Here is a 230686-nt window from a genome sequence, read left to right as displayed (position 1 = left end):
GGAGCGAAAACTCAAACCAAGGCATCTTTCCATGATCGCAATCGGCGGAACCATTGGAACAGGGCTATTTTTAGCAAGCGGTTCCATTATACATACTGCGGGTCCTGGAGGAGCTGTAGCTGCCTATATCATTGCTGGTATCATGGTTTACTTCCTGATGACTAGCTTAGCCGAAATGGCTGCCCTTATTCCTATCACAGGCTCTTTTAGTACCTATACATCAAGGTTTGTCGATCCGGCTTTAGGATTTGCGATTGGTTGGAACTATTGGTATAACAATGCAATCGTAGTCGCGTTGGAATTAGCAGCTTCCTCCCTTATCATGAAATATTGGCTGCCATCTGTTCCGGGCATCATTTGGAGCGCATTATTTCTTGCACTCATATTTGGCCTGAATATTTTATCGGTAAAAGGATATGGAGAATCAGAATTCTGGTTTGCCATAATAAAGGTTTTGACGATTATTATCTTTATAGCAGTAGGGATATTAATGATTGTAGGAATCATGGGAGGGGATGCCGTAGGTTTTGAAAATATCACCAAAGGGGAGGCACCGTTTAAGGGAGGCTTTTTATCCATTATAAGTGTCTTTATGGTGGTCGGGTTTGCCTTTCAAGGCACCGAGTTGGTAGGAATTGCAGCCGGTGAGAGTGAAAACCCGAGAAAAAATATACCAAAGGCCGTTAAGCAAATCTTCTGGAGACTGCTCTTGTTTTATGTATTGGCAATAATCGTGATTGGATTTTTAATAAGCTATAATGATCCGCGTTTGTTAAGCTCGGATATTGAAGATATTGCGGTAAGTCCCTTTACGCTAGTTTTTCAAAACGCTGGGCTTGCCATCGCTGCATCCGTTATGAATGTGGTCATTCTTACTTCTGTTCTTTCTGCAGGCAATTCCGCCATGTACGGAGCTTCTCGCGTGCTTTGGGTGCTGGCGAAAGAAGGAAAAGCCCCTTCGTTCCTAAAAAAAGTGAATTCAGGAGGCATTCCAGTGAATGCTGTATATTTTTCGACAATCGTTGGGATGGCAGCTTTCCTGACCTCTCTTTTCGGTGAAGGCACAATTTATACTTGGTTATTGAATGCTGCAGGATTATCCGGCTTTTTATCCTGGCTAGGAATTTCGATTACACATTATCGATTCCGGAAGGCATATATAGCACAAGGAAGGGATTTAAAAGATTTGCCTTATGTATCAAAATGGTATCCGTTCGGTCCGATCTTAGCGACATTTTTATGTGTTACGGCTATTCTGGGACAAAATTACTCTGCATTTTTCGGTCCTGAGATTGACTGGTATGGAATTTTAATTTCTTATATCGGGCTCCCATTATTTTTACTGGCTTTTCTAGGTTATAAATTAGTAAAGAAAACAAAAATGACTCCATTGCAAGAGGCTGATTTCAGTAAAGTGGAATAATTTCTTTCGTTAGAAAATAAGAGAGTATTTCGTAAACATAAATGATAGAGCTCCAGCGCCTTGTACGAAGCCGTCAGCAGTGGACTTCCTTGTCATTTTATGTTGTTGGGCCGATCAAGGCGCTTGTGCTTTTCATAGGAGGTTAATCATGGCGAATACAAATGAAATTGCAATTCATTCTCTTCATCGAATTGAAGAGCTAGAGGAAGTAAGAAAGCTAGAGTCCAGCATTTGGGGAGAAACAGACTCAATCCCCACACACCAAACTTTAACAGCCGTGAAAAACGGTGGTCTGGTTCTAGGAGCTTATTTTGAGGATAAGCTGATTGGATTTCAGTACAGCTTTCCGGGATTCAATGGGCAAACAGCGTATCTTTGTTCACATATACTAGGCATAGATGAGCGATTTCGCAACAAAGGTATAGGGGAGAAGTTAAAGTTAGCACAACGTGAGGAAGCGCTAAAGCTTGGCTATTCCCTTATTACCTGGACTTACGATCCTTTGGAAAGTATCAATGGATATTTGAATATAGCGAAGCTTGGTGGGGTTTGTTCCACATATATCGCAAACTGCTATGGTGAAATGGAAGATCTTTTAAACAGCGGAATTCCATCTGACCGCTTTCTTGTTGAATGGCATATTGGTAAAAAGGGGACAACGGATTCTAGTGGACGGGGAATTCCGCTTGACTTTGCGATAGAAAACTCACTTATTCAATGGGAGACCATTGAAAAGGGATTGCCTGTTCCATCTTTCACTCTTCCGCTGCCAGAACAAAAATGTGATACAGCTTTTGTGGCCATTCCAAAGGACTTCAGGACAATAAGGGTCACAAATAGTCAAGCAGCCACTGAATGGCGGATGAAAACCAGGGACACATTTACCGATTTATTTCAGCAAGGATGGGAGGTAACAGATTTTATAAAGAATTCCATGACGGAAATTCCCGTTCAGTTTTATGTGCTGACAAGGAAATAAGCAGGTTGATTTTAATAACGTAACTTCAGGCTGCTGTCAGCCTATTTAATAAAAAATTGGTAAGACTGTGTCTTTTAGCAGTTTTAACACAAAAGGAGAATTTCCAAGTGAAAATTAAACAAGTTATTCTAAGGCATCTTAAACTAGACTTGCTTGAACCTTTTACAACTAGCTTTGGGACGGAATACAATAGGGATTTCATCCTTGTAGAAGCAAAAAGCGATGATGGCATTTCCGGTTGGGCTGAATCTGTTGCGATGCTGGATCCTCTGTATAATGAAGAGACCTTAAAATCAAACTGGCATATACTTGAGGATTATCTAATTCCAATTATCCTTAAAAATGAAATCAAGCATCCGGATGAACTCTCTGAAAAATATTTCTCCCATATACGCGGTAATTATATGGCAAAAGCAGCTTTAGAGGGTGCTGTTTGGGATCTGTATGCGAAAAAGCAAGGTGCTTCCCTCTCAAGTGTGTTAGGTGGAACAAAAAAGGAAATTGAAGTGGGGGTAAGCATCGGAATAAAGGACTCGATCGATTCGACCCTGGATATGATTGAAGCTCGTCTCGGTGAAGGCTATAAACGCTTTAAACTAAAAATCAAACCGGGCTGGGATGTTGAATTAATAGACAAGGTCCGAAAAGTATATCCTGAAATCCCGCTCATGGCAGACGCAAATTCAGCTTATACCTTACAAGATATAGACCGGCTATCCGCCTTGGATGACTATAAATTAATGATGATTGAACAGCCGCTTGCCTATAACGATATCATTGACCATGCAGATTTACAGTCAAGGTTAAAAACACCTATTTGCCTGGACGAAAGCATTCACTCCTTAGAGGATGCAAGGAAGGCTATTAAATTAGGCAGCTGTAAAATCATTAATATTAAGATTGGCCGTGTCGGAGGTTTAACTGAATCCAAGAAAATCCATGATTTATGTCTTGAAAATGAAATTCCGCTATGGTGTGGGGGTATGCTGGAATCAGGCATTGGAAGAGCGCATAATATTGCCATCACTTCACTGCCAAACTTTACTCTTCCGGGAGATACCGCAGCTTCCTCCCTCTACTGGGCAGAAGATATAATTGACCCTGAAGTTACAGTGGAAAACGGAATAATCAAAGTTCCGGAATTGCCAGGAATCGGCTATGAAGCAAGCATGGAAAAAATCAATAAGTATACTATACACAGTCAAACATTTAATTTAAGTTAGAATTAGTTAAAAGAAAAAGGGCAGTTACTAGCTTCAACATCTATTTTCCTTACAAAAGGCATGATTCCCCATGAAGGGAACATGCCTTTTTTGATTACAAACAATAATAATTGGAAGTGCTTGAAATGCCACGACAAAGGTAAGTCTATTATTCGATAAATCTCTATCCTTAAGGAGTATGCTGAACTTAAATAGATAATAGAAGTTTGCAATAAAGTATCGAAAATTAGCGATGTAATACCTTATTGTTTTTTCAGTCTTTCTTGTCTTGTATCTCTTTTTCTGTTGTTATACCTTATTAACTTTTTGCAGGGTGTTTTCTTTATTGGTCCTGTTTTGCAAGCTGATAAAAACATTGAAGATACTATGAGTGATAACAATATCCGTTGAACGGTTTTCTTCATTAATTTCCCCAAGTGTATTTGCATATTAGTTGCATATACAAAGATTACCATGAACTTACTATTAGTAAAAAATGTCTCAATACGATGAGGCATTTTAAATAGATTTTACGACCATAGTCTAAGAAGAATCACCATTTACCTAACAAATTGACAAGCATGGCACCCGTAGGACTACGCACGAAATAATAACATCTTCATAATGATTCATCATTTATTTACAACCTCCTTATCGGTTAGATGAACATTGGGCTTATTTTGATCCTGAGGACGAACCCAGATCCAGAACAAGATACCGCTTACAAAAAGGAAAGTAGCTCCCAGATTAAACGCTTGATGGAAACCCACAATTGTGGTTGATGCATTTTGAATAATAACCCCTGTCACATATGGGGCAATAATGCCAGCTAAATAGTAGATGGCTGTATAACTTCCTTGAGCTTTTCCATAGTGTTGTTTAGGGAACATACTTGTTAAAATGGCAGGCCCAAGCACCATAATAATGCTTCGCAAAGCCACACCTAAAGTTAAAAATGTGACTGCCAACGTATTGGACTTAACTGTGGTTGCTAAAAAATAAAAAACCGCCGCCGCAAGAATCAAAGGTCCTACAATAAACACCCGTGAACGAACGATATCCTGCGTCTTGGCATAAAGCCAATCTGAAATGGTTGAAAAAGTAAATTGCGACAAAGTGGTAATAATCCAAGGAATCATGATCGCTAATTGTAACATGGTACCGTTTATTCCTCTAGCCTCTTCAAAATAGTTGGGAAACCAAGCTAATTCAATGGAAAAGAACCAGTATGAAGCAAAGGCACACAAAGAAATGAAAATGAAATTACAAGAAAATAACTTGGGTAGAACTTCTGACCAATTGGAGTTTTTATTTTTCACTTTACTCGTTTGCTTTTGTTCTACCTCTGGTTGTTTAACAATCAGTATCCAGAGAATCGTCCAAATCGATCCAACTATGCCTAGAAAGATGAATCCTGAACGCCAACCATAATTAAAAATAAAAAAGATTAAAACAGGAGCCGCAATGGCAGCACCTACTGTATTGCCAATGGAAACTATTGTAAGAGTTAGCCCCACTTTTTCTCTAGGAACAGATTTCGCAGCCATAGCCATCGAAAGAGCATATGTTGGTCCCTCTCCAGCACCTAAAATAATACGGGTCAAGACCAGATAAGGTAAATTCATGGAAAATATCGTAGCGAATTGAACGATTGACCATACGGTTGTAATAGATGTAATCACTCGTTTCGTCCCCACTTTGTCGGATAATGCTCCAATAAGTAAGGCTGATATTGAAAACAACCAGAAGAAAGAACTTCCGACTATTCCCCATTGTGATGGGGATAAATCTAATTCCTTCATAATGGGGACAGAGGCGAGACCGATAATTGCCTTATCAGCCACGTTAATAATGGAAACAGTAAATAAAAAAGCAATAGTCAACCATGCCTTTCGACCAATTTTTGTTTTAGAATGCGCTTTCATTTTAATCATTAACTTAATCCCTCCTTAAAAGTACAATTGAAAGAGTTTGCCTTCTTTGGTTTATCGCGACACTTTCCATTTAATCACGTTCGAAGTTTCTAAAATAAATAAAATTTTTGAAAAATCAGAATGACTAGTTGCTAATATTATCCTACCTGATTTACATAAATGTCAATTAAAATATTATCAATATAAGATAATACTTTAATATATAACTACCAATACTATATAAAATATAAAATATTATCAAAGTACGATATTAGCTAATTTGAGAAAATGAAATAATAATGTCTTTTCATCCTTCTTCATATAGAATGGCCATTGATAGAATATGAAGCGTTTGTATTTAGAAGTTTTTAAATGTTTCCTTCCGGAATGTAATTGTTTTTTTAGAGGGGAATCCAATATGGACGCTGAATCCATAGCAGAACATTTAGGAGTCTCCATACCCACTGCTTATCGGTATCTAAAGGAATTGAACAATTCAGGTATCATAGCGGAAATACAGGTGGAGTGTATATTCTTGGATCTAAAATTGTTGAACTTGATTATCAAATCAGAAACTCGGACCCGACCATATTTGTAGGTAAAACAATTATGCAAAGTCTAAGTCAATTTTATAATGATCAAATGTTAAACATTCATGAGGAACGAACTGAGGAGAAGTTGAATATCACCTTTGCAAGCGGGAGATCGCACCCTTTATTTCAAAGTGCAACCTCAAAAATCACTTTAGCCAACTTGCCTGTGTATCAACTTGAAAAACTGAAAACGAATTATCATTAAAGATTGGAGACTTCTAATATGAAACTTGCAACTTTTCGTTAGGAAAAAGCAGTAAGCTTTGGAATTGATTTAAATAAACAATTAGGCAAAAAATGTGAAAATTTAAAGTCATATATTGAAAGGCTTTTTCGTAAAGATTGTTGTTTTTAAAAACTAAACAATTTAAGGTTGATTGGAGCGGAAGTGCGAGACTCCTGCGGGAGCAGCGGGACAGGTGAGACCCCACAGGCGTTTACGCCGAGGAGGCTCACCGCCCGCCCCGCGGTAAGCGAGCATCTGGAGGGGAAATCAACCACACTGCTTTACCTGGTAAATAGCAACAAAGTATGCGAATACAGCCTATTGAAAAAAGGAACTGGAGAACCAAAAGGAATCAACATGCAAAAAGTTGATTTTTGTTTTTTTCAGACATTTCCTTGTTACCTGGTATCCCAAACCCAGATAAAATCACCTGTAGGTGTCATTAATGATGAGTTTAATTAAAAAGAGCGATTTTCATATTATGATAAAATTATAAATATTGTTTTGAGTTGAATCGGAAATATTCATAAGGGGAATTTGAGAATTCATTGGTTTTATAATGAATTTAAGTGGGAAAATCATCTTTTTTTAAAAATTAAATAAATTCAAAAAAATAATTGTTTTATTCTGTATTTTTTTGTATTATTAAATTATGATAATTAAATAATTCAAGAGGGGGTATCTGTATGATTAGCACAATCAAATTGAGTTATGCAGAATTTAATTGTAATGATTTAGGTTCAATGGCTAACTACTATGAAAATGTTGTTGGATTCTCGTTAACGAAAGACAGTACGAAAGATGAGAAGTACTTCAGCAGTGGCTTAGAGCATCATAATATCGCTTTAAAAAACAGTGATGAAAGCGCTCTCCATATTGTGGGTTACCAAATTGAACAAAAGGATTCCTTGGAAAACGTTCAAAAATACTTGAAGAGGGAATTCGATATTAACTCTGAAATCAAAACAGATATCCGTCCTGGTGTAGCTAAGCTTTTAGAGCTTGTTGATCCAGATGGGTATAAATTACATTTGTTCCAAGAGGTCGAACACACAGCAGTAGGTTACAAAAAGAACGCTATCAATCCGTTTAAAATCGGTCATATTGCACTGGGTTCTTTAAATGCTCAAAAGTCTATTGATTTCTACATGAATGTTTTGAACTTCCACTACACAGATAAGATTGGAACACGTGCTACTTTCTTAACGTGCAACTCTGATCATCACGTGCTGAACATCTCAACGTTTGGACATAAAATGTTGCACCACATCGCATTTGAATTAAAAGATGCAAGCCATCATGTGCTAAGTTCGGATCATCTAGCAAGCCATGGGACACCTATTAAATGGGGGCCATTCCGCCATACAGCTGGTCATAATTTAGCTTCGTATCACCAAGATCCTGAGAAAAATGTGATTGAGCTTTATACAGATATGGACCAGTTCATTCCTGAATTGAACTACTTTGACCCACGTCCTTGGCATGAGACATTACCTTTGCGTCCAAGGGTTTGGGATCATAACTGTGCTTGGTATGAAGCATTTGAAACTAATATTACTGATATCGTGTTACAAAAATTAGAAAGTGAACCAGTTATTTAATAGTAGAAAATAAGGGGGATTATTTATGAAATTAATTAGCTTTAAGGTAAAGGGAAAACAAAGTTATGGTGTAGTGACTGAACAGGGAGTCATTGATTTATCTAAACATCTACCTTATACAGATTTAAAGGACTTTATTACTAAAGGAAGTCTAGAAGAAGTTGAATCACTATCAGTTCAAGTAGATCACCGGTTTGATGATGTTCAATTATTGCCTGTAATTACGAATCCAGAGAAAATCTTTTGTGCAGGTGTTAACTACGATGCTCATCGTTTAGAAGTAAAACGTGACAGAACAGAACATCCTACTATTTTCTTCCGAGTTGCAGAGTCACAAATCGCACATGGTGATTCTATGCTTGTTCCATTGGAATCATCACGCCTAGATTATGAAGGGGAAATTGCGATTGTTATTGCTAAAGAAGGTCGTCGCATTTCTGTAGAAGAGGCTTATGAATATATCGCTGGATATGCTTGCTACAATGATGGAACAGTTCGTGACTTCCAAGTGCACACATCTCAATGGGGGCCAGGAAAGAATTTTTCAGGAACAGGTGCGTTCGGTCCTTATCTAGTGACACGTGGAGAAATTGAAGATGGTGAAGTATTGAATATTGAGACTCGTCTTAATGGAGAAGTAATGCAAAAATCAGATACAAATTACTTATTGTTCTCTATCCCAGAACTTATTCAATATGTATCACAATTCACTACTTTAAAACCTGGGGACGTTATTGTAACGGGTACACCTGGTGGAGTAGGGAATAAAAGAAATCCTCAAGTCTTTATGAAAGATGGGGACATCGTCGAAGTAGAGGTTACAAAACTAGGGGTTTTAACTAATCCGATTAAACAAGAGCAAAAAGTGGTAGTAAGCTTGAATTCTTAAGTAAGGTTAACCTGAAAAATTTTGAATGCATCACAATCCCAAATAATTATTTTAATTTTAAAAGCTGGTCTTACTTTATTGGGACTAGCTTTTAAAATTCTGATGGATTTAAAGAAAACTGAGAATTGTAAAGTTAACTTTTTGGAAACTTTAAAACATCAACTTATTTACTAATGATAATCTTCTATTTCTAAAGTGTAAATGCGATAAAAAAGGGAGATTATTTTTGATTTTATTTCCCTTAAATGTAAGCGCTATCTAAGAGAGGGTGATGCAAGTGGTACGGTATTTTAAGCGTTTATTGATTGTATGCCTATTATGTGTTTTGAGTGCATGTACAATGACAAGTGCCATGGAGGATGGAGGGGATTATAACATTATGCTTTCTCATTTCTGGCCTTCGTCCAATGTAATTCATACGCAGGTTTTAGAGCCTATGCGTCAAAGATTGGCGGATGAGTCGGATGGAAGAGTCAATTTAGAAATTTATACAACGGGTCAGCTAGGGAATGCGGATGAACAGTATAGTATTGCTTCTAGTGGTACAGCGGATATTGCATTAGGAGTGCATGGTTATACAGCTGGTAAATTTCCATTAACTTCAGTAAGTGATTTACCTTTTGTTTTTAGCTCTTCTGAAGAAGGTTCTCAAATTTTACAGCAACTTTATGATGAATTTCCGGATTTACAAGAAGAACATGGCGAAACAGTTCCACTTTGGTTCTTTACAGGGGAACTAAATCAGCTTTTAAGTAATAAAGAAATTAAGAGTTTAGAGGATTTAAAGGGACTAAAGGTACGATCTCCTTCCCTAATGATGAATAAAGTTCTAGAAGAACTTGGTGCTATTCCTGTCTCAATGTCTGTTACTGATATATATGAATCGTTAAGTAAAGGGGTAATTGACGCTGCAATGGCTGGTCTTTCAACTGTTAATGAGATGAAGCTAGATGAAGTAGTAGACTATATTACAATCGTTAATATTTCTTCATCCTCTATGTTTGTGACTATGAATAAAAATGTCTATGAAAACATCATGAATGAGTCAGATAAAGAATTGTTACTCGATTTAGTTAAAGATAGCCCTCGACTATCAGGCGAAGTATTTGACCTATCAAGTAAGGAGGGTTTGGAAAAGGCTAATATTGAGGGAATTCAAATTTATGAATTACCAGAAGAAGAGTTAAGGCGTTGGGAGGAGATAACACAGCCAATTATTGATAATTGGATTGATGATATGAACTCTCAAAACTTACCTGGTCAAGAAGTTTATAATCGATTAATAGAGCTTACGGAAAATTAATTAAATCAGAATATTTAATTAATTTTGATCCTAGGCAAAATGATGAAATTACGGACGCGAGGGGGATTGTGCATGAAACAATTACAAGTGGGAGTCACATATCAAAAATCTTCGAGTGGGTTTTCAAATTTAATAATAACATTAGATAAAGCTTCTTTTAGATTTAATAAACTACTGCATTTTGTAGGGTGCGTGCTGTTGTTCATTATGATGTTCTTAACGACAGTTGATGTAATAGGGCGTTATTTCTTCAATAACCCAGTTATTGGTGCAACTGAACTGATGCGTTTATTTTTAGTGGTTGTTGTATTTTTTGGCATTGGGTATACACAAAGTCATAAGGAGCATTTAGAAATCGATGTATTCACAAATAATCTTCCGCAAAAGGCCCAACTTATCCTTTCACTTATTACTTATTTGGTTTTGACACTTGTAATTGCTTTATTAAGTGTTCAGCTTTTCCGGCATGGGATCAATATGTATTTAGGAAATGAAGTTTCCGGTGATTTAGAAATTCCTCTGTACTATTTTGCTGTTGCTGCAGCAATTGGTAGTCTATCTTTTGCAATTACCTATTTTATTGACACGTTAAAAACAATAGAGAAGTTGGTGAAAAGATGAGTACGGAGTTAATTGGATTAATTGGTATTATCGCATTAGTCGTTCTTATTTTAGTAAGAGTACCTGTAGGTTTTTCACTTCTATTTGTTGGATTTTTAGGTATATCATATATAAGAGGGTTTGATGTTGGTTTAAATCAATTGTCGAGTTCTTCTTTCTCAACTGTAAACAGTTATTCCCTAACCGTAATTCCTTTGTTTATTTTAATGGGAATGTATATTTCTAACACTGGTCTAGGTAATGAATTATTTACAGCAGTAAATAAGTGGATTGGTCATTTACGAGGAGGTCTTGCGATTGCTACAATCGGAGCAGCGTCTATTTTTTCATCCATTTCAGGTTCAGCTAATGCAACGACCGCCACATTAACAAAAATCTGTATCCCGGAGATGGAAAAATATCAATATAGATCTTCTTTTGCAGCATCCGCTGTGGCTACAGGAGGAACTTTAGGGGCACTGATACCACCGAGTGTACTACTCATTTTATATGGAGCCTTAACCTCTGTACCAATTGGGTCATTGTTGATAGCGGGTATTGTCCCTGGTATTCTAATGGCGATAATATTTATGATTATGGTAAATGTTCAAGTGCGTTTAAAACCTGAAATCGCTCCTGTTAATCATGAGCCTTCATCGTTTAAAGAGAAAGTTTTTTCTCTTAAAAATGTTTGGCCGTTTCTTCTTATCTTTCTATTAAGTATTGGCGGTATTTATTTTGGAGTGTTTACTCCTAATGAATCTGGAGCGATTGGAGCAACAAGTTCTTTCATTTTAGCAGTCGTCATGAAACGTATTAACTTTAAAATTCTTGTTTCCTCTCTAGATGAAACAATTCGTATTTCGATTATGATTTTCTTTATTTTAATCGGTGCTTCTATATTTGGTCGCTTTTTAGCGATGACGAAAATTCCAGTCTACTTAACAACTACTGTTGGATCATTGGATGTCTCGCCTTATGTAATTTTAGCTGGTTTATTACTTATTTATTTTATATTAGGAATGTTTTTAGAAGGGATCGCTATCATGGTTTTAACGTTGCCGATTGTCTATCCATTGATTACTTCCCTTGGTTTTGACGGCTTATGGTTTGGGATTATTATGATTATGATTGTAAATATTGGTGTATTAACACCTCCGCTAGGTTTAAATGTATTTATTATTAGCGGTATGATGAAACATGTCCCGATAGGTAGTATTTTCCTGGCAGTTGTTCCAGCAATATTCGTTATGATAGGGTTTATTTTGGTATTAATTGTTTTCCCGGGAGTGGTTACGTTTTTACCTTCTCTTTCTAATTAAAATTAGAAGTCCCTTCTTTCGAGAGTGTAATGGTTAAAGTGGGGGCTTCTTGTGTGTTGCGCTTTTTTTGAGAATTTTTGTAGGATGATTTTTACATTCTATAGTTTTAGCATTATATATTCCCTTTTTATCACTTATAATAAGTCTTATAAGAAATAACTTGGAAAAGGTGAATTAGGATGTCTAGTCTTCAAAAAATGCTCCGCATTTTAGATTTGTTTACTATTGATCAACAGGTAATTTCGTTGGATAACATTGTTGATAAACTAAATATTTCGATTCCGACTGCGTATCGTTATATCAAAGAATTAATTGATGCGGGGCTCCTTGCTAAAGTTGAAAGTGGGGAATATATATTAGGCCCCAAGATTATAAAGTTGGATCGGTTTCTTAGGAGTTCGGATCCGATTATTAATAAAGGGAAACGATATATGCATGAATTGGCGGAATTAACGGGCCTGGTAGTATTGCTAAGCAATATCTATAATGATGAAATCATTAATATATATACTATTCCTTCCGCTGGGAGAAAGATAAATATAAAATATGATAGGGGGACACCGCAACCTTTGTTTAGAGGATCAACTTCTAGAATAATTGTGGCGAATCTTCCTCGTAATCGTTTAATCCGTTTGTATAATGAACATAATTCACATATTGAAGAAATTGGAATAGGGAGTTCCTGGCAGCAGTTTTATAGCTATTTCTCTAAAATCAAACGGGAGGGCTATTCTCTTTCTCACGGAGAACTTGATGATGATATTTCAGGGATTGCAGCACCTATTTTTTTTGGTAGTCAAATTATCGGTAGTTTAACGATTGCTCTAAATACCAGTCAGATTGAAATCTTTAATATGGATAAAATGATTTCGTTGCTTATTGAAGCTGCGGACAAAATATCCAAAGATATATCAAACAATATTGAAATAGAGGAGAATAAAAACACTTAACGTTTTCATTCGTTAAGTGTTTTCTATCGCTTGTTGAGATGGATCCGATTTCTTCTACAATCTTTTTCGTTTATTGACAAATTGCAAACGTTTTCAAAATAAACTTAATTTAAGATTCGAATAACGATTTTTTTTCGATTTGTAATCTATCAAGAGTAATTTGCAACTTCAGTAGGTTGAGAAATCGTTTCTTTTTCTTTTCCGTTCCCTGGCTTATAAACTTCTGAAAGCTTCTTTGTAAAGGAATCGAATTCTTCCTCGGAGAAAATGCCGGCTATATATCGATCAGGACGAATGAGAATAAATTTATTTTGAAAGTCTTTAAATAACTCTGAGACGTCTGTAAATACTTCTTCTCCATCTTGGGAGTGAGGTAAATAGTCGAACGGAACAGCCGATACTTTTTTTACGTTTAAGTTTGCCCAAATCCCTTTTGCTAAGGGCGGAAATTGAATTTCCTCGGGTTTCCCTACTTTTACTAGACTGAAATTTGGTCCTAGAACATGATCTAGTAATTTAAAGGAAGTATCTTCTGATAGCACTCTTGGTTGCTGTATCATTTCACCTACAAGTGACTTCCTATCTGGATCAACATCAATAAATAAACCCTCTGTACAAATAGGCTTTGGTTTAAAACGCATTTCTGTAACGTATTGTTTTAATGGTGGTACAACAGACATAAGTAAAAAAGCGGCGTCTCGGAATAATTTACGCTTTGTGCTTGTTGTTAAGATGAAATTCCCCATGGTTACTGCTAATTTAATCATTGATTTTATATGGTCTCTTCTTTCGTCCTCGTAGCTATCTAATATAACGGGATCTAATAAGCCTTTTAGAACAGAAACTACTTTCCAGCACATATTATAAGCGTCACGCAATCCGGAATTGAGTCCTTGACCAGCGAATGGTGGTGTCATATGGATAGAGTCGCCTAATAAGATAATGCGACCTTCTTGGAATTTCTCTGCTACTAAGGCATTAAAGCGTACAACAGCTTTCTTGACTAAATTCTCTGGTTTGTAATCTACATACGGTGCCATTATCCTAGCAAGATTTTCATCCTTTAATAGTTCATCTTCATCTTCTCCGTCTAAAAGCATAAATTCGTAACGACGTTGACCAGCTCCTGTTGCAGCATGCATCGATGGGCGAGGTGGGTTACAAAAGAATGATGTATGTCTTGAAGGTAAAGTATCATTTTTTAAATCAACAATAATCCAAGGTTCTTCGAAGCTTGATCCGGTTTTCTTATTTCCGATATCTTCAAGTTTTATCCCTAAATTTTTTCTTACTTTGCTTCGGCCACCGTCACATCCAAGTAAATACTCGGCTGTAAATGCCATTTCTTCATGTGTAATGCTATTAATTGCTTTTATTTTGACGTAATGTTCCGACTGTTCAAAACACACTAAGCTTGTATTAAATAACACGTCTATATTCGGGAAGCGATATACACCCTTTAGTAGCACATCTTCAAATTCAGATTGCAAAAACTTATTTCTAGCTGAGTAACCATAAGCTCCTACATATGGTGGTTTCACAATAGCAAACGGTTTTGTATTAACATCGGTAAAGTATTGTGCACCACCGCCCGAAGTAATAATTTTCTCCACTGCTTCAGCTAATCCTACTGATTGGCAAATTCGCATTCCTTCATCATCAATGACAATAGCTTTTGGAATTTGGCTAGTTGAAGGGTTTTTTTCAATTACTAAGGTTTTAATGTTATATGAACCTAATAGATTTGCAGCTATTAATCCTGTAGGTCCAGCCCCGACAATTATTACCTCATAATTATTCATCGGTTTCCTCCTTTTCGATTAAAATCTGACGACATTTCCTAATGGATGCCTCCGGTGCATTTAACACTGGGATTGATAAATTTAAATTTTTCGTAAGCCGAGCAATACTATATTGTGACAACACGATCACATCTACTTCATATTCCAGTTCTTTCGCCATTTCCTCCACGCGTTTGTCATGATATTCCGTATTACCAGCTTCTAATTCATCCATTAAATTATCTTCGTACTTAGCTTTCACGATAACATTAGGATTTTTCGCTATTAAGTATTGTTCTAACGCTACAGGTGTCTCTTTGATTGTTGCAACTAAGCCAATCCTTTTAAATTGCAAAGCTTCATCGAGCATTGATTCATCGGAGCGAAGTAATGGGATATTAAATTTTGGTTGTAAGATTTCAGCTATCCCGTTAAAGGCTGAGCATGTAAATTGAACACAGTTAGCGCCAGACTCTAACGCAAGATGTATTAATTTTTCAAATCGTTGAATTAACCCTTCTGAAATGCCTTCATCTCTGAGGTGTGTCAATAAACTAGTGTCTAGTAAATGAAAGTATTCAAATGGTTGGTCAGTATCTTGAATAGCTGTCTCAATAGGTTCTAATGATAATTTGGTTGCTGATAAAAGAGCTACCTTCAAAAAATCACCTCTTTTCATAATATGATAATTTTTAATTTTTATAAATCAATGATATATTCAGAAAACTTGTATGTCAATTAAAATAATATATATAAATCGATATTTATTTAATGTTTTAGGTTAAGCGAATAGAAAGTGTTTATAATATTTGATATTTTTAGTTAATTATAATATTATCAAATTATGATAATTATATAGTTTTATGTAAAGGGGATGTTTTCATGGCTATTCAAAGAATTGCACATTCAGCAATTAGGGTAAATAGTTTAGAAGATTCAATTAAGTGGTATAACGGAACTTTCAATTTTAAGGTTCGATCATCAATTACGCTTTCTACCAGGAAAATTGCATTTCTATATTTAGAACAAGCTCCAGATACAGAAATTGAATTAATTGAGGAACTTAAGAAGAATAGTGATTCTCCGGACGGGGATAATACCCAAATTGACCACGTTGCTTTTGCTACAGAAAGTGTGAGTGATACTTTAAAACGGTTTGAGCATAAAAAACTTGAATGCTTAACAAATGAACCATTTTTCACAGCAGCTGGAAAGCAATCAATCTATCTAAAAGGTATAAATGGGGAACTTATTCAGTTAATTGAATTATAGAGATTTTGGTTTCGTTTTTCTAAAGTTGGGAGTTATCAGCATTTTGAATTCCGTATATTGTAATCCTTGCTAATGAAGCAATAAACTTCCTTATAAGGAGTTATTTCATGAGAAAAAGTAAAGTATTGAGTTTATTCGCAGAAGCAGTTTAAGACAAAAAGTCTAAAGGAAGGTTTTTAAGAAATCGTATGCATTCAGCAGGTGCAACATTCCTGCTTAGTTATGCTAATCATTTTATTACAGGGTCAAAGAAGGGAAGAGGATGAGAAGTGAAATTACATCAAAATGTTGATTCAGCACTAGAACCTGTGAAAAGTAATCAAACTATTATGTTTGGCGGATTTGGGTTAGTCGGTGCACCTCTAACATTGATAGATGGATTGACAAAAAAGGAAGTAACCGGATTGACCATCATTAGTAACAACTTAGGTGAAAAAGGTAAGGGTCTAGGGATTCTACTGAATCAAAAAAAAATCAAAAAAGGAATAGGCTCATATTTTACTAGCAATCGTGATGTTGGTGATGCCTATCAAAGAGGTGAAATTGAATTACAGTTGTTGCCTCAAGGTACATTAGCAGAATCGATGCGAGCTGGTGGAGCTGGTCTTGGTGGGTATTATACAAAGACTGGAGTAGGGACGGAACTGGCTATAGGGAAAGAAGAGAAGGAAATTAACGGGATAAGATATATTCTCGAGCATGCATTAAGGGCTGATGTAGCTCTAATTCGTGCATGGAAAGCAGATACATTAGGAAATCTGGTGTATTACAAAACAGCCCAAAACTTTAATCCGGTAATGGCTACTGCAGCAGATGTTGTTATTGCTGAAGTAGATGAAATTGTAGAACCGGGAGAGCTATCTCCAGAGGAGATTGTGACACCTCATTTATTCGTTGACGGACTTTTGATAGCAGAGAAAATTTTAACGAAAGATGGAGTGATTGTTCATGAGCAAATATGATATTCAAGAGTTAATCGCAAAGCGTGCTGCAAGAACATTAAAAGGTCCTTGTGTTGTAAATCTTGGTATAGGGATCCCGACGCTAGTTTCGAAATTTATTGATGATGAAAATATCTTCTTTCATACAGAAAATGGCCTTCTTGGTGTATGTGATGTTGAGCCGGATAATATTGATCCCAATCTTGTTAATGCTGGGAAACTTCCCGTAGGACAAAGGATAGGTGCTTCATTTTTTAATAGTGCTGATTCTTTCGGCATGATTCGCGGAGGACATGTGGATGTTGCCATTTTAGGTGTTTTGCAAGTTGATCAAACGGGATTAATTGCAAACTGGGCCGTACCAGGTAAGAATATCATGGGTGTTGGGGGGGCAATGGATTTACTTGTCGGAGCAAAGAAAGTCATTGTGACAACTACCCATACATCCAAAGATGGGAAAAGTAAGATTCTTAAAGAATGTACTTACCCTATTACATCAACTAGAAATGTAGATATGATTATTACGGAATTAGCAGTTTTTGAAGTGCAAAATAATCTATTAAAATGTATTGAATTAATGCCTGGTGTCACGATTGAAGAAGTAAGGGGAAAAACGGAAGCTGAGTTTATTGAAGAATTGAATAAAGAAGTACTAGTAGATTAAATAGTTGGAGGATCATAAAATGCCAAATGTTGTAATCGTTGATTCAGTTCGAACAGCCATAGGAAAATTAGGTGGAGCATTAGGAAATGTACCTGTTGATTTCTTGGCGGCCACTGTACTTGAAGAAGTTGTGAAGAGATCGGATATTCCAAAAGAGATTGTTGAGGAAGTAATAATAGGACAAGCAAAACAAAGTTCTGATGCTTCAAACTTAGCAAGAGTAGCTTTACTACGGGCTGGGTTTTCTGTTGATGTCCCAGGATACACCGTTCATCGTCAATGTGGTTCTGGCGTTCAAGCTATCAATTCCGCAAGCCAGCAAATACAGTGTGGTTTAGCGGATGTAATCATTGCAGGCGGAGCCGAGTCCATGAGTACTGCACCATATTATATGCGCAATGTGCGTTTTGGTCTTAAATCTGGTAATGGGTTATTACTAGATTCAAATACAGAAAGTCAGCCAGGGTCACAGCCTATTGAGGAATACGGGATGTTAACAATGGGGGTGACGGCGGAAAATTTAGCAGAGAAGTATAATATATCTAGGACAGAGCAAGATGAATTTGCATTTAGAAGTCAAGAAAATGCACAGAAAGCCATTTCGTCGGGTCTTTTTGAAAAGGAAATTATTCCGTTTGTATTAAAATCAAAAAAAGGTGTTACCGCGTTCAAAGTAGATGAACATCCGAGGGAAACAACCTTAGAAAAACTAGCTACACTAAAACCTGTTTTCAAAGAAAATGGAACTGTTACTGCCGGAAATAGCAGTGGAAGAAATGATGGAGCAGCAACAGTAGTTCTAATGTCAGAGGAAGCTGCAATAAAACTTGGGAAAAAAACGAAAGCAAAAGTGATAGCTCAGGCTGCTTCTGGTGTAGATCCGAAATATATGGGTATTGGTCCGGTTCCGGCTACATTAAAGGCACTGAAAATGGCGAATTTACGTTTAGAAGACATCGATATAATTGAACTAAATGAAGCTTTTTCTGCACAATCTCTTGCGGTTATTAAAGAATTAAAAATGGATATAAATAAGGTGAATCCTAATGGTGGGGCTATTGCGATGGGACATCCAATTGGAGCAACAGGAGCGATATTAGTAACAAAGGCTCTCCATGAATTAGAACGGACAGGAAAACGTTATGGTCTAATCACGTTATGTATTGCAGGAGGATTAGGCATTACAACAATCATTGAAAATACACAAATATAAAGAGAAAAGCAGCAACGAGTTTAGATATAACTATGGGAAGCCATAACGTAGTTATTGTAATTAAAAGACCAGTAACAGGCATTGCCATCAGTATAAGTCCAACGCCTTCAGGAGGACCTATTACATTTGCTAATACAATTCCGTTTACGAATCCCAATATCTTTGTAATGAATGCGGCAACGGTTAAAAGCATAGTTCCTTTAAAAAGAGTTTGTTTAGCCATTGATTATTCACCCTTTATCTTGTCCATAATTGAATATATGCATGTTTTGTAGAACTAACAGGAGCGATCGTATTATAAGGTTAGCCAGTTTTTACTGGTTGACCTTTTTTAAATAGAATCTATTATATCAGTAGACAGGGTAGGACGTACGGGTGCGTGGGACTTGATCCCGTGAACTAAACTGTCCGCCCCCTACTTGTAGAAACATGTTTGAGGCTGGTTGGGACGTAGATCTCGTATAACAAGCGAAGCTATGACACTACATGGAGGACTAGGGGTACTGGTAATTATGTAGAGGAAGAAAAAACAATGAATCCAATAGTTGGTCTGGGTGTGGCAAAAGCAGAGAGTTAAGTTCAGGCATTTTTAAATCAATCTAAACCGTAGAAAGAGCTTTTCAATGAAGCATATCAAAGAGGAATTAAATCATTTTTTAGACTTTTAAAAGAAATTAGAAGAGGTGGCCGGGTATTAGAATCTATAGGGCATTACCGTTCCCCTATTATTCAATACTTGTAGGAATATGAGATTCTATAAATCTTAATATATCCGATTATTTCTTATCAGGCAAAGAAGTCCGGTTTACGGAAGGTAAAAACAGACGCTATCGATGCGTCCCAATTGTGTGTGTTGTATTAAAAGGTGAACCTCATAAATTTTGGGATACAGAGTAAAATACTTTTGCGAGTTATTTGGCATGGCCAAAAATAGTATATCATTTGAAGTGAACCCACAAAGTTAGACACTTCATTTAATTAGGTAACCTTGAGGGAAAGTCAGTTTCAACCTTCGTTTATGAGAGAAAACAGTTTACGAATGTTCTCGAACGAACTTACATATACTTTTCCGCAAATACTGAACGGAATAAAATTCGTGAAAACAAAAAATTATGAGGATTCCCCTTATTCCCCGATTAATGAGCATTATCTACAATCCATTTGCCATTCAAAAAAATATTGTGAATCGACTTTCTGCCATGTATGGTGTTATGAAATGCACTTTAGCTTTTCTTATATACTTTAAAAAGTTATCATGATAGAGTCTTTGTACATTGTAAATATACACATTAATGATACAAAACTGTATGTATGGAAAAAAGGGGTGAGGCGATGAGAAAGTTACATATTATCTGTGCCGTTATAACCGTCTTCCTTTTCTTTTTTGGTTGTTTCTTTCCTTTTGCGGTGCATTCTGAAGCCCCAAAAGTGATACGGGTTGCAGGGGATAATAACTTTCCACCTTTCGAATACTTGAGCGATTCGGGCGTTTATACCGGTTTTAATGTGGATATGATGAACGCCATTTCCATCGAGACTGGCATTAGGTTCGAATACTATCCAATGCCGTGGAACGAGGCGGTACAAGCTATGCGCTCTGGTAGGGTGGATGCGATTCAAGGCATGAAGTACAATCAGGAACGTGAAGGGATTTATGATTTTTCAGCCCCGTATTTCACAAGTTCACAAGGGATTTTTGTGTTGAAAGATAACATGTATATCCGAAAAATTGAAGATCTAAAAGGCCGGAAGGTAGCTGTACAAAAAGGTGATGTTGCAAGCGGCCTATTAAGTAAAGTAAATCGATTGCAATTGGTGGAAACTAATAATCAACAAGAAGCCGTTCAGTCGTTGATCGACGGAAAAGTGGATGCTTTCATTGGAAATCGGATTACGGGTCAATATTTTCTACAGAAAAATGAGCAGCAATCACTCATTAAGATTGTCGGTGAATCACTTGACACCACAAATTATGCTGTAGCTGTGATGCCAAAAAATAAAGAGTTGCTGACACTATTCAATCAGGCAATTTCTCAAATCAAGAAAGATGGTACGTATGAAAAGATAGAGAAAAAGTGGTTCGGGGAATATATCCTGCCGAATACTCAACGACTACGCAAAACGCTGTTGTATTTGGAGATTGGTCTTGTTATTACTTTAATTGTAATTTCTCTCATCTTATGGTGGAATCTCAGCCTTAAACGAGAAGTAGCTAAGCGAACCGAGCAAATTGAGCACGTGAATAAAGACTTGGAAGAGAAGATGATGCTACTTGAGGAAAACATCCATTTTCAGCAGCAAGTATTAAACAGTGCATACAGTTCGCTTATTACATTGAATCAGCAAGGTCTTGTATCAATGATCAATGTTAGGGCGATGGATTATTTGGAGTTGGACGGTAATGTTGTTAGAAAACGTTTTCAGGATCTGCCCATTACCTGTTTCATCCCAGAAAAGGAGATTAAGGCTGCGTTAGAGAGAAAGAGAGTTTTCTTACAAAAGGAAACGCTGTGGTCTCCGAATGCGGGCGAAAAAAGGTATATTACTTACAGCGTGTACCCAATTCAGACTATTGGGGGAGAAAATGTAGGTGCGGTGTTGAATTTTTTCGATATTACGGAACAAAAGCAGCTGGAGAGAAAAGTGGCTCAGGATGATCGCTTACGTTCATTGGGACAACTTGTGGCGGGTATCGCACATGAGATAAGAAACCCGTTAACATCGATCCTTACCTATACACAATTACTGCCGAAAAAATTTGCAAGCGCAGATTTCCGTACATTCTTTTCCGAACAGGTCACTAGTGAAATTACCAGACTTAATACATTGATTAATGATTTGCTCGATTATTCCCGCCCTAAAAAATCAGAACCTGTCACGTTTTCGCTGAATGAGACCATGGAAGGGATTGAGCTATTGCTTAAGCCGAAAATCAAAGAAAAAAAACTGCGTATTGTTCGTGAGTTCGCCGGGGACATTCAGGCAACTGCAGATACACAGCAGATCAAACAAGTGCTGGTGAACGTCATCCTCAATGCCATTCAGGCGTCCAATATAGGGGGAACCCTTATATTTCGGGCATATTATCGGGATATGTTCACTGTCGTTGAAATCGAGGATGAAGGCATCGGCATTTCGGAAGAAGACATTGATAAGATCTTTGAACCGTTTTACACCAGGAAAGCGAACGGGGTCGGGCTGGGGCTTTCTATTTCATATCAGCTTGTCAAAGAAAACGATGGTACTATTGAGACAAGAAGTGAAGTAGGAAAGGGGACAGTAGTTACCATTTATTTACGGCATTAATACAGAAAGGGTGAAGACGATGTACGATATCATGATTATTGATGATGAGCCAACCATTTGTCAGTCACTAACGTTTGCATTGGAAGACCAGTATCATGTTTATTCGTTTACAGACCCACGTGAAGCGCTTCCACTTCTCGAAAGAGCGGAAATCGCCATCGTTTTGCTGGATTTGAAAATCGGGGAATACAATGGGATGGAAGTGTTAGAAGAAATCAAGCGCCTCTCCCCCTCGACAGTCGTCATCATGATGACGGCCTATGGTACCATTCCATCTTCCGTGGAAGCAATGCGTAAGGGGGCGTTTTCATATGCAACAAAGCCTCTTCATATTGATGAATTGGAAGTGCTCATGCAAAAAGCAGAAGAAGTGTATACGCTTCAGTCCAAAGTGAAATGGCTGAGTGAAGAATTGGATAAGGTGGCAGGAGTGAACGGCCTTATCGGTGAAAGTTTGTCAATGCGCAAAATTTTCTCCCTAATCGAAAAAGTGAAGGATATCGATTCTAACATTCTCATAGAAGGGGAAAGTGGAACCGGCAAAGAAGTCGTCGCCAGAACGATCCATAATCAAAGCAAGCGCAGAAACAAAAAGTTTCAGGCCATTAATTGTGCCGCCATTCCGACTCACCTGTTGGAATCAGAATTATTTGGATACGAAAAGGGAGCATTTACAGGGGCAACACAGCGGAAATATGGACTTTTTGTGTTGGCGGAAGGAGGAACAATCTTTCTTGATGAAATCGGTGAGATGGATTTGGCGCTGCAAGGGAAAATTTTGCGCGTTCTACAAGAGAGAAAGGTAATGCCCGTTGGTGGGATGGAAGAAGTCAGCATCGATGTCCGTATCATTGCTGCGACAAACAGAGACTTGGTCAAAGAAGTAAAAGAAAATCGATTTCGTGAGGATTTATATTACAGATTAAATGTGATTCCGATTCACCTTCCTGCTTTACGTGAACGAAAAGAAGACATTCCATTGTTGTTGGAATTTTTCATTGCAAAAATCGGTGATAGAATGGGAAAGCCTGTAGAAGGAATTTCCCATGAAGCGCTGCAGCTTTTACAGCAATATGACTTCCCAGGAAATATTCGGGAACTCCAGAACGTGATTGAAAGGGCGATTGCGCTTACGAATGAATCTTATATACAGAAAGCCGATCTACCTTCCGATATCCAAAAAAGTTCGCGCGCATTTTTCGGCAACACTTTAATCCCTGTTTATGTCGGCGAACCGCTTGAAGAAATCGAAAAAAGAGTGATTCTTCATAACCTTGCCGCTTTTAACGGTCATCAAAGGAGGACCGCGCAAACAATTGGCATCGGGGAGAGGACATTGCGAGATAAGCTGAAGAAATATCGGGAAGAAAAGTAGGCGGAAATTGCCGAGCGGCAATTTTCGCCTACTTTTTATTTTGAATATATCTTAATTATCCACTGTTTTTAAGGCGATGAACTTGGCATGAAACTTGCTTAATTAATATTGCAGTACAACCATTAAGCAGAATGGAGGGAATATAGATATTACACCATAATGGTTTACGGTGCTGAACTGGGAGTTACAGTGCAGAGGAAGCGGGTGTGCAAAATGCATCAGGTTGTAAGTCAATAGCCTATCAACGTTTAACGAAAACTAAAAGGAAAAGCCATTGCACCAGATCTTTTATTATTGTACAACCCGAAATTGATTGGCGATTGCACATATGAAGTATTTTTATTAATGGGGAGGAAAAATAAATGTATGCGTTACCAAATATGGATTTATGGAAAGGCAGAACAGATAGTCTAGTAGATAAAGATGAATATAGAATCCATCAAATAGTTAAAGATAATCAAATAACTTCAATAAATCATGCATGTGGAATAATAGGTTTCTCTTGTGATGAGGGTGTACGCAGGAATAAAGGAAGACTTGGAAGCAAAGAAGCTCCCGATGAAATACGTAAATCCTTATCCTCTTTATCTTGGCACGGTCAAGCAGAGGATAGTCTAATTGATTTCGGAAATATCATTTGTGAAGATCAACAGTTAGAAGCAGCACAAGCTGAATTAGGAAGTCACGTAGAGAAAATAGTAACTAAAAATATGTTTCCTGTTATATTGGGGGGCGGACATGAAACCTTTTATGGTCATTATCTAGGGATCAGGTCGAGTGTAGGACCCAAAGCTAAGATAGGCATCCTTAACATTGATGCTCATTTTGACTTACGCTCATATGAAGAAATTACTTCTTCTGGAACGATGTTTAAACAAATATTAGATCATGATCATCAAGCTAGTTATTTGCCTATTGGTATACAACGTTATGGAAATACAAAAAAATTATTTGACACTGCAACTTCTCTTGGTTGTTCCTGGATATTGGAAGAAGAATTGGCAGATGGGATTTCCGAGAAAAACGAAAATGAAATTCTGAATTTTATGAATCAACATGACCATATTATTTTAACGCTTTGTATGGATGTTATTAACGCTTCAGAAGCACCAGGTGTTAGTGCACCTTCCTCATTTGGTCTTTCTGGAAAAATGGTTAGGCAGTTAATTCGTAAAATTACTTCACATCCGAAAACTATTTCATTTGATATCTGTGAAGTAAATCCATCATTGGATAATGATAATCGCACTGTAAAACTAGCTGCAAACCTAATAAATGAAGTATTTTTGTGTGTGGAGAGGAGATAGACAATATGAGCATCGAGATCAATCAAACGATTACTATATTTTTAGCGGTACTGCTTTTAGCACTAGGCGGGATTATCGTTAAGAATGTCAAAATATTTAAACACTTTTGCATCCCTGCACCTGTTGTAGGGGGATTACTGTTTGCAATAGTCGCGACAAGTCTTAAAACCTTTCTAAACGTAACCATTTCATTAGATACGACACTCCAGGGATTATTTATGTTAACGTTTTTTACGACTGTTGGATTGGGTGCCAGTTTTCAATTAGTAAAAGTCGGCGGTAAAATATTATTAATATATTGGTTGTTATGTGGTTTTCTGGCATTTGCTCAAAATTTAATTGGAATTTCTTTAGCACCGGTTTTTGGGATTGATCCATTGATTGGTATGATGGCTGGAGCAATATCCATGGAAGGTGGCATAGGTGCAGCTACAGCTTTTGGTGGTACCATTGAATCGCTGGGAATTCAATCTGCCCAAGCAATTGGAATAGCGGCAGCTACTTTAGGATTAGTATTTGGTGGATTAGTTGGAGGTCCAACTGTAAAATATCTAATTAATAAACACAAATTAACACCAAGTAAAAAGGATATTGAAATTCAGGAAAAGAAAGAAATGGAAGACAAAATAGAATTGAATGCAGCTTCATTTATGAAACAAGTATTAATACTGACATTTTGTATGGCTTTAGGTTCATACTTAGGAGAGTTATTTTCGGCGAAGACAGGTTATGTTTTACCGAATTATGTTGGAGCAATGATAGTGGCTGTAATAGTTCGGAATATTTTGGATAAAATAAATGGGAAAATCATCGAAATGCCTAGTATAAATTTTATTGGAGATATTACTTTAGGTATTTTCTTATCAATGGCATTAATGAGTATAAAACTATGGGAAGTTGCTGACCTTGCGTTACCTATTATTTTGATTGTGGTGATACAAGTAATTTTCATTATACTTTTAAGTATATTCATCATGTTTCGCTTTCTTGGCAAAAACTACGATGCGGCAGTTATGGTTGGAGGGTTTATCGGACATGGTATAGGGGCTACACCAAATGCTATGGCCAATATGTCGACGATCACTGCTAAATATGGACCTTCAAGTAAAGCGTATTTAATCGTTCCGATAGTGGGTGCATTTCTTATTGACGTTTTTGCCATGCCGATTATCATTGTAAGTATTAATCTATTAAAATGATAATGCTGGAATGAATTTCAAAATTAATAGTTTTTATGCAAAGCATGATATGGTCAAAGTATAGTTAGATATAGTGTTGATACCGAATGTTTTTAGTTGTATCAAAAACATTCGGTATTGTCTTTTTTTCTAAATTACCCATGATGTAGTTCACATTGGTTTTTCTGTCTGATTATTAATGTAACGGAACCTCATCGATTTCAAGTAGGTATGTAAGATGTATAGCACGATCAAGTAAGATGAAATTATGCTACGATGATCAGAGTCCAGTACACCAAAGCCAGTTATGCCTCTCTGTTTAAACAATTTTTTTGATCTTCACTCTGGTCGAAATTGTTTTCAACTGAAGTAAAGTAATAATAAAAGGGGAGAAAATGATTGTCATATTCACAAAAGATAATAAGAAAAAGTGAACAAATAACCAGTCTTTGGTCAGGTGGTAAAACAACTCAACTTGCCATTTATCCTGAAGATGGAGATTATTCGAAGCGTGATTTCAAATGGCGGATTAGCACCGCAGATGTCGAGGTGGACGAATCCTTATTTACTCACCTTCCAGGCATTCAGAGAATCATCATGATCCTTGATGGTGAAATGATGCTGGAACATAAGGGAAAGCACCGTGTGCATTTACAGCCATTTGAACAGGATCGGTTTGATGGAGGCTGGACAACCCGAAGTATTGGGAGGGTTACGGACTTTAATTTGATGTTAGCAGAAGGATGCGAAGGAGACCTTAGAACGATTCATTTGACTGATGGAATCCATTCTGAAGTGTTGGATTATGGGGAATCTACGAAAAGAACCAACGCCTATTATTGTTTCAAAGGAAAAAGTAGAATGAGTATCGATGAAAAAGAGTCTATTGTTTTAGGGCAAGGTGACTTGGTAATCTTGAACATGGATCATTTCTGCAATAACATAAAGTTATCCAATTACGAAGATCACGTATCTTCAACAATTATTAAGGTAAGTATTTTTTATTGATGGAAGTTTTGGTTCTAGTGCAAAAAACATTCAATTATGAAAGTAGAAAGAGTCTACTTTATTCAGATTAAATACAGTAAAAAGTAAACAGGATATTAAATATTGATTAATCAGAGCTGTCCTTAGACGGCTTTTCTTTTTGGCTCTTTTCGTAAAGATTGTTGTTGTTTTAAAACGAAACGATTTAAGGTTGATTGGAGCGCAAGTGCGAGACTCCCGCGGAAAGCGAGCATCTGGAGGGGAAATCAACCACACCGCTTTACTTGGTAAATAGCAACAAAGTATGCGAAACCAGCCTTCTTTTTAAAATAAATGGTACAGGTTAGTTGGTATTGATAAAAAGTCTATAAAGAAATTTTATAATTAAAATTATTTTGATATATCCACATTTGGTAATATTCAGTATGTGAAACCGGAATTAAAACACTTACATTTCCTATTATCTGTGTACAATTACCTGAAAATATAAAATTATCTTTAAATTGAAACGATTTAATGTTATTATTTTAGAATATTCAAACTATTAAATTGGCAGGTGAGGAACTCATATGTCACAGATGTTGGCCTTAGTTATTGTTATTCTGATTTTATTTGTAGGAGACATTGTGGCGGTCCGGACAAAAGCCTGGGTACCTTCCGTTTTCGTTTCCGCAATTCTGTTTTTATGTGGTTATTGGACATTCTTCCCGCAAGACATCGTTTCAATAGCAGGTGTTCCACCGGTAGTGGCAACCATGATGATGTACCTATTGATCACGAATATGGGAACATTGCTTTCAATAAGAGAGTTGGTAAATCAATGGAAAACGATTGTCATCTCCTTATCTGGCATTCTTGGTATTGTTGCACTATTATTCGCAATTGGCACATTTATATTTGATCTGCAAACTGTCCTTGTAGCAATTCCACCTTTAGTGGGCGGAATGGTATCTTCAATAATCATGTCAGAAGGAGCGGCTGACGCAGGACTTACGAGTTTGTCTGTTTTTGCCATTGTTATTTATGTAATGCAAGGCTTTGCTGGATATCCTTTAACTTCAATTGTGTTGAAGAAAGAAGGGAAGAAGCTTTTGGGGCAATATCGCAATGGGGAATTAACGGTTAAAAAGAGTGATACTGCAGCCGTTGCAGAAGGTATGACGGAACTTAAGCTGTTTAAAAAACTTCCTGAAAAATATAATACGGAATATTTTAAATTTTTCAGACTTGCGGTTGTTGCTTTTCTCGCTTACCTAGTTTCCACTGGATTAGAGCCGATCATATCAATAAATGCATTTGTTCTTTGCTTACTATTCGGTGTTGTCGGAAAAAGTATAGGTTTCTTGGAAAAGCAGACTCTGCAAAAAGCAAATGGATTTGGGTTTGCCATCATGGCCCTTATGCTTTTCGTCTTTGACGGATTAAAAAATGCAACACCAAGTATGATGATGGAGATTCTTTACCCACTTCTCGTTTGCATTTTCCTAGCTGTTATTGGCATGTATATATTCTCATTCATTGCAGGGAAATTGTTAAAAGTCAGCAAAGAAATGGCTTTTGCGGTATCTTTAACAGCATTATACGGATTTCCAGCCGATTACATTATCACCAATGAAGTCGTCAATTCATTAACAAAAGATGAAAATGAAAAAGAAGCATTGCTAAGCCATATGCTGCCGCCGATGCTTGTTGGTGGATTTATATCGGTTACAATCGTGTCGGTTATTTTGGCAGGAATATTTGTACAATTCTTGTAAAATAGGAGGAATTCCAAGTGAGTCTTATCGAACGTATAGAAAAGCAAATAAATGATTTGAGCGAATTTACATCAACACCCGGAAAAGGGACAACTCGGCTTACGTATAGCAAGGAAGACTTACTTACACGCAATTATATTAAAAATAAAATGATGGAATCCGGTCTAACAGTAAAGGAAGATGGACTTGGAAATATTTTTGGAAAGCTTGAAGGTACTTTAAAAGATGCTCCAAGCGTTTTGATCGGTTCGCATTTTGATTCCGTACCAAATGGTGGTGCGTATGACGGACCAGCCGGTATAATTGTCGCTCTAGAAGTGGCAGCCCTATTTGCAGAAAATCAATTAACACCTAAATATCCATTGGAAATCGTTGCCCTGATTGAAGAAGAGGGTGCTCGTTTTGGCGGGGGACTAATGGGGTCGAGAGGAATAGTGGGGACACTTAGTGAGGAAAGTTTTAAAAACTTAAGGGATAAAGAAGGGATCACGACAATTGAAGCGATGTCAAAAATTGGTCTGGATTCATCACTTCCGAAAAGGAGAAATCCTAAAAGTATTAAAGCATTTCTCGAATTGCATATAGAACAAGGGCCAATCCTTGAAGAGAAGAATATCCCCATTGGTGTTGTAGAAGCGATTGTTGGTTTAACTCAATTTGAAGTGACCATTGAAGGAAAGGCAGGGCATGCAGGCACAACCCCGATGGATCGCCGTACGGATGCATTGGTTGCAGCCGCTCAGATTATTTCTCAATTACCGAGCCTTGCAATTGAGGAAGGTGAAGGAACGGTTATCACGACAGGACGACTGCATGTTTTACCAAATGGAGCTAACGTCATCCCGAATAAAGTCGAATTTTCGATAGATATCCGATCTAGCAAGGAAGAACATATTAACAATGTTATCAAGCGGATGAAAGAATTAATCGAATCCTATCATGAACAGGGAATCCATACAACTGCGGAACAGGTATTATATATGCCGCCAAAGGTATTGAGTGATGAAATAAAAGCTTTATTAAAAGATAAAAGTTCTGATTTGGAAATTCCATACTGTTCCATTAATAGTGGAGCAGGTCATGATGCGATGGTTTTTTCCGATGTGACTGATGTTGGCATGCTCTTTGTTCCAAGTAAAGCAGGACTAAGTCATTGTCCAGAAGAATGGTCTGATGCACGTCATTTAGCAAATGGAGTGCAAATATTTTACGAAGTGGCTAAATGTTTAACGGAGGTAGAATGAGGATGATTAATCAAACGATAAAAGAAGCGATTCAAAATTATAGTGATGAATTAATAGAAATACGTAGAAAACTTCATAGCGAACCTGAGTTATCATGGGAAGAAGAAAATACAACGGCCTTTATTTGTGAATACCTTGAAAAATTAGGAATACCTTATCGAAAAGCAGAACCAACAGGTGTCATTGCAGAAATTAAAGGCGGTAAGGCAGGAAAAACGGTAGCATTAAGAGCGGATATGGACGCCCTTTCTGTTGAAGAATTAAATAAAGACTTGCTGTATGCTTCAAAAGAAGAAGGAAAAATGCATGCATGTGGTCATGATGCACATACATCCATGCTATTAATTGCAGCGAAGGCACTAAACGAAATAAAAGAAGAATTACCTGGGAATGTGCGATTAATCTTTCAGCCAGCTGAAGAAGTAGCAACAGGTGCAAGGGAAATGGTTAAACAAGGGGCTGTCAAAGGTGTTGATAATGTTTTTGGCATACATATTTGGTCACAAATGCCAACAAACAAGGTTGCTTGTTCTCAAGGACCTTCATTCGCTTCAGCAGATATCTTTACAGTAACGTTTAAAGGAAGAGGGGGACATGGTGCCATGCCACAGGATTGTATCGATGCTACTATTGTGGCTTCTTCATTCGTCATGAATGTACAATCTGTCGTATCAAGAACGGTCGACCCACAAAATCCCGCAGTTTTGACTGTTGGAAAAATGGCCGTGGGCACACGATTTAATGTCATCGCAGAAAATGCCGTTATTGAAGGGACTGTCCGTTGTTTTGATCCTAAAACACGTGACCATATTGAAAAACAACTCCAGATTTATGCTGAAAATGTTGCCAATATTTACGGTGCGACCGCACAGGTTGAGTACTACCGTGGAACGCAAGCTGTCATTAATGATGAATACAGTGCAAAATTAGTGCAAAAAGTTGCTTCAAATGCGTTTGGCGAAGACGCAGTATATAATGAAAAGCCAACAATGGGTGGAGAAGATTTTAGTTTCTATTTAGATGAAGTACCTGGAAGCTTCGCCTTAGTTGGATCTGGAAACCCTGAAAAGGATACGGAATGGGCCCATCATCACGGGAAATTCAACATCGATGAAGATGCGCTTGCTACCGGTTCAGAACTTTACGCTCAATATGCCTGGGCATATTTACACGAATGACGGACAGGATAAAAGAGGGAATATGGAAATTGTTAAAAGGTTATTTTAACGCCAGAAGGCCGCCGATTGGCGGCCTTCTGGCGTTAAGGTTTAAATTTAACTTATGCATCATATCAAGTGAAAATCCATCTAGTGGAAAAGAGAAGGATAATGTGTAATTGAAAATTCCTTAAGATCTTATTTTGGACTTTCAATAATTTTTTTTATAAATGTTTTAGCTGTTGATATGAGAGAAAAAGTATGTATCCCATTAAACTTGAAATCCCAATTTTTATTAGAGATAGAACAATATAAGGGAACAAATATACTAAATAAACAATGATTTGATTGTATATCTGTATTAGTACGAAGCTAGCCCGGGAAAATGACTATAAGTCTAGATTCCTGGGTTATTTGCGATTTGGAACATTCGAAAGTTGCTATTTCCATCAAAACCTCCTTTATTATTTCTCTCAAGTATTGTTGTCTCGAATTGGGCTTAGGGATAGATTCTATATCCAACCTCTATTTGCAAAGGAATCGATCAAGTGACTGAACATTAAATTGTCCATTGTAAAGTGTTACTGTCTCCAAATAGATACAGTATTGTGTTTTTTCGATTGTATGTATGTAGAAACAATCAAGGGAAGCACTTTAGCATGTGATTTTCTTGTGAAATATAAATTGGCACGGTAATTGCATTATAAATTAGTAAGAGAAATACTTCTCTACATAAAAATAATGAGCGGCCGGGGGTGCAATATTATACAAATATCTACTTTTTTAACCCTTATGGATTATTGAAAAATCATGATGGATGAGGGGATAAGAATGTTTTAGGAGATTTTTACTGTTTGATTTAAGATTCAATAAAAAATTCAAGCTAGTTAAGCAAGCTTTATAAAACAATAAATTCTATAAAATGGGGAGAAATAACAATGAATATTCATGTTCTATTAAAAAGAACGTTTGATACTGAGGAAAAAATAAACATAATAAATGGAGTAATAGATGAGGGAGGGGCAGAATTCATCATAAATCCGTATGATGAGTATGCAATCGAAGAGGCGATTCTATTAAAAGATAAACATGGTGGAACTGTTTCAGTTGTCACCATTGGCAATGACGTGGCTGAGAAACAATTGCGCACAGCACTTGCGATGGGGTGTGACCAAGCTGTTTTAATTAATACAGAAGATAACCTTGATGAAAGTGATCCAGTTACAACTTCTAGCATTCTATCAAAATATTTTAATGAAAATGAATTTGACTTAATTATAGGAGGAAATGTTTCAATTGATAAAAGTTCCGGTCAGGTCGGTCCGCGTCTTGCTGAATTGTTAGACATTCCATATGTAACAACCATTACGAAAATTAATATTGATGGCAAAACAGTTGTCATCGAGCGTGATGTAGAAGGAGATAGTGAAATAATTGAAACTGCGCTCCCATTACTTGTGACGGCACAACAAGGATTAAATGAACCACGTTATCCATCATTGCCTGGCATTATGAAGGCGAAGAAAAAGCCACTTGAAGAATTGGAACTAGATGATCTTGATCTTGAAGAAGCCGATGTAGCCCCTAAATCTAAAACGATTGAGGTTTATCTTCCACCGAAAAAGGAAGCAGGAAAAATTCTGGTAGGCGAGCTTGAAAATCAAATAAAAGAACTAATAAATCTACTTCATATGGAAGCTAAAGTAATTTAAGGGGAGGAATCATAATGACTAGAAAAATTTTAGTAATAGGTGAAATTCGTGATGGTTTTCTTCGAAATGTATCATTTGAAGCGATTGCAGCAGCAAAAACAGTTTCTGAAGGCGGTGAAGTTGTCGGTGTGCTTCTAAATGCTAATGTCTCAGACCTTGCACAGGAAATGATCGCATATGGTGCTGATCGAGTAGTTTTAGTTGAAAATGAAAAGTTGAAATCTTATACATCTGATGGCTTTGGACAGGCATTGCTTCAGGTCATTGAGGCTGAAAAGCCTGAAGGAATCATCATGGGGCATACGGCTTTTGGAAAAGATCTTTCACCAAAAATTGCTGCAAAAATCGAATCGGGATTAATTTCCGACACAATTGCTGTTGAAGTAATAGGTGATCAAGTCGTATTTACTCGCCCGATTTACTCTGGAAAAGCATTCGAGAAGAACGTCATTACCGATGGAATTACATTTACGACCATTCGCCCAAACAATATTGCTGCACTCGAAAAAGATGAGATGCGTTCTGGTGAAGTAAGCTCGTTTGAGGCTGATATAAAAGACCTTCGTACTGTCATTAAAGAGATCGTACGCAAAACCTCTGAAGGAGTGGATTTATCAGAAGCAAAAGTTATTGTTGCAGGGGGGCGAGGTGTTAAGAGCGAAGATGGATTCAAACCTTTACAAGAGCTTGCAAACATATTAGGCGGTGCTGTAGGGGCATCACGCGGAGCATGCGATGCCGATTATTGCGATTATTCACTTCAAATTGGTCAAACTGGAAAAGTTGTGACACCTGATTTATACATTGCCTGTGGGATTTCTGGAGCCATTCAGCATCTGGCAGGAATGTCAAATTCAAAAGTCATCGTTGCCATTAACAAAGACCCAGAAGCAAACATTTTCCAAGTGGCAGACTATGGCATTGTCGGAGACTTGTTTGAAGTAGTTCCCCTTTTAACAGAAGAAATTAAAAAAGTTCTGGTTTCTGTTTAATATAGAATTCTGAATTATTCAAAATGGAGGAGGAACAAGATGCTATCACTGTTAAATTTACTAGCTTTCATAGCACTGTCAGGATTTGCAGTTTTCTTGTTTGTCCAGCTTGTATACACCCGCTATTTGTTTGTGAAACTGGGCAAAAAAGCTGAATTTGAACCAAGCTTTAAAGAGCGCATCAATGCTGTGTTAGTGAATGGACTCGGACAGCGAAAGTTGTTTAAAGACAAGAAAAGCGGGCTGATGCACTTGGTATTATTTTACACCTTCTTTATCATTCAAGTGGGACTTATTGAACTCATCATAAAAGGGTTTATTAGAGGGTATGAATTTCCTTTTGGTGATGGGCATAAATATTTTAGTCTTATGCAGGAGTGTGCGACATTCCTTATGCTGTTGGCGGTCGTATATGGATTCTTCCGTCGCTATGGGGAAAAGTTAAATCGATTGCAATGGAAGCGTGATGGTAAAGCTGCTTTTGTCTATATCGCTTTATGTACTTTAACTTTATCAATCCTGCTTACATTAGGATTCGAAGCGATTATGTTAGATCAAGAACCTAATCTGACCTACGCCCCATTTTCTGGTTCTATTACGTTATTATTTTCCGGCATTGGATCAACGGCAGGGACTGTATTGTTCTATCTATTTTGGTGGGTGCATATGATAACCGTCTTTTCATTCCTGGTGTTTGTGCCTCAGTCTAAACAAGCACACGAGCTATTCGCTATGTTCAATATCTTTTTTAAGAAAGTTGGTCCTGTTGGAAAATTGAGGAAGGTTGATTTTGAGGAAGAAGATGTAGAGGAATACGGAGTAGGGAAAATACAGAATTTTACTCAGCAGCAGCTGATTGATTTATATGCATGTGCAGAATGTGGACGATGCACAAATATGTGTCCGGCTTCAGTAACAGGGAAGATGCTTTCTCCAATGGATTTTATTATTAAACTGCGGGACCATTTAACCAATACAGGGGCTGCGTTTACGTCCAAATCGCCATGGGTGCCAGGATTTGCGTTTACTAACACAAAAGGGAATCAACTTGCGATGATGTCAAAAACAAATGGTGTTCAAGAAGCTGCGGCAACTCTTGATTATTCTCCAAGTCTTATTGGCGATGTGATCACAGAAGAGGAAATTTGGGCTTGTACAACTTGCCGTAATTGTGAAGATCAGTGTCCGGTTATGAACGAGCATGTGGACAAAATCATTGATCTTCGTCGTTACCTCGTATTAACAGAAGGTAAGCTGGATGCCGATGCACAGCGTGCGATGCAAAATATTGAACGCCAAGGAAATCCATGGGGCCTGAACCGTAAAGAGAAAGAACACTGGCGTGAGATACGTGAAGATGTCTATATTCCTACTGCAAAGGAATTAAAGAAACAAGGAGAGGAATTTGAATATTTATTCTGGGTGGGGTCTATGGGTTCCTATGATAATCGATGTCAAAAAATTGCTCTATCCTTTGCAAAACTTTTAAATGAAGCAGAAGTAAAGTTTGCCATTTTAGGAAGCAAAGAAAAGAACTCAGGGGATACGACCAGGCGTCTAGGAAATGAATTTCTATTCCAAGAACTTGCAACGAAGAACATTGAAGAATTTGAAAAAAATGACGTGAAGAAAATTGTAACGATTGATCCTCATGCTTATAATACGTTCAAAAATGAGTATCCAGACTTTGGCTTGGAAGCGGAAGTGTACCATCATACAGAACTTCTTGCAGAACTTGTTAAAGAAGGTAGACTAGTGCCGAAAAACGAAGTGAATGAGACCATTACTTTCCATGATTCATGCTATTTAGGAAGATACAACGAGGTATATGATCCACCGAGGGAAATATTAAAATCGATTCCAGGTGTAAAGCTTATTGAAATGGTACGCAGTCGTGACGCGGCGATGTGCTGTGGAGCGGGTGGTGGACGTATGTGGATGGAAGAAGATACGGGGACTCGCATCAACGTAGCAAGAACTGAACAGGCCATTGCAACCAAGTCCTCTACCATCTCAAGTGGATGTCCATACTGTTTAACCATGCTTAGTGATGGAACGAAAGCAATGGAAGTGGAAGGTGACATTGTGACCATGGACATCGCCGAAATTTTGGAATTAGCGATATAATTAAGAATTTTACAGTGAAGCATATTAATGATAATAGATAGGGTCAAGAAAGGAGAAATTATTAATGCTTGAAGGAATGCGTGTCATTGATTTTTCCCAATATCTCCCTGCCCCCCATACAACATTACGTTTAGCCGATTTAGGAGCCGAGGTTATAAAAGTAGAATCACCAACAGGGGATCCGTCGCGTGTATCATATAGAAAAGAAACGATGGGATTTGTTTTTCAAGCCCAGAACCGGAATAAAAAAAGTATAGTACTTAATTTAAAGGAACCAACAGATAGGCAGACTGCTTTAGAATTAATTGCCTCTGCTGACATAGTGATTGAAAGCTACCGACCTGGTGTAGCAAATCGTCTAGGAATAGGTTATGAAGAAGCCGCTAAGGAAAAACAAGACATCATTTATTGTTCGCTTTCAGGTTATGGGCAAACAGAAGCTATGCGCCATTTAGGAGGGCATGACCTCAACTATATGTCAATTAGCGGTTTACTTTCTCAATTAAAAGATGAGAAGGGGCGACCTATTCATCCTAGCGCACAAATTGCTGATTTTATCGGTGGAATAACAGCAAGTGAAGCGATCTTAGGAGCGGTGGTGAAGAGAGAAAGAACTGGCGAAGGGACATTCCTTGATGTGTCAATTACGGATTCACTATTACCATTAATGTCTAATCATATTCTAATTGAGGGTATCACAGGGGAGCAGCATGGTATAGAAAAGTTACAAAGTAAGCACGTTTGCTATTTTATTTATGAAACCAAAGATAACCGGTTTGTAAGTTTAGGAGCATTAGAGCCGAAGTTTTGGAGGAATTTCTGCAATGCATTAAAAAGGGAAAATTGGATTTCAGAACATTTTTCGCTTGCTCAGAATGAAAATCCTGTTTTCTTAGAAATGAAAGAGGTATTTGCTAGCCGAACAATGGCAGATTGGACACAGTTTTCGTTGGAAATTGACTGCTGTTTAGCTCCCGTACTTGAAACAGGTGAATTGTTTAATCATCCATTAATTAAGAGTAGAGGTTACATTTTTGAAAAAGAAGGTATCCGCTACACAGCAACAAGGTATGTTGATGATGATAATATCCAAAGTTGTATCGAACCTCCTCCAGAACTTGGACAACATTCGAATGTATTCAAGCAACTAAAATGAAAACCTTTGTGAGGAAAGAGCACTTAATTTGAAAGATATTTTCTAACTAATTATATAAATATGAATCTAGTTTCATCAAAAATGGATTATTACATCATACTGGTTGAAATTGAGAGGAGGAAAGAGTATGAAAGGAATTATTTCTTACGGAGCCTATATTCCATATAATCGGCTCCAAAGAAAAAAAATCGGCGAGTTTTTTGGCAAACGTACGTTCAGTGGAGAAAAAGCTGTTGCTGGATATGATGAAGACAGTGTTTCAATGGGAGTAGAAGCAGCACTTGATTGCTTACAAGGAGTTAATACCCAAAATGTTGATGCTGTTTATTTTGCTACAACAAGCGCTCCATACAAAGAAAAAGGATCGGTTTCAACTATAGCCACAGCATTAAATTTAAATGAAAGTGTACGGGGAATCGAAGCAACCTCCTCACTAAGAAGCGGAACCTCTGCTATTTTAGCTGCTAACGAAAAGGAACAAACACTTATCATTACCTCAGATTGTCGGACGGGTGCACCTACTGGACAAAATGAACAATGGTTTGGTGATGGGGCGGCTTCCATCTTAGTTGGCAGCGGAGCGGATGTCATTGCAAATATCATTGATGGAGGAACTGTCCAAGGTGAAATCCTCAGTCAGTGGCGTAGCCAATCTGACCTATTCACCCAAAACTGGGATGAACGATTTGGAACTTCTGTATTTATAAAACAAGTAAAGAATGCAATTGCTCCTTTTCTGGAAAAAAATGATTGTACTGCTGACTCGATTACTAAGGTTATTATTTCGGGACTTGGAACACGTTCTCATTTAGAAGCTGCCCGTGCACTAGGATTCAAAAGTAATCAAGTGCAAAATCCTTTGTTTGATATGGTTGGTTCAACAGGAACTGCTCATGCACCCATGATGCTCGTGTCTGCGTTGGAAGATGCCAAACCGGGAGATCGATTGGTAGTCGCTGCGTTTGCAGAAGGGATAGATTTCATGTTGTTTGAAGTAACAGAGGCAATTTCCGAATTTGGTAAACGCAAAGGAATTCAGGGCTATTTGAATGTAAAAAATGATCAAATTTCTTACAGTGACCATCTGAAATGGAGAGATTTAATAAGAACAGAAGCTCCAAGAAGACCAGAAACAGAACGACCATCAGCTCCTGCATTATATAGAAACTATCATCAAAACCTTGGATTTACTGGATCAAAATGCCGTAATTGTGGCACACCGCAATTTCCAAAACAACGTGTATGTGTACAGTGTCAAGCCAAAGATGAAATGGATGATTATCGCTTTGTTGGTCAATCTGCCAAAGTGACTACCTTTACCCTAGATTATCTAGCAGCATCTCCTGCGCCTCCAATGATTGTAGCTGTTGTTGACTTTGAAGAAGGAGGACGAATTATATGTGAGGTAACCGATTGTAATATGAAGGAAATTGAGATTGGCATGAAAGTAGAAATGACATTCAGACGCCTGTATGAAGCAGGGGGCATCAGTAATTACTTCTGGAAAGCGCGGCCTATTAGGGACAAGGAGAGTGACTGATTTGAGCAAAAAAGGAATTTGTGATCAAGTTGCCGTTATTGGAATGGGATGTACAAGGTTTACTGAGCATTGGGATAAAAGTGTAGATGATTTATTGGTAGACGCAGCATATGAAGCATTCGCTGATGCAGGGATTGAACCAACGGATGTTGAAGCTGCTTGGCTTGGAACGATGATTTCCGGGTATGCAGGTATCACGTTATCAGGGCCATTAAAAACACAGTTTATTCCAGTAACAAGAGTAGAGAATATGTGTGCGACAGGATCTGAAGCATTTCGTAATGCATGTTATGCAGTGGCTTCAGGTGCCTATGATATTGTCCTTGCAATTGGAGTAGAAAAACTAAAGGATTCAGGATTTAGTGGACTAAATTCACCAAAACCACCAAGTGATGGGACGGCACCAAATTATTCTGCACCCGCTTCCTTTTCATTCCTGGCACCGGCATACTATAAAAAATATGGATTAACCCCTGAACAAGGAAGAGAAGTATTATCACGAATCGCCTGGAAAAATCACTATAATGGCTCTTTGAATCCAAAAGCCCAATATCGAAGTGAAGTGTCGATGGATAAGATTTCTAAATCTCCAATGGTAGCAGCACCGCTTGGAATCATGGATTGTTCAGGAGTCGCAGATGGGGCAGCAGCTGCAATTATTGTGCGTACAGAAGATGCTCATAAATATAGAAAAGACCCGATGTATGTGAAAGCGCTATCTATTGCTGCAGGCCCTGGAGATGGGCGATTACGTCAGGACTATGACTTTACGACCTTTAAAGAGAATGTAGCAGCCTCCCAGGCAGCCTATCGACAAGCAGGTATAAAAAACCCAAGAAAAGAAATCAGTATGGCCGAAGTACATGATTGTTTTACTCCTACAGAATTGGTTATATATGAAGATTTAGGATTCAGCGAACGTGGGCAAGGGTGGAAGGATGTCTTGAATGGTGTGTTCGAATTAGGAGGCGAATTACCAGTTAATCCAGATGGAGGATTGAAGTCTTTTGGTCATCCGATTGGGGCAAGTGGCTTGAGAATGCTTTATGAAATGTATTTACAATTCCAAGGTCGTGCAGGGAAACGGCAATTGGATAATCCTAAGATCGGTTTAACCCATAATCTTGGTGGAACTCCTATGCAGTGTGTCTCTTTCATATCAATTGTAGGGAAAGAAATTTCGTAAAAGTTCAAAAAATGAGGAGTGATGATTTTGAGTACAGCATTAGAAGAAAAAATCGGTATGAAATTAGAATCCTATACCTTCAAAGTTGAAAAAGGGAAAATAAAAGAACTTGCATTAGCGATTAGTGATCTTGAAGAGGATTACCTGAAGGGAGAAAGGATTTTACCAACTTTTCCGACAGTCATAGACTTCTGGGGTGGGGGAGTTTCTACATCTGAGCTTTTAGGATTAAACGTTAAGAAAGTACTTCATGGAGAACAAGAGTACGAATATATAGAAGAAATTAAGCCAGGTGATGAGATTACTGTAAACAGTGTAGTTGAAAATGTATATACGAAATCATCCATGAATTTTGTCGTTCTAAAAAAAGAATATCTAAACCAATATGGCAAAACGGTATTAATTAGCCGTTCTACCGTTATTGAAAGACACTAGGGGGGGAATAGCATGGAAGTTGGTTATTGTTTTGAGCCATTGCAAAAAGAAGAAATTACCCATTCACAGCTCGTTCAATATGCAGGAGCATCGGGAGATTTTAATCCTATACACACGGTTGTACCATTTGCGGAGTCAGCGGGATTAGGTGGAGTGATTGCGCATGGCATGATGATTATGGGGTTTGTTGGTCAGGCAATCGGTCAATGGTTCTCCGTAAAAGACCTTGCAAAATTTTCTGTTAGGTTTCGGGCTATGACAAGACCTGGAGAAAAAATCACAGTTAAAGGCAGCATTGTAGATGAAACCAAAGATCGATGGATTTGTGAAGCTTCTGCTATTAATGAAGAGGGACAGGTAAAAGTAAAGGCTCAATTTGAAGTTAAAAAAACTAAATAATTTTAATTGTATTAATATTTAAGGAAAAGAGTGAAGTCGCTAGATTAATAGAATTTAAATATAACATACAGACATATAATATCGTTCAGTTTATCTGTTTCGGTAAGTGATAGAGTTTCTAATGAAGATTTCGAGATTTGAGAATTTTCAATTGGAGCGTGTAGAGCAGGCGGATTAACCAACTGAGGAAAAAATCAACAATTTAAAAAAGGAATTGTATCCTTATTTTTTAATAAAAGTTCCCAGTTTTTATAAAAATGGAGGTATTGAAATGACAAAAACTGCAGTATATGATGTCCAAAAATCAGAACGCCCTTATTTTTCCGAAGAGCATTTAATGTTTCGGGATTCGCTAAGAAAATTTTTAGAAAAGGAGGCAATTCCCTACTTTGAACAATGGGAAGAAGATCGACTGGTTCCCCGCTCATTTTGGACAAAATTAGGTCAAAATGGCTTCCTATGTCCCTATGTAAGCGAAGAGTATGGTGGAGTGAATGGAGATTTTGGTTTATCTATTATTCTGACTGAAGAATTAGGCAGGGTTGGGGCAGGACTTGCGGGACCAGGAACACATAGTAATGTGATCGTTCCTTATTTAGATTCATTTGGTACAGAAGAGCAAAAAAGAAAATACCTTCCAGGATGTGTTAGTGGGGACATTATTACAGCCATTGCCATGACAGAGCCAGGAACAGGTTCGGATTTAGCTAATATTCGTACAACAGCTATTAAGGATGGCGATTCCTACATTATTAATGGCCAAAAAACATTTATTACAAATGGTATACATTCTGATTTAATTGTAGTGGCCTGCAAAACAGATCCAACGGCTAATCCTCCTCATAAAGGAGTCAGTCTATTACTGGTAGAAAAAGACACACCAGGTTTTTCGAGAGGAAGAAAACTGAAAAAAGTTGGAATGCACGCTCAGGATACCTCCGAACTTATATTTGAAGATGTCAAAGTGCCCGCTACTAATCTACTTGGAGAAGAAGGCCAAGGCTTTAAATATTTGATGTCTAAGCTCCAACAAGAACGAATTTTAGTAGCAATTGGTGGTCAAGTCGCTGCAGAGGATATGCTTGATATTACGCTTCAATATGTTAAGGAAAGAGAAGCGTTCGGTCAGTCTATCAGCAAATTTCAGAATACTCAATTTACACTGGCGGAAATTGCAACAGAGATTCAGCTTGGACGTACATTTATAGATCAGTTAATAGTAAGGCATCAAAATGAAGAGGAAATCGTTACAGAGGTTTCGATGGCCAAATGGTGGATAACTGATATGGCTAGAAGGATTTCCTCTAAATGTATGCAACTCCATGGAGGTTATGGCTATATGGAGGAATATAAAATTGCCCGCCGTTATAGAGATATTGCAATCTCACCAATTTTTGCGGGCACCAATGAAATTATGAAAGTTATTATTGCGAAAAAAATGGGAATGTGAGGAGGGAAGATGATGAGTGAAATGTTAAAAAATCAAGTTGCCATTGTTACTGGATCTGCTCGAGGTATTGGACGCGAAGTTGCTCAAATGTTCGTTGATCATGGTGCTAAAGTGGTCATCACAGATAAGGATGAAGCCCCTGCTGCTGAAGCGGTTACAGCCATCCGGGAAGCAGGTGGTGAAGCCATTTCTTTCTGCGGAGATGTAACGGCACCCGATTTTGCAAAAAATATTATCGATACAACCATAAAGAATTTTGGAAGATTAGATATTCTTGTGAATAATGCCGGATATACAGCTGATAATTTAGTTCATCGATTAACGGATGAACAATTTCAGGAGATGCTTGACATACATTTAATTGCTCCATTTCGATTAATTCGTGAGGCAACTCCATACATGCGTAACGCTGCAAAAAAAGAGATTGAAAACGGGGTAACTAATTACCGGAAAATAGTTAATGTTTCTTCTATGTCGGGAGTTAAAGGAAATGTTGGACAGGCAAATTACGCAGCAGCTAAAGCAGGTGTACTAGGTTTAACCAAGACAATTGCTTTAGAATGGGGACAATTTAATATTAACTGTAACTCTGTTGCATTTGGATTTATTGATACACGTCTAACTCGTCCTAAAGAGGAAGGTGGAAGCGTAAATGGAGCTCAGGTCGGAATTCCAACTAAAGTGAGGGATGCGATTATCAATAAAATCCCGCAAAGACGGGCTGGAGAAGCTAAAGAAGCAGCCTCTGCGATTTTTTACCTGTCCTCTCCACTTTCAAACTATATAAACGGACAGGTACACCTAGTAAACGGGGGCTCATATAGTTAATATTCGGGAATAGATCATCAGCGACTACCTACTATATCTCCCTATCTATATTTTGGCTGTGAATATGATTGATCCTTCTATTCTGTTAAAAAAGGATCGATTTTAACAATTATTGTCTAGTGTCTCAATCAACTCCCTTCATAAGTGACATTTCTACTAAGGCGATACACTTATTCACTTCATTCATTATTGTTTTCACAGTTGTTTTCAATACTGGATTATGAAAGAAGGAGTAAATGGAACATCTCCTGGATAGGTGTAGAGATAGAGGTTTATGGACTATTTGACGCTTGCAAAAATTCAGGTTATACAGAAACCACAATTTAGTAGATTAAGAGAGTAGGAATGAAAATGAACTACCGGAAAATAGGTCCTGTGGAAATAATCATGGGTGAAAATAATAGCCATGTTCCATTCTCAACATCACTAATTATTAGGGGGAAAGAACATTCAACCCTTATAGATTGTGGTGCAGGCCGAAAAGCATTTAATTACATGCAAAAAGAACACAATGTGAAGCAAATTTACTTGACCCACCATCATGTTGATCATATTTGGGGGGCACAACTATTTACCGAAGCTGAAAAATTTATCAACCCATTTGATATCAAAAAGGTATCTGATATACATGAGATCTTAAAGTCTGAAGGTTTTTATGCTGTATTTGGTAAAGAAGACATTAAAGAATTGGTTCAGAGACAGCAGAATAGAAAATATCAAGACCATATTATTGGTAAGAGAACTCTAGATGTTAATGGTACTTATTCATATGATCTAAATATGAAGGTGTCGGATACCAATGTTATTATGATACATTCCCCTGGCCATACAGAAGGGTACTGTTGTCCTTATCTCATCGACTACGGAATCCTTTTTGTAGGAGATTTTGATTTAAGCTCTTTTGGACCTTTTTACTGTGATGCTGAAAGTAATATTGACAAATTTATAGAGTCCGCACGAAAAACATTAGATGTTGAAGCAAAATATTTCGTCACGTCACATCATAAAGGAATTTTTCTTAAAGATGAATATAAAAAGGAACTTAACGATTATTTGGATATTATTGAAATAAGGGAAGAAAAAATAAAGCGCTTCATAAAAGCAGGGTATTTACCTCGGGAGTTAGCGAGTCAAGAAATTTTTTATTACAAGAATCAATACAAACGAAGCCCATTATTTAAAAAGAGTGAAAAAATGGGAATAGTCAAACATTTAGTTCGGCTTATCAAGAAGGGAGAACCATTTAGAGATTTTTTAATGGACTTTATTATCGCTTACAACATGAATATGGAGAACACTGAGTATAAATCTGAAATTAATGACTCAACTCCTTCCCGTAACTATTATTGTGGTTGATTATATGTTGTATTGAAATAACAGCTCCTATCGTGTATAAAGCTCTATTTGGTTATTATTCAATTTTAACATTGTGACCATGTGTAACCTGCGTTAAACGATGGTAACCGTTCGTTAAATCACACAAACGATGTGGCTAGTGTCTTTTATTATTGACAAACTTTATAAGCGGTTGTGTAAGGGAAATGTAGTTTTATTTTTAAAGATAAGTACAGAATAATTTTTAATATTATTATTTTCAGAAAGGAGCTTATTATGGAAATAGGGTTAAACGGAAAGGTTGCGCTAATCACTGGTTCAAGTAGAGGGATTGGCTTAGAAACGGCACTATATTTAGTAAAAGAAGGAGCCGAGGTGACCATTTGTGCAAGAAATAAAAACCGTTTAATAGAGGCTGCTGCTTATATTTTTGAACAAACAGGTAAGAAAGTATTTTTTTTAGAAACGGATGTTACAAACGAAGAGGCTTGTCGAAAGATAGTTTCTGCTACAGTCGAAAAATATGGGCGTTTAGACATTTTAGTTAATAATGCTGGTACTTCTCAAGCCCATCCATTTGAGGAAGTAGGAACTGATCTTTGGCAAAAAGATCTCGATTTAAAACTATTCGGTGCCATTCATTGTTCTCGCTATGCCTTACCACATATGCGACAAGTTGGAGGAGGCGCGATCATCAACGTGACAGCTGTAATTGGAAAGACACCCCCTGCATCATCGTTACCTACTTCAGTCAGCAGAGCAGCAGGTATGGCCTTAACAAAAGCAATGAGTAAAGACTTTGGTCCAGACAATATTCGTGTGAATACCGTATGTATTGGTTGGATTCGAAGTGAACAGATTGAAAGAATGTGGAAAAATCAGAACCCAGAACTATCATGGGAAGAGTTTTCTAGTAAAGAACGTCAAATTCCTCTAGGTCGTATCGGAAATACGGATGAGGCAGCTAAAGTGATTACTTTCCTTGTTTCAGATGCAGCTTCTTATGTTACAGGTACATCAGTTAATATTGACGGCGGTATGGTAGGAACTTTATAAAATTATTAATTGAGTAAAGTTTTTTTCGAGAGAGTTCGAGGGAGTGACCCAATGATTTATAAGCAGGAATTGGTTTATGTTAACCGTTAAAGTGGAGAAGCGATTGTGAAGTTTTCTGCTTAAAACTAAATCGTGCGTTAGTAAAAAATAAACCCATGTTTTATCTTTGTATATAATAGATAAAATTTGGGTTTTTATATTTAACGTTTTAAATCAGCTTCTTCCTGACCCTGCCCCTAAATATAAAGGGGTTTATTTTTCTGTAATAGAATCTTTATATTTACTTCTCTACCCCCTTTATCAAAATCTTCTTCTAGTTAATAGGAAAATAACAATTTATAGATAAAAAAGATAACCTAACTAGTCACCTCATTAATTGAGAATCATGGCATGATTCTTGCATTTAATTTTAATAACTCTCTAAGTGAAAAGCTTTAAGAATTTTGTAGAACATCCGAAGCAGTATCCTTTTAGAGTAAATCAAATATTTTGATTGATGCATCAGAGAATATACTCCTCGTGTAGTAAGTTTATAATCCTTATCTGAAGGGGGGTGAGTTTAACCCGTGCTTTATCACTGGAATTCACAAAATGTAAAAGTAAAATGTATTTCTCCAAGTTTTATTGATACTCCCATAATTAAAAGCCTTAGGCTTGTGATGTTCAAAGACATTTAATGAAGGAATAGATTACCCTAACCATTGAAACAGCGTATGAAATTGCAAATTCTGTTTTGTTTTTTCTAGGGAGGAAGCTCGAAATAATGTTTATCAAGAGTCCACTTAGATGGTGGTTAAAGCTTTGGAGCAAGAAAGTTACTAATCTATAGAATTATATACAAACGCTAATAACCAAAATTCAGACTGATAAGGAGAAGATAAATATGCAATCATCCTTGGAAGGTATTAAAGTACTTGATTTATCAAGAACACTAGCTGGTCCATTTTGTACCATGTTGCTTGGAGACATGGGAGCGGATGTGATAAAGGTAGAGCAGCCTGGGATGGGAGATGAGTCAAGACGCTTCACTCCTCCTACATGGGACGGTGAAAGCTGTTATTATCTTACATCAAACCGAAACAAACGAAGTATTACGGTTGATCTAAAAAGTACAGAGGGAAGAGAAATCATATATAAATTAGCAAAAGATGCTGATATTTTAGTAGAAAACTATAGAACAGGTACACTGGAAAAGCTCGGTTTAGATTATGAAACTTTAAAAGAAATAAATCCCCGTTTGGTGTACTGTTCGATATCGGGATTCGGCAGAACAGGCCCCGAAAGGTTTAGAGCGGGCTATGACCTTCTGTTGCAAGGGTTTGGAGGACTAATGAGTATTACGGGTGATGCTGACAGGGCACCCGCAAAAGCAGGAATGTCCATCGTCGATTTGACAACGGGTATGTTTGCTGTATATGGAATTCTAAGTGCATTATTCTCTACACAAAAAACAGGAAAAGGACAGTTTATCGATGTAAGTTTGCTTGATGGGCAAATTGTTTTGTTAAATCATTTGGCAACCGGATTTATGGCAACAGGCAGCCCTGCTGGAAGAATGGGATCCGCTCATCCTTCAATTGTTCCTTATCAATCGTTCAGGACTAAGGACATGGATATCATATTGGCTGTAGCCAATGATGGGTTATGGACAAAATGTTGCCATGCTTTAGAATGGATGGATTTACTGGAAGATTCTCGTTTTATAACAAATGTTAATCGAGTTTCCCATCGCACAGAACTTGTAAAAATCATTTCTGAGAGAATGATTACTATGGAAAGTAAAGAGGTTTTTGAAAGGTTAAACAGAGCAGGGGTTCCGTGCGGTCCTATCCACACCATAGAACAAATTCTCAATCACCCTCATGTTCATTCAAGGGAAATGTTGATTGAAATTGAACATCCTATTGTGAAAAATTTAAAAGTTCCGGGATTCCCGGTTAAATTATCGGATACACCTGCTAACCTTCGACGTTACCCGCCTTTGCTCGGGGAACATACAGAAGAAGTATTAGATGAACTTGGTTATTCTACAACCCAAATTAAAAAACTAAAAAGCGGAAAGGTGATTTGAATTAGAATTCAAAACTAAAGTTGGTACCTCTTGTCTAGACAAGATCGATTTTGTGGCTGAAATGGCAGAGATTCAAAGTCCCAATGACGCTATTAAAATGGCTTTCTTAGAAACAGACAACGAAACCCGTCAGTTAAAAATCTAAAATTTTATAGCATGTATGGTAGCCACCTTTGTGAGAGCAGATTTAAGCCGAGGTCCACTCTTCTGTAATTGGGTGTAATGGAAGCGGTACAGGCAGGTTGCTGCACGCCATGAGTACCTTGGTGCAGAAACCGTTCGACTTTGAAACCAATACGGTGTATTAAATATAAAAAAGGAGGGCGTTTTGATGGAAAAAGCTCAATCAAATCGCAAATGGATTATTGTGTTCATCGCCTGTTTTCTAGGTCTAGTGGTAGATGGAATGGATTTACAAATCCTATCTTTAACTCTTCCAGCTTTAATGGAAGAATTCCAAATTTCTAAAACACAAGCGGGAATCATCAGCACCTGGTCCTTAATTGGCATGGCAACTGGCGGAATAATTGGTGGCTGGTTATCTGACCGATTTGGTCGGGTACGGATGGCAACCTATATGATGGTACTATTCTCTGTTGGTACTGCTTTACTTGGCTTAGTGCAAACCTACGAGCAATTTATCTTCATTCGTTTTATTTCTGCTATTGGGATAGGAGCAGAATATTCTATTGTCACGATGCTTATGGCTGAATATGTACCAACGAAAAAACGAACGACTATTTTGGGTTCATTACAAGCGGCTTATTCAGTTGGATACTTAGTAGCAGCCTTATTGGCAGGAGCGATCTTGCCAATTTACGGATGGCGACCTCTTTATTTTATATCTATTGTTCCTGTAATTTTGGCAATTTATATTAGATTAAAGATACCAGAACCAAAAGGATGGATAGAAGTAAAGCAACAACCTAAAAAAATCAAGAAAAATGAATGGTTTACAATATTCAACGATCCGAAAACAAGAGTGATTTTCCTGTTCTGGATCCTTACTTCAACCTTTTTACAGTTTGGTTATTACGGTGTAGGGACTTGGTTACCTACCTATATTGTAGATGAATTAGGATTCGATTTTAAAAAGATGACAGGGTATCTTGTAGGAAGCTATGCTGCAATGATCTTAGGTAAAATTCTTGCTGGTTGGTTAGCTGATCGATTTGGGCGTCGAAATGTGTATATTCTGGGAGGCATATCTACAGCAATTTTCTTACCAATCATTTATTTGTATAACACACCAGGCAATATCATTGTATTACTTACAATTCTCGGGTTCCTCTATGGGGCACAATACGGCATAAATTCAACGTACATGAGTGAAAGTTTCCCTACACATATTCGAGGTACCGCTGTAGGAGGAGCTTATAATATCGGGCGATTTGGTGCAGCTATTGCACCAATTACAATAGGAATAATCGCGGAATCGCAATCAATCGGATTAGGCTTGGCAATGCTTGGTATAGCTTATGGATTGTCGGGAATAATTCCTTGGTTTTTTATCCGAGAAAAAATGTATGATCCGTTTGAAAATAAAGTAAATGCACCTATAGAACAAAAAGAAAGCGCTTCCGAAAAGCGTGCTACGTGAGTGTATATTCTGTCCTTCCATTAACTGCACTTTGCAAAGAGTTTAGAGTATAGAAGTGTATCATGTTGTCTGCATTATGACACTCTTGTGTTTAATTTAACACAGTCAAGTGTACACGTTTTTAATAGGTTTTGCTGTGATTAATGTAAAGTAATCTTCAAAGAAACAAATCTTCACTTCGCCGTATTGGCATAATAATTGCATCTATAGATAGTAGTCAAATGATAGTCACCATTTCTCAATTATATAACTAGATTAACTTCAATGAAGACTTTGGCTATTATTTGACAGTAAAAAAATTTTTCCACCATGATCAATGATTGTTATCCAAATTTATATTCGTATTTTTGAAAGCGGTATCAATGGAGTGGGAAATCCATAGGAGGTGATATAAATCCTTTTTTTACAGTGGAAAGGCGACAGTATAAAACTGTAGTGGAATTTTGAAAGATGGATTTTTTACTGAATAAGAAAGGGGAATAGAACTTATGGAAAGTTTTAAAATTCGCTCCTGCTTTCGTTGGATCCTTAATTTAAATTGAAAGTTATCTGAATAAGGAACAGTCAGGACTGGGTGAAATCACGATATAAATCTCTTTAGATTCACAGATAATGGTATTGTTAAGAAATAGTGATTAAGAAAGGGCCAATTCTATATGATGATCAATTCCAGATAGAGTTATCGTCTTGAAGTCTAATAACCAAGGGGATTTTTCTGAAAAGGTGTTCCTGAACCCTTTACGGAAATAGGATTGATAGAAAAATTCAAGACTTTATGGAATGGAATATCTATAGAAGAAGCCAATATCTAAGAAGACAAACATTGAAGTTAAAAAGAAGTTTCTTCCATAGATAGATCACACCTTTTGGTATTAATAACATTTTGTATTGTAAAGAACACTAAATAAATTGAATGCTAACAAGTACTTTAATTTTATTCTACCGAACTCACAGGTGATTATTGCCTTCATCATGTGAATGATGCAAATCTTCTAATTAGAAAGATGAGTATGTTGGAAATAAATTAATGGTTTTTACTAAAGCATTCTGAAAGGTGTTAATGATTCGCTTTTACCTAAATTACGTGGTAGGAAATAAAATATAATGTTAATAGTCGAGGAGTGATTTTATTATGCGTTGGGCTATCCTTGCTTTTATGTTTTTTCTTTATGTAATTAATTTCGCAGATAAGGCAATTGCCGGGTATGCAGCTGTATCTATTACAGAAGAATTTGGACTGACACCCTTACAGTGGGGATTAGTAGGGAGTAGCTTTTTCTGGTCATTTGTTATATCCAATATATTTGGCAGTACTCTTTCGGACAGGCTTGGAACTAGAAAAATGATCACGATTATGGCAATTTCTTGGACAATTCTACAGTTTGGAGCATTCGCTATAACAAATCTACAATTACTTATAGCCTATCGAATTTTATTAGGTATTTTCGAAGGTCCTTTTTTTGCAACTGCAATTGCCCAATTAAATCATTGGTTTCCAGCAAAGTCACGAGGAATGGCCACTTCCATTCTTAATTTTGGAGGAGTTGTAGGCGGGCTTGTCTGTGCACCCATACTGGTTTATTTGATTGAAACTTTCGGTTGGAAAATATCCTTTGGATCATTAGGTTTTGTAAGTCTCCTCTGGACAATTTTATGGGTCTGGCTAGGCAAAGAACGGCCGGATGAAAGTAGTGAAGAGGTTGCTAAAACACCTATTATTAAGAAAAAAGAGAATTTAAAAGAAATTTTTTCAAGTATGTTTTCTTTAACGTTTTTGGTCACACTTTTTGCTGGGTTTACAGTTTATTGGTACCTCTCCTGGATTCAAGTTTGGATGCCTTCTTTCCTTATTAAAGCGAAGGCCCTTTCAACATCTGAAATGAGTTATGTAGCTTCGTTGACTGGACTTTTAGCGGGGTTAGTTACCATATCTATTTCCATTTTTTCAGATTACTTATTTAAGAAAAATTCCAGTTATCGAAAATCTCGAGTGTTAGTTGCTGGGTTTACATTTTTTATTGGGGCAGCCCTTTTTTATTCTATGACTGAAATTCATTCTATTGTTTGGACGATTGCTGTTCTTATTTTAGGGAAAGGTTGTCTTTCTGCTGTATTTGTTATGGGACCACATATATCAAGCAGCCTACTACCCCAGCGTACTTCTTTAATGATTGGAACATTTGCAGGGGTTTCTACAATTGCCGGTGTTGTCGGTCCGATTGTCAGTGGCAAATTAGTACAGGTGGCAGGTAAAGATATTGTTCAGGGATATGATAATACTATTCTGATGGTTGTAGTTCTATCTATAATCGCCGGCATCTTACTCATTGCTTTTGCTAAACCCGACAATGTAGTTAAAAAGAAACAAAAACTTATGGATGAATCAGAACAACAAGCATTGTAAATGATAGAAATTGGGAAGGGAACAATTCTATTATTTACTTCTGTGGTACTTGTCAACTTAAAATCTATCAAAAGAGAGGGTAAAAGTCATGACAAATGCTAAATTAGATTTACTTTTAGACAATACAAGGTTGCCTGTTATTTGTGCACCAATGTTTCTTGTTTCAGGTACAGAATTAGTTATTGAAGCTTGTAAATCAGGAATAATCGGTTCGTTCCCTTTATTAAATGCTAGGACTGGGGAAATTTTAGAAGATTGGATGAAACAAATAAAAAGAGATCTGGAAGAAGCACAAAATTTAAACCCTGACAAGATAATTGCACCATGGGCTGTAAACCTTAATGTTCATAAATCAAATAAACGTTATGAAACAGATTTAGAATTAATTAAACAATACAAACCACCGATTGTAATTACTTCATTAGGAAAGCCAGAAGCGATTGTAAGTATTGTTCATGAATATGGTGGGCTTGTTTTCGCTGATGTAGCCACACTTACTCATGCCAAAAAGGCAGCTGAAACAGGAGTTGATGGATTAGTACTAGTGTGTAATGGTGCTGGAGGACATGGAGGGACGATCAATCCAATTGCATTTATAGGTGCAGTTAAAAAGTTCTGGAATGGAATTACTCTTCTTTCAGGTTGTATCACTAACGGTCAAGACATACTAGCAGCCAAAGCATTAGGAGCAGATTTTGCTTATATGGGTACTAGATTTATTGCAACGGAAGAAAGTAACGCAAAAGAAGAGTATCAAAAGATGGTGACTGATTCAACAGTCGAAGATATTATTTATACAGATGCTTTTAGCGGAGTAAATGCAAATTATCTTGTTCCGAGTATTAAAAAGGCAGGCCTTGATCCGAAACGACTTAAGAGTAAAGAGACTGTTGATGTATCTCATTCCGATGCTAAAGCATGGAAAGACATTTGGTCTGCTGGTCAGGGAGTAGGCATGATTGAGGAAATTCTACCAATCGCCCAAATAGTCAATGAACTCGAGGAGGAGTATGAAAAAGCATTATCTGCACTAAATTCAACTAAAAAAATTCAATGTTAAATATTACATTAAATCGGTGGCTATGGAAAAAATCGGGCAGGAAATATAATCTATATTTTTAGAAAGTAAGACGGATTCAAGTTAGTTAAAATCTGCCAAGTCTTTCCTGGTGGAAAAGAAAAAAAGTTTGGTCTATAAAAAAACACATTTATAGTTTCAAAAATAATAAATGTATAAAAAGAATATTCCGAATATTGAATTCATTTAATGGTGTCCAATATTCGGGTTTTTTCTGTATGTTTTCGCTCAAGCGTTGTTCATCCATGTCTTTCTATTAGGGAAGGGTATTGCTTTCGGGATTAATGGCTCCTGGAAACAACTTATTTTTATTCCTTACTTTAACAAATACTTCTACAATTGAATCTCTTTCTTTTGATATTAAATTAATTTTATAATCAATTAATTCAAATTCCTCCAAATAGGTTCTACAACTATTGAGTGCATAACCTATTTGCAATTCTGTTATATGTGGAGTTTTGTAAAATAATTGGTTTTTGCTAGATTTACTCGGAATGACTGGTATCATTCTTGCATGTTTAATATGTGTAATCCATAAGAAAATCTTGTTATACCTTATTTCGCATCCCTTTAACCTGTTGTTGTTTGTCAGGAAAGTGAGGTTCGTATTAATCGTGTATATCAATGTACTCTTATTCAGATGAAAAAAGATCTAAAAATACGAATGAGGTGGTAAATGAATGAACGTTTTGCATATACCAGTTGTTCAACTTCCTGAAAAGATAGAAGATTTAAGAAACGAAATAAGACAGTTTTTAAGTAATGAAATCGAAAGTGGCGCAATCGAGCCAAGATGTGATAGCTGGCTGAGTGGATTTTCGGCAGAGTTTTCAAAGAAAATGGGAGAACGAGGCTGGATTGGAATGACCTGGCCAACTAAATATGGTGGTATGGAACAAACATCCATTGAAAGATTTATTGTTACTGAGGAATTACTAGCAGCAGGGGCACCGGTTTCTGGTCACTGGATTGCAGATAGACAGTCTGGACCGCTTTTTCTTAGATATGGAACAGAAGAGCAAAAGCTGTTTTTTTTACCTAGAATTGCAAAAGGAGAATGTTATTTTTCCATCGGTTTGAGTGAACCTAATGCTGGTTCAGATTTAGCTGCAATACAATCAAGAGCAGTCAAAGTCGACAAAGGATGGTTATTAAATGGTAGTAAGATTTGGACAAGTGGGGCACATGTTTCTCATTACATGATTACCCTTTGTCGCACCTCCCCTCAAAACCAAGAAAATCGTCATGCGGGAATGAGTCAATTAGTTGTAGATTTGTCAGCCCCGGGAGTTACCATACGACCCATTCATTTAATGACAGGTGAACATCATTTTAATGAAGTGTTTTTTGAAGATGTCTTTATACCAGATGAAATGGTGATAGGTGAAATTGGAAATGGATGGGCACAAGGGATGGCTGAATTAGCATATGAAAGAAGTGGTCCTGAACGTATTCTAAGTACTTATCCTCTTCTAAACGAACTAACGAATGAATTAATAGAAAAAGGGGATAAGAAAGGTTTAACTGAGGTGAGTAAAATGATTTCTAGACTGTGGACATTACGAAATATGTCACTTGGAATTGCACAAATGTTAGAAGAAAGAGTTCCTTCAAATATCATTGCGTCTTTAGTAAAAGATATGGGAACAAAATTAGAGCAAGAAATTGCAGAAATCACCAGATTGATCGTAACAGTAATGCCTTCCACTGATTCTGAATGCCGATTAGAAAAGTTAATGGCACAATCCATACTACAATCACCAGGTTTTACTTTACGTGGTGGTACAACAGAAATACTACGAGGGATTGTAGCTAAGGGGGTAATCAATAATGAGTGATATGCAAGAAATGATTATCGAATCAACAACAAAAATTATGGAGAAATATTCAACAAAAGATGTAATTAACAAGGCTGAAAATGGCATTTGGGCAGGGGAAGAATTATGGAATAAGTTAGTTGAATTAGGGATGATAACGGTTGCGATTCCTGAAGGATTAGGGGGAAATGGTGGGGATTTTTCTGATGCATTAAGCATTCTGCACTTAGCAGGAAAATACTCAGCACCTATTCCTCTTGCTGAAACATATATCGCTAATTGGTTATTATCTGGGATAGGAGAACCTGTAACAGACGAAATTTTAACGGTTTTTTACACAAAAGATATCCAGCCTTTTCAATTTAAAAAAAGTGGGAAGGGTTGGATTGTATCCGGAAAAGCAAAAAATGTTCCTTGGGCTCGTTTTGCTCAAAAATTGTTAGTCTTTGGGGAAACTTCAGCAGGCCCAATCCTCTCACTCGTAAAATTAGAAAAGGCAGACATTATACACGGGAAAAATCTTGCTGGAGAAGCAAGGGATGTGGTGATCTTTGAAAACGTCTTTATAGAAGATTGTAAGCATTTTGAAGTAAACCTTGATGAACAGGTGAAAAAATTGCTTTTTAGTGGTGCACTTACACGATGTGCAATGATGGCGGGTGCATTAGAAAACATTCTAAACTTAACGATCAATCATACTTCAGAACGATCCCAATTTGGAAGACCTATCCACCGATTTCAAGCAATTCAGCAACAACTAGCACGGATTGCTGGTGAAGTGGCCGCAGCTGGTGTTGCTACAAAATATGCATTTCAATCCTATACTAATGACAATTTATCAAAAGAAATAGCCTATGCAAAGATACGAGTTAACGAAGCAGCAGGTAAGGCAAATCAAATTGCCCATCAAGTACTCGCAGCCATTGGGTTTACATATGAACATACTTTACATCACAGTACAAGACGCCTTTGGTCATGGCGAGACGAATTTGGAACAGAATCAGACTGGGAGGAAATCATAACTGAAGAACTAATGAAATTACAGAAAAATCACCTTTGGTCTATGATTACTGGTATGGAAAACAAAAAAAAGGTGGGGAAATAAATGAAAGACTTACTCTTTACTGTAGAAAACAATGTTGCAAAAATTACTCTAAATCGTCCGGAAAGTTTAAATGCTTTCAGTGCAGAAATGATTGAGCTATGGATTGACGCATTGGAAACAGTTCGTGATTCTGAATATATTCGAGCAGTTGTCATATCTGGAAATGGCCGAGGATTTTGTTCAGGTGGGGATATTAAATCGATGGCAGAAGGGCAAGGGTTTTTAAATAATGATGGAACAGTAGATTTAACCTCAACTGCACTTGCAAGAAAAAATTCGTTGTGGAAAAAAGTTCAAAGAGTTCCTATTATCCTACAAGAAATAGATAAGCCGGTTATAGCTGCCCTGCATGGACTTGCATTTGGTGCAGGATTTGATATGACTTTGGCTTGTGATATTCGAATTGCAGCAGAAAGTACGAAAATTTCAGAAAGCTATGTAAAAGCGGGTATCGTTCCTGGGGATGGTGCAGCTTGGTTTTTACCAAGATTAATTGGTACAGATAAAGCATTAGATTTACTATGGACTGGCAAGGTATTAACCGCACAGGAAGCAAAAGACAAGGGATTAGTTACTTATGTTGTAGAGGATGAAAAGTTAGCAGAATTTGTTGATAGTTATGTTGAAAAATTAGTTCAAGGCCCACAGGCAGCAATGCGTTTTACAAAAAGAGCTGTTTATCAAGGGCTAGATATGAATTTACGTACGTCTCTCGATATGATTTCGTCAGCAATGGGAATCGTTACTGAACTAGAAGATTATCAAGAAGGTGTTAATGCAGTAGTGGCAAAAAGAAAACCAAATTTCAAATAATTTTATAACGTTGATGAAATCTTAATTACTTCAAAAATAGCAAAAAGACTGAAAGCTATGGTTTAGCATTTTCAGTCCTTTTTGCTATTAATTAGAATTGGATTTCTTGAATTTTTTGTAAAATTGCGACCTGCTCATCCCCAAAAGTTTTGCTGCTGCTGTACGATTGCCTCCTGTTTGTTTAAGTGCAAAATCAATTGCATCTTTCTCTGCCTTATCTATATTGTTTTTATAAAAATCGGAGATTAAAACTTCTTGAGATACTTCCTGTGTGGTGGACTCAAGATGTGGTGGAGAATCTAAATTTCTAATAGCTTTTGTTTTTTGTATATATTCAGGAAGATGCTCTATATCTATAATATCAGTCCTTATGCAATTCATCGCTCTTTCAATTGCATTTTCTAGTTCTCTTACATTCCCAGGCCAGGAGTGTAAAGATAGTAACTTCATAGCTCCCTCAGTAATATTAACTTCTCCTAACCCCATGAGATGACTGAATTTTTTTGTAATAGATTTAGTAAGAATAGGGATATCCTCACTACGATCTTTAAGAGGGGGTATATTAATGACAATGACATTTAATCGATAATACAGATCTTCCCTAAATTCATTGTTAGCAACCATTTGTTTTAAGTCTTTATTAGTTGCTGCTATGATTCGAACATTCACTCTTATAGTATCATTACCTCCGACACGTTCAAATTCTCTTTCTTGAAGTACGCGGAGTAGTTTCACCTGCATTGAAAGTGGCATATCTCCAATTTCATCTAAAAATAATGTACCATTATTGGCTAATTCAAATTTCCCAGGTTTTCCACCTCTTTTTGCACCTGTAAATGCTCCATCGGCATAACCAAAAAATTCAGACTCCCATAACTCTTCTGGTATAGCAGCACAGTTTATTTTAATAAATTTACCGGTTCGATGAGATGCATTATGGATACCCCGTGCAAAAAGCTCCTTGCCAGTTCCACTATCCCCCAAAAGAAGAACATTAGAGAATCCTGTTGCGGATTGTCGTGCGAAATGCTTTATCCTTCCCATTTCTTCATTTTGTGTTAGAATATCATCTAAATCAAAGGGTTTACCACCAATAAGAGATAGCTCACCCCGGTAAAATGAGACTTCTTTTTCTAAATCATTTAAAATCTTCACCACGTTTTTCCATTTGTTTAGATCTTTGTAAATAATTTTAGCTATAGCCCCTACAAGTTGTTTTCCCTTATAAATAGGTGTTTTCTGAATAAAACATCGATGTTTACCAATTATCATGGCTTCAAGTTTTTCACTTTGAAAACCCTGGGCTAGAGCTTCTTCTAATTTTATTTCTGGAATAATTTGAGTAACTGGTTGGCCTACAAGGTTATTTTTTGTTTTTCTAACAAATTCACAAGCTGCATCGTTGAACATTTCAATTATTCCGCTTTGATTAATGACTATATATCCGTCATAAGTAGTATCCAGAACCGTTTGCAATGTGCGTTCTAACTTTTTTGTAATTTCGAGTTCGTTGGCTATTTGTTCATAATCGGTTAAATCTTGTATTAGGATAATCCCCCCCCAATCATTACTTTCATTAGAAAGGGATTTGTATGTAATAAGGAGCCTTTTGTCTTTAATAGAAATTCGGTGAAGCTGAATATCTATTACAGTGAGGTCTCCACTTGAAATATTAGTTAATTGTGGTAATACCTCGGTATAATGAAATCCGATACTCTGTTCTTTAGATAGCTTGCACAAAGTTTCTGCTGCGTGATTTGTAATGAGAATCGTTCCATTATGATCTAAAGCCATGATGCCAGTTTGCATATGCTGAAAAAGGGATTCCAAAGAGTTTCCAAGAGATTCATACTTAGATTGATAAGCTTGTATAATGTTTTTCGTATCTAGTACTCCGGCAACTTGATTATCATCCGAGAGAACAACAGCCTGTCCAACCTTTTTATGTTTTAAAAATAGGCGTACTTTGGTTAAATTATCATTTTCATTCACTGTAACTGCATCTTTAACAATAAAAGGAAGTATGTTTTCATCAATGGAAACGTTTTCCGAAAATGCCTTAAAAATAGAGGAAGGTGTCATGATTCCACTGAACGAATTTTTTTTGTCCATTACAGGCAAAATCATTATTTTATCTTTTCGAAATATTTCCACAGCATCACGTATTGTATTATCACTGTACAATTTAGGAACATTTTTATTCATATAATTCTTAACTGTTTGAATAAATGAATTTTTAACGAGCATACAATCACTCACTCCCTAATAACTTAATTCTCAATAAGGCGATAAACACTCAATTGTCGGAATATTGTAATTATAACATATCTTTCTTAAAGGAATCTTGAAGAAACTTAATTTAGTTGCTATGGTGCTGCAGCCTGATTATATACGTTCACTTTGACGTGATGGTCATCAAATGGGATTATCCCGGTATGTTAGTGTTTTTTGTCAGGAAGTAGAACATCTCATTAGTAAAAATAATGGTTATGTGACTGAAGAGTAATCCGAATAAATTCTATTCCATTATATGTTTAGTAAGCAAAGATGTTAGGCTTTACAAGTTTGAGCGACCTTTGTAGTGAATAATTTTTAAAGTGGAATATAAGTTAGTATTGATTGGGATTTTGATTTTGGACAATACCTTACGTTTAAGTTTTTTTATACTTTACATTTTTAATTTTTAGAAGACTTGAAGGTTAAGGGAATGTTTAGGACCATTTTGCATATTTTGGTTAGATCGTTTTTCAAAAAGTATTTTTAATTTAAAAATAGTTGTCTCAAATTAGAAACACTGTCCATTTTATTACACATATGTCGACATTGGCTTACAGTTGACACACTACCTAGATCTACATATATCAATATAACCCTGGGATTATTGTTGGCATGAAAATTGCAATGTAATATTGAAACATATTTTAAAAAGGTGCCTACAAAGTTACGGATAAGGAAGCGAAACGTCAAGCCACTTTACAGGATCTAGCTATCAGAACTCAGGTAATAAAAAATTTATTGTCAAGGGGGAAACAATTTGTCAAGAAAAGTTCTATGGGAAAATCAAGGACGGGTGGCAATCATTCAACTTTCTAATCCTCCTTACAACTGTGTAGACGATCAATTTTTACAAGATTTTGATCGAACCCTGGATGAAATCGAGCTGTCTAATGACATTCGAGGATTGGTGATTTTAAGTTCGAATAATAAAGTGTTTGCGATTGGAAAGAATGGAGGGAGGATATCTGAGGAAGGCCTTGAGGAAGAACTGCTTTATAAGATTTTGAAAAGATTAACCCTGTATTCATTGCCAACTATCAGTATTATTTCTGGAACTGCAATAGGAGCAGGGCTTGAAATTGCGTTAGCATGTGATTTGCGAATTTCCAGTGAATTTTCGAAATTTGGATTTTATAGCCATATTAGTCCCTCATCTATTGGCAAGGCATGCTTAATCGAATTAACGAGCCCTTCTAAAGCAAAAGAACTAATATGGTTTGGACAATTAATCGGAGCAAAAGAAGCAGTTGATATTGGTATTATAAATCGCATATTCCCTGATTCTCGTTTAATAAACGAGGGGGTAGAAATGGCAAATTCAATTATTCAACAAAAAACTCATTAAATTTACAATCTATTCTGTATTATAAATCGTTGATTAATAGTATGAAAAGATTTAATAGTTTTTTATAAATGTAGTAATTGTATTATAAATAATATTATTTTTATGAAATTTGTGCAAAAAGTGAACAAATGGTGAAACAGTGTTAATAAGATTTCAATGGGAAGAAAAGCTGGAAAAACAAGAGGTGAAAAGTATGCCATTAGAAAATATTACGAATATCTTTGAGAATAGCCCCTACAACAAACATTTAGGGATCAAATTTGAAAAATTAGAAGAAGATTCCATAGGTTGTTATATTAAGATAACAACTTCTCATTTAAATGTAAATAAAGCTGTACATGGAGGAGTGTTCTTTAGCATCCTCGATTCAGTAATGGGTGCAACGATACGAACAGTGGTTAACCAGCCTATTGTTACAGTGAATATGAGTATCAATTATTTTGCTCCTCTTATGAATGGAGAAAAAATGATGGCAACAGCTAGAATCTTGCAACAAGGAAATAGTATTGTAACCGCTGAAGGTTTGGTGAATGACTCTAAGGGGAGTGTAGTAGCAAAGTCAATTGGTACCTTTAAAATAATGCGAATGAATAGGTAGGGTTATTGACATTACCACAATTCAATAAGTATTGATATTAGAAATGAAATGGCTTTAAAAGCCAGCAAATAAAGTGTTAAAAAAGTTGGCAACTTAATGGTGAAAAACCTTCATTAAATTCCATTAGAAGGGAGTTAATATGAAAATGATCAGGAAGGTCATGGCAAAACAATTACTTGTTGGAGAAGCTTTAAAATCTGCTGCACATAATGTACCGGACAAGGAGGCATTTGTTTTTGAAGATCAACGATTAACCTATGGAGAACTTCTTAAACGTACCCTTCATTTATCAGAATGGCTGCAAGGAAGAGGAATCGGAAAAGATGAAAAAGTAGGTTGCTTATTCAAAAACGGATTGCCGTTTGTTGAATTATACTTTGGAGTTAGTTTGACAGGCGGAGTATTTGTTCCAGTTAACTTCCGTTTGGTCTCGAATGAAGTAGATTATATTCTAAATCACTCTGATGTAAAAATATTATTTATAGAAGAAGAATTTATTGAGACCATCCGCGATATAGTAGAAAAACTCACACAAATCCATACGATCGTTATAGTAGGTTCCACAGATAAGGATTTAGGGAAAAATGTAATTTCATATCATTCTATATACGATACACCTGCTATTAATCAATCTAGAGAACAACTGAGTGACGATGATGCTCACGCAATCATTTACACCTCTGGAACAACTGGAAGACCAAAGGGAGCAGTATTAACTCATAAGAATCTTTATATGAATGGAATGAATAAGATCTATCATTCGCAATCCAAAAAAGGAAGCAAGCATTTGTTGGTTCCTCCCCTTTTTCACGTAGCGGCTTTATCACTTTTAGTACAGAACTGCTTGTTGGAAGGGACAATGTTCATTCACAGAGAATTCCAACCTGTAAAAGTTCTCAAAACCCTTCATTTAGAAAAAATCAACTCGATGTTCTTAGTCCCATCTATGTGGAACTTTCTTTTCCAAGTACCTAACCTATTAGAATATAACCTAAGTTCAATGAACAGTTGCTCGACAGGAGGAGCTATTTGTCCAGTAGAAATTAAGAAAAAAATAATGACTGTTTTTAAGAATGCCAAAATACATGAAGCATTTGGACAGACAGAAATGAGCCCGTCTACGACCTATTTATCAGGTGAAGATTCATTAAGATATAATAAAACGGCTTCTGTTGGAAAACCGTCTATAAATGTTCGTGTTCGGATTGTCGATGATGAAATGAAGGACGTACCACTTGGTGAAGTAGGAGAAATTATATACCAGGGTCCAACAATGATGAAGGAATACTATAAAAATATAGAAGCTACGAAGGAAGCCTTTAAAGATGGCTGGTTCCATAGTGGCGACTTAGTTCGGATGGATGAAGATGGATATATTTATGTGGTAGATCGAAAGAAAGATATGATTATTAGCGGTGGTGAAAATATTTATCCAAAAGAACTAGAAGAGGTTCTCTATAGCCATCCTGACATTTTGGAAGCTGCAGTAATTGGAGTTCCAGATGTAGAATGGGGTGAAAGTGTAAAAGTATGCATTGTATTGAAGCCTGGAAAACAATTAACGAAAGATCAAGTTGTTAAATTTTGTCAAAGTAGAATGGCGTCTTACAAAAAACCGCGTTTCGTACAATTTATGGACTCGCTTCCAAGGAATGCATCCGGTAAAGTCTTAAAAACGGTTTTACGCTCAAATGGTCAAGAAACAAACTTCATTAACTAAATGAGATCGTTTTGAGGACTAAATAATACTAGTAACTGGTTCGTGATATCTAGATGAAATTAGTAGAATCGTTAGAATTTTTCAACTTAAGTTCGTAAACTAACAAAGGAATCTCAATAAAAGGAGTAGAGAATGTGGGAGCACTTAGTGGAGTTAAGGTATTAGATTTATCAAGATTACTTCCTGGACCTTACTGCTCACTTATGATGGCAGACTACGGAGCAGAAGTAATAAAAATTGAAGAGCCAGATCTAGGTGACTATATACGTTGGAGAAAACCAGCTATTGAAGAAATAGGTGCGAGGCATTTAACAATAAATCGAAATAAAAAAAGTGTTGAATTGAACCTTAAGACAGAAGAAGGGAAAGAAATTTTTAAAAAAATGGCGGAAAGTGCTGACGTCATTTTGGAAAGCTTTCGTCCTGGGGTAATGAGCCGTCTAGGGATAGGTTTTGAGGAAATCTCAAAGATTAATAGAGGAATTGTTTATTGTTCATTAACTGGATATGGGCAAACTGGACCTTATCGCGATTTACCAGGACATGATATTAATTATATCGGCTACAGTGGAATATTAGGCTTAATTGGTGAAAAAAATGGAAAACCAGTCGTTCCTGGTGTACAAATTGCAGATGTCGGTGGAGGTGCGTTAATGGCTCTATCTGGGATCTGTATGGCACTATTCAACAAAGAAAGAACTGGAAAAGGGCAATATATTGATGTATCAATGATGGATGGCGCCGTTACCTGGTTATATGCTGCAGCATCAGATTACTTTGCCTCAGGGAAAGTTCCAGAAAGAGGGGAAAATCGATTAGATGGTCAATATGCATTTTATCAAGTATATGAAACAAAAGATAATAAATATCTTTCTGTTGGTGCTTCTGAAAAGAAATTCTGGAAGAAAATTTGTGAATTAATAGGGAAGCCTGAATGGATTGAACTTCATGGAGGTAATGATGATGTTCAAGAACAATTAAAGCTAGAAATGTCAGAGATATTCAAGAAAAAAAATCAGCAAGAATGGTTAGACTTATTAGCATTAGAAGAGACATGCGTAGGACCTGTCAATGATATAGAGCAAATCTTTTCGGATCCTCAAATTATCGAAAGAGAATTATTTACCGAAATGGAACATCCAGTAGCTGGTAACATCAAGCAAATTGGATTTCCAATCAAATTTTCGGAGACACCAGGAAAAATACATTCTCACGCACCGATACTCGGAGAGCATACAGAGGAAATTCTTCAGCAATTAGATTATTCAAGTGAAGCCATTGAAAACCTCAGAATTAGCGGGGTAATTGGTAAAAAGGTATCAACATCCGCCGTTAAATGATTGGCAGGGATTTTAATTAATGGTTTATCACAATTTGATAAAGGAGAACATTTTATGGGCACTCTGTTTTAACTAAAGTTGGATATGATTATTGTAAGGGCGTGTTTTGATCAAGCTTATTTTCAAAACACGCTCTTTCTTTTTGTTCGTTTATCAAGGTTATAAGTAGCAATTTGATCAAACTTTATTTCAAAGTAACATAAAGTCCTTTACTCTTGCACATTTCCAATTCCCTTGAATTCCTGTTATCGAAACAGGTTAAGTTACTAAACACTAAATTGTCTATTATAAAGTATGACTGTCTCCTAATTGATACAGTTGTATCATGTTTTTCATTTGTATTTGTATACAAACAACAAGAGAAGTACTTTATTTCGTGATTTATAGTGAAATATAAACTGGAACGATACTTGCTTTGTAAATAGGTCAGAGAAATACATCTCAAAAAAATACCCGAAAAAAGGATTCAATAATAGTTTAATGGGTCGTCTATCCTTATTCTTTTTTTAAAGATATTAATTGTATCAGAATAAAAACACTGTCCGATTTATCGAACAACTTTAGCCAAAAGGTACAAGCTGTAGAACTATCTAGTTTAGGGTTTTGAGTGGTTAACACCTAACTGGTTGATGGACTCTTTGCTACGGATAAGTGAGTCAATCCATATCAGACGGATTTAGTGACATATTTTTAGGTTTAAATTAATTTGGCATAAAAATTGCATATATTTTAATTGAAAACCTTATGAAAGATTTAGTAAATGAAAGTGAGGTTAATTGAGGGAAGTAATAGCGGGGTATTTGGTGAAAAGGCATCAAAATATAATTTTATAATAACAAATGTGGTAAATGGAGGCTAACAAATTATGGCGTTTGTTGAATGGAGTCGAGTTGGAAAAAAAGGAGTTATAGCAGAAATTGTATTAAATCGTCCAGAAGCCAGAAATGCATTTACGACAAAGATGGCTGAAGAGATTCTGGAGATTTGTCAAACAATAGACAAAAGTAATGTCAGGGCTGTTTTGATAACATCCTCAAACGATACATCATTTTGTTCCGGAGCAGATTTAAAAGAGCGAAATAATATGAATGAAACAGAATGGAAGGAACAGCATGTACTATTTCAGAAAATGTTTAACAGCATACAAGATATGAGACAGCCGGTTATTGCAGTAGTAGATGGTTACGCATTAGCTGGAGGTTTTGAAATTGTTTTAAATTGCGACATGATTGTAGCAGCAGAAACCGCAATATTCGGGTTGCCCGAAGTAACAAGAGGAATCATGCCTGGCGGTGGAGGTACAAGATTATTGGCTAAACGAATTGGTGTTCATCGTGCAAAAGAATGGGTTTGTACAGGAAGTATGGTTTCCGGTGAAGAGGCTGATCGAGCAGGTCTTCTAAATATCCTTGCTAAATCAAATGAATTACGAGAAAAAGCGCTAGAATTGGCGGAAAAAATTGCTGTTAATGCTCCTTTAGCTGTTCAAAATTGTAAAGCATCTATAGATGAATTATTTGGAATTCCAAATGAAGAGGCTAGGAAAATTGAAATAAGTTATTACAATCGATGCATCAATACCGAGGATCGTTTAGAAGGAGTCCGCGCTTTTGTCGAAAAGCGTTTACCACAGTTTTCTGGTAAATAAATTAGCAAATTCATATAAAAGAAAAGGGTGTGAATAAAAGGATGACGTATAAAAATTTGCAAATTACAACGCATAACGGAGTTTGTACTGTTAAATTAAATCGTCCAGAAGTTAGAAACGCTCTCGGTTTAGAAATGAGAGAAGAGCTAAGAGATTTTTTCACCCAAATGCAGGATAGTAATGAAGTAAAAGTCATTGTTTTAACAGGTGAGGGGAAAGCATTTTCAGCTGGTGGTGATTTAAATGCTTTAAAAGAAATTGATGCTTTTACAGGAAGAAAACGGTTACAGTCTGGTCACGAAATGATTCATTCAATCCTAAATTTAGAAAAGCCTGTAATAGCGGCAATAAACGGTACGGCTGCCGGGGCTGGTGTTAGCCTTGCATTAGCTTGCGATATGATTCTAGCTAGTCGTTCATCCTCTTTGATACAGAGCTTTGTAAAGGTAGGCTTAATCCCGGATCTCGGTTCTATTCATTTCTTACCAAGATTAATAGGCCGTCACCGCGCACTAGAGTTAATGTTTTTAGGGGAAAAAATTACAGCAGAACAGGCACGAAATATTGGAATCATTAATCGTGTTGTTGAAGATGATTTTCTAATGGAAGAAGTAAACTCTATAGCATTAAAGCTTGCTGAAGGACCTGATATGGCATTAGGTTTAATGAAAAAGTTAGTAAACAAAAGTGTTCTGACAGACATTAACGATACCTTTGAATTAGAGGGGTTTGCTCAAGGGATGTGCTTTGAATCAGATCATTTTAAAGAAGGTGTCAAGGCTTTCTTTGAAAAACGCAAACCTCAATTTCAAAAAACAAAAGCGCAAGCGCCTAGCTAAGGCTAGGGGTTGGCAGTGAAAAAAACTGCGACATCCTTTAGCAACGACTGCACATGCACGTCCTACCCTTCGAAGCTGGATGTCGTGCACTCTAAAGTACAAGCATTTTATAATTTCCTAAACGAAAATAAATTACCTTTTTAAATAGGAGGAATTCTTTATGACAGCATCGACTGAAAAAGTAAATACTCAATTCCATGATGAATTAAGACAAAGCGTACGCAATGTTTGCAGCAAATACCCTGACTCTTATTGGAGAGAATTAGACGCAAGATTAGCATATCCAGATGAATTTGTTAATGAGATTACTAGAAACGGATTTTTAGCGGCTCTTATTCCAGAAGAGTATGGTGGATCTGGTCTTGGAATAACAGAAGCTTCTATTATTTTAGAAGAAATTAATCGTTCAGGTGGAAATGCAGGAGCTTGTCACGCTCAAATGTACACAATGGGTACACTGCTTCGACATGGCAATAGTGAACAAAAGCAGAAATATTTACCGAAAATTGCTGATGGCTCATTAAGATTGCAAGCATTTGGTGTAACTGAACCAAACACTGGTACAGATACAACGAAATTAACCACTTTCGCCGAGCGTAGAGGAGATAAGTATATTGTAAATGGACAAAAGGTATTTATTTCAAGGACAGAACATTCAGACTTAATGATCTTACTTGTCCGGACGACTCCACTTGAGCAAGTGAAGAAAAAGACAGAAGGGCTTTCTGTTTTGCTAGTCGATCTTAGGGAAGCAATTGGTAATGGCCTATCCATTAGACCTATCCGTACGATGATGAACCATGCAACTACTGAGTTATTTATTGAGGATTTAGAAGTACCGGTTGAAAATCTTATCGGAGAAGAAGGGCAAGGTTTTAAGTATATTTTAGATGGTATGAATGCAGAACGTATTCTGATTGCTGCAGAATGTATTGGAGATGGTCGGTGGTTCATTGAGCGAGCTACAAATTATGCAAAAGAAAGAGTTGTTTTCAACCGACCTATCGGACAAAATCAAGGGATTCAATTTCCGATTGCTCGGGCACATGTAAATATAGAAGCAGCAGATCTTATGCGTTTTAAGGCAGCTCAATTATTTGACTCTGGTCAAAAATGTGGGGCGGAGGCTAATATGGCTAAGCTTCTTGCTGCAGATGCTTCATGGGAAGCAGCAAATTCTGCCCTACAAACACATGGCGGTTTTGGATTTGCAGAAGAGTATGATGTAGAACGAAAATTCAAAGAAACTAGATTATATCAAGTTGCACCTATTTCTACAAATCTAATTCTTTCTTTTGTAGCTGAACATGTTCTAGGGTTACCGAGATCGTATTAATTCAGGGGGATGGTCCATTGTTTATTCCAAAGGAAATTGAAATTATTGAAGTTGGGCCTCGTGATGGTTTACAAAATGAGCCTGAAGCGATATCGACAGAACAGAAGAAAGAATTAATTACCCAGCTAGCAAAAGCAGGACTTTCACGTATGGAAACAACATCGTTTGTTCATCCGAAGTGGGTACCTCAAATGGCTGATTCTGAAGAAATTGCCCGTTTCTGTTATGAACTTGGAATTAATTATATTGCGTTAACGCCCAACTACAAGGCTTTGGAACGCGCAATTGCAGCAAAATCCCCTCAAATTGCAGTATTTGTAGGGGCAAGTTCAGAATTCAATAAAAAGAATATTAATAAAACTACTTCTGAATCTTTAGATGAGTGTAAGCCAATGTTCGCCAGAGCAAAAAAAGAAGGAATGTTTATTCGAGCTTATATTTCAATGGCTTTCACTTGTCCTTTTCAAGGGCCTGTAACATTTGATGAAGTGAAAAATGTTTGTGAACGCTTTATTGAGTTTGGAGCAGATGAAATAGATGTAGGAGATACAAACGGGCAGGCTGATCCCAAAATGGTGTATGAGCGCTTTTCTAGATTACGGGACCTATATCCGGATACTACCTTTGTAGGACATTTTCATAATACAAGAAAAATGGCATTAGCAAATGTAATCGCCTCTATGCAGGCGGGTATATCGAAGTTCGATAGCTCTGTTGGAGGTCTTGGGGGTTGTCCGTATTCTCCCGGGGCAACGGGCAATGTTTCAACAGAGGAATTATTAGACATGGTCTTACGTATGGGGTGTCAAACAGGAATTGACTATAACGAACTAATAAAAGTAGGACCTTTAGCCAAAAGTCTTTCAACAAGGTAATAAATAACATATAAGATAGGAGAGTTAGGATGAGAAATGTAGTCATTATTGATTCTGTTCGTACAGCAGTAGGTCGAATGGGTGGAACATTAAAAGATGTAGAGGTTGATTATTTAGCTGCAAAAGTGCTAGACGAAATTTTGGTCCGTACTGGAATCGATAAAAGGGACATTGATGAAGTAATTATAGGTCAGGCAAAACAAAGTACAGATTCACCTAATTTGGCTCGCTTAGCACTTTTACGCGCTGCATTCCCAATTGAAATTACAGGGTATACCGTCCATCGTCAATGTGGATCCGGAATACAGGCAATGAATAGTGGGGCTCAGCAAATTATGTGTGGATTATCAGATGTAATAATTGCGGGTGGAGCTGAAAGTATGAGTACAGCGCCATTCTATCTCCGCAATGCACGTTTTGGATATAGAGCAGGAAATGGTGAAATCTTAGACCCTAATACTGAAAGCCAGCCAAGAGCACAGCCTATTGAAACATACGGACATTTAACAATGGGTATGACAGCAGAAAATTTAGCAGAAAAATACTCCATATCTCGTACAGAACAAGATGAATTTGCACTTAGAAGTCAAGAAAATGCCCAAAGGGCTATATCTTCAGGATTGTTTACCGATCAGATTGTTCCTCTTGAAGTAAAGACAAAAAAAGGAATGATCCCATTTATAGTCGACGAACATCCAAGAGAAACAAGCATGGAAAAATTATCTCAGTTAAAGCCGGTTTTTAAAGAAAACGGTACGGTTACTGCAGGTAATACAAGCGGACGTAATGATGGGGCAGGAGTTGTATTGTTGATGTCGGACGAAGCTGCAGAACGCTTTGGTAAAAAAACGAAAGCGAAAATTATTGCTCAAGCGGTAGCAGGTGTATCACCAGAGATAATGGGGATTGGCCCTGCTCCAGCAACACGAAAAGCATTGCAACAAGTAGGATTAACAATCGATGATATCGGACTTATTGAGTTAAACGAAGCGTTTGCAGCACAGTCTCTTGCTGTTATTAAAGAACTAGGACTTAATATTGACCGTGTTAACGTTAATGGTGGTGCAATTGCTTTAGGCCATCCAATCGGTGGAACTGGTGGCGTTTTAATGACAAAATTGCTTCATGAAATGGAAAGACGTGGAGAAAAGTATGGATTAGTCACATTTTGCATCGGCGGTGGCTTAGGAATAACAACTGTAGTCGAAAATATGCAAGTTTGAAAAATTTAGTGGATTTTTTGAAAAAATCTTAATATTCAAGTGCACGTTTGTTTAAAAGGCACTTCATTGATTTTTACAAAAACGGCGGAGGTGAAATAATCATGACAATCAAAGAGTGGGCTACTCTATATAGTTCGCGACAAAAAAGCGCAGAACTGGCGATTTCTACTATCCAGTCTTTTCAAAAGGTCTTTCTTGCACCTTTTTGCAATGAACCGCAAACACTAGTAGAGGAACTGGTTCGTCAAAAGACACGTTTACAAAATGTTTATCTATATAATGCAGTTATTGGCAGTCCATGTATATATGCTGATCCAACGTGTCACTCACACTTTAAAATCCGTACTTTTTTGGGGTCTTCTCTCCTAAAAAGTGCATACATGAATCACGCATGTGACTATTTACCGGTTAATCTCTCAGAAATTCCTCGCTGGGTAGAACAAGAAAAAATAGACGTAGCCCTAATACAAGTATCACCCCCAAACGATGAAGGCTATTGTAATTTAGGGTTGTCCGTAGATACAGTACAAACCTTAATTAAAAGAGCAGCAACCGTTATTGCACAAGTAAACAACGAACTTCCTTTCACATATGGAGAGACACTTGTACATGTATCAGAGATTGATCAATTTGTGCTTTCCGATCGGCCATTACTTTCGATTCCGTATGGAAAACCGTCAGAAGATGATATGAAAATAGGAAGATACGTTGCAGAATTGATACCTGATCATGCTACCATTCAAGTAGGACTTGGGAAGATTGCAGATAGTGTCTTAATATCTCTTAAATCGAAAAAAGGACTTGGTATTCATTCAGGATCGATCACAGATCCTGTTACAGAGTTAATCGATCTAGGCGTTATTACAAATGAGCATAAAGAGATTAATCAGTATAAAACAGTATGTACAACTTTAACTGGAACAAAAGAATTATATAAATATTCCCACAGGAATAAAGAAATTCAATTATACCCCTCAGATTATACACACAATCCTGCAGTTATTTCAAAAATGCGTAATTTTCATTCTATCAATTCGGCATTAGAAGTGGATCTATTCGGTCAAATAAATGCTGAGCAAGTGGGCGATTTCCCAGTAGCTGGAGTTGGCGGACAAATGGATTTTATTCATGGAGCAAGACTTTCAAAAGGTGGTAAGGCTATTATTGCTCTTCCTTCCACAGCCAAAAAAGGAGCTCAATCTCGAATAAAAGTTAAAATTCCATATGTCACATCTATTAAATCTGAAATTGATTACGTTGTAACGGAGTTTGGAATTGCATCCTTGTTTGGAAAATCACTCAGTGAGAGGGCACAAGCTTTAATGGCAATTGCTCACCCTGATTTCCGTGATGAACTTCATTCAGATTTTGAAAAAAAATATAAGATAGGTTTTAAGAAAAATATAAACTTCACTTCTTAATGATACAAGAAGTGGCTAGAATCACCTCAATTACAAAGTATTTTAGAGTTTATTAGACAAATTACAAATTATTTAATACCTAATTACTGGAAGGTTTATGCACAAAGTGTAAAAATTAAAAAATGAAGGGTGGATAATTATGAAAAAATTAGAAAATAAAGTTGCGATTGTTACAGGCGCTGGACGGGGAATCGGAAGGGAAATATCCTTACTACTTGCTAATGAAGGAGCAAAAGTAGTCGTCAATGATTTAGGAGGCAGTTCCGATGGTAAGGGTAATGATACAAAAGTAGCAGACGAAGTTGTTCAGGAAATTAGAGAGTTAGGTGGAGAAGCAGTAGCTAATTACCAGTCAGTAGCAGAATATGATAGCGCAAACAACATTGTGGAAACGGCAATTACTGACTTTGGTCGTGTTGATATTGTGGTGAATAATGCAGGAATTTTAAGGGATCGTATGCTTTTTAAAATGAGTGAAGAAGAATGGGATGCAGTCATCTCGGTTCATTTAAAAGGTTCCTTTAATATGACAAGAGCAGCTGCACCCTATTTTAAGGAACAAAAAAGCGGGCGTTTTATTAACTTCACTTCAACATCAGGCTTAATTGGTAATGTTGGTCAAGCTAACTATGCTGCTGCAAAATTAGGAATTGCTGGTCTTAACAAAATAACAGCTTTAGACATGGCTCGCTATAATGTAACCGCTAATGCTGTAGCTCCATTTGCTTGGAGTAGGTTAATTGGCTCCATTCCAACTGATACAGACAAGGAAAAAGCAAGAGTGGATAAACTAAAACAGCTATCACCAGCTCACATTGCACCGTTAGTAGCCTTTTTATGTTCAGATGAAGCTTCTGATGTTTCAGGACAAATATTTGGTGTTAGAGGCAAGGAGATCATGGTCTTTTCTCAACCTCGTCCGGTTCGGTCAGTTTATAATGCAGAAGGATGGACGATTGATAGTCTAAATTCTATTATAGGATCTTTACAATCGAGCTTTACACCACTTGAAGTAAGTGCTGATGTATTCCCGTATGAACCGTTGGTTTGATGATTATTATTCAATTAGGAGCTTAATAAATAGTTTCACCAGCAGGATTTGCAAATTGGGAACGGTATTTATAAGTTGTGGATTGCTTTGTAAATTGTGCTTGAAACCGGGAAATAACCTGATTAACAAACATTTAAAGATAAGGCTGTAAAGTAAAAAAGAAGGCTTCTCTATACTTCGACAGTAAATCTTATCTCAAACTATCAAATATCAGCTCCAGAGTTAGGTCAGCATATGAATGATATTAATCTGAAAGAACATTCATACTAGGGGGGAAGTGGTTGTGATAAATCTTGATAATATATCTCGACTTTCAATCTACGAGATGTTAAAACAAACGGCGTTAGAATATCCTGATCATTTAGCTGTGATAGATGGTCAACTTAAGTTGAATTATACTCAGTTAAAGGAATTCGTAGATAGTTTTGCCTCGGTCTTATATAAGAAAGGGTTTCAAAAAGGTGATCGAGTCGGTTTAATGGTACCAAATAGTATTCATTATATGATTTCATATTATGCTACTCTGCGTTTAGGTGGAATAGTAGTGCAAGTTAACCCTTTATATCAAACATCTGAGCTCGAGTATATGCTAGATGACGCAAATCCAAAATGGTTCATTTGCGATAGGCATCAATCTGAAAAGTTCAAATTAATAAAGCGATTTGAAAACGTTAAGGTTCTTTTCACAAAGGATGAGAACAACCTTGATCAAATATTATTAAAAGAAAATAATTCTGAACTTCCTCCACTGAATGTTGATCCAAAAGAAGATTTGGCTGTATTACAGTATACCGGTGGAACAACGGGCAAATCTAAAGGAGTTATGCTGACACATTTTAATATAATTTGCAACATTTGCCAATCCGGGGAAGTTATCTCAACGGTAATGAAAAAAGGTGAAGAGCGAATATTAGGTGTTGCACCTCTAACCCATGCTATGGCCATGACGAATATGAATAATACTGTACGAATTGCAGCTACATATATTATTCTGGATAAATTCGAAGTAACCAAGGTATTGCAGGCTATTAGTATATACAGACCAACAATGATGACAGGCTCACCTACTATGTATATTGCTTTATTGAACCATCCGGATCTAGGAAAGTATGACTTATCTTGCTTTAAAATCTGTGTTTCCGGTTCTGCCCCCCTTCCTGTAGAAGTCTTAAAAGAATTAGAACGAAAATCTGGAGCTCGTATTTTTGAAGGATATGGTTTATCAGAAGCAACAACATCAACTCATCGAACTCCAGTAAAAGGAGAACGGAAGATTGGTAGCGTAGGAGTCCCAATACCTTTAACAGAATCTAAAATAGTAAATGTAGAAACAGGTACTAAAGAGTTGGCGCCTGGCGAGAGTGGTGAGCTTATTATAAAAGGCCCTCAAGTAATGAAGGGTTACTGGAATAAACCTGAAGAAACCGCTCTTACGATTCGTGATGGGTGGCTATATACAGGAGATATAGCAATGCGTGATGAAGAAGATTACTACTTTATAGTAGGCAGAAAAAAAGATATGGTCATTGCGGGTGGTTTAAATATTTATCCAGCTGAAGTCGAGGAAGTACTATATCAAAATCCTGCAGTTGCTGAAGCGTGTACGTTTGGTGTGCCTGATTCGTATCTTGGTGAAAAATTAATAGCAATCGTGGTATTGAAAAAGGATGCAAGTATTACCGGAGAAGATTTAATAAGCTGGTGTGAAGGTCGATTGGCAAGATATAAAATACCAAGAGTAATTGAATTTCGTGACCAGCTTCCTAAGACATCAGTGGGAAAAATTTTAAGACGCATACTTGTAGAAGAGTTCAAAGAGAAAGTGGATTCACTGCCCAATAAATAAATTTGAACTTTTAAAAATATAAATCCGGAATTTTAGCTTATGTTTAAAACTACTAGTTAAATTAAAAGGAGTGTCTCTATATGAACTTTACCTTATCATCCGAATTAATCGAAATGAAAAATACAATCAGAGATTTTGTTGATAATACTGTGGATCCCCTTGCTGATCAGATTGAAAGGGACGATAGAATACCAGATCATATAATGAAAATGAGTAAGGAAGTCGGATTATTTGGGCTTAGCATTCCAGAGGAGTATGGTGGTTTAGGAATTGATATGGTAGGAAAATGTGCGATTTACGAAGAAATTGGTCGTACATCAAATGGATATACAACCGTTATTGGTGCTCATACTGGTATTGGTTCAGTTGGAATTGTTGAGATGGGTAATGAAGATCAAAAAGTAAAATATTTACCAAGGATGGCAACTGGAGACCTTATTGGAGCATTTGCATTAACTGAACCGAGCGCCGGTTCAAATGCCGTTGCTTTAAAGACAAAAGCATTCCGAAAAGGTGATAAATATATTCTTAATGGCTCTAAACATTATATCACGAACGGTCCTATAGCCGATGTATTTACAGTTATGGCTGTTACCGATTCTAGTAAAGGAGCAAAAGGAATCACCTCCTTTATCGTTGAAAAAGATTTTAAAGGATTAGTGATTGGGAAAACTGAAGAAAAAATGGGACTAAGAGGCTCTCATTCTTCTGAAATCTTTTTTGAGGATTGTGAAGTTCCGGTAGAAAATGTACTTGGTGAAGAAGGATTAGGATATGTAAATGCTTTAAAAATTCTTGCGAATGGTCGTGCAGGTCTAGCAGCCAGAAACCTCGGATCCTGTCAAAAATTATTCGAATTATCTGTCAAGTATGCACATGAAAGAGAGCAGTTCGGCAAACCAATCTTTGATCAGCAAATTATTCAGCATTACTTAGCTGAAATAGCATTAGACGTTGAAACATTAAGGTCTGTTACCTATAGAGTCGCTTGGATGGTTGATCAAAAAATGAACGTGATCAAAGAAGCAGCAATGGCAAAACTTCTTGGTTCCGAAATATATAATCGCATTGCGGACAAGGCTGTACAAATTCATGGTGGTATAGGATACATTAAAGATTTTCCGATTGAAAGATATTATCGTGATGCACGCATTACAAAAATCTACGAAGGAACTTCAGAAATTCAAAAGAATATTATCGCGGCTCAAATACACAGGGAATACTTAAAAACGGCCCCATCCATTTATGCTTAATTTAGGCTTACTAAACGATTAGTCTAATAGTAAACAGCGAAGGCGCTTGGAACTTTAAATTTGGGATATGGAGGCAAGGTATAAATTATTACAGGCGGTGTGGCAGTCGTATTGGAAAAGCATGGCTGAAAATTGAATAGAGGTAGCGTATGATGTTATTTTTGACCGGTATGCTGAACGACTATATGAAACAAAAAAACAAAACCACTACCATAGCCGGTAAAACGGAAAAGAGCGCGACAGTGGCGGATACAATTGGAACGAAAGTCTATACAACTAAAGCTGTTGCCTACGGAACCTATAAGGTAGCCATTCCCATTCAAAATGCAAGTACCAGCATCTCAGTAACAGCAAAAGATGCAGCGGGAAAAATATCCTTTAAAAAAGTTGCGCCAAACATTCCGACTGTTAATCCCAGGGAAAACGGAGAAGGAAAAAGTAACAGTTAAAATTTGTACAAAAATCTATTCAGCAAAAGCTAATGCCTACGGAACATATAATGTAAATACCCCAAAGCAAAAAGTGGGTACTAAAATATATATAATTGCAACAGATTCAAAAGGCCATGTGGCTGTCAAAAGGTCTGTCAGTGTCAAAGAATTTTGATAAAAAAAAGAGCAGAGGTAGATTTATAGACTCTGCTTTTTTTAGTTTCAGAAAATAACGTGGTTTCAGCCGGGAATAGTGTAGAACGAAAAGAAGCAGGGGTTGTTTTGTGAATCACCTTGAAAAAATATTCATGAAAAACGAGCTCTCAAGAGGTGGTGTTTTTTAGTAGATAAATTGATGAAGTTCTTATTTAAGTTATGGATGCAAAAAATGAACTTTATAAAGAAAATGGAGGTAGTTTTGTAATAGTATCCACTCAACCGTCTGGGTAGGATATTTTTGCAGGCGATCAATAATCCGGCAGTGGATTAACAATCGATGATCCATCTTATTCCTTTCGGGACAATCGTGTGTATCTACTCGTTTTACTACTTCATCTAATCCGCCAGTTCCGAAGGTTTTTATAATTGTTGTTTCATTGGAGTTAACAAATTACCTGATTCAACCTTTTTATTCTTCTAAACATCCGGTTTTTACAATCCAGAATGATTACAATTTATTATTGATATCAACGGTGCACCATCCAGCTGTATAGAACCTCAACCAACAGCCACTCAATCATTTATGTAAATAAAGCTAATAATAATGTTACTGCAGACGATAGTGAAAAATCCATTAATCCTTAAGCGAAGGAAACCCCCTGACTAATATTTTTTATACTCAATTTGAAATTTCACTTTCTCACTTATTGCCTTTTAATGAAGAGGTTGATAGATCCGGTTTGTTCGATAGACAGGGTCTTTTAAATTCCATTATATTTAATGGAAAAGTGGTAAAGTTAGAGGGGATTGAAGTTTTCTTTAGAATACTGGCCCTCTCCAAGCGGTTGTAGCTGCCGAATGGAAGGAGGGAAATTTAAAAATTAACATATGATATAAGACTTAGAAGGAAATTCACAAAAAGTATTTGCAGAGGAGTAGCGCATATGGACAATTACTTATCAATCAGTGAAATGGCTTCCATTCACAGTATCTCAAGGCAAACACTCATTTATTACGATAAGATCGGATTATTTAAACCGGTACATATAGATGAACATGGTTATCGGTACTATAGTGCAGTTCAGATTCCGTTTCTAAGGGAAATTTGCTTTTTGAAGTCGATTGGCATCAAACTGAATGATATTAAGGACCATATAGGAAATCGCAATTTAACGACTGCCATGTCACTTTTGGAATTTCATCAAGAATTCATTGATAAAGAAATAAATGCCTTGATGAATACACGTACATTCATTCAACAGAGATTAATGAAATATTCAGAAGCCAAAAATATTAAAAGTGAATTGGATAAACCTATTATAGAAGAATTTCCTGAAAGGCATGTATTATTTATACCATTTGAAAATGAATTGTGCCGAGAAGAATTACATTTAACGCTGATGAAAGCTTGGAATGTATTAAGTAAACATGGGATGCTTCCGTCAGAGGGATTTGGCACGGTTATTTTAAAGGATAAGCTTGGAACGGATGATGTTTTCGAGGGGGCGGGAATATATACTTCCTTACCTTTTATCGATCCTGATTTGAATAATATGATGACGTTGCCTGCTGGGCAATATGCATGTATGTATAAATATGGAATGCCATATAACAAGGAGTTTTTAAATGAATTGGTTCAATGGGTCAGAAAAAATCAGTATAGAATTGTAGGGGACGTCATAGACGCTTGCTTATTGGATACGACCTTTTACGAGAATGATAATAGTGTTGATTTTTGTCAGCTGCAAATCCCTGTAGAGAAAATTACTTGAATTTTCAAATATCCATTGACTGTATAGTAGAAATACACTTTAGAATATCATTTGTAACCGATACCATATAGGTTATTTGAATTTGAGTGATACATAGGATACAGAACATGAAGTGATAGGGGGATTTTTATGTCTGAAAAAATGAACAAAGTGACAGATTTACGTTCTGCGTTGGAACTCCTGAAATCCATTCCAGGACAATTGATTGAAACGGATGAACCAGTCAATCCTCATGCTGAATTATCTGGGGTTTATCGTCATGTCGGTGCTGGCGGAACAGTCATGCGCCCAACAAAAATCGGACCTGCAATGGTTTTCAATCATGTATTGGGACATGAAGATTCAAGCGTGGTGATCGGACTTTTAGCCAGCCGGGAAAGAGTCGGTCTCATGCTGGATACAAAACCGGAGCGACTGGGATTCCTTTTAAATGAAGCTGTAAAAAATCCAATTGATCCAATCACCATTTCAAATGATAAAGCGAAGGCTCAGGAAGTGGTTCACTATGCAGAAAATCCGGATTTCGATATTAGAAAATTAATACCTGCGCCTACGAATACAGAGGAAGATGCAGGCCCTTATATCACGATAGGCATGTGCTATGCCTCCGATTCAGAAACGGGTGAATCTGATATAACGATACACCGATTATGTTTACAAAGTAAAGATGAGATGTCCATGTATTTTGTTCCTGGACGTCATTTGGAAGTTTTTCGTGAAAAGGCTGAAAAAGCAGGAAAACCGTTACCCATTTCCATTAGTATCGGTGTTGACCCTGCTATTGAAGTCGCTGCTTGTTTTGAAGCACCAACGACACCGCTTGGCTTTAATGAGTTGAGTGTTGCAGGGGCGATCAGGAAAGAAGCGGTAGAATTGGTCCAATGCTTGACGATTGATGAAAAAGCTATCGCGAATGCTGAATATGTAATAGAAGGGGAACTGGTTCCTGGAGTGCGTGTTCGGGAAGATCAAAACACCAATACAGGAAAAGCAATGCCGGAATTCCCTGGTTATACAGGTTCAGCTGTTGCGGATCTGCCACTAATCAAAGTGAAAGCTGTAACGCACCGAGTCAACCCAATCATGCAAACAGTTATTGGTCCGAGTGAGGAGCATGTGAATATGGCTGGCATTCCAACTGAAGCAAGCATCCTGCAAATGGTGGAAAAGGCCATGCCAGGCAAATTATTGAATGTATATGCCCATACTTCAGGAGGAGGTAAATACATGGCTGTTCTTCAATTCAAGAAAAGTCAGCCAAGTGATGAAGGGCGCCAAAGACAAGCTGCACTATTGGCGTTCGCTGCCTTTTCTGAACTGAAGCATGTATTCATCGTGGATGAAGATGTGGATCCCTTCGATAGTAATGATGTTTTATGGGCGTTAAATACTCGTTACCAAGGTGATGTTGATACGGTTTTCATTCCTGGAGTGCGCTGTCACCCGTTAGATCCTTCACAAGATCCGGCATACAGCCCTACCATTCAGGAAAAGGGGATTTCCTGTAAAACCATTTTTGACTGCACAGTACCATTTCATTTAAAAGATGAATTTATAAGGTCTGAATTTAAAGAGGTAGATCCAAGTCGATTTGTGCCTGGATTTTCCAATGCATAAGTTTCCATAAAGTTTCGATCCAATGACTAAGGAGGGGAATTAATGAAAATCATTGTTGGCATAACAGGGGCGACTGGAGCCATTTTTGGGATTAGGATTCTTCAGATGCTTAAAAGCAGTGAAGTGGAGACCCATTTAATCATGTCCCCGTGGGCACATGCCACCATTCAACATGAAACATCTTATTCTGTTAAAGACGTGGAGGGATTAGCTGATCATTCCTATTCCTACAAAGATCAAGCAGCAAGAATATCAAGTGGATCCTACCGGGTTGATGGCATGATCGTAGCACCTTGCAGTATGAAAACACTAGCTTCCATTCGCATGGGACTAGCGGATAATTTATTAACGCGATCTGCTGACGTCATGTTGAAAGAAAGAAAAAAATTATTACTAATGACAAGAGAAACCCCTCTAAATACGATTCATTTGGAGAATATGACGGCGCTTTCCAAAATGGGGACCATTATATTCCCTCCGATGCCAGCCTTTTATAATCATCCTGAGAATGTTAACGATATCATTGATCATCTGGCTTATCGTGCGTTAGATCAATTTGAAATCGATACTCTCGGTGCGAAACGGTGGGACGGAATGAAATATCGCACCAAAATATAACAGATTACTAGGGAATTATAGAAAAAGGTGAAAAAATGAATGGGATGGAAATGCCAGAAGAGATATTCGACTTGTTAAATGGTAAAGAATTTGTCGACAAGCAGCATGAAGCCATGATGCTGTTAACGATAAGTGAAGAAGGATGGCCGCATACCGCAATGATTAGCGTAGGTGAGATCGTAGCGGTAAGCCGGAAGGAATTAAGGATTGGCCTATGGCCGGATACTTCGACTACAGCCAATGTCATTCGTACCCATAAAGCCACACTGGTTTTGTTTTGGAAAGGTAAAGCACAATATATTCGCCTTTCATTAGAGAGATTAAAAGAGCTGGCATATGTCCAATATAAAAGAGTAAGATTCCACGCCAAAATAATAGAGGCACGGGAGGATATGGCTAAATATGCTGAAATAACCTCTGGAATTAAAATCGACTTGAAAAACCCTAAAGAAGTTGTTGAACGATGGAGCGCTACCATAGAGGACCTCCTTCAATAAAATCCCAGTTAACGACTTTAAGTCACTAAAGGATTCGAAATAATCAAATTATGATTGAAATTATTAGAACTTCATGTAAAATAAAATCATTACATGTATTTATATCTTGCCTATTCATTAATCATTAAAAAAAGCCCTTTTTTAATGAAAATTAATGAACGGACTGGCTATCTTAATTTCTCGATCAAGTTACCTTGATGGTGAATTTAAGATAGCTTTTTTTATTAAATATGCTGGCTGGTTTATGTTAATAATCATGAAATGGGGAATGTCACTATGGAAATGTATGTAAAGGAATTGGGGAACAAAAGAATTCAAATTGCGGATTATCCCGGAGAGAAAGGGCCAATCATCGCCATACATGGTTTAACGGGTAATCATAAGCAAATGCATTATTATGCAGAAATGCTAAAAGGAGAGTACAGAGTCATCTCGATTGACTTAAGAGGGAGGGGAAATAGTTCAGAAACAGATGAGCATACTTCTATTTTTAAACATGCAGAAGATATTATTGCGTTAATCCAAGAATTAGACATTGAAAATCCAATTTTAATGGGGTATTCAATGGGAGCCTTCATCTCAAGCGTTGTAGCCAGCAAATTAACCTCGGTACAGGCCTTGATATTATTGGATGGTGCGGCCATTTCCTCTCAACAACAAAGGGACATCGTACAACCATCACTAGGACGATTAAGTAAAGAATATGAATCTCAGGAAAGTTATATTGCTGAAATTAAGGAAATCTATAGCCGTTTGGGTATCAAATGGACGGATCACCTGCAAAGTGTGGCGGAGTATGAGGTTCATGAAGTGGATGGTCACTGGGAGAATAAATCATCAGAAGATAGCATTCTTAGGGATTTTGATAGTTTTTATTCTTTTGTCCCTAAAGAAGTTTGTAGACAAATTTCCTGTAAAACCTTATTGGTGTATGCCAGTGGGAAAATAGGGGGATTTCCTCCATTATTTTATGAAGAAGCCTATGCTGATACGAAGAAATATACGCCTGATATCGAAGCGATCGTTTCAACTTGTAACCACTATACAATGGTGTTTGAAAATAGGGAAGAGATTAACAAAGAGATAAAGTCTTTCTTAAAACGAATTTGATTTTTTTGAAGATATTTTTTAAAAAAATATTGAAATTAACAGAAAATAGTGTAATATTAAGAATATACAAAAAAACTTAATTATTGCCTATTCATTAGCTATTAAAAAATAACCTTTTTTAATAACAACTAGTGAACAACTGGCTACCTTAAACACCTGCTGTCATTTATTGATAGTAATGTTTAGGGTAGCCATTTTTGTCGTGATAATGTAAACGCTTAATGAATTTGGGGGTTTTATGGTTGAAAATCATTGATTTAACATTGGAACTTTACGATGGTCTAGTTACAAATAATGATTTACCTGCAATAGGCATTAAAGATGAACCTCTTGAACAAAAGGGGAAATCTGATTCACTTCCTAGAGGATACCGTTCCAAGTTGATTTCTTTTTCTGATCATAGTGGGACACATGTCGATGTGCCTTCACATTACTTTGAAAACGGCGAGTCGGTTGAAAACATCAATCTGAAGAATATGTTTGGTGATGCCCTCATACTGGATGTAAGCATGTTAAAAGCGACACATGAACCGGTGACGAAAGCTTTACTTGAAGAGGCGGAACGCAGGCAGGGGGTGTATGTAGAAAAAAACGATATCGTCCTCATCAGGACATGGGGGAAATCATGGGGGGAAGAAGGCTTTTTTGAAGCGCAGGCCTTAGATGATAGTGTGGCCCAATGGTTTATTGAAAAGCAAATACATATTGTCGGTTTGGATTTGCCCAATGCCGATTTGAACCAGGACTCAGAAAGCGGAATTCATCAAAAATTACTGAACCATGATATATATATCGTTGAAAATCTAGTGAATCTCGAAAAATTACCTAAGCATTCTCGCTTTCTTTTTTTCGGGATCCCTTTAAAACTAAAAAATGCAACAGCCTCACCTATAAGGGCACTATCGATACTTGATTCACAATTAATATAAAGAGGTGCAGACGAATGAGCGAGGGATTATTGTATTTCAAAGAAGTTTATGATGTGGTACCAGGCTGGGTGCAAAAAATGCACGATTATAGCCCCAATGCACTTGATCACTATACCAACTTACGCAGTGACATCATGCAAGAGGGAGCCTTGACGAAGAAGGAGAAAGATATATTACTGGTAGGCATGAATGCTGCGAGGTTGTATGAACGAAGTATGGTTTACCATACAAAAGGGGCAATCGATGGCGGGGGAACATTACCGGAACTGGTGGAATATCTAATCGTTTCATACTTATATAACGGAACAGAAGCATTAAAAACAGGAATGAAGTCTTTGGAGTATGCTCTTACACTTAAAGGCATTCGATATCCCGAAATAAGTGGCCATCAAGGAACAGCAGAAGAAATCCTGCTTTGTATGATTGAACTATTAGGGGATGAGGAGACGGGATTCGTCTCGAATGTTTTGAAACTGGTTAAATCAGAAGACCAAAACTCCCTCAAAGATTATATATTAAGTGATTCAGTGGTTTCAAAAAGGCTAAAACATCTTCTGATGACAGGAATATTCATTACAGAATTAAAAGGGGAACAGGTTGGGGAATGGATGGAGGCGGCAAGGTTAAATGGGGCCTCGGAAGAACAATTAGCTGAAGTGGGTCTGATTTGCTTATTGACTGCTGGAATACCTGCTTGGTTTGAGGCAAGTGATTCATTGATTGAAAATAAGTAACTGAGATTGGTGGGGAAAACATGACGAAAGTACATCAAGATATAGAAGCAGCTTTATCTTGTGTGAAGAACGGTCAAACATTAATGGTAGGTGGATTTGGCTTGATCGGTGCCCCTCTTACATTAATAGATGGTTTGGCCAAAAAGGATGTAGCAGGCTTGACGGTAATCAGTAACAATTTAGGCGAGAAAGGAAAAGGGCTGGGTGTTCTCCTAAGCCAGAAGAAAATAAAAAAGGCGATTGGTTCTTATTTTACAAGCAATCGTGAAATTGGGGAGTTTTACCAACGCGGGGAAATTGAATTAGAACTATTACCACAGGGGACATTAGCGGAATCCATTCGTGCTGGCGGTGCTGGCATAGGCGGTTACTATACGAAAACGGGTGTAGGGACCGATTTAGCTAAAGGAAAAGAAGAAAGGGAAATAAATGGGGCTACATATATTTTTGAACCTGCCATAAGAGCAAATGTAGCTTTAATTAGGGCATGGAAGGCAGATACACTTGGTAATCTTGTTTATTATAAAACGGCTCGAAACTTTAATCCGGGAATGGCAACGGCTGCAGATGTCGTAATTGCGGAAGTGGATGAGATAGTTGAACCTGGAGAACTCCCACCAGAAGAGATTGTAACACCGCATCTATTCGTCGATGGAATTATAAAGGCAAAGAAAATCCTGACGAGGGAAGGTGTCAAAGTTTATGAGTGACAAAGAAATCATGCAAAATATGATAGCAAGACGCGCGGCAAAAGAATTGACGAGTCCTTGTATAGTGAACCTTGGAATCGGAATTCCGACCTTGGTTGCAAAGTACATTGATGATGAAAATGTTTTTTTCCATACGGAAAATGGATTATTGGGAGTTGCTGATGTAGAGGAAGATGAAATCGATCCCAATTTAGTCAATGCAGGCAAGTTACCAGTAGGGCAATCGATTGGGGCATCATTCTTTAATAGTGCAGAATCGTTTGCAATGATCCGTGGAGGTCACATTGATGTTGCCATCTTAGGTGTTTTGCAGGTAGGTCAAACCGGCGAAATTGCAAATTGGGCGGTACCAGGCAAGAATATCATGGGTGTTGGAGGAGCGATGGACCTGTTGGTCGGCGCCAAAAAAGTGATCGTGACCATGACACATACAAGTAAGGAAGGTAAAAGTAAAGTTTTAAAGAAATGCACCTACCCGATTACTTCCACTAGAAGCGTTGACATGGTCATCACCGAGTTGGCTGTCTTTGAAGTTATTGACAAACAGTTGAAATTGATTGAATTGATGCCCGGTGTAACGATCGAAGAAGTAAGAGCAAAAACAGAAGCGGATTTTATCTATTAAATGTTAAAAAGGTGGATTAAATGAAAATACGTTCAGTAGATGTATACATTATTGATTTACCCACAATTCGTCCTCACCAGCTTGCCATGCATACGATCGTGGAACAAACGATCATTCTTGCCCGTGTCATGGATGAAGAGGGGGCGGAAGGTTGGGCAGAGGTGGCGACAATAGGCGGGGCTTCGTATGGTGAGGGGACACCTGAGGCGATCAAGGTGAATATTGATACATATATCGCCCCGCTTATCATTGGTAAAAACCCCGTCCATTATGACAAAATCATGCATGAAGTTTCACTCAATGTTAGAGGAAATAATTTTGCGAAGGCTGTCGTTGAATCAGCCATGGTGGATTTAGTAGCCAGAAGGAGAAACATCCCTGCTTATGAATTATTCGGAGGACAAATTCATAAATCATTGCCGGTAGCATGGACATTGGCAAGTGGGGATACGAATAAGGATATCGAAGAAGCGAAAGAATCCTTACATCAAAAACGTCATAATATCTTTAAATTGAAAATTGGCAAAGGGAATCCATATAAGAATGTGGAGCATGTACTGAAAATTATTGAAGCCGTGGGGGATCGAGCACGCATTACGGTTGATGTTAATCAAGCATGGGATGAAACAACGGCTACGTATTGCATTGAAGCTTTACAGGAAGGCGGGGTTTCCATGGTCGAACAGCCGCTGCCAGCTTGGGATAATGAAGGGATGTCAAGATTGACCGATCGTTTTAAGGTCCCGATCATGGCCGATGAGTCATTGAATTCTTTACAAGATTCGTTCCAAATAGCTAAACATAGAGCAGGTAATTCCTTCGCCTTGAAAATATGTAAACATGGCGGGATGACCCAAACGAAAAAGGTGGCTGCAATTGCTGAAGGTGTAGGTTTTGGTTTATATGGCGGAACGATGATTGAATCATCATTAGGAACCGCCATTTGTGCACAACTTTATTCAACCATTCCAAAATTCGAATTCGGTACTGAATTATTTGGACCGTTACTTTTCAAAGAAAATATTACGCTAAACCAAATAAAATATGAGAATTATGAAATAATCATCCCGGATGGTCCAGGATTTGGCATGGAGATAGATATGGAAAAAGTAAAACATTTTTCAAGAGGTCTTTAATTAATATAAACTGGAAAGGGGATTATGGAATACCCGCTGGTTTATGCAAGTAATCTTGAGAGGATGTAGTTTTTTATGGGACAGCCAACATTATTAATCACGGCCTATGCGAAGGCACCGCAAAATACGAGCATGTATGAAAATTATAAATACGCTGGGATGGTACTTGAAATTCATAAAGAAAGTCACATTATCATTAATGCAGAATTTACGTTTTTAACAACTTTGGCCCAGGATTTTTTTAAGCGAATGATAGTTGGTTTCGATTTTAGTAAAGATATTGATACCTTAATTGAGAATATTAAAACGGACTTTTTAGCTCCATCGCAGCAGTCGGTGATTGTTGCCTTGAAAATAGCTCACCAAAGATATAAGGATAGTTTAGAAGAAAGAAATAAAAATGGCAGGGGGTAAAAAATTGAGCAATGTAGTTATTATAGACTCGGTTCGCACCGCTATAGGGAAATTAGGGGGAGCATTGGAAAGTGTTCCTGCCGATTTCCTGGCAGCTGCTGTCCTTGATGAAGTTATTAAGAGAGCGGATATTCCTAAAGAGAGTATTGATGAAGTGATAATGGGACAAGCCAAACAAAGTTCAGACGCGTCAAATTTGGCAAGAATTGCATCTCTCAGGGCAGGTTTTCCTGTGGAAGTACCAGGTTATACCGTTCACCGACAATGCGGATCCGGCATCCAGGCGATCAATTCTGCCAGTCAACAAATACAATGCGGAATTGGAGATGTAATCATTGCAGGTGGAGCGGAATCAATGAGCACGGCTCCATACTATATGAGAAATATCCGTTTCGGGTTGAAATCAGGCAATGGACAGTTATTGGACCCGAATACGGAAAGCCAGCCAGGTTCACAGCCCATTGAAGATTACGGTATGTTAACGATGGGAGTGACAGCAGAAAATCTGGCTGAAAAATATTCAATTTCAAGGACTGAACAAGATGAATTCGCTTTAAGGAGCCAGGAAAATGCAAGACGGGCAATTTCTACTGAAATATTTTCGAAAGAAATCGTCCCCTATCAAATTAAAACGAAAAAGGGTTTAATGGAATTTAATGCGGATGAGCACCCAAGAGAAACCAGTCTTGAAAAGTTAGCTAGTTTAAAACCGGTGTTTAAGAAAAATGGAACGGTAACCGCTGGAAATAGTAGTGGAAGAAATGATGGTGCATCCGCTCTGATCCTTATGTCGGAAGAAGCAGCAATAAGGCATGGTAAAAAGCCGAAAGCAAGAGTGATTGCTCAAGCGGCAGCAGGCGTATCACCGAATATCATGGGGATTGGGCCTGTTAACTCAACCTTGAAAGCGCTTCAAATGTCAGGGTTGAAACTGAATGATATTGATTTAATAGAACTGAACGAGGCCTTTTCTGCACAAGCTTTGGCAGTAATCAAAGAATTGAAGCTTGATATGAATAAGGTGAATCCTAATGGCGGTGCCATTGCCATGGGACATCCAATTGGTGCCACTGGTGCAATTTTAGCAACCAAATTGATACATGAGTTAGAAAGAACCGGCAAAAGATATGGGATAGTCACACTATGTATAGCAGGTGGATTAGGAATCAGTACCATCATTGAAAATCAACAAATATAAAAACTCATAAAAAATTGGAGGAAGTATTATGAAGAATCAAAAAGTAATCGACGTTTATAATGGATTGGTAGTTAAATTCAAGGAATTAGTTAGCGAATACGAAATTGAACATAATGACTATCAAGCTCTTGTTGATTGGATGGATCAATTAGGCAGGGCAGGGGAAATTCCGTTATTTATGGATGTTTTCTTTGAAACTCATGCACTTCAGGAAATGTATAAGAGTGTAAAAGGGACTGAGCCTACTATTCTAGGACCTTATTACATTGAAAATACGCCAATCGTTCAAAATCCCGGAGTGTTGCCACAACGTGATGATGAACCAGGTGACGCCCTTTACTTTTCGGGATCTGTGAAAGATGTAAATGGAAATCCCTTAGCAAATACAAAAATCGATATGTGGCAGGCTGATACAAATGGTGAATACTCATACTTCGCTGAAGGTATTCCAGATAATAATTTACGCGGTGTTTTTTATACGGATGCGAATGGTAATTTTGAAATAAAAACAGTTGTACCGGGTAATTATTCAATTCCAACAGATGGACCTTCTGGTCAGTTCTTAAAGTGGATTGATCATCATTCATATCGTCCAGCACATTTGCATCTCTTATTCCAACCGGAAAATGGCGATAGATTAGTAACACAAATATATTTTGAAGGCGATGAATATTTAGAAAATGATGTTGCACAAGGTGTTCGCGGAAGCTTAATTACGAAGTTAGATAAACATTCCGGTGCAAAAAAAGGACTGAAAAATGATTATTATACGGCTCATTTAGATTTTGAACTTAGATTACAAGATAAACCTGTTTTCAATAAGGCTGTCGTGAAAAACTAAACATGAATAGGAATATGCATTGTTTGTTAATGGGCAATTCTAAAAGTTATTATCTGATTCTTCTGAGTATTATCCGAGTTCTATTTTGGAACTCGGATAATACATTCGAAGGATATTTTAATAAATGATGGGAGGCGGAAAATGCGTAGTGTGGTTGCTTCGGATATCATTGCTGTCAGTAAATTTAACCGCTTTCATTTACTTGTTTTTCTTTGGTGCTTTTATGCCATCGCTTTCGACGGGTATGAAATAGCGATGTATGGTGTGGGTTTGCCTTGGATGATGAAAGAGTGGGATTTAACTTCCATACAGGCAGGGGCAGTCGGCAGTTATTCCTTATTCGGCATGATGATTGGCGCCTTGATTTTAGCACCGATTGCAGATAAATATGGCCGGAAGAATGTTCTGGTCATTTGTATGATTTTGTTCAGCGTATTTACCTTGGGGGCAGGGATTGCACCTACCCTCACATGGTTCACGGTCATGCGTTTCATTGCGGCAATTGGAATGGGAGCCTTGATGCCGAATGTTATATCGCTAATGACTGAATATTCCCCAAAACAAAATCGGGCCATCATTGTAGCTGCGATGTATTGTGGCTATTCAATCGGTGGAATCATGGCATCATTAGTGGGAATGTATATCATTCCTTATACGGATTGGCGTGTTTTATACTTCATTGGAATTTTGCCATTACTTACACTTCCAATATTCATGAAGCAGTTTCCTGAATCCCTTTCCTACTATCTAGCAAAGAAGGAAATTCGAAAGGTTGTTGAAATCCTCAATAAAGTCAAATCAGAAGGGGATTTTAAAGAAACAGACGATTTCAGGCTTAGTGAAGCTGAACAGAGGGGGAAAGGATCTCCAGTAAAAAAACTATTCACGAACAAACGGGCATTCAGCACGGTTTCCATATGGGTGGCTGTGTTCTGTACATTGATGATGGCTTACGGATTAAATACATGGCTTCCAAAAATGATGCAGAATTCCGGATTCAGTATCACCTCAAGCCTTTCATTTAACCTGGTTTTATGCCTTGGTCAAATAGTAGGTTCCTTAGTAGGCGGTTATTATGCTGGAAAAATGGGGCATCGAAGAATTCTTGTTACACTATTCTTATTAGGAGCCGTTACCTTTGTCGCATTGAGCGCTACGACTAATACCATCGGAGTATATTTACTGATTTTTATGGGGGGTGCCTGTACTGTTGGTGCCATGAACTTAGCCAACCGTATATCACAGAATATTACCCCCGTGAAATCCGTACGACGGGTATGGGCTATTCGCAAGCTATCGGGAGGATTGGCTCAATTCTCGCTCCTACTTCAATTGCCTTTCTTCTGTCAACAGGCATGGATCCAAAGGTGGCTTTTGCTACATTTGCCCTGCCAAGTATCATCGCAGCGGTCGGTTATATTCTGGTCCAAGAAAAACATGGATCTTTTGACAGGGTAGTCAAGAAGGACAATGAAGAGGTAGAATCAGAGAAGACTGTAACTATTTAAAGAAATGATTCACAATTCGGAATACGATCCCCTTGGTTGTTTAATTTTGCAACAAGGGGATCTGCAATTCAATGTTCCTAGGTGCTGCTCTTGAAAATATAAAACTCAGGTTGTAAGTAATGGAAGGAAACATAGTAGCATTAAAATTTAGTAGAACGATGTACTAATATCGGGCATTAGGTTAAGGGGGAAAAATATTGAGCTCAGAATTAAAGGCAATAATAGAAGATCGCACATCGGGACCGGTAACTGACAGATCAAAAAAAGGAAAACAGAAAACTGTTCGATGGTTCATATTATTTCTAATTGCTTTAGTCACGTGTATTAATTACATCGACCGTGCCATCATTTCGCTTGCGGCTCCGAATATTCAAGCCGATTTACATATTGATCCGGCTATGATGGGAATCATATTTTCCGTATTTGGCTGGAGCTATACCTTCTCCATGCTATTCAGCGGCTACTTTCTTGATAGATTCGGTCCAAGAAAGGTATACACGGTTTCCCTCATTTTATGGTCTGTATTTACATTCATGGTAGGAACCGCGAAAAATATATCTTCACTTATTACATATCGCATAGGACTGGGTGCCTTTGAATCTCCCTCCATACCTACTAATGCCTGGTGTGTATCCGAGTGGTTTCCTAAAAAAGAACGTGCTACTGCTGTAGGGATTTATACGGGTACCCAATATATTGGGTTAGCCTTCCTGACTCCAGTTTTTACTTGGATCATCATAGCCTTTGGATGGAATTACCTTTTTTATATCGCCGGAATTATTGGGATTCTTATTGGATTTGTTTGGTATGGATTCTATCGGAACCCCAGGGAACATATGCGGATTTCCCAGGAAGAGCTAAACTATATCAAAGAAGGAGGAGGGATGATCGGAACTGAAGAGAAGCATCCTTTCTCCTGGAACCGAATAGGCCAACTGCTTAAACACCGTCAAATATGGGGAATGTTCATCGGGCAGTTTTCCATTCAAACTACTTTGTTTTTCTTTATGACTTGGTTTCCATCCTATTTAATTGATGAAAAGGGAATGACGATGTTGAAAACTGGAATTTATGCGAGTATTCCTTACATCGTAGCCATATTAGGAACTCTAATTGGAGGCCGATGTTCCGATTGGATGCTGACACGGGGGGTATCAACAGGATTGGCGCGTAAACTTCCCATCATTGTCGGATTGTTACTGTCTTGTTTGATTCTCGGGGGGAATTATACGGATTCACCAAACATAGTCATCTCCTTTATGGCGATAGCATTTTTTGGACAGGGGATGGCATCAACAGTTACCGGAGCCCTTTTAGCGGATATTGCCCCGAAAGGAATGGTAGGCCTAACGGGTTCCTCACTATATTTTGTAGCAAACATTGGCGGGGCATTATCTCCGTTAATCGTCGGTTTAATCATTAGTGCGACACATTCTTATGCAGCAGCGTTAACCTTTATATCAGTAGTGGCCCTAATTGGAGCTTTTGCTTATATCTTCCTTCTCGGAAAAGTACAGCGTATAGAAATCACAATGAAAAAATAAAAGGAGAAAGGCGGAATTACATTGAAACTGAGTTTATGCACTACAGGATTTAAAGAATGGGACATAGAGGAAATAATAAATTGGCTGCTTCCGTTGCAAGCGGATGTTAAAGGACTTGAATTATGGAATAAACATATTGAACGATTTCAGGAGAAGCATGGACCACTGGACAAGTTAGCCAAATTACTAGAAAACAATGATTTACAAATACCATCCATAAGTGGATATACGACTTTTTCAAAACTCTGGAACCAAAAAGAACATCAAAATGAAATCAATCATGCAAGAAAATTGTTAGATATGGCTCATCAATTAAACTGCCCATTAATACGGACTTTCGCAGGACATATAGCATCAAGGAATGCCTCACCGGAGCAATGGTCGGAAACGGCTACCGAATTGAATAAATTAGGGCAAATGGCCGATCTCTATGGAGTGGATGTAGCAATAGAAATTCATTATGACTCTTTTGCTGATAATCTCGAAGCCATACAAAAGCTTTTAGAAGATATTGACCATCCACGGATAAAACTGATTTTCGATGGTGCTAACTTATACGTTGATCAATTGAATCCGAAGGAGGTATTGGAATCCATCTTCCCCCATGTCAGCCATGTACATTTAAAAAATTATCACTATAATCATAAAGAGCGATATAAAAACAAACCAGCTCCAATTTTTAGTGGGGATGTTGATAATATACACTTACTCGAAGAATTGAGAAAGCGGAATTATACAGGCTTTGTTTCTCTGGAATATTTCGGTCAGGAAGGAATGCCTAACTTACTTGCCTCATTAGAACAATGGAAACAGCAATTGACATATTGATTGATTTGCTGAAGATATTTTGGTGGGAATTCAACTTTTATTTAAAATGCTTCTTGAGCAGGATATCCAAACATGACAGTCGAACATCAATGGGAGAGGTCCAATTAAGAGAAGCTGAATAGGAAGGTGAATATGCAAAATCATGAGTTGGAACAAATCATAAAAAATGCGGATAAGGCAATAAATAATGAGGATTTCGATCATTTAATGGAGTTTTATTCAGAGGAAGCGACTTTAGTTGTCAAACCTGGAACATTCGCAAAAGGGAAAGCGGAAATTCGTCAGGCATTCATTGCTATCGCTGAATACTTTAACCATAGTTTAATCGTCAATCAAGATAAGATGGCAATAATCGAAACGGGTGATACGGCATTGGTTGTGGCCAAAGCCCAGCTAAGTGCCAATCAAAAGGAAGGTTCCGAATTCTCTATGGAAAGAACCGCGACATATGTATTTAAAAAGGATTCCACGGGTACATGGCGCTGTATAATCGACAACTCTTATGGTGCTGAAATAATTGAAGAATTGAAGTAATAAGTGAAAGCTGCCGTATATGGTGGCTTTTATTTTTTTTAACTAGAATACATCAGTATGTAAAAAATCGCCTATGTATAGAAGTGAGGATGAAATGGAGAAATCATTGTACCCAATAGAATAAAGGCTACAATAAAAACATAAATTTACGACAAAACAAGAAGACGAAATCTTTAAGATATCGCCGTCTCATATAATAAGGGTTTATATTTATCACTATGTTCAATTGTCGCTTATTTTAAAACTGATAAACTTCTGCTCCATCATTTCATGCATCGCATATTTGACGCCTTCTCTACCAACACCGCTGTCTTTCCAGCCACCATAAGGCATATTATCAATCCGGTAAGTTGGGATATCATTGATTACAACTCCACCTGTTTCCAAGCGTTCCGCTGCATAAAAAGCTCGTTCTATACTCGGAGTCATCACTCCTGAGTTCAATCCGTAACGTGAATCATTTGCATCATTGATGGCATCATCAAGCGTATCGAATGGGAAAATGCAGACAATTGGACCAAATACTTCGAAACGAAATACCTTTGAGTCACGATTTACATTGGTTAAGACGGTAGGTAAAAGTACATTACCTTCCACTGTACCGCCGCACTCAATTTTTGCTCCTTCCTGTACTGCCTCATCAATCCAACTTTGTAACCGCTCCAATGATTTTTTTGAAATAACCGCTGTAATATTTGTATTTTCCTCCAGAGGTGAGCCGATGACAAGCTGTTTTGTTGCACTGACGAATCGATCTAAAAATTGTTGGTATAGTGATTGGTGAACATAAATTCGTTGAATCGAGATACATACCTGTCCATTATTCGTAAATGAACCCATTACACTTCTTTGAATGATTTTATCGATGTCGACTCCTTCATCAATGATGAACGGCGAATTAGATCCGAGTTCAAGGGTAAGCTTACGGAAGCCTGCCTGCTGCTGAATAAGGTGTCCGACCTCTACACTGCCTGTGAAAGTCACTTTTTTTACATGTGGATGGGTGGTCAATGCTTCACTCAAAACATCCCCTTTGCCCGGTATGATGTTCAATACTCCGTCTGGCAACCCTGCTTCTTTAAAAATTTCGGCAAGAACCAGTGAACTCAACGGGGTTTGTTCGGCAGGTTTTAACACTATCGAATTTCCAGCTGCAATAGCTGGACCAACTTTATGTGCCACCAGATTAAAGGGAAAGTTAAATGGGGTAATCGCAGTAACGACGCCAATCGGGGTGCGAACCGTGAAGCCAAAGCGGTTTACCCCGCCCACTGCCGCATCCATCGGGATTTGTTCTCCATAATTGTTCTTGGACGCTTCTGCAGCAAAACGATAGGTCTGAACCGTACGATTCATTTCTTCACGAGCATTTCGAATCGTTTTCGCCGCCTCTAGAGAAATGATTTTCGCAAGTTCTTCACTGCGTTCTTCCATGATTGCTGCAGCTTTAAATAAAATTTCTGCTCGTGCATGAGCCGGGTAGGATCGGTATTTCTGAAAAGCGGCATTTGCCTCAACAATCGCTTCAATGGCATCCGCTGGTTCAGCCTGTCCGATTTGTGCAATTTCTTCATTTGTATGGGGATTGAATAAAGGCTCATACGATTTAGCCTCCCGCCATTTGCCACCGATCCACAATTGCCACTTTTTCTTCATTTGACATTCCTCCAATAATACATGCTCTTTATAGTTTACAAATATAATCACCTAGTGTTTTCGATAGCTTTACATTTTCCGAATAATCGACATCCACATCAATCAAGACAATTTCCTGACTCGAAATCGCTTCTTCTAATGCATGAAGCAATTCATCGGAGTGGGTTACTTTCACTCCTTTAACACCGAAACTTTTTGCGAATCCTAAAAAGTCTGGGTCAGTAAATTCAATCGCATTCGTACGATCAAATTTATTCAATTGCTTCCACTCGATAAGTCCAAATTTTGAATCATGGAAAATGACAATAACGAAGGCAAGACCCAGACGTTTGGCAGTTGCCAATTCAACTCCATTCATCAGAAACCCACCATCCCCTGTAACCGCAATGACAGGTTTATCAGGTTTTGCCAGTTTGGCTGCAATGGCACCGGGAACCGCAACACCCATTGATGCAAAGCCATTAGAAATGATCGTGTGATTAGGCTTTTCCGGCTGATACATCCTGGCAATCCATAATTTATGGGCGCCCACATCCGAAATGACAATGGCATTCCCTTTTTCAGCCTTTTTTATATCGGCAATAATTCGCTGAGGGATGATAGGGCTTCCTGATACTTCATCCGAAGAATGAAGCTTTTCAACAATCTGAGACCTTAACCTTTTCGCTTCTGGCCAAAGTTCTTTTTCTTCTACACCAGTAGTCAAGGCTTCTAGCGCCTCTGTGACGTTACCGACCAATTCGGCTTGAACCGGGTAATAAGCATCTATCTCAGCTGCTCTGGCATCAATATGAATAATCGGATTTCTCGCCTCATCATTCCAATATTTTGGCAAGTACTCGACGAAATCATAGCCGACGGTGATAATGAGATCAGCCAAATCAAACCCGCATAGAACATAATCCCTTGCTTGCATCCCTACTGTAAAAAGGGTCAATGGATGGTCAGAAGGTAAAACTCCTTTGGCCATGAACGAATTCACAACGGGAATTTGCTTCTCTTCTGCAAATTTCCGCAAAACCTCAGCAGCTTCATCGCGAACTACGCCATTACCAGCTAGAATAATCGGCTTTTTAGCGCGATTGATTAATTCTACGGCTTTTTTGATTTCTTCCTCGGCAGGGCGAGATCTTGGAATTGGTGTAACCCTTAGTGGTTCACCTTCTGTATCCATCATCGCCACATCTTCAGGGAGCTCGATATGTACGGCTCCCGGCTTTTCAATGACAGCTGTCTTAAATGCTTTACGAATAATTTCCGGAATAGTATTTGGTACCTTAATTTGTTGATTCCATTTCGTTACTTCCTCAAAAACGCCAATAATGTCCACATATTGATGCGACTCCTTATGAATGCGATCAAGGCCCGCCTGACCTGTAATCGCGACAACAGGGGAATAATCCAGATAAGCATTTCCAATTCCAGTCAATAAATTAGTTGCACCCGGTCCCAATGTGCCCAAGCAGACGCCAGGCTTTCCAGTTAGCCGGCCATATATATCTGCCATAAAAGCTGCAGCTTGTTCATGATGAACCAAGATAAATTCAATATCAGAGTTTATTAGAGAATCAATAAGATCCGTATTTTCTTCACCAGGTATCCCAAAAATATACTGAACCCCTTCATTCTCTAAACATCTTACAAACAAATCAGATGCCTTCAAGTTATTCCCTCCTTGGATCATTTCAATTTCTTTCCTATATGTTGGCTTTGCCTATGAGAAATTATGTACATGCGTGAATTAAAACCATTTGGAACATTTGCAACTCTATATACAATTGTTATAACTAGGAGGGGGAATAGGGAAGCCGGTTCTAATCTATATAATAATGTTTGACCGAAATCAAAAGCATTACGCCATACTACTGATGCGCTAAAAATCCGGCCCGGATTTCAGCAATATTTATTTAACGTGGAAACTGAAGGGAGCCATAGGTTGCTTTATTTTTAAATAAAAGAGTGAATAAAACGGCTTGACAATATACCCCTATAGGTATAATATGAACTCACAAGTTAAGAAAACACAAACTCACGAGTAAACTGTGCAAACTCGCGAGTAAACTGTGCAAACTCACGAGTAAACCGTGCAAACTCGCAAGTGAAATGCCTAAACTCATGAGTAAAGAGCAAATTCGCGAGTAAAATGCCTAAACTCACGAGTAAAATGCGATTTATTTGGCAATGGGCTTATACTCATATGCACGATAATGTTGATAAAGAGGGCTGTGAATTCATTATGACTATTTGTAAATAGATGGGAGGCGGACTATGGAGTATAATAAAAGCAGCATTCATCGTTTGAGGCGGATTGAAGGACAAATCAAGGGTGTTCTTGGAATGATGGAGCAGGGAAAAGATTGCAGGGAAATCGTCACTCAGTTGTCGGCTGCACGTAATGCCATCGATAGGACCATGGGTGTTATCGTAAGTGCGAATCTTGAGCAATGCGTTCGGGAAAACGTCGAGAAAGGCGAAGGCACTGATCATTTAGTCAAGGAAGCGGTTAATTTACTGATTAAAAGCAGGTAAACGAATTTGATCTGAACTGTAGAAAAAGGAGTGTTATTCATGTCTTATATTTTACAAGTGGATTTTAAAATGGAGGGACCGTTTGGCCACGAAATGGTCAATGAATTTACTGATTTAGCAAAAGGCATTAATGATGAAGAAGGCTTGATCTGGAAGATTTGGACCGAAGACAGTGAGGCAAAGGAAGCAGGTGGCATTTATCTGTTTAAAACGAAGGAATCCGCATGTAAGTACTTGACTATGCACACAGCTCGGTTAAAAGGGTTTGGTATAGAGAAGGTTAATGGCAAAATATTCGAAGTGAATGAAGGATTGACTTCAATTAATCATGGACCAATTAAATAAAGAAAAACCCCATTCCATTCATTTTTCAGTGAAGTGGGTTGACGAACTATATTTTTTAGAATAATATATACCCCGTTGGGTATTTTGGTGAAATGAAAAATAAATCAGGGGGAAAACATAATGATTGAAAAGAAAAGAACGACGATCATATTATTTAGTGGTGATTATGATAAGGCTATGGCTGCTTATATCATTGCAAATGGGGCGGCGGCTTACGATCATGAAGTGACCATCTTCCATACATTCTGGGGATTGAATGCTTTAAGGAAGGATGAGCCGACCTCATTAAAAAAAGGTTTTCTTGAAAAAATGTTTGCAAAAATGATGCCGCGTGGTTCTGATAAAATGGGTCTATCAAACATGAACTTTGCTGGGATGGGGCCTAAAATGATCAAACATGTGATGAAAAAGCATAACGCCATGTCGCTCCCAAATTTAATTGAGTTGGCCCAAGAACAGGATATCAAACTTATTGCCTGTACGATGACAATGGATTTATTGGGCTTGCAGCAAGAGGAATTATTGGATGGAATTGAGTATGCAGGTGTTGCGGCTTATTTAGCTGAAGCAGAGGATGGAAATGTAAACTTATTTATATAAATTGGTTACTGGAGTGAGTCCAATTGGGAACTATATTTAATCTCATCATATTAGGTTTCATCGTTTGGTTTTTATATCAGCGCTTTGTCCCGGCAAAGGGGATAAAAAATATAAATGCGTTGGAGTTAAAAGCTGTGTTGAATAATAAAGGAAATAAGCAATTCATTGATGTCCGTACTCCTAATGAATATAGGGGCAATCACATTAAGGACTTTAAAAATATACCTCTAAACGAACTTGGCAAAAGGGCACATGAACTTTCAAAAGATAAAGAAGTGGTTGTAATCTGCCAAAGCGGGATGAGGAGCAGTAATGCGAGTAAAGCATTGAAGAAACTCGGGTTTAATGAAGTCACCAACGTAAAAGGCGGCATGAGTTCTTGGCGCGAATAAAAGGAGGATCTATAAAAAATGAAAGAAATCTTACCGAATGAAGTGAGTGCATTATTGAAGGAAAACTCGCCAGTTCATATTATTGATGTGCGGGAGGTGGATGAAGTAAAGGCAGGGAAAATACCAAATGCTTTGAACATCCCGTTGGGTCTGGTGGAATTCAGAATGCAGGATTTGGATAAATCAAAAGAATATATCATCGTCTGCCGTTCAGGAGGCAGAAGTTCAAGGGCAGCCCAGTTACTTGAGAATCATGGATATAAGGTGTTGAACATGATGGGTGGTATGAATGAATGGGAAGGTCCCACAGAATAATTTTATATCCAGTTATACCCCCATCCCTATAAAAGATACAAGGAGGAAATAAAATGATTAAAACAAATTCCGTTTTGGATGCTAAAGGTTTAGCCTGTCCAATGCCAATCGTAAAAACGAAAAAAGCCATGAATGGCCTGGAAGCGGGGGAAGTACTCGAGATTCAAGCAACTGATAAAGGGTCAACTGCCGATATGAAAGCTTGGGCGGAAAGTTCAGGTCACCAATACTTGGGTACGGTTGAAGAAGGAACCACACTAAAACATTATCTTCGGAAAGCGATCGGAGATGAAACAGCAGTGAAGAAGCATGAAAAAATTATTTCAAATGAAGAACTTCATCAACTTATGCAAAAAAACAGTAATATGATCATCCTCGATGTACGAGAAGCGGCAGAGTATGCTTTTCATCATATTCCAGCAGCTAAATCCCTTCCAATGGGTGAATTGGAACAACGTATGGATGAACTTGATAAAGAGTCAGAGATTTTCGTGATTTGCCGTTCTGGCAGCCGAAGTGATCTTGCTGCACAAAAGCTGACGGCGGCCGGTTTTGAACAGGTATTCAATGTTGTACCAGGCATGAGCCAATGGAACGGGCCTTCACAAAAATCCTTGAATGAATAAAAAAAGTATAAAGTGTTTAACATCACAACGGCAGCAGCAACAGATCAAGAAGTGACGATTTTCTTTACTTTCGAAGGCTTTAGAAAGGCCAATGTTCCTTCCATACCAGAATTAGTTTCCATGGCATAGGAAATGGACGTCAAGTTTTTAGGGTGTCTAATGATCAAGGACGTTTTGGGCATCGAAAAAGAAGCTTCCGTTCACGGTATCGAAGTAGGTGGAACGGTCACATTTTTGGAGTTCGCCAAGAATGCAGATGTTACATTAATCTTTTAATGAAGGAAAAAATTTTGAAATCAATAATACTACAGGGGGTATAGAGAATGGCGTATAAGCAAATGACAGCCGCTGAGGTTTCAAAGAAAGTAATCAATAAAACCGACTTATTTATTTTGGATGTTCGAAATGAAAGTGACTACAATGATTGGAAAATTGAAGGGCAAAATTTTGAAATCCTTAATATACCTTATTTTGATCTACTGGATGGCGTGGAAGAAATTCTCGATCAAATCCCAGACAATAAAGAAGTACTGGTAGTTTGTGCAAAGGAAGGCTCTTCCGTTATGGTAGCTGAAATGTTATCTGAAGCTGGATTGGATGTTTCTTATTTAAAGGGCGGCATGAAAGCATGGAGTGAACATTTGGAACCAGTGAAAATCGGTGAATTGACCAACGGGGGCGTAATTCACCAATTTGTTCGACTTGGTAAAGGCTGTTTATCTTACATGGTCGTGTCCAATGGTGAAGCAGCGGTTATTGATTCTACTAGAATGATTGATGCCTACCTTGATTTCGCCGATGATATCGGGGTGAAAATTACACATGTTCTGGATACGCACTTACATGCCGATCATATATCAGGTGGGAGACGAATAGCGGAAGTAACAAATGCAACTTACTGGCTGCCGCCAAAGGATGCGGCTGAAGTGACTTATGAATATCAGCCATTAGAAAACGGGAAAGTGATAACGATCGGTCATACAGCAATTGATATCCAAGCATTATACTCCCCGGGCCATACCATTGGATCCACTTCATTTGTGGTCGATCAAAAATACTTGCTAAGCGGGGATATACTATTCATTGATTCGATTGGCAGACCGGACCTAGCAGGGCTGGCTGAGGATTGGGTCGGCGACTTGAGAGAAACACTGTATACACGTTATAGAGAATTATCAGACGAGTTAATCGTATTGCCATCACATTTCATGATCATTGATGAATTGAATGAAGATGGAAGTGTCGCTAAAAAGTTGGATGCGCTGTTTGCTGAAAATCACGGATTGAACATTGCAGATGAAGAGGAATTCAGAGAGCTGGTAACAGGTAATTTACCGCCTCAACCAAACGCTTATCAAGAAATACGTGAAACCAATATGGGGAAAATCGAGCCTGATGATGAAAAACAGCGTGAAATGGAAATCGGGCCAAATCGCTGTGCGGTTCGTTAATAACGATAAAAATGAAGCGAAGAAAATAGGAGGAAACAAATATGAATTCAGATAAAGTGTTAGATGCTAAGGGACTGGCTTGCCCTATGCCGATCGTTAAAACGAGAAAAGCGATGAATGATTTGCAAACTGGGCAAGTGCTGGAAATACATGTAACCGATAAAGGAGCTAAAGCCGACTTAGCCGCTTGGTCAAAATCCGGTGGCCATGAACTGGTGGAAACGGCAGAAGAAAATGATATACTGAAATTTTGGATTAGAAAAGGTTGATAAAGAGAAGGGAACCATTAGGGTTCCCTTCTTTTAAGGGAGGCACTTACAATGGATATCACCTTTATCATGACCATCTTTTTGATTGGTTTTATAGGTTCATACGTTTCAGGAATGCTCGGCATAGGCGGTTCGATAATAAATTATCCAATGCTGCTGTTTATTCCCCCAATCTTCGGTTTAGCGGCATTTAGTGCCCATGATGTGACAGGTATAAGTGCTGTACAAGTCTTATTTGCTTCCATCGGAGGTATATGGAGCTATCGTAAGAGCGGACATTTAAATAAAACGCTGATTCTTTATATGGGGATCAGTGTGTTAATCGGAAGCGTGGTTGGAAGTTTCGGATCACAATCGATGTCGGAAAACGGAGTGAATATCGTCTATGGCATTTTGGCGTTGATAGCTGCTGTCATGATGTTCATTCCTAAAGGGATAGATGACATCCCTTTGGATCAAGTAACCTTCAACAAATGGCTTGCGGCCATCCTTGCCTTAATCGTTGGTTTAGGTGCTGGGATAGTCGGTGCCGGAGGGGGCTTTCTATTAGTTCCGATCATGCTTATCGTTTTAAGAATTCCAACCAGGGTAACGATTGCATCATCATTAGCAATCACTTTCATTTCATCCATTGGTGCAACAGCAGGGAAAATCTCAACGGGTCAAGTTGACTTCTATCCGGCATTGATCATGGTAGTTGCTAGTTTAATGGCATCCCCGCTTGGGGCGATGGCTGGTAAAAAAATGAATGTAAAAGTGCTGCAAGTCATATTGGCTTTATTGATATTAGCAACGGCTGTGAAAACTTGGGTCGGGATCATGTCTTGAGTTTTGACCCGGAAGGAAGCAGGTGTGAAAATAATATTAGTATTCTAAAAAGAGTTCTATGGTTAAAGAATTGTTCACTAATTCCTTTTCCTCCATCACCTTTTTTCTTATAGATAAGTCAATGGGACTTCTGTTAATAGAAAAAGCTGACTGTTTAAAGTCAGCTTTTTCTTATTGTGGCCGTTGACAAATAATTAAAAAATTACCGCTAAAATAAACCAAACAATCATCAATAATTGAATTAATACTTTGGCTAAACTGCCGCCTAAAAAACCGATGATAGTTGCAAACCCAACTTTAGTCGCCTTCATCATATCTTTTTGAATGATTAATTCCGAAACGAGGACCGCTAAAAATGGTACGAGAATTATTCCAAAAGGAGGGAAGACAAATGAACCAACAATCGTGGCAATAGCCGCTATTGTCTCGGATGTTTTTGACCCCCCATACTTTTTAACAAAATAACTATTTGCGATAATATCGGCCGCGATTAATACACCGCTCAACACAACCATACTGATCCAGAACCATAACGATAACCCATCAGAATCGATGAGGAATTGATAAACTGCAAATCCTCCCCAAATAGCAACAACCGAAGGAATAAAAGGATAGATAATTCCTACAAAACTTAAAGCAAATAAGACGATCGTTAACCCCCACCATAAAATATCCAATAAAACTCCACCTTTTCATACTTACTTATCATATATCTACTAAATTATATTTCTATTTAGGGACAAAAACCATTAATTCTTTTTTTGTATATTCGAATCCATCACACTTTCATTAACATTAGATGTATGATCCGTAAAATTAGAGTGAATTGCCAAAAAGAACTTGTTGATGAATCCTTATAATAACACTTTAACTAGGGTTGTTGCGGCAACCTTTTTCTTATTCAAAAAACTGGGCAGGTTAGTTGAAGATCATTTACAAGCAAATGACATATATAAGCCATTTCCTTATAAAGATGTTGTAATATTAAAGCAAATGTAGGAGGTTAATAAGATGAAGACTTTTGATTTAAAATCAGGAACAAAAGTAATAATAGACGAAAGTAGAATAGTAATAGAAAGAACAAGCGGAAAAAGTGCAATGAAGGGTTTGTTTGCAGGGCGAGCAATGGGGCAAATGACCATAAAAACGTCATCAGTGACTGGGTTAATTCACTTTGCTGACTTTTTAATGATTTGTGCTTCTGGACTCCCGACTCCCAATGATTTTAAATTATCCAGCGTAGCAGAGATAAAACAATACCCTAACTGTATTGTGGCAAAAGAAAGTGAATTAGAAGAGTTATATCAATTTCTCACTGGATTTATTAAGTAAGGTTTCCATATGGAAAAATAAAAAAACAACAATGAAAGCAGTTGATTTCATCTAAGAAATTCAACTGCTTTTAGCTTTTGAAAAAGTTTTTTACGGTATAGTTCAAATACAATTGGTTGTCATTTGAGAGCAATCAATAAGGTTGAAGCTGTCTTTAAGGCAGCTTATTACTTATGTCCATTAAATTATTTAGGCTCTTTCGTAAAGATTGTTGTTTTTAAAACGAAACGATATAAGGTTGATTGGAGCGGAAGTGCGAGACTCCTGCGGGAGCAGCGGGACAGGTGAGACCCCACAGGCATTTACGCCGAGGAGGCTTACCGCCCGCCCCGCGGAAAGCGAGCATCTGGAGGGGAAATCAACCACACCGCACTACTTGGTAAATAGCAACAAAGTATGCGAAAACAGCCATTATTTAAAACCTCCATAGGTAGTAACCCCAAACATTATTAGATGTTATATCTATTTAGGCTATTTAATTTAAGAGAGGGATTAATTTCATCTTCTTCATTGTCTTTTTAATGGGGTATTAGAGAGGTGCCATGTGAGAAATATGTAAGTATCTGCTGATAAGCCACCGGGTTTTTCTTTCAAGAGTTGTTTGTTCCTCATCATTATGAAATTGATCAAAAGTCCTTAGTCGTTGTTTGTGGAAAGGATCCTGCGGATATTTACTAGCAAACAAGTATACAAAGACTTTTATAATTTACAAAAAAGAAATAGCGCCACTGATTATAGCCAATACAGTTAAGATTAACGATGTCAATATGGCCCATTTGTATGCGAATTTCTGATATTCTCCAAGGTCTTTATCAACCATGCCAACTAATAAAATGGTTGATGCAACAAGTGGACTCATTAAATGAGCAGGTTGTCCCAATATAGAAGCCCGAGCAATTTCTAACGGACTAATACCATAGGAAGAAGCTGCCTCTGCAAGAATGGGGAGAACTCCAAAATAATAGGCATCATTCGATAAAACGAAAGTGAATGGCATACTTGTAATGCCAACAATGACAGGGAAAAACTGTCCGAATGAAGCAGGTATTATCGCAACCAGTCCATTAGCAATAGCATCAACCATTTTTGTACCGGAAAAGATTCCTGCAAATACTCCAGCCGCAAAAACTAATAAAACAACAATTAGAGCATTTCCAGAATGTGCTAAGATACGTCTTTTTTGCATTTCCAGATTAGGGTAGTTAATCATTAAAGCAATAGCGAAACCGACCAAAAATAAAATAGGGGAAGGTACCAATCCCATAATAAGAATGACCATAATGCCTACCACAAGTAGTAAGTTTATCCACAAAAAACGAGGGCGTTTAATGTCAATAAGAGGAAATACATCAGTGGCTTCATTTTCCACAGTAGCAGCAATTTCATTTTTCAACTCTTCAATGTGTATTACACCCAGTCGTTTACGTTCTTTTCTCCCTAAAATAAATGCGACGAAAATAACCCAAAGAGCACCACCGATCATGGTAGGAATAAGTGGAACAAAAAATTCGGATGCATCAAGTCCCAATACTGCTATTGCTCGGGTAGCAGGTCCACCCCAGGGGGTCATACCACTCATAACACTTAAAGCTAGCATGGCTACTGTGGCTAAAACCAATGGATTCATACCGATTCGTTTATAAAGTGGATACATAGCTGAAACAGTAATGATATACGTTGTTGTACCATCTCCATCTAGGGCCACAAGTAATGCAAGAATTGTGGTACCTATCGAAATTTTGACAGGATCTCCCTTGACCACTTTTAATAGCTTTTTGATAAGTGGGTCAAATAAGCCCGTGTCTATCATAATACCAAAAAACAATATGGCGAATAATAATAGAGCTGCAGAAGGAGCGACTAGCTTAATGCCTTCCATCATCATCGTGCCAATTTTACTTCCAAAACCACCAACCACTGCAAAAACGATCGGAACTAAAGTTAAAGCAACAATGGGTGATAAACGTTTGGACATAATTAAATAGGTAAAAACGGTAACCATGGAGATGCCTAAAATTGTAAGAAACATGATTAAATCCCCTCCCATATTTTGAATGCGCTTTCAAATGATCTCTGGATGACTAAGAAATAATTTTGTGACTCTTCAGAAAAATTAACTGGTAGACTAATAAGTTTTACACTATGCTTATGCGCTTTTCTTTATTAAAGGTAATACAGGGAGAACAATAAGTTAAATACATATTTTTTTTGTATTGGCATCAAAATAATTTATTCTTAAAAAAAGATTGGGGAGTAGAGCGAAGAAAGCCAAGGGATAAGTGATACAATAAAGAAATTTTTAAAAATTCAATGCTTTTTTTAGTGTTAAAAAGAAGGTCATCATCTAAATATTGTGGATGATAACCTTCTTTTCTTCTTTATAAACCTGACTTTTTCAGTGTCCTTGAGCAAAGCTCTCTCTTTTTTATTTAACATCTAGTTTTAACGTTACTGCTCTTTTCTTTTTTTCTTAAACTTAATTTTAATACCAATCTTAGTAATGGAGGCACTGCGGCATAAATAAAAGCCATCCGAAATAGTTGATAGCTGGTAACAGTAAATACATCAGCATTTACTTCTTGTGCAATGAGTCCCATTTGATCCATTCCACCAGGGGCTAAACTTAAAAAACCCGTAATAGTCGATAAATCATAATACTGGGTCAGTAGAAAACTAAAAAACATTGTTGCGCAGATTAAAATTAGTCCGTTCAACAAAGCAAATATTAAGGTTTTTCTTTTGTTGTCAAGTTGTTCCGGTTTTAATAGTAACCCGATATAACCGCCAACCATAAATTGAGATATATCAAGAAGCGTAGGGTGAAGTGGTGGTCCCTGCAAACCTAAAAGACCTATTGCAGCAGAAACGATTACTGGTCCTAAAAAGTAAGGGGCTGGTAATTTGAATATTTTACCTATTCTTGCTGCGAGAATACAAATAAGGGCGAACAGAAAGATAAGAGGAAATAAATCACTCCACTCTGGAATAGCGTTATCCATTATTTTAGAGGAATCATTGGCACTATTCGCCGCAAAAATGGGACTGATGATTAAAAGGGGAACTAAGAAAACAACCATTATCACTCTTGTTACATGGAAAAAGGTAACTGTAGTAATATCAATACCTTTCATTTCTTCTGCAAACACAACGATTTGTGACAAACCTCCAGGAATACTACTCGTTAAAGAGGTAGGATAGTCAATGCCGGAATATTTTGACATAACAAAAGCAGAACATGCACAAACAAGGACAATTAAGGTTGTAAGGATCAACATTGAGGGAAGGTGACTAATCATATCAGACAGTGAGCTCTTGGTAAAGGAGATGCCTATTGAATAACCTACAATAATTAACCCAGTATTTCTCATCGAAACGGGCCAAATTAATTTAACGTTTTTGAAGCGTGATGCAATTAATAGGGCTGCCATTGGACCAAGAAGCCATGGGATTGGAAACCTGATAAGAGAGAAAAGGCTGCCTCCAATAAAAGCAGTTAGAAGTGCAGCCGAAAATTGGATTGTCTTGCTTGCATGATTTAAATCCCACTTTTTCATAATAATTCTCTTCCTTTGTATTAGTTTTACTTCATTTCGTCTTATCATTGTTTAGTATCATTAAGAAAATCAATAAATGCTTTTACTTGTGCCAAATCCATAGTCACATCCCGATAAAAAACCCAAGTTTCTCTAAGCAAATAGCTATTATCGCTTAATACAATGGGGAAAGTATACAGTGGATCATCATGTTTAATACAGATTTCTGGTAAAATGGCATATCCTAAACCATTAAGAACCAGTTCCTTACATGTTTCAATCCGATCTACCTCCATTGAAATTTTAGGTGGTAACGCAAATGTTTCCTGCCACCAGTTTTCAATAGTATTACTTAACGATTGGTCTGTCTGATAATTAACTCTAGGAAGAAAAGGAAGTTCTTTTAATTCAATTTTTTTACTGGAGGCAATACAAATCTTTTCTTCTTGAAATAACACTTTATTTTCCTGCCATTTGTAAGGACCTCTAACTATCCCGAGATGTGCTTCTTCTTTTTGAAGCATTTGATGAATTTGAGAACTCCATCCAGTTTTCAAACTGATTTCAACCTCTGGATATAGGGTTAGAAATTCTTTTAATAATACTGGCAGTTTATATCGGGCAAACAAGCCAGATACACCCAATCGCAAAGTTCCTTTTACTTTTTTATCCAAATTTGAAATGTGTTCTTTTGCAGCTCCTAATTGCTTACGCATATTTTTCGAATATTGAACGAGGTATTCCCCTTCAACTGTAAACTCTACACCTCTTTTGCCTCTAGAGATTAAATTTGTTTTGAACTCTTTTTCCAGCTGTTTTATACGATAGGATAAAGCTGGCTGAGAAATAAATAGTCGTTGTGCTGCCTTTGTTATATTTCTTTCTTCGTAAAGAGTAATTAATATAAGCCAGTCTTTTTCATCCATAAAATTTTTCTCCTTTAACCATAAAAAATATTTATGGGTAATTATAAATATTGATAATTTATTTGATTTCTAAAAGTATAATACAACTAATGAAAAAAGAAATCTATCTTTTTATGTAAATCAACAGACTCACTATAGTTTTACGTTTCCAGCGTTCTTTCATAAATTTTTTCTATGGCAATGAATAAAAAAACAATATTATTTTTATTCTTTATTTTCACTTATTATTTACATGAAGAGTTATCACTACTTAACAGGAGGGGTAAAAATGTCAAATACACAAAATTATGATGTAGTTGTAGTAGGGGCAGGAAACGCAGCTTTGTGTGCCGCAATCTCAGCAAAAGAGGGAGGTGCTAGAGTTCTTGTATTAGAACGGGGACCAGTGGAAAAGCGTGGAGGGAACTCTTTCTTTACGGATGGGGCCATTCGTGTTGCATACAATAATTTAGACGCAATCAGAAAAATAATACCTGAATTAACAGATGAAGAATCCGAATTAATTGTAATGCCTGGATACACGGAATCCGATTATTACAATGATCTAATGCGAGTAACAGGTGGACAAAGTAATCCAGAGTTAGCAAAACAGCTGGTTTCTAGATCGTATGAAACAATTACGTGGATGCGTGATCAGGGAATAAAATTTGAATTGAATTATGAAAATCAATCCTTCGTACAAGATGGCAAGCGCAATTTCTGGGGAGGACTGCCTATCAAAACGGAGGATAAAGGCGTTGGCTTAATGAGACAGCTCTTTGCGCGGACTGAAGAAATCGGCATCGACGTTTGGTACGATTCACGTGCTGTGGAGCTTGTATCAGAGCAAAACACAATAACTGGTGTCATTGTTGAGAAGGATCATACAATGGTAACTGTTCAGACATCCGGTGTGATTTTGGCTTGTGGGGGCTTTGAAGCCAATAAGAAAATGAGAAGTGAAAATATTGGTGAAGAATGGGAAGCGGCTATTGTTCGTGGAACCGAGTTCAACACAGGAGACGGCATTTCCATGGCTATGGCAGTGGGTGCTCAAAAATTTGGGCAGTGGTCTGGATGTCATTCTATTGGGACAGATTATAATGCGCCAAAAGTAGGGGACTTCACGAAGCCGGGAGATATATTTAAAAAGCATTCTTATCCTTACAGCGTCATGCTTAATAATGAAGGGAAACGGTTTGTTGATGAAGGAGCAGATTTACGAAATTACACCTATGCCAAATACGGCCGTGAGGTATTAAAACAACCTGGACATGTGGCATATCAAATTTATGATGCGCAGGTACGCCCGATGCTGCGTAAAGAATATGACCTTGAAGAGGCGACTATTTATAAAGCAGATACGCTTGAAGAGTTGGCTAGTTTACTGCCGGTCAATCAAACACAATTTCTTAAAACGATCGAAGAGTATAACAGTGCGGTACAAGATGGCGAGTATAGACCCGCAGAGAAAGATGGCAAAGGAACAAAAGGAATTACTCCTCCTAAATCCAACTGGGCACTTCGAATTGAGCAAGGTCCATTCTATGCTTTCCCTGTAACGTGCGGAATCACCTTCTCGTTCGGTGGTTTACATGTAGATACTACGGGTCATGTGTTAGACAAAGAAGAACAACCGATAAAAGGTCTCTTTGCGGCTGGTGAAATGATTGGGGGGATTTTTTATGAAAACTATCCTGGTGGATCCGGGTTAATGTCTGGAGCGGTCTTTGGAAAATTAGCTGGATCATCCTCAGCACGCTATTCTCAAGAAAAGGTTGAAACGGTCAATAATCATTGAGTCTTTTCCTTGAATAGATAAGAGTGTGTCCAAAAAATAATAGAGTTACGTGCAGTAGAAGAATGCAAAATAGCCAAGGCTTAAAAAAGTCCTTGGCTGTTTGTTATTTTACATATTAAAAGTCTTTATGCTTTGACTAAAACTCATATCATATAGAAACTTAGTAACCGTTTATATATTGGAGTTTTTTTCAGACGGAGTGATTGTATAGCTTTAAGCGTCATGATGGCCAGACAATAAGATTCTTAACTACTAGCTTTTCGAGTTCAGCACCAGCTGGAATGGATCAGATGGGCTTAACGTGTATGAAATCAGTTCTAACTTATCAATTTACCAGTTATATTCCTGTTTATCACTCCGATGCTAAAGTTCAGCATGAAAAAGGGGAGTGGATTTGTGTCTTGGTATTTTCTCTAAACTGGATGATAGATAGTAATTAGCTTTTCTTAAATACCATAGTAACCATAAAACTCTGGTTTCAGTATCTATACCTTAATTGTATAGGAGTTTTAGCTTATTTGGAGAGATTCACTTATATTCTCATTCCTAAATTATTAATGAATTCTTAAGGCATTGTACATTAAAGTCTGGGCTCTATTGAATACTCATTTATACAAAGCAAGGGTCATTGAAGTAAACAATTTCGGAAAGAATTTTAGTGCCTTTCATATTTTTGAATCGTTCATTCGCTTCTTTTTCTGTGTCAAATTCAAATATTTTAATATTTCCTTTTAAAAAGACAGTGATGACCCACATTTGACAAGCCTCCAGAGATAGAAAATTTTTTATTGCCGTAGATCAATTCAAATCAAGCTAATTGATAGGAATGCTCGTAATTTTTTTTCGTGTACACGTATCCCTCCAAGATAATTCTTGCTGTGCGTACCACTTTAATAGCACGTATGTGTCCTGCCAAGAAATCAACCTTAGTTTCCATTATCCCCGCAGGATGTGCTAATCGGAAAATTTCGTGTTTAATGTTCACCATCTCAGATAAAACCGTTTCCTGTAAGTAAGCCCCTGCTGTTGCACAAATGGCTCCTGTAATAGCGAGCGCTTGATGGGGCTTTTGCATCGACATCATTCTGATCATCAAATCCATCTCTGACGCTTTCCTTTTAGCTCCGTTTAGATCGACGTAATCCATAGGAGGAGCAATTATGGTCATTTTAGGCACAGCAGGAGATTTCACAGTAGCTGATTTCTTATCGGAAAATTGACACATCTCTGCTGCAATCGACCGGATTTCTTCTAGTTCATTTAATTTTTCCTGTGAATAATCAGAGGGCAATTCGCTTCCGCTTAAACCAATATCCTGTGCCCTTACGAAAACGAGTGGATTGGCAACATCTATAATTGAAACTTGAATTAGCCGATTCCTGGTTTTTATCATGTCAATCGGGTTTCCTGTAGGGAAAAGTTTTCCTGTAACTGCTCCTTCTGCATGAGTAAAAGAAAGATAAATAGGTGATCCTTTACCAGGCACCCCAGGAATTGAGCAGCAGCCTTCTGATTTCACTTGTCCATTTTCAACCTCTACTTCTGCAATAATCAGTTTTTGTGTATTCACGTTAAAAATTTTCACCGTTGTAACAGGTTCTTTTACAGGGACTAATCCTTGCTCAATTGCGTAAGGTCCTACAGCAGATGAAATATTTCCACAATTTCCTTTAAAATCAACCATTTGATTATCGATGCTTATCTGAGCAAATGTATATTCCACATCGAATTCTGGTGAATCTGATTTCTTGATAATCGCTGCTTTACTTGTCAATGAATTCGCTCCTCCAAGACCATCAATCTGTCTCCGATCCGGACTGCCCATCACGTCAAGTAAGAAACTTTCCCAGTCTGAGGGATTCGAAGGCATATGTTCAAAGTTAAGAAACACACCTTTACTTGTCCCGCCGCGCATTACAACTACTGGTACTTTCATTGTATAAACACCCTTTCTCAACCAATTTATAGCACTACCGTTCCCTTTGAAAATATAGTATGATAAGTTCAATCATAAGTAAAATACATATTTTTTTAATAAAAATGATAAAAAAACTTATAATCCAAAAGACGGGAGATGCTTAAGTGGACGAAAAAGATTGGATTGCGATAAGGGTACTATATGAAGAAAAAAACATTAGCCGTGCCGCAGAGCGTTTATATATATCGCAGCCGGCGTTAACGTACCGGCTTAAAAATCTAGAAAAAGAATTTAACACAAACCTATTCTTCAAAATAAAAGGAGGCATTGAGTTCACTTCAGAAGGGATACATTTAGCGGGCTATGCGGAAGAAATGGTGAAAAAGTTGCAAAAAACGAAAGATTATATGCTGAATATGAAAAATGAGGTAAGAGGAACGTTAAGGCTTGGCGTTTCCAGCAACTTTGCCCAATATAAACTACCAGAAATACTGAAAAAGTTTTCCACACAATATCCTCATGTACAATTTAATGTGAATACTGGCTGGAGTACTGAAATCATGCATCTTCTGGATTCCTCTAGTGTTCAATTAGGCATTCTGCGTGGAAATTATGAATGGTATGGAATCAAATCGTTACTGCATAAAGAAAGACTTTGTTTAATTTCTAAGAAAGAGGTAGACTTGGATGATTTGCCAGAACTTCCATTCATAAATTATAAGACCGACAGTTCTTTAAAGAACTTAATAAATGGCTGGTGGCATGATAGATTCCCAGAGCCACCATTTGTAACTATGGAAACAGATCGGCAGGAGACGTGCAAAGAGATGGTCAAAAATGATCTTGGTGTTTCTATTCTGCCGGAAATATGCCTGCAGCCTTCAGATAATTTGCATACATACGGGTTATCCTACAAAAATGGGAAGCCGGTGTTAAGAAATACATGGTTAATGTATAACCAGGATTCATTAAAACTCTCTACTGTGAAAAACTTTATTGATTTCTTGAATAAAAATTCCAATCTTTAACAAAAAAGCACAATGAAATTATTGACAATTTCATTGTGCTTTTTGGATTTCTTAATTTAATATAAAATGGATTATAAGTTTTTTTTTCGTAAAAGTACAAAAAATATGTATTTCACTTATTTACTGTTATGAACTATTCTAAAAATAGAAAACAAAGCAACAGGGAAACTAAAAAATACAATGTATTATTTTTTAATTATTCAAACTCTTTATCCAATTTGTAAGCGGTTTCTATAATAGGAGGGATTCATATTCTAACGTTACTTGGAATTTCAATGGTCGTTGTCTTTACTTATTTAATCATGTCTAAACGGTTATCACCTGTTAATTCTCTTGTAGTCATTCCAATTATCTTTGCATTAATTGGCGGATTTGGTCCAGAGCTCGGAGATATGATGCTCGATGGAATAAAGGTTGTCGCACCTTCAGCCGCTTTGCTATTGTTCGCTATTCTGTTTTTCGGAGTCCTGATTGACGCTGGATTATTTGATCCACTTATTAAAACTATGTTAAAAATCGTAAAAGGGGATCCGGTTAAAATAGCGATAGGAACAGCAGTAATCGCAATGACCGTTGCCTTAGATGGTGATGGTACCACTACTCATATGATTACGATTTCCGCTATGCTGCCTCTTTATTTACGACTTGGTATGAACCCGCTTATTCTTGCCACTATTTCTATGCTGGCTGTCAGTATTATGAGTGGTATGACTCCTTGGGGAGGACCTGCTACAAGGGCAATTGCATCTTTAGGTCTGGATGCAAATGAATTCTTTGTCCCGATTATCCCCACACTATTCTCAGGAATAGCAGCTATTCTTTTTACCGCTTATGTACTTGGTAAAAAAGAGCGCAAAAGGCTTGGCGTTGTTTATATCAAATCCGCACCTGAAATGAAAGGGGCTTTTGCTGAAGCAGCGGTAGCATCCGCCATCCAAGATGATTTAAAGCGCCCTAAATTAATATGGGTCAATCTTTTGTTGACGCTCACAGTCATGGTCGTTCTTGTAATGGGCTTAGTACCCGTCCCGGTGTTGTTTCTAATCGGGTTTGTTCTTGCTTCGATCATAAATTACCCTAATTTAGAACAGCAAAAAGAGCGAATCGGGTCACATGCAGGAAACGCTATAACCGTTGTCACATTAGTATTTGCGGCTGGTATTTTCACAGGGATCTTTTCTGGAACGAAAATGGTAGACGCCATTGCAAATTCCTTAGTGGCCATCATTCCGGATTCTTTAGGCTCTTTTTTACCGATGGTCGTTGCATTCACCAGCATGCCATTTACGTTCGTTTTATCCAATGATGCTTACTATTTTGGTGTTTTGCCAATTCTTGCCGAAGCAGGAGAAGCTTATGGAGTGAGTCCTTTAGAAATTGCCAGAGCTTCCGTACTGGGCCAGCCTGTACATTTCTTAAGTCCACTCGTGGCCTCGACTCTTCTACTAGTAGGGATGGTAAAGACAGATATCGGGGAATTACAGCGGTATGCATTTAAATGGGCTCTAATTTGTTCATTGGTCCTTATCATTGCCGCTATCTTGACAGGGGCTATTATTTAAGTATAACGTTATCAAATAAATTCTCGAACATAAACAATTAGGGCTGTGCCCAAACCAATTATCATTGGTTTGGGCACAGCCCATTCTTTTATTTAATTCCAGAAGTAATGATTTTTACGATTTTATTCGCCAAATTCATAACCGTGTATAGACGAGTATCATTTAAAAATTGCATCGTTGGCAGCGGATCTATATAATTTACCATTCCTATAATATGATAGTCTCCCACTTCAGGCAATACTTTTTTTAAAGCTTTCCCTGGGACAAGAGGTCCATCCTTCAAGAAAACATAACCGACCTGGTTTTGTTCCCCTAAACAAGCATCCACACTAAAAATAAGAGGCTTTTTGAATTGTTTTTTAATTTCTTTCAACGTGTCTTTTAAATTAAATGCATGAACCGGATTTTCCAAGGTACCGTAAACACGATAAGGCACCGTATGTTCTTTAAGCATCGTTCCGACTAAAGGTCCCAATGAATCTCCAACTGATCGGTCTGAACCAATACACAGAAAGATTACATCTCCGTTTTGACATCCTGAAGATTGAATGATCTCTTTGACTTTTAATGCTAAACTGTTTATTTCTTCGCCTTTTGGTTCCACAGAACAAATCTGCTCCCTCTTTTTGTAAATTAGACTCATTTTGATTACTCTTTATTCTATTATACGAATTAAAAAGATATCATGCATGTAAATATGAGCATATGCTTGAGACTGATGGATATTTTTATTTTATTGGTAGTTAACACTCTTGAAAAATGGCAGTAATTCAAAACATGCCCTTTAATTTATTTGGCGAGGAAGTGGGAGTAGGTTTACAACTAGAATATTTCCAGATCAATTATATAGCATGTCTTTGACCGATTCCTCTTCAATAATTCAGTAGATATGAATTAATCGGGTTAACAAGTATGTCATATAGTATCTCTATATTTACAAACTATTAATAAGCTTTAATAATCTGCATCGGTCTTTTTATGACAAAATCCTTAGTTTTTTCTCCACTTTTGACTCAAACCATCCATTTCCACCTCTTGCATGTTGTAAATATGGTTATAAACTCCACTGTTTTTCGATAAACTGTGACTTTTGGTTTATTTTCCTTGCGAAGGAATAAAATCACATGGGATTAACAGAGCATTTAAAAAGGTCTGTTAATTTTGAGGGTAGGGTTTGCTATAAGGAATATAGCTCCCCTCAAAAAGATTTTTTGGAGGTAATATTGATGAAATCCAGCAATAGCGGTTTAAACAGACGTAATTTCTTAAAAGTTGGCGGAATGAGTACTTTAGCATTAACACTTGGTTCAACGGGGGTATTTTCTCTTGCGGGAGCTACAAAAGGATTTGCAGCGGAATCCAGTAATCCAACAAGTGGGTTTGGTGGCTATGGCCCATTAGTAAAAGACCCAAATGGAGTTCTTGATCTGCCAAGGGGATTTCATTACAAAATGCTTTCACGAACTGGTGATATCATGCCTAATGGTGACCTTGTCCCTTCTGCTCACGATGGAATGGCTGCCTTTAAAAGAGAGAAGGGTACAACCATTCTTGTAAGAAATCATGAAAATGGGACCAATTCAGATTACCCTGTAAATGGAAAAAAACCTTGGAGCGCTGGTGCTGCCGGCTGCAGCTGCAAGTCAATTTAGTACTAGACAAAAATTCGGGATTGTTTGGAAAAAATTAAATCCTGAAATTGCACAGCAAGACGCTAAGGATAAAGGCTGTATTCAGTTTAGCCGCTTAGAAGGGGCTTATTTTTCTGAAGGTACTTTATGGTTTGATGATACAAGCGCAGGTTCAGCACGTCTTGGCCGTGTTTATCGCTACACGCCAGCGACAAACACCTTAGAACTATTCTATGAGTCTACTGATAAAAATGATTTAGAAGCACCGGATAACATTACAATCACTCCTTGGGGAGATCTTTGGATCGCCGAAGATGGTGGCGGTAATGATCGTATCGTCGGTTTAACTCCTGAAGGAAATATTTATACTTTCGCTGAAAATATGATGAACGGTTCAGAATTTGCTGGCCCTACATTTTCTCCAGATGGAAACACTTTCTTTGTAAATATGCAAACACCAGGTATCACCTTTGCGATTTGGGGGCCATTTGCACGCAGAAATTCTACCCGCAGACGAGCTATGAACCAGGCTCTGCCGCCAGCTAGTCTTGCTCCTGTTGTTTCGGATAAACTTACTGCATTTGCAGATGAACAAGGCATGTCTATATTAGAAGCAGCAGCTTTAGAGCGTCATGGTATGCCAATTTTATAAGTAATGATCGCATTTTCTGGTTCTTTCAAACCATCATGGTAGGAGGTGAGACGTTTGTTATCTAGTATCGGCATCCCTGGCCTAATTCTCATTCTAGTCATTGCGTTAATCATTTTTGGCCCTTCCAAATTACCCGAGATTGGAAGTGCTTTTGGAAACACTTTAAAAGAATTTAAAAAGGCAACAAATGACTTGATCAGCAATGACAAAGAAGAAAAAACTAACTCTGAAGAAAAAAATAAACTAGTAGCTCTTGAGAAATCCGAAAAAACTGGGAACTAAATAACTTATTTTACAATTTAATAGAGTAATTGCTTGGAGGGAATAGTATGAAAAAAATGGGGAAGATATTTTTGACGGGCTGCTTTTCGCTGGCGATCACTGCCGCTTTTGTCGCAAAGCCCGTTACGGCAGATGCGGAGGAAAAGCTTAAGGAGGGAGAGAAGTTTAAACTCACCATCCTCCAGACGAATGACTTTCATGGTCATCTGGATGACATCGTCACGCTGGATGATGGAACCCTTCATCATAATTCTATTGCGAAGTATGCCACCATCATTGAAAATGTGCGCGATGAAGAGGAGAATGTGCTTTTAGTCGATGGCGGGGATGTCTTCCTGCGCGGCGAGTTTCAGGAGGGTCAAGGAGAGTTGGAGACGTCTCTTTTGAAAGCTTTGGACTATGATGCGATGGCTCTAGGAAACAACGACTTCCGCGTATACCCTGCCGGAGAGGGCACACCGGACAGCCGTTATGAACAGTTAAAGGATTACCACCGCAACGTGAATTTCCCGATCCTTACTGGTAATGTAATTGACAGGGAAACAGGAAAGTACATACAGAATGTAAAACCTTGGAAGAGCTTTGCTTTCAATGGAGTTAAAGTCGGCATGATCGGCCTTACATCAATGAAGCCGGAAATTCGCGGTTGGGATGATGTTGCAGACCTCGATTTCATCGAACCGGTTGAAGCGTTGAATGCATTGCTTCCTGAAGTGAGTGAAAAATCTGACGTTAACATTGTCCTTTCGCATGCCGGAAATCCTGAAGACCATAAGCTGGCTCAGGTTCCCGGAGTTTCAGCGATAATCGGTGCAGATACACACAAGGTCATCAAAACTCCCGAATACGAATTCAACGGAGAGGTGATGGTGCCAATTACTCAAGCTGGCGGAGAACAAGAACATTATTTGGGCCGCCTGAATTTGACCTTTGAAGTCGTTGACGCCAAAATGACTTTGATCAAATCCGATGGATTCCTCTACGACGTTACAAATGTTCCGGCAGATCCAGAGATACAAGCGATTATAGACGATTATCGTGCAGATTTGAAAGCACAATAATCAAGCCTTCATAATGCTATGAGGAAAGGACAAAGCGAAGTTATTCGCTTTGTCCTTCTATAATTAATGATAAAGTAAAGATTGCAAGGCTTTTTAATTTTTGCTCATTTCCCGTCATTTCCATTGACGAGAGTTGAGCTTAGGGAGAGATTATCTGTTTAGTTTAGCTTAATTCCACTAATTAATGTGCTAAAAAGGATCGTTAGTGAACAAATAATTTGTTAGGCTGTTGAGATTACAAAAATTTCACTTAAATTACCATTAAATACCTTATTTGCTGAAAATAGTTTGAAAGAGTACTAATGGGTTCATTCACCAAGTTTCATTATGAAGCTATAAATTGATTTCAAACCATTCTCGATATCCATAAACAACCAGTTATTTTTTAACCGCTGTTGGTCATGATAAATAAAGAAGAAGGGGCTACTGATTACGTATGATTCAACATCATATAGTAAATGAGGTGTAAGTTAAAGACGTTTAACTTAACTACAGGTAGCTTCATTAAAAAATCGATTCGCGCAAGGAGATGGTTCGCTTGCACGTAAAAGCAGAAAACTCATTCAATCATTGTCATTTATGCTTTGAAAGTTGATAAAACTTTTAAGATATAGGGGATGGTTGCTTTGGATGGAAAACTCTAGTCAGATACCCGTATTTACTCTAATGTAGATGAGGTGTTTATCGCAGAGAATTTATGCTGATTCGAAATGAAGCAAACCCCTTTTTCAGACAGGGTGCAACTTTCCGTTGCATCCTGTTTTTGTGTAAATTCTTGTTATCACTAGCGTGAGCCACTTTATTTATAGCCCCTTTACTTGCATATTTTTTCATTTTTACCGTAACCTGTGCTGTTAAAAATAGAAGCCCCAATAAGGAAAAGCATATGGGTAACAAGATGATAAAAAAATAATACACTATTATCGGGGAAGGCATAAATCAAACAAGAAGGATGGGATCCTGATGGTTGATGAAAATAAACAAAAGAACAAACGGGAACAATGGAAAAAGCAAATTATGAATAATCTGAAGAGGGAAGCTGTCAAAAATATCATAGCAGGAATGGGAGACCTAGCAAGAACAGATGCTAAAGTCAATAATACTTACACTGTATACATCAAGGATGGAAGGATGATAAAGCAATCTTCAAATGGCAAGTGTGTTGTCATTAATGGAAAAATCAAAGGTTAACTGAGAAGGGTTAGGGAAAACTTTAAGTAATTTTTTGGTAATTTAACTCAAGCTCTCTTCTATATCCAATTTTTAATAAAGAAATAATGAATAGAAATCACTGCGATTTGACAGGACTGCTACAATTGTTATAGGTGGATTCCCATTTCATTTGCGATTTTCGCTCTAGATATACTAAGTACGGTCTGCTTTGCCAGGGCATTAAGAACCACTCTAGCCGTCATTGCTGTTATGATGATTTATTTCCCGGGATTTAGCAATGGCCGAGTTGCAGTATTGGGAATGCTCTTTGCAGTAGTTACGACAACTGTCTGGTATCGATCGGTAATCACGGTTACATTGTTATGCTGATTAACCTGAGGGGGATTTCCCTCTTTTTTTAATTCATCCAAAAATCTGCGATTGTATTGAATGACATTGTGAGAAACTCAGTATTGAATATGTTTTTTGGAATAAATTCCTTTTTCAACAAATAGTTTGATCGAATCGAAAATCTTTTCTTACTTTTTTATCAAATCATCTTTTAATAACACATTTGATTTCCACGACAAATATATACAGGATAATACATTCAATGATTCTTGAGGTTTCCACGATTATTCCAACAATTCAAACCTATTCAGGGGTATAAACAATTTCATATAAAACAAACCAGTCATTCATTTTTACTATCTTTTATATGACCGGAACGAACCACTTTGGTTTTTAAATATTTTTCATTAAACTCGGAAATATCTCCCCATAACGGAACTCTGCCTGCAACGTTGGCACCTGAGTTTTGAAGAGCTTCTAATTTTCTCGGATTGTTGGTGATAAGAGTCACTGGATTAGAGCGCAATTTTTTTAACACTCGAATGGCGTCATCATAGTTACGTGCATCATCCACAAATCCAAGCTCCAAATTCGCTTCCACCGTATCCAATCCCTTTTCTTGCAGTACATAAGCCATGGCTTTACTAAATAATCCGATGCCTCTTCCTTCGTGATTCGCTAAATAAAATAAAGCTCCGGATCCTTGAGCTGCAATCATTTTCATAGCCTGCTTTAATTGAAAGCCGCAATCACAGCGTTTGCTGCCAAATATATCCCCAGTATGACAAATACTATGCATCCGGATAAGGGCATCAGCTGAATGTTGAAAATCTCCATACAGTAACACACTGGATTGCTGCATTTCCGCTAAGTTGGAAGAGGCTAAAGTTTCAATGATCTTTTCTATATTATAAGTACCGTCATCACAAAAATGACCCGCCATATTCTCACATCGTAACCAGCAATACCACTGGAATATAATTGTTTCGCCCTCTAAGTTAACGGGTAATTTGATTGGGCCGACTAAATAAATGGATGTTTCATCACTTTTAATAACGTTAATTTTATCTTCTAATATTAAAGCCACTTTTTCATTAATCATATAAACTTCCTCCTGAAAATTATAATACTAAGATAACGTTTACTAGTTCATTTCATATTGTACCCAATCCACTCTTTTGTGAATCTTTGATTTTAAATAGAAACAAAATCTCCCAAATGTACTAAAACGAAAGACAACAGCAAAAGGCTAACTCCATTTTTAGTGTGAAATCCCATGTCCATTTCTTATTTGAACAGTAACTCATATAACCTCAATAAATCCACAGCACCGATTTTTCAAATGGAATTCGATTAAAAACACTGTATCTCTTAATTACAGTAAAAAGGAGTGAGAGCCATTATTGCATCGATGGTATTTGGGTTAGTAAAAAGTTTGTCTGCAGCTGCCTATTTACCCGGGAAAATGATGTCTTTCCGTAGGAAATGTCCTTCAAAGTCCTTGGGAAGTTTTACATAGGTCAATCTTCTACTAATATGGAAAGGACACAGTCTTTTCATTCATTGTCATTTGTTGTGCTTACGTTTATTTATAAATTTCATCTAAGTAAAATCGTGATTTTTAAGTTGAGTTTACCTTGCAGAATGAGTTTGATTGTCGAAAATGGTAGGTACATCCTTGGTCTTTCACGCTCATCCACTTTTCTTGTTTTCGAAAAATTAGTAAGAATTAAAAAACTTCTTCAAAAGAAAACAAATATATTGTACAATAAAACAAACACAAATAAAGATAAACGGGGGTAAAACAAAATGGTTAATAATTTATGGAATGATAAGGAAGCGTCAAAAGTAACATCTGGAGTAGAGGAACTGGTATATCGGTCTAATTTAATCGGTACAGATCGAGCTGTCTGCAACTGGGGCGGGGGCAATACATCCATGAAAACAATGGAGAAGGATTTTCGTGGCCGGGAAATTGAAGTCATGTGGGTTAAAGGAAGCGGTTCTGACCTTGCGACAATGAAAGCTGGCAATTTCACAGGTTTGAATCTAGCGGATATTCACCCTTTGATCGAGCGTGATGCAATGCCTGATGCAGATATGGTTGAATATTTGTCACACTGCATGATCGACAGTAAGCATCCACGTATGTCGATTGAAACTTTACTTCATGCCTTCCTTCCCTTTAAACATGTTGACCATACACATCCAGATGCAATTATTAGTCTTTGCTGTGCAGACAATGGAAAAGAAGTCGCCAATGAAATTTTCGGTGATCGTTTTGTCTGGGTACCATATGAGCGCCCTGGCTTCACTTTGTCTAAAATGATCGCAAAAGGTGTGAAAAATAACCCGCAAGCCGAGCTTGTTTTAATGGAAAAACATGGATTGGTTACTTGGGGTGAAACATCGAAAGAAGCCTATGAAAAAACCATTTCGATCATAACGGAAGCAGAAGAGTTTATTAACAGCCGCCAGCATGAAGAAGATGCATTTGGTGGACAGGCATTTGACTCATTATCTGAAGAAGAGCGCAAAAAGGTACTTGCTTCGGTTATGCCGGTTATCCGCGGTACTGTGGGCGAAGAGAAAAAAATGCTTTTAACATTTGACGATTCTGATGATGTCCTGCAATTTTTGAATAGCAAAAATGCGGCAGCCTTATCACAAGTCGGTGCCGCTTGCCCGGATCACCTTGTACATACAAAAATGAAGCCACTTTACATTAACTGGGATCCTCAAAATGAACGGACTGAATCCTTGGTGGAAAAAGTTAAAACGGGTATTCAACAATATAAGGAAGAATATAAGCAATACTTCGAGCGCAACAAAAACGAAGGAGATGTGATGTTTGAGGCGGCACCACGAGTTATTTTGATTCCAGGAGTCGGAATGGTCAACACAGGCAGAAACGTAGCCATGGCAAACGTGAGCGGAGCACTTTACCATCGAGCGATTGCGGTTATGAAAGGGGCAACAGCACTTGGCGAGTTCGTATCTCTCAGTGAAAATGAGTCATATAACGTTGAATACTGGCCACTCGAGCTTTATAAATTGTCTCTTTCCCCGGCGGAAGCGGAGTTCTCACGCAAAGTAGCCTTTATTACAGGCGGTGCGGGCGGTATTGGAAGCGCAACAGCACGGCGTTTAGTTTCTGAAGGTGCCCATGTAGTTCTAGCTGATTTAAATATTGAAGGTGCAGAAAAAGTTGCGGATGAAATAAATAAAGAATACGGGGAAAAACGCGCTGCAGCTTTTAAAATGGATGTTACCAGTGAAGAGCAGGTACAGGATGCCTTTGATAAATCAGCTCTTACATTTGGGGGAATTGATATTATCGTCAACAATGCCGGCCTTGCCACATCCAGCCCGTTTGATGAAACAACCTTAAAAGAATGGAACCTAAACATGAATGTACTCGGGACAGGCTATTTCCTTGTAGCACGTGAAGCTTTTAAACAAATGAAACGACAGGGAACAGGAGGAAATATGGTATTTGTCGGATCGAAAAACTCTGTTTATGCTGGAAAAAATGCTTCTGCTTACAGTTCAGTCAAAGCACTTGAAACACATCTAGCACGATGCATTGCAGTGGAAGGCGGGGATTTCGGAATCCGTGTTAATTCTGTTTTGCCAGACGCCGTATTACAAGGATCTTCCATTTGGGGATCGGGTTGGCGTCAAGAGCGTGCCGCTGCATACGGAATAGATCCAGACCAGCTTGAAGAACATTACAAAAAACGTACGACATTGCTAGTAAATATATTCCCTGAAGACATTGCTGAGTCCATAGCGTTTTTCGCTTCATCAAAAGCAGACAAAACAACGGGTTGCATGGTCACTGTAGACGGCGGTGTACCTGGAGCTTTTAATCGCTGATAGGTTTTACCTGTTTTCTTGGACTTTGTTGCTTTAAGTGGAGGGCTTGTCATAGGCGAAATCAATCTATCAAAAAATAATAGATTAAGTATGTACTGCCCATTGTGATAAGTGAAGAATAGATGATTAGGAAAAGGTAGTAAGAATCGTGGAGTAATCAATTCAATCCGTTAAAAAGGATGGGACGTTATGACAATTAAAGAACAGTACGAAGCAGCGAAACAAGCGTATGCGAATTGGGGAATTGATGTTGATATGGCACTCGAAACACTGAAAAAAGTGCCCATTTCGATTCATTGCTGGCAGGGTGATGATATTGCTGGATTTGAAGTGAACAAAAGTGAATTATCGGGCGGAATTGATATAACGGGAAATTATCCAGGAAAAGCCACTACGCCGGAAGAGCTACGCATGGATCTTGAAAAAGCGCTATCTCTTATTCCGGGGAAACATCGGGTCAATTTGCATGCCATTTATGCGGAAACAAATGGAGAAGCAGTCGAACGCGATCAGCTTAAGCCAAAGCACTTCGAAAACTGGTTGAATTGGGCTAAAGAAAACGGTCTTGGTTTGGATTTTAACCCGACACTATTTTCCCATGAAAAAGCAGCAGACGGCTTGACACTTTCTCATCCAAATGAAGAAATTCGTGAATTCTGGATTGATCATTGCATCGCAAGCCGAAAAATCGGAGAGTACTTTGGCCGTGAACTAGGCAAGCCCTGCTTAACAAATATATGGATTCCAGACGGCTACAAAGATATTCCAAGCGACCGTTTAACACCGAGAAAGAGATTAAAAGAATCTCTTGATCGAATTTTTACAGCAGAAATGGATGAAACATGTAATTGGGATGCAGTAGAAAGTAAAGTATTCGGTATTGGCTCCGAGTCATATGTCGTAGGATCGCATGAATTCTACCTTGGCTACGCACTGAAAAATAACAAGATTTGTTTAGTGGATACAGGTCATTATCATCCGACTGAAACTGTATCGAACAAAATTTCTTCGATGCTATTATACAGTGATAAACTGGCACTTCATGTTTCGCGCCCGGTTCGATGGGACAGTGACCACGTCGTAATCTTAGACGATGAGCTTCGTGAAATTGCACTTGAAATTGTTCGCAATGATGCATTAAACCAGGTGATCATTGGTCTTGATTTCTTTGATGCCAGCATAAACCGTGTTGCTGCCTGGACGATTGGTACTCGTAATATGATTAAAGCCCTCTTATATGCCTTACTTGTACCGAACGATCATTTGAAAGAACTGCAAGAAAAAGGCGATTTTACAGAGCGCCTAGCATTAATGGAGGAATTTAAAACCTATCCATTTGGTGCAATTTGGGATTATTACTGTGAGCAAATGAACGTGCCGGTGAAGGAAAGCTGGCTGATGCAAGTAAAAGATTATGAACGTGATGTGTTAGCCAAACGTTAAATTAAGGCTATCCTGAATCGGCAAACCGATGTGTGACTAATTCATATGAATAAAATGGGGTCTAACGATTCGTCCCGAATGAATGATCTGGAATTTACGGAGTATTACAAAGGGATGGAGAAAAAGTAAAAAAGTTTTGTTATAAATTACAAAATTAATATAGTTAAAAGGAAAACTAATTAGAAAGGTAATTCCTTTATAAAATATACCTATAACGATCTATGACACAGGTCTTTCTATGGGTATATTTTATTTTTTTTGATTGCACGTTAATAAAACATGAAAGCTAGTCAATTTGTACTCGAAATGTAAAATTCCGGAATGAGAGTCTCGTGCACCATATTGTTTAATCAGTTGAAAATGAGACTGAGGATTGAGGAAGAATCGTTAAGGTAACTTTTTCAAAAAGGGGGAGGATGTGGAATTGAAGGTATCAATCTACAGTTTAAAATAATAAAAGCACTATGATAAAAGGATATAGAAAAGGTAATGATAGACTGCTTTGTAGTTTTTCAATACAACTAAAAATGAAATACAATGAGCAAGCGAAACTATATGAAAATATTATTTGAATTTTAAAAATATTTGTAAAATTGAATTGACAAACCTTTCAAAAACAGTAAAAATCATTAATACAAAGAAAAAGTGATGAGGTTCAAATGTACAATGGAGGTATTTTTAAAACATATAGAAGAGAATGATAAAGGCGTTCACTCTTGATGCTAAAATATGATTTTTCCAGTTTCCATTCCGCTTTTCGTGTAAGTTAGTAGTTGAACATAACAGAGAAGCTCATGGATGGAAAATAAATGGTAGGGAAATCTGAAAGTATTTAAAGATTTCCTATTTTAATAAAGAAAGTAAGGTCATACTCTAGGTAAGATTTATCATTTATGAAACCGTTTTCTTAGAAAGAACGGTGAATGTAACCCGAGGAGAAAAGCATTTCTTAAGTCATTCCTTATTACAATATCCATGATACGTGCTAATGTTTAGAATTTAAGAAAGAAGGTAGCTAATCATGTTAAGGATGCCCATCTTTTTTATTTTGTTTTTATTTATACTAAGCGGCTGTAATCATTCTTCAGAATACGAGATTATTTACAATGATGAAGAAAGTGTCGACGTCACTACAAAACCTGTCGAGAATAAAAAAGATTCGTATACGATAGCTGTTATACCTAAAATTGACGGTATTCCTTATTTTAAAGCGGTAGAGGAGGGGGCGTTGGAGGCGGGAAAAGACTTAGGTGTTAAGGTCATATATACAGGCCCACCTACCCCCAGCTCTGAAAAGCAGGAAGAGATTATAACAAAATTAATTGAAAAAAAAGTGGACGTAATTGCCGTATCTGCAAATGATCCATATAAGTTAGGTACGGTGCTTCAAAAAGCAAAGCGTAAAGGAATCAAGGTGATCACCTGGGATTCTGATACTAATGCAACATACAGAAGCTTTTTTGTGAACATGATAGATCCTGAGATAATCGGCAGGCATGTAATGGATACTCTCGCTATTGAAATGGAGGAAAAAGGGGAGTTTGCGATTATGACGGGATCTCCTACCGCTGCCAATCTTAATACATGGATTGATTGGATTCAAATCCAACAAAAAGAATATTATCCAACTATGAGACTAGTTGAAGTGGAATATACAAACGAAGATATTCATAAAGCGTATAAAGTAACACAAAATTTATTTAAAAAATACCCGGACCTAAAAGGAATTATTGGTATTTCAACGGTTAACCCTCCTGCTGCGGCTCAGGCTGTGAAAGATGCAGGGAAAATCGGCGAGGTTGCCGTAGTCGGTACATCGACTCCTAATTTAATGAATGAGTATTTACAGGAAGGGGCTGCCCAGACCATTACGTTATGGAGTCCACAAAAGTTGGGTTACTTGACTGTTAGCCTAGCAAAAAACCTATCGAATGATGAATTTCCTTATGAAGGACAGAACATTAAGAACATAGGCAGGATTAAATTCAACGGTGATATGGTCATTATGGGAGAGCCCATCGATTTTACAAAGGGAAATGTGAACCAGTATGATTTTTAAAGGGAAAAAGCCCATCCAGATAAAAAACTTGCGTTTAACAACAAAACTAGTTACAACCTATACATTATTAACGGTTCTACCAATGGCCTTCCTTGGGTTCATTGCATATTGGCAATACACAAAATCAATAGAAGAAGAAGTAGGCGAATATATTCCCCGTCTTGTCAAACAGGTTAATGGCAACATTGAAAATGACATTCAAAAACTAGAGACCTTACCTGATTTAATTTATAATTCCGGTGATGTTATGGCTATTTTAAGAGACAGCCAACCAAAAAAAAAATCGGTTTTGCTACACGATGAATATATCATGAAGAGTTATTTGACAAGGACCTATTTAAATAACAATTCATCTCATATTTTGGGGGCGTTTCTAGTTTCCAAGAATCGTACATTTGCAAGTACAAGTCTGCATTATGACAGTTTTGGATTTGAAGATGGGTCCTTGCCATATGCAGATGACCTAGGACTGATAGGCGAGATGCAGTTGCTCCTTCCTAACCAGACTAATTTAACGTTTGAAGGGGATCCCTCCTATTTCATGCTGGTCAAACCAATTACTGATTTCGATAATAGAAAAAATTTAGGAACGCTCTATATAGCCATCGATGTAGCCTTTTTTGAGCAATCACTACGGGATTTGCAAAAGGAAGAGAATGTTACGATGTGGATCATGAATAAGCGAGGGAAGATCATTTATCATAAGGATCATTCAAAAATTGGTTCTGTGGAAAAAGGAATACATGATTTCCCATTACTGAATGGTAGTTTTCGTACAGAAATAGATGGAAAACGGAATTTAATCAGTATAAGTGAATCAAATGAGCTGCCATGGGTACTCGTTCACAGCATGCCAATCAAAAATATGACGGAAAAAACGGATGTTATCCGAAATGTGACAATTTTCGTTTTTATCCTGTTCACACTCATTACTACATTGATCTCTATCTTTTTTGCCTGGACCGTTACACGTCCACTAAACGAATTAGGCGATATCATGAAGCGGGTGGAAAAAGGTGATTTATTAGTAGATATACCCATACATTCCAAGGATGAAGTCGGGATGCTCGCGAACAGTTTTCGGTCAATGCTTGCAGAGATAAGAGAACTGATTCAAAAAAACTATCACATTGAACTGCGAAAAAAAACAGCTGAATTATACGCCCTTCAATCTCAAATAAATCCTCACTTTATGTATAATACGCTGGAAACCATAGGTATGGCTGTGGAGGAAGGAGAGAGCGATGAAGTCGTGAAGATGGTGACACTGCTTGGTAGAATGATGCGCTTTTCAATCAGTAATAAAGAAAGCTTGGTTCCTATAAACAGTGAGGTTCAGCACATTGAAGATTATTTAAGCATCCAACAATTCCGTTTTGAAGATCGTTTGCATTTTATGATAGAAAAAGGGACTGATGTGGTTGATTATTATATACCCAAGTTTGTTTTACAGCCAATCGTTGAAAATTCCATTAAATATGGATTGGAAAAGAGAAAGGAAATAGACATTCAAATACATATTTCTGAAGAGGAAACTCAGACAGGTGAGGAAGATCTTTTGCTGATAGTCAGTGATAACGGACCAGGGATAACAGAAAGCAAATTATTAGAATTAAATGAAAAGTTACGTTTAGATCCAATGATGAAACGAGACTCTGGCTTTGGGATTATCAATGTAAATGCAAGAATTGGCATGATGTTCGGGGAACAATATAACCTTCAAATTAATAGCAAATACGGAAAGGGAACGAGTGTGGTTATACGACTTCCTAAAATAAATGCCCAACAAGTAAGCATGTATGTTCAAGGAGAGGAGAAAAACAGAGATGATACAAAGGGTCAGGACGGTCATTGTAGATGATGAACCAAGGATAAGAAGAGGCATAGAAAGACTAGTACAATCTTGTGGGGAAGAGTGGCAGGTTGTTGGTGTTTACTCCGATGGCCAAGAGGCCTACGATGCAATTATCAATCAAATAGAAGAAGTTGATGTATTAATAACAGATGTACAGATGCCAATCATGGACGGGTTAACGTTAATTCAACATTTGAAAAAAACTAAACCAACGCTATTTCCATTCATTATAAGCGGGTATGATGATTTTCTCTATGTACAGACTGCCCTAAGGGAAGGCGCTGTCGATTATATATTGAAACCGATTGATCGAGAAAAGTTTAAACTGCAGTTGAAGATTGTGCAGGAAAAAGTAATTGAGGAGCGAAAGGAAAGGGAAAAGATAGGAGAAATAGAAGAAAGAGCCTTGATATTAACCCATGAAAAGCAACTTCAACTGCTAATGGAAATAACGTGGAAAGATGCAATGGACTTATCATTACTTGAATGGACGCGGCAATTTCCAGAAGGAAGCTATTCCCTGATCCATATTGGAATCGATCATACATTTGCCAAAACCCAAAGTTTTTCACCAGAAGATTGGGGGAGATGGAATGGAGTAATAAAAAAACTTATAAAAGACTTACTAGATGATCATTCAACTCATTGGATGTGGAAAGATAGTCTACATGCGAGTTGGTTATTGATTAAGAATACTCCCCATACAGCTTTGGAGCAATTGTGTATAACATTAAAGACAACTGTCCAACGGCAAACCCCTTTTACGATTTCTATTGCCCTTGGGAATGAGTTTAATGACCTTACCCTTTTAGTAAATATGAAAGATGAATTACGATCTACCTTGCAATATCGAATGATTCAAGGAGGCAATAAAATTTTCAAAACTGAAATGCTTAAACATGTATCCTATGATAAAGTGATCGAAGTACCGCCATCCATCTATAAATGGGCAGAAGAGACAGTGGAGGCGATGGAGCATGGGGAAGAAGCTGCCATACGTTCTCTCAGGCAATTTTTTAACGAATTGAAAGATGTTACTTCCCCTTTCATAATACAAGAATCGGTTCGTTATTTGTCTATTAGAATTATTAATAGATGGATTAAAAGTGAAGGTTTTAAAGAGCTTCCGCTATTACTTGAGGAAGCATTTAGCATTGCCAAGAATTCTTCTCATTTTAATCATCTAAAAAAGGAGACGGAGCGCTGGGTCATGAATATGTTAAAAAAGCAAGCAGCATTTCAAAATGACCAAACAGATCCCATACGCCAGGCAAAAGAATGGATTCTAAAACATTTAGGCGACAACGTCACAATAAAAAAAATTGCTAATCATGTCCATTTAAATTCAACCTATTTTTGTGAGTATTTTAAAAATCAGACAGGTGAAACCGTGCTTGACTATGTAACAAATGAAAGGTTAAAAGTGGCCAAGGAATTATTAAGTCATACAGATTTAAAGATTTACGATATTGCTTCAAAAGTAGGCTATCAAGATACCAAATATTTTAGTCGGCTGTTTAAGCAATGGACAGGACAACTGCCGTCTCAATATCGAGATACTCATGAGTTTTCTGTCAAAATGTAGAAGCTTCCATTCTGGAGCTTTTTTTTATGTCTACATTGAAAATGTCCCGAAGAAAATCCCCCCTACCCGAATTTTATCACCTACCAGCTTATGCTAATTCCCTTTATAGTGAAAGTATCAACAAAGAAAGCGCTTTCTCGATAAAGACGAAATGGAACGGGAGTGTTTATATGACCTTAATTGGACCCTCACTTATGTGTGCAGATATGGGGAATTTACAAGAATCAGTAATGAGATTAGACCGTGCAGGTGTTGATTTCTTTCATCTAGATATAATGGATGGATCGTTTGTTCCTAATTTTACAATGGGCCCGGATCTAATTAAACGCATTAGGCAATTCTCGGATAAACCATTTGATATTCACTTAATGGTTGAAAGACCGGAAGACCATTTAGATCTTTTCATTCAGTCGGGGGCAGATATGATTTCCATACATGCAGAGGCAACTGCCCATTTACAGAGATCATTACAAAAGCTGAAGAATGATGGGATTAAGGCAGGGGTAGCCTTAAATCCATCAACCCCTATCACAGAGCTTGAACATGTATTGGATGTAATCGATTATGTAACGGTAATGACGGTGAACCCTGGTTTTGCCGGGCAGTCTTTTGTACCGCTTATGTATAAGAAAATAAAAAAGATAAAAGAATTAATTCAATCGGAAGGCTACCAAATTGATATTCAGGTAGATGGAAACATTGGGTTCGAAACCATTCCGGGTGTATTGAAAAATGGAGCCGACATGTTGGTTTGTGGTACGTCCTGTTTATTTAAAAACGATGTATTACTGGAAGATGCCGTTGGCCAACTCCGGGCATTCTTAGAGCAAATGAAAATGAAAAACGAGGGTTGTGCATGAAAGGGATTGTAGTGGTAGGGAGTATTAATATGGATATTGTCGCAATCACTAATCAGTATCCAGCCCATGGGGAAACGATCTTCGGAAAAAATATGAAACTATTAAGTGGTGGAAAAGGCGCAAATCAAGCAACGACGTGCGCTAAACTTGGAAAACCAGTAAAACTAATCGGTGCGGTTGGCGAGGACTCATTCGGGCATGAAATAGAACGTTCTCTTCTTCAAAATAAAGTGAACATATCCTCCTTGAAACATGTTACAGAACATCCAACTGGATGCGCAGTCATTACAGTAGATGCTACCGCAGAAAACACCATGCTTGTCATTAAAGGGGCCAATGAACATTTGAAAAGAAGTGATATTGACATTTGTTTTTCCACCATCAGTGATGACTATGCTGTTTTACTTGTACAGATGGAAATTCCTGATGAAGCTGTTCTACAAGCCATGAAAAGGGCTAAAGAAAAAAATATGTTTATTATCCTGGACCCTGCTCCGGCAGAAGGAGTAACGACTGAAGCACTGACGTATGCCAATTTGATTACGCCGAATTGGCAGGAAACAAAAGTGTTGACTGGGATCGACGTCAACTCGAAGGAAAGTGCATGCCAAGCGGGTGTTTACTTTAAGAATCATTTTGGCGTGGAGAATAGCATTATTAAGTTGGGCCACAAAGGAGCATTGGTTTATCAAAACGGTGAAACAAACTTTATCGAGCCCATTGCTGTAAAAGCTGTTGATACAGTGGGGGCAGGAGACTCGTTCGCAGGTGCTCTTGCCTGTGCCATTGCTGATGGGGAGACGATTGAATCAGCAGCCGAGTTTGCTTCAATTGTAGCGGCGATGAAGGTAACGAAAATAGGGGCCCAAGATGGTGTACCGAGGCTAGCAGAAGTGGAACATTTTTGTGAAACCAATAACATTCATTACTATGGAAAAAAACAAAAGTTGAATCAAATTTATGACTGATTAAGGTTGGAAAGGAGAGAAACATGTCTGATTTCTTATTGCAAATGACGAATGTCAGTAAAACCTTCCCAGGTGTAAGAGCACTGGATAGCGTTCAGCTTGAAGTGAAAAAAGGAGAAGTTCATGCGTTAATAGGTGAGAATGGGGCTGGGAAATCAACGCTCATTAAAATATTAGCTGGCATTTATCGGCCGGACCCAGGCGCCAAGTTTTACTTTGAAGGAAGAGAAGCCGAAATTCAAAAACCGATTGATGCAACGCTTAAAGGTATTTCAATCATTTATCAGGATTTAAGTTTATTTTCTAACCTATCTGTAGCTGAAAATATCTATATTGGCCGGGATAGTGACAAAAAACCATGGAAAAAGATTAGATGGAAGGAGATGGAGGATACAGCAAAACGGGCACTTAAAGAACTAGAATTTGAGATTGATGTACATACACCCGTTGAAAAATTAAGCATTGCTCAACAGCAGCTGATTGAAATCGCCAGAGCTCTAGCTTTTGATTCCAAGTTGATTGTAATGGACGAACCGACTTCATCCCTATCCGCAGGGGAAGTTGAAAAGCTTTATAAAGTTATACAAAAATTAAAGGATCGCGGAATTTCCATAATCTTTGTCAGCCACAAGTTAAAAGAGTTATTTACCGTTTCCGATCGATTTACAATATTGCGCGATGGGAAATATGTAGGCACTTATGAAACTGAAGAACTTGATGAAGATAAATTAATCACTCTAATGGTGGGACGTCAGATTTTATATAAAAAGAATATGGTAAAAGGAAAAACGGGAAAAACTCTTTTGGAACTGAATGGTTTATCAAAAGAAGGTAACTTTAAGGATATTTCCTTTGAATTGAAAGCTGGAGAAGTCCTTGGAATTACAGGACTTGTCGGATCAGGAAGAACAGAGCTTGCACAGGCGATATTTGGGGTCAACAGGCCCTACGATGGAAGTATGAAAATAAATGGGGTTTCTACTAAAATCAAGTCTTCTGAACATGCTGTCAAACAAGGGATTGCATATATTCCAGAAAGTAGAAAAACGCAAGGACTCATCCTTCGCCAGTCCATAATCAATAATATTTCATTACCTGTTTTGAAACAATTGAGAAATAAATTCAAATTGATTAAGCGAAAGGAAGAAGTTAAGCTGGCCGATCATTATATGAAAACGCTAGATGTTAGACCGGCTTTGCCTAAAAGAGCAGCTGGTGACCTGTCAGGTGGAAATCAACAGAAAGTCGTGATCGGCAAGTGGCTTTCTACTAAACCACAAATCCTAATTATTGACGAACCGACGAATGGGATTGATATTGGGGCGAAGTCAGAGATTCATAAGTTAATGAGGGAACTGGCTGCTGAAGGAATGGGCATTATTGTGATTTCTTCAGAGCTACCAGAAGTACTTGCTGTCAGTGATCGAATTTTGGTCATGAGACAAGGAAGAATAGCCGGAGAACTTGGTATAGAAGAAGCGACACAGGAAAATATCATGAATTATGCTCTGCTTGGTTCTCAATCTCCTTCCAAAAAAGGCCTGGCGCTAAAAGAGGAGGTACGTGCATGAACGCCATTTTGAAGTCGAAGGAAATCAGCATCGCAATGATTGTTTTGCTTCTATGTATTACATTGACATTCTTAAGCCCGTATTTTTTAACCGTAGACAATTTGCTGGATGTACTAAAAGGGAATGCTGTACTTGGAATTCTGGCTGTCGGTATGACACTTGTAATCATCACTGGAGGGATTGACGTATCGGTCGCCGCTGTTACAAGCGCTGTCTGTGTCATCGTTGGAAAAGTAATGATGCTAATGCCTGATCATCCCATCTCTATACTATTACTCTTTTTGATTGGGCCATTTCTTGGGGTTTGTTTAGGTGCACTGAATGGACTGCTTGTTGCAAAGGTTCAAATTCCAGCTATTGTCGTGACACTTGGAATGATGAGTATCATTAATGGGCTCGTGTTGTACATTACGAATGGACAGTATTTGAACAGCAGCAGTTTTCCAACCGTATTCATCAAGTTTGCTAGTTTTGAGCTGTTTGGTATATCTATCATCATTCTAATTTTTATCGCCGTAGCTCTGTTTACTTGGTATATTTTGAAATACACATTAATCGGTCGCGAAGTATTGGCGATTGGCGGTAATAAAGATTCAGCCATTCGGGTTGGGATAAATTTTGACAAAGTTCAGATATTTGTTTTCTCCTATATGGGGTTTCTTGCAGGAATAGCAGCCATTGCTCAAACATCATATACAAAGGCTGTGGATCCTAATGGAATGCTAGGTCTGGAGTTGATGGTCATAGCAGCCGTTGTTTTGGGCGGTGCGAACATCATGGGGGGGCGCGGTACCATTTTGGGAACGGTTTTGGGCGTTCTTCTGCTAGGCATTGTACAAAATGGTCTTATCTTGGCAAAAATTGATACCTTCTGGCAAAAAGTATTCACTGGATTGATTATATTACTGGCTGTGTCATACGATCACATTCAATATAAGCGCTCAAAAGATAAGTTAGCAAAAATTGAAGTGGAAGCGTAAGAAAGAGGTGAAAAAATGAAACGGCTCTCAATATCAAAAGAAAATACTTTAGGTGTCATTACAGCAGGCTTGTTTGTGTTAATGAGTTTTTCAATACCTGGTTTCTTTTCTTCAAATAATTTAACCAATATGATGTTCCAGCTCCCGGAGTTTGGCTTAATCGCTTTAGCAATGATGGTAGTGATTGTAACTGGAGGGATTGACCTATCGATTACGTATACAGCTGCCTTGTCTGGCGTGACAATCGCACTTATGGCAAGCAGCGGATACCCAATGCTCGGCGCAACCTTAATCGGTATACTAGTCGGGCTGAGCTGCGGATTGATTAACGGCGTACTCATCTCAAAAATCGGTGTTTCGCCTATACTGGTAACACTCGGAACGATGGTGCTTTTTGAAGGTTTGATCTTAAGCATTACGAAAGGAAATTCAATTTCAGGATTCAGTGAGGGTTATAGCCTAATTGGAAACGGTTACTATATGGGGATCGTTCCTCTTTCCATCATTATTTTTGTACTATTTGCAATATTAACAGCTATATTGCTGTCAAAAACCAAATGGGGCAGAAGTGTTTATATGGTGGGTAGCAATCCGATCGCCACATTATTTTCAGGGGTAAATAATAGCAAGGTATTAATGAGGGTTTACTTATATGCGGCCCTTCTTGCCACAATTGCTTCTATTATTATGACATCCCGTTATAATACTGCAAAAGTGGATCTGGGATCTTCTTATTTATTACAAAGTGTAGCGGCAGCCGTGCTTGGCGGAACGGAAATTCAAGGTGGTTATGGCAAAGTTATCGGCACTGTTTACGCAGTGGTCATTTTCCAAATGTTATCAAGTGGATTGAACTTAATGGGTGTACCACGATCGATTGTGACTGTAATGATGGGGGTTATTTTGATCACGGTATTGGTCATAAACTTCGTGAAAACGAAAGTAGATGAAAAAAGTCAAAAGAATGTACCTTCAAACTCTGTAGCGTAATTTACAGGACCATGTAATCTCTGAAAATACTTTAGAAAAAAATAAGAAAAAAATTCAAGGGGGATCATTATGAAGAAAATGACGGGGATCTTAGCAACAGCTATTTTAGCTGGGGGACTGTTAACAGGCTGTGTATCACAAGAAGGGGCATCGGGGAACAGTGAAAAAGAAACAAGTGGTGGAAGTGGTAATGAGAAGTTGAAAATTGCCGTAGTTCCAAAATTAATGGGGATACCATATTTCAATGCTTCTGAAAAAGGAGCGATTCAAGCAGGTAAAGATCTTGGAGTGGAAACCATTTACACAGGACCTACCGAACCGGATGCTGCACAGCAAGTAAAAGTCATTGAAGACTTAATTAGTCAAGATGTGGATGTAATCGCCGTAGCACCAAATGACGCTGCATCACTCTCACCAGTCCTTCAAAAGGCGAAGGATGAAGGAATAATTGTAATGGATTGGGATACACCAGCTGATCAATCCCTTGTAGAATTATCCGTCCACCAAATAGACGATGAAGCATACGGTCGCCATATCGCTAAATCCCTCGTAAAACAAATGGGTGTTGAAAAAGGGCAAATCGCTATATTAACTGGAGGGCTATCAGCTGCTAACTTAAACACCTGGATTGATGCAGCAAAAAAAGAACTGGAAGAGAATTATCCAGGTATTGAATTAGTATCGGATAAAATCGCGACAGATGAAAAACAACAGGTGGCATACCAAAAAACACTGGATTTAATAAAATCAAATCCTGAATTAAAAGGAATCATGGCTTTTTCTACTCCGGCACCTCTTGGGGCAGCCCAAGCTGTTCAGGAAAAAGAACTGCAAGATGATATTACAGTTGTTGGAACTGCTTTACCGAAAGACTCTTCACCATACTTAAATGATGGATCTCTAGATGTAGCCATTCTTTGGGAGCCAGACAAACTAGGTTATTTAACTGTTGCCCTCGCCAAACGTCTAGCTGAAGGGGAGAAACCAGAAGATGGTTTGAAAGTTGAAAATGTAGGAGAAATTGACGTGTGGGAGGATGGAAAAACAATCATCATGGGACCACCGACAGATTTTACGAAAGACAATGCAGCTGATTTTAATTTTTAAGGTTAGATAGACCTAAAAGTCCCCTCTCCACTATCTAGAGGGGACTTTTTATTAAAAATCATTGAGTGACTTGCATGTTAGGAGATGTTGAAGGGATGAATGAGAAATATACAATTGGAATTGATTTTGGCACTGAATCAGGAAGAGTGCTGTTAGTAGATATAACGAACGGAAATGAAATGGCTACACATGTTACATCTTATCGTCATGGAGTAATGGCTAATAGGCTTCCAGACGGACGGAAACTTGAAAAAGATTGGGCTCTCCAGCATCCAGGTGATTATTTGGACGTTTTATACACTTCTGTTCCTGAAGTGATTCGGTTAAGTGGAGTAGATGCGAATGATGTGATAGGAATTGGAATCGATTTTACCTCATGTACCATTTTGCCTATTGATAAGAAGGGAAATCCCCTTTGTTTTGATGAGAAATGGAAAAGGGACCCTCACAGTTGGGTCAAATTATGGAAGCATCATGCCGCACAAAAAGAAGCGGATGATATTACACGCATTGCACAGGCAACGAATCAACCATTCCTGCAACGATATGGCGGGAAAATTTCTTCTGAATGGATGTTCCCCAAGATATTACAAGTGTTGCGTGAATCACCTGATATCTATGAAGAAACGGATCTATTTATGGAAGCCGGAGATTGGATTACCTTCCGTCTGACGAATGAGCTGGTACGCAGCAGTAATATGAGCGGTTATAAAGCATTTTGGGATAAAAAAGATGGATATCCAGACCCTGCTTTTTTAGCGGCTATTGATGAACGGCTTCTGAATATACTGGAAACAAAAATGCGTGGTGAAGTGTTACCCATCGCTGGGCGGTCGGGTGGTTTAACAGAAGGGATGGCTAAGAAGATGGGGTTGAAACCTGGTACGGCTGTTTCTGTATCCATAATCGATGCCCATGCAGGTGTTCCAGCTGTAGGAGCTGTCCATTCAGGCCAATTTGTGATGACGATGGGAACCTCTACTTGCCATATGTTAATTTCTGAGAAAAAACAAACAGTTGAAGGTATTTGTGGAGTAGTGGAGGATGGAATAATTCCGGGATCATTCAGTTATGAAACGGGACAGGTGGCTGTTGGCGATTCGTTTGCATGGTTTATTGAGCAAACTGCTCCTGAGTATGTAAAGAAAGAAGCTGAGCAAGAAGGTGTTAATCTTCATGGCTTACTGGAAAAAAAGGCTTCCTGCTTAATGCCTGGTCAATCTGGGTTGGTGGCGTTAGATTGGTGGAATGGCAACCGAACAGTCCTTGTAGATGCGAACTTGTCAGGTGTGATTGCAGGGATTACTCTTTCTACGAAGCCGGAAGAAATATACCGTGCGCTTTTAGAATCAACAGCTTTTGGAACAAGGAAGATCCTTGAAACCTTTGAAAATGACGGTATAGAGATAAACGATTTGTTTGCCTGTGGCGGATTACCTCAAAAAAATAAACTATTAATGCAGATATATGCCGATATTTTAAATCGTGAAATTAAAATCGCGGATGGGGAACAAGTGGTTGCATTAGGAGCAGCCATATACGCTGCCACGGCTGCCGGCCGTATAAATGGTGGGTATGATTCCATAGAGGAGGCATCCTCTAAAATGGCAAAAGTAAAAGAAGATACTTTTATACCGGTTAAAGAAAATGTAAGTATTTATCAACAACTTTATGCTTATTATTTAGAACTGCATGACTACTTTGGCCGTGATCATATTTCCATCATGCATGGTTTAAAGAAATTGAGGAGTGTGGACTAATGATACATATTGCGGTGGATATTGGTGCTTCAAGTGGCCGGCTGGTCTTAGGGAAAATGGAGAACGGGAAATTAGTAATTGAAGAAATCCATCGATTTGCGAATGGTTTCACCACCCAAAATGAAACATGTTTTTGGGATATTGATCATTTATTGAATGAAATCTTAAAGGGGTTAGAGTCAGCAAAAAAGCTTGGATACGACCACTGTACACTTGGAATTGATACGTGGGGAACGGATTACGTATTGTTGGATGATGATGGACACAGAGTGCAAGAAGTTATCTCTTATCGTGATAAGCGCACCGAAAATACAATCGAAAAGGTCACAAGAACACTACCTAAAGAAATCATTTATCAAAAAACGGGGATTCAATTCTTATCATTTAACACGTTATACCAATTGTACGAAGAAGATATTAAGAACCTGAAAGTCACTAGAAATGTCATGACTGTGCCAGATTATTTAGGTTACTGCCTAACGGGGAAAAAGGTCACAGAAGTTACAAGTGCTTCTTCAATGCAATTATTGAATATAAACACGAAGAACTTTGATGAAGAGTTACTTAACCTGATTGCATTGTCAAAAGATCAATTCCCGCCTTTTGCTAACCCGGGAGAACGATTAGGGAAACTGATGAAAGAACGTTTTTCTACTTTTGATCTTCCCGATACAGAAGTGATTATCGTTGCTTCACATGATACTGCTTCCGCCATAGTTGGTTCACCTGGTAATGGCGAGAAATGGGCCTATATTAGTAGCGGAACGTGGTCGTTACTTGGGATTGAAAGCGATAAACCGATAGTGAATGAGTTAGCCCTTAAAAATAATTATACAAATGAATGGGGTGCATACGGAACCTACCGCTTTCTGAAAAATATCATTGGCATGTGGGTTATTCAAGAAGTCAGAAGACATTTAAAGGAAGACTATAACTTCGAGCAGTTTGTATATGAGGCAGAGAAAATAAATGAGTGCAGACAGTTCATCAACTTTAATGATAAACGATTTTTAAATCCAGAAAATATGATTCAAGAAATTCAGCAGTATTGTCGGGAGACGAATCAGGAGATTCCACATACAGTGGGGGAATTAGCGAACTGTATATTTACAAATATGTCTATTATTTATGCGATTTCCATTCGGCAAATAGAAGAGATAACCGGGAAAAGAATCGAGCAACTTCATATTGTCGGAGGAGGGGCGAAAAATGAATTCGTTAATCAACTTACGGCAGACCTTAGCGGGAAAACCATATACGCTGGACCAACAGAGGCTACAGCGATTGGGAATATTCTAGTTCAAATGATCTCAGACAATGAAATAAGCGATTTACAAACGGCACGTCAGTTAATACAACACTCGTTCCTTATAAAAAAATATGAGCCAAAAGAAAAAAATGAATCATCCCTGATTGAAAAATTCAAACAAGCAATTTCCATGAAAGAAGAATGTAAATAATAGGAGTGATAAAGTATGAATGAAAATCTGCATCCAGCCGAACAAATTGTTATGATCATGGAACGTGTCTATAAATATGGCATGACAACAATTTCAGGAGGAAACCTTTCAATTCTAGATGAAAATGGTGACCTTTGGATTACGCCATCGGGCATTGATAAAGGAGCATTAACCATGGATGATATCATGTGCGTCAAAAAGGACGGTACATTCATAGGGAAACATAAACCATCGGTAGAGCTTCCTTTTCATCAAGGAATTTATGAAGCAAGGCCTGATATAAAAGCTGTCGTACATGCACATCCCCCAGCATTGGTTTCCTTCAGTATGGCTCGTAAAGGACCAAACCCAAAGTTGCTTTTACATGCATATAAGAGTGTAGCAGATTCCCTTCAGGTTGCACCCTATGCGATCCCTGGAAGCGACAAATTAAAGGAAAATATTTCGGCTGAATTTGCAAAAGGAGGGGATGCGGTCATATTGGAGAATCATGGTATTGTGGTAGGGAAACCCACTATATTTGATGCCTTTATGTTGTTTGAAACCCTTGAAGATACTGCTTGTATGGAAATAAATGCAAGGAATATAGGGGAACCATCTGAACTGACCGAACAAAATTTACAAGAAATAGATTTATATAAAGCGGATAAATTAACACAGATAGAAATGAATCATCATTCCGTCGAAGAGGTTTCTTGCCGTCAAGAAATGATCAGGTTATTGGAACGGTTATACGATCGTCAGCTTTTTACAAGTATCTCAGGCAGCTTATCAACACGCCTTAAAGATGGATCTATTTTAATCACGCCTTCTCAACAGGACCGTAAATATATTAAGGAAGATGAATTGGTTCTGATTCATCAGGAGTTTAGTGAAGCTGGGAAGGAACCATGTGAGTTTTTTGAGCTTCATCAAAAAATATATGAGTTAAACCCGGAGCTTACATCCGTAATCATTGCCAACCCAAGATTTTTAATGGCCTATGCAGTGACAGATGTTAAATATAATACACATATAATTCCAGAGGCCTACATTGTTCTTCGGGATATAGATAAAGTGCCTTTTGGAATGGGAGAAGATCATAATAGAATGATTGCAGAGAAACTAGCAGAGGATAATCCTGTCCTATTAATTGAAAATGGGTATGCAGTTGTCTCAGGAAAAAGTTTACTGAGTGTATTTGATAGGCTAGAAGTAGCTGAATATAGTGCAAAAGCATTGGTGTACGCTAAAAGTATTGGCAAAGTAATCGATATTAGTGATGAAGATATCGAAGAAATTATTGAAGGTTTTAAGCTAATTGCCAAATAACGATATCAATGAAAAAAGGCAGTTCCAAAGCTCTCTATTTATATAGGGGGCTTTATATATGTTACAATACAAAAACAAACAAAAGTAAACAAAGATTATATAGATAGGAGAAAGTTGGTATGCTTGTAGCTCAAAGACACCAAAAAATTGTCGAACTCGTAAATGAACGTTCGAGTATTCGTGTTACAGAATTAAGTGAACTCTTTTCAGTAACAGAGGAAACAATCCGACGTGATCTCGAAAAGCTTGAGAAAGAAACAAAACTAAAACGCAGCCACGGCGGTGCCGTTAGCTTGCAAGAAGATGATTCGGAAATCCATTTTTCTGAAAGAGTGATAACAAATGCCAACGAAAAAAAAGTGATAGCATATGAAGCGGCAAAGCGGATAGTGGAAGGTGACAGGATTATTTTAGATGCAAGTACAACTGCCTGGTATATGTCAAAAGCCTTACCAAACATACCGTTAACGGTTATAACCAATTCCACCAAAGTGGTCATGGAATTGAGTAAAAAAGAAAAAATAGAGGTTATTTCAACCGGGGGAAGATTGCTGTCAACGTCTTTATCATTTGTCGGTCCGATAGCAGAGAAATCATTAACGATGTATCATGTCAACAAAACGTTTTTGTCTTGCAAGGGGATTCACTTAGAAGAAGGACTCAGTGATTCTAATGAAGGGCAGGCTTTATTAAAAAAGAAAATGATCGAAAGGTCGGATGCAGTGATCCTGATGGTGGATTCCTCAAAGTTTGGAATAAAGGCGTTTTCTTTAATCGTACCGACTAGTGAAGTGGATGAGGTCATTACGGATAGAGAAATAGATGAAGCATCAAGAAAATTACTTGAAAAAAGAAATGTAAAAGTAACGATTGTAAAATAAGTTAGATTCATTGGCGACAATTGTGAAATGTGTCCTTTAAAGCGAGCAATCTATAACTTATATAGGTTGGGTATCTTTACGCTACCCAACCTATTTTTTATTGCCTCGTTTTCAAAAAAGGGCTTTCAGTTTAGTAACATGCCCGTGTTAGGGTAAAGGGCACGTGAAACGTTAATTTTTTCTGGGGATTTGCATATAATCGAAGAAGAAAAAGAGTTATTTAGTCCTGGGTGATAGTTGAAATTGGAAAACCTTTCCGTTAACATATAATAAGAATCATATTTTAGGAGGTTTCGCATTGGTTTTACAAATTAAAGAAGTTACGAAAAAATTTGGGGAATTCACAGCGGTCAACAAGCTTGATTTAACTATCCCTGAAAAAGAAATGTTCGGCTTTTTAGGCGGGAACGGAGCAGGGAAAACGACCACGTTCCGGATGATACTCGGCCTGCTTGACCCCACTGAAGGGGAAGTGATCTGGGATGGTAAGAAAATCGATTATACGACGAGTTCATTGATTGGCTATCTTCCTGAGGAGCGCGGACTATATCCAAAACTTAAGGTGCGCGATCAAATTGTGTATTTGGCTAGATTAAGAGGGATGAACAAAAAGGATGCTTTGAAAGAGTTAGAGTATTGGCTAGACCGCTTTATGGTACCCGAGTATATTGATAAGCGAGTTGAAGAGCTATCAAAGGGAAATCAGCAAAAAATCCAGCTTATCGCTTCCATGATCCATAAACCTGAATTGCTTATCCTGGACGAACCCTTCAGCGGACTGGATCCGGTGAATGTGGAAATACTGAAGAAAGCTGTCATTGACTTAAGGGACAGCGGCACGACGATCGTTTTCTCGAGCCATCGCATGGAGCATGTCGAGGAGATGTGTGAGCATCTTTGCATCATGCATAAAGGTTCCCCTGTTGTGGCAGGAAAATTAAAAGAAATCAAGCGTTCTTTTGGTAAAAAGAATGTCTCAATTAAAGCTGATTTTGATCTATCTTTCTTGGATACTTATTCAGGCGTAACAAAAGTCAAGAACACGATGGAAGGGAAAATTCTTCAAGTCACAGGTGAAGATGTGGCTGAGAATATGATTCGTGATCTTGTTCCAAGAGGTTTCGTCAGGAAGTTCGAATTGGAAGAACCATCGCTGACGGATATATTTATTGAAAAAGTAGGTGCCGTCTATGAATAACTTTTGGATTGTCCTTTCCCATACATATCTCTCAAAATTAAAAACGAAATCCTTTATCATATCTACAATCATTATGATGGCACTGATTCTCGTTCTTTCGAATCTTTCGAACCTTATTGATAAATTCGACAGTGATGAACAGGAAAAGGTTGCCGTCATCGATCAGACCGAAGGCAGCTTATTTGATCCCTATAAAAAAGCGGTAGCAGGTGTGAACGATGACCTATCGATAATATCCGCCCAAGATGAAAAGGAAGCGGAGGGAATGGTCAGTGCGGAAGAAATCGTAGGGTATTTGTTAATCGAAAAGGATGAAACTCTCGGCTTCAAGGGAACATATAAAGCGAATCAAATTTCTGATTCTGCGGTAAGTAATGATTTGCTTTTAGCGCTAACCCAATTGAAGGGGCAAATAACCGCGAAGGAATTGAATTTGACAGAGCAGCAAATCGCTCAATTGAATACGCCGCCAGCATTTGATACGATTGCGCTTCAGAAAAATGCAAAAACGGAAGAGGATCTCAATCAGGCACGAGGTCTCGTGTATGTTCTCTTATTCGTGATTTACTTCGGTGTGTTGATGTATGCAACGATGATTGCAATGGAAGTGGCTACTGAAAAAACTTCACGAGTCATGGAAATCCTGATTTCAAGTGTCCCTCCAGTCACACAGATGTTTGCCAAAATAATGGGTGTTGCATTGCTTAGTCTTACTCAAATGATCTTATTTTTTGGAGTGGGCTATTTCTCGATTAAACAAAACTTGACAGGTATGGATGAAGGATTCTTTTCATTTTTCGGTTTCGGCAGCACCGATATCTCAACGATCATTTATGCAATCATCTTCGCTTTACTTGGTTATTTTCTGTACGCGACTCTTGCGGCATGCCTTGGGTCCGTTGTCAGCAAAATTGAAGATGTCCAGCAAATGATTTCACCGATGACCATGTTAGTTGTCATCGCCTTCATGATTGCGATGTTTGGACTGGGGAATCCTTCAGCCAGTTATATTACGATCACATCATTCATTCCATTTTTCACGCCAATGATCATGTTCTTGCGTGTAGGGATGCTTGAAGTTCCATTTTGGGAAATCGCCATCAGCATTGCAGTCTTGATCTTAACGATTGTTTTACTTGGAATAATCGGAGCAAAAATCTATCGGGGTGGTGTCTTGATGTATGGAAGCTCAAAATCACTAAAAAGCATCAAGAATGCCTTGCAATTATCCAAGAAAAATTAACATGAAACCTGGATCCTTCATTCCTGTTGGAGGTATTCAGGTTTTTTTAAGATAATAATATAGAAACGAAAAGTAGCATAGTTATAAGGGAACATAAATATATTCCATTTATGCAGCCACGATTAGGAGTGAATTATTATGAGCAATCTGGTAACGATGACGATAGCTTCAGAAGCGTTTCTCTTGCTATCCTTCATCATTATTATTTTATCGACCAAGAATCCGAAAAGGAATGTTCTCTGGGTCATCCTGTTCATCATTGGAGCTGCACCGCTTTTATATTTAGCCATAGATCATGTGAAAAACGATTATATGGACGCAAATATCGGATTGGGCCTTGCCTTTATGTTTACCTGGGTATATAGCGTTGCAGCCTTTATCATTGCCATCATTCTTTTAGTGAAAAAGAAAAGGGATAATAATATTTCAAAAGAACTGTGATAATCACATTTGGAATCTAAAATTAAATAAAAATTAAAAGCCCGCAGGCAAACTCGTAGAAAAAAGAGGTTGCCTGCACTTTTTTCTTTGAAAAGTCGCAGTTCCTTTCAGCAGGAGCATGTTATTCGACCGTCGAGGCAGTTATTCGACCGTTCAGAGATATATTCGACCTACATCGCCAATAATTCGACCGTTCAGAGATTTATTGGACCTACATCGCCAATAATTCGACCGTTCAGAGATATATTCGACCTACATCGCCAGTAATTCGACCGTTCAGAGATTTATTGGACCTACATCGCCAATAATTCGACCGTTCAGAGATATATTCGACCTACATCGCCAGTAATTCGACCGTTCAGACAGTTTATTCGACCTTCATCTCATAATAATCCGTTCCCTTTCAAGCCTTTGCACCGCATATTTCAGTGGGGACCAGTGGCTTGCCTGTTAATTCGGAAGGATTATCGCAAATGACATCTACAGTCATGCTGAGGACACAGGTTCGCCAATGTTTTTTGTGTTTAATAAACTGCCTGTATACAGCAAATAGGCTCTTGGCAGGCAAGGATTTGGATTGATTAACTCACAAAATGTGCGTTTCTTAGCTTAAGAATAGAAAATGATAATAAACGAATAGTAATAAAAAGGAACATAAATCTTATTCTTTGCATAGGGTAGTAGGGTATGGTATATTAATTTTCGAGGAGGGATGGTTAATGGATGAAATGATGAGTGGGCAAGAAATGATGAATGAAGAAGATTGCTGTACGACCTCTTCCCACGGCCGAAAGAGTCATCACTCAGAAGCAGTAAAAAAGAATTTAACGACCCGGTTAAATCGAATTGAGGGTCAAATTCGCGGTATAAAGGGTCTTATTGAAAAAGATACGTACTGTGATGATGTGATCACCCAAATAGCAGCTACACAAAGCGCGATGAATAGTGTGGCCAAGATCTTACTGGAAGGGCATCTAAGGAATTGTGTGGTTGAACGCCTGAATGAAGGGGATACAGAGGTTATAGATGAAGTGCTTGTAACGATACAAAAATTAATGAAAAAATAAAGGAGTAGTGGTTGAAATGGAAAATGTAACATTGAATGTAAGTGGGATGTCTTGTGGACATTGTGTGAATGCAGTTGAAGGGAATGTAGGGAAACTTGCAGGTGTTGAAAGTGTAAAAGTGAATTTGGATGCCGGAAAAGTGGATGTAGCGTTTAATAAGGAAAAAGTAACACTTGAGAAAATAAAAGAAACAATCGATGATCAAGGCTATGATGTCGAGTAAGTTATGAGAGTGCTGTTAAGCACTTCTTTTTTACGAAGATTTATACCCCATAGCGGTATAGGAAGGCGGGGATGATGTGAGCGGCCAAATAAAAGAAACAAGTATGCAGATTACAGGTATGACTTGCGCTGCCTGTGCTAACCGAATTGAAAAAGGGTTAAACAAAATGGAAGGCGTTGAGGAAGCCACCGTTAATTTGACTCTTGAGAAATCGGTCATTAAATATGATTCGGAAAAATTAAGCAACAAGGACTTTGAAAAGAAAATTCAAGATCTCGGTTATGATGTAGTAAAAGAGAAAACGGAATTTACGATTACTGGCATGACCTGTGCGGCTTGTGCTAACCGAATTGAAAAAGGGTTAAATAAGTTGGATGGAGTAAGCATGGCCAATGTGAATCTTGCGCTCGAAAATGCGACCGTCGAATATGATCCTTCCGAAGCCTCCCCAGTTGACATCATTCAACGGGTGGAGAAGCTGGGGTATGGGGCGGTCATCAAGGAAGATAATATGGAATCCGTGGATTTCCGTCAAAAAGAAATTCAAAAACAAAAGAATACATTCATCTTTTCGGTCGTATTATCTTTTCCATTGTTATGGGCGATGGTAAGCCATTTTAGTTTTACTTCGTTTATCTATATGCCTGATTTCCTCATGAACCCTTGGGTGCAAATGGCATTCGCGACACCCGTGCAATTTCTGATTGGAAAGCAGTTTTATGTAGGGGCATATAAAGCCCTGAGAAATAAAAGCGCCAATATGGATGTATTAGTCGCAATGGGAACATCCGCTGCCTATTTTTACAGTGTTTATCAGGCGATCATTTCGATGGGATCCCATCACAATACGGCACAGCTTTATTTCGAAACTAGCTCGATTCTTATCACCCTCATTCTTTTAGGAAAGCTGTTTGAAGCAAAAGCAAAAGGACGTTCTTCCGAGGCCATCAAAAAATTGATGGGGCTTCAGGCTAAAACGGCACTGGTTGTAAGAAATGGGGAAGAACGGGAAATACCACTTGAGGAAGTCATCGTAGGGGATACGATTTTGGTGAAGCCGGGTGAAAAGATACCTGTCGATGGAGAAGTAGTCGAAGGGAACTCTGCCGTCGATGAATCCATGTTAACGGGTGAGAGCATTCCGGTGGATAAAACAAACGGGGATACTGTAATCGGTTCAACATTGAATAAGAATGGGTTTATCAAAATGAAGGCGACAAAGATCGGAAGGGATACAGCTCTTTCCCAAATCATCAAAGTGGTTGAAGATGCACAAGGTTCCAAAGCTCCGATTCAACGTCTTGCTGACCAAATTTCCGGTGTCTTCGTTCCAATTGTTGTCGGGATCGCCCTTTTAACTTTTCTGGTTTGGATGATATGGGTTAACCCTGGAGAATTCACCCCGGCTTTTGAAGCGATGATTGCAGTGCTAGTTATAGCCTGTCCATGTGCTTTAGGTCTGGCCACTCCTACATCGATCATGGCTGGATCAGGTAGGGCCGCCGAATTCGGTATTTTATTTAAAGGCGGGGAACACCTGGAAACCACTCACCATATAGATACGGTCATTTTGGATAAAACGGGAACAGTAACGAATGGTACCCCAGTGCTGACCGATGTCCTCATCGAAAACGGTATGGAAGAAGAACAGTTTTTATCTCTAATCGGCTCAGCTGAAAAACAATCTGAACACCCTCTTGCGCAATCAATCGTTCAAGGAATTCAAGCAAGACAGATATCACTTGCTATGGTTGAGGAATTTGAAGCGATTCCTGGTTATGGGGTAAGAGCTGTAGTGAATCAAAAAGTGTTATTCGTGGGAACGCGTAAATTGATGAAGCAAAATAACGTCGATATTACTAAGGCACTTACAGCGATGGAAGAACTAGAAGAGCAAGGGAAGACCGCGATGCTCGCTAGCATTGAAGGGGAATATGCAGGACTCATTGCCGTTGCCGATACGATAAAAGATACCTCGCTTACGGCGATTAAAAGGTTAAAAGCAATGGATATCCAGGTCATCATGATAACCGGGGATAATCAAAGAACAGCAAATGCCATCGGCAAACAAGTCGCTATAGACCAAGTGATTGCAGAAGTCCTTCCTGAAGGGAAAGCGCAAGAAGTCAAAAAACTGCAGGCCGCCGGTAAAAGAGTGGCAATGGTCGGAGATGGGATAAATGATGCTCCTGCACTGGCGCTAGCCGATATAGGAATGGCTATAGGAACCGGGACGGACGTAGCCATGGAAGCTGCCGATATCACTTTGATCCGGGGGGATTTGAACAGTATTGCAGATGCAATCCTCATGAGCAGGAAAACGATGCGAAATATCAAACAAAACCTATTTTGGGCTTTTGCCTATAATGTAATCGGAATACCAATTGCGGCAATCGGACTGCTTGCACCGTGGTTAGCGGGTGCTGCAATGGCCTTCAGTTCTGTATCAGTCGTATTGAATGCACTTCGCCTTCAACGGGTAAAGCTCTAAAAAATCATGTAACATATAATGAAGGCTTTGCTACTGACTGAATATGAACATATCACGAACGTTTGGATTTTCATATAATAAAAGCCGATGATTCCTTGGCAAGAGGATCATCGGCTTTCATCTGGAATGAGCAGATCATGTTCCCTCGAGCTTGCCATACCGAGTTTACTTTAAACAGTAAAATACATAATCTGTAGGTGCGCCACGCTCGCCTTGTTGATGGAGCATCGCGGACACATTACCGCGATGATAGGTCCCATGATTCACTACATGATGGATGAGGTCGGCAAGTACAAACTCACAAACCCCCATTTTGGGATGTTCAGTTACAATCGTCCGTTCGAGATCAGGCTGTGAAGTAAGAAAATTGTCATATTCTTTTGCAAGTTCATCATAGCAGGATTCCAGTTCATTTAATGAGATTCCGTCCACTTCTTTCCGCCGCTGTTCAACTTTCCTAAAAGTTTCTTGGATGGTGCTTCCTTTCATTACCTCCAACCAGGTAATATCTGTTGCGTAAAGGTGAACAAGGACTTCCTTGATGGATGGAAAGACACTTTTTATCGTGTCAGCATAGACTCCCGCCGGTAATTGTTTTAAGTTTTGGAACACTTGCTGATTAGCCCAAACATGGTAATCATACATTTTCTTGGCACGGTTCTTTTCCATTTTTTCACTCCTTCAATTGTTACATATCCTTTTCTACATAATATAAAAAATACCTCTATAAAAAATAAAGGTCATCCTGTAAAGAAAAATTTTTTTTTGATAAGTGAATAAATTTGTTTTTCACCAAAAAAACTGCTGAACGTTCCACTTAGTTCCCAATACTAATCTATTCTTATTGTCTTTATTCATAATGATGTTGTTTGAATTATTAATCCAATAATTTTCCATTAAGATAACTTAAAGTTTAGTAGAGCCTAAATAAAAGAAGTGGGGTAGACACTTTACATAAAGTTTTTTAGAAGGTATCTGACAGTTTGTCCATGCAATTGCCTCGTTTTATACATACCATGATAAAAGATGCTATCCTGCTACTATTATTACGTTTAATTACCATCAATGCTGTGTCACCATTGTTAAGGGGGTCTATCCACTTTTAATCATATTGCAGTAGAGTCAGAGTAAATGATTAAAGGTTTCTCAAGTGGGGAATCCACAGACATGAAGTGATGACAAAGGTGATAAAAAATAAAAAGGAAAAATGGATGAATATGCAACCAATTGCCAATCAGGGATGGAAAGCGTAATCAGAGATTAGAAGTGCAGTTATTCATGCGAAAACCTGAAAAGCTGGCAAGGTCAAAGAACATGATATTACAGAAGTAGTGTGACAGATTGAAAAACACAACCATGAGACACTTGATACTGTTAGCGAATTAATTTGGTATAAAAATAGAACCATCATTAATTCCAATCTTCGATAGCTGGCAGTTATATTCTGACGGGGCTGATTTTTGATTTTTAGGAGTGTGAAAATTCGCTTTATTTGAAATTGTTGTTACTAATTATAATAACTCTTATCGAGAGGTGGTAAAAAATGAAAGCAGATGCCGTTTTTGAAGGTGGGGGGGTCAGGGGAATTGCTTTTATTGGAGCGATTCAAGCAATGGAAGAGGAAAAAGTAGAATGGGAAAGACTTGCTGGGACATCAGCAGGAGCAGTAATCGCAGCTCTTTTGGCTAGTGGCTATAAAAGCCATGAAATTAGAGAACGATATAGTGAAATCAACTACTCAAAGATGCGGGGCAGGACAATTCTAAATCGAATTCCCATTTTGGGCTCCTTTTTGGAACTTATGGTTCATCTTGGGATTTTCAAAAACGACTATTTGGAAAAATGGGTGGATTCCCTTCTTTCAGAAAAAGGGATTAGGACATTCGCGGATCTTCCAAATGGAAAGTTGAAGATCATTGCGTCTGATGTTTCGAATGGTCAGATGCTTATTTTGCCAGATGATTTGGAACGGTATGGGATGTCTCCTGCTGATTTAAAAGTTTCAACTGCCGTAATGATGAGTGCCTCTCTGCCATTTTTCTTCCGTCCGGTTATTTGGAAATCAAAAGACCGGAAAAAATCCTACATTTTAGATGGTGGTTTGCTTAGTAACTTCCCAATATGGATTTTTGATACAGACAATCCTCGCTTTCCAACATTCGGATTCCATTTTGTGAAAGATGAAGTTAACATAGATCCGGTGATACCAACACCAATCCACCTTTTCAAAAATATATTTAAAACGATGCTTCAAGCCCATGATTTACGACATATGAACGAAGAAACGATTGAACGCACGGTTCAAATTCCTACTGGAGGCATCAACGCAACGGACTTTGAACTGAATGAGGATGAAATCGACTTTCTCTATAAATCAGGCTATACTTCTGCAAAAGAATTTTTGTCTGAGTGGGATTTTGAACAATATAAGCTCAAACGGATGCAAAGAGTAAAAAATAAGTAAGAGAATCATTACGCTATCGTTTCAAAAGGGTGAAATAGGGGGACAAGGAGCTGTTACAACGGCTCTTTTTCTTATTGAAAGAACGAATAAATCGTTTTACATGGGGCATAATTGTCTTGAGCTTTTTAAAAGCAATAAGCGTAATATCGAAATCATAAAATATTAATATAATATATTAATTTTGATATTGCTTAACAAATATTATAAAAGCATTTAAATGTATGAGGAAATGAGACTTTTAAAAATTAATAGAAGACATAATAAATAGTATCTTTTACGACGTCTATGTGAACCATTCAAAGAATTGACCGAACATAAAAAACTACTTCTTTCGAAAAAAATCTTGACCGAGACTTATTCCAAGTTTGAATGAAGTCATAAAATCCCACAGCTTATAAAAGAGGTAACGATAATTTGGATAATGATTCTTCAGACCCTTATTTTTTGTATTTTTTTATAAAAATAAAATAAATGTAGTTATATTTTCATGAAAATGTTAATATAAAATGGTATATAATACCTAGATATGGGAATGAGAGGATTTTATAAACAGATATAGAAATCGGAATTGTTCCCGCCTCAGCCTTCAGCCTCTACTTAGAAACTGAAATAGCTCCTATTTATAGAACCTACAAAAATACCGGTGTAAATGAAGCCAAAAATCTAATTTTTGCATATATGATGAAAAAGATTCCTGAAAAATTGACAGATAGTGTATTCGCTAATTGGCTTTTTGTAAAGTTAAATAGCTGGTCCAAAATTAGTCCAACTTACGTGGGTTTTTAGGTATCAAGTTCATATAGCACTGCAGAAAAGAAAAGAAATTATCATGCGACAGTGGTTCATTATGGCTAAAGTAATTACACATCACCCAAATCAGTTCAATATTTCCAATGTAATTACTGGTTTGGGAAATAATAAATCGAGGAAATGGGGAATAAGATGAATTTGAAAATATTATTGAGAATAGGTATCTTTTTATTATTTTCTTTTCTTATGATTTTTGATTATTTCCCTCATCTCGTTCTCAAAGACATTCCTAAAACTGCACTGACAATTGGAATGATCTCATTTGCGGTTGTCTATATTGTCATTAATCGAAAGACTGAAAAAGATTGTGAAAATGCATTAATTGGAGAGGCAGTATTTATTTTTTATATGTTAGTGCTAATAGGAGTATTAACGGTATTGGGCGGAAAATCTACTGTAGGAATCTCTTTGAATAATCCAATGTTATGGTTTGTTTTTTTATTGACAATAGTTGATATGACCGTAAGATATAGGAAAATGAATGCTTAGAAAACGCTAGACTTATGAAATTGGGGGAATTTCTCGACGAAAAAACAGCCAGTTTCATTTCCCCAGTTTCCCGACAGTTTTTCTGGTTACTGGTTTATATGTAAAGTTTTTGGTGAAGTGATCCGATGTTTCAATGCCGTATTTATTAATTCTTCCTCATTGTCTCTATTTTTTTATGTAGCAGTCCCATAGTGGTCAATGATAATCCCCTCAAAACCTAACTAGATCAATACTTCCTTTCTCTGAATACATATCTTTCACTAAATCATAAATGAAAGAGAAATCAATGGAAGCCTGAATTTTACGAACCAAACGTTCGCAGGCACGAGTTGATCCAAAGTAATCATTCCAGTTGATCTCGCTGAATAGAATCATGTTTATAAAGCAAACTCATCATCTCAAGTTTTAATATATCTATTTTAAAACAAAAAAGACTGTAGGCAAAAGGAGTATTATACAAATTTTTAAACATAGTTGATTGGAGCGGGTGTGCGAGACTCCTGCGGGAATAACGAGTCCAAGGGAAACCCCACAGGCGCAAGTGCGCCGGCGGACCGCCCACGGAAAGCGAGTGCCCTAATACGTTCCAATCAACGTCCAAATTTGTACAATCAAAAAAAATTGTAGACAAATTCTCGATTTTGTTTACAGTCTGAGGCATCCACTGATCTTGGATGCTTTTTAATTAGGAAGAGTGATGATGTTAACAATTAACTAATGATTTAGCGGGTATTACATAAAAATTAGACCACGAGTCCAAAAAAAATATAAGAGGTAAGAGAAGCATGAACTAGACAGTGATGAATCCATGAAGTATTAGTAGAAAAATCAATCAGGCTTCATTCAGCTTTTTAGACATATTCTAAATCATTTGGTTCTTTTTCATTTGTAAGTAAATTCAACAGTTTATCAAGTTCCTGGCTTTTATGTAATGTTTTTGGGGCAGTAAATCCATAAATCAATCCGGTGGTTATTAGTTCTTTCCTCAATATCTCAATTTTTTCAAATATTGCTTCCATACTCTCCAATGCAGAATCCTCAAGTGCTTTCTTTTTTTTGTTATGAAACTATTATTACATAAATTAGGATGTTTTTATACAAAAAAAGTGAGTATTCACTTATATAAATATTGCTGAAGCATTATTTGTCCGATTTCAGAAAACTTTGATGATTTCTAAACCTTCCTTTGAATCAAGGTTTCCTTACTACGGTGGGTTCCAACCAAGTGATGTCGATCTTTCTTTTATTCCATTATTTCGCTGGCTTCTTTAGGCTTTTATAGTTTTTAAAGGTTTATTGTAAAAATAGCCCATAAAAGTTATTTGTAACGATTAAATAAATGATTCGTTAAGAGAACTAGGCTGAAAGACTGTCGTTATATGTAAATGTTTGTAGGTCTATGTAAATGGATGAGTGAATCAAAACTTTTTTTGTATTCAATAGGTGCCATTAGTCATGACTAAAAATTCCTAATTGGGAATTTATTGATTTACACATCTTCATACACCTTTAAAAATGGCCTTCTATACTTGAACCAGATTCAAATAATAGGAGGGAAAGATCAATGAATAATGAAAGAGCAATGGATGATTTAATTAAGAATTGGAGCGAATTAGGTAAGAATATGGACCGCCGAAATTTTATCCAGGGAGCAAGTAAGCTTGCCGGACTTTCATTAGGTCTTGCCCTTGCCCAATCAATGGGCGGGATTGAAGTGAATGCTGCCCCGAAATTCAGTGATTATCCATTTACTCTCGGTGTAGCTTCAGGTGATCCGCTCTCGGACAGTGTAGTTTTATGGACAAGGTTGGCACCTGACCCGTTGAATGGTGGAGGAATGCCAAAAGAAGCTATTTCCGTTAAATGGGAAGTGGCAAAGGATGAGAATTTCCGAAAGGTTGTCCAGCAAGGCAAGGAAATAGCCAGGCCGGAACTTGGCCACTCCGTTCATGTGGAAGTAAGCGGGTTAAAACCTGATAAGGTCTATTTTTACCGTTTTAAAAGCGGAGGGGAAGTAAGTCAGACTGGGAAAACGAAAACTCTTCCACCAGTAGGTTCAAGTGTTTCGAGCTTGTCATTCGCGTTTGTTTCATGCCAGCAATTTGAGCATGGTTATTATACGGCCTATAAACATTTGGCAAAAGAAGATCTGGATATTGTCTTCCACCTTGGCGATTATATATATGAATATGGACCAAATGAATATGTTTCTTCTACAGGTAATGTCCGTGTACATAGTGGTCCGGAGATCATCACGCTTGAGGATTATCGAAATAGATACGCACAATACCGCTCTGATACACATTTAAAGGCGGCACACGCAGCTTTCCCATGGGTCGTGACTTGGGATGATCATGAAGTTGAAAACAATTATGCAAATGTCATCCCGGAAAAAGGACAATCGGTAGAAGCATTCATCAAGAGAAGGGCTGCCGCCTATCAGGCTTATTATGAGCATATGCCCCTACGTAAATCATCTTTGCCTAAGGGGGCGGATATGCGGTTATACCGAAATTTCACATATGGCGACCTGGCCTCTTTCTTTGTATTGGATTCACGTCAATACAGGGATGATCAGGCAAACGGCGATGGAAGTTCACCGCAAACGCCTGAGTCACTTGATCCGAAACGGACATTGTTAGGTCCAGAGCAAGAACAGTGGCTAACTGACAATCTATCAAAATCAAAAACGAAGTGGAACGTTCTGCCTCAGCAGATTTTCTTTGCACAACGGAATTATGGAACACCAACCGCTCCCAAATTCAGCATGGATTCTTGGGATGGTTACCCAGCTGCACGCGATCGTTTAATTGATGTAATCAAAAGTAACAACCTGGAAAATCTGGTCGTGTTGACTGGTGATGTACATGCAAGCTGGGCAGCTAATTTAAAGGAGAATTTCGATGACCCAAATTCAAAGATTTTCGGTGTGGAGTTTGTCGGCACTTCCATCACATCTGGTGGAAATGGAGCGGATAAGCGTGCTGATACGGATAAAATACTAAGTCAGAATCCACATATAAAGTTCTTTAATGATTACCGGGGATATGTCCGATGCAAAGTAACACCAGAACAATGGAAGGCTGACTATCGTGTAGTCCCATTCGTGACAGAACCAGGTGCGGATATATCGACAAGAGCATCCTTTGTTTTTGATAAGGATCAAACAGGGCTGCGAAAGGTTGCATCAGCAGCGGTTATGGAAGGTGTACAAAAAACGAACGAAGTCGAGGAAGATCGGACACGGGCCCATAATCGCGCACATGAAAAGCAAAGAATGAAAAGTCAGGGGAAAGTGACTAATTGATAGGGAACCATTATGATGCTTGACAAGGATATAGCGAAGGAAAATGAGAAAATTAGAGGAGTGAATAAGAATGCTTTCAAATATAGGAATACCCGGTCTGGTGATTGTACTGGTGATTGCACTGATTATTTTTGGACCGTCCAAGCTGCCGGAAATCGGCCGTGCATTTGGCCGGACATTGTCCGAATTCAAAAGTGCAACAAAAGGTTTGGTGAATGATTCAGATAAAGAGGAAGAAAATGAGAATAAAGCTACGTTAAGAGCTGTTAAAAAAGAGGGATGAATTTAATGGGATAGAGCGGGCGGAAAGTCTCGCCTGCTTCTTTTCATGAGAAGGGTTCGAGGGAGAGTGCTATTTTGCAATAGTGCAAGAAATATCTAAAAAGGAGGAGTGAAGGTGGAAAGTAAGGATTTACACGTTATTGAACATATGGAGGAGCTCCGAAGCAGAATCATTAAAACACTGATAGGTTTTGTGGCTTTTTTCATAGTGAGTTTCATTTTCGTACAGGATATTTATGAACTGCTCATAAAGGATTTGGAAGGGAAGCTTGCCGTGCTCGGACCAAGTGAGATCCTGTGGGTATACATGATTATCGCCGCGGTTTGTGCAATAGCTGCAACGATTCCGCTAGCAGCCTATCAGTTATGGCGCTTTGTGGCTCCAGCTTTGAAACCGGAAGAGAGAAGAGTTACATTTCGGTTCATACCTGGGCTGTTCATTTTATTCATCACCGGTATCTCATTTGGATATTTTGTGTTGTTTCCAATCGTGCTGGGTTTCCTCACTTCCCTATCGGCCGGGCAGTTCGAAATGATGTTCACTGCGGAAAAGTATTTTCGGTTCATGATTAATTTGATCTTACCTTTTGGGATTTTATTCGAGATGCCGCTTGTGGTCATGTTCCTGACCAGATTAGGCATCATCAATCCCGCAGTGTTGAAAAAGTCACGTAAGATTTCTTATTTCTTCCTGGTCATAATCTCGATCCTGATTACGCCTCCAGATATAATTTCGGACATTTTGGTTATCGTCCCTTTGCTTGTGCTTTATGAAGTGAGTGTACAGCTGTCCAATATGGTTTACCGAAAAAGGCTTATGAAAGATGAGTCAGCATTACCTGTAACATGAAAATGATAATCACAACCTATTGAATGAAACATTTCTTAGGAAATAGTTAATGGAACACTAAAAAGTTGAGGGATATGTCCCCTCAACTTTTTTATTGCGGAATAATATTTGATGTGAATAAACGGGGGATTTTCTCTTGCATCTGTCTCCTTACAATAATGCTTTTCATATCTATTTTGTCAGATTTTTTGGGATGTCATCTTCGAATTATGTCCATTGAAGCGAGCATTATAAGATGCCTTCTCGATGTACTACCCTGTGGAATTTGTTTCATTCATTCAGATAAATTTGTACAGAAACTCTGCAATGTCTAAATGATTACGTGGTAAACAAGAAAATCCTCAACTTTTAAGGGGGATGTTTTATTTTGTTTATTAGAAGGAGAGAGGATTCTAGTTAGCGAATTATTCTAATCACTTGATCAAATATATGCATTCTTCGTAAAATCATCCAAAATATCGAAAGGGAAAAAGGTAGAATAAATTGGTGTAAGAGGTGAGTGTGTATCATATGGTTCAAGTATAAATATATATTTTAGGGGGGAAAGCCTTATCAAAAAATCAATATGGATGGTGAGAAGTTTATGAAGGATTTGATGAAAATTATTGCAGGAAACATTTCCATGACCTTTGCCTATGCTTATTTAATCGTTCCCAATGAAATTATCAATGGCGGGGTAACTAGCTCGGCATTATTATTGAATGCATTATCGGGTTATAACATTGCCATACTAGCCAACTTAGTAACAGGATTACTGTTATTCATTTGTTTAGTTTTTCTAGGGAGAGAATACTTTTTTAAGTCGATTGTAAGTTCCCTTAGCTATATGGTTTTTTTCAATTTTTTTTATTCATTGAACATTGATATTAATGTAAATATCGTTTTAGTGATTATCATTTCGTCGATTTTGATAGCGATAGGATATTATTTATGTATAACAGCAAATGCCTCCACTGTTGGCTTTGATGTGATTGCCTTAATTTTGCATCATAAAAATGAAAAAATTGATATCGCTGCGACAATCAGGATTATTAATCTTATCGTACTCATACTGGGCCTTCTTGTTTATGGGTTTACTTCGATTGTTAAGGGAATAGCGTTCACATTGTTTTTTTCATATCTTCTAAAGAAAATGCTGGATAGAAAACAGAAGGCCGTAAAGTCAGCAGTGGAAAGTGTGTTGAATGAAACTTCAAAGGTTAAAGAAGTAAAATGAAAGCATTGCCGACTAACTGGAGACCGTTTATTTTATTTAAAAATTTCCAATTTGTTATCTAAATATTCTGATTTTTAAATTGACTTTAAAAAAATCAGAGTGTATTATACACATAGAAAGTGGTACTAACATCATGACGTAATGATGTTATATCCGCTTTGACTTTCAAAATAGCCTTAAGGAAGGGGGAATAATGATATAGAATCTTAAGTTCATAGCGTCATCTCCTGTGTTGTTTTTTAAAATGCCATGTTTCCAAGTTCCCACTATCTTTGTGAAAGTGTAAAGGACAGGCAGTTGAAAAAGCCTTGTTTTTACATGCAAGTAGCGAGTGTTTTAGTTGATTTCCCAAAATATTGAAAGTTGGTGGAGGGTATGAAACATCAACAGGAAGAACTGAAACCAGGCCTGAAACAAAGACATTTAACGATGATATCCTTAAGTGGTGTCATAGGCGCTGGTTTATTTGTTGGAAGCGGTATCATTATTGGTCAAACGGGCCCCGGGGCGATATTATCATATGTTTTGGCAGGCTTGATCGTTGTTCTAGTCATGAGGATGCTTGGGGAAATGGCCACAGTTAATCCCAATACTGGATCTTTTGCCGTTTATGCAAGAGAGGGGATAGGTGAATGGGCCGGTTTTACAACAGGTTGGTTATATTGGTTCTTTTGGGTTATCGTCATTGCTTTGGAAGCAACAGCTGGAGCAGCAATCATACACAGCTGGCTTCCTTCCGTCCCCGTCTGGATCATAAGTCTATCATTGATCATCCTATTGAAAATGACGAATATTTTTTCCGTTAAATCGTTTGGTGAGTTCGAATACTGGTTTTCAATCATTAAAATAATCAGTATAATACTATTTTTGTGCCTGGGTGTGGCTGTGATATTAGGGCTTATCCCAACGATAAAACCACCTGGCGCTTCGAATCTTTTGAATTTTGGCGGTTTTGTTCCGAACGGGCTAAGTTCTGTGCTTGTTGGCGTCGCCATTGTTTTTCATGCATTTGTTGGAGTGGAGATTCCAGCGATTGCCGCGGGTGAGACCAGTGATCCGGTAAAATCAGTTAGAAGTGCATTGAATAGTGTCGTTTGGCGAATCCTGATTTTCTATATTGGGTCCATCGCGATACTAGTGACGCTATTACCCTGGAATTCGGCTTCTTTGCTGAAAAGTCCATTTGTTGCCGTCCTTGAATTGCTGGGTATCCCTTCTGCTGCCCTGATCATGAATATAGTGATTCTCATTGCGTTGCTATCCTGTTTGAATTCGGGATTATATACGAGTTCACGCATGTTATTTTCACTTGCACAAAAGGGCGACGCCCCAAAGGTATTTTCAAAAGTGAGCAAGAATGGCGTCCCTATATTTGCGGTAGTCGGCTCTACTTTATTTGCCTTTATCAGCACCATTTTCAGTTATGTTTCACCTGATAAAATCTTTTTCTTTTTAGTGAATTCCTCAGGTGGAGTCGGAATTCTTGTTTATCTGGCCATTGCGGTTTCCCATCTCCGATTAAGGAAGAGAATGGAGAAAGAGAATCCCGGAATTTTCAAGATCAAGATGTGGTTATTCCCATATTTGACTTATGCAACCATAATTTCCATGATTTCTGTGTTAGTATTAATGGCCTTTATTGATTCGCAGCGTCCTCAGTTTATCTTTACCATGCTATTTAGCTTGATCGTTATCTGTTCATTCTTTTTCATTCGAAGAAAAAAAGCGAAGTATTTGGAGAATGAATTAAATATTGTTTCTGGTTCCCCTAATTCTGAAAAGTTATAGTTTTGGCTCTATACCATTTTAAGGCAATTCTTCTTTTGCTTCTAAGGCACTCCTCAGACAGAATTCTTCAATCACTAATCAGCTAGAATATGAACCCATAGAAAAAGAGAGTTATGCCATTAAATGCTTGGTGCCATCTGTCTTTTAAATCATGAAGGAGGGATTATGTTGAATGGTTTCCGTGTAATGACTTATGGTGCTTTCCTTGGAGCCATATTGCTGTCTGGCTGCAACAATTCAGCTGAACCGGATGAGGCTCAACAAGAAAATAGTCCAGTCATGAATGAAAATCCGGATTCAAATACGAGTGAAACCCAGGTTATTAAAAAAGGTGTCGGCGATGTGATTCGATCCATAAAAGAATTGGATTCAGAAATAAGTATGGAGGCGGATTCAGAGAAAATTCAAGAATTGGGTAAAGAGGTCAGTACTACTTGGGATTCGATAGAAAAGCAAGTGGAAGATGAACACCCAAATTGGTATGAACGGATTGAGAAAAACCTTTATCCATTAATTGGGGAGTCAGGGAATCCGGATAAAGACCTTGAAAAGATTAAACGACTCTCTGAAGCTACTAAAAAAGATCTACAGTTATTTTTGGAAGAAGTTAACTGAATTGTCTCTATAGCCAGGTTTAGCATGTTTGGTGATTTTTGAGGAGGTAAGGATAAGGAGGGGAGCATAGATTGGAAAATGCGAAAGAATGCAAAGAGGTTCAGGCAGTCATATTCGATTGGGCAGGAACGACGGTGGATTATGGTTGTTTTGCGCCGGTCCAAGCATTTGTAGAGATATTCAGGATAAGGGGGATAGATATTACCATTAGGGAAGCAAGGGAACCTATGGGTTTATTGAAAATGGATCATATAATGGAACTCCTGAAAATGAAACGAATCTCCAATCTATGGATTGCTAAATTCGGGAAAGAACCGGACGAAAGAGATCTAAAATCATTATATAAGGACTTTGAGGCTTTGCTTTTTAAGGTTCTCAAGGAGAACGCCAAGCCAATACCAGGCGTTATTGAATTAGTCAGCCGATTAAGGCAGCAAGGAATAAAAATCGGTTCGACAACAGGGTATACTCGTGAAATGATTGATGTTGTTAAAGAAGAGGCGGAAAAATGGGGCTATCAACCAGATTCAATCATTGCGTCTTCCGAAGTGCCGACAGGAAGGCCTGCCCCTTGGATGTGCTTTAAGACGGCGATGAATCTCCAAGTGTATCCACTCAGCAAAATCGTTAAAGTCGGCGATACGATCAGTGACATCAAAGAAGGCATTTCTGCGGGAATGTGGACTGTTGCCGTATTGAAAGGCGGCAGTGAAATCGGCCTTTCAGAAGCAGAAATCAACGAAATGGACCCATATGATCTGCAAAAACGGATGAAGCATGCAGAAAATCGTTTTTGGAATGCAGGTGCCGATTTCGTAATTGATGAAATAGGTGATTTATTGGAGATCATCGATAGGATCAACTACAGATTGACAGAAAAAAAGGATATATTTATTGGTTAAATAAGATTCAAATACAGTATTTAGTGACTATGATGGTAAGATTATTTAATTAAATTCAAAATATTCAATTTATTGATTGACTGTTACGCCCAATGGTAGTATTATACATCTTATAACTGGTACGGACGTCGCAACGTCATTATCAGAAATAATATAATTAAGGAGAATGTGCTATGGTCGAAACAAAAATGTTAAGAGGTACGAAAGTTAAAATGACACCAAGTGAAGCCATCGTTGAGACATTAGTGGCCGAGGGAGTTAAACATATCTCGGGAATTCTGGGATCTGCTTTCATGGATATGCTTGATTTATTGCCAACTGCAGGCATTCGTTTCATTGGTGTCCGCCATGAACAAAGTGCAGCACATATGGAAGATGCCTATTGTCGTGTCTCCGGGGTTGCAGGAGTTGTCATCGGGCAAAACGGACCTGGAATGACGAATATGGTCACCTCTGTTGCAGCGGCCAATCAAGCTCATACTCCAATGGTGGTCATATCACCTTCAGCTGGTACACCAACGGTTGGATGGGATGGATTCCAAGAATGTGATCAGGTTTCCATCTTCAAGGCCATCACGAAAGAAACGGTTAGAGTGACACATCCAGGCCGGGTCGCTGATTGCCTCAGGACAGCATTTCGGATTGCCTATGCCGAGAGAGGACCGGTTTTATTCGATATCCCCCGTGATTACTTCTATGGTGAAGTGGAAGATCAAATCCTTCAACCACATCAATATCGCGTAGATGAACGGGGCTGCGGATCTTCTGAATCCTTGGATAGAGCGGCAGAAATTTTAGCTGAGGCTGAGTATCCTGTCATCATTTCCGGTAGGGGAACGGTCGATTCAGATGGCATCGAGGAAATAAAGAATATTGCAGAATATTTAACAGCTCCGGTAGCTGTATCCTATATGCATAATGATGCCTTTCCTGCAGATCATCCATTATCAGTCGGCCCGATCGGTTACATGGGTTCAAAGGCTGCCATGAATACCCTAAAGAAAGCAGACGTCATATTGGCGGTCGGTACAAGATTATCGGTTTTTGGAACGTTACCATGCTATGACATTGATTATTTCCCTAAAGATGCACAAATCATTCAAATAGATATTAATCCAAGGCAAATAGCGAGGACACACCCTGTGGAAGTTGGGATCATCGGAGATGCCCGTGAAGCGAGCCATGAAATCCTGAAACGGTTGAAGGCTAGTAAACCTAACCTGAAACAAGAAAAAAAGCGGATGGTCGAAGTAACGAATGAAAAACAAAAATGGGAAGAAGAATTGGTGAAACTTGCGATGGTCGATGGAACACCGATCAATCCACGTCGGGCACTTCTGGAATTGACTAAAGTTTTGCCTGAAAATGCCATCGTTACTACAGATATCGGTAATGTATCGTCAACTGCAAACGCTTACTTAAAATTCAATCAAAGCCGCAGGCATATCGCTGCGCTTACATTCGGGAACACGGGATTTGCTTATCCATCTGCACTTGGTGCCAAGTTAGCTGAACCGAATACACCTGTTTTAGCCATTGTTGGAGATGGCGCGTGGGGCATGAGCTTACATGAAGTGAGTACGGCCGTTGAAGAAAACATACCGGTCATAGCATGTGTCTTCAATAATAATGCATGGTGTGCAGAGAAAAAGAATCAGGTCGATTTTTATAATAACCGTTTTGTAGGGGCGGATATCCAAAATCCTGATTTCGCAGAAGTTGCCCGATCAATGGGTGCTGTTGGTATCAGAGTCGAAAAAGCTGACGAGTTAGGGGCTGTCATTGAAGAAGCAATAAAATCAAATAAACCGACTGTCATTGATATACAAGTCGATGGAACACAATTGGCACCGCCATTCAGAAAAGATGCATTAAAAATGCCTACTAGATTATTAGAAAAATATTCTCATTTAGATCATAAAAACTGGGATAAATAATGGTAAGAAATAGAGTGATATGACAGGTGCGATGACTTGAATTTTGGGTCATTGCACCATCACCCATTCGCTCTATAAAGGTCTGTAACAACATGGGAAAACTTAATTGCATTCGATGAATAATAAGGGGGTTTCAAAAGTGAAGATGGAGACTGAAACGAAAGACCTTGTTCAAATGGATAAAGACCATTTATGGCATGCGATGCATCGCTATAATGAAAAGGATGCTCCCATGATGGCTACAGAAGGATCCGGCTCATGGTTCACAGATGCTAAAGGGGATAAATATTTAGATGGGGTTTCCGGTTTATGGTGCTTGAACCTGGGTCACGGAAGAAAAGAGATTGCCCAGGCAGCCTATGAACAAATGGTTAACTTATCTTACTTCCCTTTAACATTAAGCCATAAGCCGGCAATCGAATTATCTGCAAAAATAAGTGAGCATTTAAAGGGCTCCTATACAACGTTTTTTACGAACAGCGGCTCTGAGGCGAATGAGACAGCGTTTAAAATAGCCAGGCAATATCATTCACAAAATGGCAATCAGGGTAAATACAAATTCATCTCTAGGTACAGAGCTTATCATGGCAATACTTTTGGCGCGCTAAGTGCGACCGCACAGGCAAACCGGAGAGTGAAATATGATCCGGCGGTTCCCGGTTTCCTGCATGTGCCACCGCCGTACAGCTATCGAAGCCCGTTTGGGGAAAACGTTCAAAACTCCGATTTGCTTGCAGCTGAATATATCGATCAGGTCATTAATTTTGAAGGAGCTGAAACGGTAGCTGGTGTTATTCTTGAACCATTTATCTCTGGTGGCGGGGTCCTTATTCCTTCAAAAGAATACTTAACGAGGGTTTCGGAAATCTGTAAGAAGCATGATGTTCTTTTAATTGTGGATGAAGTGGTTTCCGGTTTTGGAAGAACCGGTAAAATGTTTGGATTCATGCACTCTGATCGAGTTCAACCGGATATTGTAACAATGGCAAAGGGTTTGACCAGCGGTTATCTTCCACTTGGAGCAACGGCAGTAAATTCGAGAATTTATGAGAAATTCAAAGAGAACGGAAATTTAAATCATTTCAGGCATGTGTCAACATATGGGGGCCACCCTGCATCTTGCGCAGTTGCCCTGAAGAACATTGAAATCTTGGAAAATGAAAAAATCGTTCAGCGAGTATCTGAACTTAGTGAATCTACATTAAGTGAGCTAGTAGAATTGACAGCCCTTGATAAAGTAGGGGAAGTTCGGGGCGTAGGATTTTTATATGGCATTGAATTAGTGGAAGATAAAAAGACAAAAAAGCCAGTTTCCGATGAGTTCATGGGTAAAATAATCGGGGTCTGCAAGGAAAAGGGTCTTATTATCGGCCGTAATGGTGATACAGTTCCTGGATATGGAAACGTATTGATCATTGCACCGCCTTTATCTTCGACCGTTGAAGATTTACGCTTTGTCATAGAAACGGTTAAATCCGTTTTATATGAATTATGCTAACCAAATAGATGATTGTGCTTTAGGACTAAATAATAGACGAAAAATGAAGATGGGCATGATTTGTCTAACCGTTATGACATCCATGTCCATTTTTTCATGGAGGATCTAGCAACGGGGAAATTGGGGAATCCGAAGCAGGAGGAAATATGCAATCAAAACATAGGTTATTGGTGGTTCTTGCACATCCCGATGATGAGTCATTCCTGTGTGGCGGAACCATTGCCAAAATGTCTGAGCGAGGTGTTCATATTACATTACTTTGTGCGACTAAAGGCGAAATGGGCAGGCGCGTGGGAAATCCCGTTTTTACAACAAGGGAGGCATTGCCTGGACTAAGGGTAAAGGAGTTAAAAAACGCTTGTGAAGAATTGGGGATCAGCGACCTGCGATTTTTAAACGTAAGGGATAAAACGATTGAATTTGAGGACTTCGATTTATTGGCGGAGAGAATCGTAAAGGTGATTCGTGAAGTTCAGCCGGATGCATTAGTAACATTCCATAAGAAATATGGGGGGCATCCAGACCATTGTGCGATTGGCCGTGCTGCCGAATTTGCTTTTCTAAAATCCGGTGATCCCGAATTTTATCCAGATCCAGTATTTTCAGCTTTTGGGGTTCATAGTCTGTACTTTGTCCTTTGGCATGCTTTTTATGATGAATGGTTTAAGGAAAACGGGCTGAGCAGTATCATGGAAGTGGATATAGCAGGGACTTTACAGAAAAAAATCCGTGCCTTAAAGGCCCATCGCTCCCAGACTCTAGCCGTTCCTGAATTGTGGGGCAATCAAAATCCAAGCTTGCCTTTTTTAAAGGAATCCGAGTATTTTATCAAAGGGAATTCACCTACTTATATAGAAGAAACCGATTTTTTTCAAACGATTGAAAGGATGGGATGATACGTAGTTTGGGCTTAAGTTGTCTGGAAAGGGGGAAGGAATGTATGGAATTAGAAAAATATGAGCCACTGGAAGAAATACCTCAGGTGCAGCAAAAACCGCTTCAAAATAAGGTACTTTTGTGGCTGAGCGGTATCGCTTTCACCTTTTTTATTGCCCTCTTAGGCTTGGGGCTGTCCAAGATTTCGGGATTCAATCGAATCGGCCCTCTTGCATGCTCGATCATCATTGCCGTGATGTATCGTCAAATTGCGGGATATCCAGAAAAGTTCCGGACGGGAATTGAATTTTCCGCAAAAAAACTTTTGCGTTTTGCCATTATTTTATACGGGTTGAAATTAAATATCGATGTGATTTTCAATCAAGGACTGCCATTGTTGGTACGTGACATAGGAACAGTAACATTTGCCATAGTAGTGATGGTCCTGATTGCAAAGTGGATAAAGGCAGACGCTTCCATTTCCCTTCTTCTTGCTGTAGGAACCGGGATATGCGGAGCAGCAGCCATCGCGGCCATATCTCCAATCGTGAAAGCGAAGGAAGAGGATACAGCCATAGGCGTTGGGATAATCGCTTTAATGGGAACACTTTTCTCGATTATATATACCCTTTTACGTCCGATCCTTCCGCTTTCTGATTTGGACTATGGAATCTGGTCTGGGATCAGCCTTCATGAAATCGCCCATGTTGCATTGGCAGGAGCACCGGCTGGTGAAGATGCGCTAGCGATTGCACTACTCGCAAAATTGGGGCGTGTCTTTTTACTTATCCCATTATGTTTCATTTTTATGTATTGGATGAAAAAACGCACGTCCGGGAAAATGGGTCATGATGCCAAAATTGATTTTCCATGGTTCCTCGTTGGTTTTATAATCATGAGTCTAATTGGAAGCTATGTGTTTGGAACGTATATCACGGTGTCTCCTCTCGTAATGGATGGCATTTCGAAAACGACTACATTTATATTGACAATGGCCATGATTGGTCTTGGACTGAATGTAAGCCTGCAGGCACTGCGTACAAAAGCCATGCGTCCTCTTTTAGCCATGACCATTACCTCTTTGCTGCTTTCCATCATCTCGTACTTTATCGTTTAATATGTAAGCTTTCCATTGTTGTCCCAGTTAGATATGCCTGAAAATGTGATGAATAATGCATTTGGATAAGCCCTGAATATATTAATCTATTCAGGTTTTTTTTATTCATTCGAAGAAAACGTTTTTGGAAATGCAGGATTGCAAATATGAGGAAAGCCTAATTTAAGGAAAAAATTAAGTGTTGACATGTTTGAATATTATAACTACTTGGTTTACAATAAAAGAACTGATACGAACATTACGATGTCTTTTCTGTTTGGAGGAAATTTTATGGAGTTAGACTTTAAAAATCCAATCCCTTTACATGCTCAATTGAAAACCATATTGGAAAATCAGATTTTGGAAGGCTATTATAAAGATAAAATCCCTAGTGAAAGGGAACTCATGGATATGTATTCAGTCAGCAGGAGTACTGTACGGGAAGCCGTATCCATCCTGGTTCGTGAGGGAATATTGGAGAAGAGGCATGGGAAGGGAACGTTCGTTTCCCTTAAACCTGTACAAGAATGGCTTAAGATGATAAGTTTCACTGAAACCACTAAAAGCATGGGCATTAAATTACTAGATCATGGCCGCGTAATGACACCTGAAAATATTGCTGATGCAAATGGGTTCGAAGATGAGTCTTACCATATTAAAAGGCTGCGGTTGCAGGGGGATGTCCCAATAGCCATAGAATTGCATTATTATTCTTTGGACCTAGGAAAAAAATTGACGAAATTCGATTTAAGTACAACCGTATTGTATGATGCACTCGAAGGTGATCTAAACATTGACTTTTGTGAAGCGGAACAAATCATAACCTGCGGCTTTCCAACAAAAGAAGATGCAGAACATTTAGGTATAGCGGAAACGATGTGCTTGTTGATTACAGAACGAATGATTTTTGATTCTGATGGTAATTTAGTAGAGTATTACAAAGGACTATTCCGATCGGACATGTACTCATTCGCAATGAAAATGTCCCGGAAGAATTGATTTTGGGGGACATGAAATAACCTAAGCCTTTCTAAGAAGCAGAGAGGCTTAGGTTATTTTAAACATACCAGTATATACAATGATCCTGCTTTAATGGAGAGTTATAACATAGGCATGTTTTAATATAATCTATTGTTATGATCAAATTATATATGTTACTTCAAGATCTAGAATATTTAGGCTTGCCCAATATTTTCAGCCGTTTGTTTTTGGAGGGCTTGCCATCCTCCATTTTAGCCGAGATAAGCCCAAGTGCCACTCCAAGCAACGCACCTGCTCCCACTTCCACAGGCTGATGTCCGAGGAGTTCATTCAATTCCTTCTCACGCTCCACAAATTCAAAGCTCGGAAACTCTCCCGAAAATTTCGCCATATTATCTTCAAGGTCATTCACAAGCTTAGCAATTTCGCCTGTATGGCGCCGAATCCCCTGAGCATCATACATCACAATCACGCCAAACACTGTCGCAAGCGCTGTTTCCGTATGCAGCCAGCCTTTATTCGCTGCCACATAGGATGCCAGTGCGGCTACACCGGCAGAGTGCGAACTAGGCATTCCGCCCGTTGTGAAAGCCTGCTTCAAGTCCCACTTTCCCGTCAGTTTATAATGCGTTAAAATTTTTAGCCCTTGCGCAATGCCGATTGCCGACAGCGCCGTTAAAATTCCCCGATTCATCTTTTCCATGAGCAACTCCTCCACTCGGCTCCAGACCAGTCCAACCCAATCCAGTTTTTTATCTTCCCTCTTTTGATACCCCAATAATAATTTTTATATGCAGCAGTTCCATGATTATCGGCATTTAATAATAGCCTGCCAAATGAAACATAATGATACTTTTTGCTGTGTCGTGTCCAGTGCATGCTTAATATCCGACCTAGGGTTTCTGGATTGCTTTTTTCTGGGAAGGTCACCATTTAATAATAATATTTATAGGATGGGTCACTTAAGGAAAATATAAAACGGAAGATTATTAACAGGTGTTAAGGTGGCAATGGGATGAACAAGATCAAGGATATGAATCCGGAAGAGTTAAAAAAGATCATGGCGATAACAGAGCGAATGTCTTTCACAAAAAACTTCAGGTCTGCTACTGCTGAAGAATGGTTTGTTTTCATTCCCGGCTATAATGATCCAGATACTGGAGGAGCCGCTGGCAAGGCTATCGTTCACTACAATCTATATGGAAACAAAGATATGTTCATTAACACGACGGTTATTCTGGATGACCCTGTTTTATTTGAGGTGGAAAACTTTCAGCTGGTTTACTCTATTTGTGATGAACTTATAAATCGTCTAGTGGGATACGCCGATACTTTACTGTCCGTACACGCAGGTTCGAATTCTTACAATGCTGAGTACAAACGATAATGTTCGTAAGAGAACAAGGAGGAAAAACAGTGCATCATAATCTGGTTCAGTCAATAATCGAACAATCAGTCATGCTTACAAGTGAAGCAGATTGGGATAAGCTAGTTCAACAAGTCAATAATTCCAAATTCGTTTTGCTGGGTGAGGCATCACATGGAACATCCGAGTTTTATACGGCACGAGTTGAAATAACAAAAAAACTGATTCAAGAAAAAGGGTTCACCTTTGTAGCCGTTGAAGGCGATTGGCCCGCATGCCAGGCAATCAATAGGTATGTTAAAGGCTATGACCTAGTGACTAAATCGGCAAGGGATGTGCTTAAAAGTTTTAACCGCTGGCCGACCTGGATGTGGGCAAACGAGGAAATGATCGACCTGATTGAATGGATGAAAGAATACAATGAGTCCGGACAAAATCAAACGAAAGTTGGATTTTATGGGATAGATATCTATAGTCTTTGGGAATCCATGGATGAAGTCATCCATTACTTAAAACAAATTGATTCACCTGACCTCGAGGCTGCCAGACAGGCGTTCACATGTTTTGAGCCATTCAATCGGAATAATGAGGAGTACGCAGTTTCAGCAGGCATTTTTTCAGAGAACTGTATAGAGGAGGTTGCTAAATTACTGACGACTATTCAACGAAAAAAAGAAAAATACCCTCATCATGAAGAATTGAATTTGAACCTTCAAGTGAATGCGTTGGTAGCGTATAATGCAGAAAATTATTACAGGACGATGGTGGTTCATGATGATAAATCGTGGAATATTCGAGATATGCATATGGTGGATGCACTTAATGAAATTATGGATTTTTACGGTTCAAAAGGCAAGGCGATTGTATGGGAACATAATACCCATGTTGGCGATGCTAGCGCTACAGATATGAGAGATTCGGGGATGATTAACGTCGGCCAGGTCATTCGTGAACAAAACCCAACTGAAGATGTATTTATCACTGGTTTCGGGACCTATAGGGGAACTGTTATTGCAGCAGATGAATGGGGCAGGGATTTTGAAATAAAAACAGTACCTCCGGCTATGAATGGAAGTTGGGAGGAGGCTATGCACCTTTCAGGCGCGTATGATAAGTTGCTCATCTTCACCGATGAAAATCGTCAGCTATTCCAAGAGAAAATTGGACATCGGGCTATCGGGGTTGTTTATCGACCGGAATATGAACAATACGGAAACTATGTACCTTCTGTAATGTCAGATAGATATGATGCTTTTGTTTACATTGATGAAACTCAGGCCCTTCATCCGCTTGTTCATGAGAAATCACCCGTTATGTAATAAAGAAAAAGCCGTATATAACATTTCGTGTTATATACGGCTTCTTCTTTTTGTTCGTGCTTATTCTTAATGCTACCCAATGGTGGAGATATTATCGCCGACGGAAACCGAATTTATTGGTTTGATCGTTTCTATTTTTATTTGAGACTAATGAAAATCTAATGAATCGCTACGTGCAAAGCGCGTTCAGGGGAGACCTCGCAGGCGCAAAGACGCCGAGGAGGCTCCCGGACCGCCCGCGGAAAGCGAGTGCCCTACGTTCCAATCAACGTTTAAATTATACAATCCCCTAAAAAAATCCATTTTCATCGAGTTTGTCTACAGTCTGAAACCATTCTATAAGATTGGTTTTTATCTTGATATTTATTTACGTATGGACTGGTTTCTTATATAAACTGCCCATTTATATTATGAAGTAATTAAGAATCTGGCTTCCTAAACAGACGGTTAATAAAGTTCCAGTATCTATTGGTCCGCTGAAAGTGATTGTCAAAACCAAGAAGAAAAGATAATGAATGTTTTTTAAATATAGAGTGTATTCCATTCCAGTTTGTTATACTCTCATTTAGCACACTTTTCATTCATTAATTCTTTTTATCATTAAAAGATGTGGGCCGCCATCTTCCATAAAGACATCGGATGAAGTATGATAGCCGAGTTTTTTGTAAAAACCCTCTGCCTGTGTTTGCCCATGTAATTTAACCTGGGATATTTCCTTTTTCTTTGCGATTTCTTCCAACGTGTTAATGATTATTTTTCCAAGACCAAATTTACGGTAAGGCTCTAAGATGCAAATTCTCTCCAATTTACCTAAACCATCAACAACTCTTAACCTGCCAGTTCCGACTGGTTTTTCATTATAATAGACTAATATGTGTTCAGATAAAGCATTAAGTGTATCGTATTCATCAAATTCACTTTCTAAAGGGAAGCCTTGTTCCTCGACAAATACTTCTTTTCTGATTTGAAAGGCTGCTTTTAAATCACTTTCTGTAGTTATTCTCTTTGAATCCAATGATCTTCATCCCTTTTCTAGATTTATTCAGTAAGACAAGTCATAATATATGTATAACTTTTTTATAGTATATACGAAATAATTTTTGTTGTAAATACAACAATAAAGTCAGGGGCTTTTTGAATGAAGGAAATACTCCGTGAAATTGGAATGATAGCAAGGGCATTGGACTCTATAAGTAATATCGAATTTAAAGAATTTGACCTAACAAAAGGGCAATATTTGTATCTTGTTCGAATATGTGAAAATCCAGGAATCATTCAGGAAAAGTTAGCAGAAATGATTAAGGTTGACCGGACGACAGCAGCTCGGGCCATTAAAAAACTTGAAATTCAAGGTTTTATTGAAAAGAAAAATGATGAGGAAAACAGAAAAATTAAAAAGTTATATGCAACTGATAAAGGTGATAAGGTCTATCCCTTTTTGAAAAAAGAAGGAGAGTATACCGACAAGGTTGCATTATCGGGATTTTCTTCGGAAGAAACGGAAATGATGCTTCTTCTTCTTCAAAGGGTCAGAAAAAATATTGAGGTAGATTGGGAATTTGTGAAAAAGGGCAATAAAAGGGGATATTGATACAGCTTATAAGTTATTACAGATTCATGATTGGAAAGGTATTGGAAAAGAATTTTATAAAGAGAGGCTCAATTTCTATTGGAAATTGAGCCTCTTTCTTATTATCCCGCTACATTTTCAGTGAACTGACTATTGTATAGCTCTGCATAGAAACCATTCTCCCTTAAAAGGTCTGAATGCGTTCCCTTCTCTATCACTTTTCCTTGATCCATAACAAGAATCAAATCTGCATCTTTAATTGTTGAGAGACGATGGGCAATGACAAAGCTAGTTCGTCCTTCCATCAGTCGGTTCATGGCCTTTTGGATAAAAACTTCTGTCCGAGTGTCCACACTAGACGTCGCTTCATCCAATATCATGATTGATGGATCTGCTAGAACAGCTCGGGCGATTGTCAAAAGCTGCTTTTGGCCTTGCGAGATGTTCGAAGCTTCTTCGTTTAAGATTGTCTCATAACCATCTGGCAGTGTCCGAATGAAATGGTCGGCATGTGCCGTTCGAGCAGCTGCAAAAATTTCTTCATCAGTTGCTCCATCTTTGCCATAAGCGATATTTTCTTTAATCGTACCATTAAAGAGCCAGGTATCTTGTAGTACCATACCAAAATTCATTCGAAGATCATTCCGTGACATATTCCGTGTATCAAGACCATCAATATTAATCTTTCCGCCATTGAGTTCATAAAATCTCATCAAAAGATTTATCATGGTCGTTTTTCCAGCACCAGTCGGTCCAACAATTGCGACCGTCTGTCCAGGCAAGACATCGATGTTCATATCTTCAATTAACATTTCTTCCCCATATCCAAAGTCCACATGTTCAAAAGAGACAGCACCTTTTGCCCTTTTTATATTAGCTGTTGTTTGTTCTTTCATTTCCTCTTCTTCATCAAGTAGTTCAAAAACACGCTCAGCGGCTGCAACCGTCGACTGAATAATGTTAGCGATGTTAGCCGTTTGTGTAATTGGCTGGGTGAACTGCTTTGAATATGTGATGAATGCTTGAATATCACCAATTGAAATCGAACGTTGCGTTACCAATATTCCGCCGACAACGCTGATGAGGACATAGCTTAAATTTCCGATAAAGAACATTATCGGCATGATGATCCCCGATATAAACTGGGCTTTGCTTCCCGCTTTATACAGTTCTTCATTAACCTCAGTAAATTGGTCACTCGCCTTTTTTTCATGTCCGAATGCTTTAACGACCTGATGGCCGGTATACATCTCTTCAATGTGCCCATTTAATTGTCCGAGCTTACGCTGTTGATCTGCAAAATATTTTTGTGATCTTTTTAAAATAGGCCGGATTGCAAATATTGACAAAGGTAAGCTGACTATCGAGATTAATGTCAATAACGGGCTTATCGAAAGCATCATGATGATAATCCCTAAAATCGTTACAATTGATGTGATGAACTGCGTTAAGCTTTGCTGAAGGGTGCTCCCGATTGTATCAATATCATTTGTCATTCGGCTAAGTGTTTCTCCGTTTGGACGTCCTTCAAAATATTTGAGTGGAAGTTTCTCGAGCTTGTCGTTCACATCTTCTCGAAGATCATATACCGTGTCTTGTGCAACACTTGACATAATGTATTGCTGTACATAGTTGAAAAGGCTGCTTAAAGCATAAAGTCCGGCAAGGAGTAGAAGGATCTGGCCAATTTTATCAAAGTTAATAGCTGCTCCTGGTATACCCTGGAGTTTTCCGTAAGCTCCTTCGAATAATTCTGTAATTGCATTTCCCATGATCTTTGGTCCTACAATCATAAAAATCGTACTCATGATTGCAGCGAAGAACACGGCAATCAATTTGTTGCGCCGAGGTTTTAAATAGGTCAATAGTCGTTTTAGTGTTCCTTTAAAATCTTTTGCTTTTTGACCCATCATCATCATGTTACCGCCACCAGGACCATGCCCAACCTGACCGCCGCCTTGAGGTCTTTTTTGATTACTCATGCAATTTCCTCCTCTGTGAGCTGTGATAAGGCGATTTCACGGTAAATGTCATTTGTACTAAGCAACTCTTGGTGTGTTCCCATACCTACAATTTTGCCTTCGTCTAACACAATGATTCGGTCAGCGTCCACAACCGTACTGACACGCTGTGCAACAAGTAATACCGTCGAATTTTTCGTTTCATCTTTCAGGGCTGCGCGAAGGTTGGCATCCGTCTTGAAGTCAAGTGCAGAAAAACTATCGTCGAATATATAAATATCGGGTTTCCGAATGAGTGCCCGTGCAATCGAAAGCCGTTGTTTTTGCCCTCCTGATAGGTTAGAACCGCCTTGATCGATTTCTGCCTCATAGCCGTCTTTCATTTTGCTGATAAAATCCTCAGCTTGCGCGATCCGGGCCGCATGCTCAACTTCATCTTGTGTGGCTGTTTGTTTTCCAAAGCGAATGTTTTCAGCGATTGTACCTGTAAAGAGGAAGGCCTTTTGTGGTACAAAGCCAATTCTTGAGCGAACTTCAGCTTGTGATGACTTACGAATATCAACACCATTGACGCGAATCGTTCCACTTGAAATATCATAGAAGCGAGGGATCAAATTGACGAGCGTCGTTTTCCCTGAACCTGTTCCTCCGATTATTGCTGTGATTTCACCAGGACTTGCAGAAAAACTAATATCCGATAATGCATGTTCTTCTGCTCCCGGGTAACTGAACGTCACATGTTCGAATTCAAGTGTACCGTGTTCACGATCTGCCTTTTCTGTTCCCTCATCTAGGAATGAAGGTTTCATGTCAAGGACTTCGTTTATCCTTGTTGCCGACACGGCCGCTCGTGGAACCATAACGAACATCATGGATGCCATAACGAGAGCGAACATAATTTGCATAACATATTGGATAAATGCCATTAAGTCCCCGATTTGCATACCGCCGTTATCAATACGAACTCCACCAAACCAAATGATACCAACAACCGTCAAATTCATTACAAGCATCATTACAGGCATCATGAAGGCCATGATTTTATTGACTTTGATCGAGACATCAGTCAATTCTTTATTCGCTTTCTTAAGTCGTTCTTTCTCTTGTGTTTCACGATTGAAGGCACGAATGACGCGAATACCAGTTAAATTTTCTCGTAATACAAGGTTCAACCGGTCTAATCGTTTTTGCACCGTTTGAAAGAGAGGCACACCTTTATATAGAATAAGTAAGATCGACCCAATCAATAAAGGCATTGTCACAACAATGACAAGGGATAATTTTGCATCCATGGATACAGCCATGATCACTCCGCCGATTAACATGATAGGCGCACTGATAACCATACGAAGCATCATGATAACCACTTGCTGGACTTGTGTTATATCATTGGTCGTCCGTGTAATCAATGAGGCCGTACCGACTTCATCAAATTCTTGTAACGAAAATTTTTCAACATGATTAAAGACTCTCAGGCGGAGATCGCGTCCCATACCCATTGCCGCTTTGGACGAATAGTAGCTTGCGATTATGGATGCAAAAGCTCCAAGTGCGGAAACCAACAGCATCAAACCACCGATTTTCCAAATATAAGGAGTGTCTCCTCGAACGACGCCTTTGTCAATAATATCGGCCATTAGTGTAGGCAGAAACAGGTCGGACATGGACTGAATAAAAACTAGACCGATAACTGCTGAAATAATCCACTTATAAACGGATAAATTTTTCAGTATTTTTATCATTTTGTACACTCTCCCTGTTCGGTAGCTTGTGCATCTAAAAAGTTTGTAATTTGAAGATGCCTTTCTAGCAACTCTTCAAACTGTTCTTCAGTAAGCATTTCGATGGCCGCTTGAAAGACTTGGTGAATGCTTCCTTCGTGAAAATGAATCGTTTTTAATAAATCTCTCCCCTGATCTGTTATTGACAACTGAATCTCACGCCGATTGCCCTCCACATGCTCACGATGGAGCATGCCTGCGCGAACGAGTCCATCGACTGCTTGGCTCAAGGTGCTTTTTGGAAGAAATGTTTTCTCTCCGACATTTTTTTGAGTGGTCTCTTTGTAAAGGGTAATAGTCATCAAAATGGAATATTGAGGAACTGTTAATCCATTTTCTGCGGCAGTCTTTTGAACAAACCTCATTATATTTTTCTGCACGTTCCAAAATGAACGCAATAGTTGTACGGAACGCATTAGTTGCTTTTCATTCTCCACCCAGCTTCACCATTCTTTCTGTTTTGAACTGTTCCATTACGAACATTTAATTTTATGAATCATTTTAATTTACAGCTATATATCCGCTTAGTCAACAAAAAAATAACTTCAACACCTCAGTGTTTAGTCTTTGGTGCATATATGTAGTTTTCAAGTCAGGAAAGCTTTCGCGTGAAAACAACCCAGACAAAGTGAAATTAACTTGAAAATGTGAGAGGAAAAGTGTTAGGATAATATTGCATTCAGTTAGTACCAGGTAATAATACTAGATGATAACGCTTTTGAGGATGTACGGATCTTAAATGGCAAGCATGTATGACATAATAGAGTTTTTTCTTCCTTAGATACATAACAGAATTTAAGTTTGCGAGACAAACAATTAAAAAGAGAGATTAGTAAATAAAGAGCCCATTTTTATTTACGTGCCAGCATGTGGGCAATAATCTGGTCTTAACAGAGAAAAGTATTAATTATTAGGAGGGGTGATGACATATGGTTGAAAATCGTCATCTACAGGCAGGTCTGAGTGATGAGCAGGTGCTTGAGATGTTTAGAATAATGTTGTTGGCAAGACGGATGGATGAACGGATGTGGCTGTTGAACAGATCTGGAAAAATCCCATTCGTGGTTTCTTGTCAAGGGCAAGAAGCCGCGCAAGTAGGTGCAGCGTTTGCATTGAATCGTGAAAAGGATTATGTCCTTCCTTATTATCGGGATCTAGGAGTGGTGCTTGCGTTTGGGATGACCGCCAGGGATCTGATGTTATCCAGTTTTGCCAAAGCGGAAGATCCAAATTCAGGCGGGCGTCAAATGCCTGGGCATTTTGGGCAAAAAAAGAATCGGATCGTGACGGGATCTTCGCCAGTTACCACTCAGGTGCCACATGCAGTGGGGATTGCGCTCGCAGCAAAAATGGAAGGAAAAGATATTGTTTCATTCGTTACATTCGGAGAGGGTTCATCAAACCAAGGTGATTTCCATGAAGGAGCGAATTTTGCAGGTGTACATAAACTTCCGGTCATCTTGATGTGCGAGAATAATCAGTATGCCATTTCGATCCCGATAGAAAAGCAATTGGCTTGCAAGAAAGTTTCGGACCGCGCCATTGGTTACGGCATGCCAGGGGTGACGGTTGATGGAAATGATCCAATCGAAGTATACCGTGTGGTGAAAGAAGCGGCTGAGAGAGGAAGGCGTGGTGAAGGCCCAAGCTTAATCGAAACGGTTTCATACAGGCTTACACCACACTCAAGCGATGATGATGATAGTCAATACAGGTCGCCTGATGAAGTATCGGAGGCAAAAAAAAATGATTCGATCATTACTTTTGGTGCCTATTTAAAAGCAGTGGGAATCATGGATGATCAAATGGAGAAAAAAATGAACGAGGAAATAATGGAAGTTGTGAACGAAGCGACGGATTATGCAGAAAATGCTCCATTTGCGAATGAAGATACGCTTTCAAAATACGTTTACGCAGAAAGGTAAGGAGGAAAGAAAATGGCAGTGATATCTTATATAGATGCGGTGATAATGGCGATACGGGAAGAAATGGAACGTGATTCGCGTGTATTTGTTTTAGGTGAGGACGTAGGGATAAAAGGCGGCGTTTTTAAAGCGACTTCAGGATTATACGAACAATTCGGGAAACAGCGTGTCATTGATACCCCGCTTGCAGAATCCGCAATCGCAGGAGTCGGCATCGGCGCGGCCATGTATGGAATGAGGCCGATTGCGGAAATGCAATTCGCTGATTTTATCATGCCTGCAATCAACCAAATCATTTCAGAAGCTGCAAAAATCCGTTATCGCTCCAATAATGACTGGCATTGCCCTATCGTCATCAGAGCTCCATACGGTGGGGGCGTACATGGGGCGTTATACCATTCGCAATCCGTTGAAGCCATTTTTGCCAATCAACCGGGACTTAAAATTGTCATGCCCTCTACACCCTATGACGTGAAAGGGCTATTGAAAGCAGCCATTCGTGATGATGACCCGGTCCTCTTCTTTGAACATAAACGAGCCTATCGCCTAATTAAAGAAGAAGTGCCGAATGATGATTATGTTTTACCCATTGGTAAAGCGGATGTAAAACGTGAAGGCGAGGACGTTACAGTGATTACTTACGGACTTTGTGTTCATTTTGCGCTTCAGGCAGCTGAAAAGCTGGCCAGTGATGGCATATCCGTTCATATACTTGATTTACGAACCGTTTATCCATTAGATCAAGAAGCCATTATGGAAGCTGCATCTAAAACAGGAAAAGTCCTATTGATTACTGAAGATAATAAGGAAGGAAGCATCATTAGTGAAGTATCGGCGATCATTGCAGAAAACTGCCTCTTCGATCTCGATGCCCCAATCATGAGACTCGCTGGCCCGGATGTTCCTGCAATGCCATATTCACCATCATTAGAGAAATCATTCATGGTGAATCCAGAAAAAGTGGAAAAGGCACTGCGGGACCTGGCTGCCTATTAAACAATTCTTAAAATGGAACAAACAAAGCATCCCTCATCTAGGGGGGTGCTTGTTTGTTCCCGTGATTAATCGTGCCGAAGAAAAACCAATAAAGGAAATCGCCAAGGATGTCCGTGAACTTGTCAAAAAAGTACGAACAGATTAAGTTGAAATCTGTAAATATGCAGAAATGGTACATTTTTTATGATAGATGCGTATGTTTGGTACAGTTCGTTTAATCGTTTTGGCAATTGCACTGATTGTATGACCTTCAACTTATTCTTTTGAAATAAGTAGAAAGCATCAGTTGAAGACATGGCTTAACCAAATCATTCATTTGATTTGTTTTATCCTGCCTTTATAAGGTTTTGTTTATTCTATTACCAAATGCGTCAGAAAAATTTTTAAGTTCATCTTATATATAGGAAATCAATAACAATGTTTGTCATAATAAGAAAGTAGGGAGGGGGAACATCATGCTTCGATTATACGGGGCTTTAATCGGTCTTAGTTTGATATGGGGTTTATCGTTTGTTTTCATGAAGTGGCTGCTCCCGCCAGCGGGCATTTGGGGGATTGTGTTTCTCCGCTGTTTGGCGGGTGCTGCTGTTCTGCTTCCCATTTTATGGTGGAAGCGCAGTGGAATTAACTGGAAATTACCATGGAAAGCACTGGCAGTTGTCGGAATCTTCAATTGCGGATTAGCATGGGGATTAATAGCTTTAAGTGAAACAGAGATTAACAGCAGCACGGCATCGATTCTTAATGCCACCACTCCGATCTGGACGGGAATCATCGGATTTATCATTTTTTCCTATGTTTTAACCGCCCGACAATGGATGGGCATTCTTATCGGTTTTTTCGGAATTCTAGTATTGATGGATTTTCAAGTCGGTCAGCTTTTCGGCAAGGAATTCATCGGGATAGGGACAATGCTGCTTGCATCCATCTGTTATGGTTTTGCCGGCCAATATACGAAAAGATTTCTTTCCAGTACCAGCATATTGGTCATTACTACGTTTACTCTGCTCACGGGTGCCTTTATCGGTTTGATCGGGATGCTACTAACAGCGCCGATTAAGCCAGTGATGTTGATGGACCCGCTAACGATTTTCTCCATAATCGGTCTTGGATGCTTTGGCTCTGGGCTCGGCCAGCTGATCTATTTCTACATCAATAAAAATGGCAGCCCAGAGTTAGCCGCATCGGTTACATACCTTATACCTGCAAGCGCTATGGTTTGGGGCTATGTCCTGCTTGGAGAAGCGATTAATCCTCATGTAATTATTGGCCTGCTGATTATTTTCGCAGGGGTTTATCTTTCTTCAAAGAAGTCAAAAGAAAAAGATGGTGCTAACTCTTCATCCGGAAAACAAGGGGAATTGCGTCATGTAAAATAAGGAACCAAAATGAAATAGCCCTCACGTAAAGGTTTTGTCTTTACCTGGGGGGCTTTCGTATTAAAATCCTGATTCAATTCAAGTGATCGATCGTCTTTGCCGCGACTTATAACTATTGATACATAACCCAAATTCAGAATGGCATTTCCTTTTGAATGGATATTCTGTTTCCATAATTTTTTTAAAAGATATTTAGAACTAAAATGAGAATTGACAGAGTTTTTCTAGAAAATATTTTGAATTTGAGATATATTGATTTGAGATATTGTTGTTGACAGGGAATGGCATTCGTGATAAATTATCTTTAAGTTAAGATATATTAATTCAAGATAAAAACATGTAAATTCTTATAATACCCCTTTAATGAATAGTCATTCTTTATGAAGGAAAAATATAGGGGGTAATGAAAAAGCTAACATCCAAAAATTGAATTGTTTTAATGGGAGGAATAATTGATGAATGGATTAAAAGGTATACACCACGTAACGGCCATAACAAGCAGTGCTGAAAAAAATTATGAATTTTTCACAAATATATTAGGCATGCGTTTAGTCAAGAAAACGGTTAACCAAGATGATATCCAAACGTATCACCTGTTTTTTGCCGACGATGTTGGCGGTGCGGGTACTGACATGACTTTCTTCGATTTTCCTGGAATTCCTAAAGGAGTGCATGGGACTAATGAGATCTCTAAAACGTCCTTCCGTGTACCGAATGATGCGGCATTGGAGTATTGGGTTAAGCGCTTCGACCGTTTAGAAGTAAGGAATACAGGAATCCAAGAACAATTTGGCAAAAAGATCATTTCATTTGTGGATTTTGATGATCAGCAATATCAATTGATCTCAGATGAAAATAATACAGGGGTTGCAGCTGGGATCCCTTGGCAAAAAGGACCGGTTCCTCTGGAATACGCTATAACAGGGTTAGGACCAATTTTCATTCGCATCGCCAACTTCGATTACTTTAAAGAAATGATGGAAAAAGTCCTGTTATTCAAAGAAATAGCCAAGGAAGGATCATTTCACCTATTTGAAGTAGGAGAAGGTGGTAATGGTGCACAAGTGATCGTCGAGCATAATTCGATCCTTCCTCAGGCACGGCAGGGATTTGGGACTGTTCACCATACAGCCTTCCGTGTTGAAGACCGTTCCGTTCTGGAAGAATGGATCAAACGAATGGAAAGCTTCCAATTTCATACGTCCGGGTATGTTGATCGTCACTTTTTTGAGTCGCTTTACGTACGAGTGGCGCCGCAAATTTTATTCGAGTTTGCCACGGATGGTCCTGGATTTATGGGGGATGAACCGTATGAAACGCTTGGGGAAAAGTTATCTTTACCACCGTTCTTGGAACCAAAAAGGGAGCAAATCGAAAAGTTGGTCCGTCCCATTGATACAGTAAGAAGCACCAAAGAATTCATTAAAGAATAAATGCGAATGATATATTGGTTGTTGCCCATACTAAAACAGGTAGAAAATAAAAAATGAAATAATCATTTGAAATAGAAAAAATGCTCTGGAGGAATGACTTATGACAAAAGATTTTTACACGGCCATTAAAGAGAGACGTTCATTTTATGGAATCAATAAAGAGGTCGGAGTATCAGATGAGAAAATTAAAGAAATAGTTGAATTTGCGGTAAAACACACACCATCGGCTTTTAATTCCCAATCTTCCCGCCTTGTTGTTTTAACTGGATCGGCACATGATAAATTATGGGATATTACGACGCAGGCTTTAAGGGAAGCGGTTGGTGAGGGAGATTTCTCTGGCACTCAACAAAAAATGGATTCCTTCAAAGCGGGATATGGGTCAATATTATTCTTTGAAGATGAATCTGTTGTAAAATCACTTCAAGAACAATTTGCAACGTATGCCGACAATTTCCCTATCTGGTCACAACAAACATCAGGGATGCATCAATTAGTTGTTTGGACTGCACTTGAAGCAGAAGGATTGGGAGCAACTTTACAGCATTATAATCCTCTAATTGATGATGAAGTGAAAAAAGAATGGGATGTTCCAATTAATTGGAAATTGATTGCACAAATGCCATTTGGAAATCCAACAGCTCAACCAGGTGATAAAGAATTCAAACCACTAGAAGATCGTATAAAATTTTATAAATGAGTGAGTTGCTAATTAGTCTACAGAGAGCCAATTCCCAATGGCTCTTTTTTCTTTGGGGATATCTTGACAACGAAAATGCCATATTATATATTTGTGACAGTCAATACTGACATATGATTAATGATAGAGGTTATATAAATGAATGGTAATAGAAAACAAGACACTTCTGATAAAATTATGATCGCTGCTATAGAACTTATGGCAGAAAGAGGATACAATGGTGTATCCACGCAGGAAATAGCTGATGCGGCAGGTTTAAGCGAAAAGACGCTATTTCGCCATTTCGGCAGCAAACAAAATCTTCTTGAAACCGCATTTGACCGATTTCATTATGCCGAAGAGATGAGAAGCCTTTTTGAGGGGAAACTCGTTTTTGATTTGTCTCAAGACTTGCTTCTGATCAGTCGAAAGTATCATGAAATCATGAATCATAACCGAAAACTGATCCAAATTGGAATGAAAGAGCAAGTTAATTTGCCAGGTTTACACGAAAAAATGCAAAAGCATCCTCAACAATTAATGAAGATCTTATCCGACTATTTAAGGGTTATGTCAGAGAAAGGAAAAGTTATTGCGGCAAATCCGGAATTGCAAGCCGTATCATTTATGATGATGCATTTTGGTGCTTATATGAACGATATACAATCCAGTGCTGATTTTTCAAGCATATCACTGGATGATTTTATCAAAGAGAGTGTCACCATATTCACTAGGGCTTTAACCCCTTAATATATTTTTAAGATATTCCTATATTAAAATCATTTTCCAAGTCTTTTTCCATAAAAGCAGGAGAATTCACAAAGGCTGGCCAAACTATAAAAAAACAAAGCAATAGGCAATCTTTTAGTTAAGAGAGCCTGTTGCTTTGCTGTTACCTGTCTTTGCAAAAGAAGGATGGCGTGTTTTTACATTCATTCACCCAACGGCAGTGGTGTGATTTTTTCCATCTTCATTATAATGAATCCACTCCAGGCAAACATTAAGGAGGCAATGTAAAAGATGCTGCCGATTGTTAAAAAGTCGACTAAATATCCGGTTGCAATCACCGCAGCTGCAGCACCGATGGATGTCCAAACATGGTAGTTTCCAATTTCCTCACCAGCTGTTTTCTTCGTAACATATCTTGCAAGTACCGTTTTTTCAGTGTTTTTTTGTATTGCCCCAAGTACCCCCATAATGATTTGCAGGAGATAGACATGCCAAATTTCATAGGCGAGGGGAAAGGCAAGAAGGATTAGTGCCATCCCCCATGAATAGATAAGGAGAAATGCTTTGTCACCGGATTTGTCAGTGAATTTTCCGATTAAAGGATAGCTAAGTGCTGCAGTAAGTGAGAATATTCCGTATGCCCACCCGAATTGCGAATAACTGGTGCCTACATTTTTGATTAGCAAAATATAAAAAGGGAAAATCATGCTCGCAGCCATTCCAACAGTGCCTTGGTAAAAAACAAACCGTTTATAATTCATGGATGGTACTCCTCATAGAAAAGATTCAAAAAGCGATTATCAGGATCGTACTTCTTCTTTAATCGAAAGAATTCCTCAGTGTGCGGATACGCTTCAAATAATTGTGTCTTGGTTGGATACCCATAATAGGGCAAATAGTAGCTGCCGTTATGGTCAAGCGTCACATCTATCATATTACGGATGACCCTTCCCGTATTTTCCTTACTATCGTTATCTGTCCCTTGATTGATGAGCATCACAAGAGCGAACATATCATCCTTGGCATAGGACATGAGTGATTCATCATTATGTTCCACATAACGAATTGTAATATTTAATAAATTAAAATCTTTCTCATCAGATAAGGTATTTCTTAAATCATCGATATAATCAGCAAATTGATCAATCGGAATGAAGTATTCTTGCAGCACTTCAGTTTTGGTCGGATTGCTGTAATCCATAAAGGCTGAGTCCGACCGCATCACATTATTCCTCGAAACCAAGTTGCCATCAATATTGGCCGTGTAGGTTTTTTGAGTTTCCCAAAACCTTTTTTTACCCCAGTCATTAAAACGTGAGAGGCCAAGAAAGAATTTAGGCACGGCAATGATCGTTTCCCGTTTGAGAGTATTATAGTCAGCTAGCTGTGTTTGGTCATTTGCCTTATAATAATCCGTTACATACATTTCATCCAAATAGGAGCCAGGAGCAACCGATATTCTTGCAAGATGCATTTTAACATCATCGTTTTGGAGAACTTCTCTTTTAAAGTACGAAGTATATTCATCATAATGGAGTGATTTAGTTTTAATGTTATAAAGTTCGTCATCGGTAAGGTGGAGTGTTACATCGAGTATTACGCCAAACAAACCATATCCGCCAATAACCGAATGGAAGAGCTCCGAATTTTCTTGGCGGCTCACTGTTAGGATTTGTCCTTTTGCGTTAAGCAATCTAAAAGATTCCACGGTTTCTATCAAGGCATGATGACGGATATCGCGGCCATGGACATTAACGCTCAAAGAACCGCCGATGGTAAAAATGTTTTGAGATTGACTGACCTTCAGAGCAAGTCCATATGGGTTGATATATTCTTGGAGAGCAGCCCAGGTTGCTCCGCTTTGGACCGTAATGCGTTTTTCTTTTACATCCAATTCAAGTATTTTATCATAGTGCTTCATATCGAGCAGGATCCCATTTGGATATAATGTCTGCCCTCCTTGGCTATGCTGCATTCCGGCAATGGAAATGGGATCATCGTTTTTTTCGGCATCCAAAACGACCTTTTTGATTTCTTCTTCACTATCTTCCGCTTTAATCGTTTTCATTTTAACAGGCATCAGCCGGCTGATATCTTTGGCAATAGGGTGGTCAAGCTTGAAATTAAAAGCCTGCAGCGATAATCCAAATAATAGTGCATATAGGATGATGAATAAAAATCGTTTCATGATATCTGGCTTTCGACTCCTCGTTTAATATGTCTGACACTCATTTGAAAATAATGATAAAGTATGAACTTTATAGGTTAATGGAGTTACCCCTGACCATTCAGTGAGATTGGGGTTTATATTGAAAAATGTCAGATTTATGAAAATGAATCTTTTGATTTATGTATTAGTTCTTAGTTTTCAGCCCGTTAATGATTGTTTTGGTTAGCGGTATGGATAGTGATTCCAAGCTTTGTTCTGAGTTGTTTAATCCCCAATGATAGATGATTCCCATCAGGCTTTGGGTGATAAGTTGTGAAATGTCGTTAACTGATTGGTCAGTGCCAATGTCGTTTTGTTCTTTCGCCTCTTCAATTAATGAACGAATAATTAGGAAGAGTGAGCGATTTGAATTTAAAAAGTAAGTATGTTCTTTTGAATCTAAAGCGGAACTGTAAATCACTTTCATTAAATCTTTGCCCATTTCTTCTTCCAGAAACCGCATCAATTTGCGTATGAAAATGAATAATTTCTCAGTAGCGTCCATATCGACAGGGAACGAACGGAAGACTTCACGATAGTAATCATCGACTTCTATGAATCTCACTAAAAAAATATCCGATTTCGCTGAAAAGTGTTGGTAAAATGACCCTTTTGATGTGCCGCTTTTTTTCACGATTTCGTCAACGGTAACTTTATCATAACCTTTTTCGCTAAATAGCTTTAAAGATGTTTTTAATATTTTTTCACGAGTCTTTTCTCCCCTAAGCTGTTTCTTTCTAGGCTCAATCATAAAAAAACCCCCAAATGATAATTGACAGAATATTCCTGTATGGTTTAATATCAGACTACAGTCTAGTTAAATGATAGGTGATCTATTCAATCTAACGTAGATCATCAATAATCACAACGCTTTCTTAATTGCATTTTGCATTTTTAGAAAGCGTTTACAAATTTTTAGGATCAAGTATGGGGAAGGTTAGTTCAGTTTAAATTAGGAGGTTTTTCAAGTAGAAGAATTAGGTGAAAAGGATGCAGTATATGTAAATGGAGGGGGGAGTGGGATTAACTTAAAGACCTAGGAATGAACCATAGTATCGGGAAGTAGGAAAAGTGGATTATTTTTTGGGAAATAGTAGCATGAAAAAGGAGGAAATAATCATGAATCATTCCAGTGGTGTGATAGAGAAAAGAACGATCAGTAAAACGATGAAACGCATTCTTCCATTTATCTTGCTCCTTTATATCATTGCTTACTTGGACAGGGTCAATTTAGGCTATGCTGCTTTACAAATGAATGCAGAATTAGCCTTATCCGCTGAAGTTTTTGGATTGCTTTCCGGCATTTTTTTTATAGGCTATTTCTTCTTTGAAGTTCCTAGCAACATGATCATGCATAAAGTGGGAGCTAGGATATGGATTGCCCGCATAATGATTTCGTGGGGACTCGTGGTAATATTAACAGGTTTTGCGCAAACAACGATGCATTTATATATTCTCCGTTTTTTATTAGGTGTTGCCGAAGCTGGGTTTTTTCCCGGTATAATTTTGTATTTAACTTATTGGTTCAGGGCCCGCGAGAGGGGACGGGCAACAGCGGCCCTGCTTTTAGCCTTACCGATTGGCGGATTGATTGGTGCACCTGTTTCGACATGGATTCTTGACAATATTTCCTGGTTCGGTATGGCCGGCTGGAGATGGATGTTCATCCTTGAAGGCATTCCGGCCATTATTATCGGTGTTGTGGTTGTTTTCTATTTAACTAATAGACCGACTAACGCTAAATGGTTATCTAAGGAAGAAAGTGATTGGTTGGAAGGGGAATTAAGTGCGGAAAGAAAAGTTAGCTCGAAAATAAATAAAGTCACAAAGCTTGCTATGTTGAAAGATGCAAAAATTTGGAAGCTGGCCCTATTTTATTTCACGGGGTACACATCTATCTATGGATTGTCATTCTGGATGCCAACCATCATTAAATCTTTATCGGAAAATGCAACAACCAATTTAGAAATAGGCTGGTTAGCGATGATTCCATCGTTAGTAGGCATACCTGCCATTATGTTTGTGGGCTGGAATTCAGATCGGACCAATGCACATAAATCACACTTGCTCGTTTGCCTCATGATATCAGTTGTCGGATTTATCGGGTGCGGCTTTTCAGATAGTGTTTTTACGATGGTGCTGATGTTAACGATTACCTCTTTCGGGTTATACGGGTTCAGTGGATGTTTCTTTGCCTATATGACTTTTTTCTTCACTGAGTCCACTGCACCAGTTGGAATAGCCATTGTCAATTCATTTGCGGCTTTAGGCGGTTTTGTAGGACCGATGATTCTCGGAACTGTTGCATTTACTCAAGGTATGTTTATTTTATCTGGTTTACTTGTAATAGGAGTCATCACTCTATTATCATTAAAATTGACAGATGCTTCAGCGGAAAACATCGTAAAAGAAGTTGAAGTCAATATTAATCGATTATAAAGGTTCTGAATGTATTGAAGATGAAAAGTGACTAAAAAAGAAACATCATTGGAAATCACAAAGTTCCTATGATGTTTCTTTTTATATTTTCATATGGCTACTTTGCGAGTAGATAAAAATAACGGTTGAGCATATCAAAAATTTAATCTTAATCGCAGGTTCTGCCCAATAAGACTTGTTTGTTGTTTTCGGCGGGATTAGAATGGAGATGAGATGCAAGCGCATTCGAAAAGACCGGGCATTCCTTTTCTCTTCAAGTTGTGCCTTCATATATTTATTTTCATTACAGGACGATCAGCGGAAATGAGGTGATGATGTGGAAATTCATTTGGTGGCAAAAGATGAGATTGAGGCTCAAGGAATTCGTTGGATAGTCGAGTCCCACCTAACGGGAGTTAGACTGATCCTATGGAAAACGATTGAAGAATTTGAAAAGGGCATCCGCAATCAGCAACCGGAATTCGTTATTTTGGATATGGATATTTGGACGGATGAAAGTGAGGCGATGGGTGTTTCGTTAAAGCGAAGGGGAATTCGATGGTTAGGCATTTCATCTGAGCGAATTTTTCAAACGGCTTATCGAGCCTTACGTTTCCGTGCTGAAGATGTATTATTCCGTCCTTTTTCTTCGGCGGATTTGGTAAAACATATCCAACAATTGCGTTTTCAATTAAGAAATGGTCCAAATCTTCTCTCGTCAAACACCCTGGATGATGGGAATGCTCTGGATATTGGGTATCCTGATTTCTTCTTGACGGACCGGAGGCATGAAAGTCGAATAACCATGGTCGCTTTTTTGACACCAGATAACAAGACCCTTCCTTTAGTTTATGATGAACTGCAACGCTATTCTTTTACTGGGAAGAATCAAATCTTCGCTTTATCGGATTTTATTTTATGTGTCCAGGAAACAAAGGAAGTTGAAGTTTATAAGGAAGAGTACCAAGCGTTTCTTGCCCACTGGAAAGAAAGAATGGAAGAGCCCCTTGCCATCATTATAAAAGCGGCATCTTCAGATGAGTCTTTAAAAAGGATGTATCAGCAAACACGTGAATTTACGAGGCAAATCTTTTTCGATGGATATGATATCATTTTAGCCGAAAGTCAGCAAACTTCGCCCCAAGAGATGGATCCATTCCTCACGCCTCTTGAACAAAGACTTTGGATAGAAATGCTCGAACGACGGGATGCGAAAGCCATCAGGAACTGGATTGAACGTGAATTTCTTACCTTTGAACGACCATACCCCGACCCGGAAATCGTTCGTATCCGCCTTACAAGCGTCCTCGCGCAGATTCGTAGGCATATGAAATCATACAACTTGCAAACTGCCTCTATAGAAGCAATATACTATGATGTATTTCAGCAAATTGTACATAAACCCGTCATTCATCAAATAGTAAAAGAGCTGCATGCGTTCACGACCCATATGCTTCTGCAGGATCATGGACAATTACAGGAAGGGGCACGCACAATTAGTGAAAAGGCAAGAGAGCTGATCGAGTCCAACTATTGGGACGCCCAGTGGAATCTAGCGAGCTGTGCAGAGACTCTGCGTATCAATAAAAGCACGCTCAGCCGTCGTTTTGCGGCTGAATCCGGCGAGTCTTTTCGAAATACGCTGCATCAAGTTCGAATTAGGGAAGCTAAACGTTTATTAAAGGAAACGGATTTATCATTGGAGGAAATCTCACAATTGGCCGGCTATTCACATCAAACTTATTTCAATGCAAAATTCAAATTGCTTGAAGCTTGTACACCATCAGCATTTCGGTCTGGTTTATAAAAAAGGACGATTCAATAAATGAATCGTCCTTTTTTTATTTATTTCATAACAATGTAATTCATGAAATTATTCATAAAAAAATAAGGAAAACTGCAAAAAGTGTAAATAAATTATAAAATTATCATTAAATTATAATGAATTATTCTGAATTTTTCTTATAGAATGAAAATATAACAAACCAAGGGGGAAAGTGAAAATGAATACGATTACAAACAAGGTTATACGTTATAGAGGTACTGATTTGCATACGAAAGGCTGGCAACAAGAGGCAGTGCTTAGAATGCTGATGAATAATTTGGATCCTGAAGTCGCTGAACGTCCTGAAGATTTGGTTGTATACGGAGGGATTGGGAAAGCAGCACGTAACTGGGAATGCTTTGATGCAATCGTCAAATCACTAAAAGAGCTTGAAAATGATGAAACTTTACTGGTCCAATCAGGGAAACCGGTGGCAATTTTTAAAACGCATACCGATGCACCCCGTGTCCTGATTGCCAATTCAAATATCGTCCCGGCGTATGCGAACTGGGAAACATTCCATGAACTTGATAAAAAGGGCTTGATGATGTATGGGCAAATGACGGCTGGCAGCTGGATATATATTGGCTCTCAAGGAATCGTACAGGGTACATACGAGACATTTGCCGAGCTTGCAAAACAGCATTTCAATAATTCGTTAAAAGGTACAATCACTCTTACGGCAGGTTTAGGCGGCATGGGTGGGGCACAGCCACTGGCAGTTACCATGAACGGTGGAGTCTGTATCGGAATCGATGTTGATGAGACAAGAATTGACCGGAGGATCGAGACTCGTTATACCGATGTGAAAACGGATTCTTTGGATGAAGCTATTCGTTTAGCCAAAGAAGCTAAACTTGCAGGAAAAGCATTATCGATTGGTTTGATTGGGAACGCTTCAGATATTCTTCCAGAAATGATTGCAAGGAACTTCATTCCGGATGTCTTGACCGATCAGACTTCCGCCCATGATCCGCTAAATGGATATACACCTTCAGGTTTGTCAATGGCGGAGGCGGCAGAATTACGAAATGCGAATCCAGAAGAGTATATTAAACTCTCTAAAGCTTCAATGGCCAAACATGTTAGCGCGATGCTTGAAATGATGGAAAAAGGAGCCGTGACGTTCGATTATGGCAATAACATCCGTCAAGTTGCGAAAGATGAAGGCGTAGAGAATGCTTTTGACTTCCCTGGCTTCGTTCCAGCGTATATCCGTCCACAATTTTGTGAAGGAAAAGGTCCATTCCGCTGGGTTGCTTTATCTGGTGATCCTGAAGATATTTATAAAACAGACCAAGCCATTTTACGCGAATTCGCGGATAATGAACATTTATGTAACTGGATTAGAATGGCTCAAGAAAAAATTCAGTTCCAAGGTCTGCCTTCCCGCATTTGCTGGCTTGGTTATGGGGAGCGCGCACGTTTTGGTAAAATCCTTAATGATATGGTTGCCAGCGGTGAATTGAAAGCACCGATAGTAATTGGACGTGACCATTTGGATTCAGGCTCTGTCGCTTCGCCAAATCGTGAAACGGAAGCCATGAAGGATGGATCGGATGTAGTGGCTGACTGGCCGATCTTAAATGCAATGGTGAATGCAGTGGGCGGCGCAACTTGGGTATCCGTACATCATGGCGGTGGCGTAGGAATGGGATATTCCATGCATGCTGGCGTGGTCATTTTGGCTGACGGCACCGAAGAAGCAGCAGCCAGGATTGAGCGAGTGCTGACAACGGACCCTGGGATGGGCGTAGTGCGACATGTTGATGCAGGATATGAACTTGCAGAGGAAACAGCCCGTGAAAGAGGTATTAATATCCCGATGCTTGATAAAGGAATTGATAAACAATGACAAAGCCAATTTGGATAAAACATGCCGCTCAACTTGCTACCCTTACCTCTGAAAGGAAAGGACCGCGTTCCAAAGAGGCAATGTCGGAGCTTGGTTTGATAGAGGATGGAAGTATATGGATCGAATCTGGGTTGATTCAAGCTGTCGGTACAACCAAGGAATTGGAAAAACTCTATGCTGATAGATTGCATGAAGCTGAAGTTTTCGATGCTACTGGCCATTTGGTGACACCAGGGCTTGTAGATCCCCATACGCATGTAGTATATGGCGGAAGCCGTGAGCGTGAATTCGAAATGCGTCTAGAAGGTGCAACATATATGGACATCATGAACGCAGGTGGGGGCATTCATGCAACCACCCGCATGACAAGGGAAGCAAGTGAAGAAGAGTTGATGAAACAAACCATACGCCGCCTTGATTCGTTTCTATCTCATGGCGTGACTACTGTAGAAGGTAAAAGCGGTTATGGAATGAATTTGGAAACCGAATTGAAGCAGTTGCGGGTGATGAAGAAGTTACAGGAAGAGCATCCGATTGATCTAGTACCTACTTTTATGGGAGCCCATGCGGTTCCAAAGGATTATAAAGGCCGTGAGGATGAATTTGTCGATCATCTGATTAATGATATGCTTCCAATCGTTTCTGAAGAAAAGCTTGCTGAATTCAATGATGTGTTTTGTGAAAAAGGGGTTTTTACCCCTGAACAATCAGAGCGGATTTTAAAGGCGGGGAAAAAGTACGGCTTGATCCCTAAAATTCATGCTGATGAAATTGAGCCATACGGGGGAGCGGAACTAGCTGCCAAAATAGGGGCTATATCAGCTGAGCATTTATTAAAGGCTTCCGAAGAGGGAATTCAGGCCATGGCTAAGTCAGGAACCATTGCCTGCTTGCTTCCAGCCACAGCTTTGTATTTAAGAGAAGATGCGGCCCCAGGACGCCGAATGGTTGATGAAGGTGTAGCTGTTGCCATTTCGACCGATTGCAATCCCGGATCCTCGCCGACGACTTCCATGCCACTTGTCATGAACCTGGCTTGCATCTCGATGCGGCTGACCCCTGCTGAAGCGCTTACGGCGGCAACATACAATGCTGCTTGTGCAATCAACAGACAAGAAAAGGTAGGTTCGCTTGAAGTGGGAAAACAAGCGGATGTCGTTTTATGGAATGTTGAAAACTATCAGGAATTGCAATATTTATTTGGGGTTAACCACGTTAAGGCTGTATGGAAAAACGGTGTTCAAGTTGTGAATGATAAAGTGAAGACTGATGCCAAAAGCCTGACGGGCCTTTAAAAATCACTTTTCTCAATCAATGTCTACCCATTCCATCCGCTGAATATTTAGGGGATGGAATGGGCTTTTAGAAGTATTCAACAAATGGAATGGTACTGAATAGTAGGATGATGATTTATCATCCTGCCCATTTTTAGCGATATACACTTTACTGCTTTACAGTGAAATTAAATGAAAGTGTTTTATGGAATTCGTGGAAATGAATCTTCCATGTGGAGGGGATTTTATGTGGATAATCACTATCCATTCGAAAAATGGCATAAAAATGTTTGAGTTTACCACAGAAAAGGAAGCTAGGGAAAAATTCGAGGTAATGGAAGGCTGTAAAATACTTAGTGAAGTCCTTTATTTCAATGATAAACAAATGATAAACAATTGATCGAATCTTAAACTATATTTTCATATATTAAATAGAAATTAAAAGGTAGAATGATTTGATATAGTTTATAAAAAGAGTATGATTTCATAATATTCTTTGCTGATCTTTTTATAGTATTAAGCTTAATCGATTCATTCAATTTCAGGGTCACTACTGGAGTTTTACAGGAATAGTGTTCTTTTTGAATCGATATATCTTATAAATCAAAAAGTGGAGGGGATTCTTTGAACGAACAAAAATTCACGATTGACGATGCCCCATTTAATAGGTTTCATTTTCGAATTGCAGGACTTACATTCGGTTCCAGCTTTTGTGATGGCTATTCTCTAGGGATCATTGCGATGGCCCTGACTGTATTCGGTCCTCAAATGAATATGAATTCATTGTGGACAGGGCTGATCGGCAGTTCTGCTTTAATCGGTCTGTTTGCGGGATCTTTAATACTTGGGAGACTTTCTGACCGTGTAGGCAGACAGAAAATCTTTCTCGTAAACTTTTTACTTATTACGGTAGCTACTATTTTACAATTTTTTGTTAGCAGCCCAGAAGAGCTTTTTATTTTACGGTTGCTGATTGGATTTGGACTTGGAGGAGATTACGCTGTCGGTACGACTTTACTCGCCGAGTTTTCACCAAAAAAGTATCGCTCCTCTCTCCTCGCGTCTATAAACGTAGTATGGACGCTTGGATATGTAGCATCAAACTTTGTTGGTCATTACCTGGGACAGGCTGGTTCAGACTCATGGCGTTGGATGCTTGTCAGCGCTGCCATTCCGGCTATTGCGGTTTTAATCTTAAGAATAGGGACGCCTGAATCACCAAGGTGGCTTGTCAGCATGGGGCGTGTCGAAGAAGCTCGCCAGATCGTAAAAAAACACCTTGGATCGAACGTTGAAATGGGAGAAACGACGACTGGCACAGAAAATCAAAAGGCACTTGGATTTCGTGGACTTTTCAGTAAAAGGCTTCGTAAGCGTTTGGCTTTTGGTGGAATATTCAAATTAACTCTTGTTATTCCGTACTTTGCAATTTACACTTTCCTGCCTTCCATACTTAGTACAATGGGTTTTGAACAGAATTTTTTTGCCGATACAATGTTAAATCTATTCTTGCTTGTTGGGGCAATTGTGGGTCTATGGCTGCTTGCAAAATTTTCTCGTAGAGGATTTACCATCGGGGCTTTCACGATCCTTACCGTTTCATTGTTTTCACTCAGCTTCTTGCACAATGGTTCTCAATTCTTAATGTTGACAGCCTTCTTGATCTTTACTTTTTTCATGTCAGCAGCATCGAACCTTACATTAGTATACCCAGCAGAACTTTTTCCAACTGAGATCCGTGGCTCGGGAATAGGTATGGTTACGGCAATCAGTCGGATTGGTTCTGCAATTGGAACATTTCTGCTGCCTGTTTCTTTAAGCTCGTTTGGATTAAGTGCCTCAATGGCAGGAATGGCAGCCATTCTGCTGGTCGGTCTGATCGTATCGATCGCCTGGGCACCTGAAACGAAGAATCTATCATTACATGAAGCAAGTGACCCTTTGCTAGAAGCGGAGAATTCTCCGAAGGGAACCGCTATTCCCTTTACAGAAAATGAAAAAATAACATAAGATTAACTTCCAGCAAATAAATGAGAAGGACCAAAACGTTTTTCTCCTTCTTGATGAGTCATATGAGAGGAGATGTATAAGGATGACAACTACCGATCGTTTACATCCTATGGATATAAAAGAGGTTTTACTAGGTGATGATGCCATCTCAATCCAAGAGGTAATTGCAGTTGCAAGATATGGTGCAAAAGTTACTTTCACCGAGGCATATTGTGAAAGGGTGGATAAATCACGAAGCTTAATAGACAAGTTTTTAGATGATAATAGATTGATTTACGGTGTAACGACAGGTTTTGGCAGTAATATGACGGAGGTGATTTCTCCAAAGGACGCCGAAACCCTTCAACGGAATATTGTTCGTTCACATGCCGTTTCTGTTGGGGAAACTCTTGAAAAAGAAGTCGTAAGGGCCATTCAATTGATGATCCTCGTGAATTTAGGCCAAGGGTATTCAGGGGTCCGTTTTCAAGTTTTAAAGCTTATCGCTTCACTGTTAAATCATGATATACTTCCCTATGTTCCAGGTGATGGGTCAGTGGGGTATCTTTCTCCTGAAGCTCACATGGCCTTAGTGGTGATTGGTGAGGGGAAGGCATGGTATAAAGATGAGCTTATACCTGGCATGGAAGCTTTAGAGAAAGCTGGATTAGCACCTGTTACGTTGGGTGCCAAAGAAGGATTGGCGCTTACAAGCGGGACTACTTCCGTTACTGCGATGGCTGTCTTGGCTTTATACAATAGCATGCAAGCCGCAAAAACAGCCGACATTACGGGGGCTATGTCCTTAGAAGTGCTAAAAGGTACAATAAAAGCATTTGATCCCCGTCCCCACGCATTGAAAAAACATGAGGAACAGGCTAAGACAGCCAGAAATGTTACAAGGATTCTTGAAGGCAGCCAAATCATTGAAACTTACAAGGAACATAGATTACAAGATGCACTTAGCTTACGATGCATTCCACAAGTCCATGGAGCCATAAAAAGAGTATTGAAGGACGCTGCTTTTTCGATCGAAAATGAAATGAACTCTGTAAGTGACAATCCTCTGATTTTTCCGGAAGAGGAAGATGGAATGGCCATGATGGCTGGAAATTTTGATGGTTCATTTGTTGGGATTTATACGGATGCGATTTCCATCGCGTTAGCAAACTTAGCAAAAATAACAGAACGCAGAATAGATCGGCTTGTAAACCATCACCTTAGTGAATTACCTAATTTCTTAGTGGTTAATCCAGGCTTAAATAGTGGCTACATGATTCCGCAATATACAGTTGCCGGGTTATTGAATGAAATCAGGGTACTCTCGCATCCAGCCACAATAGATAATATCCCTACCTGCGCAAATCAAGAAGACGTGATAAGTTTTGCCTATTTCGCTGCGAAGAAAGCCTATCGGATTTCGAAGAAACTTGAATACATTTTAGCCATTGAACTGATGACCGCAACCCAAGCCATGGACTTTCATTTGCCCTTGAAACCGTCACCGGTTACGGAGGGGGTGTATCATTTAGTTCGGAGCGAAGTCCCGATGGTAGAAGAAGACCGTTTTTTCCATCCTGACATTGAAGTGATATATAGGCAAATTCATGAAGGGGAAATAGTGAAGTTCGTTGAAACGGCAATCGGGGAAATAGAATTCTAAAAGCATGTGGAAGCTGTTTTACTTTATTAAATAAAGTAAAATGGCTTCCTTTTTTTAAAATGAAGGATCATATTTAAAGGAGGAGGGATGAAAGATGCATTATGATGTAATTGTAATTGGAGCTGGATCTATGGGTATGTCTGCAGGTTATTATCTATCAAAAAATGGACAAAAAGTATTACTATTGGATTCCTTTGCTCCTCCTCATAATAAGGGCAGCCATCACGGGGAAACAAGAATTATTAGACATGCTTATGGTGAAGGCAAAGAGTATATTTCATTGGCACTTAAATCCCAGGAGCTATGGGGTGAATTGGAAGGGAATTCGGGGAAACAATTATTTCTTCCAACGGGTGTCCTGAATGCTGGTAGCGAAAATTCCAGTTTCATTAAGCAAGTGATAGCGGGATCAATCGAATATGGGTTACCTATGAAAATCTTGGATTCAGATGAAATTCATGATAGATGGCCTGGAATAACACTGCCGGAAGACTACATTGGATGCTATGAATCGACTTCGGGCGTATTGAAAAGTGAAGAGTGCTTAAGAGCATATCAGCAACTTGCGATATCTCAAGGTGCCGACGTCAGGGTAAACAGTGAAGTGAAGAAGATAGTTGTTCATGGCAATGGGGTCACGATTAACACGGATGAACAAACATTCCACTCAGAATCTTTAGTGGTTGCTGTTGGGGCGTGGGCACCGAAAATATTGGCGATGTTAGATCTAAATCTGCCGCTGCAACCCATCAGAAAAACATTTGCCTGGTTTCATGCAAATGAAAGATTATATAATCATCATGATTTTCCGGCTTTTTCTTTTGATACTTCAGTTGGTACATACTATGGCTTTCCTAGTATAGATGGTTCTGGAATGAAAGTAGGGAGACATGATGGGGGAACCCATATAAATCCTGATGGCTGTATGGAAGGTTTTGGTGAATTGGATGAAGATGAGGGAGATTTGGTGAAGTTTTTGGGGAAATATATGCCTGCTGATCAAAAATTGAACTATGGGAAAACTTGCATCTACACCATGACCCCTGATGAGCATTTTATAGTGGATAAACATCCTTATTATCCACACATTGCCATAGCAGCAGGTTTCTCTGGACATGGTTTTAAATTCAGCAGTGTCATGGGAGAAATTTTGAGTGACTTGATTATCTCCGGTACGAGCAAGGAAGATATTTCATTGTTTTCTATTAATCGTTTTAAAAATTCATTGTCATAATATACTCCAAACTTTAGCTGTGTAATCAGCCGTTGCTTCCTTTCAAAGGAAACAACGGCTTTTTTTATATCCAACTATAATGTTAGGTTATCTTACAAACTATTGTCGAAATAATTAAAATATGCTAGAATGAGAATATTCCGAAATATGAAACTAAAATTCCGAATTTCGGAACTAATGCATTTAAGTGATTGAAAGAGTAACTACATAATTTTTATTTACTGAAATTTCCGTTAATAAAGGAGAGGGTAGTATGAACACGGTTGATTTGAATTGTGATTTAGGAGAAAGTTTTGGCGCCTACCGGATAGGTAATGATCAAGAGATTTTGGACTATGTAACATCTGTCAATATAGCTTGTGGATTCCACGCTGGTGATCCGACAGTCATGAGAAAAACGGTCCAGCTTGCGTTAGGGAAAGGTGTCAAGATCGGAGCCCACCCAGGTTTACAGGATTTAATAGGATTTGGCAGACGCAATATGAATATTTCTCCACAGGAGGCTTATGATATTGTCGTCTATCAAATTGGTGCATTGAATGGCTTTCTGCAATCCGAAGGCGGAAGTATGCAGCATGTGAAACCGCATGGGGCTTTATACAATATGGCCGCAAAGAATAAAGAGTTATCCAGGGCCATTGCCGAAGCGGTCTATAAAGTGAATCCTGACCTTATCTTATTTGGTTTGTCGGGCAGTGAATTAATACGTGCCGGACAGGCCATCGGATTGCAAACCGGGAGTGAAGTTTTTGCCGACCGTACCTACCAACATGATGGTTCATTGACTTCCCGATTGGAAAAGGACGCATTGATCGAAAACGATGATGATGCCGCTGCCCAAGTCATTCGCATGGTGAAGGAGGGAAAGGTGCTGTCTCAGCAAGGCTCAGATGTGGCTTTAAAAGCGGATACCATTTGTATTCACGGGGACGGGGCACATGCTTTATCCTTTGCTCGGCTTGTTAAGGAATCTTTGCAATTATCTGAAATAACAGTAAAGTCCTTTACTTGAAAAAAAATAAACAATCAGGAGGCAGATTCCATTGGAGCCAATCAAAAATACAACAGCACAGAAAAAGAACCCGACTAAGCCAAAAACAAACCGCACTTTATTGTTAGGTGCCGCATTCCTAATGGCAACATCGGCAATAGGACCTGGTTTTTTAATGCAAACAACCGTTTATACCCAAAGTCTTGCGGCAAGTTTCGGTTTCGTTATTCTTATTTCGGTCATTCTTGATATATTTGCCCAAACAAATGTATGGCGCATTATTGCTGTATCCGAAAAACGGGGTCAGGAAATTGCAAACATGGTCCTTCCTGGGCTGGGTTATGTACTGGCAGCACTGATCGTTATGGGCGGGCTGGCATTTAATATTGGAAATATAGCAGGAGCCGGATTAGGTCTTAATGCAATGACGGGAATATCCCCAACAGCGGGGGCTGCAATAAGCGCAGTCATCGCCGTCCTGATTTTTGTAGTGAAAGAAGCAGGAAAAGCGATGGACCGTTTTACGCAAATTGCCGGATTTTTCATGATTTGTTTGATGATTTATGTCGCTTGGACAACCTCACCTCCAGTCGGGGAAGCGGTAGTGAGGACCTTTGCACCTGATAAAATCGATATTATCGCAATCGTTACATTAGTTGGTGGATCTGTAGGCGGCTATATTACATTTGCAGGGGGACACCGTCTCTTAGATGCAGGCGTGAAGGGCGTTGACTCATTACCTCAGGTCACGAAGAGCTCGGTAATGGGGATATTGATCACGACGGTCATGCGTGTTGCGTTATTTCTAGCAGTACTGGGTGTTGTATCGAAGGGTTTACAAATTAATCCGGATAACCCTGCAGCATCCGTTTTTCAACTCGCTGCCGGGGATGTAGGTTATAAAATCTTTGGAGTCGTCATGTGGGCAGCAGCTATCACATCTGTTGTTGGGGCGGCATATACTTCCGTTTCATTTATCAGAACTTTCAGCGAAAAGATAAATAAGAAGGCTAACTGGATAATCATTGGTTTTATTGTCGTTTCGACCATTTGCTTTCTATTAATTGGTCAACCGGTTAAAGTACTGCTAGTAGTTGGGGCCATTAATGGACTCATCTTACCAATTGCCCTTGGAACATTGCTGATTGCCGCATATAGGAAAAACATCGTGGGTGATTATAAGCATCCTTTATGGTTAACGATTTCCGGCGTATTCGTTGTAGTCATCATGGCGTTAATGGGCGTATATACATTAATGAAACAACTGCCAGCACTTTTTTAATGATTAATGAATGAAAATCCAATAAATAAAGGTGGAAGTGGCGTGCCAGTTCGTGAACTGGCTGTCAATTCGTACTAGGAGATGAATACTAATGATCGATCTTTCTCAAGCTACACCGGCTGAGTTGCGTACATTGATTCGAAACAACGAATTGATAAAACCGACTGCTGGCATGGCTAACGGTTATGCACAAGCGAACTTAGCCATCTTAAAAAAAGAGCATGCTTTTGATTTTTTATTATTCTGTCAGCGCAACCCTAAATCCTGTCCATTGCTGGACGTTACGGAAATTGGATCACCCATACCTAAATTTGCTGCTCAGACCGGAGATTTACGCACAGATATTCCAAAATACCGAATATATAAATATGGAGAATTAGTGGAAGAAGTAACGGATATCTCAAACTACTGGGAAGACGATATGGTTGGATTTTTAATTGGGTGCAGTTTTACATTCGAACACGCCCTTTTGAATAATGATATATCGATTCGTCATATTGAAGAGGGATGCAATGTACCTATGTATAAAACCAATATCCCTTGTATTGAAGCAGGGATATTTCATGGGAAAATGGTGGCTAGCATGAGGCCGATTCCACAAAAGGATGTGGTGAGGGCAGCTCAAGTGACATCGCGGTTTCCTGCAGTTCATGGTGCTCCAATCCATATTGGCGACCCTGAAGTGATCGGTGTTTCCAGCATTCAGCATCCGGATTTTGGTGATTCAGTAACGATTCGTGAAGGCGAAGTCCCAGTCTTTTGGGCATGTGGTGTAACGCCGCAATCCATTGCTATGGAGACTAAACCGGAGATCATGATCACGCATGCACCTGGACATATGTTCATAACGGACATTCGTGATGAAAAATTAGGAGTTTTATAACTGACAGAAAGAGATGAGTCCTATGCCGGAAAAGCTATTGAATATAACTGCATGTACACTTTCTCCATTGGGCGATTCCGCAATCGTGATTACATTCGGGAATGGAATGGAATACAGCATACACAAAAAAATAAAATTATTAATGGATTTACTTGAAGATGAACCTTTTGCAGGATTTATAGAATGTGTACCTGCTTTTACTAATTTGACGGTTTTTTATGATCCACTTGTTGTTTATAAGGATCAAAAACAAAGCAATGATACGGATCCCATATCTCCTTATGAAGTGGTCCGTTCCATCCTGGAAACGAAATTACAGGATTTAAAAGAAACGAAGAAACTCTCACACCGGACAGTTTCCATTCCCGTGTGCTATGGGAAGGAATATGGACCGGATTTGGAATATGTTGCCCGTTATAATGATTTAACTACTGATGAAGTCATTCATATTCATTCAACCGGGGAGTATTTGGCCTATATGATTGGGTTCGCACCAGGTTTCCCGTTTCTTGGCGGAATGTCAGAAGAAATCGCGACACCTAGGCGTTCCTCGCCCCGAATGACCATTCCGGCAGGGGCAGTGGGAATCGCCGGTATGCAAACGGGTGTATATCCTATATCAACACCTGGTGGATGGCAATTGATCGGACAGACGCCAACCAAACTATTTTTACCGAATGTAAATCCTCCAAGTCTATTACAAGCGGGAGACATTGTGAAGTTCCATCCGATTTCGGATCAAGAATATAAAGAAATGATCCTTAAGGAGGGATTACAGTGAGCCTGCGCGTAATCAAATCGGGATTATTGACTAGTATACAGGATCTTGGAAGAAAAGGATTCCAGCAACATGGGGTGATTGTAAGCGGGGCAATGGATGGACAGTCTTTACGAATTGCCAATATGCTGGTTGGCAATAAAGAAGGTGAAGCCGCCTTGGAAATTACTTTGATGGGGCCGGCCTTTAAAGTCGGGAAAAGTTGCCTGATTTCGATAACGGGTGGAAACTTATCACCTACAATTGATAATCAGGCTGTACCGATGTGGAGGCCTATCCTTGTGAAAAGTGGATCGATTCTTCGATTTGAAGGGTGTAAATCAGGTTGCAGGGCTTACTTAGCAGTGGCGGGCGGCTTCGCTATTCCTGATGTGATGGAGAGTAAAAGCACATATCTAAGGGCTGGGATTGGCGGCTATATGGGGAGGGCATTAAAGGCTGACGATGTCTTGGAGTTTAATGAACCTTCGAAAAATCTTGATGTTCGGGAGTTCAAAGGTTCATTTTCCTTCCCAAAGTGGTTTGTTAATGAGAAGGAGTTCATGCCAGGAGGAAAACCTCTCATCCGTTTCATCGATGGAAGCCAATATGAAAGTTTTACAGATTCCAGTAAAGATAGTTTTGTAGCGGGGGCATTTAAAGTTTCCAATCAATCCGACCGCATGGGATATAGATTCTCAGGACCGACACTGGAATTAAAGGATAATGGGGAATTATTATCAGAAGCGGTCACAAATGGGTCCGTTCAGGTTCCTCCTGATGGAAACCCGATCATTCTCCTTGCGGATAGCCAAACAACGGGGGGATATCCTAAGATAGCTCAGGTCATTACGGCAGATTTACCAATCATCGCACAGGTTAAACCAGGGGAATCTCTTCAGTTCTCACGGGTTACCTTAAAGGAGGCTGAACGGCTTTTCCTTCAAAAAGAATGGCAATTGAAGGAATTGCAAGTTTCGATTTCCTTGGCCCTGAACAAATGGATGGATATATCATTCCTTCGGTAAAAAACACGAAAAAAAGAAAGTACTCTTTATGAGCGCTTTCTTTTTTTTGTTAGATCCCATTATGCAATTCGGAAGTAGTCGAAATACATCTTTCACCCAAAAAAACTTGGAATCTTTAAGCCTAACACCCTCATACGTGCTTATTTACATTATTATCCCACTGCCAATCTAATAAGTTGATAAAGGGATTAAAGGAACTTCAAAGAAATGGCCGTTCTGACATCAGAACGGTTTTTTTGATTTTTCAAAAGTTAAGGGGATTTTTCCAAGATGATAGGGAAGTTCCCCGATACCGAACAACCAGGCAAGATCTTACAATTAGGGTATCGTAATTGTTTGTAATGAGGAGGAATAATAATGCAGGCAAAAGTCGCCGTAACTCAAAAAACCGGAAAATCGATTGATGATGCTTTTGCATCACATTTTGCCAAGTCTATGTTTCTAGCGGTTTGCGGACTTGTAATCTTATCGTTTATAGGTACGAGAATGTTTACACACGTAGATTTAAACCTTTATGGCTATATGGTGGGGACATTTATTTTTATTGGGGGTTTCTTTTACAGATTTATCGCATGGGGAGAAAGGCCGCCAACAAAGGTTTTTATAAAAAAAGGAATCAAAATTCTCTTTAGAAGATCAACGCCCAAAACAACAGTCGAACATTTAGCAACATACAATTTCATCTGGAATAGGGGAATCTACCGATGGACCCAGCACGTTCTAATGGGCTGGGGCTGCATACTTTCCTGCTTCGTGACATTTCCCCTAGTATTTGGATGGATGTACTTCACAATGGACGATAACGGTTATTACAACATCATCGCAATGGGGATCCAGGTAATGACAGTGCCAGCTGATGGGCTTATTGCGAAGTTATCATATAACGCACTGAACATTACTGCTGTAATGGTCATTGCCGGAGTATGCATGGCTCTTTACCGCCGTTTGAAAAATATGCAGGCAAGGGCAGAACAAAAATTCATGTATGACTTCCTTCCATTATTCATGCTGTTATTGGTCAGCGTTACAGGATTGGCATTAACGTTCATGAACATCTTTATGCACGGTTCAGGACAGCCAGCCATGTCGCTGATTCACCAGTGGTCAGTCATTATTACTTTGATTTATCTTCCGTTCGGAAAACTTGCTCACATACCTTTCCGACCACTGAGTGTATTGGCTAGAAACTACAGAGAGCATTATGCGGAACAATCCATGAAAGAATGCAAAGTTTGCGGTAATGAGTTTGTTTCAACAGAACAATCAAATGATGTCATAGAGGTTCTCGGTAAGAATGATATAGAATTTCAAACGAAGGATGGCCACCATCTCGCCGAAATGTGCCTACCTTGCCGAAGAAAATACCGGATTGCCCAATTTTCCGGTTTTCCTATCCACGAGGTAAAAGTTAAGGAGGCTAACCAGAATGCAAAGGGATAAGTTTTTCAAAGAAGTAGAGAATGTGTTGCACCCTAATGAAACATTGGTTAAAACGCATTGTGCATATTGTGGAATGCAGTGCGGGATGAATTTAAGGGTAAATAGAGCGACAAATAAAATCATTGGGGTTGAACCACGTTATGACTGGCCGGTCACTGTTGGGAAAATGTGTCCAAAAGGGGTTACAGCTTACCAGCAGACGAACCATGATGATCGCATATTAACACCGCTTATTCGTGATGATGCATCACTAAAGGGAACAAAGGAAGGCTTCCGAGAAGCAAGCTGGGATGAAGCATATGATTTAATCGCGAAAAAATTCAGTGAGCTTCAAAAAAAATATGGAAAAGATTCTTTATCCGTTTTCAGCGGCGTATCAATGACGAATGAAAAATGTTATTTAACAGGGAAATTTGCACGTGTGGCTCTTGGCACGCGCTACATTGACTATAATGGCCGATTCTGCATGTCTAGTGCGGCCGGGGGATTCCTTCGTTCTTTCGGCGTAGATAGAGGTTCAACATTACCCTGGACAGATATTCATGAAACCGATTGCTTATTTCTTGCAGGAAGCAACACAGCAGAATGCCATCCAACTTCCATGTTCAGAGTCTGGAACGTTCAAGAAAGGGGCGGTTACATTATCGTGGCTGATCCCCGCGAAACGCCTGTTGCGAGAAGGGCGGATGTCCATCTTGACTTGAAACCGGGAACGGACCTTGCCCTTGCTAATGGAATCTTAAATCTATTAATTCAAAATGGTTATGCAGATGAAGAGTTTATTAATAATCATACAAATGGATTTGAAGAAACAAAAGAGCTTGTAAAAGAATTTACACCGGAATATACGAGTGAGCTTACAGGTGTGGCACCGGAAAAAATCATTCGCGCAGCAGAGATCTATGGAAAATCACCGAATGCAGTTGTCATGTTTGCCCGTGGAATTGAACAGCAGCATAAGGGCGTTGACAATGTATCTGGATATACAAACATGGCGCTTGTGACAGGTAAGATTGGCCGTCCGAAGTCTGGTGTAGCAACTTTCACTGGTCAAGGAAACGGACAGGGTGGACGCGAGCATGGTCAGAAAGCGGATTTATTGCCAGGTTATCGGAAAATCACGAATCCTGAGCATGTGAAAGAAGTTTGTAACGTATGGAATATCACACCGGAGGAAATGCCTAAGCCTGGCGTTTCGGCTTATGAAATGTTTGAACTGATGGAGCAAAAAACGATTCGCGGATTGTATCTGCTATGTTCCAATCCTGCAGTATCTGCGCCTAACCTGAATTTTGTCAGAGGGGCGATGAAAAACCTGGATTTTATGTTGTGTTCAGATTTCTATCTTTCCGAATCAGCAGAGTTTGCGGATGTGATCCTGCCTTCCGTAACGTGGTCGGAAGATGAAGGTACAGTGACAAACCTTGAAGGGCGGATTATTAAGATAAATAAGGCACAAGAACCAATCGGAAAATCCAAGCCCGATTGGCAAATACAAGTAGAGCTTGCAGAACGTCTTGGGAGAGGAAAATATTTTTCCCATATGAAAACTGCAAAAGATGTGGCAGATGAATTCAGATTGGCCAGTAAAGGCGGAAATGCCGATTATTACGGTGCCACATGGGATAAAATTGACAAACAGGATGGGGTATTTTGGCCTTGTAAGGATAAAAATGACAAAGGAACGCCGCATATGTTCTTGGATAAAAAATTCTATCACGCAGACGGTAAAGCGAAAATTTGTGCACTTCCTTACCGTCCCCCTGCTGAGGAGCCAGATGAAAAATATCCGCTTCGTTTAACTACTGGACGTGTCGTTTACCACTATCTTTCAGGGAACCAGACGAGAAGAATTCAGTTCCTTCGTGATATGTGTCCGGAACCTTACGTGGAAGTACATCCGGATACAGCAAAAAAATACAATATGGACCATGAGGATAAGGTCCGCCTGTATACCCGAAGAGGTGAGGCAATCTATAAAGTGAAAATTACAGAAGCAATTCGTGAAGACACTGTATTTGTTCCATACCACTTTGGGCACGAGCAATCTATCAATCTATTAACCATTGCAGCGCTTGATCCAATGTCCCGTATGCCGGAATTCAAGGTCTGTGCAGCCCAAATGGAAAAAGTCGAAATAAAGAAGGTGCAATAAATGAAAAAGAGGCTCTACTTAGAACTTGAAAACTGCATAGGATGCAGGTCATGCCTAGCGGCTTGTACACAGTGCGGAGGGCATGAAGAGCGGAACAGAAACTATGTATATGATGTGAACCCTCTGGTCAATCGGCAAACGATGCCTCTTATGTGCCTTCATTGCGTAAATCCTGCCTGTGCTAGGAGTTGTCCTGCACAGGCAATCCAAATCCATGAGACAGGGGCCGTATTATCAGCACTCGTTGAAAAATGTATCGGTTGCCAAAATTGTACGATTGCTTGCCCGTATGGAATACCGAAATTTGACACGGAACAAAACTTAATGTACAAATGCGATTTATGTATCGACCGGACAAAAGACAGTATCCCGCCAATGTGTGCAAGTGTTTGTCCTTCCAATACACTTCAATGGTTGACAGATGAAGAAATTGAAAATAAGAGAAAACAATTTAATCTGGATAATGGAAAATGGGTGACAAGCCTTCCTTATCTTGAAAGTGAAACGAACGTTAAGGTCAATCTCCCAGGTATTTTACAGGGGATAACCAAGCTATATTAGGAGGGATTAAGATGCCGTCAGATAAAAATAATAAAATTCCCTTTAATGAAGATAATTACACTCATAATATTGAACGGAATAATGAAAGAAAGCTTGACAGACGTGGGTTCATGAAAACATTGGTGGGTGCTGCAGGGGTATTCGCGATTTCCTCCCTCCCTTGGGGAGCGATTGCGGCTAAAGAATTGATGGGGCTTGGGGAAAAGGAGTATCCTCACAAAAAAATCACCGATGTAAGCAAGCTTGCCATTGGTGACGCAGTGGAGTTTAAATTTCCAGGGGATCATGATGATGCCATTTTGATCAGATTGTCTGAAACGAAATACGTAGCATACCAAAATGCATGCACACATCTTCGTTGCCCGGTATTTTGGGTGAAAGAAGAAGGTGAAATGATCTGTCCTTGCCATCATGGGAAATTTGATGTTGAAACAGGTGTTCCGACTGCCGGGCCGCCAAGGAGGCCCCTGCCTGAGATTCAGGTGAAAGTGGAAAATGGGGCGGTATACGCAGTAAGGGTGAAGCGTTATGAAGTTTAAGTTTATCGGTGTCGCATTGCTTTGTGCCTTCTTGATGATGAATATTGTATTTACCCAATTCATGGTTCACCAATTTTATTATGAAAATTATGTAAATGTACTAATATTTGGTGGATTGAACATTGTTGTGTTTCCCTTAGCGTTTTTTACATATAAAAAAACCAAATACGAAAAGGCGTGAATCGAATGAATAGCGAAACTTACATTGATTTTTGTTTTGTAAAAGTAGCATCCGTTAACTTTGCTTCTGAAATCGATAAGCTGCTTTCAGACCTTTTTAATGACTTCCGCCTTAACTGGTATTTGGATGAAAAGTCAATGAACGGGATAGATATTGTTGTTGCAGAAGTAAAGGGAATGAGTGGTTGGGAATCTGAAGAAGAAACAATTGAATTTATCGAGAATCATGCAGATGATAGATTCTGGAAATGCTTACATGGTTATCAAATAAATGTATACAGTGCAAAGAGAGGGTGCAATACATGTGGAACACATTAATTTGGAAGGTTTACAATCATTAGTCTCGGAAAAAGCCAGAGTGGCAATCTTGGATGATGATGGGCAGGATAAAGCGCCTTTTGTTACTAAAACGATAGATAAGGTGGAGATTTGTCCTGACATGACCCATATACGCATTTATTTTGATCACCTTCATTTTTTCGCTGTCCCTTTAGTATGTAATATGGCTCGAAACAAAAATGAGTGGTCAGCTTTTGACGCAAACACGGGTTTACAATATGTAATTAGAAGAGAGAGTGATCAGAATGATTAAGAAAATACAGCTTCCATTACAGACTTTAAACTTAGTAGTAGGATTTATGGTATGGGTATTAATTTCATCCCTGATGCCCTTTATTAAAGAAGACATTGCTATACCTGAAGGTCAGCTCGCACTGGTGACAGCCGTTCCGGTTATTTTAGGATCAGTACTTCGTATCCCCCTTGGCTTTTACGCCAATCAGTTCGGGGCAAGGAAAATTTTCCTGATTAGCTTTATTTTACTATTGTTCCCTGTTTATTATATCAGTATTGCGGATTCCCTTGCCGATTTGTTGATTGGAGGACTTTTCCTTGGTATTGGCGGAGCCGTATTCTCTGTTGGGGTAACTTCTTTACCTAAGTATTATCCAAAGGAACGTCATGGCTTTGTAAACGGAATTTACGGTGCAGGGAACCTTGGCACGGCAGTATCGGCTTTTGCAGCACCTGTTGTAGCTGAGAATTATGGATGGTCAACAACTGTACAGCTTTATCTTGTGATTTTGGCGGTCTTTATCGCAGGTAACTTTCTGTTAGGGGACAAAAAGGAACTGAAAGTAAAAACACCGCTATTAGAACAAGTGAAGAGTGTCTACAAAAATGAAAAACTATGGCTGCTAAGTTTATTCTACTTTATAACATTCGGTTCTTTTGTTGCATTTACTATCTATCTGCCAAATTTTCTTGTAGCGAACTTTGGATTGGATAAAGTTGACGCCGGTTTGAGGACAGCAGGATTTATTGTTCTTGCTACCCTAATGAGACCAATTGGCGGATGGCTTGCAGACCGCTTTCATTCCCTCATTCTGCTCATGTTCGTTTTCGGAGTGTATACGGTTTCAGCGATGATTTTATCCTTTGCTCCATCGATTGGCTGGTACACTTTTGGTTGTTTGAGTATTGCCCTTTGTGCGGGAATGGGAAATGGTGTCATTTTTAAACTGGTGCCGATGTATTTCCAAAAGCAGGCTGGTATTGTGAATGGTATTGTTTCTGCAATGGGCGGTTTGGGAGGTTTTTTTCCGCCCTTAATTTTATCCTTGTTATTCAATATCACAGGACATTATGCAATCGGGTTCATGGCATTGTCAGAAGTTGCCCTTGCAAGTTTGATATTAGTTGTCTGGATGTATTTCCAAGGCAAAATCGGGCTTGCCAAAGAAGTGATTGATCATACAATAGAAGGAATCCTTATTACCGATACCACCGGCAAGATCATTTCAGTAAACCCCTCGTTTTGCAGTATTACGGGTTATCAGGAAAATGAAGTAATAGGGAAGAACCCTAGTATACTCAAGTCAGGTAAACAGCCCCAAACTTTTTATGAGGATTTGTGGAAATCCATTGAGATAAATGGATTTTGGCAAGGTGAAATTTGGAATAACCGAAAGGATGGGCAGCAATACCTGCAATGGTTGACCATTAGTTCGATAAAGAATGATGCAGGGGATGTCGTTCAATATGCAGGTATGTTTAGTGACATTTCAAGTCATAAAGTGAAGAAAGCATAAAATGAACTGCGCTCATGAAATGATTGGATTTGAAGGCTGAATTGGAGTTTTCAAAAATAAGAAGTTCTAATTCTACATTTCAGGTGGGAAAGAAGTTATACGGTAGTGTTCTCACTACTCTGCCGAAAGTGTAATTGGGAGAGCCTGTCGCATTTTGAATGTCCAATAATCAGAGACAATTGAAAAAGGAGGGTGGGAATGAATACTCAGCCACTTAAAAACAACATCAGTTCTTATATCATACAAACACATGAAGAAGAGATTAAAAGAATTGCCATGGAGCTTCATGAAGGTGTGGGGCAGTCCCTTTCTAGTCTTTTCTCCGGAATGCAGCTCATTGAAACGGCAATCGAACAGCCTGCCATGAAAATCTATGCAGGTGATATGAAACAGCTATTGGAGAAGACGATTCAAGAAATCAGGCTTTTGGCTGTAGAATTGCATCCTCCTACCCTTACGACTTTTGGGCTTATTTCAGCTATAAAAAGCTACATAAAAATATACACTTCAACCTATGGAATTGAGGTTGAGATGGAGAATCTGGGAATTGAATCGCAAATCTCTGATAGAGATAGCATTACACTTTTCAGGGTCTGCCAAGAAGCATTGGTGAATATAGCAAGGTATGCTGATACAACGAAAGCAAGTATAATATTCAAATGGGAAAAAAGCATTTTATTAATTATGATAAAAGATTCAGGGAAAGGGTTTGAGGTTGAGACCGCCATGAATAAGTTGAGCGGGCTTGCTGCCATGTGTGAAAGAATGCATTTGATTGGCGGGGATTGTTCCATTTTTTCAAAAATAGATGATGGGACTTCTATAGAGATTTCTCTGCCATTATATTAAAATGCTAAACAAGGGGTTTGCGAATTGTGCAATCCCCCTTGTTGTTTCATATAACGATACAAACACAACCAAAGCTAGGGGGAGCTGCTTTGATAAAAATTTTGCTTTGCGATGATCACGCCGTTGTAAGAATGGGCTTAAAGATGCTATTAGACAATCATGCGGATATGGAAGTCATAGGGGAAGCTTCAGAGGGGAACGAGGGAATACAACGGGCACTAGAGCTCCAGCCTAATGTGGTAGTCATGGATTTAAGCATGCCTCATGGGAAAGATGGCTTATCGGCTACTTCCGAACTGAAAAAACTAATGCCTGAGGTAGCCATATTAATACTTACCATGCATGATGATGATGAATATTTGTTCAGAACTATTCAAGCCGGGGCTTCAGGCTGTATTTTAAAAAGTGCACCACATGAAGAACTACTGGTAGCCATCAGATCCTTATCAAACGGAAATGCTTACCTTCATCCATCTGCAACAAAAAGGGTAATGGAAGAATATTTAGGGAGTGTGAAGCAGGGAACCGCTGATTCTATCAATCTGTTGTCTGATCGTGAAAAAGAGGTGCTTACGTTGATTGCGAAAGGATTTTCCAATAAAGAAATTGCCGGACAGCTTGTCATAAGCGTGAAAACGGTTGAAAGCCATAAAGGAAACCTAATGGAAAAGCTCAAGATGAAAACAAGGCATGAACTTGTTGAATTCGCTTTAAAAAAGGGGTTATTAGGGTATGGAATTTAACGGGGACAGTAAATCGAAAGAGGACCAACCATTTAAAAAAGCATGTGAAATTGTATTAGATGAAATGAACGGTGATTTTGTAGGACTTGCCTTACAAAACAGAAAAGGTCCTGACATAAGCTGGCATTATGCCGCCGGAAACAGAAATGATAAATACAAAAGGATAACTGTTCGATATGGAAAAGGAATAGCAGGTAGGGTCATATCAACGGGGACTCCGATGAAAATTGAGGGTTTCCCCAATAATATCCACGGCAAAGCTTTAGATTATCCAATCATGCTTGCGGAAAATCTCAGTTGCGCCTTCGCAGTTCCGATTCAATTTAAAGGTGTTCCCAAAGGGGTATTATTAGTAGGTAAACGAACAGAACAGCCTATTTCTGAAAGTGACCAGCATACGATCCTTGATGCAGCGAAAAAATTGGAAAAGGAAATGAACAGCTCGATTTAACATGGCAACAAGGAGGATTATGTATGGACTTGAATAAACATTTGGAAATGAAAAAAGGGGTTAGGCCTGGATCAAGCGATGCGACAATCCTTGTCAATGAATCAGGGGTCATCTCTTTTGCGGATCAACAAGTATATGAAAACTTTGGTTATGAACATCATGAATTGAATGGGGAAAAGCTCCTGAATCTTATACCAGGGGTAAACCTTCAGTCAAGTGGGGAAGGGGAAATTATCCACCATTTTGGAATACACCGGGATGGTCATGCTTTTTCGCTTTTTTTCAGGGTGAACTCCTTTCAGCTTGCGAAAGAGCTCTATTATTTAATCGTGGTCCATAAAGTGAAAGACCAATCACGGATTAACCAGCAGCAAACCTATCCGATAAATGAGCTGGTTGATTTAATTTACGCACTTGATGAATCAACGATTGTTGCATTTACCGATGAAAAAGGCAAGATAATATACTTGAATAAGAAATTTAGTGAAGTATCCAAATATTCAGCAGCAGAGCTCATTGGGAAGGACCACCGAATTATCAATTCAGGTTATCATTCAAAGGAATTTATGCAAAAGCTTTGGCGAACAATTTCATCAGGAAGTGTTTGGCGGGGTGAAATTAAGAACAAAGCGAAGGATGGAACTTATTATTGGGTGGATACCACAATTGTCCCTTTCTTAAATGAAAACGGAAACCCTTATAAATACCTGGCAATCCGGAAGGAAATTACCGAATATAAACGAGTTTTAGAGGAATTGGGGAAATCCGTAAATAAAATGGCCGATTTTCAATTTGCTTTGGATGCTTCCTCAATTGTGGCAATAACCGATCAAAGAGGGACGATCAAATATATCAATGATCAATTTTGCCGGATTTCAAAGTTTTCAAAAGAAGAGCTGATCGGACAGGATCATCGAATTATTAACTCGGGATTTCATTCAAGAGAGTTTTTCAATAATCTTTGGAAAACAATATCAGCAGGGGAAGTATGGAAAGGCGAGATTAAAAATAAGACCAAAGATAATTCTTATTATTGGGTGGATACGACAATCGTTCCATTTCTTGATGAGTTCCAGAAACCTTACCAATATTTAGCGATTCGTCATGAAGTGACCCAGCGTAAGCTTGCGGAAGAAGAGATTCAGAAAATGACCGGGAAAATCATTGATGTGCAAGAAGAAGAAAGAAAACGCATTTCCCGAGAGCTTCATGATGATATCGGACAAAACTTATACAGCCACCTCATAACGATTAACAGACTGCAGACAGAAATGGATCATCCCTTGTTAGAGCAGATGCAGGATGAAGCGACCGAAATTATCGAAGCGCTCCGGCATCTATCCTGGGAATTAAGGCCTTCGGTACTTGATGATCTTGGACTGTTCCCTGCCATTCGCTCTTTAGTGGGACAATTTTCAGAGCATCATCATATCAAGGTCCATTTTGAATGCTATTTGAATTGCCGTCTGAATACAAACAAAGAAATTACCATTTACCGTATTATTCAAGAGGCATTAACAAATATTAGGAAATATGCTCAAACCGAAGAAGCTACCGTGACGATCCAGGAAATAGAAGAAGAAGTTCGTGTAGTAATAGAAGATAAAGGACGGGGTTTTGATATAGAAAAAGTTACCCGTGGAGTAGGCTTATTCAGTATGGAGGAAAGAGCCAGAGTTTGCGGAGGAAACCTTATCCTTCATTCTCGTGAAGGGAAAGGGACAAAAGTCATATTGAAAATGCCTTTGCAGTGATTGGATTTTCGTAATGATCAAGCAACTTAATCCACTAAACGCTTCAGCATTTCCCATTAATGCTCGTTCTATCGGCTTGCAGGATGATAAAATGATTCGATCAAATTGAAAATAATGCCGGAAAATCAAATGAGAATACAGTCAGAGCATTCACGATTAAATAATGAATACGGTTATTTTCATTACATCCTTTCTTCCATGTTTTATAATAGAATGATAGTTAAGGAAAACATGTATCATGAAAGGAGACAATGTATGCAGGCACATAACAAAACAGTCGTGAAATCCATGCAAATCCTAACCCTCTTCATAAATCATCCAAAACTGACCTTTAATGAAATGATGGAGCTTTCCAATTTGCCGAAAACATCATTACACCGTATGGTAGGATCATTGGAAGAAATGGGGTTTTTAACAAAGGACGATGATGGCCACTATTCACTTGGACTGATATTCCTGCAGTTTGGCCAACTGGTAGGGGAGCGTTTGGATATCAGGTCAATCGCCTATCCCATCATGAAAGACCTTCGGGATGATGTTGAAGAAGCAGTGAATTTAATTGTGAGGGATAAGGATGAAGCGATGTATATTGAAAAGGTGGACACCCTGCATCCTGTTCGACTTTATACATCCATTGGAAGGCGTTCGCCATTGTATGCTGGAGATTCTCGAATCATCCTAGCGTATTTGCCAGAAGAAGAGCGTGAAAATTATTTGGGAAGCATTCAATTAAAGCCAATCGCCATTGGAACGATAACGGATAAAACTGAACTCCGTCACGCTTTGGATGAAGCGAAAATGAATGGTTACACGATAACTTCCTCAGAACTTGAGGATTATACAAAAGCGGTGAGTGCACCGATACTCAATGGGAAAGGTGAAATAGTAGCTGGGATTAGTGTCGCTGGGATTGAAGCAAGATTTCAGGAAGATCGCTTGCCTGAATTGATTGACAAGGTAACGAAAGCTGCCAAAGCCATTTCCGTGAAACTTGGTTCTCAAACACATTAATGAAAATAGAACAATCATGTCATTTTCGGAAAATATTTTTCTGAAATAAGATAACTTACATAAAATGTTCGATTCTCACACGTATAAAATAAAGCCACCGCTTATGGTGGTTTTTTGTCATGCTGCCATGGTTTGCAGCTTTATTTGGAAGTGCTTATCTGCAAACATTTCTTAAACTGAATCGTTCTTGATTTCGGAGGAAATTGAGCCAGGACGAAAAGGTGAACCATTCGGGGTTCACCTTTTCTAATATCGCAATAGCCGTTACATACGCACAAAGTCTGATTGATTTATATTCCTCGGCACCCCGATGTCGGCCATTGTAAGTAAACCTGGTTTACGGAGCGCATCAATTTGCTTAGCGGTATTGATAATCATTGCAGCAGTTGCGGTATCTCCAAAGATGCCGTTTGGAACAATCATTCTTTGGGTTTCGTTACCCTCAATTACGATTTCATCTTCCTGTTTAATACCTGCAGACATCGTTAAATCCAAGGAAATTTCCTTTCCATCCACAGTCCTGCCAGTGGAAATTTGATGAAGCCCCTTAACATCTCCTGACTTTAAGGCAGTTAGCGGAACGGTCATATTTTCGCTTGCAATTACTGGTTCAATGGTATTGATAACACTTGAAAGTTTCCAATTCAGTCCATAAGCGATTAACCTGACAGACTCCTCAAGACCAACATGCCCAATTTTATTCCGTTCAGCTAAACATTCAAACTCTTCTCTGGTCATCCCGATTCCGACCTTTTTTTGTAAGGGGAGGCGCCTTTTCGAAACATCTACTTTACGATTGACCTTAATTTGGTTAACCGTAGTCAATACTGTTGTAAATGAAATGGCCATAGTATCCATGATGTACCCTGGATTGATTCCCGTCCCAATGACACTAAGCCCTTTAGCTTTAGCATAATCATCTATTTCCTTTGCAAGTAGGGGGTAGCGATGCCAAGGGAAGGAAAGCTGTTCACAGGTGGAAACCACTGAAAAGCCGTGATCTAGAAGCTCTTTGATTTGGGGCCATACTTGTTGTGCGTCGGAACCGGTTGCATGTAGGGCTATAGGGTGTTCACCTTCACTATTTACATCCCGTATATGAGAGACTACACACTTGTTCGTTTCCTTTTCAAGAATTAGTAACCCAATATCCTTTCCTACCTTATCGGGATCAATATCGACAACACCGATAATCGATTGCGGGTTCGTTTGATAAGCACTGCGTAGAATTTCAATTCCGATGGGGCCCAGCCCGAATACTGCGAATTCAGAATAGTGCATAGCCATTCATCTATCATCCTTTCAAATAACTTATAACAAAATGCTAACATTGGCTGATAAATAATAAAAATAGTTAAATTTTATATATTTATAATGAATCGTTATAAAAGGAAAGACGGCTATGAATGAGGTGAAATAATGGAGAATCACACTTCAATTTTGAGGTTACATAGTGAAATGGCGGTTCACGACTCAAGCGGCAGCATCCTTTTGGCATTATTAGCAGAAGCATTTAGGTTTTATGTGATAAATGGTTAAGGTATTGTTTCCGTTTGTTTTAATCGAGAACCCCTTTAGAGTTTTGTATATAAAACTACTTTTTCCTTTGGAAAAATATTAGCCTTAATATTATTGACTATTATGAAAATTCAATATAACATTAAATATCGGTAACATTGTTTTTTATATAAAACAATCGTTGCTGCTATCTTTTGAAAGGGGGAATGGGTGAAGTTGATAGTTTGACAGGCATTTTCTTTATTGAAATCATGAAAGCGCATTCAAAAGAGCCTATTATAAGGGGGATATAACATGTTACAAGGTCAAAAAAGATGGTTGTACATTGCGATTCCTATTTTTTTCTTCTGGTTTTTCGGTCAGATTGATAAAGTAGGTATCTCTGTTATCCAAACCGATCCGGGATTTTTAAGTGATCTTGGATTAACTGGCCCGGATAAAAATGCGAAAATTGGCTTGATCTCCTTTATATTCATGATTTCATACTCCTGCTCCAACATTTTTTGGGGAGTTATTATCGACAAGTTAGGGGCAAGGAAAACAGCCGTTTTAGGTTTACTGGTATGGACAGCGACTATGGTAATGGGCGGGCTGTCCACTTCATACGAAATGTTTTTAATCAGTAGGGTAATCCTCGGAATTGGGGAAGGTATGATGATCCCGATATCGGGAAAATTCATTTCGAATTGGTTTAATAAACGAGAGCTTGGCAGGGCACAGTCATTCTGGATCACTGGAAACTACCTTGGCCCGGCAGTGGGTACCGTTATGTTGATACTAATTATTTCAACGTTTCATTGGCAGGCCGCGTTCTTTGCTCTCGCAGCTTTTAACTTGTTTATAAATATTCCAATGTTCCTGTTTTTGGCTCGTAATACGCCAGAAGAGCATCCACGCATGAGTAAAGAAGAAGTCTCTTATATTCGCCAAAAAGACGAAGCGGATGATGTGCAGTCGAAGCAATTCTTTGCAAAGGATTATCGTTATTGGATTGTCTGGTTTGGCAATTTGATGTCGTCCTTTCTTTTCTTTGGGATCAGTATTTGGCTGCCTACATATCTCGTTGAGGCAAAAGGGTTTGAAAGGGAAGCAATGACTGGTATTACTTCATTATCGTGGCTATTCGCGCTTGGATTTGTCCTGGCTGGCGGATTTCTGGCGGACAAAACGAAGCGTCCGAGTTTACTTGCGACGATTCTTTTCATACTAACAGCTGTATTTTTGACAATTGCTGTCATTGCACCAAATCCTATTTTCGCTGGCGTTTCCATGGGGCTCGCCATGGGAACTCAAGGAGGAATGTTTCACCTGACCAATTTCTTCATCATCAAATTTTCAACACCTGAAACAGCCGGCCGCGCAGCCGGTTTAATGGGATTCACAAATATTATGGGTGGATTTTCAAGCTACATTATGGGGTGGAGCCGCGATTTGTCTGGCGGTGATTTTGGTCCCTCCATTGCCATGCTGATTGTAGCAGCCATTCTTGGGTTTGTGGCGTACTTATTTATGATTAAACAAGAAGTTGCCGAATATCACCTAAGTAATGCGACAGGAAACAAAGTATCACTATAAGCGCTAAAAAGTTAAGATGTTTTTTATAAGGGTTTCTCGGTAAGATGGGAGCTTGGATCTTACTGAGAAACTACAAAAAAATTATACTTCTTGACGAGTGCCACAGTAGTAAGAATGACCGCAGATTGATATAGATCGTGTATTCCCGAACGATTTTTTCAGTTTTTTTACATTGACAATAAAGCGATTACATTTTAGAATTATTTATATAAAAAACACTGTTTTGTGTATAAAACACAATGTGATCGTTATGAAAAAATAAATGCTCGCTTGCTAGACCGCAAACTTGAAGGAACCGATCTTTGTATAACCGTTCATCACGTTTGAAAGATAATAGAAGGAGTGGAGACAATGGGCATGGCCTTAAAAGATAAAGTCGTATGGATTACAGGTGGAGCTTCTGGAATTGGTGAGGCTGTCACTCGCCGTTTTATACAAGAAGGAGCAAAAGTGAGCATTATCGGCCGCTCTAAAGACACGTTAGCGAAAATGAAGGAAGAATTTGGTGAAAATATCCTTACATATCAGGGAGATGTAAGCAAATACGAAGACAATGAGCAAGCGGTCCAAGCTACTGTTGAGCAATTTGGAAAGTTGGATGTTTTCGTTGCGAATGCCGGCGTGTTCGATGGATTTGCCAAATTTGCCGATGTGACTCCTGAGGCGCTTTCCGAAGCGTATGATTTCCTTCTCAATATTAACGTAAAAGGCTCTTTTTTCGGGGCGAAAGCCGCTCTTGAAGAACTGAAAAAAACTAATGGCAATATTATTTTTACCGTCTCCGGTGCAAGCTTTTATCCAGATGGCGGCGGTGTTTGGTATACAGCGAGCAAACACGCCCAAATCGGATTGATGCGCCAGCTTGCGTTCGAACTATCTCCTTCCATCCGGGTAAATGCGGTAGCCCCAGGTGGGACATTGACAGCACTTACTGTGATCCCGCCGCTGCGTCCATTTGTGAAAATCGTCGATAATGATACGAAAGCAAGCAGCATTAAAAAACGGAATATCCTTCAACTTGCCCAGATGCCGGAAGATCACGTTGCGGCGTATGTACTGTTAGCTTCCGACGAATCACGCGCAATCACCGGTGAGGTCATTTCCAGCGATGGCGGATTGTCAGTGCGAGGACTTGGCTAAGCTGGCACAGTTTATTAATACGGTTTTAGCTAAATTAGAAGGGGGCGGAAGTGGAATTTCCTGTTTAACTTCAGGATAGGAAGCACTTTCTTTATAGGAACGAAAACTAGTTCAAGCGAAATATAAAAATTTTTTAGAAAGATATTTAAAGTACAGCTGTTATAAGAATCAGCACCTTTAAAGGGGATTGATAATATGCCATACGTAAAAGTAGAAGATTTAAGCATTCATTATGAAATAGAAGGTCATGGAGAACCTTTAGTATTATTACACGGCATGAGTAATAATTCACAGTCATGGAAGGAGCAAATCCGGGAATTAAAGGAGCATTATACAGTAATTGCATGGGATGCTCCGGGTTATGGGAAAAGTTCAGATCCAGCAGAAGAATTTAAGTATTTCAAGGAGTTTGCACGTATTCTGAACAGTATGCTAGATCAGCTAAAATTGGAAAAAATCCATCTGCTTGGCCATTCAATGGGAGCGGCAATCGCAATAGAGTTCTGTAACCTGTACCCTCATAAGATTAATAAACTTATATTGGCCGATTCGACAAGAGGGGCTGCTGCTCTAACGCCAGAGGAGAACGAGACGAAATTGAAAAATCGATTATTTTCAATTGAAAACCTTTCTACTGAGGAGATCGCGGAAAAGAGGATACAAGCATTGCTATCTCCCCATGCTTCAGAAAAAGTCCATAAGCGAGTAAAAGAGATTATGACACAGATAAGACCGGCAGGATATCGTTCGGTAGCAAATTCACTTTATCATCTAAATCAAATGAGTTTGTTATCTCATATAAATGTCCCTGTTCTTGTAATTTGTGGTGAGTTGGATACTGTAACTCCTATAAAGGAGTCGGAAGCAATTCATGAAGAGTTAATGAACTCCCGGCTCGTGATAATTCCAGAAGGCGGGCATTTGTGTTATCAGGAAAATCCTCAAAAGTTTAATTCGAGCATTTTGGAATTTTTGAAAGATATTGAGTAGGAAAAGGCTTCTGCAAATACTTTAGAAAAAAAACCAGGGCCTAGTTTAGAGAGAGGAATGGATAGAAAAAATGGCTAATTATACAATCGTGGATAAAGAAACTTGCATTGCTTGCGGAGCTTGTGGTGCTTCAGCTCCGGATATTTATGATTACGATGAAGAAGGTATTGCGTTCGTTATATTGGATAATAATGTTGGGGCAGCGATTATACCTGAAGAACTTGAGGAAGATATGATAGATGCTTCAGAAGGATGTCCAACTGATTCTATAAAAGTGGCTCAATTATCCTTTGATGGTAACCCTAATAAATTTGAATAATAATTCTAGGTGCGTTTGTGACAGATAATAGCTTTATAGATTTTTAAAGTGGTGACATATCCAGATTGTCCTTGAAAGGGTGGATATTCAATTGCTCTTATCCATCATTTCTGGAATTGGAAAAAGGAAGTAGACAAGTACATGCCTTACAACCAATAAATCATATTCAGTATGAGCAACCATCCTGGAAGAACAAGGAGTGATTACATTGACAGAAGAAAAAACGGCCTATGACATAACAATTATTGGCGGCGGCCCAGTTGGTTTGTTTACGGCGTTTTATGGAGGAATGAGGCAAGCAAAGGTGAAAATCCTTGAAAGTCTGCCTCAATTGGGAGGACAGCTATCAGCTCTTTATCCCGAAAAATTCATTTATGATATAGCTGGTTTTCCAAAAGTAAGGGCCCAGGAATTGATAGAGAATTTAAAAGAACAAATGAATGTATTCGAACCAACAATTTGTCTTGAAGAAGCAGTTGAACAGATCGAAAAGCAAGCAGACGGAACATTCAAGATCACTACAAACCTCGATACTCATTTCTCCAAATCAGTGATCATTACTGCTGGAAATGGAGCTTTTCAGCCTCGTAAACTGGAATTGGAAGATTCAGCACAGTTCGAAAATAAGAATTTGCATTATTTCGTGAATGATATGAACCGCTTTAAAGGAAGAAAAGTGGCGATACTTGGCGGTGGAGATTCTGCTGTTGATTGGGCCCTTATGTTAGAGCCGATTGCTGAAAAGGTAACATTGATACACAGAAGAGATAAATTCCGTGCCCATGAACATAGTGTGGAGCAATTAGTGAATTCCTCTGTTGAGGTCAAAACACCTTATATTCCCTCCGAACTGGTCGGAGCAGAAAGAATTACGCAAATTGTTTTAGAACACACTAAGACGCAACAAAAAGAAGTGATTGATATAGATGATTTAATTATTAATTACGGCTTTGTCTCTTCTCTTGGTGCGATTAAAGAATGGGGACTAAACATCAACAAAAATGCAATTGTCGTTAATTCCAAACAAGAAACGAATATTCCAGGCATTTATGCAGCCGGGGACATTTGTACATATGAAGGAAAGGTTAAATTAATTGCATCCGGATTTGGTGAAGGTCCTACGGCAGTGAATAATGCCAAAGCCTATATTGATCCGATGGCGAAAGTTCAGCCGTTGCATAGTACTTCCTTATTTGGCTGACCTCTATCTAGCTACAAGGCTCTTCTGAAGAAATGAATTAGTACATAGGCGAGACCCTAAAAGATGGATAGGGGTGGGCGATTGTCCTGAATTTAATGGAAATGAAAAGTAAATAGAGGCTTTCAATGTCTTGTTGCCTAACAATGTGAACAGGCTAATATGACTGTAAAATAAAAAGTCGAATTCCTTCAAAATTAGGAATTCGACTTTTTTAAGTATCGCTCCTTTAGCGATTCTTCACAATATTAATGCGAGACGTGAAAATTTTTCGATAACTGGTATCCTGTCTAAACTCATTCAAATGTCCCTTTTATCAACGGAATACCCTTATCTACCATAACTTGTCCTTTTGCCATTACAGTGACAATTGCCAATGTTTCCTTTTGCAATAGCACAATATCAGCATCATTGCCTGTTTGTATACTGCCCTTGGTTGATAGTTTCAGCACTTGAGCGGGATTCGTGGTGATGACCTTCAGTGCCGTTTCAAGGGGGATTCCTTCTTCTAAAACAGAATCACGCACTTCGTGATATAGCGAAGATACTTTTCCCACTTGAAGGCCTGCATACCCCCCGTGGGTGTTGAAAAAGGGAAGGCTTGCCTGTCCGTCTGAAGAGAAGGTTATGTGTCCGACTGGTATCCCTTCTTCAAGCATCATCCGCAAGGCAATGCTGCACTTCACTTCGCCATCATCCAGAAACTGAGGAATGGTGCTTGTTGTAAAGTCTACGTACCCGCCGCGCTTAGCGTAATCAATTCCCTCCTTGAATAATTCTTCATTTCGGTTGATATGTGTCGGATGGAGCTGCCGAATCGGAATGTTGGTTTTATCAGCAATTGCATGTAACAACGAGAGCTCGCCATCTCCGTCTCCGACATGAACTTCTAAAATACCTGCTTTTCCTGACAGAATACCGCCGTTGCGTGCCGCTGCGGCGATTTTGGTCAATTCTTCAAAAGTGGGTTCTGATGATCTATGGTCGGAGATGGCAATCTCCCCGACACCGATGATTTTGTCGATGAAAATAAGGTCATCTTCGATTTTTCCTGTCAATGTTTTTACTGGCACTTGGTAGGAACCTGTATGAATGAAACAGGAAATACCCTCTTCATCAAGCGCCCGTGCCTTGGCAAGCAGGCTTTCCATTCTACGCGTAGTTCCGTCCGTACCGAGCAAGCCGACCAGTGTTGTAATACCGGAAGTCGTAATATCCGTAAGCATCAGCTCAGGGGTGCGGGTTTTGAATCCGCCCTCACCGCCTCCGCCAATAATATGAACATGTGAATCTATGAAACCTGGAACAACTAAAAGATTGGTTGCATCAATGATATGAATAGGAGCGAAGTTGCCAGGAATCTCGATTCTGTCATCGATGAATGCAATTTTATCATTTGTGATCAAAACGTCTTTCCGTCCTAAGTAATTGGGTGAGTATATCTCGCCATTTTTGATTAAAGTAAGCAATGCGTTTCTCCTCCTGTAATTAATTCGTGATTTTTATCAGAATGGACCATATCCGATGAAGTGAGCCATGATGACGGCTATTAATCCGATGATATATTGAATGAGTACCAGGGGCAGAATCCACTTCGCCCATTTTGTCCAAGGTATGCCTGCAATTGCCAAGCCCGCCATCAAGGTGGTCGCGGTCGGGAAAATCATATTTCCAATTCCGTCCGCAAAAGAGAAAGACAACACTGCAGTTTGACGTGTAATATCCAATAAGTCTGCGAGCGGAACCATAATTGGCATGGTCAACATCGCATGACCGGTGCCGGAAGCTAGAATAAAATGAATGAGAGTTTGGAAGCTGTACATGCCGGCAACGCTTAAATAGGCGGGAACATGCTGAATAGCTTCAGATATTTGATGGAGCATAGGGTCGACGATATGTCCCTCATTCAATACAACAAGAATGGCGCGTGATAAGCCAATAATCAAAGCACCGCCCAGCAATGCTGCAGATCCATTGGTAAAGGAGCTGACGATGTGATCCGCAGACAATTTTCCAATGATTCCAATAACAATTGTCAATATAATGAATAAGGCTGCGATTTCTGTCATGTACCATTGGAACTTGATGACTCCAAACGCCAAGACGATATAGTTAATTAAAAAACTGCCTAAGATGAACTTATGTCTCGCTGTTAACTTCACACTTGATTGCAGCAGTTTTATCGATTCTTCTTTTGTATATTTCCCATAGATTCCGATGGAAGGATTTTTCTTTACCTTCATTGCGTAACGATGGATATAAAGAACGGAAACAAGGTAGACGATAATAAATAAAATAAGGCGCAACCCTATTCCTGAGAACATCGGCAATTCAGCAATTCCTTGCGCAAGTCCTACTGTGAATGGATTCATGATGGCAGTCGTGAACCCGGACAATGCCCCAACAATGACGATGGCGGTTCCTGTAATTGTATCGAATCCGAGAGCCAACGCCAGCGGAATGATAAGAGGAAGATATGCTAGTGTTTCTTCCGCCATTCCCATTAAGGAGCCGCCTACAGCAAAAAACAACATCACGACAGGAATTAATAGCTTTTCACGTGTCGCCAACTTCCGAGCCATTGTGGCGATAAGCACATCAACCGTCCCTGTTGCTCTTAAAACGCCGAAAAACCCTCCAATAATCAATAAGAAAAAGATGATATTGCCGGCTTCAACCATTCCTGTGTGAATAGCTTTTATCATATCGAACAATTCCACCGGTGCAGATTCTATCCATTTAAAAGAAGTGGCGTCAACAGTTGTCCGTCCATCTGCTTCGATCCGTGTATATTCCCCGGCTGGCAAAATGTAAGTAAATAGAGTTGCTATGGCGAGAATGCAGAGCAGCAATACAAAAACATTGATTTTTCTCTCTTTTTCCCCCGCTGTTTCAAGCAAAACAGCTTTCTCTTCTATTCGGCTCATAAGTGTCTCTCCTTTTTATTTAAAATGAGTGCATGGAACTAATACGCTTACAAAGTATTGCCGGCCCATCGCCTATCTTCTGTTTTTCTAGTATTCTGCTGTTTCCCTCCTTTACAAATCCATTGGCACGTCAACGGACGCCAATGTCAATATCAATAGATATGCAAAATCTGTGCCAATGTGGGGTGATTGATTTTTATGAAAACTTAAAGGTTGGATTGAAGTTTTAGGTCTTTATTGGTTCTTTTTGGTGATATAATAGTACCAATTAAAGACAGGTAGGTGTTTTTATGTCAAAATCCTCACTTACACTTATAGCGGGAAGCTCAAAAACAAAGGAAGCCTTGCAGGAGCAACTGGAACAACTGCTTGGAGACTACGTGCATGTCAAAAGCCATTCTACCGAGGAGGGAATACCTCGTTCTCTGGGAGATGGAATTATCTTGTATTCATCAGATGCCGCTTATGATAAGAAAGAGGGAATGTATAGCGTAAATCCTGAGAAAATAATCGTGGGAAAGAGAACTGTTAATCATGAATACATTGACAAGTTATTAAGAATACCAGTGGGTTCGGCAGTTCTTTTGGTGAATGATGATGACGATGCAACTATAAACCTTATTGAATCCTTATATCAGCTTGGCGTCGATCATGTTCAATTTATCCCTTTCAGGAAGGGGATATTATTTTATGAGAATGTCCAAATAGCCGTTTCACCAGGAGAAACTCACCTATGTCCCTCTTACATAAAAGAAGTAATCGATATAGGCGTGCGTCTTTTTGATATAACAACAATTTTGGAAGTTGTAGAATGCTGTGGTTTACACAAGGATATATCCTCGAAGATTTCGGAAAGGTATATTAGCAATATCATAGAATTACAACGTAAGCTGTTATATGCAGAACGTGATGCCAAGCAGATGAGCGATCATATTCAAAATGTGTTGGGGACTGTAGATGACGGCATATTGGTCGTTAACGAGGAAGGGCTGATAACGGTATTCAATAACCAGCTTGCAGCATTGTTCCATGTTGATGCAAAAGATGTGGTTAATAAGTATCTGGAGCATGTGTTGAATCGCCGGGATATTATCGATTTCATCATGGGAAGTAATGATGAAAGCAAGTTCTTCAACATAGACGGAGTGGATGTCGTAATTTTTCGATTGCAAATGATGAAAGAAAATACAATCGTCGCAACCTTCAAAAGCGTACATCAAGCTTTCGAGATAGAAAAGACTGCACAAAGAGAAATGCGAAATCAAGGTTTTTATTCAAAATACAGCTTTGAAGATATTATTGGCGAGAATGAAGTAATGAAAGAGCGTAAGCAGATTGCCAAGAAGCTTGCCCTGTCTGAGCATCCGATTTTGATCCAGGGAGAGACAGGTACAGGAAAAGAGCTATTTGCTCATGCGATTCATGAGCATTCATTGCGAAAGAACGGGCCGTTTCTAGCGGTCAACTGTAGCGCTTTAACAGAAACTTTACTTGAAAGTGAATTGTTTGGTTACGAAGAAGGGGCATTTACAGGAGCACAAAGGGGAGGCAGGAAAGGACTGTTTGAAATGGCGGATAACGGGACTATCTTTTTGGATGAAATTGGTGACATAAGTCTCACAGTTCAATCCCATCTGCTTCGGGTTCTTCAGGAGGGTGAAATCCGCAGAATTGGCGGCAAGAGAATCATTCCCATTAATGTTAGGGTGACCACTGCGACGAATAAAAATCTTCATGATAAGATGCGGGACGGTTCATTTAGAACAGACTTATTTTACCGTCTGAATGTACTCAATCTTTACATACCGTCACTAAAAGAGAGAAGAGCGGATATTCCACTTTTGATAAAGCATCTCATCACAAAAAGCGGGAAGTGGGTAAAAGTAGAGCAAGATGTTCTGGAGTATTTCATGCAATACGAATGGCCCGGCAACATAAGGGAACTAAAAAGCACGATCGATTACATGCTGACGGTGTGTGAGGGGAATGCCGTGACGAAGAGTGATCTTCCGTTCATGCACGGGAATGCGGAAGACAGTGTTACGGCAGATTATCCCGTCTGTGAAAGTATACTGGAAATTCAGGAGCGCACTTTCATCTTGGAGGTAATCAAGCAATACAACGATAAAGGAAAAGCGGCGAGCAGAGAACTGATTTCTAGTCAGAGTCAAGAATCGGACTTTGTCTTGTCCCCTCAGCAAATCCGTCGCCGCTTGGATATTTTGGAAACAGAAGGATTTGTCGTTAAAGGCAGAGGAAGGGCCGGAACCAAAATTACCGCCGAGGGAATGGAGTATTTATATTTTCTTAAGTCAAAGCATGCTATGTATTGATATAGTTAGTCACTACCAATAAGTTGTTAATTAAAGGTTTTAATCAGTTATGGAAGAGGTCCCGTCCCATCGCCAATAAGAAGTTTAAGAGGTGAAATTATCCAATAATAAGCCCCATTTCTCAGTGGCACAAAAGAGAAACGGGGCTTTTTTAATACCGATTAGTATAGTTCTTTTTATTAAAATTGACCCTTTTTCACTCCGAGTTTTTTTCGCAGCATTTTTACTCCCTCATATCGTTAAAATCATTATCATTCTCTAACGTTTTCAAAATATGCTTGGTCAGAATGGATGCATCCGTGCTTTTCCATACTGCCGATATGGAACTGGATAATTCCGAGTTATCGATGTTCAAGGCTTTAACTTGGGTTTTTCCCAACAAACTCACCATATCTTCCGGCATGAGGGCTACGCCGAGGTTATTGGATATTAGATTGGCGATCGTCAGTAATTCAGAGCCTTTACATAATTCTTTAGGTGAAAATCCAGCAGTCAGGCAAGCTTTTTCCAATAGGAATTGAAGGGAGTGTGCTTGAACGGCATCATAATGGATAAAAGGTTCGTCTTTTGCTTCGTGTAAATGTATCGCATCCTTTTGGGCCAGTGGATGATCAATGGAGACGACTAATTGTAAAGGGAACCTCATGAATTCAATCATGCTTAATCCTTCATTGGCGATGATGTTACTGTGAATGGGCGTTCTGATGAAACCGATATGATAATTTTGTTGGTTTACGAGTTTTACAGCCCTTGAGGATGTTGTTTCATGCACATAAAATTCTGTATCCGGGTATTCCCCCACTATCTTTTTCAATAACTTCGGGATATATATACTAGCTGCAGAGGGGACGGTAGCAATCTTCAATTTAGGCTTGGGGATGGCTTTATTTTCAACTATGTAATTCACTGTTTTCTCAATATCTTCAAAGGAAGGAGCAAGTTTTTTATAGATGTACTCTCCTTCTTCCGTCAATGTAATTTTTCTTGTGGTTCGATTCAATAGTTTAAAGCCTAATTGTTTTTCGAGGGATAAAATCTGTTGGCTAAGTCCGGGCTGGGATATATGCAGGGTTTTGGAAGCCTCGCTGAAACTAAGATGGTTAGAAACCTCTATGAAATAGCGGAGGGATAGGAAATTCAAACAATCACCCACTTCAGATGGATTTGAAAATACTGAGCTAAAATGGCGGGTAAAAGAAAGGGTTGGATAGTTGATTCCCTCTCAAACAATGCTGGATATAACGATTAAAGGCTAGGAAGATCACTTTTATAACATCTACTTATAAGTTTATAACAATAATATATTTCTAAAATGGAAGAGTCAATATTATCCTTAAAGAAAGGAATAATCGGTAATAAAAGGTAAAATATTACTATTGGATAGCGAATTTTCCTTGTTTTTAATAGGTGTTTTTACACATTTATGCTTGGTGATTGGATTTCTATAAAACTATTTAATGTATTACTAGTGCTTTTGGATGATGTGTCTAATTTTGTAAAAAAAGGGAAAGTAAGGCGGTCGGTAGAATAATAACATTATCATCTTTTGCAGATGATGAAAACACATGAGGGGGAGTTTTATGAAAAAATTTCATAAGTACTTTTTATTGGTCATGATTTTGACGGTATCCGGTATTATCACTGCCTGCGGAGACAGTAAAACAGGTGGGTCGGATAGCGGAAACCAAAATTTGAGTTTGTTGACTGGTGGTACGGGAGGTACATACTATCCGCTCGGAGGACAAATTGGAAAAATCATTTCCGATAAAACAAAAGCGAACATAACACCTCAGACATCTGGAGCCTCTGCCGAAAACATGGAAACGTTAAGGGCTGGAGAGGCTGAAATCGCTTTTTCGCAAACGGATATCGCGGCATATGCACTTGAAGGAACGGAAATGTTCGACGGGAAACCCATTGACAATATAATGGCGATCAGCTCTCTATATCCTGAAACTGTTCAAATTGTAACGACTGCAAAAAGCGGAATTAAATCAATTGAGGATTTAAAGGGTAAAAAGGTATCAGTAGGTGCTCCGGGTTCCGGTGCATATATCAATGCCATGCAAATCCTGGAGATTCATGGTTTGTCTGAGAAAGATATTAAAGGACAAAATCTGTCCTTCGATGAGTCGGCCGAAGGAATTCAAGCAGGAAATATTGACGCAGCTTTCATTACTGCCGGAACACCAACAGGTGCAGTTGAGGCGCTATCCGTACAAAATGATATCATGATCCTGCCTATTGCAGAGGACAAAATTCAAGCATTGGTTAAAAAGTATCCATACTATGCTGAAGATACAATTCCAAGTGGTACGTACAAAATCAAATCCGAGATAAAAACAGTTGCAGTGAAAGCGATGTTAGTAGTTACAAAGGATCTTGATGAAGATTTAGTTTATGAAATGACTAAAGCTGTTTATGACAACACAGATCAAATCACACATGCAAAAGGCAAGTTCCTTACAGCAGAAACTGCCCTAGAAGGATTAGGGGAAATGGAAGTGCATCCTGGAGCAGCAAAATACTTTAAAGAAAAAGGTGTTTCCAAGTAATGCAATTGGGTCGGTAGCTCGCTTTATGTGGCCTATCGGCTTCGTTTTTTTCTGAATGGGAGATCTGATTTTGAAAGGGGTACCTATGAAACTCAAGAGATTCATGGCATTTGGTATACCTCTGCTCATCGCTTTTTTATTCTTTTTCCCTTATAAGCATGTAATTGCCTTTTCCTTTGAGGATCAAGGGGAATTAATCGCATACTTTCCTTTGAAAAAAGAAAAAGAATTCAAGATTGAGTATACACACTCCATCCACCTCACGGATGTTTTGGAATCATATCGTTTATCGGATAAGCAAATCGAACAAACTGAACTTTCTTATCATGATTTTGCGGTCGGTATGCCTTCTAATGCGGAGGGGGAAGAAGTATTTGAAGAAAAAGACGGTACCTATTTCATAAAGAATATGAAACGCAATTTCACCCATATCGATTTACGGGTAGGACAAGTTAAAGCTGACCATCGTTTGATATATGATGAAAAAACATACAAATTGGCAGACTTCATTAAACCAGGAACATGGGTCAGGATTTCATCGAAAAGAATTTCATTGTGGGAACAGTTGAAGGGAGTGAAGATTAGTGTCTGATAATGAAAAAATGAAATATTTAACCGAAGCGGAACAGCAGGAGTTATTGGAAAAATATGATCCGGAAGCCGGGACCAGGAAATTAACTGGTGTCTTGGGCCACATCGCGTTTTTTGGGCTCCTCGCTTTTTCGCTATTCCAATTATATACTGCCATTTTTGGTGTTTTTACAGCACAAATCCAACGGACGATACATTTAGGGTTTGCACTCTCCTTAGTATTTTTACTATTTCCCGCAAACCGGAAGAAGCGTGAAAAAGGAAAGTTTCAAATTGCCTGGTACGATATCCTATTAGCGATCCTTAGTATCGGGGTAGGTGCATATTGGCCCTTATTTTTCGAAGATATCGTCATGAATGTAGGACGTTTGGGCGCATTGGATTTTGCCGTTGGTTTAATGGCCATTCTCCTCGTTTTGGAGGCAACCAGGCGTGCAGTGGGGCTTCCCATTATGGTCATTGCTTTGATATTCATTTTCTATGGGATTTTTGGACAGTATATGCCAGGATTCCTTGCTCATCGCGGTTTGACTCTGGAACGGATGGTGCAAACGATGTTCTTCTCGACAGAGGGCATTTTAGGCACTCCGTTAGCGGTGTCATCGACATTCATCTTCCTATTTTTACTGTTTGGATCCTTTCTAGTCCGAACAGGTGTCGGTCAATACTTCAATGATCTTTCTACCGCCATTGCCGGCAGAAGGATAGGGGGACCTGCGAAGGTTGCGATTTTTTCCAGTGCTCTTCAAGGAACGATTAGCGGAAGTTCGGTAGCTAATGTTGTCACGTCGGGAGCATTCACGATACCGATGATGAAAAATCTTGGATATAAGAAGGAATTCGCTGGGGCAGTGGAGGCAGCCGCTTCGACAGGAGGTCAATTGATGCCTCCGGTAATGGGGGCGGCGGCATTCTTGATGGTTGAGTTCATTGGGAATGGGATAACGTATTGGGATATAGCAAAGGCGGCTGCGATTCCAGCTATCCTTTACTTTTCAGGAATTTGGATCATGACCCATTTTGAAGCGAAACGACTTGGACTGCGTGGGTTAACGAAAGAAGAGATGCCAAGTAAAAAGGAAGTGTTCGGCAAATTTTATTTACTAATACCGATCCTTGCCATTATTTTATTGCTCATGCTGAATATCACGGTTACACATGCAGCACTATATTCCATTGCTATCTCGGTTCTTGTAGGTTTCATAAACAAGGATGTCCGCATGAAATTCATCGATATCATTTATGCATTGGTGGATGGAGCCCGAACGGCACTTGCAGTTGCAGCTGCTACCGCAGCAGCAGGCATTATTGTAGGAATCGTCACGAAAACCGGATTAGGGCTGAAGCTGGCTAATGGTTTGATCGATTTGTCTGGTGGATATTTGATTCCAACACTGATGCTAACTATGGTAGCGGCACTTATATTAGGGATGGGTTCACCTACGACCGCCAATTATGTCATCACATCGACGATTGCGGCACCCGCGATCATTTTGCTTGGTGTTCCTGATTTATCTGCACATTTATTCGTTTTCTATTTTGGCATTATAGCAGATATTACTCCTCCAGTTGCTTTAGCCGCATTTGCAGCGGCAGGGGTGGCAGGCGGTGAACCGATAAAAACGGGAATTGAGTCATCCAAACTTGCTATCGCCGCATTTATCATTCCATATATTTTTGTTCTTTCCCCACAAATGCTGATGATCGATACAACTTGGATGGAGGTTGCCTGGGTCGTACTTACAGCAATGTCAGGAATGATTGCAATTGGTGCGGGTGTTATAGGTTACTGGATGAGAGGGATGCACTGGTTAGAAAGGGTCCTTGCTATAATCGTTGGTTTACTATTAATCTATCCTGAAACGATATCGGACATCATTGGGGTATCCGCTTTTATCGTATTACTGGCTTTACAATATCTTTGGAAGAGTGACAATCACGACAGCCCCAAAATCTTGGAAAATAACCAAAGCATAGAGAAAAATTGAGTCTAAGAATATCGTTCCTAAAAGTAAATGATAGAGCTGAATCATTCGGGGGGTGATTTTTTGAAGTGAAACATCATTGAGAACACAATGCCCAATCGGAATGTGCAGACTGCTTTTCTCGAGAACAACAAGCATATTCCTACTAGGGTCATCTGCTCGCATTTTCAGTTGCATTATGATAAAACCCTAATTGGTTTTAATTTGAAAGGAGACTAATTCATGAGATTTTTAAAAAGTTTAATTTTAGTTACTTTCAGTTTCTTTTGC

The 230686-nt window shown here is 38.7% G+C and carries 200 protein-coding genes and 3 pseudogenes (2 of these 203 only partly in view); 173 read left to right on the top strand and 30 right to left on the bottom strand.

Annotated elements, in window-relative coordinates; genetic code table 11:
- The 3 genes from MPH60_RS12570 to menC form a co-directional block, all read left to right on the top strand.
- On the top strand, positions 1-1423 hold the 3' portion of the coding sequence (locus MPH60_RS12570) for an amino acid permease (protein ID WP_241594232.1). The gene continues 62 nt to the left of window position 1, outside the view; 1423 of the gene's 1485 nt are visible here — the last part of the coding sequence; its start codon lies off the left edge, out of view; the stop codon is at positions 1421-1423.
- A gap of 148 nt (positions 1424-1571) precedes the next feature.
- Complete coding sequence (locus tag MPH60_RS12565; protein ID WP_241594231.1) at positions 1572-2402, top strand: GNAT family N-acetyltransferase; 831 nt, start codon at positions 1572-1574, stop codon at positions 2400-2402.
- Between the two features lie 107 nt (positions 2403-2509).
- On the top strand, positions 2510-3625 hold the full coding sequence (menC, locus tag MPH60_RS12560) for an o-succinylbenzoate synthase (protein WP_241615832.1): 1116 nt from the start codon (positions 2510-2512) through the stop codon (positions 3623-3625).
- A 611-nt stretch (positions 3626-4236) separates the two neighbouring features.
- Here the strand turns inward: menC and MPH60_RS12555 are convergent.
- Positions 4237-5538, bottom strand: a complete 1302-nt coding sequence (locus tag MPH60_RS12555) for an MFS transporter (RefSeq protein WP_241589022.1) — start codon at positions 5536-5538, stop codon at positions 4237-4239.
- Positions 5539-5860: 322 nt separating this feature from the next.
- Between MPH60_RS12555 and MPH60_RS27960 the strand changes: the two genes are divergently transcribed.
- The 7 genes from MPH60_RS27960 (at position 5861) to MPH60_RS12525 (ending at position 13001) form a co-directional block, all read left to right on the top strand.
- Positions 5861-6115 carry an HTH domain-containing protein gene (locus MPH60_RS27960; RefSeq protein WP_405389878.1) on the top strand — a complete coding sequence of 85 codons (255 nt, stop codon included), beginning with the start codon at positions 5861-5863 and terminating at the stop codon, positions 6113-6115.
- A 907-nt stretch (positions 6116-7022) separates the two neighbouring features.
- A complete protein-coding gene (locus tag MPH60_RS12550) occupies positions 7023-7937 on the top strand; it encodes a VOC family protein (RefSeq protein WP_241589020.1) in 915 nt (304 codons plus the stop codon).
- A 25-nt stretch (positions 7938-7962) separates the two neighbouring features.
- Positions 7963-8826, top strand: coding sequence for a fumarylacetoacetate hydrolase family protein (locus MPH60_RS12545; RefSeq protein ID WP_241589019.1), 864 nt, complete (start codon positions 7963-7965; stop codon positions 8824-8826).
- A gap of 340 nt (positions 8827-9166) precedes the next feature.
- The gene (locus tag MPH60_RS12540; protein WP_241589017.1) at positions 9167-10129 is read left to right on the top strand and encodes a TRAP transporter substrate-binding protein; all 963 of its coding nucleotides are present in this window, start codon (positions 9167-9169) and stop codon (positions 10127-10129) included.
- Between the two features lie 72 nt (positions 10130-10201).
- Positions 10202-10750 carry a TRAP transporter small permease gene (locus MPH60_RS12535; RefSeq protein WP_241589016.1) on the top strand — a complete coding sequence of 183 codons (549 nt, stop codon included), beginning with the start codon at positions 10202-10204 and terminating at the stop codon, positions 10748-10750.
- Positions 10747-12051: a TRAP transporter large permease gene (locus tag MPH60_RS12530; RefSeq protein WP_241589014.1), complete on the top strand. Its 1305-nt coding sequence runs from the start codon at positions 10747-10749 to the stop codon at positions 12049-12051. The genes MPH60_RS12535 and MPH60_RS12530 overlap by 4 nt, the downstream gene beginning before the upstream one ends.
- A gap of 179 nt (positions 12052-12230) precedes the next feature.
- Positions 12231-13001, top strand: coding sequence for an IclR family transcriptional regulator (locus MPH60_RS12525; protein ID WP_241589013.1), 771 nt, complete (start codon positions 12231-12233; stop codon positions 12999-13001).
- 149 nt (positions 13002-13150) lie between these two features.
- Here the strand turns inward: MPH60_RS12525 and MPH60_RS12520 are convergent, their stop codons facing one another.
- Complete coding sequence (locus tag MPH60_RS12520) at positions 13151-14803, bottom strand: FAD-dependent monooxygenase (RefSeq protein ID WP_241589012.1); 1653 nt, start codon at positions 14801-14803, stop codon at positions 13151-13153.
- A complete protein-coding gene (locus MPH60_RS12515; RefSeq protein WP_241589011.1) occupies positions 14796-15443 on the bottom strand; it encodes an aspartate/glutamate racemase family protein in 648 nt (215 codons plus the stop codon). Before MPH60_RS12515 ends, MPH60_RS12520 begins: the two co-directional genes overlap by 8 nt.
- 221 nt (positions 15444-15664) lie before the next feature.
- Here MPH60_RS12515 and MPH60_RS12510 point away from each other — a divergent pair, with 221 nt between their 5' ends.
- The 4 genes from MPH60_RS12510 to MPH60_RS12495 all read left to right on the top strand — a co-directional run bounded on the left by MPH60_RS12510 (position 15665) and on the right by MPH60_RS12495 (position 18872).
- Positions 15665-16054, top strand: coding sequence for a VOC family protein (locus tag MPH60_RS12510; RefSeq protein WP_241589009.1), 390 nt, complete (start codon positions 15665-15667; stop codon positions 16052-16054).
- Positions 16055-16323: 269 nt separating this feature from the next.
- A complete protein-coding gene (locus MPH60_RS12505; RefSeq protein WP_336275356.1) occupies positions 16324-17016 on the top strand; it encodes a CoA transferase subunit A in 693 nt (230 codons plus the stop codon).
- On the top strand, positions 17003-17659 hold the full coding sequence (locus tag MPH60_RS12500) for a 3-oxoacid CoA-transferase subunit B (protein WP_241589008.1): 657 nt from the start codon (positions 17003-17005) through the stop codon (positions 17657-17659). The genes MPH60_RS12505 and MPH60_RS12500 overlap by 14 nt, the downstream gene beginning before the upstream one ends.
- A 19-nt stretch (positions 17660-17678) precedes the next feature.
- Positions 17679-18872 carry a thiolase family protein gene (locus MPH60_RS12495; protein WP_241589007.1) on the top strand — a complete coding sequence of 398 codons (1194 nt, stop codon included), beginning with the start codon at positions 17679-17681 and terminating at the stop codon, positions 18870-18872.
- Here MPH60_RS12495 and MPH60_RS12490 read toward each other — a convergent pair.
- Entirely contained in the window at positions 18850-19095 is a 246-nt protein-coding gene (locus MPH60_RS12490) for an oligosaccharide flippase family protein (RefSeq protein ID WP_241589006.1), read from the bottom strand. The genes MPH60_RS12495 and MPH60_RS12490 overlap by 23 nt on opposite strands.
- Positions 19096-20204: 1109 nt before the next feature.
- On the opposite strand from MPH60_RS12490, the gene MPH60_RS12485 reads away from it, so the two are divergent.
- From MPH60_RS12485 to MPH60_RS12355, 27 genes are all read left to right on the top strand, one after another.
- A complete protein-coding gene (locus tag MPH60_RS12485) occupies positions 20205-22178 on the top strand; it encodes a transporter substrate-binding domain-containing protein (protein ID WP_241589005.1) in 1974 nt (657 codons plus the stop codon).
- Between the two features lie 19 nt (positions 22179-22197).
- Positions 22198-23553 (top strand): sigma-54-dependent transcriptional regulator, encoded by a 1356-nt coding sequence (locus MPH60_RS12480; RefSeq protein ID WP_241589003.1) that lies wholly within the window; start codon positions 22198-22200, stop codon positions 23551-23553.
- A 362-nt stretch (positions 23554-23915) separates the two neighbouring features.
- The gene (gene hutG / locus MPH60_RS12475; RefSeq protein ID WP_241589002.1) at positions 23916-24860 is read left to right on the top strand and encodes a formimidoylglutamase; all 945 of its coding nucleotides are present in this window, start codon (positions 23916-23918) and stop codon (positions 24858-24860) included.
- A gap of 5 nt (positions 24861-24865) precedes the next feature.
- Positions 24866-26059 carry a sodium/glutamate symporter gene (gene gltS / locus MPH60_RS12470; RefSeq protein ID WP_192204404.1) on the top strand — a complete coding sequence of 398 codons (1194 nt, stop codon included), beginning with the start codon at positions 24866-24868 and terminating at the stop codon, positions 26057-26059.
- 378 nt (positions 26060-26437) lie between these two features.
- A complete protein-coding gene (locus MPH60_RS12465; protein ID WP_241589001.1) occupies positions 26438-27046 on the top strand; it encodes a HutD/Ves family protein in 609 nt (202 codons plus the stop codon).
- A 548-nt stretch (positions 27047-27594) separates the two neighbouring features.
- Positions 27595-28782, top strand: coding sequence for a hypothetical protein (locus tag MPH60_RS12460; RefSeq protein ID WP_241588999.1), 1188 nt, complete (start codon positions 27595-27597; stop codon positions 28780-28782).
- Between the two features lie 17 nt (positions 28783-28799).
- Entirely contained in the window at positions 28800-30026 is a 1227-nt protein-coding gene (locus MPH60_RS12455) for a Zn-dependent hydrolase (protein ID WP_241588998.1), read from the top strand.
- Positions 30027-30028: 2 nt separating this feature from the next.
- The gene (locus tag MPH60_RS12450) at positions 30029-31204 is read left to right on the top strand and encodes a M20 family metallopeptidase (RefSeq protein WP_241588997.1); all 1176 of its coding nucleotides are present in this window, start codon (positions 30029-30031) and stop codon (positions 31202-31204) included.
- Between the two features lie 917 nt (positions 31205-32121).
- The gene (locus tag MPH60_RS12445; RefSeq protein ID WP_241588996.1) at positions 32122-32895 is read left to right on the top strand and encodes an electron transfer flavoprotein subunit beta/FixA family protein; all 774 of its coding nucleotides are present in this window, start codon (positions 32122-32124) and stop codon (positions 32893-32895) included.
- Positions 32896-32909: 14 nt separating this feature from the next.
- On the top strand, positions 32910-33887 hold the full coding sequence (locus MPH60_RS12440) for an electron transfer flavoprotein subunit alpha/FixB family protein (protein ID WP_241588995.1): 978 nt from the start codon (positions 32910-32912) through the stop codon (positions 33885-33887).
- 39 nt (positions 33888-33926) lie between these two features.
- The gene (locus MPH60_RS12435) at positions 33927-36014 is read left to right on the top strand and encodes a (Fe-S)-binding protein (RefSeq protein ID WP_241588994.1); all 2088 of its coding nucleotides are present in this window, start codon (positions 33927-33929) and stop codon (positions 36012-36014) included.
- A gap of 64 nt (positions 36015-36078) precedes the next feature.
- Positions 36079-37170, top strand: coding sequence for a CaiB/BaiF CoA transferase family protein (locus MPH60_RS12430; RefSeq protein ID WP_241588992.1), 1092 nt, complete (start codon positions 36079-36081; stop codon positions 37168-37170).
- A gap of 127 nt (positions 37171-37297) precedes the next feature.
- On the top strand, positions 37298-38710 hold the full coding sequence (locus MPH60_RS12425; protein ID WP_241588990.1) for an OB-fold domain-containing protein: 1413 nt from the start codon (positions 37298-37300) through the stop codon (positions 38708-38710).
- A 1-nt stretch (position 38711) separates the two neighbouring features.
- Positions 38712-39896, top strand: a complete 1185-nt coding sequence (locus MPH60_RS12420) for an acetyl-CoA acetyltransferase (protein WP_101221706.1) — start codon at positions 38712-38714, stop codon at positions 39894-39896.
- Positions 39897-39923: 27 nt separating this feature from the next.
- Positions 39924-40331, top strand: a complete 408-nt coding sequence (locus MPH60_RS12415) for an FAS1-like dehydratase domain-containing protein (RefSeq protein WP_241588988.1) — start codon at positions 39924-39926, stop codon at positions 40329-40331.
- A 12-nt stretch (positions 40332-40343) separates the two neighbouring features.
- On the top strand, positions 40344-40730 hold the full coding sequence (locus MPH60_RS12410) for a MaoC/PaaZ C-terminal domain-containing protein (RefSeq protein ID WP_241588986.1): 387 nt from the start codon (positions 40344-40346) through the stop codon (positions 40728-40730).
- Between the two features lie 271 nt (positions 40731-41001).
- A complete protein-coding gene (locus MPH60_RS12405) occupies positions 41002-42180 on the top strand; it encodes an acyl-CoA dehydrogenase family protein (protein WP_241588984.1) in 1179 nt (392 codons plus the stop codon).
- A gap of 12 nt (positions 42181-42192) precedes the next feature.
- Positions 42193-43008 (top strand): SDR family NAD(P)-dependent oxidoreductase, encoded by an 816-nt coding sequence (locus MPH60_RS12400; RefSeq protein ID WP_241588983.1) that lies wholly within the window; start codon positions 42193-42195, stop codon positions 43006-43008.
- 345 nt (positions 43009-43353) lie between these two features.
- A complete protein-coding gene (locus MPH60_RS12395) occupies positions 43354-44364 on the top strand; it encodes an MBL fold metallo-hydrolase (protein WP_241588982.1) in 1011 nt (336 codons plus the stop codon).
- 255 nt (positions 44365-44619) lie between these two features.
- Positions 44620-45399 (top strand): SDR family NAD(P)-dependent oxidoreductase, encoded by a 780-nt coding sequence (locus MPH60_RS12390; RefSeq protein WP_241588981.1) that lies wholly within the window; start codon positions 44620-44622, stop codon positions 45397-45399.
- Positions 45400-46282: 883 nt separating this feature from the next.
- Positions 46283-47470: a CaiB/BaiF CoA transferase family protein gene (locus MPH60_RS12385; protein ID WP_241588980.1), complete on the top strand. Its 1188-nt coding sequence runs from the start codon at positions 46283-46285 to the stop codon at positions 47468-47470.
- A gap of 331 nt (positions 47471-47801) precedes the next feature.
- The gene (locus MPH60_RS12380; RefSeq protein WP_241588979.1) at positions 47802-49070 is read left to right on the top strand and encodes an MFS transporter; all 1269 of its coding nucleotides are present in this window, start codon (positions 47802-47804) and stop codon (positions 49068-49070) included.
- A gap of 1132 nt (positions 49071-50202) precedes the next feature.
- Positions 50203-51474 (top strand): MFS transporter, encoded by a 1272-nt coding sequence (locus MPH60_RS12375; RefSeq protein WP_241588978.1) that lies wholly within the window; start codon positions 50203-50205, stop codon positions 51472-51474.
- A gap of 88 nt (positions 51475-51562) precedes the next feature.
- A complete protein-coding gene (locus MPH60_RS12370) occupies positions 51563-52534 on the top strand; it encodes an NAD(P)H-dependent flavin oxidoreductase (protein ID WP_241588977.1) in 972 nt (323 codons plus the stop codon).
- A gap of 698 nt (positions 52535-53232) precedes the next feature.
- On the top strand, positions 53233-54390 hold the full coding sequence (locus tag MPH60_RS12365; RefSeq protein WP_241588975.1) for an acyl-CoA dehydrogenase family protein: 1158 nt from the start codon (positions 53233-53235) through the stop codon (positions 54388-54390).
- On the top strand, positions 54383-55474 hold the full coding sequence (locus MPH60_RS12360; RefSeq protein WP_241588974.1) for an acyl-CoA dehydrogenase family protein: 1092 nt from the start codon (positions 54383-54385) through the stop codon (positions 55472-55474). The genes MPH60_RS12365 and MPH60_RS12360 overlap by 8 nt, the downstream gene beginning before the upstream one ends.
- Positions 55475-56287 (top strand): enoyl-CoA hydratase/isomerase family protein, encoded by an 813-nt coding sequence (locus MPH60_RS12355; protein ID WP_241588973.1) that lies wholly within the window; start codon positions 55475-55477, stop codon positions 56285-56287.
- A gap of 87 nt (positions 56288-56374) precedes the next feature.
- Here MPH60_RS12355 and MPH60_RS12350 read toward each other — a convergent pair whose 3' ends face one another.
- Positions 56375-58534: a sigma-54-dependent Fis family transcriptional regulator gene (locus MPH60_RS12350; RefSeq protein ID WP_241588972.1), complete on the bottom strand. Its 2160-nt coding sequence runs from the start codon at positions 58532-58534 to the stop codon at positions 56375-56377.
- Between the two features lie 787 nt (positions 58535-59321).
- Here MPH60_RS12350 and MPH60_RS12345 point away from each other — a divergent pair.
- The 32 genes and pseudogenes from MPH60_RS12345 to MPH60_RS12195 all read left to right on the top strand — a co-directional run bounded on the left by MPH60_RS12345 (position 59322) and on the right by MPH60_RS12195 (position 92264).
- On the top strand, positions 59322-59909 hold the full coding sequence (locus MPH60_RS12345) for an enoyl-CoA hydratase/isomerase family protein (protein WP_241588970.1): 588 nt from the start codon (positions 59322-59324) through the stop codon (positions 59907-59909).
- Positions 59910-60102: 193 nt separating this feature from the next.
- Positions 60103-60507 carry a PaaI family thioesterase gene (locus tag MPH60_RS12340; protein WP_241615831.1) on the top strand — a complete coding sequence of 135 codons (405 nt, stop codon included), beginning with the start codon at positions 60103-60105 and terminating at the stop codon, positions 60505-60507.
- Positions 60508-60646: 139 nt separating this feature from the next.
- Entirely contained in the window at positions 60647-62227 is a 1581-nt protein-coding gene (locus MPH60_RS12335; protein WP_241588968.1) for a class I adenylate-forming enzyme family protein, read from the top strand.
- Between the two features lie 134 nt (positions 62228-62361).
- On the top strand, positions 62362-63567 hold the full coding sequence (locus MPH60_RS12330; RefSeq protein ID WP_241588966.1) for a CaiB/BaiF CoA transferase family protein: 1206 nt from the start codon (positions 62362-62364) through the stop codon (positions 63565-63567).
- Between the two features lie 865 nt (positions 63568-64432).
- A complete protein-coding gene (locus MPH60_RS12325; protein WP_241588965.1) occupies positions 64433-65215 on the top strand; it encodes an enoyl-CoA hydratase/isomerase family protein in 783 nt (260 codons plus the stop codon).
- Between the two features lie 41 nt (positions 65216-65256).
- Positions 65257-66054, top strand: a complete 798-nt coding sequence (locus MPH60_RS12320; protein WP_241588964.1) for an enoyl-CoA hydratase/isomerase family protein — start codon at positions 65257-65259, stop codon at positions 66052-66054.
- A 160-nt stretch (positions 66055-66214) separates the two neighbouring features.
- On the top strand, positions 66215-67390 hold the full coding sequence (locus MPH60_RS12315; protein WP_241588963.1) for an acyl-CoA dehydrogenase family protein: 1176 nt from the start codon (positions 66215-66217) through the stop codon (positions 67388-67390).
- Positions 67391-67407: 17 nt separating this feature from the next.
- Complete coding sequence (locus tag MPH60_RS12310) at positions 67408-68265, top strand: hydroxymethylglutaryl-CoA lyase (RefSeq protein WP_241588962.1); 858 nt, start codon at positions 67408-67410, stop codon at positions 68263-68265.
- A gap of 29 nt (positions 68266-68294) precedes the next feature.
- Positions 68295-69488 (top strand): thiolase family protein, encoded by a 1194-nt coding sequence (locus MPH60_RS12305; RefSeq protein ID WP_241588961.1) that lies wholly within the window; start codon positions 68295-68297, stop codon positions 69486-69488.
- Positions 69489-69589: 101 nt separating this feature from the next.
- Positions 69590-70909: an acetyl-CoA hydrolase/transferase family protein gene (locus MPH60_RS12300; RefSeq protein ID WP_241588960.1), complete on the top strand. Its 1320-nt coding sequence runs from the start codon at positions 69590-69592 to the stop codon at positions 70907-70909.
- Positions 70910-71048: 139 nt separating this feature from the next.
- A complete protein-coding gene (locus MPH60_RS12295; RefSeq protein ID WP_241588959.1) occupies positions 71049-71960 on the top strand; it encodes an SDR family NAD(P)-dependent oxidoreductase in 912 nt (303 codons plus the stop codon).
- A 283-nt stretch (positions 71961-72243) separates the two neighbouring features.
- Positions 72244-73806, top strand: a complete 1563-nt coding sequence (locus MPH60_RS12290; RefSeq protein WP_241588958.1) for a long-chain-fatty-acid--CoA ligase — start codon at positions 72244-72246, stop codon at positions 73804-73806.
- A gap of 80 nt (positions 73807-73886) precedes the next feature.
- A complete protein-coding gene (locus MPH60_RS12285) occupies positions 73887-75059 on the top strand; it encodes an acyl-CoA dehydrogenase family protein (protein ID WP_241615830.1) in 1173 nt (390 codons plus the stop codon).
- 149 nt (positions 75060-75208) lie between these two features.
- The gene (locus MPH60_RS12280; RefSeq protein ID WP_241588956.1) at positions 75209-75508 is read left to right on the top strand and encodes an Ig-like domain-containing protein; all 300 of its coding nucleotides are present in this window, start codon (positions 75209-75211) and stop codon (positions 75506-75508) included.
- 1085 nt (positions 75509-76593) lie between these two features.
- Entirely contained in the window at positions 76594-77421 is an 828-nt protein-coding gene (locus MPH60_RS12275) for a MerR family transcriptional regulator (protein ID WP_241588955.1), read from the top strand.
- Positions 77422-77550: 129 nt separating this feature from the next.
- Entirely contained in the window at positions 77551-79038 is a 1488-nt protein-coding gene (locus tag MPH60_RS12270; RefSeq protein ID WP_241588954.1) for a UbiD family decarboxylase, read from the top strand.
- A 42-nt stretch (positions 79039-79080) separates the two neighbouring features.
- Positions 79081-79656 (top strand): non-oxidative hydroxyarylic acid decarboxylases subunit B, encoded by a 576-nt coding sequence (locus tag MPH60_RS12265; protein ID WP_241588953.1) that lies wholly within the window; start codon positions 79081-79083, stop codon positions 79654-79656.
- Between the two features lie 35 nt (positions 79657-79691).
- Entirely contained in the window at positions 79692-80153 is a 462-nt protein-coding gene (locus MPH60_RS12260; RefSeq protein ID WP_241588952.1) for a pyridoxamine 5'-phosphate oxidase family protein, read from the top strand.
- Positions 80154-80429: 276 nt separating this feature from the next.
- Entirely contained in the window at positions 80430-81263 is an 834-nt protein-coding gene (locus MPH60_RS12255; protein ID WP_241588951.1) for an alpha/beta fold hydrolase, read from the top strand.
- Positions 81264-81505: 242 nt separating this feature from the next.
- Complete coding sequence (locus tag MPH60_RS12250) at positions 81506-82192, top strand: cyclase family protein (protein ID WP_157830962.1); 687 nt, start codon at positions 81506-81508, stop codon at positions 82190-82192.
- Between the two features lie 14 nt (positions 82193-82206).
- Positions 82207-82926: a carboxymuconolactone decarboxylase family protein gene (locus MPH60_RS12245; protein ID WP_241588950.1), complete on the top strand. Its 720-nt coding sequence runs from the start codon at positions 82207-82209 to the stop codon at positions 82924-82926.
- A gap of 20 nt (positions 82927-82946) precedes the next feature.
- On the top strand, positions 82947-83636 hold the full coding sequence (locus MPH60_RS12240) for a CoA transferase subunit A (RefSeq protein WP_241588949.1): 690 nt from the start codon (positions 82947-82949) through the stop codon (positions 83634-83636).
- Positions 83629-84261 (top strand): 3-oxoacid CoA-transferase subunit B, encoded by a 633-nt coding sequence (locus MPH60_RS12235; RefSeq protein WP_241588948.1) that lies wholly within the window; start codon positions 83629-83631, stop codon positions 84259-84261. Before MPH60_RS12240 ends, MPH60_RS12235 begins: the two co-directional genes overlap by 8 nt.
- Positions 84262-84281: 20 nt before the next feature.
- Positions 84282-85397 (top strand): muconate cycloisomerase family protein, encoded by a 1116-nt coding sequence (locus tag MPH60_RS12230; protein ID WP_241588947.1) that lies wholly within the window; start codon positions 84282-84284, stop codon positions 85395-85397.
- Positions 85398-85472: 75 nt separating this feature from the next.
- Positions 85473-85811: a DUF3870 domain-containing protein gene (locus MPH60_RS12225; protein WP_241588946.1), complete on the top strand. Its 339-nt coding sequence runs from the start codon at positions 85473-85475 to the stop codon at positions 85809-85811.
- A gap of 4 nt (positions 85812-85815) precedes the next feature.
- Entirely contained in the window at positions 85816-87009 is a 1194-nt protein-coding gene (locus MPH60_RS12220) for a thiolase family protein (RefSeq protein WP_241588945.1), read from the top strand.
- A 28-nt stretch (positions 87010-87037) separates the two neighbouring features.
- Positions 87038-87850 (top strand): dioxygenase family protein, encoded by an 813-nt coding sequence (locus MPH60_RS12215; RefSeq protein ID WP_241588944.1) that lies wholly within the window; start codon positions 87038-87040, stop codon positions 87848-87850.
- A gap of 141 nt (positions 87851-87991) precedes the next feature.
- Positions 87992-89104: pseudogene (locus MPH60_RS12210) on the top strand (MFS transporter); the annotation flags it as partial.
- Positions 89105-89127: 23 nt separating this feature from the next.
- Entirely contained in the window at positions 89128-89358 is a 231-nt protein-coding gene (locus MPH60_RS27905) for a hypothetical protein (RefSeq protein ID WP_336275351.1), read from the top strand.
- Positions 89359-89555: 197 nt separating this feature from the next.
- Positions 89556-90902: an MFS transporter gene (locus MPH60_RS12205; RefSeq protein WP_241588942.1), complete on the top strand. Its 1347-nt coding sequence runs from the start codon at positions 89556-89558 to the stop codon at positions 90900-90902.
- A 21-nt stretch (positions 90903-90923) separates the two neighbouring features.
- Positions 90924-91730: a sugar phosphate isomerase/epimerase family protein gene (locus MPH60_RS12200; protein WP_241588941.1), complete on the top strand. Its 807-nt coding sequence runs from the start codon at positions 90924-90926 to the stop codon at positions 91728-91730.
- 132 nt (positions 91731-91862) lie between these two features.
- Positions 91863-92264: a YybH family protein gene (locus MPH60_RS12195; RefSeq protein WP_241588940.1), complete on the top strand. Its 402-nt coding sequence runs from the start codon at positions 91863-91865 to the stop codon at positions 92262-92264.
- 222 nt (positions 92265-92486) lie between these two features.
- Here MPH60_RS12195 and MPH60_RS12190 read toward each other — a convergent pair whose 3' ends face one another.
- Together MPH60_RS12190 and MPH60_RS12185 are read right to left on the bottom strand one after the other, a co-directional pair.
- Positions 92487-93920: an aldehyde dehydrogenase family protein gene (locus MPH60_RS12190; protein ID WP_241588939.1), complete on the bottom strand. Its 1434-nt coding sequence runs from the start codon at positions 93918-93920 to the stop codon at positions 92487-92489.
- Positions 93921-93948: 28 nt separating this feature from the next.
- Positions 93949-95583 carry an acetolactate synthase large subunit gene (locus MPH60_RS12185; protein ID WP_241588938.1) on the bottom strand — a complete coding sequence of 545 codons (1635 nt, stop codon included), beginning with the start codon at positions 95581-95583 and terminating at the stop codon, positions 93949-93951.
- 605 nt (positions 95584-96188) lie between these two features.
- Between MPH60_RS12185 and MPH60_RS12180 the strand changes: the two genes are divergently transcribed.
- The 10 genes and pseudogenes from MPH60_RS12180 (at position 96189) to MPH60_RS12135 (ending at position 101275) form a co-directional block, all read left to right on the top strand.
- A complete protein-coding gene (locus MPH60_RS12180; RefSeq protein ID WP_241588937.1) occupies positions 96189-96449 on the top strand; it encodes a metal-sensitive transcriptional regulator in 261 nt (86 codons plus the stop codon).
- A 39-nt stretch (positions 96450-96488) separates the two neighbouring features.
- Entirely contained in the window at positions 96489-96794 is a 306-nt protein-coding gene (locus tag MPH60_RS12175) for a monooxygenase (RefSeq protein ID WP_241588936.1), read from the top strand.
- A gap of 120 nt (positions 96795-96914) precedes the next feature.
- Entirely contained in the window at positions 96915-97394 is a 480-nt protein-coding gene (locus tag MPH60_RS12170; RefSeq protein WP_241588935.1) for a DsrE/DsrF/DrsH-like family protein, read from the top strand.
- Positions 97395-97417: 23 nt separating this feature from the next.
- Complete coding sequence (locus MPH60_RS12165) at positions 97418-97786, top strand: rhodanese-like domain-containing protein (RefSeq protein ID WP_241588933.1); 369 nt, start codon at positions 97418-97420, stop codon at positions 97784-97786.
- An 18-nt stretch (positions 97787-97804) separates the two neighbouring features.
- The gene (locus tag MPH60_RS12160; RefSeq protein ID WP_241588932.1) at positions 97805-98101 is read left to right on the top strand and encodes a rhodanese-like domain-containing protein; all 297 of its coding nucleotides are present in this window, start codon (positions 97805-97807) and stop codon (positions 98099-98101) included.
- 53 nt (positions 98102-98154) lie between these two features.
- Entirely contained in the window at positions 98155-98727 is a 573-nt protein-coding gene (locus MPH60_RS12155; RefSeq protein ID WP_241588931.1) for a sulfurtransferase TusA family protein, read from the top strand.
- A 12-nt stretch (positions 98728-98739) separates the two neighbouring features.
- A pseudogene (locus tag MPH60_RS12150) lies at positions 98740-99003 on the top strand (DsrE/DsrF/DrsH-like family protein).
- 47 nt (positions 99004-99050) lie between these two features.
- Entirely contained in the window at positions 99051-100178 is a 1128-nt protein-coding gene (locus MPH60_RS12145) for an MBL fold metallo-hydrolase (protein WP_241588929.1), read from the top strand.
- Positions 100179-100219: 41 nt separating this feature from the next.
- A complete protein-coding gene (locus tag MPH60_RS12140; RefSeq protein ID WP_241588927.1) occupies positions 100220-100447 on the top strand; it encodes a sulfurtransferase TusA family protein in 228 nt (75 codons plus the stop codon).
- A 51-nt stretch (positions 100448-100498) separates the two neighbouring features.
- On the top strand, positions 100499-101275 hold the full coding sequence (locus MPH60_RS12135) for a sulfite exporter TauE/SafE family protein (protein WP_241588926.1): 777 nt from the start codon (positions 100499-100501) through the stop codon (positions 101273-101275).
- A gap of 194 nt (positions 101276-101469) precedes the next feature.
- Here the strand turns inward: MPH60_RS12135 and MPH60_RS12130 are convergent, their stop codons facing one another.
- A complete protein-coding gene (locus MPH60_RS12130; RefSeq protein WP_241588925.1) occupies positions 101470-101952 on the bottom strand; it encodes a DUF456 domain-containing protein in 483 nt (160 codons plus the stop codon).
- 334 nt (positions 101953-102286) lie between these two features.
- Between MPH60_RS12130 and MPH60_RS12125 the strand changes: the two genes are divergently transcribed.
- Positions 102287-102607: a hypothetical protein gene (locus tag MPH60_RS12125; protein ID WP_241588923.1), complete on the top strand. Its 321-nt coding sequence runs from the start codon at positions 102287-102289 to the stop codon at positions 102605-102607.
- A 706-nt stretch (positions 102608-103313) separates the two neighbouring features.
- On the opposite strand, the gene MPH60_RS12120 is transcribed toward MPH60_RS12125, so the two are convergent.
- The 3 genes from MPH60_RS12120 to MPH60_RS12110 all read right to left on the bottom strand — a co-directional run bounded on the left by MPH60_RS12120 (position 103314) and on the right by MPH60_RS12110 (position 107066).
- The gene (locus MPH60_RS12120) at positions 103314-104636 is read right to left on the bottom strand and encodes a CitMHS family transporter (protein WP_241588922.1); all 1323 of its coding nucleotides are present in this window, start codon (positions 104634-104636) and stop codon (positions 103314-103316) included.
- Between the two features lie 400 nt (positions 104637-105036).
- Positions 105037-106161, bottom strand: coding sequence for an AbrB family transcriptional regulator (locus MPH60_RS12115; protein WP_241588921.1), 1125 nt, complete (start codon positions 106159-106161; stop codon positions 105037-105039).
- Positions 106162-106205: 44 nt separating this feature from the next.
- Positions 106206-107066 carry a LysR family transcriptional regulator gene (locus MPH60_RS12110; protein ID WP_241588920.1) on the bottom strand — a complete coding sequence of 287 codons (861 nt, stop codon included), beginning with the start codon at positions 107064-107066 and terminating at the stop codon, positions 106206-106208.
- 268 nt (positions 107067-107334) lie between these two features.
- Between MPH60_RS12110 and tcuA the strand changes: the two genes are divergently transcribed.
- Complete coding sequence (gene tcuA / locus MPH60_RS12105; protein ID WP_241588918.1) at positions 107335-108846, top strand: FAD-dependent tricarballylate dehydrogenase TcuA; 1512 nt, start codon at positions 107335-107337, stop codon at positions 108844-108846.
- Positions 108847-109455: 609 nt separating this feature from the next.
- Here tcuA and MPH60_RS12100 read toward each other — a convergent pair.
- Positions 109456-109602, bottom strand: coding sequence for a hypothetical protein (locus MPH60_RS12100; protein WP_241588916.1), 147 nt, complete (start codon positions 109600-109602; stop codon positions 109456-109458).
- Between the two features lie 52 nt (positions 109603-109654).
- Complete coding sequence (locus MPH60_RS12095; protein ID WP_241588915.1) at positions 109655-110782, bottom strand: 2-methylaconitate cis-trans isomerase PrpF family protein; 1128 nt, start codon at positions 110780-110782, stop codon at positions 109655-109657.
- Between the two features lie 146 nt (positions 110783-110928).
- Between MPH60_RS12095 and MPH60_RS12090 the strand changes: the two genes are divergently transcribed.
- Both MPH60_RS12090 and MPH60_RS12085 read left to right on the top strand, forming a co-directional pair.
- Positions 110929-111792 (top strand): LysR family transcriptional regulator, encoded by an 864-nt coding sequence (locus MPH60_RS12090; RefSeq protein ID WP_241588914.1) that lies wholly within the window; start codon positions 110929-110931, stop codon positions 111790-111792.
- A gap of 251 nt (positions 111793-112043) precedes the next feature.
- Positions 112044-113354, top strand: coding sequence for a CitMHS family transporter (locus MPH60_RS12085; protein WP_241589049.1), 1311 nt, complete (start codon positions 112044-112046; stop codon positions 113352-113354).
- 88 nt (positions 113355-113442) lie between these two features.
- On the opposite strand, the gene yyaC is transcribed toward MPH60_RS12085, so the two are convergent.
- Positions 113443-113997: a spore protease YyaC gene (gene yyaC / locus MPH60_RS12080; RefSeq protein WP_241588912.1), complete on the bottom strand. Its 555-nt coding sequence runs from the start codon at positions 113995-113997 to the stop codon at positions 113443-113445.
- Positions 113998-114580: 583 nt separating this feature from the next.
- Here yyaC and MPH60_RS12075 point away from each other — a divergent pair.
- From MPH60_RS12075 to MPH60_RS12055, 5 genes are all read left to right on the top strand, one after another.
- Entirely contained in the window at positions 114581-115006 is a 426-nt protein-coding gene (locus MPH60_RS12075; protein WP_241588911.1) for an alkaline phosphatase PhoX, read from the top strand.
- On the top strand, positions 114951-115637 hold the full coding sequence (locus MPH60_RS12070; RefSeq protein WP_241588910.1) for an alkaline phosphatase PhoX: 687 nt from the start codon (positions 114951-114953) through the stop codon (positions 115635-115637). Before MPH60_RS12075 ends, MPH60_RS12070 begins: the two co-directional genes overlap by 56 nt.
- Positions 115638-115691: 54 nt before the next feature.
- Positions 115692-115919, top strand: coding sequence for a twin-arginine translocase TatA/TatE family subunit (tatA, locus tag MPH60_RS12065; protein WP_230163365.1), 228 nt, complete (start codon positions 115692-115694; stop codon positions 115917-115919).
- 29 nt (positions 115920-115948) lie between these two features.
- Positions 115949-116980, top strand: a complete 1032-nt coding sequence (locus MPH60_RS12060; RefSeq protein WP_241615829.1) for a bifunctional metallophosphatase/5'-nucleotidase — start codon at positions 115949-115951, stop codon at positions 116978-116980.
- A 963-nt stretch (positions 116981-117943) separates the two neighbouring features.
- Positions 117944-118171, top strand: coding sequence for a hypothetical protein (locus MPH60_RS12055; RefSeq protein WP_241588908.1), 228 nt, complete (start codon positions 117944-117946; stop codon positions 118169-118171).
- A 655-nt stretch (positions 118172-118826) separates the two neighbouring features.
- Here the strand turns inward: MPH60_RS12055 and MPH60_RS12050 are convergent.
- Positions 118827-119585 carry a GTP cyclohydrolase II gene (locus MPH60_RS12050; protein WP_241588907.1) on the bottom strand — a complete coding sequence of 253 codons (759 nt, stop codon included), beginning with the start codon at positions 119583-119585 and terminating at the stop codon, positions 118827-118829.
- Between the two features lie 707 nt (positions 119586-120292).
- Here MPH60_RS12050 and MPH60_RS12045 point away from each other — a divergent pair.
- The 21 genes from MPH60_RS12045 to MPH60_RS11945 all read left to right on the top strand — a co-directional run bounded on the left by MPH60_RS12045 (position 120293) and on the right by MPH60_RS11945 (position 147855).
- Entirely contained in the window at positions 120293-122362 is a 2070-nt protein-coding gene (locus MPH60_RS12045) for a bifunctional aldolase/short-chain dehydrogenase (protein ID WP_241588906.1), read from the top strand.
- A gap of 189 nt (positions 122363-122551) precedes the next feature.
- Positions 122552-123805, top strand: coding sequence for an L-rhamnose isomerase (gene rhaA / locus MPH60_RS12040; RefSeq protein WP_241588905.1), 1254 nt, complete (start codon positions 122552-122554; stop codon positions 123803-123805).
- 1021 nt (positions 123806-124826) lie between these two features.
- Positions 124827-125864 (top strand): autoinducer 2 ABC transporter substrate-binding protein, encoded by a 1038-nt coding sequence (locus tag MPH60_RS12035; RefSeq protein WP_241588903.1) that lies wholly within the window; start codon positions 124827-124829, stop codon positions 125862-125864.
- Positions 125854-127725: a cache domain-containing sensor histidine kinase gene (locus tag MPH60_RS12030; RefSeq protein ID WP_241588902.1), complete on the top strand. Its 1872-nt coding sequence runs from the start codon at positions 125854-125856 to the stop codon at positions 127723-127725. Before MPH60_RS12035 ends, MPH60_RS12030 begins: the two co-directional genes overlap by 11 nt.
- A complete protein-coding gene (locus MPH60_RS12025) occupies positions 127691-129304 on the top strand; it encodes a response regulator (protein ID WP_241588900.1) in 1614 nt (537 codons plus the stop codon). The genes MPH60_RS12030 and MPH60_RS12025 overlap by 35 nt, the downstream gene beginning before the upstream one ends.
- 170 nt (positions 129305-129474) lie before the next feature.
- Positions 129475-130164 (top strand): ribulose-phosphate 3-epimerase, encoded by a 690-nt coding sequence (gene rpe / locus MPH60_RS12020; protein ID WP_241588899.1) that lies wholly within the window; start codon positions 129475-129477, stop codon positions 130162-130164.
- A complete protein-coding gene (rbsK, locus tag MPH60_RS12015) occupies positions 130161-131132 on the top strand; it encodes a ribokinase (protein WP_241588898.1) in 972 nt (323 codons plus the stop codon). Before rpe ends, rbsK begins: the two co-directional genes overlap by 4 nt.
- Before the next feature lie 23 nt (positions 131133-131155).
- Positions 131156-132703, top strand: coding sequence for a sugar ABC transporter ATP-binding protein (locus MPH60_RS12010; protein WP_241588897.1), 1548 nt, complete (start codon positions 131156-131158; stop codon positions 132701-132703).
- Positions 132700-133683: an ABC transporter permease gene (locus MPH60_RS12005; protein WP_241588896.1), complete on the top strand. Its 984-nt coding sequence runs from the start codon at positions 132700-132702 to the stop codon at positions 133681-133683. Before MPH60_RS12010 ends, MPH60_RS12005 begins: the two co-directional genes overlap by 4 nt.
- Before the next feature lie 15 nt (positions 133684-133698).
- Complete coding sequence (locus MPH60_RS12000; protein ID WP_241588895.1) at positions 133699-134673, top strand: ABC transporter permease; 975 nt, start codon at positions 133699-133701, stop codon at positions 134671-134673.
- A 69-nt stretch (positions 134674-134742) separates the two neighbouring features.
- The gene (locus MPH60_RS11995; protein WP_241588894.1) at positions 134743-135780 is read left to right on the top strand and encodes an autoinducer 2 ABC transporter substrate-binding protein; all 1038 of its coding nucleotides are present in this window, start codon (positions 134743-134745) and stop codon (positions 135778-135780) included.
- Positions 135781-135875: 95 nt separating this feature from the next.
- On the top strand, positions 135876-137540 hold the full coding sequence (locus MPH60_RS11990; RefSeq protein WP_241588893.1) for a ribulokinase: 1665 nt from the start codon (positions 135876-135878) through the stop codon (positions 137538-137540).
- Positions 137540-139000, top strand: a complete 1461-nt coding sequence (rhaB, locus tag MPH60_RS11985) for a rhamnulokinase (RefSeq protein WP_241588892.1) — start codon at positions 137540-137542, stop codon at positions 138998-139000. The genes MPH60_RS11990 and rhaB overlap by 1 nt, the downstream gene beginning before the upstream one ends.
- Positions 139001-139015: 15 nt before the next feature.
- Positions 139016-140311 carry a class II aldolase/adducin family protein gene (locus MPH60_RS11980; protein ID WP_241588890.1) on the top strand — a complete coding sequence of 432 codons (1296 nt, stop codon included), beginning with the start codon at positions 139016-139018 and terminating at the stop codon, positions 140309-140311.
- A gap of 119 nt (positions 140312-140430) precedes the next feature.
- Positions 140431-141192, top strand: a complete 762-nt coding sequence (locus tag MPH60_RS11975) for a DeoR/GlpR family DNA-binding transcription regulator (RefSeq protein WP_241588889.1) — start codon at positions 140431-140433, stop codon at positions 141190-141192.
- 298 nt (positions 141193-141490) lie between these two features.
- Positions 141491-142390 carry an ABC transporter ATP-binding protein gene (locus MPH60_RS11970; protein WP_241588888.1) on the top strand — a complete coding sequence of 300 codons (900 nt, stop codon included), beginning with the start codon at positions 141491-141493 and terminating at the stop codon, positions 142388-142390.
- Positions 142383-143633, top strand: a complete 1251-nt coding sequence (locus tag MPH60_RS11965; protein WP_241588887.1) for an ABC transporter permease — start codon at positions 142383-142385, stop codon at positions 143631-143633. The genes MPH60_RS11970 and MPH60_RS11965 overlap by 8 nt, the downstream gene beginning before the upstream one ends.
- Positions 143634-143771: 138 nt before the next feature.
- Positions 143772-144074, top strand: coding sequence for a hypothetical protein (locus MPH60_RS11960; RefSeq protein ID WP_241588886.1), 303 nt, complete (start codon positions 143772-143774; stop codon positions 144072-144074).
- 728 nt (positions 144075-144802) lie between these two features.
- On the top strand, positions 144803-145141 hold the full coding sequence (locus MPH60_RS11955; RefSeq protein ID WP_272492778.1) for a metal-sensitive transcriptional regulator: 339 nt from the start codon (positions 144803-144805) through the stop codon (positions 145139-145141).
- A 16-nt stretch (positions 145142-145157) separates the two neighbouring features.
- Complete coding sequence (gene copZ / locus MPH60_RS11950; RefSeq protein WP_241588885.1) at positions 145158-145364, top strand: copper chaperone CopZ; 207 nt, start codon at positions 145158-145160, stop codon at positions 145362-145364.
- A gap of 103 nt (positions 145365-145467) precedes the next feature.
- Entirely contained in the window at positions 145468-147855 is a 2388-nt protein-coding gene (locus MPH60_RS11945) for a heavy metal translocating P-type ATPase (protein ID WP_241589047.1), read from the top strand.
- A 165-nt stretch (positions 147856-148020) separates the two neighbouring features.
- Here the strand turns inward: MPH60_RS11945 and MPH60_RS11940 are convergent, their stop codons facing one another.
- Positions 148021-148524 (bottom strand): DinB family protein, encoded by a 504-nt coding sequence (locus tag MPH60_RS11940; RefSeq protein ID WP_241588884.1) that lies wholly within the window; start codon positions 148522-148524, stop codon positions 148021-148023.
- Between the two features lie 874 nt (positions 148525-149398).
- On the opposite strand from MPH60_RS11940, the gene MPH60_RS11935 reads away from it, so the two are divergent.
- Both MPH60_RS11935 and MPH60_RS11930 read left to right on the top strand, forming a co-directional pair.
- A complete protein-coding gene (locus MPH60_RS11935) occupies positions 149399-150319 on the top strand; it encodes a patatin-like phospholipase family protein (protein ID WP_241588883.1) in 921 nt (306 codons plus the stop codon).
- Positions 150320-151261: 942 nt separating this feature from the next.
- Positions 151262-151618 (top strand): hypothetical protein, encoded by a 357-nt coding sequence (locus MPH60_RS11930; RefSeq protein WP_241588882.1) that lies wholly within the window; start codon positions 151262-151264, stop codon positions 151616-151618.
- A gap of 851 nt (positions 151619-152469) precedes the next feature.
- Here the strand turns inward: MPH60_RS11930 and MPH60_RS11925 are convergent.
- Complete coding sequence (locus MPH60_RS11925; protein WP_241589046.1) at positions 152470-152637, bottom strand: aspartyl-phosphate phosphatase Spo0E family protein; 168 nt, start codon at positions 152635-152637, stop codon at positions 152470-152472.
- Between the two features lie 545 nt (positions 152638-153182).
- Between MPH60_RS11925 and MPH60_RS11920 the strand changes: the two genes are divergently transcribed.
- From MPH60_RS11920 to MPH60_RS11865, 12 genes are all read left to right on the top strand, one after another.
- The gene (locus tag MPH60_RS11920; protein ID WP_272492772.1) at positions 153183-154925 is read left to right on the top strand and encodes an alkaline phosphatase D family protein; all 1743 of its coding nucleotides are present in this window, start codon (positions 153183-153185) and stop codon (positions 154923-154925) included.
- A gap of 70 nt (positions 154926-154995) precedes the next feature.
- Complete coding sequence (locus MPH60_RS11915) at positions 154996-155208, top strand: twin-arginine translocase TatA/TatE family subunit (RefSeq protein WP_241588881.1); 213 nt, start codon at positions 154996-154998, stop codon at positions 155206-155208.
- A gap of 114 nt (positions 155209-155322) precedes the next feature.
- Positions 155323-156057, top strand: a complete 735-nt coding sequence (tatC, locus tag MPH60_RS11910) for a twin-arginine translocase subunit TatC (protein WP_241588880.1) — start codon at positions 155323-155325, stop codon at positions 156055-156057.
- A 583-nt stretch (positions 156058-156640) separates the two neighbouring features.
- The gene (locus tag MPH60_RS11905) at positions 156641-157273 is read left to right on the top strand and encodes a YitT family protein (protein ID WP_241588879.1); all 633 of its coding nucleotides are present in this window, start codon (positions 156641-156643) and stop codon (positions 157271-157273) included.
- Between the two features lie 375 nt (positions 157274-157648).
- The gene (locus tag MPH60_RS11900) at positions 157649-159061 is read left to right on the top strand and encodes an amino acid permease (RefSeq protein ID WP_241588878.1); all 1413 of its coding nucleotides are present in this window, start codon (positions 157649-157651) and stop codon (positions 159059-159061) included.
- A 165-nt stretch (positions 159062-159226) separates the two neighbouring features.
- Positions 159227-159676, top strand: a complete 450-nt coding sequence (locus tag MPH60_RS11895; protein WP_241615828.1) for a hypothetical protein — start codon at positions 159227-159229, stop codon at positions 159674-159676.
- Between the two features lie 71 nt (positions 159677-159747).
- Positions 159748-160578, top strand: coding sequence for a phosphonoacetaldehyde hydrolase (gene phnX, locus MPH60_RS11890; protein ID WP_241588876.1), 831 nt, complete (start codon positions 159748-159750; stop codon positions 160576-160578).
- A gap of 173 nt (positions 160579-160751) precedes the next feature.
- Positions 160752-162515 carry a sulfoacetaldehyde acetyltransferase gene (gene xsc / locus MPH60_RS11885; RefSeq protein ID WP_241588875.1) on the top strand — a complete coding sequence of 588 codons (1764 nt, stop codon included), beginning with the start codon at positions 160752-160754 and terminating at the stop codon, positions 162513-162515.
- Positions 162516-162660: 145 nt separating this feature from the next.
- On the top strand, positions 162661-164013 hold the full coding sequence (locus MPH60_RS11880) for an aminotransferase (RefSeq protein WP_241589044.1): 1353 nt from the start codon (positions 162661-162663) through the stop codon (positions 164011-164013).
- Positions 164014-164159: 146 nt separating this feature from the next.
- The gene (locus MPH60_RS11875; protein ID WP_241588874.1) at positions 164160-164909 is read left to right on the top strand and encodes a PIG-L family deacetylase; all 750 of its coding nucleotides are present in this window, start codon (positions 164160-164162) and stop codon (positions 164907-164909) included.
- Positions 164910-164953: 44 nt separating this feature from the next.
- Positions 164954-166006: a YeiH family protein gene (locus MPH60_RS11870; RefSeq protein WP_241588873.1), complete on the top strand. Its 1053-nt coding sequence runs from the start codon at positions 164954-164956 to the stop codon at positions 166004-166006.
- Positions 166007-166276: 270 nt separating this feature from the next.
- Positions 166277-166984, top strand: a complete 708-nt coding sequence (locus tag MPH60_RS11865; RefSeq protein ID WP_101221797.1) for a GntR family transcriptional regulator — start codon at positions 166277-166279, stop codon at positions 166982-166984.
- A 160-nt stretch (positions 166985-167144) separates the two neighbouring features.
- Here MPH60_RS11865 and MPH60_RS11860 read toward each other — a convergent pair whose 3' ends face one another.
- Positions 167145-167669: a divergent PAP2 family protein gene (locus tag MPH60_RS11860; protein WP_241588872.1), complete on the bottom strand. Its 525-nt coding sequence runs from the start codon at positions 167667-167669 to the stop codon at positions 167145-167147.
- A gap of 330 nt (positions 167670-167999) precedes the next feature.
- On the opposite strand from MPH60_RS11860, the gene MPH60_RS11855 reads away from it, so the two are divergent.
- Together MPH60_RS11855 and MPH60_RS11850 are read left to right on the top strand one after the other, a co-directional pair.
- A complete protein-coding gene (locus MPH60_RS11855) occupies positions 168000-168353 on the top strand; it encodes a hypothetical protein (RefSeq protein ID WP_405390602.1) in 354 nt (117 codons plus the stop codon).
- A gap of 29 nt (positions 168354-168382) precedes the next feature.
- Positions 168383-169651 carry an erythromycin esterase family protein gene (locus MPH60_RS11850; RefSeq protein ID WP_241588870.1) on the top strand — a complete coding sequence of 423 codons (1269 nt, stop codon included), beginning with the start codon at positions 168383-168385 and terminating at the stop codon, positions 169649-169651.
- Positions 169652-170054: 403 nt separating this feature from the next.
- Here MPH60_RS11850 and MPH60_RS11845 read toward each other — a convergent pair.
- Positions 170055-170162, bottom strand: a pseudogene (locus MPH60_RS11845) (YitT family protein); the annotation flags it as partial.
- A gap of 66 nt (positions 170163-170228) precedes the next feature.
- On the bottom strand, positions 170229-170666 hold the full coding sequence (locus MPH60_RS11840; protein ID WP_241588869.1) for a GNAT family N-acetyltransferase: 438 nt from the start codon (positions 170664-170666) through the stop codon (positions 170229-170231).
- A gap of 123 nt (positions 170667-170789) precedes the next feature.
- On the opposite strand from MPH60_RS11840, the gene MPH60_RS11835 reads away from it, so the two are divergent.
- Positions 170790-171242 (top strand): MarR family winged helix-turn-helix transcriptional regulator, encoded by a 453-nt coding sequence (locus MPH60_RS11835; protein WP_241588868.1) that lies wholly within the window; start codon positions 170790-170792, stop codon positions 171240-171242.
- 101 nt (positions 171243-171343) lie between these two features.
- Here MPH60_RS11835 and MPH60_RS11830 read toward each other — a convergent pair whose 3' ends face one another.
- From MPH60_RS11830 to MPH60_RS11820, 3 genes are read right to left on the bottom strand one after another with little or no spacing between them, the layout of a single operon-like run.
- Positions 171344-173203: an ABC transporter ATP-binding protein gene (locus tag MPH60_RS11830; RefSeq protein ID WP_241588867.1), complete on the bottom strand. Its 1860-nt coding sequence runs from the start codon at positions 173201-173203 to the stop codon at positions 171344-171346.
- Positions 173200-174924: an ABC transporter ATP-binding protein gene (locus MPH60_RS11825; protein ID WP_241588866.1), complete on the bottom strand. Its 1725-nt coding sequence runs from the start codon at positions 174922-174924 to the stop codon at positions 173200-173202. The genes MPH60_RS11830 and MPH60_RS11825 overlap by 4 nt, the downstream gene beginning before the upstream one ends.
- Positions 174921-175400: a MarR family winged helix-turn-helix transcriptional regulator gene (locus MPH60_RS11820; protein WP_241588865.1), complete on the bottom strand. Its 480-nt coding sequence runs from the start codon at positions 175398-175400 to the stop codon at positions 174921-174923. Before MPH60_RS11820 ends, MPH60_RS11825 begins: the two co-directional genes overlap by 4 nt.
- Before the next feature lie 492 nt (positions 175401-175892).
- Between MPH60_RS11820 and MPH60_RS11815 the strand changes: the two genes are divergently transcribed.
- From MPH60_RS11815 to MPH60_RS11785, 7 genes are all read left to right on the top strand, one after another.
- Positions 175893-176888: a thiamine pyrophosphate-dependent dehydrogenase E1 component subunit alpha gene (locus MPH60_RS11815; RefSeq protein ID WP_241588864.1), complete on the top strand. Its 996-nt coding sequence runs from the start codon at positions 175893-175895 to the stop codon at positions 176886-176888.
- A 12-nt stretch (positions 176889-176900) separates the two neighbouring features.
- The gene (locus MPH60_RS11810; protein ID WP_241588863.1) at positions 176901-177884 is read left to right on the top strand and encodes an alpha-ketoacid dehydrogenase subunit beta; all 984 of its coding nucleotides are present in this window, start codon (positions 176901-176903) and stop codon (positions 177882-177884) included.
- Positions 177885-177933: 49 nt separating this feature from the next.
- On the top strand, positions 177934-178029 hold the full coding sequence (locus MPH60_RS11805; RefSeq protein WP_241588862.1) for a 2-oxo acid dehydrogenase subunit E2: 96 nt from the start codon (positions 177934-177936) through the stop codon (positions 178027-178029).
- A 310-nt stretch (positions 178030-178339) separates the two neighbouring features.
- The gene (locus tag MPH60_RS11800) at positions 178340-179263 is read left to right on the top strand and encodes a DMT family transporter (protein ID WP_241588861.1); all 924 of its coding nucleotides are present in this window, start codon (positions 178340-178342) and stop codon (positions 179261-179263) included.
- Between the two features lie 455 nt (positions 179264-179718).
- Positions 179719-180696, top strand: a complete 978-nt coding sequence (locus MPH60_RS11795; RefSeq protein WP_241588860.1) for a ring-cleaving dioxygenase — start codon at positions 179719-179721, stop codon at positions 180694-180696.
- 100 nt (positions 180697-180796) lie between these two features.
- Positions 180797-181396 (top strand): nitroreductase family protein, encoded by a 600-nt coding sequence (locus MPH60_RS11790; protein WP_241588859.1) that lies wholly within the window; start codon positions 180797-180799, stop codon positions 181394-181396.
- Positions 181397-181534: 138 nt separating this feature from the next.
- Positions 181535-182125: a TetR/AcrR family transcriptional regulator gene (locus MPH60_RS11785; RefSeq protein ID WP_241588858.1), complete on the top strand. Its 591-nt coding sequence runs from the start codon at positions 181535-181537 to the stop codon at positions 182123-182125.
- Between the two features lie 182 nt (positions 182126-182307).
- Here MPH60_RS11785 and MPH60_RS11780 read toward each other — a convergent pair whose 3' ends face one another.
- The 3 genes from MPH60_RS11780 to MPH60_RS11770 form a co-directional block, all read right to left on the bottom strand.
- Complete coding sequence (locus MPH60_RS11780) at positions 182308-182865, bottom strand: MFS transporter (RefSeq protein WP_241588857.1); 558 nt, start codon at positions 182863-182865, stop codon at positions 182308-182310.
- Positions 182862-184292, bottom strand: a complete 1431-nt coding sequence (locus tag MPH60_RS11775) for an FAD-binding oxidoreductase (RefSeq protein ID WP_241588856.1) — start codon at positions 184290-184292, stop codon at positions 182862-182864. Before MPH60_RS11775 ends, MPH60_RS11780 begins: the two co-directional genes overlap by 4 nt.
- Positions 184293-184458: 166 nt before the next feature.
- Complete coding sequence (locus MPH60_RS11770; protein WP_241588855.1) at positions 184459-185064, bottom strand: TetR/AcrR family transcriptional regulator; 606 nt, start codon at positions 185062-185064, stop codon at positions 184459-184461.
- A gap of 368 nt (positions 185065-185432) precedes the next feature.
- On the opposite strand from MPH60_RS11770, the gene MPH60_RS11765 reads away from it, so the two are divergent.
- The 26 genes from MPH60_RS11765 to MPH60_RS11640 all read left to right on the top strand — a co-directional run bounded on the left by MPH60_RS11765 (position 185433) and on the right by MPH60_RS11640 (position 213285).
- Positions 185433-186752: an MFS transporter gene (locus MPH60_RS11765; RefSeq protein ID WP_241588854.1), complete on the top strand. Its 1320-nt coding sequence runs from the start codon at positions 185433-185435 to the stop codon at positions 186750-186752.
- Between the two features lie 316 nt (positions 186753-187068).
- The gene (locus MPH60_RS11760; protein WP_241588853.1) at positions 187069-188538 is read left to right on the top strand and encodes a helix-turn-helix transcriptional regulator; all 1470 of its coding nucleotides are present in this window, start codon (positions 187069-187071) and stop codon (positions 188536-188538) included.
- Positions 188539-188734: 196 nt separating this feature from the next.
- Complete coding sequence (gene hutU / locus MPH60_RS11755; RefSeq protein ID WP_241588852.1) at positions 188735-190411, top strand: urocanate hydratase; 1677 nt, start codon at positions 188735-188737, stop codon at positions 190409-190411.
- Positions 190408-191706: an imidazolonepropionase gene (gene hutI, locus MPH60_RS11750; RefSeq protein ID WP_241588851.1), complete on the top strand. Its 1299-nt coding sequence runs from the start codon at positions 190408-190410 to the stop codon at positions 191704-191706. The genes hutU and hutI overlap by 4 nt, the downstream gene beginning before the upstream one ends.
- Before the next feature lie 226 nt (positions 191707-191932).
- Positions 191933-192085, top strand: coding sequence for a hypothetical protein (locus tag MPH60_RS11745; protein ID WP_241588850.1), 153 nt, complete (start codon positions 191933-191935; stop codon positions 192083-192085).
- 224 nt (positions 192086-192309) lie between these two features.
- A complete protein-coding gene (locus MPH60_RS11740) occupies positions 192310-193695 on the top strand; it encodes an MFS transporter (protein WP_241588849.1) in 1386 nt (461 codons plus the stop codon).
- 82 nt (positions 193696-193777) lie between these two features.
- A complete protein-coding gene (gene hutH / locus MPH60_RS11735) occupies positions 193778-195337 on the top strand; it encodes a histidine ammonia-lyase (protein WP_241588848.1) in 1560 nt (519 codons plus the stop codon).
- Between the two features lie 94 nt (positions 195338-195431).
- Positions 195432-196571, top strand: a complete 1140-nt coding sequence (solA, locus tag MPH60_RS11730; RefSeq protein WP_241588847.1) for an N-methyl-L-tryptophan oxidase — start codon at positions 195432-195434, stop codon at positions 196569-196571.
- Positions 196572-196824: 253 nt separating this feature from the next.
- Positions 196825-197583 carry a LamB/YcsF family protein gene (locus MPH60_RS11725; protein ID WP_241588846.1) on the top strand — a complete coding sequence of 253 codons (759 nt, stop codon included), beginning with the start codon at positions 196825-196827 and terminating at the stop codon, positions 197581-197583.
- A 121-nt stretch (positions 197584-197704) separates the two neighbouring features.
- Positions 197705-198844, top strand: coding sequence for an NRAMP family divalent metal transporter (locus tag MPH60_RS11720; protein WP_241589043.1), 1140 nt, complete (start codon positions 197705-197707; stop codon positions 198842-198844).
- A 91-nt stretch (positions 198845-198935) separates the two neighbouring features.
- Entirely contained in the window at positions 198936-199727 is a 792-nt protein-coding gene (locus tag MPH60_RS11715; RefSeq protein ID WP_241588845.1) for a putative hydro-lyase, read from the top strand.
- Positions 199728-199749: 22 nt separating this feature from the next.
- Positions 199750-200508, top strand: a complete 759-nt coding sequence (pxpB, locus tag MPH60_RS11710) for a 5-oxoprolinase subunit PxpB (RefSeq protein WP_241588844.1) — start codon at positions 199750-199752, stop codon at positions 200506-200508.
- On the top strand, positions 200505-201512 hold the full coding sequence (locus tag MPH60_RS11705) for a biotin-dependent carboxyltransferase family protein (RefSeq protein WP_336275348.1): 1008 nt from the start codon (positions 200505-200507) through the stop codon (positions 201510-201512). The genes pxpB and MPH60_RS11705 overlap by 4 nt, the downstream gene beginning before the upstream one ends.
- 357 nt (positions 201513-201869) lie before the next feature.
- A complete protein-coding gene (locus MPH60_RS11700; RefSeq protein WP_241588843.1) occupies positions 201870-202952 on the top strand; it encodes a hypothetical protein in 1083 nt (360 codons plus the stop codon).
- A complete protein-coding gene (locus tag MPH60_RS11695; RefSeq protein WP_241588842.1) occupies positions 202939-205107 on the top strand; it encodes a molybdopterin oxidoreductase family protein in 2169 nt (722 codons plus the stop codon). Before MPH60_RS11700 ends, MPH60_RS11695 begins: the two co-directional genes overlap by 14 nt.
- Positions 205108-205668: a 4Fe-4S dicluster domain-containing protein gene (locus MPH60_RS11690; protein ID WP_061462858.1), complete on the top strand. Its 561-nt coding sequence runs from the start codon at positions 205108-205110 to the stop codon at positions 205666-205668. It begins immediately after the preceding gene.
- An 11-nt stretch (positions 205669-205679) separates the two neighbouring features.
- Complete coding sequence (locus tag MPH60_RS11685) at positions 205680-206207, top strand: Rieske (2Fe-2S) protein (protein WP_241588841.1); 528 nt, start codon at positions 205680-205682, stop codon at positions 206205-206207.
- Positions 206197-206388: a hypothetical protein gene (locus tag MPH60_RS11680; protein WP_241588840.1), complete on the top strand. Its 192-nt coding sequence runs from the start codon at positions 206197-206199 to the stop codon at positions 206386-206388. The genes MPH60_RS11685 and MPH60_RS11680 overlap by 11 nt, the downstream gene beginning before the upstream one ends.
- 5 nt (positions 206389-206393) lie before the next feature.
- Complete coding sequence (locus MPH60_RS11675) at positions 206394-206705, top strand: hypothetical protein (protein WP_241588839.1); 312 nt, start codon at positions 206394-206396, stop codon at positions 206703-206705.
- On the top strand, positions 206692-206979 hold the full coding sequence (locus tag MPH60_RS11670) for a hypothetical protein (protein WP_241588838.1): 288 nt from the start codon (positions 206692-206694) through the stop codon (positions 206977-206979). Before MPH60_RS11675 ends, MPH60_RS11670 begins: the two co-directional genes overlap by 14 nt.
- The gene (locus MPH60_RS11665; RefSeq protein WP_241588837.1) at positions 206972-208477 is read left to right on the top strand and encodes a nitrate/nitrite transporter; all 1506 of its coding nucleotides are present in this window, start codon (positions 206972-206974) and stop codon (positions 208475-208477) included. The genes MPH60_RS11670 and MPH60_RS11665 overlap by 8 nt, the downstream gene beginning before the upstream one ends.
- 198 nt (positions 208478-208675) lie before the next feature.
- Positions 208676-209326, top strand: coding sequence for a sensor histidine kinase (locus MPH60_RS11660; RefSeq protein WP_241588836.1), 651 nt, complete (start codon positions 208676-208678; stop codon positions 209324-209326).
- Between the two features lie 89 nt (positions 209327-209415).
- Positions 209416-210069 carry a response regulator transcription factor gene (locus MPH60_RS11655; protein WP_245406184.1) on the top strand — a complete coding sequence of 218 codons (654 nt, stop codon included), beginning with the start codon at positions 209416-209418 and terminating at the stop codon, positions 210067-210069.
- Positions 210059-210520, top strand: coding sequence for a GAF domain-containing protein (locus MPH60_RS11650; RefSeq protein ID WP_241588835.1), 462 nt, complete (start codon positions 210059-210061; stop codon positions 210518-210520). The genes MPH60_RS11655 and MPH60_RS11650 overlap by 11 nt, the downstream gene beginning before the upstream one ends.
- Before the next feature lie 23 nt (positions 210521-210543).
- Positions 210544-212274 (top strand): sensor histidine kinase, encoded by a 1731-nt coding sequence (locus tag MPH60_RS11645; RefSeq protein WP_241588834.1) that lies wholly within the window; start codon positions 210544-210546, stop codon positions 212272-212274.
- Between the two features lie 255 nt (positions 212275-212529).
- Positions 212530-213285 (top strand): IclR family transcriptional regulator, encoded by a 756-nt coding sequence (locus MPH60_RS11640; RefSeq protein WP_241588833.1) that lies wholly within the window; start codon positions 212530-212532, stop codon positions 213283-213285.
- 264 nt (positions 213286-213549) lie between these two features.
- Here the strand turns inward: MPH60_RS11640 and MPH60_RS11635 are convergent, their stop codons facing one another.
- Entirely contained in the window at positions 213550-214572 is a 1023-nt protein-coding gene (locus MPH60_RS11635; RefSeq protein ID WP_241588832.1) for a hypothetical protein, read from the bottom strand.
- A gap of 525 nt (positions 214573-215097) precedes the next feature.
- On the opposite strand from MPH60_RS11635, the gene MPH60_RS11630 reads away from it, so the two are divergent.
- The 5 genes from MPH60_RS11630 (at position 215098) to MPH60_RS11610 (ending at position 220028) form a co-directional block, all read left to right on the top strand.
- Positions 215098-216378, top strand: a complete 1281-nt coding sequence (locus MPH60_RS11630) for an MFS transporter (RefSeq protein WP_241588831.1) — start codon at positions 215098-215100, stop codon at positions 216376-216378.
- A 351-nt stretch (positions 216379-216729) separates the two neighbouring features.
- Complete coding sequence (locus MPH60_RS11625; protein ID WP_241588830.1) at positions 216730-217518, top strand: SDR family NAD(P)-dependent oxidoreductase; 789 nt, start codon at positions 216730-216732, stop codon at positions 217516-217518.
- Positions 217519-217713: 195 nt separating this feature from the next.
- Positions 217714-218508 (top strand): alpha/beta fold hydrolase, encoded by a 795-nt coding sequence (locus MPH60_RS11620; protein WP_241588829.1) that lies wholly within the window; start codon positions 217714-217716, stop codon positions 218506-218508.
- Between the two features lie 70 nt (positions 218509-218578).
- Positions 218579-218827 carry a ferredoxin gene (locus MPH60_RS11615; RefSeq protein ID WP_137018417.1) on the top strand — a complete coding sequence of 83 codons (249 nt, stop codon included), beginning with the start codon at positions 218579-218581 and terminating at the stop codon, positions 218825-218827.
- A 208-nt stretch (positions 218828-219035) separates the two neighbouring features.
- Entirely contained in the window at positions 219036-220028 is a 993-nt protein-coding gene (locus MPH60_RS11610; RefSeq protein ID WP_241588828.1) for an NAD(P)/FAD-dependent oxidoreductase, read from the top strand.
- Positions 220029-220321: 293 nt separating this feature from the next.
- On the opposite strand, the gene iadA is transcribed toward MPH60_RS11610, so the two are convergent.
- Both iadA and MPH60_RS11600 read right to left on the bottom strand, forming a co-directional pair.
- Complete coding sequence (iadA, locus tag MPH60_RS11605) at positions 220322-221494, bottom strand: beta-aspartyl-peptidase (RefSeq protein WP_241588827.1); 1173 nt, start codon at positions 221492-221494, stop codon at positions 220322-220324.
- A gap of 36 nt (positions 221495-221530) precedes the next feature.
- Positions 221531-222952 carry a YfcC family protein gene (locus MPH60_RS11600; RefSeq protein ID WP_241588826.1) on the bottom strand — a complete coding sequence of 474 codons (1422 nt, stop codon included), beginning with the start codon at positions 222950-222952 and terminating at the stop codon, positions 221531-221533.
- Positions 222953-223242: 290 nt separating this feature from the next.
- Between MPH60_RS11600 and MPH60_RS11595 the strand changes: the two genes are divergently transcribed.
- Positions 223243-225285, top strand: coding sequence for a sigma-54 interaction domain-containing protein (locus MPH60_RS11595; RefSeq protein WP_241588825.1), 2043 nt, complete (start codon positions 223243-223245; stop codon positions 225283-225285).
- 223 nt (positions 225286-225508) lie between these two features.
- Here the strand turns inward: MPH60_RS11595 and MPH60_RS11590 are convergent, their stop codons facing one another.
- Positions 225509-226426 (bottom strand): LysR family transcriptional regulator, encoded by a 918-nt coding sequence (locus tag MPH60_RS11590; protein WP_241588824.1) that lies wholly within the window; start codon positions 226424-226426, stop codon positions 225509-225511.
- Between the two features lie 439 nt (positions 226427-226865).
- On the opposite strand from MPH60_RS11590, the gene MPH60_RS11585 reads away from it, so the two are divergent.
- The 4 genes from MPH60_RS11585 to ggt all read left to right on the top strand — a co-directional run.
- Entirely contained in the window at positions 226866-227840 is a 975-nt protein-coding gene (locus MPH60_RS11585; RefSeq protein WP_241588823.1) for a TAXI family TRAP transporter solute-binding subunit, read from the top strand.
- 85 nt (positions 227841-227925) lie between these two features.
- Positions 227926-228432, top strand: coding sequence for a DUF1850 domain-containing protein (locus MPH60_RS11580; protein WP_241588822.1), 507 nt, complete (start codon positions 227926-227928; stop codon positions 228430-228432).
- Between the two features lie 10 nt (positions 228433-228442).
- Positions 228443-230419 carry a TRAP transporter permease gene (locus tag MPH60_RS11575; protein ID WP_241589040.1) on the top strand — a complete coding sequence of 659 codons (1977 nt, stop codon included), beginning with the start codon at positions 228443-228445 and terminating at the stop codon, positions 230417-230419.
- A gap of 219 nt (positions 230420-230638) precedes the next feature.
- Positions 230639-230686, top strand: the start of a protein-coding gene (gene ggt, locus MPH60_RS11570; RefSeq protein WP_241588821.1) for a gamma-glutamyltransferase. It continues 2028 nt past the right edge of the window; 48 of the gene's 2076 nt are visible here — the first part of the coding sequence; its start codon is at positions 230639-230641; its stop codon lies beyond the right edge, outside the window.

This window comes from Peribacillus sp. Aquil_B1, assembly GCF_022603275.1.
Taxonomy (GTDB): domain Bacteria; phylum Bacillota; class Bacilli; order Bacillales; family DSM-1321; genus Peribacillus.
The sequence above is the reverse complement of the archived record's forward strand: the minus strand, read 5'-3'. Positions and strand labels throughout refer to the sequence as shown.

What these genes read in the sequence shown, in the direction of transcription:
- MPH60_RS11925 (WP_241589046.1), bottom strand. Translation starts at nt 152,637, where the DNA reads ATGGAAGCAATATTTGAAAAAATTGAGATATTGAGGAAAGAACTAATA.
- MPH60_RS11870 (WP_241588873.1), top strand. Translation starts at nt 164,954, where the DNA reads ATGGAATTAGAAAAATATGAGCCACTGGAAGAAATACCTCAGGTGCAG.
- MPH60_RS12120 (WP_241588922.1), bottom strand. Translation starts at nt 104,636, where the DNA reads ATGTTTCTTACAATTTTAGGCATCTCCATGGTTACCGTTTTTACCTAT.
- MPH60_RS11675 (WP_241588839.1), top strand. Translation starts at nt 206,394, where the DNA reads ATGAATAGCGAAACTTACATTGATTTTTGTTTTGTAAAAGTAGCATCC.
- MPH60_RS12275 (WP_241588955.1), top strand. Translation starts at nt 76,594, where the DNA reads ATGGACAATTACTTATCAATCAGTGAAATGGCTTCCATTCACAGTATC.
- MPH60_RS11875 (WP_241588874.1), top strand. Translation starts at nt 164,160, where the DNA reads ATGCAATCAAAACATAGGTTATTGGTGGTTCTTGCACATCCCGATGAT.
- MPH60_RS12525 (WP_241589013.1), top strand. Translation starts at nt 12,231, where the DNA reads ATGTCTAGTCTTCAAAAAATGCTCCGCATTTTAGATTTGTTTACTATT.
- MPH60_RS12380 (WP_241588979.1), top strand. Translation starts at nt 47,802, where the DNA reads ATGGAAAAAGCTCAATCAAATCGCAAATGGATTATTGTGTTCATCGCC.
- MPH60_RS12260 (WP_241588952.1), top strand. Translation starts at nt 79,692, where the DNA reads ATGAATGGGATGGAAATGCCAGAAGAGATATTCGACTTGTTAAATGGT.
- MPH60_RS12405 (WP_241588984.1), top strand. Translation starts at nt 41,002, where the DNA reads ATGACAAAAACTGCAGTATATGATGTCCAAAAATCAGAACGCCCTTAT.
- hutI (WP_241588851.1), top strand. Translation starts at nt 190,408, where the DNA reads ATGACAAAGCCAATTTGGATAAAACATGCCGCTCAACTTGCTACCCTT.
- MPH60_RS11835 (WP_241588868.1), top strand. Translation starts at nt 170,790, where the DNA reads ATGAAGGAAATACTCCGTGAAATTGGAATGATAGCAAGGGCATTGGAC.
- MPH60_RS12175 (WP_241588936.1), top strand. Translation starts at nt 96,489, where the DNA reads ATGTCTTATATTTTACAAGTGGATTTTAAAATGGAGGGACCGTTTGGC.
- MPH60_RS12565 (WP_241594231.1), top strand. Translation starts at nt 1,572, where the DNA reads ATGGCGAATACAAATGAAATTGCAATTCATTCTCTTCATCGAATTGAA.
- MPH60_RS12155 (WP_241588931.1), top strand. Translation starts at nt 98,155, where the DNA reads ATGATTAAAACAAATTCCGTTTTGGATGCTAAAGGTTTAGCCTGTCCA.
- MPH60_RS27905 (WP_336275351.1), top strand. Translation starts at nt 89,128, where the DNA reads ATGGGCTATTCGCAAGCTATCGGGAGGATTGGCTCAATTCTCGCTCCT.
- MPH60_RS11690 (WP_061462858.1), top strand. Translation starts at nt 205,108, where the DNA reads ATGAAAAAGAGGCTCTACTTAGAACTTGAAAACTGCATAGGATGCAGG.
- MPH60_RS12390 (WP_241588981.1), top strand. Translation starts at nt 44,620, where the DNA reads ATGGAAATAGGGTTAAACGGAAAGGTTGCGCTAATCACTGGTTCAAGT.
- MPH60_RS11780 (WP_241588857.1), bottom strand. Translation starts at nt 182,865, where the DNA reads ATGAATTATAAACGGTTTGTTTTTTACCAAGGCACTGTTGGAATGGCT.
- MPH60_RS12500 (WP_241589008.1), top strand. Translation starts at nt 17,003, where the DNA reads ATGAGCAAATATGATATTCAAGAGTTAATCGCAAAGCGTGCTGCAAGA.
- MPH60_RS12325 (WP_241588965.1), top strand. Translation starts at nt 64,433, where the DNA reads ATGGCGTTTGTTGAATGGAGTCGAGTTGGAAAAAAAGGAGTTATAGCA.
- MPH60_RS12000 (WP_241588895.1), top strand. Translation starts at nt 133,699, where the DNA reads ATGAAACGGCTCTCAATATCAAAAGAAAATACTTTAGGTGTCATTACA.
- MPH60_RS12300 (WP_241588960.1), top strand. Translation starts at nt 69,590, where the DNA reads ATGACAATCAAAGAGTGGGCTACTCTATATAGTTCGCGACAAAAAAGC.
- MPH60_RS11955 (WP_272492778.1), top strand. Translation starts at nt 144,803, where the DNA reads ATGATGAGTGGGCAAGAAATGATGAATGAAGAAGATTGCTGTACGACC.
- MPH60_RS12395 (WP_241588982.1), top strand. Translation starts at nt 43,354, where the DNA reads ATGAAAATGAACTACCGGAAAATAGGTCCTGTGGAAATAATCATGGGT.
- MPH60_RS11745 (WP_241588850.1), top strand. Translation starts at nt 191,933, where the DNA reads ATGTGGATAATCACTATCCATTCGAAAAATGGCATAAAAATGTTTGAG.
- hutG (WP_241589002.1), top strand. Translation starts at nt 23,916, where the DNA reads ATGTATGCGTTACCAAATATGGATTTATGGAAAGGCAGAACAGATAGT.
- MPH60_RS11915 (WP_241588881.1), top strand. Translation starts at nt 154,996, where the DNA reads ATGCTTTCAAATATAGGAATACCCGGTCTGGTGATTGTACTGGTGATT.
- rhaA (WP_241588905.1), top strand. Translation starts at nt 122,552, where the DNA reads ATGACAATTAAAGAACAGTACGAAGCAGCGAAACAAGCGTATGCGAAT.
- MPH60_RS11615 (WP_137018417.1), top strand. Translation starts at nt 218,579, where the DNA reads ATGGCTAATTATACAATCGTGGATAAAGAAACTTGCATTGCTTGCGGA.
- MPH60_RS11765 (WP_241588854.1), top strand. Translation starts at nt 185,433, where the DNA reads ATGAATCATTCCAGTGGTGTGATAGAGAAAAGAACGATCAGTAAAACG.
- MPH60_RS12195 (WP_241588940.1), top strand. Translation starts at nt 91,863, where the DNA reads ATGCAAAATCATGAGTTGGAACAAATCATAAAAAATGCGGATAAGGCA.
- MPH60_RS11965 (WP_241588887.1), top strand. Translation starts at nt 142,383, where the DNA reads ATGAATAACTTTTGGATTGTCCTTTCCCATACATATCTCTCAAAATTA.
- MPH60_RS12095 (WP_241588915.1), bottom strand. Translation starts at nt 110,782, where the DNA reads ATGAAAGTACCAGTAGTTGTAATGCGCGGCGGGACAAGTAAAGGTGTG.
- MPH60_RS12270 (WP_241588954.1), top strand. Translation starts at nt 77,551, where the DNA reads ATGTCTGAAAAAATGAACAAAGTGACAGATTTACGTTCTGCGTTGGAA.
- MPH60_RS11935 (WP_241588883.1), top strand. Translation starts at nt 149,399, where the DNA reads ATGAAAGCAGATGCCGTTTTTGAAGGTGGGGGGGTCAGGGGAATTGCT.
- MPH60_RS12110 (WP_241588920.1), bottom strand. Translation starts at nt 107,066, where the DNA reads ATGGATGAAAAAGACTGGCTTATATTAATTACTCTTTACGAAGAAAGA.
- MPH60_RS11790 (WP_241588859.1), top strand. Translation starts at nt 180,797, where the DNA reads ATGACAAAAGATTTTTACACGGCCATTAAAGAGAGACGTTCATTTTAT.
- xsc (WP_241588875.1), top strand. Translation starts at nt 160,752, where the DNA reads ATGGTCGAAACAAAAATGTTAAGAGGTACGAAAGTTAAAATGACACCA.
- MPH60_RS11980 (WP_241588890.1), top strand. Translation starts at nt 139,016, where the DNA reads ATGAATGAAAATCTGCATCCAGCCGAACAAATTGTTATGATCATGGAA.
- MPH60_RS11995 (WP_241588894.1), top strand. Translation starts at nt 134,743, where the DNA reads ATGAAGAAAATGACGGGGATCTTAGCAACAGCTATTTTAGCTGGGGGA.
- MPH60_RS11860 (WP_241588872.1), bottom strand. Translation starts at nt 167,669, where the DNA reads ATGGAAAAGATGAATCGGGGAATTTTAACGGCGCTGTCGGCAATCGGC.
- MPH60_RS11920 (WP_272492772.1), top strand. Translation starts at nt 153,183, where the DNA reads ATGAATAATGAAAGAGCAATGGATGATTTAATTAAGAATTGGAGCGAA.
- MPH60_RS12320 (WP_241588964.1), top strand. Translation starts at nt 65,257, where the DNA reads ATGACGTATAAAAATTTGCAAATTACAACGCATAACGGAGTTTGTACT.
- MPH60_RS12410 (WP_241588986.1), top strand. Translation starts at nt 40,344, where the DNA reads ATGGAAGTTGGTTATTGTTTTGAGCCATTGCAAAAAGAAGAAATTACC.
- MPH60_RS11880 (WP_241589044.1), top strand. Translation starts at nt 162,661, where the DNA reads ATGGAGACTGAAACGAAAGACCTTGTTCAAATGGATAAAGACCATTTA.
- MPH60_RS11680 (WP_241588840.1), top strand. Translation starts at nt 206,197, where the DNA reads ATGAAGTTTAAGTTTATCGGTGTCGCATTGCTTTGTGCCTTCTTGATG.
- MPH60_RS11635 (WP_241588832.1), bottom strand. Translation starts at nt 214,572, where the DNA reads ATGGCTATGCACTATTCTGAATTCGCAGTATTCGGGCTGGGCCCCATC.
- tcuA (WP_241588918.1), top strand. Translation starts at nt 107,335, where the DNA reads ATGTCAAATACACAAAATTATGATGTAGTTGTAGTAGGGGCAGGAAAC.
- MPH60_RS11720 (WP_241589043.1), top strand. Translation starts at nt 197,705, where the DNA reads ATGGCAACATCGGCAATAGGACCTGGTTTTTTAATGCAAACAACCGTT.
- MPH60_RS11715 (WP_241588845.1), top strand. Translation starts at nt 198,936, where the DNA reads ATGATCGATCTTTCTCAAGCTACACCGGCTGAGTTGCGTACATTGATT.
- MPH60_RS12100 (WP_241588916.1), bottom strand. Translation starts at nt 109,602, where the DNA reads ATGTGGGTCATCACTGTCTTTTTAAAAGGAAATATTAAAATATTTGAA.
- MPH60_RS11650 (WP_241588835.1), top strand. Translation starts at nt 210,059, where the DNA reads ATGGAATTTAACGGGGACAGTAAATCGAAAGAGGACCAACCATTTAAA.
- MPH60_RS12315 (WP_241588963.1), top strand. Translation starts at nt 66,215, where the DNA reads ATGACAGCATCGACTGAAAAAGTAAATACTCAATTCCATGATGAATTA.
- MPH60_RS11685 (WP_241588841.1), top strand. Translation starts at nt 205,680, where the DNA reads ATGCCGTCAGATAAAAATAATAAAATTCCCTTTAATGAAGATAATTAC.
- MPH60_RS27960 (WP_405389878.1), top strand. Translation starts at nt 5,861, where the DNA reads ATGAAGCGTTTGTATTTAGAAGTTTTTAAATGTTTCCTTCCGGAATGT.
- MPH60_RS12180 (WP_241588937.1), top strand. Translation starts at nt 96,189, where the DNA reads ATGGAGTATAATAAAAGCAGCATTCATCGTTTGAGGCGGATTGAAGGA.
- MPH60_RS11725 (WP_241588846.1), top strand. Translation starts at nt 196,825, where the DNA reads ATGAACACGGTTGATTTGAATTGTGATTTAGGAGAAAGTTTTGGCGCC.
- MPH60_RS12480 (WP_241589003.1), top strand. Translation starts at nt 22,198, where the DNA reads ATGTACGATATCATGATTATTGATGATGAGCCAACCATTTGTCAGTCA.
- MPH60_RS12235 (WP_241588948.1), top strand. Translation starts at nt 83,629, where the DNA reads ATGAGTGACAAAGAAATCATGCAAAATATGATAGCAAGACGCGCGGCA.
- MPH60_RS11645 (WP_241588834.1), top strand. Translation starts at nt 210,544, where the DNA reads ATGGACTTGAATAAACATTTGGAAATGAAAAAAGGGGTTAGGCCTGGA.
- MPH60_RS11600 (WP_241588826.1), bottom strand. Translation starts at nt 222,952, where the DNA reads ATGAGCCGAATAGAAGAGAAAGCTGTTTTGCTTGAAACAGCGGGGGAA.
- MPH60_RS11855 (WP_405390602.1), top strand. Translation starts at nt 168,000, where the DNA reads ATGAATCCGGAAGAGTTAAAAAAGATCATGGCGATAACAGAGCGAATG.
- MPH60_RS12285 (WP_241615830.1), top strand. Translation starts at nt 73,887, where the DNA reads ATGAACTTTACCTTATCATCCGAATTAATCGAAATGAAAAATACAATC.
- MPH60_RS12030 (WP_241588902.1), top strand. Translation starts at nt 125,854, where the DNA reads ATGATTTTTAAAGGGAAAAAGCCCATCCAGATAAAAAACTTGCGTTTA.
- MPH60_RS11595 (WP_241588825.1), top strand. Translation starts at nt 223,243, where the DNA reads ATGTCAAAATCCTCACTTACACTTATAGCGGGAAGCTCAAAAACAAAG.
- MPH60_RS12540 (WP_241589017.1), top strand. Translation starts at nt 9,167, where the DNA reads ATGACAAGTGCCATGGAGGATGGAGGGGATTATAACATTATGCTTTCT.
- rbsK (WP_241588898.1), top strand. Translation starts at nt 130,161, where the DNA reads ATGAAAGGGATTGTAGTGGTAGGGAGTATTAATATGGATATTGTCGCA.
- MPH60_RS12045 (WP_241588906.1), top strand. Translation starts at nt 120,293, where the DNA reads ATGGTTAATAATTTATGGAATGATAAGGAAGCGTCAAAAGTAACATCT.
- MPH60_RS12400 (WP_241588983.1), top strand. Translation starts at nt 42,193, where the DNA reads ATGAGTGAAATGTTAAAAAATCAAGTTGCCATTGTTACTGGATCTGCT.
- MPH60_RS11865 (WP_101221797.1), top strand. Translation starts at nt 166,277, where the DNA reads ATGGAGTTAGACTTTAAAAATCCAATCCCTTTACATGCTCAATTGAAA.
- MPH60_RS11810 (WP_241588863.1), top strand. Translation starts at nt 176,901, where the DNA reads ATGGCAGTGATATCTTATATAGATGCGGTGATAATGGCGATACGGGAA.
- MPH60_RS12070 (WP_241588910.1), top strand. Translation starts at nt 114,951, where the DNA reads ATGGAAAAAAACCTTGGAGCGCTGGTGCTGCCGGCTGCAGCTGCAAGT.
- MPH60_RS11960 (WP_241588886.1), top strand. Translation starts at nt 143,772, where the DNA reads ATGAGCAATCTGGTAACGATGACGATAGCTTCAGAAGCGTTTCTCTTG.
- MPH60_RS11775 (WP_241588856.1), bottom strand. Translation starts at nt 184,292, where the DNA reads ATGAAACGATTTTTATTCATCATCCTATATGCACTATTATTTGGATTA.
- MPH60_RS12230 (WP_241588947.1), top strand. Translation starts at nt 84,282, where the DNA reads ATGAAAATACGTTCAGTAGATGTATACATTATTGATTTACCCACAATT.
- MPH60_RS12135 (WP_241588926.1), top strand. Translation starts at nt 100,499, where the DNA reads ATGGATATCACCTTTATCATGACCATCTTTTTGATTGGTTTTATAGGT.
- MPH60_RS11830 (WP_241588867.1), bottom strand. Translation starts at nt 173,203, where the DNA reads ATGAGTAATCAAAAAAGACCTCAAGGCGGCGGTCAGGTTGGGCATGGT.
- MPH60_RS12355 (WP_241588973.1), top strand. Translation starts at nt 55,475, where the DNA reads ATGAAAGACTTACTCTTTACTGTAGAAAACAATGTTGCAAAAATTACT.
- MPH60_RS11640 (WP_241588833.1), top strand. Translation starts at nt 212,530, where the DNA reads ATGCAGGCACATAACAAAACAGTCGTGAAATCCATGCAAATCCTAACC.
- MPH60_RS12305 (WP_241588961.1), top strand. Translation starts at nt 68,295, where the DNA reads ATGAGAAATGTAGTCATTATTGATTCTGTTCGTACAGCAGTAGGTCGA.
- MPH60_RS12520 (WP_241589012.1), bottom strand. Translation starts at nt 14,803, where the DNA reads ATGAATAATTATGAGGTAATAATTGTCGGGGCTGGACCTACAGGATTA.
- MPH60_RS12490 (WP_241589006.1), bottom strand. Translation starts at nt 19,095, where the DNA reads ATGGCTAAACAAACTCTTTTTAAAGGAACTATGCTTTTAACCGTTGCC.
- MPH60_RS11620 (WP_241588829.1), top strand. Translation starts at nt 217,714, where the DNA reads ATGCCATACGTAAAAGTAGAAGATTTAAGCATTCATTATGAAATAGAA.
- MPH60_RS11900 (WP_241588878.1), top strand. Translation starts at nt 157,649, where the DNA reads ATGAAACATCAACAGGAAGAACTGAAACCAGGCCTGAAACAAAGACAT.
- yyaC (WP_241588912.1), bottom strand. Translation starts at nt 113,997, where the DNA reads ATGAGTCTAATTTACAAAAAGAGGGAGCAGATTTGTTCTGTGGAACCA.
- MPH60_RS11585 (WP_241588823.1), top strand. Translation starts at nt 226,866, where the DNA reads ATGAAAAAATTTCATAAGTACTTTTTATTGGTCATGATTTTGACGGTA.
- MPH60_RS12555 (WP_241589022.1), bottom strand. Translation starts at nt 5,538, where the DNA reads ATGATTAAAATGAAAGCGCATTCTAAAACAAAAATTGGTCGAAAGGCA.
- MPH60_RS12255 (WP_241588951.1), top strand. Translation starts at nt 80,430, where the DNA reads ATGGAAATGTATGTAAAGGAATTGGGGAACAAAAGAATTCAAATTGCG.
- MPH60_RS11770 (WP_241588855.1), bottom strand. Translation starts at nt 185,064, where the DNA reads ATGATTGAGCCTAGAAAGAAACAGCTTAGGGGAGAAAAGACTCGTGAA.
- MPH60_RS12140 (WP_241588927.1), top strand. Translation starts at nt 100,220, where the DNA reads ATGAATTCAGATAAAGTGTTAGATGCTAAGGGACTGGCTTGCCCTATG.
- MPH60_RS11580 (WP_241588822.1), top strand. Translation starts at nt 227,926, where the DNA reads ATGAAACTCAAGAGATTCATGGCATTTGGTATACCTCTGCTCATCGCT.
- MPH60_RS12485 (WP_241589005.1), top strand. Translation starts at nt 20,205, where the DNA reads ATGAGAAAGTTACATATTATCTGTGCCGTTATAACCGTCTTCCTTTTC.
- MPH60_RS12445 (WP_241588996.1), top strand. Translation starts at nt 32,122, where the DNA reads ATGAATATTCATGTTCTATTAAAAAGAACGTTTGATACTGAGGAAAAA.
- solA (WP_241588847.1), top strand. Translation starts at nt 195,432, where the DNA reads ATGCATTATGATGTAATTGTAATTGGAGCTGGATCTATGGGTATGTCT.
- rhaB (WP_241588892.1), top strand. Translation starts at nt 137,540, where the DNA reads ATGATACATATTGCGGTGGATATTGGTGCTTCAAGTGGCCGGCTGGTC.
- MPH60_RS11700 (WP_241588843.1), top strand. Translation starts at nt 201,870, where the DNA reads ATGCAGGCAAAAGTCGCCGTAACTCAAAAAACCGGAAAATCGATTGAT.
- copZ (WP_241588885.1), top strand. Translation starts at nt 145,158, where the DNA reads ATGGAAAATGTAACATTGAATGTAAGTGGGATGTCTTGTGGACATTGT.
- MPH60_RS11785 (WP_241588858.1), top strand. Translation starts at nt 181,535, where the DNA reads ATGAATGGTAATAGAAAACAAGACACTTCTGATAAAATTATGATCGCT.
- MPH60_RS12385 (WP_241588980.1), top strand. Translation starts at nt 46,283, where the DNA reads ATGCAATCATCCTTGGAAGGTATTAAAGTACTTGATTTATCAAGAACA.
- MPH60_RS12360 (WP_241588974.1), top strand. Translation starts at nt 54,383, where the DNA reads ATGAGTGATATGCAAGAAATGATTATCGAATCAACAACAAAAATTATG.
- gltS (WP_192204404.1), top strand. Translation starts at nt 24,866, where the DNA reads ATGAGCATCGAGATCAATCAAACGATTACTATATTTTTAGCGGTACTG.
- MPH60_RS12050 (WP_241588907.1), bottom strand. Translation starts at nt 119,585, where the DNA reads ATGATTAATGAAAAAGTGGCTTTAATATTAGAAGATAAAATTAACGTT.
- MPH60_RS11575 (WP_241589040.1), top strand. Translation starts at nt 228,443, where the DNA reads ATGAAATATTTAACCGAAGCGGAACAGCAGGAGTTATTGGAAAAATAT.
- MPH60_RS12460 (WP_241588999.1), top strand. Translation starts at nt 27,595, where the DNA reads ATGTCACAGATGTTGGCCTTAGTTATTGTTATTCTGATTTTATTTGTA.
- MPH60_RS12005 (WP_241588896.1), top strand. Translation starts at nt 132,700, where the DNA reads ATGAACGCCATTTTGAAGTCGAAGGAAATCAGCATCGCAATGATTGTT.
- MPH60_RS12160 (WP_241588932.1), top strand. Translation starts at nt 97,805, where the DNA reads ATGAAAGAAATCTTACCGAATGAAGTGAGTGCATTATTGAAGGAAAAC.
- MPH60_RS12550 (WP_241589020.1), top strand. Translation starts at nt 7,023, where the DNA reads ATGATTAGCACAATCAAATTGAGTTATGCAGAATTTAATTGTAATGAT.
- MPH60_RS12450 (WP_241588997.1), top strand. Translation starts at nt 30,029, where the DNA reads ATGATTAATCAAACGATAAAAGAAGCGATTCAAAATTATAGTGATGAA.
- MPH60_RS12340 (WP_241615831.1), top strand. Translation starts at nt 60,103, where the DNA reads ATGCCATTAGAAAATATTACGAATATCTTTGAGAATAGCCCCTACAAC.
- MPH60_RS12435 (WP_241588994.1), top strand. Translation starts at nt 33,927, where the DNA reads ATGCTATCACTGTTAAATTTACTAGCTTTCATAGCACTGTCAGGATTT.
- rpe (WP_241588899.1), top strand. Translation starts at nt 129,475, where the DNA reads ATGACCTTAATTGGACCCTCACTTATGTGTGCAGATATGGGGAATTTA.
- MPH60_RS12280 (WP_241588956.1), top strand. Translation starts at nt 75,209, where the DNA reads ATGATGTTATTTTTGACCGGTATGCTGAACGACTATATGAAACAAAAA.
- MPH60_RS11990 (WP_241588893.1), top strand. Translation starts at nt 135,876, where the DNA reads ATGAATGAGAAATATACAATTGGAATTGATTTTGGCACTGAATCAGGA.
- MPH60_RS12215 (WP_241588944.1), top strand. Translation starts at nt 87,038, where the DNA reads ATGAAGAATCAAAAAGTAATCGACGTTTATAATGGATTGGTAGTTAAA.
- MPH60_RS11930 (WP_241588882.1), top strand. Translation starts at nt 151,262, where the DNA reads ATGAATTTGAAAATATTATTGAGAATAGGTATCTTTTTATTATTTTCT.
- MPH60_RS12365 (WP_241588975.1), top strand. Translation starts at nt 53,233, where the DNA reads ATGAACGTTTTGCATATACCAGTTGTTCAACTTCCTGAAAAGATAGAA.
- MPH60_RS12530 (WP_241589014.1), top strand. Translation starts at nt 10,747, where the DNA reads ATGAGTACGGAGTTAATTGGATTAATTGGTATTATCGCATTAGTCGTT.
- MPH60_RS11625 (WP_241588830.1), top strand. Translation starts at nt 216,730, where the DNA reads ATGGGCATGGCCTTAAAAGATAAAGTCGTATGGATTACAGGTGGAGCT.
- hutH (WP_241588848.1), top strand. Translation starts at nt 193,778, where the DNA reads ATGACAACTACCGATCGTTTACATCCTATGGATATAAAAGAGGTTTTA.
- MPH60_RS11800 (WP_241588861.1), top strand. Translation starts at nt 178,340, where the DNA reads ATGCTTCGATTATACGGGGCTTTAATCGGTCTTAGTTTGATATGGGGT.
- MPH60_RS11815 (WP_241588864.1), top strand. Translation starts at nt 175,893, where the DNA reads ATGGTTGAAAATCGTCATCTACAGGCAGGTCTGAGTGATGAGCAGGTG.
- MPH60_RS12425 (WP_241588990.1), top strand. Translation starts at nt 37,298, where the DNA reads ATGAAAGGAATTATTTCTTACGGAGCCTATATTCCATATAATCGGCTC.
- MPH60_RS12545 (WP_241589019.1), top strand. Translation starts at nt 7,963, where the DNA reads ATGAAATTAATTAGCTTTAAGGTAAAGGGAAAACAAAGTTATGGTGTA.
- MPH60_RS11940 (WP_241588884.1), bottom strand. Translation starts at nt 148,524, where the DNA reads ATGGAAAAGAACCGTGCCAAGAAAATGTATGATTACCATGTTTGGGCT.
- MPH60_RS12225 (WP_241588946.1), top strand. Translation starts at nt 85,473, where the DNA reads ATGGGACAGCCAACATTATTAATCACGGCCTATGCGAAGGCACCGCAA.
- MPH60_RS12240 (WP_241588949.1), top strand. Translation starts at nt 82,947, where the DNA reads ATGACGAAAGTACATCAAGATATAGAAGCAGCTTTATCTTGTGTGAAG.
- MPH60_RS11695 (WP_241588842.1), top strand. Translation starts at nt 202,939, where the DNA reads ATGCAAAGGGATAAGTTTTTCAAAGAAGTAGAGAATGTGTTGCACCCT.
- MPH60_RS11795 (WP_241588860.1), top strand. Translation starts at nt 179,719, where the DNA reads ATGAATGGATTAAAAGGTATACACCACGTAACGGCCATAACAAGCAGT.
- MPH60_RS12245 (WP_241588950.1), top strand. Translation starts at nt 82,207, where the DNA reads ATGAGCGAGGGATTATTGTATTTCAAAGAAGTTTATGATGTGGTACCA.
- pxpB (WP_241588844.1), top strand. Translation starts at nt 199,750, where the DNA reads ATGCCGGAAAAGCTATTGAATATAACTGCATGTACACTTTCTCCATTG.
- MPH60_RS12335 (WP_241588968.1), top strand. Translation starts at nt 60,647, where the DNA reads ATGAAAATGATCAGGAAGGTCATGGCAAAACAATTACTTGTTGGAGAA.
- MPH60_RS12495 (WP_241589007.1), top strand. Translation starts at nt 17,679, where the DNA reads ATGCCAAATGTTGTAATCGTTGATTCAGTTCGAACAGCCATAGGAAAA.
- MPH60_RS11905 (WP_241588879.1), top strand. Translation starts at nt 156,641, where the DNA reads ATGAAGGATTTGATGAAAATTATTGCAGGAAACATTTCCATGACCTTT.
- MPH60_RS12190 (WP_241588939.1), bottom strand. Translation starts at nt 93,920, where the DNA reads ATGAAGAAAAAGTGGCAATTGTGGATCGGTGGCAAATGGCGGGAGGCT.
- MPH60_RS12010 (WP_241588897.1), top strand. Translation starts at nt 131,156, where the DNA reads ATGTCTGATTTCTTATTGCAAATGACGAATGTCAGTAAAACCTTCCCA.
- MPH60_RS12025 (WP_241588900.1), top strand. Translation starts at nt 127,691, where the DNA reads ATGATACAAAGGGTCAGGACGGTCATTGTAGATGATGAACCAAGGATA.
- MPH60_RS12510 (WP_241589009.1), top strand. Translation starts at nt 15,665, where the DNA reads ATGGCTATTCAAAGAATTGCACATTCAGCAATTAGGGTAAATAGTTTA.
- MPH60_RS12125 (WP_241588923.1), top strand. Translation starts at nt 102,287, where the DNA reads ATGAAGACTTTTGATTTAAAATCAGGAACAAAAGTAATAATAGACGAA.
- MPH60_RS11975 (WP_241588889.1), top strand. Translation starts at nt 140,431, where the DNA reads ATGCTTGTAGCTCAAAGACACCAAAAAATTGTCGAACTCGTAAATGAA.
- MPH60_RS11660 (WP_241588836.1), top strand. Translation starts at nt 208,676, where the DNA reads ATGAATACTCAGCCACTTAAAAACAACATCAGTTCTTATATCATACAA.
- MPH60_RS12145 (WP_241588929.1), top strand. Translation starts at nt 99,051, where the DNA reads ATGGCGTATAAGCAAATGACAGCCGCTGAGGTTTCAAAGAAAGTAATC.
- MPH60_RS12035 (WP_241588903.1), top strand. Translation starts at nt 124,827, where the DNA reads ATGTTAAGGATGCCCATCTTTTTTATTTTGTTTTTATTTATACTAAGC.
- MPH60_RS11895 (WP_241615828.1), top strand. Translation starts at nt 159,227, where the DNA reads ATGTTGAATGGTTTCCGTGTAATGACTTATGGTGCTTTCCTTGGAGCC.
- MPH60_RS11945 (WP_241589047.1), top strand. Translation starts at nt 145,468, where the DNA reads ATGCAGATTACAGGTATGACTTGCGCTGCCTGTGCTAACCGAATTGAA.
- MPH60_RS12440 (WP_241588995.1), top strand. Translation starts at nt 32,910, where the DNA reads ATGACTAGAAAAATTTTAGTAATAGGTGAAATTCGTGATGGTTTTCTT.
- MPH60_RS11630 (WP_241588831.1), top strand. Translation starts at nt 215,098, where the DNA reads ATGTTACAAGGTCAAAAAAGATGGTTGTACATTGCGATTCCTATTTTT.
- MPH60_RS12430 (WP_241588992.1), top strand. Translation starts at nt 36,079, where the DNA reads ATGCTTGAAGGAATGCGTGTCATTGATTTTTCCCAATATCTCCCTGCC.
- MPH60_RS12075 (WP_241588911.1), top strand. Translation starts at nt 114,581, where the DNA reads ATGAAATCCAGCAATAGCGGTTTAAACAGACGTAATTTCTTAAAAGTT.
- hutU (WP_241588852.1), top strand. Translation starts at nt 188,735, where the DNA reads ATGAATACGATTACAAACAAGGTTATACGTTATAGAGGTACTGATTTG.
- MPH60_RS12170 (WP_241588935.1), top strand. Translation starts at nt 96,915, where the DNA reads ATGATTGAAAAGAAAAGAACGACGATCATATTATTTAGTGGTGATTAT.
- MPH60_RS12535 (WP_241589016.1), top strand. Translation starts at nt 10,202, where the DNA reads ATGAAACAATTACAAGTGGGAGTCACATATCAAAAATCTTCGAGTGGG.
- MPH60_RS11825 (WP_241588866.1), bottom strand. Translation starts at nt 174,924, where the DNA reads ATGATAAAAATACTGAAAAATTTATCCGTTTATAAGTGGATTATTTCA.
- MPH60_RS12295 (WP_241588959.1), top strand. Translation starts at nt 71,049, where the DNA reads ATGAAAAAATTAGAAAATAAAGTTGCGATTGTTACAGGCGCTGGACGG.
- MPH60_RS12055 (WP_241588908.1), top strand. Translation starts at nt 117,944, where the DNA reads ATGGTTGATGAAAATAAACAAAAGAACAAACGGGAACAATGGAAAAAG.
- MPH60_RS12350 (WP_241588972.1), bottom strand. Translation starts at nt 58,534, where the DNA reads ATGCTCGTTAAAAATTCATTTATTCAAACAGTTAAGAATTATATGAAT.
- MPH60_RS12115 (WP_241588921.1), bottom strand. Translation starts at nt 106,161, where the DNA reads ATGAAAAAGTGGGATTTAAATCATGCAAGCAAGACAATCCAATTTTCG.
- MPH60_RS12375 (WP_241588978.1), top strand. Translation starts at nt 50,203, where the DNA reads ATGCGTTGGGCTATCCTTGCTTTTATGTTTTTTCTTTATGTAATTAAT.
- MPH60_RS11665 (WP_241588837.1), top strand. Translation starts at nt 206,972, where the DNA reads ATGATTAAGAAAATACAGCTTCCATTACAGACTTTAAACTTAGTAGTA.
- MPH60_RS12265 (WP_241588953.1), top strand. Translation starts at nt 79,081, where the DNA reads ATGAAAATCATTGTTGGCATAACAGGGGCGACTGGAGCCATTTTTGGG.
- MPH60_RS12370 (WP_241588977.1), top strand. Translation starts at nt 51,563, where the DNA reads ATGACAAATGCTAAATTAGATTTACTTTTAGACAATACAAGGTTGCCT.